This is a genomic window from Massilia sp. METH4, assembly GCF_037094685.1.
Taxonomy (GTDB): domain Bacteria; phylum Pseudomonadota; class Gammaproteobacteria; order Burkholderiales; family Burkholderiaceae_D; genus Rugamonas.
Genome location: NZ_CP146614.1, coordinates 6,514,610 through 6,743,045, shown reverse-complemented (window position 1 = coordinate 6,743,045; position 228,436 = coordinate 6,514,610). Strand labels below are relative to the sequence as shown.

The window sequence follows — 228,436 nt, the reverse complement described above, 5'->3', positions numbered from 1 at the left end:
GCCGCGGCCCTCGCAGTGACGCCGCCGTGCGACTACCGCCGATGGCGGAACGACTGAACATACTCGACCGGCAGTCCACCTTGCGGTACCTTGCCTTGCGATGGCGCGTGCCGCGTTCGCGGGCATGGCCGCCGGTGCCGGGAACGTCAACGAAGAAGGAAACACCATGAGCGATCTGCTGATCACGAATGCCGCCGCTATCGTCACCGGCTTGCAGGGCGCGGCTGCGCGCCATGCCGGTCCGGACATTCGCGTGACCGATGGCCGCATCGCCGCGCTGGGGCGCCTCGAAGCACTGCCTGGCGAACGGGTGGTCGACGCCACGGACTGCGTCGTCTACCCGGGCTGGGTCAACACGCATCATCACCTGTTCCAGTCGCTGCTCAAGGGCGACGCGGCGGGCATCGACCTGCCGCTGACACCCTGGCTCGCCGCTACGCCCTACCGCTTCCGCGCCGCCTTCGACGAGCCGCTGTTCCGGCTGGCCGCGCGCATCGGCCTCGTGGAACTGCTGCGTTCCGGCTGCACGACGGTGGCCGACCACAACTACCTGTACTGGCCCGGCATGCCGTTCGACAGCTCGGCGATCCTGTTCGAGGAAGCGGAGCGGCTGGGCATGCGCTTCGTGCTATGCCGTGGCGGCGCCACGCAGACGCGCCAGCTGGAAGCGGACTTGCCGGCCTGCCTGCGACCGGAAACGCTCGATGGCTACCTGGCCGACGTCGAGCGGGTGGCGAAGCGTTGGCATGATCCGTCACCCGATGCGATGCGCCGCGTGGTGTCGGCACCGACCACGCCGCTGTACTCGATGGCGCCGGCGGAGCTGCGCACGGTGGCGGCCGAGGCGCGGCGGCTGGGCATCCGGCTGCATAGCCACTTGTCCGAAACGGTCGAATACCAGAATGCCGCGCATGGGAAATACGGCACCACGCCGGTGCGCTTCGCCGCCGAGCAGGACTGGCTGGGCAGCGATGTGTGGTTTGCCCATCTGGTGAAGCTGGACCACGAGGAAATCGCGCTGCTGGGCGCCACCGGCACCGGCGTCGCCCACTGCCCGCAAAGCAACGGGCGGCTGGGCAGCGGCATCGCCCCGATCCGCCAGCTGGAAGCGGCCGGCGCCCCGATCTCGATCGGCGTGGACGGCGCCGCGTCGAACGAGGCGGCCGACATGATCTCGGAGACCCATGCGGCCTGGCTGATGCAGCGCGCCCGCGGCGGGCAGGACGCACGACCGGCGCACCGCGGCGGCACCTTCGAAGGTGGCGCCGATGCCGCGACCGTCGAGGACGTGGTGCGCTGGGGCACTGCCGGCGGCGCGCGGGTGCTGGGCCTTTCCGGCCTCGGCACGCTCGAGGTGGGCATGGCCGCCGACATCGCCGTCTACGCTCTCGACGACCCGCGCTACTTCGGCCTGCACGACATCGCCATCGCCCCCGTCGCCTCCGGCGGCCGCCCCGCGCTGCGGCTGCTCACCGTGGCCGGCAAGCCCGTCGTCGAACACGACACCATCCCCGGCCTCGACCTTGCCGAACTCGGCCGGGAAGCCCGCCGCGCGGTCGCCCGGCTGCTCAGTTCGCCGGGGACAGTCCCTGTGTTGTAAAGCGACCAGCGAGCTGAGCGGCTGCGCTCGGTACGCTAAGCTGCCGCGCCATTGCGAGGCTGCTCAGCTGGCTGTTGTAAAAATTCGGGGACTGTCCCTGTTGTAAAAATTCGGGGACAGTCCCCGTGTTGTAAAGCGACCAGCGGGCTGGGCGGTCAGCGGGGCTGGCCTTCGACCAGGGCGATGCGCCGCCGGATGCGGGCGGCTTCGTCGGTGGCGCCGGCTCCCTCGGCGCGCAGGGCGTCTACGTTCAGCCAGGCGAGCAGGGGACGGCGCCAGCCCTGGTCGGAGGCGGTGGCGATGGCCTGGGCGATCAGCTCGGGCGTGGCGCGGCTGGCCTTGAAGAGGGCGCCGGCGGCGACCAGTTGCGACAGCGGGTCGGCGATGCCTTTCACGGTCGAGGCGGCGGCCGTGTCGGAGGCGGCGGCCAGCACCGCGCGCTGCGGTTCGGGCAGCAGGGCGGCGTCCGCCGGCCGGGCGCGGCCGGCCAGGTACGCGGCATAGGCGGCATCGGCAGGCGTGGCATCGGCGCGCAGCGCGTCGAAGCCGGCGCAATCCTCGAACACCAGCGCGGCGGTGCGGGCCGCGCAGCGTATCAATTCGGCGCGGATCACCAGGTCGACCTTGCCGGTGGCGGCGATATCGTCGCGGGCATGCTGGAATTCGTTCTGCTCGACGAGGTCGCGCCCGGCCATCCAGGCATTCGTGGAGCGCTCCAGCGCGCTCTGCGCATTCATCTTCCAGTCGGGCACGGGCGGCCCGCCACTGCAAGCGACAACCAGCACGGGCAAGGCGAGAATGAACAGTCGCTTCATGGCAGCTTGATCTCCGTCTCGCGCTTGAACGGCCACTTGCGGTTGATGTCGTTGACGAGTTGCTCGATCTTGCGCAGGTTGGCGTCCACGTCGGCGCGCAGCGCACCCAGGTCCTCGGTGGCCACACGGGCGTTCTTGCCCACCGCCTGGGCTTCTTCCAGCACGGCATCGAGCTTCTTCACGCTGACGCGGGCATCGGCCAGCAGGCCGTCCAGCTGCTTGATCGCAACCTGGGCATCGCTCGCCACGCCCTTGTCGCCGAATACCTTGCTGTCGGCGTTGGCCACCAGCCGGTCGGCGCGCACGATCAGCGAGTTGGCATTGGCGAGCAGTTCGCGCGCCTTGCGGTCTTCGCCGGCGATCAGGCCCATCGCGCCGCCCGGGCCATTCAGCTTCTCGGTCACGCCCTGCACATTGGCCAGGCTCTGGCCCAGTGCCGAATCGGCGGCCGTCAGCGCCGTCACGTTGGTGAGGATGTCGCGCGCGGCAGCCAGCAGGCGCGGAATCTCGGCCGCCACGTCGCCGACCAGCAGCGGGCGTTCGGCATTGTCCGGCAGCGGCGGATCGGTCGGGATGCCGGTGAACGCGCGCAGCCTGGCGCCGCCCACGATGCCTTTTTCCAGCGTGAAGATGCTGCTCGAGCGCAGCCAGTGTGCATCCTTTTCGGGCACGTCGACGAGCACGCGCGCCTTGCCCTCGCGCGACAGCTCGATGCTGCGCACGCGGCCGATGGGGAAGCCGGCGAACGTCACGTCCATGCCGACGGCGACGCCTTCGGAGTCGTCGGCCGTCAGCACGAGCCGCTGCGTCGCTTCGAAGGCGCCGCGCGCATACATCAGGTACAGGGCGGCGCCGGCGATCAGCGCCACCATCAGGATCAGCAGCAGCGCGGCCTTGAGTTCGGCATTGCGCACCGGTGCAGGTTCGGCCGGAGCGGCCGGCGTGGCCGGCGCGGGAGGAGATGTGTCAGTCATGATTCGTCAATAGTAGTTGCCCATCAGCGAAGCGGCTTCGATCAGCAGGATCACGGAAAACATGCGCACCATGTCCGCCAGCCCGTGCGTGGAGCGCAGCCGCGCCGCGAACGGGTTCGCGGCCGCGTCGTAATACGAGGAGGCCAGCGGGATGATGCCGACCGCCAGCGAGAAAAAGAAGATCTTCAGCATGAGGATCAGCGCCACGGCCGGGTTGAAGATCTGCCCGACCACCCGCGTGTAACCCGGCAGCGCATACGGCGTGAAGCCGTAGATCACGAGGTAGGCCAGCACCAGCGTGAGGATGCAGCTGACGGCGGCCAGCAGCCACACGGCGAAGATGCCCGCCGAGGCGCGCGGGTAGAACTCGCAGCGCAGCGCCTCGCCCGGATCGGCGGCGGGGCCGGCCGATCCTGCCGGTGCCGCCGCCGCCGCGGCGAGCCGGCGCTGGGCGAATTCCACGCCGGCCGGCAGCGTGCTGCGCAGCGCCACGAACAGCGCCGCCGTCAGCGGAATGAGTTCGAGCACCAGCACGCGCACCACCATCTCCAGCGCATAGCCGGACAAGCCGTACGAGGTGGCCGTGACAACGACGATGCGGATGATGACGAGGCTGATCAGGGCCGACAGCACGCAGAACCACAGGATATTCGGCGCGGTGCCGAGCACCAGGTGGCTGGCCAGCGCCCGGTGGTTGTCGCGCCGGTAGGTGGACGGCGCGACGGCGCGCGCCAGGATCAGCGCCGCGAACTGCAGCAGGCGCCACCAGCTGGTGAGCCAGACCACGGTCGCGCGGTGCAGCCGCAGCAGGGAAGGGAACATCGAGGCATGGGTGGACATGTGCGAATCTTATCATCCAGTCATGTGACCGACTGTACGGCAGCGACGATCGCATCGGCCACCGCCCGCACGCGTGCCGTGCGATGCAGGTCGCCGTGCATCACGAGATACATGTCGTACTGGTGTACCCGGTCCGGGAAGATGCGCACCAGTTGCGGGTCGCGCTCGGCCATGTGCACCGGCAGCTCGCCGATGCCGATCCCCGCGCGCGTCGCCTCCATCAGCATCAGCCCCGTGTTCACTTCCAGCGCGACTCGGGCGCCCGTCACGGGCACGCCGGCCACGTGCGTGGCCTGGCGCGGCGCCACCGATGCGTGATAGATGACGAGATCGTGCCCGGCCAGCCCATCCTCCAGGCGCGGCACGCCCCGCTCGCGCAGGTAGGTCTTGCTGGCATACAGGCCGGACGAGCGCCGCGCCAGGTGGCGCGACACCAGGTCCGGATCGGTGGGTTTCAGCGTGCGCACGGCCAGGTCGGCCTCGCGCCGCGTGAGATTGGTGACGGCAGTCGTCACGTGCAGCACCACGCGAATGTCGGGGTGCTGTTCGTGCAGCAGCCGGATCGCATCCATCACGAAGTACTGCGCCATCGTGTCGGTGGTGGCCACCCGCACGGTGCCGGAGAGGCGGTGGTCGATGCCCTGCATCTCCCGCTCCAGCTGGTGCGCCGCCTGTTCCATCTTCTCGGCCGGCCGCGCCGCCATCTCGCCTGCCGGCGTGGGCACGTAGCCGGACGGCGTGCGCAGGAACAGCTTGGCGTTCAGCGCCGCTTCCATCGCCGCCAGCCGCCGGCCCGCCGTGGCCTGGTCGATCCCCAGCTGGGCCGCCGCGCCGCGCAGCGTGCCGGCGCGGTAAATGCCGAGAAAGATACGTGCGTCGTCCCAGTCCATGCTGCCCTGTCCTGCCTCTCCATGCAATTTTGCATCAGGGTGCCGATAATATGCATGTTTACTGCATCGGGCAAGCATCTTAACCTTTTGCCATTCGACAGAAGGAGGCACCATGCTGCTGTTTACCCTCGCCATCGGTTTCGTGATGGCGATGATCGACGTGACGGCCGTGAACACGGCCCTCTCCGCCATCTCGACCGACCTGGACGTGCCGCTCGACGGCCTGGTATGGGTCGTCGACGGCTATACGCTGACATTCGCCGCGCTGCTGCTGGCCGGCGGCGCGCTGGCCGACCGGCACGGCGCGAAACGCGCCTACCAGGCCGGCCTGGCGGTATTCGTGCTGGGCTCCGTGCTGTGCGCGCTGGCGCCGAGCGGCGCGGCGCTGGTGGCCGCCCGGCTGCTGCAGGGCAGCGGCGCGGCGCTGTTCATGCCCAGTTCCCTCGCGCTGCTCACCCATGCCGAGGACGACGAGAAGCGCCGCGCGAAGATGTTCGGCGCCTGGGCTGCCATCGTCAGCGCGGCCGCCACCGCCGGGCCGCTGGCCGGCGGCCTGCTGGTCGAAACGTTCGGCTGGCGCAGCATCTTCTGGCTGAACTTGCCGGTGGGGCTGCTGGGGATAGCGCTGGCGCAGGTGAAGGCGCCGGCGCCCCGCGCCCATGCCCGCGAGCTGCGGCTGGCCAGCCATGCGCTCGGCGCCGGCGCGCTGGCGGCGCTGGCCTTCGTGCTGATCGAGGGACCGGTGCTGGGCTGGGTTTCCGTGCCGGTCGTGAGCGCGCTCGTGGCGTCGGCCACGATGGCCCTGCTGCTGGTGTGGGACGAGCGCTCCGCCGCGCAACCGATCCTGCCGCGCGCGCTGTACGGCATCGCGCCCTTCCGCGCTGCCGTGCTGACCGGCCTGGCGATCAACTTCGGCTCGTTCGGCCACCTGTTCGTGCTGAGCCTGTGGATGCAGGGCGTGCAGGGGAGCGGCGCGCTGGGCACCGGCCTGGCGATCCTGCCGATGACGGCGGCGGCCGGCGTGTCGAACGTGCTGTCGGGCCGCGCGGTCGCCCGGCACGGCACGCGCATGCCCCTGTTGACGGGCATGGGCGGGGCGGCCGTGGCTGCGCTGCTGCTCACGCAAGCCACGGCGGCGACACCGGCCTGGATGGTCGTCGCGGGCGGTACGCTGATGTTCTTCGCCGTGGGCTTCGCGATCCCGGCCATGACGGCGACCGTGATGGGCGCCGGCGGCAAGGCGCATGCCAGTGCCGCCGGGGCGGCCCTGAACGCCAGCCGGCAGATCGGTGCGCTGCTGGGCGTGGCGGCGGCCGGCACGGTCCTGCACGCGGTGCGGGCATGGGAAGCCCGCCAGGAGATCGTCTATACGCTGTTCGCGGCCGGCTTCGCGATCGCGTGGCTGGCGGTGCACCGCCGCGTGCAGCCGGCCGCCGCCGCGGCGGTGCCGGCCGCGCTGCCGGAGCAGGGCGTCAGCCGTGCAGCTTGCGCCATTCGATCATCTCGGCGATCGTAAGGATCGGCATGCCGTGTTGCGCGGCGAAGTGTTCGATGTCGTCGCCGCGCATCATCGTGCCGTCCGGGTTCATCAGCTCGCACAGCACGGCGGCCGGGTTCAGGCCGGCCATGATCGCCAGGTCCACCGAGCCCTCGGTATGGCCGGCGCGGGCCAGCACGCCGCCCGGCGTGGCCCGGAGGGGGAACACGTGGCCGGGCCGCACCAGGTCGTGCGGTTTTGCATCCGGCGCGGTGGCGGCGCGGATCGTCGTCACGCGGTCTGCCGCGGAGACGCCGGTCGTCACGCCATGCCGCGCTTCGATGGACACGGTGAACGGTGTACCGTAGCGGCTGCCGTTCTCGATCGCCATCGGCGGCAATTCGAGTTCGCGCACGCGCTCGGCCGTCAGGCACAGGCACACGATGCCACTGCATTCGCGGATCATCAGCGCCATGGTCTCGACGGTCAGCTGGTCGCACGCGACGATCAGGTCGGCTTCGTTCTCGCGGTCGAAGTCGTCGAGCAGGATGACAGGCACGCCGGCACGCATGGCGTCGAGCGCGGCGGCAATGCGGCCACGCAGGTCGGGAGAGGTGGTAGGATTGAGTTCTTGGACAGACATGGGAAACGCTCCTCGCAATGGCGAAAAACGCTCCAGGGCACAGCGAACCGGCGCGCACCGGCGCACGCAGCCTGGCAGGCAGGCGCAGGCGAGCACAGGCGACGCACAGGCGACGCACATCTTCTTTCATCCGGACTATACCGTCGGCCCTGGCCTCTCACCAGGTCTGCTGACCCTGCACGGCGGAGCCGTACAGGCGCTCGCGGGCTCGGCCCGAAGGCCATACCGCCGGTGGGGAATCGCACCCCGCCCCGAAGACGTAGATTAAATTGTTTGCCCGCCGCGCTTAGGGAAGCGGCGGCAGGCGCGGCGATTGTAGCAGAGCCCCGGAATTCTGGTGTATGGTGTCGCTTCGTCCACCCGACCGCATCGATTCCATGAAGTTCAGTACATTCAGACTCGCCAGCGCCGCGGCCTTGCTCGGTGCCGCGCTCCTCGCCCAGTCCGCGCCGTTGCCGGCGCCCGGCGACACGCTGCCGGTGGCGCCCTACGTCAAGGTCGGCAAGCTGCCCAACGGCCTCACCTACTACATCCAGAAGAACGGCAAGCCGGAAAAGCGGCTCGAGCTGCGGCTCGTCGTGAAGGCCGGGTCGATCCTGGAGGACGAGGACCAGCTGGGCCTGGCGCACTTCACCGAACACATGGCGTTCAACGGTTCGACCAATTTCAAGCGCCATGAGCTGGTGTCCTACCTGCAATCGATCGGCGTGAAGTTCGGCCGCGACCTGAATGCCTACACGAGCTTCGACCAGACTGTGTACATGCTGCCGATTCCCACCGATTCGAAGGAAGCGGTGGCCAAGGGCTTTCTCGTGCTGGAGGATTGGGCACACGGCATCACCTTCAACGACGCGGATATCGAAAGCGAACGCGGCATCGTGCTCGAGGAACTGCGCATGGGCAAGGGCGCCAATGACCGCATGAACCAGGTGCTGTACCCGAAACTGTTCAACGGTTCGCGCTATGCCGAGCGCCTGCCGATCGGCAAGGCCGAGGTGCTGCGCACCTTCAAGCCTGAGGCGATCCGGCGTTTCTACCGCGACTGGTACCGGCCCGACCTGATGGCCGTGATGGCGGTCGGCGACATCGACCCGGCCGAGGCGGAAAAGCTGATCAAGGCGCATTTCGGCAAGCTGAAGAACCCGGAAAATCCACGCCCGCGCGAGTACGCGGCAATCCCCGAACGCAAGGTGGACGAAGGGCTGGTGATTACCGACCGCGAGGCGCCTGCCGACGTGCTGTATATCCGCTATCCCATCGAGCCCAATCCCGAAGACCCCACGTACGGCGGCTACCGCCGCGATCTCGTCGAGAGGCTGTATGGCGCGATGCTCAGCCAGCGCATCATGGAATTGACGCAGCAGGCCGACCCGCCGTTTATCCAGGGTGGCAGCGGCATGGGCAAGGTGGTGCGCGGGCACCGCTCGTTCTCCGTGTCGGCGCTGCTCGGCAAGGGCGGCCACGTGCCGGCGATCAATGCGCTGATCCAGGAGGGCGAACGGGCGCGGCAGTTCGGTTTCACGGCATCCGAACTCGATAGGGCGAAGAAGACGATGTTGCGCAACTACGAACGCATGTACGCCGAGCGTGACAAGTCCGACTCGGCGGCGTTCGTGGCCGAGTACATCCGCCACTTCCTGGAAGACGAACCGATTCCCGGCATCCAGAACGAGTATGCGTATGCGCAGGCGCTGATCCCGGGCATTACCCTCGACGAGGTGAACGCGGCGGTCCGCGAAGCGATCCCGTCCGACGACAAGAAGCTCGTGATCCTCATGGGCAACCTGAAGGACCGCCTGCCGCCGACTGGCGGCGAGCTGCTGGCCGCCGTCGACAACGCGCACAAGCAGACGGTGACGGCGCGCGAGGACAAGGCGTATGCCGCGACCCTGCTGGACAAGCCGCCGGCGCCGGGCCGCATCGTCGCTGAACAGGAAAACAAGGCGCTCGGCACGTTGGAACTGACGCTGTCGAACGGCGTGAAGGTCGTGCTCAAGCCGACCGACTTCCGCAACGACCAGGTGCTGATGGGCGCCGTGCGCTACGGCGGCCAGTCGCTGTTCGACGACGAGGATATCTTGAACGCCCGCTACGCCGGGCCGCTGGCCGCGCAGATGGGCGCCCTGAACTACACGCCGGCCGACCTGCAAAAGATCCTGGCCGGCAAGAGTGCTGGCGTCGGCGTATCGATGGCCGAGCTGTCCGAAGGACTCACCGGCACTGCCGGCAGCGCCGACATCGAGACGCTGCTCCAGCTCACCTACGTCAGGCTCACGCAGCCGCGGCGCGACGAAGCACTGTTCCATTCCTTTATCGCCCGCCAGCGCGACATGGCGCGCAACGCCTTCGCGCGGCCGGAGGCGGAGTTCGTCGACACCGTGCGCACCACGCTCTACGGCAATCACCCGCGCGTGCCGCGCACGCCGCGGCCGGAAGACTTCGACAAGGTGCAGCTCGACCGCGTGCAGCAGATCTACCGCGACCGGTTCTCCAGCGCGAAAGGCATGACGTTCTTCTTCGTCGGCAGCTTCGATCCCGTCAAGCTCAAGCCCTTGCTGGCCACTTACCTGGGGGCGCTGCCCGCCGCGGACATCCCGGTGACCTACCGCGACCGCGGCGTGCGCCCGGTCCGCGGCGTGGTGAAGAAGGAGGTGCGGCGCGGCAAGGAAGCCAAGAGCAATGTGGCGATCACGTTCACCGGCGAGACGGAGTTTTCGCAAGCCGCCCAGCTGCGCATGCAGGCATTCATCGAAGTGCTGAACATCAAGCTGACCGAGGTGTTGCGCGAACAGCTGGGCCTGATCTATGGCGGCGGTGCCAGCGGCGGCGTGGCCAAGACGCCGTACGCCAACTATTCGGTATCGCTGGCGCTGCCCTGCGGTCCGGAAAACGTGGACAAGGTAATCGCGGCCGCGTTCGCGGAAATCCGCAAGCTGCAGGAAAACGGCCCCGATGCGGCCGACCTGGCGAAAGTGAAGCAGAACTGGCTGACCAGCCACCGCCGCGCGATCCGCGAAAATGCCTATTGGATGAGCCAGTTGCAGGCGATGCACCTGAACGGCTTCCCGCCCGAATCGATCCTGCAAGTCGAACAGCGCATAGCCCAGGTAACGCCGGCGGAGGTCCAGGCTGCCGCGCAGCGCTACGTGGACTTCGACAATTACGTGCAGGTCGTGCTTTATCCCGAGGCAAAGTAAGAGCGCCCGACAAAACCCGCAGGGCAAGGCGCGGCGTCGAAGACAGTACACCTGTACGGCGAGACGCTGCAACGCAGCCATGGGGCTATTGTTTGGCGCTCTAAGAGCGCCTAACAAAACCCGCAGGGCAAGGCGCGGCGTCGAAGACAGTACACCTGTACGGCGAGACGCTGCAACGCAGCCATGGGGGTTTTGTTAGGCGCTCTAAGTCATCCTCATTGCGGCCGGGCCATGCACGGAACAGGTGCATGGCCTCCGCCCGGCATTTTATTTCGGGTGTCCCGGTAATAATGTGTGAGAATTGCGTGGGATTTTCGCTGCTATGATCATCCGTACTTGTCCAGGGATTTCATTGGCGCGTCGGCTGATCGCAAGTAGCTGATTCCGAATGGTTTTTCGTCGAAACAAGTTTATTTGGCGGGTGCCTGCTCAACCGGGGATAATGGGTTAATAATAATATAAGCATATAACAGCACCTGTCGGTTTATTTTCGTTGATGATAATGCCGCGCCGCGGATGGATGCACAGGACAACGACAATGATCGGCATTCCCTACGTGACTCTTGGCCTGGCAGTCATCGCCGGCGTGCTCGCTGTGCTGCTCTCGGTGATGAGTTCCCCCACTTACCTGGCGGTGTTCGTGCTCACGATCACCTCGGGCCTGCTGGCCGCAGCCAGCGCGCTGCATTTCTGCCGCATCCGCTCCCCGCTGATGTTCGTCGCCGTATTGCCGGGATTGCTCGGTGTGTATGCGATCGCCGACGTGTTCACGCGGCTGCTGGCGGGCGTGCGCCTGATCGACCTGCTGGGCTGAGCGGTCGGGTGCGCGAACGCGGCGCTGACCGCTGCTGGCTCTGTGCTAGCCTTGACGCATCGCGCCCCGGGCGCACCGCCGTCGAGACCGCCATGTGGAAGAGGTTCCTGCTCGCAGTCGTCATCATCGCCGCCGTCCTCAGCGCTCTTGCGCTGACGAAACCCGATACATTCCGGATCGAGCGCAGCATCGTGATCAAGGCGCCGCCCGAGCGGGTGTTCTCGTACCTCGAAGACTTCCGGCAGTGGCCTGTCTGGTCGCCTTGGGAACGCTTCGATCCAGCCATGCAGCGCGACTACACCGGCATGCCGCGCGGCAAGGGCGCCATCTACAGCTGGAGCGGCAACGACGACGTGGGGCAGGGCACGATGGAAATCGTCGACAGCGTGCCGCCGCGCACGCTCGACATCAAGCTCGATTTCGTCAAGCCGTTCGAGTCGCACAACCAGGTGCGCTTCGTGCTCACGCCGCGGCCGGAAGGCACGGCGGTTGCCTGGTCGATGTCCGGCAACAGTCCCTTCGTGATGAAACTGATCGAGGTGTTCACCGATGTGGAGGATATGGCGGGGCCGGATTTCGAGCAGGGGCTCGCGCAGCTGAAGGAGGCGGCGGAGGCGCCGCGCTGAGGGCATGCGTCCGGCCGCGCCGCCGCCATGTCCAACCCGCTGATCCTTGCCATCGATAACGGCACGCAAAGCGTGCGCGCACTGCTGTTCGACCCCGCCGGCGAACTCGTCGCCAAAGCGCAGGTGCCGCTGCAGCCGTATTACGCCGACCGGCCGGGGTGGGCCGAGCACAGGGCGGAAGGCTACTGGGAAGCGGTGTGCGCTGCCTGTCGCCGGCTCTGGCTGATGGAGCCCGGCGCGCGCGGGCGGGTCGCCGGCGTGGCGGTGACGACGCAACGCGGCACCGTGGTCAACGTCGATGGGGACGGGCGGCCGCTGCGCCCGGCCATCACGTGGCTGGACCAGCGCAGCACCGAACTGGAGCGCGTGCCCCGCGTGGGGCCGCTGTGGCGCGCGGCGTTCAGGCTGGCGCGCGTCGACGGCACGCTGCGCTACTTCCAGCGCGAGGCCGAGATCAACTGGATTGCCGCGAACGAGCCCGCCATCTGGGCGCGTACCCATAAATTCCTGCTGCTGTCCGGCTACCTGAACCATCAATTGTGCGGTCGGTTCATTGACTCCACGGGTTCGCAGGTCGGCTATGTTCCGTTCGATTACCGCCGCCAGCGGTGGGCCGGCGACGGCGACTGGAAGTGGCAGGCGCTCGCCATCGAGCGGCGCATGCTGCCCGACCTGGCGCCGCCGGGCACCGTGATCGGCGCCATTACGCCGGCTGCCGCCGCGGCCACCGGCATCCCGTCCGGCTTGCCCCTCGTGGCCGCCGCGGCCGACAAGGCATGCGAAGTGATCGGAACGGGCGCGCTTGCCCCGCATTTGGCCTGCCTGTCCTACGGCACCACGGCCACGATCAACACCACGAGCAGCAAGTATGTGGAAGTCACGCGTTTCATCCCGCCATACCCGGCGGCCCGGCCCGGCGCCTACAGTCTGGAAGTGCAGATCTTCCGCGGCTACTGGATGGTGAACTGGTTCAAGGAGCAGTTCGGCGACCGGGAACTGGCCGCCGCCACCGAACACGGCCTGGCGCCGGAAGCCCTGTTCGACCGCCTCGTGCATGCGGTGCCGCCGGGATCGATGGGCCTGATGCTGCAACCGTACTGGAGCCCCGGCATCCGCGTGCCGGGCCCGGAAGCGAAAGGCGCGATGATCGGCTTCGGCGACGTGCACACGCGTGCCCACATGTACCGCGCCATCCTGGAAGGGCTGGCCTACGCGCTGCGTGAAGGGAAGGAGCGGATCGAGCGGCGCAGCGGCGTGGGCATCACGGAGCTGCGTGTGGCGGGTGGCGGCTCGCAAAGCGACGCGGCGATGCAGCTGACGGCCGACATCTTCGGCTTGCCCGCCGTGCGCGCCCATGTCCATGAAGCGTCCGGCCTGGGCGCCGCCATGGCTGTCGCCGTGGGGCTTGGCTTGCACCGCGATGTCGAGACGGCCGTGGGCGCGATGACACGCACCGGCAGGGCCTTCCTGCCCGATGCTGCAAACCGGCGCATCTATGAGGACTTGTACCGGCGTGTCTACCTGAAGATGTATCGCCGGCTGCGGCCCATGTACGAGGAGATTGCCGCGATCACGGGATATCCGGCGCCGCGTTGACGCGCGCCGTTGCAGTTCGCCACCCTCTGTCGAGGGGGCGATCAGTTCAAAGGCAAGGGATACGCTTACATCCGCGCCTTGATCAGGCCACCCAGGATCGCGATCCCCTTGCGAATCCGCTCCGGCGGCACGGTCACGAACGACAGTCGCAGGGTATTCGTCTCCGGCTCGTTCGCATAGAACGGCGCGCCCGGCACGAAGGCGACCTTTTCCTTGATCGCTTCGTCCAGCAATTCCATCGCATTGATGTGCGCGGGCAGCGTCACCCAGATGAACATGCCGCCCTGCGGCTTCGTCCACGTCACACTGGCGGGGAAGTGCTCGGCCATCGCGTCCAGCATCGCCTGGCACTGGTTGCCGTACAGTTCGCGGATGGTGGGGATGTGGCGGTCCAGGAAGCCGTCCTTCACCACTTCGTGCACGACCATCTGCGTCAGTTGCGCGGTGTGCAGGTCGGCCGCCTGCTTGGCCAGTTCAAGACGGCGCACCAGCGGCAGCGGGGCCACGACGTAGCCCAGGCGGATGCCCGGCGTCAGTACCTTCGAGAACGAGCCCATGTAGATCACGCCGTCCGGGTTCATCGCCACCATCTTCGGCATCGGCTCGCCCTTGTACGACAGGGCGCCGTAGGGATCGTCCTCGATCAGGGGCAGGCCCAGGCGGGCGCAGGTTTCCACCAGCTCCTGGCGGCGTGCGACCGACAGCGTGCGGCCGGTGGGGTTCTGGAAGTTCGGCAGCGAGTAGAGCAGGCGGGCGCCTTGCGCCACCGGCGCGATCGAGGCCGGCACCAGGCCGTCGTCATCGGTGCGCACGGAGGCGAATTCGGGGCGGTACACGGAGAACGCTTGCAGGGCGCCCAGGTAGCTCGGGGTTTCCACGAGCACGCGGCTGCCTTCGTCGATGAGCACCTTGCCCAGCAGGTCGAGGGCCTGCTGCGAGCCCGACACCATCAGCACTTGTTCCGGCACGATCTTCGCGCCATTCTTCGAGAGCGAGTCGGCGATCCACTGGCGCAGCGGCATGTAGCCGTCCGTCGGGCCGTATTGCAGCGCGGTGGTGCCGGTGGTGGACAGCACCTTGTCGAACGCGCTCTTCATCACGTCCACCGGGAAGGTGGCCGGCGAGGGCAGGCCGCCCGCGAACGAGATGATCTCGGGCTGCTGCGTGATCTTCAGGATCTCGCGGATGAAGGAGCTTTGCAGCTGCTGGGCGCGTTCGGAAAAATGCCACTGGATCGGATTGGGGTTTTCGATTTTCATGCGACTCTCTCAGGAAAGGGCTGCGGGCGGGGCCCGGCCGGGAAACAAGCGCGCTTGTGGCGGCTCATGGAGAGCGCGGCCGGGTAGGCCGCGCCCTTGCTACATTGTAAGAAATCAGGCGAGTTCGGCGATCAGCTCGATTTCCACGCAGGCGCCCAGCGGCAGCTGCGCCACGCCGAAGGCCGAGCGGGCATGCGCGCCGGCTTCGCCGAACACCTCGCCCAGCAGCTCGGAAGCGCCGTTCGTGACCAGGTGCTGCTCGGTGAAGTCCGGCGTGGAGTTCACCAGGCTCATCACCTTGACGATGCGCTTCACGCGGTTCAGGTCGCCGCCGCAGGCTTCCTGCAACGTGCCCAGCAGGTCGATCGCGACGGCGCGCGCCGCTTCCTTGCCTTCGGCCGTGTCGATATCCTTGCCCAACTGGCCCACCCACACGGCGCCGCCCGGCTTCTTGGCGATGTGGCCGGACAGGAACACGGTATTGCCGATCGCGGCATGCATGACGTAAGCGGCGGCCGGCTTGGCGGGGGCGGCGAGGGTGATATCGAGCGACTTCAGTTTTTCGTAGACGGACATTCTGTCTCCAGATGGGTTGTATTAAAAGATTTCTAATGAAAAAAGCGATCCCGGTATTGTACGACCAGCAGCCGGGCCTGCCCATGGTTGAATATCAGCGCCGCACCGCCATCCTGCGGCCCAGCGCCACGGTGGCGATCACCGCCAGCGCGAACAGCAGGTGGGCCGCCTGCAAGGGCTCGCCCAGCACGGCGGCGGCGCCCAGCAAGGTAAGGAAGGGCTGCAGCAGCTGCACCTGGCCCACGCGGGCCACGCCGCCGCGCGCCATGCCGCGGTACCAGAAAATGAAACCCACGAACATCGAGAACACACAGGTGTAGGCGAAGCCGCTCCAGGCCGCCGCGCCGGCGGCGCCCAGGCCGGCGCCGTGGCGCCAGATGTCCCAGGCCGCCAGCGGCAATGCAACGGGCAGCGACAGCAGCAGCGCCCAGCTGATCACCTGCTGGCCGCCCAGCGCCTGCGACAGCCGGCCGCCTTCCGCGTAGCCCAGGCCTGCGGAAACCACGGCGCCCAGCATCAGCACGTCCGCCAGGTGCAGCGCGCCGCCGCCCTGGCGCAGCGCGAAGCCCACCACCAGCGCGGAACCGGCCAGTGCCATGCCCCAGAAGCCGGCGGATGGCCGCTCGTGGCCGCGCAGCGCGGCAAAGAGGGCGGTGGCCAGCGGCAGGATGCCGACCAGCACGGCGCCGTGCGCGGCGGGCAGCGAGCGCATCGCGATCGACGTCAGCAGCGGAAAGCCGATCACGCAGCCGGCCGATACGATGAACAGGCCCGGCAGCGCGGCCCGGCCGGGCAGCGGCGCCCGCCGCCACCACAGCCACAGGCCGGCCAGCAGGGCGGCCACGACGGCGCGGCCCATCGTTGCGAACAGCGGGTCCAGCTCCGCGACGGCCAGCCGGGTGAACGGCAGGGTCAGGCTGAAGATCGCCACCCCCACCAGGCCCAGCAGCATGCCGGCCGTTTCGTCGGAGCGGCCCGAGACCGTCGACACGCGGGGGATGACCGGCGGGGCGCTCATCGCGGCGTCTCCTGGAGCACGCCCGCCAGCACCGGCGCGTCGACGTTCGCGCCCGTCAGCGGCAGCCCCACCACGCGGCCGCGCACCCGTGGATCGTCCTTCAACTGCAGGGCTGCGGCCAGCGCGGCCGCACCCGCGCCTTCGGCGACGTTGTGGGTGGCAGCGTAATACAGGCGCATGGCGGCGGCCACCTCGGCATCGCTGACGGCCACGATATCGTCCGCATGCTGGAACGTCAGGGCCAGCGAGGCGGGCTCGGGCACGCGGCAAGCCATGCCGTCGGCGATCGTGGCGCCCACCGGAGCGGACAGCGTCTGCCGCGCCCGCCACGACAGCAGGTAGGCCGGCGCCTGCTGCGATACCACGCCAATGATGCGGGCGCGGTGGCCCAGCGCCTGCCGCGCCGCGACCGCACCGGCGAAGCCGGAGCCCTGGCCGATCGGCACGAAGACCGTCTCCAGGTCCGGGGAGGCCCGGAAGAATTCCAGCCAGCCGGTGGCCACGCCGGCCACCAGGTCCGGGTGGTAGGAGGGCACCATGTGCAGGCCGACGCGCTCGGCCAGGGCGAGTGCGTACTCGCGGCTGGCCTGGAAGTCGTCGCCGTGCTCGATCAGCGTGGCGCCGAGCGCGCGCATGGCGGCGTTTTTCTCCACGCTGTTGCCATGCGGGACCACGATCGTCACGGCCACGCCGTGGCGCCGCGCGGCGTAGGCGAGCGACTGCCCGTGGTTGCCGCGCGTGGCCGAGACCAGCCCCGGCAGGTGCGCCTGACGCCCGGCGTACCGGTGCAGGTAGACCAGCCCGCCCCGCACCTTGAACGCGCCCGTCGGCGTGTGGTTCTCGTGCTTGACCCATGCGGTCGTGCCAAGCGCTTCCTCCAGCAGGGGCCAGCGAAATTGCGGGGTGGGTGGCATCGCGCCATGGACGATGGCGGCGGCGGCTTCGATCTCGGGCAGGGTCGGCAGGGCGTTCATGGCGTTGGCTTTCGTTGGGGAATGGGTGTATCGTAGAATAAACGGCCAGTACAGTGCCAATACACTTTCCCGGATGATCCGAATAACTGTGACGGTGATATGACCAATACGCTTGCCACCCCAGCCGTTGGCACGCTCAGCCGCGAAGCCGGCGAATCGCTGACCGACCAGATCGTGCGCACGGTGGCGGCGCGCATCGACGAGCGGGTGCTGCGCAGCGGCAGCCGCATGCCTTCCATCCGCCGCTTCGCCGAGAGCCATGGCGTGTCGCCATTCACGGTCGTGGCCGCGTACGACAAGCTGGTTGCACGCGGCTACCTGGAATCGCGCCGCGGCGCCGGCTTCTTCATCCGCGAGCGCACGCCGCTGCACAGCCCGGCGCCGGCGCCGAGCGCGCCGGAACCGGCGACCCAGTCGCTCGATGTCGTCTGGCTGGTGCGGAACATGTTCCGCCAGATGCCGCACCAGCAAACGCCCGGCACGGGCGTACTGCCCGGCGACTGGCTCGACGGCGCGGCCGTGGCCAATGCCTTGCGCGCCATCGGCCGGCAGGGCAGCGGCCTGCTCGTGAACTATGGTGTTCCGCAAGGTTCGCTGCCGCTGCGCCAGCAATTGCAACGCAAGCTGGCCGAGCTGGAAATCGGCGCGGCGCCCGAACAGATCGTCACCACGGCCGGCGTGACACAGGCGCTGGACATGGTGGCGCGCGAATTCACGCGGCCCGGCGATACGGTGCTGGTCGACGACCCGGCATGGTTCCTGATGTTCGGCTCGTTCGCCGCCCTGGGCGCGCGCGTGATCGGCGTGCCGCGCCTGGCCGACGGCCCCGACATCGCCCGGCTGGCCGAGCTGGCGGCGCTGCACAAGCCCAAGCTGTATGTCATCAACTCGGTGCTGCACAACCCCAGTTCCACCTCGCTGTCCGCCGCCAAGGCTTACCAGGTGCTGCGGATAGCGGCCGAACACGGCATCACCGTCGTCGAGGACGATATCTATTGCGACCTGCACCCCGGCAGCGCGGTGCAGCCGGCCACGCGGCTGGCCGCGCTGGACCAGTTGCAGCGGGTGATCTACCTGTCCGGCTTTTCAAAGACGATGGCAGCCAACCTGCGCGTGGGCTTCATCGCCACGTCGCCCGAGCTGGCGCACCGGCTGGCGGACCGCAAGATGCTGCAGACGCTGACGACCAGCGATATCGGGGAACGGGTGGTCTACAAGATCCTCTCGGAAGGTGCCTACCGCAAGCACGCCGAACGGATGCGCACCCGGCTCGACGGGCTGCGCGCCCGCACCGTGCGCCAGATGGAACGCGTGGGCTTGCGCATCGACGTGGCGCCGCCGGCCGGCATGTTCGTGTGGGCCGATGCCGGTCGCGACACCAATGTGCTGGCCGAGCGGGCGATGGCGCAGGGTATCCTGCTGGCGCCCGGCAGCCTGTTCTCGCCGAGCCAGCTGCCATCCACCTTCATGCGGCTGAACGTGGCGGCGATGCAGGACCCGGCGATCTGGCGCTTCCTGGAGAAGGAACTGCGGTAGAAGGAACCGGGATGAGCACGCGGGGGCTTTGTCAAAAAGCTCTTGAAAGATAGAATCATCAATCCCATATCACGGCAACAATTCACCCGCTCATTTTTGAGGACCATATGTCAGATAATAAAGAAACCCTGGGCTTCCAGGCGGAAGTGAAACAGCTGCTGCAGCTGATGATCCACTCGCTGTACTCGAACAAGGAAATCTTCCTGCGCGAGCTGATCTCCAACGCATCGGACGCGGCCGACAAGCTGCGCTTCGAAGCCATCAACAACGACGCCCTGTATGGCAACGACCACGAACTGAAGATCAAGGTGGCGTTCGACAAGGCGGCCCGCACGATCACGATTTCGGACAACGGCATCGGCATGAGCCGCGATGAAGTCATCAGCCACCTGGGCACGATCGCCAAGTCGGGCACCAAGGAATTCTTCGGCAAGCTCTCCGGCGACCAGCAGAAGGATGCCGCGCTGATCGGCCAGTTCGGCGTGGGCTTCTACTCCGGCTTCATCGTGGCCGACCGCATCACCGTCGAGACGCGCCGGGCAGGACTCGAAGCAAGTGATGCCGTGCGCTGGGAATCGACCGGCGAAGGCGACTACAGCGTGGAATCGATCGAGAAGACGAACCGCGGCACCGACATCATCCTGCACCTGCGCGAGGGTGAAGACGAGCTGCTGTCCACGTGGAAGCTGAAGTCCATCATCACCAAGTATTCCGACCACATCTCGCTGCCGATCCAGATGGCGAAGGAAGAGTGGGACGAAGAGAAGAAGGAGATGGTGACCAGGGATGAGCTGGAAACCATCAACCAGGCCAGTGCGCTGTGGGCCCGTTCCAAGAGCGACATCACGCCGGAGCAGTACGAGGAATTCTACAAGCACGTGTCGCATGACTTCGGCGCGCCGCTGACCTACACGCACAACCGCGTGGAAGGCCGCAGCGAATACACGCAGCTGCTGTACATTCCGGCCAAGGCGCCGTTCGACCTGTGGGACCGCAACAAGCGCGGCGGCATCAAGCTGTACGTGAAGCGCGTATTCATCATGGACGACGCCGAGCAGCTGATGCCGACGTACCTGCGCTTCGTGAAGGGTGTGATCGACTCGGCCGACCTGCCGCTGAACGTGTCGCGCGAAATCCTGCAGGAATCGCGCGACGTGAAGGCGATCCGCGAAGGCTCGACCAAGCGCGTGATCGGCATGCTGGAAGAACTGGCCAACGCCGAGGAGCAGGAAAAGAAGGACAAGTACCAGACCTTCTGGACCGAGTTCGGCCAGGTGCTGAAGGAAGGCGTGGGCGAAGACTTCACGAACAAGGACCGCCTGGCCAAGCTGCTGCGCTTCGCCTCCACGCACAATGATACTTCCGAGCAGACCGTCGCGCTGGCCGACTACGTGGGCCGCATGAAGGAAGGCCAGGAAAAGATCTACTACGTGACGGGCGAGAGCTTCACGGCCGCGAAGAACAGCCCGCACCTGGAAATCTTCCGCAAGAAGGGCGTGGAAGTGCTGCTGCTGACCGACCGCGTGGACGAGTGGATGCTGTCCTTCCTGACCGAGTTTGACGGCAAGGAACTGGTGTCCGTCGCCAAGGGCGGCCTGGACCTGGGCAAGCTGGAAGACGAGGCCGAGAAGAAGGAGCACGAGGAAACCGAAGCGCAGTACAAGGACCTGGTCGAGAAGATGAAAGGCACGCTGGGCGACAAGGCCAAGGACGTGCGCGTGACCTTCCGCCTGACCGACTCCCCGGCCTGCCTGGTGGCGGACGAGCATGAACTGTCCGGCAACCTGCTGCGCATGCTGAAGGCGGCCGGCCAGACCGCGCCGGAGACCAAGCCGATCCTCGAGATCAACCCGAACCACCCGCTGGTCACGCGCCTGAAATACGAGAACGACGACAGCGGCAAGTTCGCCGACTGGGCGCACCTGCTGTTCGACCAGGCTTTGCTGGCCGAAGGCGGTACGCTGGCCGATCCGGCCGCGTTCGTGAAGCGGATGAACGAGATGCTGTTGAAGTAAGCCGGCTTTACGATCGTCTCGAGGGCCGCGTCCACGCAAGTGGGCGCGGCCCTTTGCTTTGCGGTGCGTGCATCACGCTGCTTCGTACGCCTCGCGCAATGCCTGCTCCCGCGCCGCGTCGGCGATGTGCACGATCACCGCCCGGTGCAGCGCGAGGGTGGGATGCGCGGCGCAGTGCTTCGCGAACCAGAACACTTCTTCCAGTTCCTCGTCGTCGTGCCAGGTCGTCACCACGAACGCCTCTTCCGGAATCTCGTCGTACGCGTGCGCTTCGTCGTTCGCCTCGTCGACCGAATCATCCCAATCGCTGCAGCCCTTGCCCCAGGCGAGCATGTAGCGGCAACCGCTTTCCACCAGCCAGCGGCTGACCTCCCAGCGCCACGGTTCCGCCACTGCCGCCTCGATGACGACGAGGGCGGCAAAGGGCGCGCCGGGCAGCGGCGGCGGGGTGCTGCCCGGCGGCAGGTGCAGGTACTCGACGGTTCGCGCAGCCATGGTTTGCTCCTTCGGCAAGGACGGCACTTCCTAGTGCGCCATCATGTCCGGCACATCGTACCCGATCCGCTGCCTGGATTCCCGCATCACCGCCTGCGGCGACTTGCCGAAGGTGCGCACGAACGCGCGCCGCATCCGTTCCTCGTCGCCGAAGCCCGTCTGCGCCGCGATGCGGCCGATGGTCGCGTGGCCATCCTCGATCAGCGAGCGGGCCGCTTCCAGCCGCAGCTTTTCGATGGCCTTGGCGGGCGAGTGACCCGTCTGCTCGCGGAATGCGCGGGAAAAATGGCGCGGGCTCCAGTGCACGTGCTCGGCGAGCCGCTCCACCGACAGTTCCGTCTGCAGGTTTTCCTTGGCGAACAGCAGGGCACTGCGGATGCGGTCCGAACCGCCATCCATCTGCGCCATCGACGAGAACTGCGATTGCCCGCCGGTGCGGCGGTGGTACACGACCATCATGCGCGCCACCGCCTTCGACACCTCCGTGCCCAGGTCGGCGCCGACCAGACCCAGCGCGAGGTCGATGCAGGCGCTCATGCCGGCCGACGTCCACACCGGGCCGTCGGCGACGAAGATCTTGTCGTCATCGAGTTCGATATCCGGATACGACTTCTTCAATTCATGGCCCAGCGCCCAGTGCGTGGTGACGCGGCGGCCGGACAGCAGGCCCGCCTCGGCGGCAACGAACGCGCCGGTGCACAGGCACGCCGTGCGCCGCGCACGCGGGCTGGCGTCGCGCAGCGCTGCGAGCAGTTCCGGTTCGGCGGGCGCGACCACCGTGGGCCCGGCGATCAGCAGCGTGTCGTAGGCACGGCGCCCGAACGGCTTCGTGTCGACCGGCACGCCGGATGAACTGGTCACGATGCCGCCGCTGTGCGAGACGGTCTCGACTTCGTAGCGCGGGCCGCCATGGATCTTGTTGGCGATTTCAAAGACGGTGAGGGCGGCGAAGTCGAGCACCTGGAAACCGGGGAAGACGACGAGGGCGATGCGGGCGGCCATGATGTCCTGAAAGGAGGGGTTGACGGTTTTGTCATTCTAGCCGGGCCATCCGCTCCCTCCCATTGGCCGGATGGGGGATGGCTGGCGTGTCCGGAATCGAGGGCTTTTGGTCGTTTTCGCGGTGCAGGGGCGAGACCATAATTCAGTCACAGCAAGCCAATCGCGCAACGCGGCCAACCATCCAAGGAGAACGACATGACCCAGCAATCGAACAAAGGCACCGCCCTGATCACCGGCGCATCCTCCGGCATCGGCGCCATCTATGCGGACCGCCTGGCGGCACGCGGCTACGACCTGATCCTCGTGGCCCGCAACGAGGCGCGGCTGCACGACGTGGCCGACCGCGTGGAGCGGGCGCATGGCCGCAAGGCGACGATCGTGCAGGCGGACCTGGGGCAGCGCGACGACCTGGCCCGGGTGGAAGAGATTCTCCGGACCGACCCGGCGATCACGCTGCTGGTGAACAACGCCGGCTTCGGCGGCGTGACGCCGCTGCTGGAGTCGAGCGTGGACCGCATGGAACAGATGATCGACATCAATGTGACGGCGCCGACGCGGCTGATGTACGCGGCTGCACCGGCCTTCGTGGCGCGCGGCGGCGGCACCATCATCAATATCGCATCGATCGTCGCCGTCGGCGTCGAGATCCTGAACGGCGTGTACGGCGCAAGCAAGGCGTATGTACTGGCACTCACGCAATCGCTGCACCATGAGCTGGCCGACAAGGGCATCCGCGCCCAGGCCGTGCTGCCGGGTGCGACCGCGACGGATTTCTGGGACACGGCAGGCCTGTCGCACACGAACCTGCCGAGCGGCATGGTGATGCGTGCCCAGGACATGGTCGACGCCGCGCTGGCGGGGCTGGACCAGGGCGAGGTCGTGACGATTCCGCCGCTGCAGGACGGCAATGACTGGATCGAGTACGAAGCCACGCGCAAGGCGCTCTCGCAACGCTTCGCGCACGGCACGCCGGGGGCACGCTATCTGGTGGCAGCCACGGCGTGACTTCGGGCGGGTACCGGTGTCGCACACCGACAAGCTGGTGTGCGACACCGGTCCGCCAATGTCTCCGCCGGACGCGGAACCGCGGCTGGTTTACTTCGCGCGCCGGCGGCGCGCCGCCACCAGCACGACCGGCGCACCCAGCGCGAGCAGCGCGAAGGTGGCCGGTTCCGGCACCGGCTGCAGGAAGCCGCGGATCTCCCCGCCCGGCGCGAATTCCGTATGCAGGTTCAGGTAGGCCCGGCCTCCGTCCAGTCCCGCCAGGAATGCCGCCTCGGCATCGGCGGCCGTGCCGCCGCTGGCGGTAATGAAGGCGGGATTCCACGTGGTCGCATCGAGCGTATCGAACGTGCGCGAATACGTGCCAAACGTGACGCCTGCCGGGAATCCGGTCAGGGTCGGCACCTGCGTGGCGGGAGGCGCCGTGCCGGTTCCCGGTTCGGCCGTGCAGCAATGGATGTGCGCGATCGTCGTGCCGGCCAGCAGGCCGGAGAACGTGACGTCGATCGTCATCGTGTGCGTGGCGACGTCGAAGTCCAGCGTGATCGTGCCGGTGCCCGGCGAGTCGTTCGGCGGCGCTTCGATCGCGCCGGACAGCGTGGCGGTATAGACGGTGGCGTGGGCGGACATGGCTGCCGCGCCCAGCGCGGCGGCGGCGATACCGTACATCGTTACACGTTTCAGCATTGCAGAACTCATCGTTGTCTCCTTGTACGTGGAGCTGAACTACAAGCAAGGTCCGCGCCTGCATGCGCAGTCACTGAAAAATCAGCGGCTTGCAATCCTGGAGGAGCACCGGCTGCGGATGAGCTGTCAAATTCCTCGACAGGCAGGACTCTCAGCGAATTTAACAAGCCGCGCACCGTTGACACCGCATGCATAAAGGACCAGCGAATGTAGTAGAATGCAATCTTGCTTTTTGTTTACATTCTACCGGAGCCGCCGCCGCGCGCTATGCAACAGAGTTCCTGTTCCGTCCTGCTCATCGACGACGAACCGCTGGCGCAGGATTACCTGCTGCACTGCCTGGAAGGGCACGCCGACGTCGCCCTGTGCTACGAACGCTGCGCGGAGCGGGCCGTGGAACTGGTGCTGCAAGTCGATGCCACCGTGGTGCTCGTCGACCTGCGCATGCCCGGCACCGACGGCTTCGCCGTCGTACGCAACCTGCGCGCGGACCGCCGCACCGAACACATTCCTATCGTCATGCTGTCGTCCGAGCACGATGCGCAGATCAAGGTGCAGGCCTTCGCGGCCGGCGCCAACGACTATCTCGTGAAATGGCCGGATGGCCGCGAACTCGTGGCGCGCCTGCGCTACCACAGCGCCGCCTGCGTGGCGCGCCGCCAGCGCGACGAGGCGTTCGCGTCGCTGGCGCGCAGCCAGGAGGAATTGCGCGCCAGCCAGGCGGCGCTGCACCAGGCGCAGAAGATGGAAGCGATCGGCCAGTTGACTGGCGGCGTTGCGCACGATTTCAACAACGTGTTGCAGATCATCGGCGGCAACCTGCAGCTGGTGAAGCTCATGGGCGGCTTGAATGAGAATGCGCGCGGGCGCGTCGATGCCGCGTTGGCCGGCGTCGAGCGCGGCGGCCGGCTGGCGGCCCATCTGCTCGCATTCGCGCGGCGCCAGCCGCTGCAAGCCGTCGTCATCGATCCGTCGGTGGTGCTGTCGGACATGGAGGAAATGCTGCGCCGCGTGCTCGGCCCGCAGGCCAGGATCTCGACCGACATCGCGCCCGGCGTGTGGAGCACCGCCGTCGATCCGAGCCAGCTGCACAATGTGATCCTGAACCTGGCCATCAATGCGCGCGACGCGATGCCGGGCGGCGGCACGCTGACGCTGCGCGCCCGCAACGTGGCGCCGGGGGCGACAGAACTGGCCGAAGTGGGGCAGGGCGAATACGTGATGATCGAGGTGGCCGACACCGGCAAGGGCATGCCGCCGGAAGTGCTGCAGCGCGCCTTCGAACCCTTCTTCACCACCAAGCCGACCGGCCAGGGCACGGGGCTGGGGCTGTCGATGGCCTATGGCTTCGTGAAGCAGTCGGGTGGCGAGATCGTGCTGAAAAGCGCGCCGGGCGAAGGTACCAGCGTGCGCATTTTCCTGCGCCGCAGCGCCACCCAGGCCGCGGCGGCGGAGGATGAAGGCGGTTCGACGCCGCTGTACGGCGGCATCGAGACGGTGCTGGTCGTGGAGGACGAGGACGACGTGCGCGACGCCACCGCGCAGCTCCTGGTGGCGCTGGGCTACCACGTGCTGCAGGCGCCGGATGCCGACCATGCCGCGCGCGTCGTGGAGAACGGCGCGCGCGTCGACCTGCTCTTCACCGACGTGATCATGCCGGGCCGGATGAGCAGCCTGCAACTGGCGGACCTGGTGCGCCGGCATTGCCCGGACGCGCAGGTGCTGTTCACCTCGGGTTATGCGGAGGGCGTGCTGGCGCACGAAGGCAAGATGGACCCGGGCATCAGCCTGCTGCCCAAGCCATACAACCCGGACGTGCTGAGCGCACGGATACGCCACCTGCTGCGGCGGCGCAAGGCGGCCTGACGAACGCGTGGCGAAGCGGTTGCCGGCGGTGGAATGTTTCCCGAAAACCGGTGACAGGCACCGGTTTTTTTGCAACTTTTTTTGCTGGCGCCGCGGGGCGGGAGGCGGGATATCTCTTCTCGTCTGGGCGCGGTGGAAGCTCGGCTCAGCTGATCGGCCGCACGTAGCGCTGCGAGCCTGGTGGCGGTTCATTCAGCACGGCCCAGAAGATGCCGAGATCGGAGATCGCGCGCACGAATTCCTTGAATTCGACCGGCTTCACTACATAGGCATTCACGCCCAGCTCGTAGCTGCGCACCAGGTCCTGCTCCTCGCGCGAGGAGGTGAGCATCACCACCGGCAGCGCGCGCAGGTCGGCGCCACTGCGGATCTCGCGCAGCACTTCTAGTCCGTCCACCTTCGGCAGCTTCAGGTCCAGCAGCACCACGGCCGGATTGCCTTTCTGCCGCTGCGCATACTCACCCCGGCACAGCAGGTAATCGAGCGCCTCGGCGCCGTCGCGCACGACGATCACCTCGTTGGCGAGCTGGCTTTTCTCCAGCGCGATCAGGGTCAGTTCGAGGTCGTGGGGATTGTCTTCCACGAGCAGGATGGGCTTTAACATACGCTTTATGACGAGTGGGGGATGGAAAAGGTGAACGTCGCTCCCTGGCCGGGCGCCGAGTGCGCGGTCACGGCGCCGCCGTGGCGTTCCACGATGCGCCGCACATTGGCCAGGCCGATGCCCGTGCCCTGGAAATCTTCCATCCGGTGCAGGCGCTGGAAGACGCCGAACAGCTTGTGAACATAGTCCATGTTGAAGCCGATGCCGTTGTCGGCCACCGTGAACACGGTCACCGCGGCTTCGCGCCGGCCTTCGACGCGAATCACGGCCGGGTCCTTCTGGCCGGTGAATTTCAGCGCGTTCGACAGCAGGTTGTACAGGGCCAGCTGGATGAAGGTCGGGTCGGCCACGACCGCCGGCAGGTCGCCCACATGCCATTCGACGCGGCGGGTGCCGACGTCGAGGGAGAGCTTGTCGATGCAGGAGCGCACCAGCTCGTTCATGTCGACTTGCACCGGCCGCAGCGAGGCGCGGCCCATCTGCGAGAAGCTCAGCAGGTCGTCGACCAGCTTGCCCGCCAGCCTCGCAGACTCCTTGATATTGGTGAGGAAGCGCTGCTGCTTCTCCGGCGAACCGCCGCCCGCCGTTTCCAGCAGCAGGTCGGAAAAGCCGACGATGTGCCGCAGCGGCGCGCGCAGGTCGTGCGACACCGAATACGAGAACGCTTCCAGCTCCTTGTTGGCGCGGCCCAGTTCCTCGGCCAGTTCCGCCATCTGTTCGGCGCGCTCCAGCGCGATGCCCAGGAGGGCCGTGCGGAATTCCAGCGCCATCTCGATCTCGCCCGGGTGCCATTGCGCCGAGGTGCCATGCACCGTCTCGCGCCACGATGCGAAGCTGGTGCGCGGGCTCAGCTGGGTGGGCGCTCCCGGCGGCGCCTCCTTCTGGTGCGGGTTGCCGGCCCAGTCGATCGTGTACACGAATTCGGGGCGGAACCACAGCAGGTAGTGCTTGTGGATGCGCGAAATCGGCATGGCCAGCAGACCGCTGGCGCTTTGCCGGTAGGCGCCGGCGGGTGGAAACTCGCAGCTCAGCCGGTCGGTGTAATACACGTCGTCGTGCGTATTGACCTGCAGCCACCCGATCAGCTCGCGCAATTGCGCTTCGCCCGGGGTGTCGCCATAGCTGACGATGCGGTCGTCCACGATGATCGCGGCGCCCCCGGCCCGGGCGAAATGCAGCAACTCGGGAAACACGCTGCCCATGTTCTCGATGAAGTTGGCGCCCTGCGTGAGCCCGCCCAGCACGGATACCATGATGCGCCGCACCTCGAGCCGGAACTGCAGCTCGTTGGCCACTTCGCGGCTTTCGATGCGCAGCGCCAGGATCTGGCCCAGCTGTTCGCAGGCGGTGCGCTTGTCGAAGGTGACGTGGCACGGCTTGGCGTTGTGACAGGAGATCAGGCCCCACAGCTTGCCCTTGACCATCAGCGACACGGACATCGAGGCCAGCGTGCCCATGTTGCGCATGTACTGCAGGTGGACCGGCGACACGCTGCGCAGCGCCGCGAACGACAGGTCGTTCGGCGCGCCCGTCAGCGGATTTTCCGCCGGCACCAGCCGAGAGGGCGTGTAGTTCGCGTCGCGGATCAGGCGGATGCGGTTCGAGGCATACAATTCGCGTGCCTGCCGGGGAATGTCGGAGGCGGGAAAGCGCTGGCCCAGGTAGGACGGCAGGTTGCCGTCATTGCTCTCGGCCAGCACGTGGCCATGGCCTTCGGCATCGAATTTATAGACGAGCACGCGGTTGAAGCCGGTCACCGCACGGATCTCGTCCGCCGCGCGGGCACTCATCGTTTCGACCGTGTCGGTGTCGTGCACCTGCTGCAGGAAATTGCCGACCAGCGGATACAGGTGGCGGAAGTCGGCCACGCCGGTGCGCTGCACGGCTTCGAATTCGAGCATGAGCAGCGCATCGTAGCGGTGCACCAGCACGTCGAACGCGCCGCTCTCCGCGAGCCGCACGGTGGCCGCGAAGGACGGCCGTTCGCCGGCACCCGCGAACTCCGGCGCCAGCTCGGCGGCCGCGGCCGCGCCGATCACATCGGCCAGCGTGCGGCCCAATGCCGCCTCCGGGGCCACGCCCACGTAGCGCGCCAGGTTGTCGCTGGCCTGCACCACGATGCCGTCCGGCGACAGCGCCAGCACGCAGCCGTGCGGCTGGATGCTGCCGGGCGTGCGGATCGCTTCCCGGTCGCAGCTGCTGAGGTCTATCGTTGGGCTTGCCTGTGTCATGGACAGAATTTTACCGGCAAACGGTGCCGCGTGCGCAAGGCGGGATGCGCCGATTCAGTCACCGCACGCTTTGCAGCAGGAAGGAAGCCTGGCCGCAGCTCTTTTCCGAACGCTTGATTTCCGCCTTGCCGCAGCTGCGCGACGCACCATCCTTGGCGTAGCAGACGCGGATCTCGCGCAGGAAGCGGCCGGCGCCGGTGCAGAAGGGCACGACGGCATCCTGGGCCAGGCGCGGGTTGGCGCTGCGAAAAGCTTCCTTGAACTGGGGTATCGTCACGCGCACCGGTTGCTCGGGCGCGCGGTAGGCGGCCGGCACCACCACGGCATCCTTCAGCTTCGCCGACAGCGCCAGGTAGCCTTCCGGCCCGAGGCCCGAGCAGGTGCCGTGCTTGGACCATTCATGGCCGATCAGCTTCGGCGAGGGGTAGATGCCCTCGTACTTGCGGCGCAGCTGCTCCGGCAGCTTTTCGCGCGAGCAGTTCTGCGGATAGCCGTTTTCATACTGCGGCCACAGGCCGTGCAGCACGAAGCCCAGGCGGCGGCCGCTGCCGCACTGGTTCGGGTCGCGGTCGCCATTGGTGGCGCAGTACGACGGCGACCACGACAGGGCCAGCGCGTAGTAATCGAACTCGCCGGGCTCGCCCACGCTCTTGTTCTTCGCCGCGTTGGCGCCGCCGCACAGGAGGGCGGTAGCCAGCAGCAGGGGGGTGCAGGTAAATGCTTGTTTCATTGTATCGACTCCTTCAAATTCATCCCACAGCAACCACGGCCTGCCGGTGGGGGTAGGTGCTCACGTCGCGGCCCGCCCGCTGTCAAAGCCCCGGTGGCTGTCAACCGCGGCGGCTGCTGTCTAGAGTTCGGTACGCAGCGCAAACAGCTCCGGGAACAGCACCACGTCGAGCATCTTGCGCAGGTAGCTCACGCCCGCCGTGCCCCCGGTGCCTGTCTTGAAGCCGATGATGCGCTCCACGGTGGTCACGTGGCGGAAGCGCCAGAAGCGAAAGGCCGTTTCCAGGTCCACCAGCTTTTCGGCCAGCTCGTACAGCGCCCAGTGCTTCGCCGGGTCCCGATACACTTCCAGCCAGGCCGCCTTCACGGATTCGTCGGCCGCCGTGGGCAGTGTCGGGTCCGCCGCGAGGCGGGCGCCGGACACCGGCAGGCCGTTGCGGGCCAGTAGCCGCACGGCTTCGTCGTACACGGACGGTTCATGCAGCGCGCGGTGCAGGATCTCGTGGGTGGCCGGCGTGGAGGCGTGCACCGCGAGCAGTTGCGCGTTCTTGTTCCCGAGGATGAATTCGATCTCGCGGTACTGGTAGGACTGGAAGCCGGACGAGGCGCCCAGATAGGGGCGGATCGCCGTGTATTCGGGCGGCGTCATCGTCGCCAGCACGTCCCAGGCATGCACCAGCTGGTCCATGATGCGCGCCACGCGGGCCAGCATCTTGAAGGCGGGCGGCAGGTCGTCGCGGCGGATGTGCTCGCGCACCGCGTGCATTTCGTGCAGCATCAGCTTCATCCACAGCTCGCTGGTCTGGTGCTGCACGATGAACAGCAGTTCGTTGTGGTTCGGCGACAGTGGATGCTGCGCGTTCAGGATTTGCTCCAGGCCCAGGTAGTCGCCGTAGCTCATCGACTTCGAAAAATCCATCTGCGCGCCGTGCCACGCGCCGTCCTTGTCTTGTTCGCTCATGCGGGGTCCTTCAGGTGACAGCGCCGCGCGCGGCGTTCACGTCGTAGTCCGCGTCGTCGAGGATCCGCTTCAGGATGTCGACCGCGTCCCAGACTTCCGCGAAGCTGGTATACAGGGGCGTGAAGCCGAAGCGCATGATGTGCGGCTCGCGGTAGTCGCCGATCACGCCGCGTGCGATCAGCGCCTGCATCATCGCATAGCCGTGCGGATGGGTGAAACTGACATGGCTGCCCCGGCGGGCATGGTCGCGCGGCGTGACCAGGGCCAGCGGGTGGACGGCGCAGCGTTCCTCTACCAGGCCGATGAACAGGTCCGTCAGCGCCAGCGACTTGGCGCGCAGCGCCGCCATGTCGGTCTGCGCGAACACGTCCAGCCCGCACTCGACCAGTGCCAGCGACACGACGGGCTGCGTGCCGCACAGGGCGCGGCCGATGCCATCGCACGGGGCGAACGAAGGCGCCATGGCGAAGGGCGCCGCATGGCCCCACCAGCCCGACAGCGGCTGGGTGAATGCAGCCTGGTGGCGCTCCGGCACCCAGATGAAGGCCGGGGCGCCCGGGCCGCCGTTCAGGTATTTATAGGTACAACCGACGGCAAAGTCGGCGCGTGCGCCATGCAGGTCCACCGGCACGGCGCCGGCCGAATGGGCCAGGTCCCACACGGTGAGGGCGCCATGCTCGTGCGCCAGCGCCGTCAACGCCGCCATGTCGTGCATATGGCCGGTGCGGTAGTTCACGTGCGTGAGCAGCAGCACGGCGGTATCCGGGCCGAGCGCACCGGCAATCTCGTCCGGGCTGTCGACCAGGCGCACCGTGTGCCCCCGCCCCAACCAGCCGGACAAGCCTTCCGCCATATAGATATCGGTAGGAAAGTTGCTGCGCTCGGTCACGATGGTCGTGCGGCGCGGGTCGCGCGCCTGCATCGCCAGTGCGCCGGCCAGCGCCTTGAACAGGTTGATCGACGTGGTGTCGGTCACCGCCACCTCGCCGGGCAGGGCGCCGATCAACGACGCCAGCTTGGCGCCCAGCCGCTTGGGCAGGTCGAACCAGCCCGCCGTGTTCCAGCTCGTGATCAGGTCCTGGCCCCATTCGCGGCCGATCACCTCGGCGGCGCGCGCCGATGCGGCCCTGGGACGCGCGCCCAGCGAATTGCCGTCCAGGTAGATCACCCCGGCGGGCAGGTCGAAGGCGGCGCGCAGCGGCGCCAGCGGATCGGCGGCGTCGCGGGCCAGGCAATCGGCGCGGGTTGGAATCATGGCAGCTCCATGGGTGTGTCGGACGAAGGCCGGAGTGTAGCACGCCGGGAATGTCATATAGACATCTGCAAATGGGGCGCCGGGGTAGTAGAATGTATTGCCAATTCCTTAATTGATAAAATTTCAGTTGAAAATATGTCACTTAATAAAAAGGCAGGATTATGGGGCGGCGAAAAAATTCGGATTTTTTTCAAAAAGTCCCTAAAGTTCCGTGTGCTCGAACCGTTACCCCATCCAGATGCCCGGAAAAGCCTCTCTGTTCGTTGCATTGGATGACAGAAAAAAATTCTAAAATTTTTTGCTGTCGACCCTAAAGTTCCCGACAGGGCTGCCGTTACCGGTTTAGATGTCGCTAAAAAGCGTCAACCCGGCATCTGGATACGTGCCGAATCCGACGGTTTTTCGCCCACCGCTACAACCCGCAAAGCCGCGCCAATACTGGCGCGCCCCTATGGTCGCCCTGCGTTTGTCAGACAAACGCCGACAGGGTGCGATCGCCGTTTCCCTACCTCAAATACAGACGGTCGCCTCTTCTCGTGCAAGCGACCCTACAGCAGAATGTGTCTCAACGGAAACGCTTTGAGGAGCACACAATGACTGCGAACGACATGATGGCCGAGATCCGCGACGCGAACCTCTCCTACCTGATGCTGGCCCAGCAGATGATCCGCGCGGACAAGGTCACGGCAATCTTCCGCCTTGGCATCTCGGCCGATATCGCCGACCTGATCGAAGGCATGAGCAACGCCCAGATCCTGAAGCTGGCGGGCGGCAACATGATGCTGGCCCGCTTCCGCTTCGACGACAGCGCGATCCTGTCGATGCTGACCAACTACAACAAGGACCGTTCGCTGGCGCAATCGCACGCGGCAATCCTGATGGCTGGACAGGGCGTCGAAGAAATCGCCTGAGCGGTACACTGACTGGACAGATAGAAAAGCGACGGGGAGCGGGAATATGAGTAACGCAGGCAAGAAAAGCGTGGTCAGCGAAGCGCAGGAAATCCAGCTGGCGATCGAGCTCATCAATTTGGGTGCGCGGCTGCAATTGCTGGAGTCCGAGGTATCGCTGTCGCGCGAGCGGCTGCTCAAGCTGTACAAGGAACTGAAGGGCGTGTCGCCGCCGAAAGGCATGCTGCCGTTCTCCACGGACTGGTTCCTGACCTGGCAGCCGAACATCCATGCTTCCCTGTTCATCAATATCCACGACTTCCTCGTCCAGCACGCCGGCGCCACTGGCATCCATGCCGTGATGAAGGCTTATCAGCTGTACCTGGAGCAGATGCCTCCCGCCCCCGGCGAGGAGCCGCTGCTGTCGCTGACGCGCGCCTGGACGCTGGTGCGCTTCTTCAGCAGCAGGATGCTTGAAATGAAAGCCTGCAAGAAATGCCAGGGCAAGTTCGTCGTCAACGCGATGGACCTGAACGGCGATTACCACTGCGGCCTGTGCCACATGCCCTCGCGGGCCGGCAAGACGCGCAAGGCCAAAGAAGAATCCCTGGCCGCGTGACCCTCCTCAACCGTTCCGTTCCAGAGAGCCGGGGTGGCGCGTGACGCCAGCCCGGCTTTTTCGTTTGCCGGCCGTGCAGGCACTGCTCTGCCAGCTGGCCGCCCTGGTGCCCACGGCGGCGCTGGCGGTCGCGCTCGATGCGTTCGGACGCGGGCTGACCCTGCTGGAAGCGTGCGCCCTGCAAGGGGCCGTGGCCATGTCGATCACCTGGAAGATCGGCCTGGCGCCCTGGTGGCGCATCATCGAGCTGCTGTTTCCGGTCGCGCTGCTTGCCGCGCTGGGCCTGCAACTGCCGCCGGTGCTGTTCCTGCTCGTGTTCGTCGTGCTGCTGGGGTGGTACTGGTCCACCTTTCGCACACAGGTGCCGTATTTTCCTTCCAGCCCGGCCGTCTGGCAGGCGGTCGAGCAACTCGTGCCCGGCCGCCCGGGCGTGCGCGTCGTCGATGTCGGAAGCGGTCTCGGCGGCTTCACGCTGCACCTGGCGCGCGCCCGGCCCGACGCCCGGTGCACCGGCATCGAACTTGCGCCCTTGCCGTATTTATATTCCGCGCTGCGCGCCCGATTCACCGGCAGCCGCGCGCAATTCATCCGTGGCGATTATGAAAAGCTTCATTTCGGCGACTATGACCTGGTGTTTGCTTATTTATCACCCGCGGTAATGTCGGGCTTATTTGACAAGGCGCGGCGGGAAATGAAAGTTGGCAGCTTGTTAGTAAGTTACGAATTCAATATCCCAGGTTTCAAACCGGACAAGACCATCTTTACCACAGAGGGAGCGCCGCCGCTATTTGTTTGGGCGTTTTGATTGGCTTTCCCTTGCGAGCCCGGCTTTCTCACGCTATTGTAGTTCCTGGTGGAATTATTTTGACTTGCCGCGATTTGGCATCCTCGTTTGGACAACTATAGGAGTTTGCAGGCTTGCTGGTAATTATTGGTTATGTCGTGGTCTGCGTCAGTGTCTTCGGCGGCTTCGTGCTCGCCGGCGGTCACGTCGCGGTCCTGTTCCAGCCGTTGGAACTGCTGATGATCGGGGGCGCCGCCGTGGGCGCTTTCTTCGTCGGCAATAACGGCAAATCGATCAAGGCCACGCTGGCGGCCCTGCCGACCCTGCTCAAGGGTTCGCGCCACACCAAGGAGTTGTACATGGACCTGATGTCGCTGTTGTTCGACATCCTCTCCAAGGTGCGCAAGGAGGGCCTGATGTCGATCGAGGGCGATATCGAGACACCGGAGCAGAGCCCGCTGTTCTCGAAGTACCCGTCGGTGCTCGAGGATCACCACATCGTGGAGTTCATGACGGACTACCTGCGCCTGATGGTGTCGGGCAATATGGACGCGTTCCAGATCGAGAACCTGATGGATAACGAGCTGGAAACCCACCACCACGAGGGTGCCGTGCCGGCGCACGTGATCGCCAAGCTGGCCGACGGCTTGCCGGCCTTCGGCATCGTGGCGGCGGTGATGGGCGTGGTGCACACGATGGAGTCGGTGGGCCTGCCGCCTTCCGAGCTGGGCATGCTGATCGCGAAGGCGCTGGTCGGTACCTTCCTCGGCATCCTGCTCGCCTATGGTTTCGTGGGCCCGCTGTCCAATCTGCTCGAGCAGAAGCTGGAAGAATCGTCGAAGATGTTCCAGTGCGTGAAGGTGACGCTGCTGGCCAGCCTGAACGGCTACGCGCCGGCGCTGGCGGTGGAATTCGGCCGCAAGGTGTTGTACTCGACCGAGCGCCCGACCTTCGCCGAGCTGGAAGACCACATCAAGAAATCGAAGTCCAAGTAATCGATGAGCGAGGGTAAGCACCATGGCTGATGAAGGCCTGCGGCCCATTATCGTCAAGCGCATCAAGAAAGGCGGCGGCGGTCACCACGGCGGCGCATGGAAGATCGCGTATGCCGACTTCGTGACGGCGATGATGGCCTTCTTCCTGTTGATGTGGCTGCTGGGCTCGACGAGCAAGGGCGACCTGAACGGGATTTCGGAGTATTTCAAGACGCCGCTGAAGGTGGCGATGCAGGGGGGCTCGGGCAGTGGCGACAGCTCGTCCGTGATCGCCGGCGGCGGCAAGGACCTGACGCGCAAGGAAGGCCAGGTGAAGGCCGGCGACGATCCGTCCACCACCAAGAAGACGTTCAACCTGACGGCCGCCAAGCAGGCGATGGAACGGGAAGAGAAGCAGCGCCTGCAGGGCTTGAAGGAACGCCTGCAGCAGAAGATCGAGAACACGCCGGCGCTGCAGAAGTTCAAGAACCAGCTGCTGCTCGACTTTACCAGCGAAGGCTTGCGGATCCAGATCGTGGATGAGCAGAACCGGCCGATGTTCCCGTCCGCGAAGGCGGACCTGGCGGCGTACACGCGCGAGATCCTGACCGAGATCGGGCCGATCCTGAACGACGTGCCGAACAAGATCGGCCTGTCGGGCCACACGGATGCCACGCCGTACTTCTCGGAGAACGGCTACAGCAACTGGGAACTGTCGGCCGACCGCGCGAACGCCTCGCGGCGCGCGCTCGTTCAGGGCGGGATGCAGGACAATAAGGTGATGCGCGTAGTGGGCCTGGGCTCGGCCGTGAACCTGGACCGCAAGGACCCGTTCAACCCGATCAACCGGCGCATCAGCATCATCGTGATGAACAAGAAGACGGAAGAGGGCTTGATGCGCGATGCCGGCAAGCTCGAGATCGGGGCCGGCACCGAGGCCACGCAGGACGCGGCGGCCGTGCCGCAGCGGCAGTGAAAAGCATGAGACCCGAAGCAATCCAGGGAAGAAGAGTCAACGCGAGATCCACATGAACAGAAAAAAAATCCTCGGCTCCCACGTGAAGCGCCTGCTGTCCGGCGTGTCCGACCACGGCAAGCGGCACCTGACGGAGGTGGAAACGGACCTGCTGCAGACGAACCTGCTGCTGGAAGAAGCGATCGAGAAGCTGTCGCGCAATTTCATGGCGATCCACGAGGCCGTCAACGACCGGCAGGACACGATCCGCCTGCTGCTCGACGGCGGCACGCCGTCGCCCGAGGACAAGGAAAAGCTCGAGGCGATGAACGAGCAGGTGGGTGCCTACGTGAATGCGGCGATCACCAGCATGCAGTTCCAGGACCTGACGAGCCAGCTGATCGACCGCACCCTGAAGCGCGTGACGGGCTTGCGCGAATTCCTCGCCACGCTGGGCGCCCACGGCGCCGAGATGAACCCGGACAGCGACAACGACGAGATGGTCGAGCTGCTGGGGAAGGTCAGCATGGCGCTGGCGATCCAGAGCCTCGAGCTGCGCAATGTGCTGCGCAAGGCGGTAAGCCAGAAGCACCTCGAGAGCGGCGATATCGAGCTGTTCTGAGCGAACTGTTCCGAACGAATTGTTCCAGGCATCTGCCGGGACGAATGGATTGAAACACAGTGGGCCACGAAGTGCCCGAATTTTGATAAGTGAGAGAAGAAAATGGCTAAAACGATTCTTGCGGTTGACGATTCCAGCTCCCTGCGCCAGATGGTGGCGTTCAGCCTGAAGGCCGCCGGCTACCAGGTGGTGGAAGCGGTCGACGGCCAGGACGGACTGGAAAAGGCGAAGCAGGGCGCGGTCGACCTGGTGCTGACCGACCAGAACATGCCGAAGATGGATGGCCTGCAGCTCATCAAGAGCCTGCGCGAGCTGCCCGCCTACGCCAAGACGCCGATCCTGATGCTGACCACCGAATCGTCCGACGAGATGAAGGCCAAGGGCCGCGCGGCCGGTGCGAACGGCTGGCTGGTCAAGCCGTTCGACCCGCAACGCCTGATCGAGGTGGTCAAGAAGGTCATCGGCTGATATGTGCGCCACAAGCCTGGCAAACAGCAAAGCGGAGTTGTGCCATGACCATCGACATTAGCCAGTTCTTCCAGGTCTTCTTCGACGAAGCCGAGGAGCTGCTGGCTGAAATGGAACGGCTGCTGCTCGCGGTCGACGTGGACGCGCCGACCGAGGAAGACCTGAACGCGATCTTCCGCACCGCCCATTCGGTGAAGGGCGGCGCGGGCACGTTCGGGCTGACCGACATGACCGAAGTCACGCACGTGCTCGAGACCCTGCTGGACAAGATCCGCAAGGGCGAGATGGCGCTCACGCTCGATCACGTCGACGCCTTCCTGGCGGCCAAGGACGCGCTGAAGATGCAGCTCGACGGCCACCGGCTGGGCACGCCCGTTGACCAGGATGCCGTCGGCGACGTGCGCATGATGCTGCAACACCTGGCGCAGGACGTGCAGGTGGAAGCGATCGCCCACGTGGCTCCGGCGTTCCAGGGCGCGGCCGTGGACGAGGAGGCGATCGACCACAGCGGCGGGCGCCGCTGGCGGCTCGAGCTGCCGCCGATGGCGCATCGCGAGGTGACGGCGCTGGCGGCCGAGCTGGGCCTGCTGGCGCACGTGGTGGTCACGCCGATCGACGCGGAACGCAACGCGATGGTCGTGACCACGCACGAAAGCCTGGACGACATCGTGGCGATCTGCTCCTTCGTGCTGAACACGGAAGACATGAACATCGTCGAGCTGCCGCCGCTGACGGACGAGCAGGCCGCGGCCGAGCGTGCCGAGCGCAGCAAGGTCGAGGACGACCTGGGCTACGGCTTCTTCGAACCGTTGACTCCTGCCGAGACGATGGTCACGCAGGCGGGCGAAGGCTACGGCTTCTTCCAGCCTCTGGAAGAGATCCGCGCCAATGCCGAAACCGGCGCCGACGACGCGCGCGGCTACGGCTTCTTCCAGCCCGTCGAGCAGATTCGCGCGGCGGCCGGCATCAAGGATACGCCGGCCACGGAGTCCGTCGCGGAAGAAAAGAAGGCGCTGAAGAAGGAAGTGGAAAAGGCCGCCGTGGCGCACGGCCAGGGTGCCGAATCGTCGTCGATCCGCGTCTCGATCGAGAAGGTTGACCAGCTGATCAACCTGGTCGGCGAGCTGGTGATCACGCAGGCCATGATCGAGCAGCGCGCCGAGGTGCTGGACCCGATGCTGCACGAAAAGCTGCTGGCTTCCGTCAGCCAGCTGACGCGCAATACGCGCGACCTTCAGGAAGCGGTGATGTCGATCCGCATGATGCCGATGGACTTCGTGTTCTCGCGCTTCCCGCGCATGGTGCGCGACCTGGCCCACAAGCTGGGCAAGAAGGTCGACTTCATCACGAACGGCGCGGCGACGGAGCTGGACAAGGGCCTGATCGAGCGCATCGTCGATCCGCTGACGCACCTGGTGCGCAACAGCATCGACCACGGCATCGAAATGCCGGAGGTGCGGCGCGCGGCCGGCAAGGCCGACGCGGGCAGGCTGTTCCTGTCGGCCTCGCACCAGGGCGGCAACATCATCATCGAGGTATCCGACGACGGCGGCGGCCTGAATCGCGAGCGCATCCTGGCCAAGGCGAAGCAGAACGGCTTGCCGGTGTCGGACACGATGCCCGACGCCGACGTGTGGCAGCTGATTTTCGCGCCGGGCTTCTCGACGGCCGAGCAGGTGACCGACGTGTCCGGCCGCGGCGTGGGCATGGATGTCGTCAAGCGCAACATCACGGCGATGGGCGGCACCGTCGACATCCGCTCGGCCAAGGGCTTCGGCACCACGATCTCGATCTCGCTGCCGCTGACCCTGGCGATCCTGGACGGCATGTCGATCCGGGTGGGCGAGGAAGTCTACATCCTGCCGCTGGGCTTCGTGGTGGAGTCGCTGCAGCCCACGGAAAAGGATGTGCGCGAGATTTCCGGCAAGGGCCGCGTGGTCAAGGTGCGCGGCGAATACCTGCCGTTGATCCCGCTGTACCAGATGTTCGGCATCGCCCCGCGCTTTGCCGAACCGTGGGAAGGGATCCTCGTGATCCTGGAAACGGAAGGCAAGCGCGCCTGCCTGTTCGTCGACGAACTGGTCGGCCAGCAGCAGGTGGTGGTGAAGAACCTGGAATCGAATTACCGCAAGGTTGCCGGCATCTCCGGGGCGACGATCCTTGGCGATGGCGGGGTCGCGCTGATTCTCGACGTGGCGGCGCTGATCCGTTCGTCGCGCCAGCTGGTGGGCGAAACCACGCTGAGTACGCTGGGCTGAGCCCGGACGGATTGACTATCAATTTTGGAAAGCAAAGGAAACAACATGGCAGACGCAAACCAGAATGCCGACATCGCGGGCCACGAATTCCTGGCCTTCACGTTGGGCAAGGAAGAATACGGCATCGACATCCTGAAGGTGCAGGAAATCCGCGGCTACGAAGCGGTGACCCGCATCGCCAACGCGCCGGAGTTCATCAAGGGCGTGATCAACCTGCGCGGCATCATCATCCCGGTGGTGGACATGCGCATCAAGTTCCGCCTCGGCGAACCCGTGTACGACCAGTTCACGGTGGTGATCATCCTGAACATCGGCGGGCGCGTGGTGGGCATGGTGGTCGACAGCGTGTCCGACGTGACCACGCTGGAGCCGGAGCAGATCAAGCCATCGCCGGAAATGGGCACCGTGTTCTCTTCCGAATACATGATCGGCCTGGGTACCGTCGGTGAACGCATGCTGATCCTGATGGACATCGACAAGCTGATGTCGAGCCCGGAGATGGGGCTCATGGACAAGACGGCCGCGTAAGCGGAGCAGCACAGAACATTGGCGGACAGCGCCCCGCAAGAGGGCGCGCGTGGATACATCGAGAGATTGGATTGAACATGAGTGTACGGGATTACAAGATCGGCACGCGTCTCGGCATCGGTTTCGGCATCATCCTGCTGATACTGGTCGCCCTGGTGCTGACGGCTAACGGGCTGAACCACCGCAACAAGTCGCAGCTGAACGAGGGGCTGGAGCTGACCAGCGCGAAGAACCGCGAAGCGGCCGCGATGAAGAGCGCGATGCTGGAATCGGGCATCGCCATGCGCAATATCGGCCTGCAGTCCGATGTGGAGCTGATGCAGAAGGAAGAGGGCAAGGTCAAGTCGCACCACGCCCGCTTCGAGGAAGCGCGCGCCCGCCTGGAAAAGCTGGGCCTGGACGACGCCGAGAAGAAGGTGCTGGCCGAACTGGCCACGCTGGACAAGGAGGTGGGCGTGGCCTTCAACGACGCGATGGCGCAAGTGATGGCCTTCAATGCCGAGGGCGCGATCAAGATCATTTCCGGCCGCATCGACCCATTGAATACCCGTACGCTGGAAGCCCTGAACCGCCTCGTCGACATGCAGCACACCGCCATGAAGACGTTCCAGCAAACCTCGGTGGAAGCGGACAACCGCGTGCTGATGCTCACGCTGGTGCTGGGCGCGCTGGGCGTGACCGTGGGCGTGGTGTGCGCGATCTTCACGACGCGTTCGATCACGGTGCCGCTGGCGGGCGCCGTCGAAGTGGCGCAGCGCGTCGCCGCCGGCGAGCTGACCTCGCGCGTGGTCGTCGAGGGCAAGGATGAAACGAGCGAGTTGCTGCAGGCGCTGAAGGACATGAACGACAGCCTGGTGAAGACCGTGGGCCAGGTGCGCAGCGGCACCGAGACCATCGCGCTGGCCTCGCGGGAAATTGCAACGGGCAATGCCGACCTGTCGGCGCGCACCGAAACCCAGGCCAATTCGCTGGGCGAAACGGCCAGCTCGATGGGCACGCTGACGTCGACCGTGAAGCAGAACGCCGACAACGCACGCCAGGCGAACCAGTTGGCCGTCTCGGCATCCTCGGTGGCCGAAAAGGGCGGCGTGGTGGTCTCGCAGGTGGTCGACACGATGGGTTCGATCAAGGCCAGCTCCTCGAAGATCGTCGACATCATCGGCGTCATCGACGGCATCGCGTTCCAGACCAACATCCTGGCGCTGAACGCCGCGGTGGAAGCGGCGCGTGCCGGCGAGCAGGGCCGCGGCTTCGCGGTGGTTGCTTCCGAGGTGCGCAGCCTGGCGCAGCGTTCGGCCGGCGCCGCCAAGGAAATCAAGGCGCTGATCGACGATTCCGTGACCAAGGTCGATGCCGGCGGCAAGCTGGTCGACGAGGCCGGCCAGACGATGGAACTGATCGTGACGTCGATCCGCCAGGTGGCCGACATCATGGGCGAAATCACCGCTGCCACGCAGGAACAGAGCCAGGGTATCGAGGAAGTGAACGTGGCGATCGCGCAGATGGACGACATGACGCAGCAGAACGCCGCCCTGGTGGAAGAGGCCGCGGCGGCCGCCGAAAGCATGCAGGACCAGGCGCAGCGCCTGGCCGAGGCGGTGGCGATCTTCAAGCTCGGCAACGAAGCCGCGGCGGCGGCACTGGCCGCCCCGGTCGCGGCCAAGCCGGTGGCGAAGGCGCCGGTGGCGAAAACGCCGGTTCGCGCGGTGGCGATGACACCGCCGGCCGCAAAGAAGCCCGCCCCGGCGTCGGCTGACGACGGCTGGGAAGAGTTCTGAACCGCGGGGAGCGATGATGTCCAGGGAAACCGTCAAGGAGTTCGACTTCAACGGCCGCGACTTCGAGCGCGTGCGGGGGCTGATCTACAAGCGGGCCGGCATTTCGCTGGCCGATAGCAAGCAGGAGATGGTCTACAGCCGCCTGGCGCGCCGCCTGCGCGCCACCGGCATCACGTCGTTCGCCAGGTACCTGGACGACCTGGAAGCGGGCCGCATGCCGAACGAGTGGGAATCGTTTACCAACGCGCTGACGACGAACCTCACGTCGTTCTTCCGCGAGGCACACCATTTCCCGCTGCTGGCCGACCACGTGAAGAAGCACAAGGGCGAGACCCTGAACATCTGGTGCTCGGCCAGTTCGACCGGCGAGGAGCCGTATTCGATCGCGATCACCGTGTGCGAGGCACTGGGCACATTGAGCCCGCCGGTGCACATCATCGCGACCGATATCGACACGAACGTGCTGGCCACGGCGGCCAACGGCATCTATCCGATCGAGCGCATCGAAAAACTCAGCGCCGAGCAGCAGCGCCGCTTCTTCCTGAAAGGGAAGGGCGACAAGGCGGGCATGGTGCGGGCGCGTCCCGAACTGCGCCAGCTGATCACGTACCGGCAACTGAACCTGCTGGAGGACAAGTGGGATATCCGCGGCCCGTTCGACGTGATCTTCTGCCGCAACGTGATGATCTATTTCGACAAGGCCACGCAGCGCAAGATCCTGTCGCGCTTCGTGCCGCTGATGAAGCCCGACGCGCTGCTGTTCGCCGGGCATTCCGAGAATTTCCTGTACGTGTCCGACGCGCTGAAGCTGCGCGGCAAGACCGTCTACGAGCTCGACAACTCCGCACGCGCGCTTGCGAACCAGCGCGCATAACTACGCGAACGCCCCTTCGGTTGCAAGCGTCAGCGAAAGCCATACGATGGACAAAGAACACATCGCCACCAACGTCTACTTCGACCGCACCTTCGATTGCGAAGCGGCGAAGATACTGCCGGGCGAGTACTACTTCACGCACAAGGACATGCTGATCGTGACGGTGCTGGGCTCGTGCGTGTCGGCCTGCATCCGCGACCGCGTGTCCGGCCTGGGCGGCATGAACCATTTCATGCTGCCCGATGGCGGCGCGGAGGCGAACAGCCCCGTGTCGGCGTCCGCCCGCTACGGCACCTACGCGATGGAAATCCTGATCAACAGCCTCCTGAAGGCGGGCGCGCGCCGCGACAACCTGGAAGCGAAGGTGTTCGGCGGCGGCGCAGTGCTCAAGGGCTTCACCGCGATGAACGTGGGCGAGCGCAATGCGGCGTTCGTCCAGACTTTCCTGCGCAACGAGCGCATTCGCATCGTGGCCGAGGACTTGAACGATGTCTATCCGCGCAAGGTGTACTTCTTCCCGCGCACGGGCAAGGTGCTCGTGAAGAAGCTGATGCAGTCGCATAACGACACGTTGGCCAAGCGCGAAATCGAATACGCAAGCCGCCTGAAGGTACAGCCTGTGGCCGGCGAAATCGAACTGTTCTGACAAGGCATTTTGTTGAGGGGACTATGAAGATCAAGGTGGTGGTTGTCGACGACTCGGCGCTGATCCGCAGCGTGATGACCGAAATTATCAACAGCCAGCCGGACATGGAAGTGGTGGGCACGGCGCCCGACCCGCTGGTGGCGCGCGAACTGATCAAGCAAACCAATCCGCACGTGCTGACCCTGGACGTGGAAATGCCGAAGATGGACGGCCTGGATTTCCTTGAAAAGCTGATGCGGCTGCGGCCGATGCCGGTGGTGATGGTGTCCTCCCTGACCGAGCGCGGTTCCGAGATCACGATGCGCGCGCTGGAACTGGGCGCCGTCGACTTCGTGCAGAAGCCGAAGATCTCGATCCAGACGGGGATGCGCGAGTATGCCGACCTGATCGCGGACAAGATCCGCGCGGCGGCCAAGGCCCGTATCCGCGCCCGCACGCTGCCCCAAGCGGGCGCCGAAGGGCACGCACCCCTGCCACAATTACGCAATCCGCTGATGTCGTCCGAAAAACTGATCATCGTCGGTGCGTCCACCGGCGGTACCGAGGCGATCCGGGAATTCCTGATGCAGATGCCGTCCGACTGCCCGGGGATCCTGATCACGCAGCACATGCCGGAAGGGTTTACACGCTCGTTCGCCAAGCGCCTGGATTCGCTGTGCAAGATTTCGGTGCAGGAGGCGCAAGGCAACGAGCGCGTGCTGCCGGGCCATGCGTATATCGCGCCCGGCCATTCGCACTTGCTGCTGGCGCGTTCCGGCGCGAACTACATGACGAAGCTCGACCAGGGCGAACCCGTCAATCGCCACCGGCCGTCGGTCGATGTGCTGTTCCGCTCCGCGGCCCAGCACGCCGGCAAGAACGCGGTGGGGGTGATCCTGACCGGCATGGGCAAGGACGGCGCGGCGGGCATGCTGGAGATGAAGGCGGCCGGGGCGTATAATTTTGCTCAGGATGAGGCCAGTTGCGTCGTCTTCGGCATGCCGCGCGAGGCGATCGCCGTGGGCGCTACCCACGAGGTGGGGGCGTTGCAGGCGCTGCCGGGCATGGTGCTGGGTTATCTGGCGCAACACGGGATGCGCGCATTGCGCGTGTAGCGAACAGTACGACGTGCGTTCGAAGGTGCATACTGCACCAAAGTGGCGTGAACATCGGTGTGGCATTGGCGTGATAGATACGGATATCGTGTTTTCGCATGCATTTACGGGGAGTTTCATTCCCTCGAGGCAACTTAAATGCTATCCTTCAATTTGCTGGTGGCGCGACCCAACCCCGACACTAATATTTGATAACCGCGTAGAGAAACAACGGAGCAATTCATGGCTGATCCAAAGATGAAATTTTTGGTTGTAGACGACTTCTCGACGATGCGCCGCATCGTCCGGAATCTGTTGAAAGAACTGGGTTATGCCAATGTCGACGAAGCCGAGGACGGCGTGATGGCCCTGGCCAAGCTGCGTTCGGAACAGTTCGACTTCGTCGTGTCCGACTGGAACATGCCGAACATGGATGGCCTGACCATGCTGCAGAACATCCGCGCCGATCCCGCGCTGGCCAAGCTGCCGGTGCTGATGGTGACCGCCGAGGCGAAGAAGGAAAACATCATCGCGGCGGCCCAGGCCGGCGCCAACGGCTACGTCGTCAAGCCTTTCACGGCGGCCACGCTGGACGAGAAGCTGAATAAGATCTTCGAAAAGCTCGGAGCCTGATTTATGGTTGAGCAAGCCGGCATCGCCGCCGCGGGCAGCGTGGATTCTCATGAGGAGTTCCTGGCGCGCATCGGGCACATGACCCGTGCGCTGCACGAGAACCTGCGCGGCCTGGGCCTCGACAAATTGATCGAAAAGGCGGCCGAGGATATCCCGGACGCCCGCGATCGCCTCGATTACGTGGCGCGCCTCTCCGAAGACGCGGCGCAGAAGGTGCTCAACGCCACGGACGAAGCCGGCCCGCTGCAGGACCGCATCTGCAGCGACGCGAAAGAGCTGTCCGGCGCCTGGCAGGCACTGCTGGACGGCCAGGGCACGAGCAACGCCGACTGGCGCGCGCTCGCGCAGCGCACGATCGCCACGCTGGGTGCGACCACCGATGCCACCAGCGCCACCAAGTCCCACCTGATGGACATCATGATGGCCCAGGACTTCCAGGACCTGACGGGCCAGGTGATCAAGCGCGTCACCGGTATCGCGCAAAACCTCGAGCAGCAGCTCGTGCAGACGCTGATCGACTTCGCTCCCGAGCAGTTGAAGAAGGAAATCGACAACGGCCTGTTGAACGGGCCGCAGATCGACAAGTCGAAAGAGGGCATCGTGGCCGACCAGAGCCAGGTCGACGACCTGCTCGACAGCCTCGGTTTCTGATCCAGGCGGGCCGCGCGGCCCGCTTGCTGCTGCCTTCCGCTCCCCGCCGCCTCCATACCCATGCACCAGACGCATTTCCTCGTCCGCGAGCCGCTGCTCGACCCGCAGCAGCGCGTGGTCGGCTACGAACTGGCGTGGCAGAACGACCCGAGCGTGGTGCCCCTGCTTTCCGAACTGGAAGACCTGGTCGGCTTCGTGGCTTCCCACGTCAACGATCCCGGGCGCGGCTGGCTGCTGCGCGACAAGACGCTGTTCCTGCAGGCCGTTCCCGGCATGCTGTCGACCGATGCGCTGCACGACCTGCCGCCGCGGCATACGGTGCTGTCGATCCGCACGGCCGAGCTGGCCAATCCCGACACGCTGGCCGCCGTGCGCGCACTGCGCGCCGGCGACGTTGGCATCCTGCTGCGCAACTGCGACCTGGCCCGCGTGGGCAATCGCCTGCCGATGATCGCATCGTACGTGGAGGTGCGCTTTACCGGCGGCGACGTGGCCGCGCAGGCGCGCGCCTATGCGGCGCTGAAGCAGTCGTCGGTGCGCATGGTCGGCCGCCCGGTGGCGACCTGGGAAGACTTCGACGCCTGCGCCGCGCTCGGCATCGACGCCTTCGTGGGCAAGCTGCACCTGACGCCCCGGCCGGGGCCGGACGTGAAGGGCCTGAACCCGGCGCAGACGGTGATCCTGCAGCTGATGCAGATGGTGCAGGCCAATGCCGACGTGGCGAAGATCGAAAGCGTGTTGAAGCGCGACGCCGCGCTGTCCTACAAGCTGCTCCGCTACATCAACTCGGCCGGCTTCGGCGCCGGCCGCGAGATCCAGTCATTGAAGCAAGCCATCACGCTGCTGGGCTACCAGCCGCTGTACCGCTGGCTTACGCTGCTGCTGGCCACCGCCAGCACGAGCGGCTACTCGCCGGTGCTGCTGGAAACGGCCGTGGTGCGCGGCCGGCTGGCCGAATTGCTGGGCACCGCCGCTCTTGGCCGCGCCGACGCCGAGAACGTCTTCGTGGCCGGCATGTTCTCGCTGCTGGACCGGCTGCTGGGCATACCGATGAAGGATGTGCTGGAAACGGTGCCGCTGTCCGCGGAAATCGTGACCGCACTGCTGGAGCGGGGCGGGCGCTTTGGTCCCTACCTGGCGCTGGCCGAAGCGTGTGAACTGAACTCGCACCTGGTCGGCTCCCTGGCCGCGTCGCTGCAACTGACGCCGGAAGAGGTCAACAAGGCGCACCTTTCGGCGCTGGCATGGACGCAGAATGTGACGGGGTGAGGTCCTGAGTGTCTGACCGTTGGCGCCAGAGTTTGGTGTCGCACACCATTTCGGGCACGGCCCGAAATGGTGTGCGACACCGGTTTTCTTACGGGCTGGCTACGGTATGGGAAAACCGGTGTCGCACACCATTTCCTGCGGAAATGATGTCCGACACCAGTTGCTTCGTCGCCTGCGGATGCTTCAGATTTCGAGGTTATCGATCAACCGCGTCGTCCCCAGCTTCGCCGCCGCGAGCACGACCAGTGGCTCGCCCTGCGCGAGATCGCCGGCATTGGGCGGTTGCAGATCGACCCGCTTGCGGATGCTGATGTAATCGGGTTTCCACCCCCGCGCCGCCAGGTCGTCCATCGCCTTGTGCTCGAGCTGGAACACATCCAGGTGCCCGGCGCGCATTTCGTTGGCGACGAAGTTCAGCGCCTGGAACAGCGCCGGCGCTTCGGCCCGCTCGGCCGCGGACAGGTACATATTGCGGGACGACAGCGCCAGGCCGTCGTCGGCGCGGAACGTCTCGGCGCCGATGATCTGCGTGGGCAGCGCGAACTGGCGCGCCATGTTCCGCACGATCATCAATTGCTGGTAATCCTTCTTGCCGAACACGGCCACCTTCGGCTGCACGCAGGAAAACAGCTTCGTCACCACCGTGCACACGCCGTTGAAGAAGCCCGGGCGGAATTCGCCTTCCAGGATATTGCCGAGGCCATCCGGGGGCTGCACACGGTATTCCTGCGGTTCCGGGTACATATCCTTCTCGGTCGGCGCGAACAGCACATAGACGCCTTCCTTTTCCAGCTTTTCCACGTCCGCCTGGAACGTGCGCGGGTACTTGTCGAAGTCCTCGTTCGGGCCGAACTGCAGGCGGTTCACGAAGATGGAGGCGACGACGGGGTCGCCATGCTTGCGCGCCAGCCGCATCAGCGACAGGTGGCCTTCGTGCAGGTTGCCCATCGTGGGCACGAACGCGGTGCGCAACTGGCCCGAGAGCTGGTCGCGCAATTCTTCGATGGAGGAAATGATTTTCATAATGTTCTTCTTGAGTGGAGCAAGGCCGTGGTGGGCCTTATTCTAGGGAAGCGCTGATTTATTCATGGCGGCGATCTTGGCCCTGAAAAACGCGCCCAGCTGCGTCACAAATGGCCCGCCATACCTTAGTATGACAGGCCATTTGCGTCTTGCTGGACACGTTTTTCAGGACCAATCTCATCCACCAGCAATAAATCAGCGCTTCCCTAGGCCGGTGAATAGGCCAGGCGCACATAAATGGGCGCGAACGGTTCGGCCTGGGTAATTTCGATCAGCGTTTCCTTCGCCAGTTCCAGCATGGCGACGAAATTCACGACGAGCACGGGCACGCCGCCAGCCGGCTCGAACAGGTCGGCGAATTCCACGAAGCGCTGCGATTGCAGGCGGCGCAGGATGATCGTCATGTGCTCGCGCACCGACAGTTCCTCGCGCGTGATGCGGTGATGCTGTTTCAGCTTGGCCCGTTTCATCAGGTCGCGCCAGGCCCCTTGCAGGTCCGCCGCGCTGACCTCGGGCCACACGGGCACGAGGCTTTGCTCGATATAAATCTGCGTGCGCACGAAGTCGCGGTCCACCTGGGGCAGGGCATTCAGGTCGTAGGCGGCCAGCTTGATCTGCTCGTACTCGAGCAGGCGGCGCACCAGTTCGGCACGGGGGTCTTCGGCCTCGAGCTCGATATCGTGCGGCCGCTGCGGCAGCAGCATGCGCGACTTGATTTCTATGAGCATGGCGGCCATCAGCAGGTACTCAGCGGCCAGTTCCAAATTCGACAGGCGGATCTGCTCCACGTACTGCAGGTATTGCAGCGTGACCTGGGCCATCGGAATGTCGAGGATATTGAAATTCTGGCGGCGGATCAGGTAAAGCAGCAGGTCGAGCGGACCTTCGAACGCTTCGAGGAAGATTTCCAGAGCGTCGGGGGGGATGTACAGGTCGTTCGGCAGCTTCAGCAGGGGCTCGCCATACAGGCGTGCCAAAGCGGCGCCGTCGGCGTCCGCCGCGGCGCTGTCAGGCGCCGGTGTCGCCCCGGTGGGGGCAACCGGCATATCCGCGGTGGCGACGTCGGATGCCCCGGTCGAGGCATCGTCGGCGTCGCCTGCCGCGTCCTGTGGCAGCATCCGTGCCTTCCGTGAAAGTTACAGCTTGGTCTGGTAAACGTAAGGCTGTTGTGCAATGCGGGATGCGCGCTGGCGGGCTTGCTCGTCCAGCGTCGTCGGGGACTTGTCCCACAGCAGGGCGCGGCCTGCCTGCTGGCCTGCCTCGATCTGCGGATTCTTCTCTTTCAGACCCTTGATGAACTGGGTGTGCTCGGACTCGTACATGCGGTGTTGTTTGAACAGGAGTTTCATATCGTGAAAGAAAGGTGGAAACCAGCGCGTATTCTACCGCGCTGCGGCATGCTCAAGGGAATTTCTCCACCTTTCCACGGCTGAGTTCTGGCGTCTCTGCAACGCCTTGTCCGATCGGTTATTCTTTCCTGCAATGAATTCACGACTGACACTCCATACCGCGTTTCTGCTCACCCTCGCGCCGATGCTATGGGCGGGCAATGCCATTGTCGGCCGGCTCGTCCACGACCTGGTGCCGCCGATGACGCTGAACTTCCTGCGCTGGCTGCTTGCGCTGTTGATCCTGCTGCCGCTGGCCGGGCCGGTTTTCCGCCGCGGCAGCAGCCTGTGGCCGCACTGGAAACGCTTCGCGGTATTGGGCCTGCTCGGCGTGGGCATGTACAACGCGCTGCAATACCTGGCGCTGCAGAGCAGCACGCCGATCAATGTCACGCTCGTGGCGGCCGGCATGCCGGTGTGGATGATGGCGACGGGCTGGCTGTTTTTCGGCGCCGCCGTCACCCGGCGGCAAATGATCGGCGCCGTATTGTCGATCGGCGGCGTATTGGTCGTGCTGGCGCGCGGCGAATGGAATCATTTGCTGGAATTGCGCCTCGTTGCCGGCGATTTATTCATGATCCTGGCAACAATTGCGTGGTCGCTGTATAGCTGGCTGTTGACGCGCACGGCCGAGCCGTCCTCGCTGCGTGCCGATTGGGCGGCATTCCTGGGTGCGCAAGTCGGATTCGGCGTGCTGTGGTCCGGCGCATTTGCGGCCGGCGAATGGGCGCTGCTCCATCCGGCAATCCACTGGAACGGCACGCTGATGGCCGCGCTGGTTTATGTCGCCATCGGCCCGGCCATTATCGCTTTCCGCTGCTGGGGTGCAGGCGTACAACAGGCAGGGCCAGCCATTGCCGCGTTCTTCAGTAACCTGACGCCGCTGTTCGCCGCGCTATTATCCTCGGCATTCCTCGGCGAGCCGCCGCATGTTTATCATGGCATCGCATTCCTGTTAATCGTGGGCGGCATCGTCGTTTCCTCACGGCGCCCGGCATGAGTGCGCCGGCCGCATTGCAAAGCTGTTATGTTGGCGCCGTCCCCCTGATGCCGGAGGCAATATGCGCAAACTGCTTGCCGCCATTGTCGCGGCCGGATTCCTGTTAACGGCATGCGAGCAATCCGCACCGCCGAAACCGCCAAAACCCATCACGCAGCATACCCAATAGCCGGCTTTGCCGGTTTTTATGTCCTCCCGACTGTGTTGTAAAAAATCGGGGACTGTCCCCGTTTTTTTACAACGTTTCCCCGAGCACATCGAAAACGGCGCTTTTGCAGGGCTCTTATGCCGGATTTCGGTGCGAACACGCCAAGTTCTGGCACGAAATGGCGAAAAGTCGGACGGGGCTGTGTCGCTTGTACAACGCTCAGCGCAGGGTGCGGCGCATTACGAGCGGGGCGGGTTCGAGAGGATTGGCGTGCGAATACTCGAGCTCTTCGGCCAGTTCGAAGGCGAAGGCCGAATAAAAGTCGACCAGTTTCGGCTGGTCGCTGCGCACGGCAAGCCGCAATTCGCCGATGCCGCTGTCGCGGCCGTGGTGAATCACGGCTTCCAGCAAATGCTGGGACAGGTTATTGCCGCGATACTCGGGCAATACTCCCATCCGCAGTATTTCCCAGCAACCGGGTTCGGTATCGTGCGGCAACCAGCGCACGGAACCGATCGGCTCGTTTTCGTTCAATAAAATAAAACCGCCGCCCTGGCGCAGATGTTCTGCGACGAGGACGGCGGTTTCTCGATGGCCGCTGGAAGTGACGCTGACTTTACCGGCCCACGCATTGCGCGTGAGGCCGGCGATTATCGGTGCGTCTTCATCAGCGGCGGTCCGGACGACGAATTTCATCGGTGACCAAAGATCCTTTAACGGATACGCATGCCCGGCTCGGCGCCCGGCCATGGATTGAGAATATAGATGCCCGGATTGGCTTTCTCGTCCGCGGCGGACGCGGCCAATACCATGCCTTCTGACACGCCGAATTTCATCTTGCGTGGCGCCAGGTTTGCCACCAGTACCGTCAATTTACCGACGAGGTCCTGCGGCTGGTACATCGACTTGATGCCGGAGAAGACATTGCGGTGGCGGCCTTCGCCCACGTCCAATGTCAGGCGCAGCAATTTATCGGACCCTTCCACATGTTCGCAATTGACGATCTTCGCGATGCGCAGATCGATTTTCACGAAATCGTCGATCTTGATTTCCGGTGCCAATTCCTCGATGCCCGTGGCCGGCGCGTCGATGACCGTGGCCGTGCCGGCGGGCGCGGCCGCCGCGGCGGCCGGCGCTGCCGCCGGCTTCGGCGCATCGAACAGCTCGTCGATCATCTTCGCGTCGACGCGCGTCATCAGGTGGCTGTAGGCGCCGATAGTGCGGCCCAGCATCGCCGATGATGCCGCTTCCACGCCCGTGTCGGCCCAGGTCAGGCGCTCGTCGTTCAGGAAGGTCTTCACGTTGGCGGCCACGCCCGGCAGCACCGGCGACAGCAGAATCGTCAACTGGCGGAACAGGATCAGCGCCGTCGTGCACACCTCGTGCAGTTCGGCCAGCTTCGTCTCATCCTTGGCAAGCACCCACGGCTTGTTCTCGTCCACGTACTGGTTCGTCACGTCGGCGATTTCCATGATTTCGCGCAGCGCCTTGCCGAACTCGCGGTTCTCGTAGTTCAGCCCGATGGAGTCGGCGCGCACATGGCCCTCGGCATTCGTCAGTGCCCGCCTGATCCAGTCCAGCGACGTGGACGACAGCGAGCTTGCCAGCTTGCCATCGAATTTCTTGGCGATGAATCCGGCGCAGCGGCTGGCGATGTTGACGTATTTGCCGATCAGGTCGGAATTGACGCGGGCAACGAAATCCTCGCCCGTGAAATCGAGGTCCTCCACCTTCGAGTTCAGCTTGAAGGCGATGTAATAGCGCAGCCATTCCGGGTTCATGCCCAGGTTCAAGTAACGCAGCGGCGAAATGCCGGTGCCCCGCGATTTGGACATCTTTTCATTGTTCACGGTCAGGTGGCCGTGCACGTTCACCTTCAGCTTGTCGATCACCGGGTGGTCGGCAAATTTCAGCATCGCCGGCCAGAACAGCAGGTGGAACGACACGATATCCTTGCCGATGAAGTGGATCTGCTCGGTGGCCGGATCGCGCAGGAAGGCGTCGTAGTCGATGCCTTGCTTGCCGAAGTAATTCTTCAGCGAAGCCAGGTAGCCCACCGGCGCGTCGAGCCACACATAGAAGAACTTGCCCGGCGCATCGGGAATCGGGATGCCGAAATACGGCGCGTCGCGGGAAATATCCCAGTCGGCCAGCTTCTCGCCCGCCTCACCCAGCCATTCCGATACCTTGTTGACCATTTCCGGCTGCAGGCGGCCCGGCGTGTTCAGCCAGTCGCGCAGGAATTCGAAGCAGCGCGGGTCGGACAGCTTGAAGAAATACTGTTCGGAAGGCTTCAGCACCGGCGTTGCATTCGTAAACACGGAATACGGATTCACCAGGTCCGTCGGCTGGTAGGCGGCGCCGCATACCTCGCAATTGTCGCCATACTGGTCCTTGGCGCCGCATTTCGGGCATTCGCCCTTGATATTGCGGTCGGCCAGGAACATGCCTTTCACGGGGTCGAAGAAGCGGTCGACGGTTTTCGTCTGGATCAGGCCATTGTCGCGCAGCTTGCGGTAAATGCCCTGCGACAGCTCGACGTTTTCCGGCGAATCGGTCGAATACCAGTTGTCGAAGGCGATGTGGAAACCGTCCAGGTATTGCGCGCGGCCGGCGGCGATCTTGGCCACGAATTCTTGCGGGGTGATGCCTTCCTTCTCGGCGGCGATCATGATCGGCGTGCCGTGCGTATCGTCCGCGCCCACGAAATGCACTTCGCGCGCTGCGCCGTTATCGCTCTGCATGCGCTGGAAACGAACCCAGATGTCGGCCTGGATGTATTCCATCATGTGGCCGATATGGAAAGCGGCGTTTGCGTAGGGCAGGGCGGTGGTGACGAACAGCTTGCGAGTCATGGTCAGCGCTTGGTCAGTTAGATAAAAGAACCATTTTACCAGCCCCGCCGCGCTAGTGCGATTGGATGCGCCAGGCCGATTTGCGCTAGACTGCCGCTTCAATCACGGAGATTTACATGAGCATCACAGTCGAAGACGTCAAGGCAGCCCTGTCCAAGGTGGTCGATCCCAACACCACGAAGGATTTCATCGCCACCAAATCGGTCCGCAACCTCAAGGTCGACAACGGGTCCATTGCGCTGGATATCGAGCTGGGTTATCCGGCCAAAAGCCAGATCGAGCCGATCCGCGCCAGTGTGCTGGCAGCCCTGCAGGCATTCGGCCTGCCGGTCAACCTGAACGTCTACAGCAAGATCATTGCCCACACGGTGCAGCGCGGCCTGAAGCCCCTACCCAATGTGAAGAACATCATCGCCGTCGCTTCCGGCAAGGGCGGCGTGGGCAAGTCCACCACCGCCGTGAACCTGGCGCTCGCGCTGGCCGCCGAAGGCGCCACGGTCGGCGTGCTCGACGCGGACATCTACGGCCCCTCGCAGCCCATGATGCTGGGCGTCTCGGGTCGTCCCATCACGAAGGATGGCAAGTCGATGGAGCCGATGGAAAACCACGGCGTGCAGGTGTCCTCGATCGGCTTCCTGATCGATCCGGACGAGCCGATGGTCTGGCGCGGCCCGATGGTCACCCAGGCGCTGCAGCAGCTGCTGGACCAGACCAACTGGCGCGACCTGGACTACCTCGTCATCGACATGCCGCCGGGCACCGGCGACATCCAGCTGACGCTGTCGCAGAAAGTGCCGGTGACGGGGGCGGTGATCGTCACGACCCCGCAGGACATCGCGCTGCTGGACGCGCGCAAGGGCCTGAAGATGTTCGAGAAGGTCGGCATCCCCATCCTCGGCGTGGTGGAGAACATGAGCACGCACATCTGCTCGAACTGCGGCCATGTCGAGGAAGTGTTCGGCGCCGGCGGCGGCGAGAAGATGACGCAGGACTTCAAGGTCGATTTTCTGGGCAAGCTGCCGTTGAAGATGTCGATCCGCGAGCAGGCCGATTCCGGCACGCCGACCGTGGTCGCCGAGCCGGATGGTCCGGTGGCCGCGATCTACAAGGAGATCGCGCGCAAGGTGGCGATCCGCGTGGCCGAAAAAGCCAAGGACATGAGCAGCAAGTTCCCCACCATCGTCGTCAAGAACGACTGATGCGCGCCCTGGTCCTCGCCGCGCTGATCGCCGCCCCGGCATGGGCGCAGCAGGGGCCGTGGCAGGCGCAGGCCAGCGGCACGGACGTGGAATTGCGCGGCCTGTCCGTCGTCAGTCCCACGGTGGCGTGGGCGAGCGGCGCCAAGGGCACGGTGTTGCGCACGGTCGATGGCAAGACGTGGACCGTGCTGGCGGTACCGGGCGCGGAAAAGCTCGATTTCCGCGACATCCACGCTGTCGACGCCGACACGGCGATCGCGATGAGCGCCGGCCCCGGCGCCGCTTCGCGCGTCTACAGAACGCATGACGCCGGCGCCACCTGGCAGCTTGCCATCACCAACCCCGACCCGCGCGGTTTCTGGGATGCACTCGCGTTCTGGGATGCGCGCCGCGGCATCCTGTTCGGCGACCCGGTCGACGGCCGCTTCCAGGTGCGCGTGACGAACGATGGCGGCGCCACCTGGCAGGCCATCAGCGCTGAAGGCTTGGCCGCGCTGCCGGACGAAGGCGCCTTCGCGGCAAGCGGCACCTGCCTCACGGTGGCCGGCGACGGCGACGCCTGGTTCGCCACCGGCGGCGCGCAAACGCCGCGCGTATTCCACTCCAGGGATGGCGGCCGCACGTGGCAAGCCCCGGCGGTGCCGCTTGCCGCCGGCGCACCGGCACGCGGCCTGTTCTCCGTGGGCTTTCGCGATGGGCGCACAGGCATCGCCGCTGGCGGAGATTACAAGGAAACGAAGCTGGCGGGCGCGAACGGCGCCCGCACCGACGACGGCGGCGCGAGCTGGACGCCCGTGCAGCTGTTGCCGGCCGGCTATATGTCGGTGGTGGTGCCGGTACGCGGCGCGCCGGACGCGTTCGTGGCGGCGGGCCTGGCCGGTTCCGGCTATTCTGTCGATACGGGCAAGACCTGGCGGCCGCTCGATGCCACGCCCGTCAACACGGTCGGCTTCGCGTCGCCCGCGGCCGGCTGGGCCGTGGGGCCGAAAGGGCTCGTGATGAAATACGCGGGAGTGCCGCTGAACCAATGAGTTCGTGAGGAGGGACCGATGAAACGCCTGCTGATGGCGGCCGCGCTGGCCGCACCTTCGATCGCGATGGCCCAGCCGGCATCGGCACAGCCATCGTCCACGCAGCCGTCCGCAGTGTCCTTCGTCGAACCAAAGGATGGCGCCACCGTCAGGAGCCCGTTCGCCGTGAAGCTCGACATCGTCGGCAAGGAAGTCACGAAGGCCGGCGCGGACGTGCCGAACGCCGGGCACTACGTCTTGATCGTCAACGGCGACCCCGTGGCCAAGGGGCAGGTCGTGCCCGCCGATGCGATGCACCTGCACTGGAAGAACGGCCAGGCCGAAGACAAGGTGCGGCTCCCCACCGGCACCTATCGGCTGACCGCGCAATTCGTCAACGGCGACCGCGAATCCTATGGCCCGGCACTGAGCCGGACCGTCACCGTCATCGTCAAATAGGCCACGACTTCCGGGCCTGCTTCGAGGCCGCTACTTCGCCTTCTCGAAGGCCGTATCCAGGCCCGGTGCCGTGAGCCGGCCGCGATCGTTGGTGGCGGCGAAGCGCAGTTCGGCTTCCATCGAGGTCACGAAATAACTGCCGTCCGGAGCGGCGTACAGCGGTTCCGCGGCGCCGTCGCGCAATGCGACCGTCAGGCTATCGCCGTTGCGGGCGACGGTGAAGTCGCCCAGGCCATCGATCACGTACTTGCCGGGCAGGGCATTCAAGGCGGCGGCAGGCACCGCTGTGGCGGCGCGCACCCTGGCGCGCTGTGTCGGCCAGTTGTAGGCGCTGGCCACCGCGCGCACCAGTTCACCGGCAAGTTCGCCGCCCCGGTCGCCGTTGGTCATCACCGCCACGCCGTCCCCCCGTTCGGTATAGGCGACCAGCATGTTCTGGTAGCCGGCATTGGCGCCGCCGTGGTTGAACGATTGCGCCTGGCCGCTGCCCTCGATCCGCCAGCCCAGCGCGAAGTTGTCCAGCACTGGCGCGAGCATCAGCTGCGTCATCGATTGCGACAGCACCTTGTTCGACTGTCCGCCGGCCGACAGCTTCACTTCGATCGCCAGCCTGGCCAGGTCCGACGGGGTGGACCACAGGCCCGCGGCCGCCAGTTCGGGATAGGTATGCGGCCCGCCGGGAATCGGCTTGCCGTCGGCGCCGTGGGGCAGGGCCGCGCGCGCCAGCAGCGCCGGCGGCAGCGGCTGGGCGAACGTGCTGTCGTTCATCCCCAGCGGCTTCAACACGGTATCCTGTACCAGCTGCGCGAAGTCCTGCTTCGTGCGTTCGCCGATCACGTACTGGATGACTTCATAGCCGCCGCCCGAATAGCGCCACTTCGCACCGGGCTTGGTGGCCACGTGCACGCCGCGCGAATTGGAAGGGGCCGCGCCGTTCAGCAACTGGACCAGGGTCGGCACCTTCGCGCCCGCCGCATAGCCGGGGAAGCCGTGCACCGTGGTGCCGGCCGTGTGCGACAGCAGCTGGCGCAGCGTCACGGGCGAATTGTCGACATTGTTCGGCAGCTTCCACCAGTTCGTGTAGGTGTTCACGTTCGTGTCGAGGCCCAACAGGCCGTTCTCCACCAGTTTGAGCGTCGCCACCGCCGTCACCGGCTTGCTGATCGAGCCGGCCTGGAACAGCGTGGCCGGGGTGACCGCGGCGCCGCCCGGCGTCACCACGCCATAGCCCTTGGCCCACTCGATCGCGCCCGCATGGATCACGGCAATGCTGGCGCCCGGCACGCCCAGGCGGGCCATCTCGTCGGCCAGGCGGCGCTTGACCGGCGGTGCGCCGGCGATCGTCACGGCCGGCTGCAGGCCGGATTCGACGGCGGCGATGCGGGCGGCAAGGCCCGGATCGTCCGCCGCCAGCGCGGGTAGCGTGCAAAGGAAGGCGGGCAGCAGCAGGGGCAGGGCGGTTCGGTGGTTCAAGGGTGGGCTCCGGCAGTCTAGGTACGTCCGAGTATAAGTCAGATGCGGGTTAAAATAGCCCCTTTATCCCTATTGCATCAGACCGAAATGACCACTGCACCGACTTCCCCCGTCCGCACCCGGTTCGCCCCGAGCCCGACCGGCTTCCTCCACCTGGGCGGCGCCCGCACGGCCCTGTATTCGTGGGCCTATGCGCGCCACTTCGGCGGCACCTTCGTGCTGCGCATCGAGGATACCGACCTGGAGCGCTCCACGCCCGAAGCCGTGCAGGCGATCATCGACGGCATGCAGTGGCTGGGCCTGGACCATGACGAAGGCCCGTTCTACCAGATGCAGCGGATGGACCGCTACCGCGAAGTGATCGCACAGATGCTCGCGGCAGGCACCGCCTACCACTGCTACTGCATGCCCGAAGAAGTCGAAGCGATGCGCGAGCGCTTCCGCGCCGCCGGCGAAAAGCCCCGCTACGACGGCACCTGGCGCCCGGAAGAGGGCAAGACGTTGCCGGCCATCCCGGAAGGCCGCAAGCCGGTGGTGCGCTTCAAGAATCCGCTCGAGGGCGACGTGACGTGGAACGACGTGGTGAAGGGCCCGATCACGATCTCGAACCGCGAGCTGGACGACCTGATCATCGCCCGCACCGACGGCACGCCTACCTATAACTTCTGCGTGGCGGTGGACGACTGGGACATGCGCATCACCCACGTGCTGCGCGGCGACGACCACGTGAACAACACACCCCGCCAGATCAACATCCTGCGCGCGATCGGCGCGCAGCTGCCGGAGTACGGCCACCTGCCGATGATCCTCGGCTCGGACGGCCAGAAGCTCTCCAAGCGCCACGGTGCGGTCAGCGTGATGGAATACCCGGCCCAGGGCTACCTGCCGGAGGCGATGCTGAACTACCTGGCGCGCCTGGGCTGGAGCCACGGCGACGACGAAGTGTTCTCGATGGAGCAGTTCTGCGCATGGTTCAACCTGGAGCACCTGACCGCGTCGCCGGCCCAGTTCAATAATGAAAAGCTGGCGTGGCTGAACAACCACTGGATCAAGCAGGCCGACAATGCGCGCCTGGCGGAGCTGGCGAAACCGCGCATGCTGGAGGCGGGCGCCGTGTTCGAGGGCGCACAAGGTCTCGCACCTGAGCTCCCGACCGTGCTGGCCCTGCTGAAGGAGCGCACCAATACCGTCAACGAACTGGCCGACGCGGCCATGCTGTTCTACCGCGAGCCGCAGCCGGATGCGGCGCTGATGACGCAGCATTTCACCGATGCCGTGAAGCCGGCGCTGGCGCTGTTCGCCGAGCGCATCAAGACGGTCGAATGGACCAAGGAAGCCATCGCCGCGATGATCAAGGAAGTGTTGGCCGCCAACGGCCTGAAGATGCCGCAACTGGCGATGCCGCTGCGCCTGATCGTGACCGGCCAGTTGCAAACCCCGGCGATCGATGCCGTGCTGCAGTTGTTCGGGCGCGACGTCGTGCTGGCCCGCGTGGGAAAGTATCTCTGAGAATCTTTCGTCTGGGTATTTGCATTTTCTCAGGTGGCTGCTATACTTCTGTCTCTTCGCAAACGGGGGTATAGCTCAGCTGGGAGAGCGCTTGCATGGCATGCAAGAGGTCAGCGGTTCGATCCCGCTTACCTCCACCAGTTTGGCGAAGAAGTTGTAGTACGGAAGTTCCGAGGTCCCCATCGTCTAGAGGCCTAGGACATCACCCTTTCACGGTGAGTACCGGGGTTCGAATCCCCGTGGGGACGCCAGGTTGTAGTTGAAGTTTGTTGCGAAGTATGTTGTCGAGTTTGTTGTGATTGCCGCGGCAAGTAGTCAATGCCAGTCGCGGCAGTGGTAACAAAGGTCGCGTAAGCGGCTTTTATTTTGTCTGTGCCAGTGGGGGTATAGCTCAGCTGGGAGAGCGCTTGCATGGCATGCAAGAGGTCAGCGGTTCGATCCCGCTTACCTCCACCAAACGGCGCGGATGAGATAAGCAGTAGTTGCAGCAGTCCAGGGTCCCCATCGTCTAGAGGCCTAGGACATCACCCTTTCACGGTGAGTACCGGGGTTCGAATCCCCGTGGGGACGCCAGCAGTCGCTGGCAAGCAGTAAAGCAGTGGCAGTACATTGTCTGTACCAGAGGGGGTATAGCTCAGCTGGGAGAGCGCTTGCATGGCATGCAAGAGGTCAGCGGTTCGATCCCGCTTACCTCCACCACCGGGCAGACAACTAGCAGTACGGAAGTTCCAAGGTCCCCATCGTCTAGAGGCCTAGGACATCACCCTTTCACGGTGAGTACCGGGGTTCGAATCCCCGTGGGGACGCCAAGGCAGTACGCCAGCACAGTGATGAAGCCGCCATGAGCGGCTTTTTTGTTGTCCGCGCCCGGCGTGAAGTTCCCCTTCCTTTGCAAAATTCTCTCCTTGTCCCCGAGCGGTTCCGACCTACACTCAAGTCATTCCTCGTGAATGCATTGGGGAGGCGCAAATGGAACATCATCCGTTGGGTTCGCTTAGGTCCCAAATGAGTTCCCAATTGGGAACGTATTTCCACGGCCTGCGCTTGCAATCGCACCGCTGGACCGCCCGTGAGCCGGACTGGGCAATCGGTGCGCTTTCCGGCTTCGGCGCCGGCGGCATCGTCATGCTGGTGGAACTGGCCTACGCGGCCGCCATGAGCGGCGATCCGTGGCGCGTGCCGCGGCTGGTGGCGGCGCTGGCTCTCGGCTCGCCCGTCCTGCAAGTGGGCGGCTACAGCCTCCAAGTGCTCATTGCCGCGCTTGCTGTGCACTACCTGCTGGGCACTTTCTTCGGCCTCGTGCTGGCCGCGCTCATGGCGCCGTTCCGGCTCGATTCGAGCGTGGTCATGGCGGTCCTGTCGGGCGCCGTGTTCGGCGTGCTGCTTTACCTGTTCAATTTCTACGTGATCACGAGCGTGCTGCCGTGGTTCGCCGAAATGCGGGGATGGGTCACCGTGCTGGGCCACGTCGAATTCGGCGTGATGGCGGGCCTGATCTACCGGATGCTGGAACGGCGGCGCTGAGGCGGCCATGGCCACCGCGCTGGCAGGGGTGCTGGTGCTGATCGCCGTGGGCGCGGTGGTGTTCCACTTCGCCAGCCCGTGGCAGCAGTTGCCGATCGCGTCGAACTGGCACGCGATGGACGACGCGCTGTGGCTGACCTTCGCGATCACCGGCGTGGCCTTCGTGGTGCTGCACCTGTTCGTTGCATACGCGCTGGTGCGCTACCGGCACCGCGCGGGCCATCGGGCCTCGGCCGAGCATGGCAATCGCAAGCTCGAGTGGTGGCTGATCGGCATCACGACGGCCGGCATCATCGGCTTGCTGGCGCCGGGGCTCACCGTGTATGCGCGACTGATCGACCCGCCGGCGAGCGCGCAGGTGTTCGAGGTAATGGGCCAGCAATGGCAATGGCATTACCGCTTGCCGGGCAGGGACGGCAAGCTGGGCAGGGCAGACACGCGCTTCATCACGGCCGCCAACCCATTCGGCATCGACCCGCAGGACGCGTATGGGCAGGATGACGTGCTGGTGCAGGGCCAGGAATTGCACCTGCCCGTCAACCGTCCCGCGCTGGCGCAGTTGCGCGCGCAGGACGTGCTGCATGACTTCTACGTGCCGCAATTTCGCACGCGGATGAACATGGTGCCCGGCATGACCGCCCATTTCTGGTTCACGCCCGAGCGCATTGGGCGCTACGAAGTGATGTGCGCGCAGCTGTGCGGCGTGGGGCACGCGAACATGCGCAGCTGGGTCGTGATCGACGAGCCGGCCGCCTATGCCGCGTGGCATGCCAGGCAGCCCACGTTCGCCGGCGGCGGCACGTCGGGCGCACCCGGCGGCCCGGCCGAGCCCGGCAAGCTGGGGCAGTTGCTGGCGCAGCAGAAGGGGTGCATGGCCTGCCACAGCATCGACGGCAGCCGCGGCGTGGGGCCATCGTGGAAGGGGCTGTACGGCAGCAGCGAGGCGCTCGAGGGCGGCGGCACGGCGAAGGTGGACGAAGCGTATCTGCGGCAGGCCATCAACGCGCCGCAGGCGAGCATCGTGCGGGGCTATCCGCCGGTGATGCCGCCCGCCGGGCTGACCGACACGGAGCTGGCGGCGGTGGTGGAATACATCAAGACGGTGCGCTGAGCGCCGCCGACCGAACATTGAACGGTGCCGCGGAGGCATGATGTCCGACGAGATCGACGAGAAGAGGGAAGCCGCCGGGCCGGGCGCTCCCGGCGCGCCGCGTGAGGGCGCGCATGACGCACATGCACCGGCCAGCTTCTGGACCCGCTATGTGTGGAGCCAGGATCACAAGGTGATCGCGATCCAGTACACGATGACCGCCCTGGTGGTGGGCGTGATCGGCATCGTGCTGTCCGACCTGATGCGCCTGCAGCTGGGCTTTCCCGGCAAGTTCGAGTTCATCGACCCCACCAGCTATTACCAGTACATCACCATGCACGGCATGATCATGGTGATCTACCTGCTGACGGCGATCTTCCTGGGCGGCTTCGGCAATTACCTGATTCCCCTGATGGTCGGCGCGCGCGACATGGTGTTCCCCTACCTGAACATGCTGAGCTTCTGGTTCTACCTGCTCGCCGTCGCGATCCTGTGCGCCAGTTTCTTCGTGCCGGGCGGCCCCACGGGCGCGGGCTGGACGCTGTATCCGCCGCAGGCCATCCTGCCAGGCACGCCCGGCGTCGAGGCAGGCATCGTCGTCATGCTCGTCTCGCTGCTCGTGTTCATCGTCGCCGCCACGATGGGCGGCCTGAATTACGTGACGACGATCCTGCAGGCGCGCACGCGCGGCATGACGCTGATGCGCATGCCGCTTACCGTGTGGGGCATCTTCATCGCCACCATCCTGGCGCTGCTGGCGTTCCCGGCGCTGTTCGTGTCCGGCGTGATGATGTTGCTCGACCGCGTGCTGGGCACCAGCTTCTTCATGCCGGCGATCGTGTCGATGGGCCAGCCGCTGAACTACAGCGGCGGCAGCCCGCTGCTGTTCCAGCACCTGTTCTGGTTCTTCGGGCACCCCGAGGTCTACATCGTGGCGCTGCCCGCGTTCGGCATCATCTCCGACCTGATCAGCGTGCACGCCCGCAAGTGCATCTTCGGCTATCGCATGATGGTCTGGGCGATCGTCATCATCGGCGCGCTGTCGTTCGTCGTGTGGGCGCACCACATGTATGTGTCCGGGATGCACCCGTGGTTCGGCTTCTTCTTCGCCATCACCACGCTCGTGATCGCGGTGCCTACAGCGCTGAAGGTCTACAACTGGACGCTCACCCTGTGGCGCGGCGACATCCACCTGACGGCGCCGATGCTGTTCGCGCTGGGCTTCATCAGCACCTTCCTCATCGGCGGGCTGACCGGCCTGTTCCTCGGCAATGTCAGCGTGGACATTCCCCTGTCGAACACCTATTTCGTCGTCGCCCACTTCCACATGGTGATGGGCGTGTCGCCCGTGCTGGCCGTGTTCGGCGGCATCTACCACTGGTACCCGAAGGTGACCGGGCGCATGTACCACGAAGGCCTGGCGCAGCTGCATTTCTGGATCACGTTCCTCGGTGCCTACGCGATCTTCTTCCCGATGCATTACCTGGGCTTGCTCGGCATGCCGCGCCGCTACTATGCCTACGACAACTACAACTTCATCCCGCCTTCGGCACAGTCGCTGAACGCGTTCATCACGGTGGCGGCGCTCGTCGTCGGCATCGCGCAGTTGCTGTTCCTGTTTAACCTGGCCTGGAGTGCGCGGCGCGGGCGGCCGGCCGGTGCCAATCCCTGGCGCGCCGCCAGCCTGGAATGGCAAACGCCGCAGACGCCACCGGTCCACGGCAACTGGGGGCCGCAACTGCCCGTGGTGTATCGCGGCCCGTACGGGTATGGCCGGGATGGCCCGGAAGGGGATTACCTGCCGCAGAACGTGGGGCCGGAGGCAGGGCCTGATGACGACGAACACGCGGGCGGCCGCGCGCTGCCGGGCGCCCCTGGTCCGGTCGAAGGAGGGCTACGAACATGAAGCTGCGCAAGTGGTTGTCCAGCGATTTCCGCTCGGGCTTCGTGCCGGATGGTTACTGGCCCGGTTCCGGACCGGCACCCTACAACACCCGGGAAGTGGGCCTGTGGGCTTTCATCGGCGTCGTGTGCACGCTGTTCGCGCTGTTTGGCGCCGCCTACCTGATGCGCATCACCTACGAGGACTGGCGCGTGCTGCCGCCGGTGCCGTGGCAGCTGTGGCTGTCGACGGGATTGCTGGTGGCCGGCGACGCCGCGTGGCTGATGGCCGCGCGGGCCGCGCGGCGGCAGCGCGAGTCGCGGGCCGGCCGGCTCGGCGTGCTCGCCTGGGTAATCTCGGCCGCGTTCGTCGGAAGCCAGTTATGGGCGTGGAGCACCATGTCGGCACAACAGCTCGACGTCACGGCCGGGCCGGCTGCCGCCTTCTTCTACATGCTGACGGGGCTGCACATCGTACACGTGGCCGGCGGCATGCTGGCGGCCGCCTGGGTGCTGGCGCGCTGGCGGGCCGACGAGGGCGCCCGGCTTGCCGAAGGCCTGGCGCTGTGCGCGCGTTATTGGCATGCCTTGCTGCTGCTGTGGCTGGCCGTGTTCGCCTTGCTGTTCTGGATGACGCCGAGCGTGGTGCGCGATATCTGCGCCGCGGTCGGCATCCCGGTACGTTGACGGAGTAGGGACGATGTCCGCCCAACCCGACGCCACCGCGGCACATGCGGCCCCGCTGCCGGCCGAGGCAGGCTGGACCGGCATGGCGGCCGACCTGTCCGGCGACCGCCAGATGTTCCACGTCCCGTGGGGCAAGGCGATGATGTGGATCTTCCTGCTCAGCGACACCTTCATCTTCGGCACCTTCCTCACCGGCTACATGTCGGTGCGCATGGCCACCACGACCGAGTGGCCGAACCCCAGCGAAGTGTTCGCGCTGACCATCGGCGGTGTCCACCTGCCGCTGATCCTCATCGCCATCATGACCTTCGTGCTGATCTCGAGCAGCGGCACCATGGCGATGGCCGTCAACCATGCCTATCGGCGCGACCGCAGGCGCTGCGCCGCCCTGATGGCACTGACCGTCGCGTTCGGCGCGCTGTTCGTCGGCATGCAGGCGTTCGAGTGGAGCAAGCTGATCGCGGAAGGCGTGCGGCCGTGGGGTAACCCGATGGGCTCGGCGCAGTTCGGCGCCAGCTTCTTCATGATCACGGGGTTCCACGGCCTGCACGTGAGTGCCGGCGTGATCTATCTTGCCATCGTGGCGTGGCGCGTCGCGCGAGGTGCCTACGAGCGCAAGGGGTATGACATCGTCGAGATCGCCGGCCTGTACTGGCACTTCGTCGACCTGGTGTGGGTGTTCATTTTTGCGCTGTTCTACCTGTGGTGAGGAGGGCATGATGGAAGGCCAGCAGCATCCGGTGGCGATGTACCTGAAAGTGTGGGGCCTGCTCTTCGTGCTCAGCGCGTTGTCGTATCTCGTCGACGTGTTGCACCTGGAAGGCGTGCTGCGCTGGACTTTGATCCTTGCGCTGATGATGGCGAAGGCAGCCCTGATCGTGGCCGTGTTCATGCACCTGCGCTGGGAGCGGCTGGCACTGATCTGCGTGGTCGTGATTCCCCCAGCGGCGCTCCTCGTGCTGGCGGGATTGATGGCGGCCGAGTCCGATTACGTGCACCTGCTGCGCAGCGGCCTGGCCGGCTGACCCGTGCCGCACCGTGACGGAATCCGGCAAGTGCTCTTGCCGGGCAGTACGACTTTCACCCTTGTAACGTCTCGCGGCCCGGTGCTATAATGCGCGCACGCTTTTACGACGTCCCCATCGTCTAGAGGCCTAGGACATCACCCTTTCACGGTGAGTACCGGGGTTCGAATCCCCGTGGGGACGCCAAGCTTTTCGAGAAACGGGTTTTCGTTTTTTGGGAAGAAATGTCAAAGCCAGTCCAGGGTCCCCATCGTCTAGAGGCCTAGGACATCACCCTTTCACGGTGAGTACCGGGGTTCGAATCCCCGTGGGGACGCCAAGAATATCGGGCCGCACTCGGAACGCCAGTTCCAGTGCGGCTTTGTCATTACGGGTCCCCGCCATGAATCCTACGCTCGCACTGTTCTGCAAGGTCGTCGACAACTATGGCGATATCGGCATCTGCTGGCGTCTCGCACGCCAACTGGTCCGCGAGCACGGCATTGCCGTGACCCTGTGGGTGGACGACCTGAAGAGCTTCGAGCGTATCTGCCCTCAGGTGTCTCCCGATGCGCCGGCCCAGGAAGTGGAGGGCGTGGCCATCTATCACTGGCGCGACCAGGAGGGTACCTGGTTCCCCGAAGACGTGGCCGACATCGTCATCGAATTCTTTGCCGTCGATATTCCGCCTGGCTACGTGACCGCGATGGCGCAACGGCAATCGAAGCCCGTGTGGCTGAACCTGGAAGGCTTGACTGCCGAGGAGTGGGTCGAGGGATGCCACACCTTGCCGTCGATGCATCCGCGCCTGCCGTTGACGAAGCATTTCTTCTTTCCCGGCTTTACAGCCAGGACGGGCGGCCTGCTGCGCGAGGCGCTCTTGCTTGAAGAGCGCGACCGGTACCGGGGCGATCCGGCGGCGGTGTCGACCTTTCTCGGCAAAGTCGGCCTGACTGCCGCCGAGCAGGCCGCATGCAAGGTATCGCTGTTCTGCTACCCGCACGGGCCGGTGGCCGGGCTGTTCGATGCCTGGCGGCAGGGTGGCTCACCGGTGGCATGCCTGGTGCCGGAGGGCGTGGCCAGGGACGAGGTGCGCGCCTTCCTGGGCGCCGATCCGGTGGCCGGTGCGGTGCATACGCAAGGCATGCTGACGGTGCGGGTCCTGCCATTCGTGCCGCAGCCCGATTACGACCGGCTGCTGTGGGCTTGCGACGTGAATATCGTGCGGGGCGAGGATTCGTTCGTGCGGGCGCAGTGGGCAAATCGTCCATTCATCTGGCACATTTATCCGCAGGATGAAAACCTGCACCATAAAAAACTGCGCGCATTTATATCGCGCTATTGCAATGGCGAGGCTGGCCCTCAATTCGAGGCACTCGAACGATTCACGCTGGCATTCAACGGCGTTGAAGAAAATACGGATTGGCAGGGCCTCTGGCAAAGCTTGTCCGGCAGTATCGATCAATTGGCATGCCGCTCTGCCAATTGGCAAAATGCGATGTTGGAAAATGGCGACCTGGCCTCGAATCTGCTGACATTCGCCCGTTCCCTGCGGTAGGCGCCGTATGAAGAACATGGTATGATGAGCGGTTACTGAAACCCATTTTTAGTAGGTACTCTCTCTTATGAAACCCGCAAAAGAAATTCGTGTTGGCAACATCATCATGGTTGACGCCAAGCCCTTCATCGTGCTGCGCTCCGACGTCAACGGTTCGAGCCGCACGGGCTTCACCTACAAGTGGAAGATGAAGAATCTTCTGACCAACGCTCCGCTGGAAAACGTGTTCCGCGGCGATGACAAGTTCGACGTGGTCATCCTGGACAAGAAGCCGGTCACCTACTCGTACTTCGCCGATCCGCTGTACGTGTTCATGGATGAAGAGTACAACCAGTACGAAATCGAAGAAGAGAACCTGGGCGACGCGCTGAACTACCTGAAAGACGGCATGGAATGCGAAGCCGTGTTCTACGACGGCAAGGCCATCTCCGTGGAACTGCCGACCACCATCGTGCGCCAGATCGTTTACTCGGAGCCGGCCGTCAAGGGCAACACGTCCGGCAACGTGCTGAAGGAAGCCAAGATCGAAAACGCGATCGAATCGAAGCGCCACACCGTGCAGGTGCCGCTGTTCGTGAGCCAGGACGATTTCATCGAAATCGACACCCGCACCAACGAATACAAGCGCGTGATCCGCAACTAAGCTTTCGCGTATCGCTGCAAAAGAACGCCGCCTCGCGCGGCGTTTTTTTTCGTCCCGGCTTTGCGGGCGCCGCGCATGTTCATGTTGCTGCCGGGCTGCTATGCTTGCGCGATTGACCGTGGCGAAGAGGATCGGATGGAGCGCAGGGATTTCGTAAGGCTGGGCGTGGCGGCGGGCGGCATGGCCGCGATGGCGGGAGCGGCCGAAGCGACGGCAGGAGCGGCAGGGGCGGCAGGGGTGGCAGGGGCGGCAGGGGCGGCAGGGGCGGCAGGGGCGAAAGCGGCAGCGGCGCCGGATGCCGTCCTCGAGGCCGGTGTGCGGCGCCAGCAGGAGCTGATGGCTGCCGGCAAGCTCACGTCGCAGGCGCTGGTAGCGCTCTACCTCGCCCGGATCGCGAAGATCGACAAGGCCGGTCCCCGCATCAACGCCGTCATCGAACTCAATCCCGACGCGCCGCAGATCGCGCGCGCGCTCGACCGCGAGCGGCAGGCCGGCAAGCTGCGTGGCCCGCTGCATGGCATTCCGGTCCTGCTGAAGGACAATATCGCGACCGCCGACAAGATGAGTACCACGGCTGGTTCGCTGGCACTGCAAGGCGTGCGCGCCGCGCGCGACGCGCACGTGACGGCGCAGCTGCGGCGGGCCGGCGCCGTCATCCTGGGCAAGACCAACCTGTCCGAGTGGGCGAACATGCGCTCGACCCATTCGACCAGCGGCTGGAGTGCCCGCGGCGGCCTGACCCGCAATCCGTACGCGCTCGACCGCAACTGCAGCGGTTCCAGTTCAGGCTCCGCGGCCGCGATGGCGGCCAGTCTCGCCACGCTGTCCGTCGGCACGGAGACGGATGGCTCCATCGTGTCGCCCGCATCGATCTGCGGCCTGGTCGGCATCAAGCCCACGGTCGGCCTCGTCAGCCGCAGCGGCATCATTCCGATTTCCGCATCGCAGGACACGGCCGGGCCGATGACGCGCAGCGTCACCGACGCCGCGCTGCTGCTGGCGGCGATGGCCGGACCGGACCCGCGGGATGCGGTCACCGCCAATGCCAGGCGGGTGGACTACGCCGCCGCGTTGGACCCGAACGCGTTGCGCGGCAAGCGGCTGGGCGTCGCGCGCAACTTCTTCGGCTACAACCATGACCTGGATGGCGCGATCGGCAAGGCGCTGGACGTGTTGCGCGCCAGGGGCGCCGAGCTGGTCGACGTGCAAGTGCCGAATACGGACAAGTATGGCGACAGCGAGCTGCAAGTGCTGCTGTACGAATTCAAGGCGGGATTGGCGGATTACCTGCGCGACTACGCGCCCGGCGCGCCGGTCGCGAATATCGCCGACGTCATCGCGTTCAACCGGCGCAACGCCGCGACCGAGCTGAACTACTTCGGCCAGGAATACCTGGAACAGGCACAGACGAAGAATGGGCTCGAGAGCAAAACCTACCGCGCCGCCCTGGCCAACAGCCGGCGCTATGCGCGCAAGGAAGGCCTCGACCGCGCCTTGAAGCACTACCGGCTCGATGCGCTGGTCGCGCCGACGGGTGGCCCGGCCTGGCTCACGGACTTCGTCAACGGCGACCACTTCTCGGGCAGCTTCTCGTCGCCCGCCGCGGTGGCCGGCTACCCGCACATCACGGTCCCCGCCGGCCAGGTGCACGGCTTGCCCGTCGGCCTGTCGTTCGTCGGCGCCGCCTTCACCGAAGCTGCCCTGATCGGCATGGCCTACGCCTTCGAACAAGCCACCCGCCACCGCCGCGCCCCGACATTCCCCGCCACCATCACCCGCTAAGCCGCGTCGCAAACTCACGACAGGGACAGTCCCCGGTGTCAGGGACAGTCCCCGATGTTGTATTGCGACCAGCTCAACCGTACGGGGCAGGACCGGTGTCAGCCGGGGCCGCGCCACTCAACAGGGACACTCAACAGGGACAGTCCCCGCTGGCAGGGACAGTCCCCGGTGTTGTATTGCGACTAGCTCAGCCGCATGGAGCGGGACAGGCGTCAGCCGGGGCCGCGCCATTCGGTGAGGTAATGCTGCGGGGTCTTGCCCAGCAGGCGCCGGAACATGCTTGTGAAGGCACTGGGACTGGCGTAGCCGAGGCTGGCTGCGATGGTGGCGACGCTTTCGCCGCGGGCCAGCATGGGGAAGGCGTGGGCGAGGTGCACCTGCTGCACCCATTGCCGGTAGTGCAGGCCGGTCTCCTTCGGGAATAGCCGGATCAGCGTGCGGGCGCTGGCGCCGGCATCCAGCGCGCGGTCTTCGAGGGCGCGGCGGCTGCCCGGGTCGGCCATGATGTCCGCGCACAGCGCCTGCAGGCGGCGGTCGCGCGGCCACGGCACGGCGATCGGCACGGTTTCCATCGATGCCAGCTCCGACAGGATCAGCTGCGCCAGCTGTTCGCCGCGGCCCGGTACCGCGTAGTCGACCGGCTCGGCTGACAGGGCCAGGATCAGCTCGCGCAGCAGCGGGCTCACTTCCAGCACGCGGCAACCCTCGACAAGGGCGCCCGCGGCGGCCGCATCGATGTACAGGGTGCGCATGTTCACGCGCGACAGCATCGTCAGCTCGTGCACGATGCCCGGCGCGATCAGCAGGGCGCGCCGCGGCGGGATGATCCACACGCCCAGGTCGGTGCGCACCCTTACCACACCTTCGCTCGCATACAGCAGTTGCACCCACGAGTGGCTGTGCGGTACCACGTGCTCGCCATGTTGCGCTTCGGATGGCACGGCGGTTACCGGCCGCGGCAGCGCCTGGAACCGCGGGCAATAGAGCGTGGAGGCGAGGAGTGTCACTTTGGCGACGAAAATTGGAAGAAGCGTTCGGCCCGAACATCATACACTGGCAAGCCCCGCCATTGACCTCATCATTGTCCGTTGCCATGACCACCAACGCTTCGAAAGCACCCGTCGCCGCCGCGCCGGCGCAGCAGGGCGCCATACTGCAGATCCTGTTTTCCGTCGCCTTCGTGCACCTGCTCAACGATTGCGTGCAGGCCGTGCTGCCGTCGATCTACCCGTTGCTCAAGCACGAATTCGCCTTGAGCTTCACGCAGGTCGGCCTGATCACGCTCACGTTTCAGTGCACCGCCTCGCTGCTGCAGCCGTGGATCGGCCTGTACACGGACAAGCGCCCGCTGCCCTTCCTGCTGCCCATCGGCATGTGCGTCACCCTGGCCGGCGTCGGGCTGCTGGCGACCGCGGGAAGTTTCCCCATGCTGTTGCTGGCGGCGGGGATGATCGGCGTCGGTTCGTCGACCTTCCACCCGGAAGCCTCGCGCGTGGCACGCCTCGCATCCGGCGGCCGCTTCGGCTTCGCACAATCGCTGTTCCAGGTCGGCGGCAATGCCGGGTCGGCACTGGGGCCGCTGCTGGCCGCCGCGATCATCGTCGGCCACGGGCAGAGCAAGATTGCCTGGTTCACGCTGCTCGTGCTGGTCGCCGTCGTGGTGCTGGTGGGCGTGAGCCGCTGGTATGGCGGTCACCTGAAGAGCGCCGTCCGCAAGGCGGCCGTGCAGCACGCATCGCCGCTGCCGCGCGGGAAGGTGATCGGCGCGCTGGCCGTCCTGGCGATGCTCGTGTTCTCGAAGTACATCTACATGGCCAGCCTGTCGAGCTACTACACGTTCTACCTGATCGAGAGATTCCACGTGTCGGTGGACACGGCGCAGATGTACCTGTTCCTGTTCCTCGCGGCAGTGGCGGCAGGCACCTTCGCCGGCGGTCCGATCGGCGACCGCATCGGCCGCAAGCGCGTGATCTGGGTGTCGATCCTGGGCGCGGCGCCATTCACGCTGGCGCTGCCCTATGCGGACCTCCCCTGGACGGCGGTGCTGTCGGTCGTGATCGGCCTCGTGATGTCGTCGGCGTTCTCGGCGATCGTCGTGTTCGCGCAGGAACTGGTGCCGGGCAAGGTGGGCATGATCGCCGGGATCTTCTTCGGGTTGATGTTCGGCGTCAGCGGCATCGGCGCCGCGGCGATGGGGCACATCGCCGACGTGGCCGGCATCGTCACGGTGTACCGCCTCGCATCGTTCCTGCCGCTGCTGGGCATCTTCGCAGCGCTGCTGCCGAAGATGGAGAAATAATCGGGCGCCGCGCTTATACGTCTATGAAGCGCATCTTGAAGTTGCGCCCCTTGAACGTGCCGAAGTCGCCGGCCAGCTTGCTGGCGGCGTTGAGCCGCGCGAACGCATCGTGGGCGACCCTGCGGTCGATCGCCACATAGGTCTGGAACTCGGTCACGTTGATCTTGCCCACGTGTTCCTTGGCCAGCTTCGCGTCGCCGGTGAGGCCGCCGAGCACGTCGCCGGCGCGCAGCTTGTCCTTCTTGCCGCCGCTGATGCACAGCGTAAGCATCGGCGCCGGATCGCCGTGGCCCGGATCGTCGGCATCCAGTTCGGCCAGCGGGTGCCACTCGGCCGGGGCGTTCTGGTATTCCTCGATCGCCTTCACCCACTTCTTCTCGTTCGGCGCGCACAGGGTAAGCGAGCGCCCGCTGCCGCCCGCACGGCCCGTGCGGCCGATGCGGTGCACATGCACCTCGGCGTCCTTGGACACGTCGGCATTGATCACCGCTTCCAGGTCGGAGATGTCGAGGCCGCGCGCGGCCACGTCCGTGGCCACCAGGATCTGGCAGCTGCGGTTGGAGAACAGCACGAGGATCTCGTCGCGGTCGCGCTGTTCCAGTTCGCCGTACAGCGCCAGCGCCGAGAAGCCCTGCGCGCGCAGCGTGTCGACCAGTTCGCGGCAATGCGCCTTCGTATTGCAGAACACGATGGCGGACGCCGGCTTGAAGTGCCGCAGCAGCCGCGCGACCGCTTCGTCGCGCTCGTCGAAGCCGATCTCGTAGAAGCGCTGCTCGATCGTCGCCTGCGTGTGCTGCGCCTCGATCACCACCTCGACCGGGTCGGCCAGGAACGGCTCCGTGGCCTGGCGGATATCGTCCGGGTAGGTGGCCGAGAACAGCAAGGTCTGGCGGCGCTTCGGGCACTCCTTGACGATCGCGGCGATGTCGTCGTAGAAGCCCATGTCCGTCATGCGGTCGGCCTCGTCGAGCACCAGCGTGCGGATCGTGGACAGGTCCAGCGTCTGGCGCGACAGGTGGTCGCGGATGCGGCCCGGCGTGCCCACCACGACGTGGGCGCCATGTTCCAGCGAGGCGATCTGCGGGCGCATCGGCGAGCCGCCCGTCAGCACCAGCACCTTGATGTTGCCGGTGCTGCGCGCCAGCCGGCGCAATTCGTTCGCCACCTGGTCCGCCAGTTCGCGCGTGGGGCACATGACCAGCGCCTGCGTGGCAAACCACGCGGGGTTGATCGTGTACAGCAGGCCGATGCCGAAGGCGGCCGTCTTGCCGCTGCCCGTCTGGGCCTGCGCGATCAGGTCGCGGCCTTCCAGCACGGGCGGCAGGCTCTGTGCCTGGATCGGCGTCATCGTGCGGTAGCCCAGCGTCTCGAGGTTGGCGAGGAAGGCGTCGGAAAGGGGCAGGGAAGCGAAGGAAGTCATGGCGGGGCCCGTGGGGCAAAAAGAGGTGAATCAGTCTAACAGGGTGGCCCGGCGGGCCGCGCTCAGTCCTTGCGCCAGACAGGCAGGCCGGTCACGTCGAGGTGCTCGTCGCGCTGCCAGATGGGCAGGCCGGTCGCGTCGGTCGGCGCGAGCAGTTCGAGCTGTTCCTGCTTGATGGGGGCGCGACGCACGCGCGGCGGCGGCGGCGCCTTCGGCTCCGGCTCCATCGGCGCGGCCGGGCCGAAGCCAGGCAGGTCGAGCGTCGCGTTGTCTTTCTTGTCTCTCATCGTGTGGCGTGCAAAAACAAAAGCCCGGCTATGTCAGTCGGGCTTTTCATCTGAAGCGGCGCGCAGTGTAACACAGCGCCAACCTTTTGTGCGGCGGGCGGCCCGTCAGCGGAAGGCCAGCGCCGCGGTCAGGGTCGCCCGGCGGTTGCGCGCCCCGTTCGGCAAAGGCCTTGTTGCGCAGGGCCAGTCCTTCGAGCAGCGGCAGATCGGAGCGGCGCGTGATGAAGCGCTGGATCGACGTGGTGACATAGAAGTCGTGGTCCACGTTGCCCGCTTGGCGAACGGTGAGACCACGATGGCCGGGACGCGCGAGCCCGGCCCCAGCGGTCGCCCTTCGGCGGTGCGACATGGCCCCCAGCCGCCGTTCTCGTCGAACGTCACGGCCACTGCCATGTCCTTCCACTGCGGCGAGGCTTCCAGGTGCGCGAGCACGTTCACGATGTGCTGGTCGCCCGCTGCGGCGCGTTATGTCGGGCATAAAGACACGGGCACAAAGAAAAACCGCCGGCTTCATCACTGAAACCGGCGGTTTTCGAATTCTGGTTGCGGGGACAGGATTTGAACCTGTGACCTTCGGGTTATGAGCCCGACGAGCTGCCAGACTGCTCCACCCCGCGTCTGAGGCAAGAATTATATACGCTCACTGCGTATTGTGCAAGGCCATGCTCGGCATCGAAGTGCTCACCGCCATCGCGGCTGGAAAATGCACTGTCACGACAGCAATGTTGCTAAAATTCGGGGACTGTCCCCGAATTTTGGCAACACTCGAAGAATCAAGGGCTTGGCGGTGTGTGGTACTGCCGAGCTGGTTGCAAAACAACGGCAGTTTTGCTTCGACTGCTTTCCTTGCGATGCTCATCATCGGGGCGCAGCATGCCCTGCGGCGCCGCCGAGCAATCGGGCATCGTCCTTTCGCGCCTGACCAAGCCCCTGGCTGAACGATCATGACCCGAGCACTCTTCATCTGCACCCAGAACCGCCTGCGCAGCCCGACGGCGGAACACGTTTTTGCCAGCTGGCCCGGCGTGGAAACCGATTCGGCCGGCCTGGGCGCCGATGCGGACATTCCGCTCTCGACCGAGCAGGTGGCCTGGGCCGACATCATCTTCGTGATGGAAAAGACCCACCGCAACCGCCTCTCGTCACGGTTCCGCAGCCACCTGAACGGCAAGCGCGTGGTCTGCCTGGACATCCCCGACGACTACGAATACATGGACCCCGCGCTGGTGCGCCTGCTGGAGGCGCGGGTCGGGCGCTTCCTCAAGCGCGCCTGACCCGGCGGTTCAAGCGGCCCCCAGCCGCCACAGCGACGTCACCTCGGCCGAGCGCGCTGCATGCAGCGGGTCGGTCGCGTCGCCGGCCTTCGGGTGCACCGGCCGCACGTCCTGCCGGCCCAGAACGACGAGGCCGGCCGCGGCGATCCACTCGAGCAGTTGCGCGCGCGGCCGCAGGCCCAGGTGCTCGGCCAGGTCGGACATGATCAGCCAGCCCTCGCCACCCTCGGCCAGGTGGTCTTTCAAGCCCGCGAGGAAGCCCTTCAGCATGCGGCTGTCCGGGTCGTACACCGCATGCTCGATGGACGAGCCGGGCCTCGCCGGCACCCACGGCGGGTTGCAGACGACGAGCGGAGCGCGGCCGGGCGGGAACAGGTCCGCTTCCAGCAGCTCGACCTGGTCTTCCAGGCCTAGGCGGCCAATGTTATCGCGCGCGCAGGAGAGGGCGCGGCGGTCCATGTCGGTGGCGATCACGCGCGGCACGCCGCGCCGCGCCAGCACGGCGGAGAGCACGCCGGTGCCGGCGCCGATGTCGAAGGCCACATCCGTCTTCTTCGGCAGCGGCGTCTCCGCCACCAGTTGAACGTACTCGCCCCGCACCGGCGAGAAAACGCCGTAGTGCGGATGGATGCGCGCGCCCAGCGCCGGAATCTCCACCCCGGCCTTGCGCCACTCGTGCGCGCCGACGAGGCCCAGCAGCTCGCGCAGCGAGATCACGAATGCATCCTCGCCGCGGCCATAGGCCTCGTTGCAGGCAAGCTTCACGTCCGGCGCGCGGCGCAGCGGGATCGTGTAGCCGGGCTCGAATGGAATCAGGAGCATCGCCAGCGTGCGCGCGCGCTGCGACTGCGCCTGCCGGTGCAGGTGGAACGCTTCGGTCGGCGTGGCCGGCACCTTGGCCGGCTTTTTCTTGCCCTTGCCATGCTTGCCGTCGGCGCGCCGCGCCAGCGCCTGCAGCAATTGCCGGGCATTCTGGAAGTCGCCGCGCCACAGCAGCGCCGTGCCTTCGCAGGCCAGGCGGTAGGCCGTGTCGGCGTTCATCGTGTCGTCGGCGACCACGACACGCTTCGGCGGCGGCATCCCTGCCTCCGAATGCCAGCGGGCGGAACGGTCGGTTCCTTGTTCGGTCCAGTGGAGGAGGGTGGTTTCCATGTCGTGCCAGTTCTGAAGGGTGGTAAACGGCGAAACCGCCTGCACGGCGGTTTCGGTCGGTGGCACGTATTATAGCCGGTCAGGCTTCGTCGCCCGGCGGCGGAGTGGTCGAGATTGTCAACGGGATGTTGGCCGCCGATTGCGGCGCCGGCGCATTGTCCGGCACCTTCACTGGCACCTTCGCCGGCGCCTGTGCATTGTCCGGCACCTTGACCGGCGCCGGCGTCCTGTCCGTTGCCGCTTCGTCCACATACGCCTTCACGGGCGACGGCGGGGCATACGTGTCGAGCGATTGCGCGCTGTTGACGAGCTTCATCAGCCGCACGGACAGGTTGCCCAGCACATCGCCGCTCTCGCCATCCTTGACGTCGCCGGAGATCTGCTTGTCCATCAGCTTGAACAGGTCGCCCAGGCTGCCCGGCCACTCGATCTCGGGAAATTCGAATGCCGGCAATTGCAACGCCGTCTTCCCGGGCTCCTCGTCCGTGCCGGCAAAGCCAGCCGACATCGACGCTTCGTAGCGCACCTCCACCTCGAAATCGTACTTGGTGCCGTCGGCGAGCGTGATCGTTCCCTTGCCGAGGAATTGCGAGCTTTCGTTCAGGCTGAAGGCCGATGCCTTGCCGACGCCTTTGGCGCCTTCACCGCGCATCACGCCGGCGGCCACCGATGCCGACGTTTCGAGCGACACGGAATCGAACGCGATCGTGGCGCCCTTCGCGCCGTCGCCCAGCAGCTGCTGCGCGAACTTGCCGAGGAAACCCTGGGCCAGGTCGATGGTGTCGTTGCCCAGCGAATCGAGGCGCTGCTGCAGGTCGACCGCGCCCGACGAGAGGGCAACGTCGCTGCTGGCTTTCGTGGCCGCCGCCTGCGGCACGGCGGCATTGCCGCGCGCGCCCTGCTGGGTGGAGCCGGTGAGGGCGGTGTTCTGGTACTGGCGGGTGCCGAGTGGAGAGAGCGAAGACATGGCTGGCCTCTTTTTACAGTGTCCCTCTACATCGACACGTTGGCCGAATACTTGAGGACGTCAGTGGTGGTGGGTCCACAGGCCGTTCGAGGCCAGGTACGCCTGCACGGCGTCCGCCTGCCCGATGGCGTGCAGTTTCACTTCGCCGCAGGAACACACGCCGGAGTACGGCGTGATGTGCGAGCAGGCAGATACTTTCTGAACGGTAACTTTCACCGCCTTGGCGCATTTCGCGCATTTGAACGTCAGGGTGCGTGGAGCTTTAAACATGCTTATCGAAACCAGGGAACTATGAGCGCCCATTCTATCAGGCCACGCTCACATGGCTGCGCCCGCCCGCACCGGGCTGCACGAGAATACGCGTGGCGATCCGTTCCGTCATCTCCTGCACGTGCGAAATGACGCCGACCTTGCGGCCCATGGCTTGCAGGTTGTCCAGCGCATCCATCGCCACGCGCAGCGTTTCCGCATCCAGGCTGCCGAAACCTTCGTCGATGAACAGCGATTCCACGCGCACCCGGTTGGACGACAGCGATGCGAGGCCCAGCGCCAACGCCAGCGACACGAGGAACGATTCGCCGCCGGACAGCGAGTGCACCGAGCGCAGGTCGTCGCCCATGTGCAGGTCGCGCACCAGCAGGCCCAGCGACGGTTGCGAAGGGTTGTCGATGCGCAGCAGCTGGTAGCGGGGAGCCAGTTGCCGCAGGTGGGCATTGGCATAGCCGAGCAGCACGTCCAGCGTGAATTGCTGGGCATAGTTGCGGAACTTCTTGCCGTCGGCCGAGCCGATCAGTTCCGCCAGCCGGGCCCAGCGCCGCTCGCCCGCTTCCTGCTTTTCCAGGTCGGCCAGCATCGCGCTGGCGCGGCGGCGGCGCTCGTCGTCCTGCGCCAGCGCCACCTTCAGGGCCGACGCGTGTTCCTGGGCCGTGCGCCGCTCGGCTGTCAGCGCTTCGAGCGCCTCGCGCAGGGGACTTGCACCCAGCTCGGACCCGTCCGGCGCCGTGGCGCGATGCCGCTCCAGTTGCGCCTCGCGCTCGCGCAGCACGGTCACGGCCTGCGCAATGGCCTCGTCCAGCGCCTGCAAGGCGTGCCGCTCGGCGCGGATCGCCTCCAGCGGATGGGCCAGCAGCGCCAGCAGCTCGTCCATCGAGGCCACCTGATTGGCCAGGGCGACCGTGGGCGCGAACAGGTCCGGCTCGGCATGGTCGCGATGGAATGCGTCGAGCCACTCGGCCAGCCTGCCCTGTACCTCCCGCGATGCCTCTTCCAGTTCGGCGGAGCGCCGCCGCGCCTGCGCCAGCGCCTCGTCGCAGCGGGCGCGTTGCTGGGCAGCCTGCTGGCCGGCTTCCTGCTGGGTGCGCAGGGCGGCATGGGCCGCCTCGCAGGCGGCGCGCAGCCGCGCTTCCACCTCGCCCACCGGCGCCCCATTCCACAGCGCCACCCGCTGGGCACGGGCGGCCTGCAGTGCCTCGTCCGCCGCCAGGAAGGCGGCGCGGGCGGCCTGTTCGTCGCCCGCCACTTTCGCATGGGCCTCCTGCAGGGCCGCCAGTTCGATGTCCAGCGCGGCGATCCTTGCGGCGCGCTCTTCCAGGTCAACCTGCTGCTTCTGCCATTGGCGGCTCTCCGCCTGCCGCAGTGCGTGGAAATGCTCCGGGTCCTGGCGCCAGGCGTCCTTCCAGCCCTCGCCGCCATCCGGCGCATCGGCGAACGCGGCATCGAGGTCGTCCAGCAGGGCGTCGAGATGATGCACGGCGTCGATGTGCTGCGATGTCAGTGCCTCGGCCTGGGCCTGTGCCTGGGCCAATGCCGTCGCGGCCGTGGCGGCGCCGGCCTGCCAGCGCGCCTGTTCCGCGGCGGCCCGTTCGCAGGCCTGCTGGGCGCGGTCGCGCACCGCGCCCGCCTGCCGCAGCGCCTGCTCCTGCCGCGCCACGTCCTGCAACAGCGCCGCGGCGGCGGCCAGGCGCGCGGCCAGCCACGCGGCGCGGTCGGCATCGGTCACGGCGGTGCCGCCGTCCGCTGCGTCGTCGATGCCAGCCAAGGCGGCCTGCCAGCGCGCCGCGATCGCCGCCTGCGCCGGAGCGAGCGCGGCCAGTTCCCCGCGCACCTGTTCCAGCCGGCTCGCGCTCGACGTGGCCAGCGCGCGCTGTGTCGCTTCCTGGCCGATCAGCCGGTCCTGTGCGCTGCGCCAGCGCGCCACGTCGGCGCGCAGCGCATCGAGCATGCCGCGCAGCCGGTCGTTGCCGTGATAGGGATGCTCGACGGAGCCGCACACGGGGCAGGGCGCGCCGTCTTCCAGCGCGGCGCGCAATTGCTCCACGCTTTCGCCGCATGCCGCCTCGGCCAGGGCCAGCGAACGTTCGGCCTGCGCCAGCGCGGCCTTGCCGGCCGCGAGTTCGGTGCCGGCGCCGTCGGCCAGCGCCTGCGCATCGGCGCGGGCCCGTTCCAGCTGGTCCGCCTGGGCTGCCAGGGCCGCGTGGCGCTCGTTCTTGGTTGCCAGGTCGAGCCACAGCCGCTCGGCTTCGCGCAGCGCGTCGCGGCGCGCTTCCAGTTCCGCCCGCCGCAGGCCCAGCCCTTCGGCGTCGAAGGCGGCCAGCGCTACGGCCGCCGCGGCACGTTCGGCCTCGGCCGCGCGCAAGGTTTCCGTTGCGGCGGCCAGTCCCGCCTGCGCGGCCAACTCCTCGTCGCGATGGCGGGTGGCGCGCCGCTGCGCGTCGGCCAGCTTCGCGCCGATCGCCGCGCCGTGATGCGCCGCGCGGCCGGCCTGCGTGAACAGCTCTTCCCAGCGCGGCCATTGCTGGCCCAGCACCGCCCAGTGCCGATGCGTTGCCAGCCATGTATGGCCGAACTCCTGGCCGGCCACCAGGTTGCGCCGTTCATTGCGCTTGTCCGACAGCGCGGCCGCCGCCTTCGTCACGGCCGCCACCGCCGCGTCGCGCGCGGCCCGCGCTTGCACGTGCTGCGGCTGCATCGCCTCGATGCGGGCATCCAGTGCCTTGGCCCGGTCCAGCTGGGGCCCGGCGTCGCGCCGTGCCGCCTCGGCCGCTTCAACGTTGTGCGCCGCCTGCTGCTGGGCGGCGGCCGCGGCGGCCTGGGCCTGGCCGGCCGCTGCCGCTTCCTGCCCGCAGCGCGCGATGGCGGCCTGCGCCTGCGCCAGGTCGGCCTGCACGCGCTGCACGGCATCGTGCAGCGGCCGCGCTTCCTGCACGGCATCGAGCTTGTCGAGCGCGGCGCGGCGCGGGGCCGCCGCTTCCACGGCGGCGATGCGCGCCTGCCGTGTCGCCTCGGCCTCGGCGATGCCGTCCAGCAGGCGGGCGGCGCCCTCGTGCCAGCGCAGGTCCGTCTCCAGCGCGGCCTTGCGGGCGTCGAGCACGGCCAGCGCCGCCTCGGCCTCGCGCGCCTGCCGTTCGGTTTCCTGGCGCTCATCGCCGGACAGGGGCTTCTGGTCGGCCAGCCGCGCGTGCATCTGTTGCAGCGCCTGCGCCTCGAGCTTGTGGCGCTCGTGGGCGCGGCGCGACAGGTCGCTGTAGATCGTGCTGCCGGTCAGCGTTTCGAGCAGCAGGCCGCGCTCGTCGTCCTGCGCCTTCAGGAAGGTGGCGAACTCGTTCTGGGCCAGCAGCACGGCCCGCGTGAACTGGTCGAAGTTCAGGCCGATGCGCGCTTCGATCTCGGCCTTCACCTCGGTCTTGGTGCCGCCGATCGGCTGCAGCTCGGGCAGCTTGTGCAGCGTCATTGCCGTCGGCTGCAGGGCGCCGCTGGCCTTGGTGCGGGACCGGCGCACGCTCCAGCGCGACCGGTAGGCCACGCCGTCGCTGCCGACGAAATCGACTTCGGCATACCCTTCCGGCGTGCCGCGGCGCAGCAGCGTGCGGCTGTCATCCGAACCGATGGGATCGCCCACGTCGGGCGTCTTGCCGCGTGCATGCACGAGGCGCGGCGTGCGGTCGTACAGGGCCAGGCACAGGGCGTCGAGCAGCGTGCTCTTGCCGGCGCCGGTGGGGCCGCTGATGGCGAACAGGCCGGCGGAGGCAAGCGGATCGCTGCCGAAATCGACCGAGAATTCATCGGCCAGCGAGGCCAGGTTGCGGCCGCCGATGCGCAGGATCCTCATCGCGTCGCATCCTCCAGCAGCAGTTCGGCGAGGGCGCTCAACTGGTCGTCCGGCGCGTCGCCGCCGAACTTCTGGCGGTACAGGCGGGCGAACACCTCGGCCGGCTGCAATTGCGCCAGCTGGTCCAGCGATACGGCCGCCTCTTCCAGGCCGCCGCCTCGCTGGCCGCTGGTGGTCTCGATCTTGGCCAGGCGCACGTGCTTGCCCTCCAGCGCGGCCTCGATCCGGGCGCGCAGTCCGGGTTCGGGCGCGTCCAGCCGCACGCGCACCTCCAGGTAGGGTTGCGCATAGGCCGGCGCCAGCGGAAAGTCCAGCGCTTCCAGCTCGTCGAGCACCTGCTCGAGCGGGGCGGGGCGCGTGGGCACGCGCAGCAGGTGCACGGCGCGCGGCACATGGACCGGCACCGTTTCGCGCAGCGCGGGGCCGTCGAGGTCGATGCGCAGCACCTGGTGCTGGTAGTGCACTTCCGAGAACGACAGCGGCAGCGGGCTGCCGCAATAGCGGATGTGCGCGTGGCGGCCGATCTGCTGGGCCAGGTGCAGGTGGCCCAGCGCCGCATAGGCGATGGCCGGCCCGAAGATGCCGGCCGGGAGCATCTCGGTGCCGCCGATCACGATGCGGCGCTCGGAATCGGCCGACATCTGGCCGTCGACCATGTGGCAGTGGCCCATCGCCACGATCGCCTGGCCCGGCTGGCGCAGCGTCTCCGCATGGGCCAGGGTCTGCCGGTACAGTTCCGCGATGCCGGCCAGGTACGCGTCGCCCCCTTCCTCGACGCGCGGCACGTCGGAGGGCCGCAGGAACGGCACGGCCAGGCACCAGGCGGCCACCGCGCCGTCGCGGTTCGTCAGCGGGTGCACCAGGCGCGCCACGTCGATGGCGCCGTCGGCCGTGCGCTCCACGTTGCCCACCACGCGCGTGCCCAGTTCTTCCAGCAGGGGGCCGGGCGCGTCGATGCGGCCGGGCGAGTCGTGGTTGCCGGCCACGAGCATGATGTCCAGCCCGGGGGCGGCGGCGCGCGCCTGGCGCAGGAAGCGGTACAGCTGGCGCTGCGAGGCGGCGGACGGGTTGGCGTTGTCGAACACGTCGCCGGCGATCAGCAGGGCGTCGGCCTGTTCGGCCACGATCGTCTCGAGCAGCCAGTCGAGGAAGCACTGGTGCTCGTAGTGCCGGTCGAAGTTATGGAGCGACTGGCCCAGGTGCCAGTCCGAGGTATGCAGCAGGCGCATCGGACGCTAGTGAAATTGCCGGAACGGGAAGCGCGACAGTGTAGCGCATCGCGCGCGCTGCCGGTGGCCGCGTCACGCCCCGGCAGCCCGGCCGGGTCAGGCCCGGCGCCGCCGCGCGGCGAACGGCAGCAGCGCCAGGCCGGCGCCGAACATCGCGTAGGTTGCCGGTTCGGGCACCGAAACGGCCAACTGGTAAGAGAACTGGTCGGCGCGGCCGACCGCGTCGCCCGCCAGGGCAAGGGAGCCGTCCGGCTGCATGGTCGAGTTGACGATCGAGAAGCCCTTGGTCAAGGGGTTGGCGTAATACGCCAGCGCCGGCTCGAGCACGGAGTTGATCGCGAACTGGTCGGCGCCCAGGAAGACATATTGCTGGACGGTGGCGAAGTCTCCGAACGTGGCAGGGTCGAGGCTCACGCTCTGGTAGAAGCGCTTCGTGGTCCGGCCGGTGCCATCCGTGTCCGACAGGACCTGGGAGCTTACCTGGCCCGTTCCATCCAGGCTGAACACTTCGCCGTCCAGGCGCAGCGTGATCTGCAGCGCCGCATCGCTGGCTTGCATCCACAGATTGTCGGTGCTGGAGAGGACGTTGGCGCTGTCGAACACGCTGGTGACGGTCAAGTCGAAGCTGCGGGCGCCGGCCAGGTCACCCTGCGGGAAGAACCCGGGCAGGTTGAAGGCGGCCGTATTGCCCATGGTACGGGTGGTGATGGTATAGGTTTCGGCGCTTGCGCTGGTGCAAGCAACTACGGCGAGCAATGCCGCCACTCCCGACAGCGCCGTGCGCTTGCGGCGCAGCCCGGGACAAGCCTGGTATTCGTTCATCGTTGCTCCTGTGAATGAGCCGCGCGCGGCGATCCCCGGAGTATACAAAGATGGGCGTTGCAATGGCGCACGATAATGCGCGTTTCACACGGTGACGTCCGGGTGCCTGCTGGCCAGCGTGCCGCCCGTGCGGAAGGTATTGCGGCCGGCCTCCTTGGCTTCGTACAGCAGCGCGTCGGCCCGCGCCAGCAGCTCGGCCGGGGCCAGCTCGCCGCCGCGGTAGAACGCCACCCCGATGCTGGTCGAGATGTCGGCGCGAATGCCGTCCAGGTCGAACGGCGCGGCCACCGCGGCCACCAGCTTGGCAGCGGTGCGCTCGGCATCCGCGGCGCACTGCAAGCCTTCGAGGATGACGGTGAACTCGTCGCCGCCCAGCCGTGCCACCGTGTCCGTGTCGCGCAGCGCGTGGGTGAGGCGCCCGGCGAACGCCTTCAGCAGCGCGTCGCCCACGCCGTGGCCGTGGGTGTCGTTGACCGGCTTGAAGCGGTCGATGTCCATGTACATCAGGGCCATCAGCGTGCCGTGCGCGCGGCAGGCGTGCATGGCGGCGGCAAGGCGGGCCATGAAGCCGGCACGGTTCGTCAGGCCCGTCAGCGCATCGATCGTCGACAGGCGCAGCAGGTGCTGCTTTTCGCGCCGCTGCGCGGTCACGTCGGTGCGCACCACATGGAACCCTTCCACGGTGCTTTTCGCCTCGTCCCACTGCGGGATGTAGCGCACCTCGAAGCTGCGTTCGGTCCCGTCGGCATCCGGTTCCTCTTCCTCCTCGAACGTCACGGTCTCGCCGGCAAGCACGCGCCGCACCCAGGGCTGCAGCCTCGCGTAGCGGCGTTCGCCCACGATGTCGCGTGCGCTGCGCCCGACCGCGCGCACGCCCATGCGCGTGAACTCCCGCTCGTACACTAGGTTCTGGAAGCGGTACACCTCGTCGCGGTCGACGTAGGCGATCATGGCCGGCATCATGTCGGCCAGCGTGCGCAGCCGTGCCTGCTGCTGCCGGCTCGCCAGCTCGGCTTGCTTGCGCTCGGTGATGTCGCGCGTGGTGACGGCTACGCCGTCGCCGATCGCCACGATCTGGTGCAGCAGCCAGCGCGGCGTGCCGCTGCGGATCTCGAACTCCTCTTCCAGCGGCTGCCCAGTGTCCAGCACGCGGCGGTACTTGTCGAGGAAACCCTCGGCGCGCCAGGCCGGCACCAGCACGCCGATGCGCTGCCCCAGCAGTTCCCCGCGTGCATGCCCCAGCATCGCGGCACCCCGTTCGTTGACGTCGACGAGAATGAAGTCGCCGCCGCACGCCTCCCTGCAAGCCTTCAGCAGGAATACCGCGTCCAGGCTGGCGTCGGCTGCCGCGCGCTGCTGGCGCTGCGCTTCGCGCGCGGCGCGGGTGCTGTTGCGCAGCCGCCGCGCCTGCTGCACGAGCGCGGCCACGAACGCCAGCACGACCCCGGAGGCCAGCGCCACCGCGCCCAGGTACATGGCGCGGCGCCGTTCGAAGCGCGCCAGCGCATGCGACTCGGCATGGCCGACCACGGCCGTGAGGGCGTAGCGCGGCATGTCGCGTGCCGCGTAGATGCGCGGGGTGCCGTCGACCGGGTGGCGCGGCGCCACCTCATCCGGATCGGCCGGCCGCCGGGCCGGGCCGAACGTCAGCGTATCGTCGTTGAACACGCGCTCGTCGACGCGGCTGGTGGACAGGCCGGTATCGCGGCCCAGCAGGCCCACGAAGCCGCCGGGGCCGGGGTCCAGCCGGTCATAGTCCTCGATGAACATGGCGGGGTCCACCAGCATCACGATGGCGCCGGCGAAGCCCCCGCCGGCGCCATCGAGACGGCGGGCGACGCGAATGCGCCATTCCCTCGCCGCCGCCTCGACGACGGGTGTGGAGAACCGGGCCTTGTCGCCATCCGCGCCGGCCAGGGCGCGGAACCAGCCTTCGCCCGCCGCCTGCGGGGAGAATGCCCCATGCATGCTGTCGACCAGCCGGCCGTCCGGCCCGTACAGCGCGAGCGGCAGCGCCAGTTGGGCCGGCAGCAGCGAAGCGAGCAGGCCGTTGCGGCGCGTGAACTCCGGCAAACGCAGCGCGCCCTCGGTCTCCTCGAACTTCAGCTTGAAGAGCTGGGTGGCATGGTCGGCCTGGCGCAGCACGAAGCCGGTGTTCTCGGCCAGGGTGCGCGCCTGCGCATGGCCCAGCAGCACGGCTTCATGCCGTGCGTCGGCCTGCTCCTGCCGTATCTGCCACCAGGCGGCGGCCCACATGGCCGCCAACAGCACGGCCGCGAACGCCGGCAGCAGCATCGCCCGGTACAGCTTGCGCAGCGCGCTCGTTCCTTCCTTCGCCACCCGTTCCCCGCTGGTTACTTACCTTCCGGTATTTTGCCCTCGGCAGCCATGCGGCGGCGCGCGCCCGACATCCATTAGAATGGCTCGCTTCACCATCGACCACCGTTTGCCGGATTGAACCCTACGTTGCCATGCAAGATGCCCGCCCCATGACCGCGCCCATCGCAGTGCTGCCGCCGGCGCCGGAACGCATCGTCGGCGCCGACGGCCGCCCCGCGCTGGGCCGCCATGCCGGCATCCTGCGCGGCTGCGACTGGGAGCGGCTGGCGCCGCCGTACGCGCACGGCGCGCTGTGGCGCCGGCTGCACCACAAGCGCTGGCATTACGCGGCACTGGTCGCGGAACAGATGTTCTGTTCGGTCGCCATCGTCGACCTGGGGTGGATGACGACCTGCTTCGCCTTTGCGTTCGAACGCGGCGACGGCGACATGCTGGCCAACTTCTCGCAGGACGGCCTGCCGGGGCGCTTCTCGGCCACCCTGGCGCGTGACGGCACCGGTACCAGCACGTTTTCGCGCAAGGGCGTGTTCATCGACCTTGGGCCGCAGGGGCTGTCGCTGCGCAGCCCGTGGCTGGAGATCGATGCCAGCTTCGGCGCCGCGCCGGCGCCGGCGCTGGTCGCCTGCGGCGCCGTGCCGGGCGGCGCCGTGCACGCCACGCAAAAGACTCCGGGTCTGCCGCTGGAAGGCGAAGTGCGCACGTGGCGCGGCGAATATCCGCTGCAGGGCGGTATCGCCAGCATCGACTACTCGAACGGCCTGCTGGCGCGCCAGACGGCCTGGCGCTGGGCTTCGGGCCACGATGCCATGCTGGGCTTCAACCTGCAGGCCGGCCATTTCGGCGCGCAGGAAAACGCGCTGTGGCTCGACGGCGGCGTGTACCCGCTGGCGGCGGCCCGCTTCGTCCACGACGGCAAGGAACCCCTGGAACCGTGGCGCGTGTTTACCGAGGACGATTGCCTGGACCTCATGTTCACGCCCCTTGCCGCGCGGCGCGAAGCGCGCAACCTGCGCATCGCCGCCAGCCGCTACGTGCAGCCGTTCGGCACCTTCTCCGGCTGGGTCAGGAGCAGTCCCGATGCGCCCAAGCGCATGGTGGCGCAGCTGGCCGGCGTGACCGAGCAGCATTTCGCGCGCTGGTGAACCCATGAGCATCCGCCACCTGGACCGCCTGTTCGAACCGCGCTCGGTGGCGGTGATCGGGGCGTCGCGAAAGCCGGGGCGGATCGGTACCACGGTGCTGGACAATATGGCGGCCAGCGGCTTCGCCGGCGCGCTGTGGCCCGTCAATCCGAAGTACGGCGAGCTGCTGGGCATTCCGTGTTACGCGCGGGTGGCGGCGCTGCCGGCCGCGCCCGACCTGGCCGTGATCTGCACGCCGGCCGACACGGTGCCGGGCCTGGTCGCCGACCTGGGCGCGCGCGGCACCCGCGCGGCGATCGTGCTCACGGCATTGCCGCCGGCCCTGCGCGCGGCGATGCTGAAGGCGGCGCGGCCGCACCTGCTGCGCATTCTCGGCCCCGGCGGCATCGGCCTGATCGGGCCGGCGGCCGGCGTCAACGCCAGCGTGGCCCATACCGGCGCGCGGCAGGGGCGCACCGCCTTCGTGTCGCAGTCGGGCATGTTGATGACGGCCGTGCTGGACTGGGCGCGGCAACACCAGATCGGCTTTTCGCGCGTGGTGTCGGTGGGCGAGGGGGGCGACGTGGACGTGGCCGACCTGCTCGACTGGCTGGCCGGTGACACCGACACCCAGGCCATCGTGCTGCACATCGAAAGCGTGGCGGGAGCGCGCAAGTTCATGTCGGCCGCCCGCATCGCCGCGCGCGGCAAGCCGGTGGTGGTGCTGAAGTCCGGGCGCGGCGCGGGGCCGGACGACGGCGCCGACCGCGTCGTCGATGCGGCGATCCGGCGCGCCGGCATGCTGCGCGTGTACTCGTCGGCCGACCTGTTCGACGCGGTGCAGACGGTCGCGCGCGCCCGGCCGCTCGCCGGCGAACGCCTGGCCGTCGTCAGCAATGCCTTCAGCCTGGGCCTGCTGGCCACCGATGCGCTGGCATGGACGGGCGGGCGCCTCGCGCAGCTGGCGCCGGCCACGCTGCGCGCCCTGAAGCCCCTCGCGGCCGAAGGCGTGGCCCCGGCCAACCCGCTCGACATCGGCACGCTGGCCGACACGGCACGGCACGTGGCGGCCGTGCGCGCGCTGCTGGACGAGCCGCAGGCCGACGCGCTGCTGCTGGTGCACGTGCCCACCCCCGCCGCCGGCAGCCGCGACGTGGCGCGCGCGCTGGTACCCCTGGTGCGCGCGGCGCGCCAGACCGTGCTGTCGTGCTGGCTGGGCGGCGAGGAAGCGACCGAGGCCCGGGCCGTGTTCGCCGACGCCGGACTGGCCACCTACGACACGCCGGAAAAGGCCGTGCGTGCGTTCCGCCAGGTGGTGCAGTACCGCCGCAACCAGGCCTTGCTGATCGAAGTGCCGGCCGGGGTGCCGGCCACTGGCGAGGCCGGGCGCGGGGCCGCGCGTGCAATCGTCGCGGGCGCGCGCCGGGCCGGCCGGGCCGTGCTGGACGACGGCGAGTGCGCCACGGTGCTCGGGGCATACGGCCTGGCGGTGGGCGCAACCGGCAACGATGCGCGCGCCGACGACACGCCGCCGCTGCGCATTGCCGTGCACATGGACCCGGTGTTCGGGCCCGCGCTCGAATTCGGCCTGGGGGGTGCCGCGGGACGGGTCGCGCGCGACCGCGCCGCCGGGCTGCCGCCGCTGAACATGGTGCTGGCGCGCGACATCGTGGCGCGCACGCGCGCCGGCGGCGCGCTGGCCGACGCGGAAGCGGTCTGCCGCGCGCTGGTGCAGGTGGCCGACCTGGTGACCGACCTGTGCGAAGTGGTGGAGCTGGAACTGGACCCGGTGCTGCCGGCGCCGGCGGCCGGCGCGGCGTCCACCGTGACGGCCGGCGCCGCGCGCATCGTGCTCGGCCCGCCGCGGCCGGAAAGCGCGATGGCGATCCGCCCCTATCCGCAGGCATTGGCCGAGACGGTCGACTGGCAGGGCGCCGCGCTGGTGCTGCGGCCGATCCGCCCGGAGGATGCGCCAGCCCACATGCGCTTCTTTGCCGCGCTGGACCCGGAGGACGTGCGGCTGCGCTTCTTCTCGGCGCTGCGCGAACTGCCGCCGGCCCAGCTGGCCCGGCTCACGCAGATCGACTACGACCGGGCCATGGCCTTCATCGCCACCCGCACGGGGGCGGACGGCCAGCCCGAAACGCTGGGTGTGGTGCGCGCCGTGGCGGACCCGGACAACCGCCGCGCCGAGTTCGCGATCACCGTGCGTTCCGACCTGAAAGGCCGGGGGCTGGGCGTGATCCTGTTCCGCAAGCTGGTCGACTACTTCCGGGCGCGCGGCACGGAAACGCTGGCGGGCGATGCGCTGGCCGAGAATGTTGGAGTGCAGAAACTTGTGCGTCGTTTCGGCGGCACGGTGCAGCCCGGCGGCGAGGCGGGCACTGTCTTGCTGACCATACCCTTGCATGGGAAAACATCCTAGCGAGCTCGGAAACTCCGTAGCCAACCTTGCGCTGTGTCAAAGCGGCTGTGTCGCTCTTATTTACACTCTGTGTTTCCACGCGGCCTTTCTCAGCCAGTCGCGTTTTATCCGTCTTCCCGGGAGCGAGAATGTTAACGGCCACTTATGCTCTGGTTGCGCTGTCCGTCGAACAAGCCAATGTTCGGCTCAGTTTGCTTTCTTTCCAGAAATATGTGCAATCGACACTGACGCGGCAGCACAGCCTGACGCTGTCCCAGCTTGAATACGCATGCGAAACGCTGGAACGGCTGTATCAGGCGTGCAGCTGGCGCAAGGTGGAGCTGTACCTGATCCCGGCCCTGCGCCAGGCGACCCAGCGCGCCGACCAGTTGCTCGATGAACTGTCGCGCCTGAACGCCCTGGCGCTCGACGTGGTGCGGCGCCTGAAGGATGGCGTGGAACAGCCGCAAGGCGAGGCACATGCCGCCGAGCACGTATCGTCGTTCTGCAATGCCGTCGACAGTTTTTGCACGGCCTTGCTGCAAAGGCTGGAAAAGGAAGAGCAGGAACTGTTCGCAATCGCCCGCAGCACTATCTGTGGCGAGGCCTGGTTCGCGATCGCCAACAAGCTGCTGGCGCACGACGCGCAAGTGGCCGAGGCGCGCCGCAATGGCGAGGAGGCCGACGTGATTTCGCTGGTGCCGCGGCTGGCGCCGCCGGCCGAACCGGTCGCCTCGATCGACATCCGCATGCCGGCCGTGCGGGCCCGCGCCCGCGCGCTGCCGCGCGCGGCGGGCGAGCCGCTCCAGCGCGCCGCGGGCGATTGACGGCCCGGCGTACCGGCAGCCCGGTGGTCTGGCGGTCTCGGCCGCAGGTCGCGACGCCGCTCGAAGCGGTGCTGCGCTATGATGGCGGTTTTGATCCATCCATAGCACATCATGTTTGAATTCCTCTTCAAGCGGCCCGGCGACAAGGGCACCGATCCGCAGGCCGCGCAGGGGCAGAACGCGGAGGGCGGCCGCGGCGACAAAGGTGGCGGCGCAAGCAGGGGCGCGGCTGGCGGGCAGGGCGGCCAGGGCGGCCAGGACGGCAAGGAAGCGCGCCGCGCCGAGCAGGCCGCGGCCGCCCGTGCGCTCGCGGGTAACGAAGCCGCTGCCGTCGAGCTGATCCTGCAGAGCGAGTTCGCGGATGTGCGGCTGGCCGCGGCCGAGCACGTGGTGTCACAGGCCGCGCTGGAACAGGTGCAGCAGGCCGTGCGCAATACGGACCGGCGCGTGGCCAAGCTGATGCAGGCCCGGCTTGACGCGATCCGCCACCGCCAGATGGAACAGCGCCAGGCCGAGGCCAGCATTTCCCAGGCCCAGCGCCTGCTGCAGGACGAGAAGCTGACGCCGAACCTGGTGGCCGACCTTGACCGCCTGTGGAAAGTGATCGATGCGCCGCCGGAACTGGCAGCCGAGTTCGACCGGCTACGCGCCGCGCTGAGCGCACGCCTCGAAGCGCAGGTGGACTTGCAGCGCGCCACGATCGACGCGCTGGCCGCGCTGCGCAAGCTGGCCGCCGCCCCGGGCGGCGAGGAAGCCGCGCAGGAACTGGAACGCCTGGCCGCCGAGCATGCCGCGCGGCTGGCGGCACCCGAACACGCGTCGCTGCCGCGGCACCTGCGCACGGATGTGGAAGCGGCGCTCGAGGCTGCCCGTGCCGCGCTCGTGCGCGCGGCACCCGTGGCCGAGCCGCCCGCTCCCGCTCCTGCTCCTGCCCCCGCGCCTGCCGCTGCGGGCGAGCCCCAGCCCGAGCAGGCGGCCGGCCAGGCCGATGGGCAGGAGGGCGTGGCGCATGACGAGCCCGCGACCGACGGGGCGAACGCGCCGGCGGTTGCCCCGCAGCGCCCGCCCAAGGAAAAGAAAATCACCCCGGCCGACCGCGAGGCGAACGAGCGCTTCATGGCGCTGGTCGACGCGATGGAAGCGGCATTGGCCCAGGGCCAGCTGCACGTGGCCGCCGAGCACGACAAGACGCTGAAGGAAAGCAAGACGGGCCGCCTGACGGCCCAGCAATCGGAACGCCTCGCGCACGTACGCGCCGAATTCAAGCGCCTGTCGGCCTGGGCCCGCTGGGGCGGCAATGTGTCGCGCGAGGAGCTGGTGCACGCCGTGGAAGAGCTGCCGGCGCAAAACCTGTCGATGAGCGAACTGGCCAAGAAGGTCAGCGCGATGCGCGAACGGTGGAAGGCGCTGGACAGCGTGTCCGGCGCGGCGCCGAAGAGCCTGTGGGAGAAATTCGATGCGGCCTGCACGGCCGCCTATGCGCCGGCCGCGGCGCACTTCCGCCACCTGGCCGATGAGCGCCATGCCAATGCCGCCAGGGCGCAGGCCCTGGTGGACGAGGTGAATGCGCTGATCGCCGATTCGCCGGCGGCCCGCGAGGATTGGCGCAGCCTGGCCTCCAGCTCGCAGCGCCTGCGCCAGGCGTGGAGCCGGCTGGGCACGATCGACCGCAAGGACAAGAAGCGGCTCGACACCGCCTTCGGCAAGGCGATGGAAACCCTGATGGCCCCGCTCGAGGAACAGCGCAAGATCGAGGTGGCGCGCCGCGAGCAGCTGATCGAGGAAGTCTACAAGCTCGATCCGGCCGACCGGCACACGGTGGACACGCTGCGCGGCCTGCAGGAAGCGTGGCAGGGCCATGCGAAGGCGCTGCCGCTGGAGCGGCGCCAGGAACAGGCGCTGTGGCAGAAATTCCGCGCCGCCTGCGACACGATCTTTGCCCGCCGCAAGGAGTCCGCCCATGCCGCCGACCACGAACGCAAGGCCCACCTGCATGCCCGCGAGGCGATCTGCGCCCAGCTCGAGAACTTCGCCTTCGAGGGTGACGACAAGGCGCGGCAGGCCGCGATCGTGAAGGCGCTGCGCGATGCCGCGAGCGCCTGGCATGCCACCGGCCCCGTGCCGCGTGCCGCCGAGCAGCGTATCGAGCAGCGCTATCGCGCCGCCGTCGCCGCCTTGCAGGGCGAGGCCGATGCGATCCGCAAGCGGGCCGGCGCCGCCCAGGCCAATGCACTGCGCGACAAGCTGCGCCTGGTGCAGGCGCTGGAAAACGCCGTGGCCGCGCCCGGCCCGGTCGACGAGCAGAACTGGAAAGGGCGCTGGGCGGCGTTGCCGCCGCTACCGCCCGACTACGAACGTTCGCTGCACGGCCGCTTCAACGCCGCCCTGCAGGCCGCCGCGGGCGATCCTGCCGTGCGCGCGGCCCATGCCGCCACGCTGGAAGCGAATCGTGCGCGCCTGCTGGCCGAAGTGCTGCGCCAGGAGATCGTGGCCGGTATCGACAGCGGCCCCGAGTTCGCGCGCGACCGGTTGAGGATGCAGGTCGAGGTGCTGCAGGATTCGCTGAAGTCCGGCCACAAGGCGGGCGGCGCGTCGCAGGCAGCGCAGTTCGCGCAGCTGTGCGCGCTGCCGGCGCTGCTGGACGACCGCACTGCCAGCCGGATCGAGGCGCTGTTCCGCCGTATCGGCGCGGAGGGCCGCTGATGGCGGATCCGCGCATGAACGCCTCGCGCGTCAAAGTGCAGCACGAGGATTTCGACCTGTCCGCGGAAGTGGCGCGGCTGCGCCACGACAACCCGAAAGTGGGCGCGGTCGTCACCTTCGTCGGCACCGTGCGCGACCTGAACGACGGCTCGCACGTGGCGGCGATGGAACTCGAGCATTATCCGGGCATGACGGAACAGTCGATCGACCGCATCATCGACACGGCCTGCGCGCGCTGGCCGATCCACGATGCGCTGGTGATCCACCGCGTGGGGCCGCTGTTGCCGCGCGACCAGATCGTGCTGGTGGCCGTGACGTCCGCCCACCGCGGCGATGCCTTCGCCGCGTGCGAATTCATCATCGACTATCTGAAGACCGAGGCGCCGTTCTGGAAGAAGGAAACCACGCCGGAAGGCGCGCGATGGGTCGACGCGCGGGTGTCGGATGACGAGGCGCTGGCGAAGTGGCAGTGAAGGCGGCAGTGAAGGCGGCAGTGAAGGCGCCAGTAAAGGCGGCAGTGAAGGCGAAATAAGCCTGCACCGGGTGTGACCCGGGGTTCTTGAAAATGCGCTCGCGCATCCGCACTTTATCGTTAGATAAAATTTGGAGCCAAGCGCCATGCGTCAAGACAAACTCACTACAAAACTTCAGGAAGCGCTCGCCGATGCCCAGAGCCTGGCCGTCGGCAACGACAACCCGTATATCGAACCGGTGCACCTGCTGACGGCCCTGCTGAACCAGGACGACAGCAGCACCCGCTCGCTGTTGCAGCGCGCCGGCGTCAATGTCGGCGGGCTGGCTGCCGCCTTGAAAGGCGCGATCGAGCGCCTGCCGAAGGTGTCCGGCACCGGCGGCAATGTGCAGGTCAGCCGCGAGTTCGTCAACATGCTCAACCTCGCCGACCGCGAAGCCCAGAAGCGCGGCGACCAGTTCGTCTCCAGCGAGATGGTGCTGCTGGCGCTGACGGACGATAAATCCGACGCCGGCCGGCTGGCCAAGGAAAACGGCCTGTCCCGCAAGGCGCTGGAAACGGCGATCGATGCGGTGCGCGGCGGCGGCAAGGTCGATTCGCAGGAAGCGGAAGGCCAGCGCGAGTCGCTGAAAAAATACACGCTGGACCTGACGGAACGGGCGCGCCAGGGCAAGCTCGACCCGGTGATCGGCCGCGACGACGAGATCCGCCGCGCGATCCAGGTGCTGCAGCGGCGCACCAAGAACAACCCCGTGCTGATCGGCGAACCCGGCGTGGGCAAGACCGCCATCGTCGAGGGCCTCGCCCAGCGCATCGTCAACAACGAGGTGCCCGACTCGCTGCGCGGCAAGCGCGTGCTGTCGCTCGACATGGCCGCGCTGCTGGCCGGCGCCAAGTACCGCGGCGAGTTCGAAGAGCGACTGAAGAGCGTGCTCAACGAGCTGGCCAAGGATGAAGGCCAGACGATCGTGTTCATCGACGAGCTGCACACGATGGTGGGCGCGGGCAAGGCCGAGGGCGCGATGGATGCGGGCAACATGCTCAAGCCCGCGCTGGCGCGCGGCGAGCTGCACTGCGTGGGCGCCACCACGCTGGACGAGTACCGCAAGTACATCGAGAAGGATGCCGCGCTGGAGCGCCGCTTCCAGAAGATCCTCGTCGACGAGCCGACCGTGGAAGCGACCATCGCGATCCTGCGTGGCCTGCAGGACAAGTACGAGCTGCACCACAAGGTGGAGATCACCGACCCGGCGATCATTGCCGCGGCCGAGCTGTCGCACCGTTATATCACCGACCGCTTCCTGCCCGACAAGGCGATCGACCTGATCGACGAGGCGGCGTCGAAGATCAAGATCGAGATCGATTCGAAACCCGAGGTGATGGACAAGCTGGAGCGCCGGCTGATCCAGCTGAAGATCGAGAAGGAAGCCGTCAAGCGCGAGAAGGACGAAGGCTCGCGCAAGCGGCTGGACCTGATCGACGAGGAAATCGCCAAGCTGCAGCGCGAGTACAACGACTATGAGGAAGTGCTGAAGGCCGAGAAGGCCAATGTGCAGGGCACCACGCACATCAAGGAAGAGATCGAGCGCATCCGCCAGGAGATGGAGGAAGCCACGCGCGCCTCGAACTGGCAGCGCGTCTCCGAACTGCAGTACGGCCGCCTGCCCGAGCTGGAAGCGCAGCTCAAGCAGGCCGAATCTTCCGGCACCGAGACGGGCAAGGACAAGCCGAAGCTGCTGCGCACCCAGGTGGGCGCCGAAGAGATCGCCGAAGTGGTGTCGCGCGCGACGGGCATTCCCGTGTCGCGCATGATGCAGGGCGAGCGCGACAAGCTGCTGCACATCGAGGAAAAGCTGCACGAGCGCGTGGTGGGGCAGGACGAGGCGATCAACGCCGTGGCCGATGCGATCCGCCGCTCGCGCGCCGGCCTGGCGGACCCGAACCGGCCCTACGGCTCGTTCATGTTCCTGGGCCCGACCGGTGTCGGCAAGACCGAGCTGTCGAAGGCGCTCGCCGCCTTCCTGTTCGATACGGAGGAATCGCTGATCCGCATCGACATGAGCGAGTTCATGGAGAAGCATTCGGTGGCCCGCCTGATCGGCGCGCCGCCGGGCTACGTGGGCTACGACGAGGGTGGCTACCTGACGGAAGCGGTGCGTCGCAAGCCATACAGCGTGATCCTGCTCGATGAAGTGGAAAAAGCCCACCACGACGTGTTCAACGTGCTGCTGCAGGTGCTGGACGACGGCCGCATGACGGACGGCCAGGGCCGCACCGTGGACTTCAAGAACACCGTGATCATCATGACCTCGAACCTGGGTTCGCAAAAGATCCAGTCGATGGACGATGCCGATCCGGCCGTGACGAAGCTGGCCGTGATGGCCGAGGTGCGCGGCCACTTCCGGCCGGAGTTCATCAACCGGATCGACGAGATCGTGGTGTTCCACGGCCTGGACGACAAGAACATCGGCGCGATCGCGAAGATCCAGCTGCAGATCCTCGAGCAGCGCCTGAAGCGCATGGAGATGGACTTGCAGGTCACCGACGCGGCGCTGCAGAAGATCGCCGAGGCGGGCTACGATCCGGTGTATGGCGCGCGGCCGCTGAAGCGCGCGATCCAGCAGCAGATCGAGAATCCGCTGTCGAAGCTGATCCTGGAAGGCCGCTTCGGTCCGAAGGACGCGATCCGCATCGACGCCCGCGACGGCGCCCTGGTGTTCGGCGCCGACGGCAAGGAGGCAGTCGTCAGGCTGTAGGCGGTCAAGCCGTGACCGGTGAAGCCGGCGCCGCGTCGAGGGATGCGGCGCCGGTTTTTTTTTGCAGCTTCCATTGGGCCAGCAGCCGGGTGGCGGCCAGCACGTCGGCCGTGCCGCGGCCCCCGGTATGGCGTTCCAGCACGAGTTCCAGCAGTGCCTGGCCGCCGGCGACGGCGCCGCGGCCGTACCATAGCCGCGCCAGGCTGGTGGCGGCGCGCAGTTCCCAGCCGGGGGCCCCCTGGTCGCGGGCGAGCAGCAGGGCGCTGCGGAACAGCCGCTCGGCATCGGTGCGCCCGGCCGCGCCCGCACCGGTCCCGGCCAGCAGCCGTTCGCCTTGCAGGCGGCGCAACTCGGGAGCGCACCAGCGCGCGCCGCCCCCGTCGGCGCGCAGCAGCAGCGCGTCGTCCAGGTAGCGCGGACTCAGCGTGGCGAGCGTTTCGCGGTGCGGGCCGGCCGCCGGCGCCTTGGCCAGCCAGTCGCCGGGCGCGTCCTCGACCACGCCGTGGCGGTACTGGCGCGCCAGCGATTCCCAGTGCGGGAAACGGCGCGACGCATCCTCCAGTTCGGCCAGTGCCGCCACCGCCGTGGGCCGGTCGCCGCACCACCACGCGATCGGAAACATGGCGAACGCCAGAATGTGGCACAGCGGTGCGGGGCCGACCGCGCGGGCGCGCAGCACGCCGTTGCGGGCCAGGCGCAGCGCTTCGTCCGGCTGGCCGAGCAGCCAGCGGGCGCGCGCCAGCACGCCGCTCGCGGCAACGTTTTCATCGGTATGCAAGGCAGTGCGCCGTTGCGTGCACACGGACGGCACCGTGCCGTTCTGGACGGCGCGCGCCAGCGGCGCGGCTTGCGCATGGTTGCCGGAAAGGTGGAGGGCGAGGGCCGCGAAGCGGTCGTGGATCAGTTGCGCGGGGCGTGAGTTGGCGGTGCGAATGCCGTCCTGGAAGCGCTGCGCCAGCGCCACCGCGGCCGGGTAGTCGCCGGCCAGCACGTGCTCGAGCATGAGGCCGGAAAACGCGTCGGCCAGCCGGTCGGTGTCGCCGCTGTTTTCAGCCAGGGCGTAGCCGCCCGCATAGGCGGCCTGGCCGGCGCCGGGGCCCTGCAGATAGACGCTGACGGTGCCCAGCGCCGTGTGCAGGGCCGCCTGCCGGGCCGGCGCGCCGCCGCATCGCACCGCCCGCTCCAGCCAGCCGCGCAGTTCGGGCAGTGCCTCCGCGTGCCACCACAGGGGCAAGGCGGTCGCGAGCAGCGCGGCGGCGCCCGGGGCATCGCCCCGCGGGCCGAAGCCCCAGGCGAGGGCGGCGCGCACGTCCGGCAGGTAACGTTGCGCGCTGTCGGCGCCGGATACCAGCGCCGCGCAATCGGCGGCGAAGCGGGCGTGGGCGGCATCGTCGGGCGGCAGCAGGGAGCGCGCATATGTGCGCACGCTGTCGTACAGCAGGTACTCGGGCGGATTGGCCGGCTCGTGCGTGGCGAGCAGCGACTTGGCGGCGAGCGTGGCGAGGGCGTCTTCGACGTCGGCGGCACCAACGGTTTCGCCAGCCGCCACCCGTACGGCACGCGCCAGCGTAAACGAACCGGGGAACACGGCCACGCGGCCGAGGACCGTGCGCTCCATGGCCGTCAGGGAATCGATGCTCCATTCGAGCGCGGCGCGCAGCGAGCGGTGGCGGGGCGGCGCCGTGCGGCGGCCACCCTTGAGCAGGTGCAGGCGCTCGTCGAGGCGCTCGACCAGCTCGTGCGGCTGGAACAGGGCGAGCCGCGCGGCGGCCAGCTCGATGGCCAGCGGCACGCCGTCGAGGCGCCGGCACAGTTCGGCCACCGCGGTGGCATCCGCGTCGTCCAGCGTGTACCCGTCCCGGGCGGCGGCGGCGCGGGCGGCGAACAGGGCCACGGCGGGGTAGGCCAGCGCGGCCGCCGCCGTGTGGCTGCCCGCGGGCGGGCAGGCAAGGGGCTCCACGCGCTGGACCCGTTCGCCCGCCGCGCGCAACGCCTCGCGGCAGGTCGCCACGATGGTGATGCCGGGCACCGCGCCCAGCAGGCGCTCGGCCAGCGCGGCGACCGCGGCCACCACGCGGTCGCAATTGTCGAGCAGCAGGAGCACGGGCCGCTCGCGCATGTGCGCGACCAGCGGCGAGGCGGGGTCGACGCCCGGCGGCAGGCCCATCGCGGCAACCAGCGCCACGCACGGATCGGCCGCCTCGGCCAGGTCGGTGCTCCAGGTGCGGAACGTCGCGCCGAGGTGGCGGGCGATCGCGTGCGCCAGCGTGCTCTTGCCGACGCCGCCCGTGCCCGTCAGCGTGAGCAGGCGGTGCTGCTGCGCCAGCGTGGCCAGTGCGGCGACGGCCTGCCCGGCAGCGCGGCCATCGGCGTTCCCGTGCGGCTCAACGGCGGGAACGTGCCATTGGAGCGGGGCAATGAGTGCGTATCCTTCGCCCGCCACGCTGCCGATGTAGCGACGCGCCGGCGTCTCGCCCAGCGCCTTGCGCAATGCCACGATGTGCACGCGCAGATTCGCTTCCTCGACGATGGTGTCGGGCCAGGCACGCGAGATGAGGTCGGCTTTTGCGACCGTGGCGCCGGCGCGTTCGGCGAGCACGGCCAGGATGTCGAACGCGCGCGAGCCCAGTTTCAGCTGCCGGCCATCCCGCAGCAGCACGCGCTGCGCCGGATAGAGGCGAAAGGGCCCGAACGACGCATGCGCAACGGACGACTCGGGGGCTGGGAGTGTCATGGGCATCTTCGTTGGTCGACGGCACCATGCCGCCAGGCACCCATGATAAGTGACTTTCTTTACACCCGCCTGACAACCGATCGGAAACATTTCCTGGAACCCCTGCTGCGCCCCCGGTTTCAGGAAATGTGTATCAGGGTTCGCCGAAGTCCTCGATTTCGTAGCGGTCGAGGAAACGGTCGGGGGTGCCGGCCAGGTGGCGCCTGACGTGGGCGCCCAGCGACTGGCGGGCGGTGTTCCGCTGCCACATCGGGTAGCGCCCCGAGAGGCGGTAGCCGTCCAGGTAGCGGATTTCGAATTCGCATTCCTTGCAGTCGCGCGCGGCCGCCCAGGCCTTCAGCAGCTTGTCGGCGGCGACGAAGGAGCCCAGTACCGCGGTGCTGTGTTCGGCCTTGCGCATGCGGATTTGTGCCACGCCGACCTTTTCGGCGCGGGGGAGAGAGGGATGGATCATCATCGGCTCCTTGTCGCGGAGGGCATGCGGCTCATGCGGCATGCGGTGCGTTGGCATGATGGAACACGGGGCGGCGGAAGCGGCCGATCGCGTCGAGCGCCGCAGCCCTTGTAGGCCGCAGCGCGGTGCCGAAGCGGTTGACGTGGATGTGTCGGGCGGCAAGCTCCAGCACCGGCAGCAGCGCGGTTGCCAGCGCGGCGTCGCCGGGAGCAAGGTGCACGCTGGCGCACGAGAGGGGGCCCAGTGCCCAGGCCAGCGCCAGCAGTTCGGCGCCATCGCCGCAGCGCACCAGCAGAGCGCCCCGGCGCGCGCCGGCCAGTTGCGGATTGGCGACCAGCGCCGCCGCCGGCACTTCCGCGAAGGGCACGGCCGCGCCACGCGATGCATCGTCGAGGACCTGCGCGCCGCTGCCAGCCGGCGGCGCCAGGCCGGCCGGACCGCCGGCGCACAGGGCGCCCCCGCTCGCCAGCGTGTCGACGATGGTTTCGCGCAGGTCGATGAAGCCGTCGCCATCGATCGCCACCACCACCGGGCAGGCGCCCGGCTGGGCGAGCAATTGCTGGCCCAGGTACTCGGCGCGGCCATTCAGGGCGCCCGGCAGCACGAAGGCGGTTTCGCTGCCGTCCAGTTCCGCCACCGCCGGCAGCAGGCGGGGAACGGGCCTGGCGCCGGCGCGGCAGATGACGGCGCGCACCGCGCAGCGGGCCAGCAGGGCGTCATCGTCCGCCGCCAGTTCGAACAGCGTGCCGGGCAGGCACGCGGCGCCTGCCGCGGCCGCGATCAATCCGGCCAGTTCGCTGCAGCTGGGTGCCGGCACGGCGCGCGCCAGCACCGGGCAGCCTGCCGCCAGAGCAGCCATCGCATACATGCCGGCCAGGCCGTACGCGCTGCCGTGGGCTCCCACCGCCGCGACAGGCCCGACAGGGACGGTGCGCTGCGGCTCGTCCATGGTCTCGGCGCGCAGCGCCGCCGCCAGCGCCTCCAGCCAGCGGCGCAGCATGTCGTGCTGGCGTAGCGCGACGGCGGGCGCCACGCCGGCATCGAGCGCGGCCTGACGGGGCAGCCGGTGCCGCACGCCATCGAGGCCCGCGCCAACGCCGTCGAGCAGGCAGGCGCGCTGCTCGGCGCCGGCCAGCGCGAACGGCAGCGCCACCGCGGCGGTCCGGTCGGGCAAGTACATCGGAATCCCCCTGTCTGGTAGTGAGTGTTAACAGTGGCAGATGATCGTGGCAGATGATCGTGGCAGATGATCGAGGAAGCGCTGATTCGTTCATGGCCGCGGTCTCGGCCCTGAAAGAACGCGCCCAGCTGCGTCTCGAATGCGCCGCCATGCCCCGGCATGACAGGGCATTTACGTCTTGCTGGACACGTTTTTCCGAACTGATCTCATCGACCGGCAATAAATCAGCGCTTCCTTAACGCCAAGTGACCGTTACGTTAAAATTTGCCGTGCCGGAAATCAATCCGGCTTTCGAGGTAAGGAAACATGGACCGACAGCAGTGGCGGCCTGCAATGGACGAGGTGGCATTCGGCGCATTCCGCCTGGTGCCGCACGAGCGCGCGCTGTACCGGGACGGCCTGCCGGTGCGTCTCTCCGGCCGCGCCTTCGACCTGCTGCTTGCGCTCGTGGAGCGCGCCGGCACGGTGGTCTCGAAGGATGAGCTGATCGCGCGCATCTGGCCCCACGCGGCCGTCGAGGAAGGCAATCTGCGCGTTCATGTAAACGCCTTGCGCAAGGCGCTCGGCAACGACCGCCCCTATGTGGAAAACGTGGTGGGCCGGGGCTACAGCTTCGTGGCGCCGCTCGGCGAGCCGGGCGAACCGCCGGTGCCGTTGCTGCCTCTGCCGGCACCGGCGCGGTCCCGCCTCGTGGGCCGCGCGCCCGTGCTCGACCAGCTCGCGCGCGAGCTCGCCACCACCCGACTGCTGACGATCGCCGGCCCCGGCGGCATGGGCAAGACCACCGTGGCGCAGGCGCTGGCCGCGCGCACTGCGCCGCTGTTCGGCCGCCACGTCTACAGCGCCGACCTGGCGCCGCTGGCCGACCCCGCGTTGTTGCCGGGCGTGGTGGCCCAGGCCTTCGGCCTGGCCGCGCCCCTGTCGGCCGGCGCGCTGGCCGATGCCTTGCCGCATGCCCTGCGCGCGCGCCGTACCCTGCTGGTGCTGGACGGTTGCGAACACCTGATCGATGCCGTTGCCGCGCTGGCGGCCACGCTGCTGCGCCGCACGCGCGAATTGCACATCGTCGCCACCAGCCGGGAACCGTTGCGCACGGACGGCGAGCACGTCTATCGCCTGCCGCCGCTGGCCGTGCCGGCGCAGCATGCCGCCACGGCCGACGCCGCCGAACTGGCCACCTATCCCGCGGTGCAACTGTTCGTCGAGCGAGCCAGCGCCGACGGCGGCTTCACGCTCGATGGCGCCAATGCCGCGGCCGTGGCCGAGATCTGCCGCCGGCTGGACGGTATTCCGCTGGCCCTCGAGCTGGCGGCCGGCCGCGCCGCGTTTTTCGGCGTGCACGAGCTCGCGCGCCGCCTGGCCGACTGCTTCACGGTGTTGACGCGGGGCCGCCGCACCGCGCTGCCGCGCCACCAGACCCTGCGTGCGACCCTCGACTGGAGCCACGCGCTGCTGGCCCCGGCCGAGCAGGCCGTGCTGCGGCGGCTCGCCGTGTTCCGCGGCACTTTCACATACGAAGGCGCGGCCGCCGTGGCAGGCGGCCATGGCATCGCCCCACAGGCCGTGGCCGGGCACGTGGCGGAACTGGCGGCCAAGTCGATGGTGGCGGTGGACGCGGCCGGGCGCTGCCGCCTGCTGGACACGACGCGCGCCTATGCCCTGGAGAACCTGCGCGCGGCCGGAGAGGAGGGCGCAGTGGCCCAGAAGCACCTGCGCCACTGCGCCATGTTGCTGGCGCGCGCCGAGCACGATGCCGCGGCGCTGGACGAAGTGCGCCTGGACGATGTGCGCGCCGCGCTCGACTGGGCGTTCGGGCCGGGCGGCGAGCCGCTGCTGGGCGCCGGACTGGCGGCGGCCTCGGCGCCGCTGTGGTATCGCCAGTCGATGATGGACGATTACCGCGCCCGGCTCGGCCCCGCCCTGGCCTGCGCGACCGCGGCCGGCTCGGCCGGCGCGCCGCTGGCGGCGACGCTGCACCTGGCATTGGGCCACACGCTGCTGCATACCGGCGAGACGGCCGCGCCGCGCGCCGAAGCCTTCGGCCGCGCGCTGGCGCTGGCCGAGCGGCTCGGCGAGCACGGCACCGCCGTGCGGGCGCTGTGGGGCTGCTACGTGGACGCGCTGCTGCAGGGTGACTACGGCCGGTCCCTGGACCTGGCTCACCGTTTCGGCCCGCTGGCGCGTGCCGCCGGCATCGACGCGGCCGGCCAGGTGCGCGAACGCCTGCTGGCGCGGGCACGGCATTACCTGGGCGACCAGCAGGCCGCCCGCGTGCATGGCGACGCGGCCGTGCATCCGGCGCGCCGGGCGCCGGGCGCGGCCGGCTTCCAGTTCGACCAGCGCGTGTCGTCGCTGGCCGTACAGGGCCGCGTGCTGTGGCTCCGGGGCTTGCCCGACCAGGCGCTGCTGGCCGCGCGCGAAGGCGTCGACGAGGCGCTGCGGCTCGATCATGCGGTATCGCTGTGCTTCGCGCTCATGCAGGCGGTGCCGGTGGCCCTGTGGAGCGGCGACCTGCCGATGGCGCGGCGCTGCACGGCGCTGATGGCGGAACGGGCCCGGCGCGACCGGCTGGCGCACTGGTCGTTCTGGGCGCGCGCCTTCGAGGCGGCGCTGCAGCGCCACGATGGCCGCGCCAGCGGCATGGCGCCGGCCGATGCGCTGGCGCGGCATCCTTCCTGTACCGGCTTGCATCTGGACATGCTGCCCACGCTGCACGCGGGCTTGATGACGCCGGCGTCGCTGGCCCGCGCCGTGGACGGCCGCGCCGGCTGGGCGGCTCCCGAGCTGCTGCGCTGCTGGGGTGAACAGCTGGTGCGCGTGGGCGCCCATGGCCAGGCCGGGAGGGTGTACCGGCAGGCATTGGAACTGGCGCAATGCCAGGGAGCACTGGCCTGGGAGCTGCGCGCCGCCACGAGCCTGGCGGAGCTGCTGTCGCTGCAAGGCCGGGGCGGCAGGCAAGGCGCGGACGGCCGCGCGGTGCTGGCGCCGCTGCTGGCGCGCTACCGCGAAGGCGGGACCACGCGTGACGTCGTCAGCGCCCAAGCCTGCCTGCAGCGTTCGGACGCCTGAGCGGCCCGGCGCGAACTATTCAGCGTGGATATCGCCGGCGCTGTTGGCCGCGATCCATGATGCGTCGCAGCGGCGGCGAGCCGGCCGCGGCCGGTCAGCGGGCGCTTTCGCGCTTCAGCTGAACGAGATAGACGTCGTTCTCGCGCAGCGGCAGCGGCACGCTCAGCGTGCCGTCGGCGCCGACCCGCACCGTGCGCCGTTCGGACGGCGCGCCGGTGGCCTGGCCCTTCAGCTCGGTAACCTGCTTCCTCGTCAACTGGCTCGGCGAGCCCATGCCGATATACGCCGTGTATGCATCGTTCCTGCGGTAGCCCACCTGCGAGATCGACAGCGCATAGGCGCCCGGTGCCACGCCGCGCAGCGTGACGCGCGCCTCGCCCTTCGGCCTGGCCGGCAAGTCCTTGATGAAGTACTGCTGGTTGTTGATCCCTTCGGGCAGCGTGTGCGTGTAGTCCCACAGCAGCACGCCGACGTCGCCCTTGGTGTCGACGGTGGCGATCGACCTCGCATCTGTGTTGCGCAACTCCTTCGGGCCCAGCTGGTTCAGGAACTGGTAGGCGAAATAGCCGGGCTTCTTGATGCCCTGCGTGTTCATCAGGCCGAAGCCGCCATGGAAGGCTTCGAAGCGCGGTCCCGCTTCCTCGAAGATGTCGGTGAACACCCAGTACGACATCGATTGCGCCGCGTCGCCCGTCTGTTTCAGCTTCTCCAGGATGTAGGCGGCCTGGTGATAGCTGTCGTGCGTGGGGTCGGCCGGCGTGTACGAGGAACTCCATTCCGTGTAGTGCAGCGCCAGCTTCGGCAGCTTCGAGGCGGCGATCTCGCGGCGGTTCTTCAGCACATCGTTGCTGACGGCGCGTTCATCCTTGCTGAGTACCGTGCCGGTAGTGCCGAATTCGTCGAGGTAACCCTGGTTCACACCATACGAATGGGTGCTGACGAAGTCGAGCGGCACATCGTTGGCGGTGGCGTGGGCGATCATTTCCGGGATCCACGCCGCGCCGGCGGTGGCCGGGCCGCCGACGCGGTAGCGCGGGTCGACGCTCTTGACCGCGCGCGCGGCGTGATCGTACAGGCGGAAGTACTCGGCCTGGCTGCCGGCCCAGAAACCGTCCAGGTTTGGCTCGTTCCAGACCTCGAAATACCAGGTTGCCACCTCGTCGCGCCCATAGCGATCGGTCCAGTGCCGGGCGAGTCTTTTCACCAGCCCGCCCCATTTCGCATAATCGCGCGGCGGCGTGACATTGCCGCGCCACCAGAAAATGGTCTTGTCGCCGCTGGCCATGGCGGACGGCATGAATCCCAGTTCGACGAAAGGCTTGACGCCGATGCTCAGCAGGTAATCGTACAGCGCATCGATATACTGGAAGTTGTAGTGTTCCTTGCCTTGCGCGTCGACTTTATAGACGCCCATGTCATCCGATAACAGGCCATGCATGCGGATATAACGGAAACCGGCGTCGCGTTTAATCTCCGCCAGTTGCTGCTGCCAATCCGCTCGCAAACCCTCATTGGCCCGGCCGGCACCGACCACTTCATTGAATGTCCTGTTGAAGTCGCCGGCGATCTGGCCGACATGCACATCGATATGACGTGTTTGCGCCGTCGCCACTTGCGACAGCAACAGCAGGCCGCCCAGCAGGGCGCTTGTGATTTCCTTGATCCGCATCGCTTATGTCTCGCTCCAGGTTGAAAAGGTGCTGTTCGCGAACAGCGCCCCAGCATGGCCGCCACGGCCATGCAGCCGGTAGCAAACGCGTCCCGAACGCTGGCGAAATGCGGAAAGTTGAAGAAAAACCGCCGGAAATGCTATGACGTGCAGGCAGTGCGGAACGCCTTGGGCGAGGCACGCGAACGCGGCCAGCGCCTGACGATAAACGGCACCCATGTGAGCGCAATCATAAAGAGGTGTTGCAGTTGCTGCAAGGGCTTGTCATACGGGCTAGTCGGCATCCCAGCTTTGCGTCGGCCTTGTTTCAAGCTAGTCAATAGGGTGTTGCATATAAGGATCAGCAGCCGACAAAGATGTTTCCCAAGGGAATATTTCTGTAGCTTGCAGGCTGCAAATGAGTACACTGGAACAACGGATTAACCATGGGGAAATGGGTGATGCATTTTATTAAACGATTGAGTATTCAGAGGAAGCTCATGCTGAGCATGGGCCTGTGCCTGCTTGCCTTCATGCTGATTTCGTCCGTGCTGAGCGTGTCGATGAACGGCAACCGGGCGCGCGAGCGCGCGGTCACGCAGGAATTGCCGGCGCAAGTCGGCGAGATCCGCAACGACGTGCTGCGCCAGATTGGCCAGTCGCTGGCGGTCTCGCAGACGCTGGCGAACGACACCTATGTGCATGCCTGGGAAGACGCGGGCCTGCCCGCGGAAGGGGAAGCCGCGTGGCAGAAATATGCCGGCCACCTGAAGGCCAGGAACAATGCGGCCACCGTGTTCTGGGTGTCGCGCGCCACGGGCAAGTACTTCACCGATGGCGGCTACAACCGCACGCTGGCGCAGGCCCAGGCAAGCGACGCCTGGTTCTACGATTTCCTCTCGGCTAACGTGCCGTATCGCCTCGATATCGACAAGGACGTGAGCGCGGGCACCTACATGTTGTTCATCAATACCCGCGTGGAGACGGCCGGCGGCAAGCTGGCCGTGGCGGGCATGGGCCTGGGCGTCAACGACCTGGCGAACACGATCCGCAACTACCGTCTCGGTGCGACGGGTACGGTATCGCTGGTGCGCCCGAACGGCGTGCTGCTGGTCGACCGCGATCCGCAGCTGGCCGACGGCAAGCACCTGCTGCAGGACCAGCCCGGCTTCGACGCCGGCGTGGTGAAGACCCTGTTCAACGGCCAGCCTTTCGCCCATGCCACCATCGACGGCCCGCAGGGCAAGCTGATCGTGGCCGCTTCCTACATCAAGGAATTGAACCTGTATGTGCTGGCCCGCGTGCCGGAAGCGGAAGTGCTGGGCGATATCGCTCGCGCGGCGACGATTTCGGCACTGATCGCCGGCCTGGTGGGCGGCGGCATCGGCCTGGCGGGCATCTGGGTGATCAGCCGCGCGATCGCCGCGCCGGTGATGCGCGCGGCCCGCATGCTGGGTGAAATTGCCGACGGCAACGGCGACCTTTCCCGCCGCATGCGCGTGGAGTCCGAAGACGAGGTCGGCGCGCTGGCCGGCGCCTTCAACCGCTTCATCTCTTCGCTGAACGGCACGATCCTCCAGGTGCGCGACAGCGCCCACCAGATCGCCACTGCCACCGGCGAGATCGCCACCGGCAACCTCGACCTGTCCAACCGTACCGAGGCACAGGCATCGAACCTGGAAGAAACCGCGGCCGCGATGGAAGAACTGACGGCGACGGTGCGCCAGAATGCCGACAATGCCGCCCAGGCCAACGTGCTGGTGGCGTCCACGGCGGACGCGGCGCGCAAGGGCGGCGCCGTGGTCTCCCAGGTGGTCGACATGATGGGGGCCATCACCGACAGCTCGCGCCGGATTTCCGACATCATCGGCGTGATCGACGGCATCGCTTTCCAGACCAATATCCTCGCCTTGAACGCCGCCGTGGAAGCGGCGCGGGCGGGCGAGCAGGGCCGCGGCTTCGCCGTGGTGGCCGCCGAGGTGCGCAACCTTGCGCAGCGCTCGGCGACCGCCGCGAAGGAGATCAAGGACCTGATCCTGGCCTCGGTCGACCAGGTCAATACCGGCAGCAAGCTGGCCGACGGTGCCGGCCAGGCGATGGGGGAGATCGTGGGTTCCGTGCAGCGGGTGGCGGACCTGGTGGCCCAGATCACCAACGCCAGCGACGAGCAGAGCCAGGGCATCGGCCAGGTCAACGGTGCGATCGGCGAGATGGACAGCGCCACGCAGCAGAACGCCGCGCTGGTCGAGGAAGCGGCGGCCGCCGCCGAATCGCTGCGCATCCAGGCGGCCATGCTCGAGCAGGTGGTGGGCACGTTCAAGCTCGACGCGCCGGCCGCGCCGGCAACGCATGCGGCCGGCGTGGCCGCGCCGCGTCGCGCCGCGCTCAGCGTTCGGTGAAGAACGCCGTCGGCGTCGTGCCGAAGGTCTTCCTGAACATCTGGGAAAAGGCCGACTGGCTGGCATAGCCCAGCTCTTCGGCCACGCGCGCCAGCGGCATGCCGGCGGCGATCATGGGCGCCGCATGGGCCAGGCGCACCTGCTGGCGCCACTGGCCGAAGCCCATCCCCAGCTCCTTTTCGAACAGGCGGGCCAGCGTGCGCTCCGAAGCGCCGACCTGGCCAGCCCACTCGGCCAGCGTGAGCGGTGCCCCCGGCTCGTCGATCAGGCGGGCGCACAGGCTTTGCAGCCGCTTGTCGCGCGGCAGCGGTACGCGGATCGGCCGCGTCTCGCAGCGCGCCAGTTCATCGAGCATCAGTTCCGACAGCAGCGTGGCGCGCGGCGACGGCGCCAGCGGCGGCAACTGTTCCAGCGCCAGGATCAGCTCGCGCAGCAAGGTCGACACTTCCAGTACCCGGCACGCCTCGTCGGGGAAGGGCGCGCGTGCGGCCAGGATGCGCACCGGCCGCAGCCGGATCGCCTGCAGCACCGTCACCGCATGCTCGACCCCTGGCGCGATCCATACGGCGCGCGACGGCGGCACGATCCACGTGCTGCCGGCGGCCGTCACGCGCAGCACGCCATCGATCGAATGCGTCAGCTGACCCCACGTGTGCTTATGCGGCAGCATCGAGTCGCTGCGTTCCAGGTCGCGCGCGATCAGCGTGATCGGCCGTTCGGGCGTGGGCTCGAAGCCGTCCGGATAGGGAAGCGTGTGCCGCACGACAGGGATCGACATGGCAGGATTTCGATAAAAGTTGACTTTCTATTTTAAAACAGCCGTCGCTGTTTTTCCTACACTGTGCTCCCGGCAGCAAACTTATGCAGGAGACGCCATGAAAAACGAAAAAGACGGCTTGCGGCAGGATGCCCGCGTGATCGGGCTGGTGGGCCTCGCCCACGGCACTTCCCACTTCTACCACCTGATATTGGCCGCGCTGTTCCCGTGGCTGAAACCGGCGTTCGATCTCAGTTATGCGCAGCTGGGGTTGTTGATGACGGTGTTCTTCGTGGTGTCCGGCATCGGCCAGGCGCTGGCCGGCTTCGTGGTCGACCGGGTGGGCGCGCGGCGCGTGCTGTTCTTCGGCGTGGGCATGCTGGGCATTTCGGCCCTCGTGCTGTCGGTGGCAGGCAGCTACGCCGCGCTGATGGCGGGCGCGCTGCTGGCCGGCCTCGGCAACAGTATCTTCCATCCGGCCGACTATACGCTGCTGAACCAGCGCGTTTCGCGCGAGCGGTTGGCGCACGGTTTCTCGGTGCACGGTATCAGCGGCAATATCGGCTGGGCCGCCTCGCCGCTGTTCATGACGACCGTGGCGGCGCTGGCCAGCTGGCGCATGGCGCTGGCGCTGGCTGCGTTGCTGCCGTTCGCCGTGCTGCTCGTGCTGGTGCTCAACCGCCATGCGCTGCGGCCGAATCCCCCGCAGCACGCCGCCGGCGGGGGCGGCGAGGGCACCCTGGCCTTCCTGCGACTGCCTTCGGTGTGGATGTGCTTTGCCTTTTTCTTCCTCACGGCGGTGGCGCTGGGCGGCATCCAGGCATTCGCGCCGATCGGGCTGGAACAGCTGTACGGCATTTCACGCGAACTGGCGACCGGTTCCTACACGGCCTATATGCTGGCCTCCGCCGGCGGCATGGTGGTCGGCGGTTTCGTGGCCGGCGCCGGCAACCACGACCGCAACATCGCCATCGCATTCGCCGTGGCCGCCGTGCTGGCGCTGGTGCTGGGCATGGCCGTGCTGCCGGGCTGGCTGGCGCTGCCGCTGATGGCGCTGATCGGCTTCTGTTCCGGCGTGGCCGGCCCATCGCGCGACCTGATGATCCGCGCGGCCGCGCCGAAGAATGCGACCGGTCGCGTGTATGGCGTGGTGTATTCCGGGCTCGATACCGGGTTGTCGGTGGGGCCGGTGATGTTCGGCGCCATCATGGATGCGGGCCACCCCGGCTGGCTGTTCGCCGGCATCGCCCTGTTCCAGGCCCTGGCGATCGGCACCGCCGTGGGCGTTGGCGGCAGTACCCGCGCCCTGGCGCTGAAAAGCGCCTAGAATCGGGGCACGACCACTGCCTGGAGATGCCCGATGCCCGCTTCGCACCCTGCATTGCACCTTTTCGTGACCGACTTCGCCACCACCGACCTGTGCGACGACAATGCCATGCTGCTCGAGGACGGCCGCCTGGCCGTGCTGCCACCCGTGTTCCGCCATTTCGGCAAGCGCGAGCGCTTTGCCGGCCGGGTGGTCACGCTGAAGGTGTTCGAGGATAACGCGCTGGTGCGCGCCGTGCTGGAAACGCCGGGCGAAGGCCAGGTACTCGTGGTCGACGGCGGCGCCAGCCTGCGCCGCGCGCTCGTCGGCGGCCAGCTGGCGCTGCTGGCCCAGGACAATGGCTGGGCCGGTATCGTCGTCGACGGCTGCGTGCGCGATACGGTGGAAATCGACAGCTGCGATATCGGTATCCGCGCGCTTGCGGCCCACCCCCGGCGCAGCGCGAAGAAGGGCGCCGGCGAGCGCAATGTGCGGGTACAGATCGCCGGCGTGCCGGTCGTTCCGGGGGACTGGCTGTATGCGGACGCCGATGGCATCCTGGTGGCCCAGCAGCGGCTGGCCTGAACGATCCCTTTGATTCTCGGCTGCAATTGATGCGGTAGCGCAATACGCGACCGCGCGGCTGAAGGCATGCTTTTTCGCGCATGTGCCGGCATTTTTCATGCTGCGGGAGCGGCGTTCCACATCGTGGAACAGCCGCGTCGGCACGGCCGTGCCTGCGTTTCCAGAAGAAGAAATGTCATGCCGTATCATGAGAAATACGATACAAGTCATTGAGTTGTAACGATAAATTTCAGCTCATATGTCTTATATAAGAGTATTGTTGCGCCGCGCAACCAGGCCTATGATGTTCCCAACGGATTCGCATTCCTTCATTACGTTTTCTACAGGAGATCATCATGGCAACGCGTGAACAGCAAGCAGCGCAATTGAAGCAGGACTGGGAAACGAACCCCCGTTGGCAGGGCATCTCGCGCAGCTACTCCGCCGAGGACGTGGTGCGCCTGCGCGGGTCGGTGCAGATCGAGCATACGCTGGCCAGGCGCGGCGCCGAGAAGCTGTGGGGGCTGCTGCGCGACGAACCGTTCGTCAATGCGCTGGGCGCCCTGACGGGCAACCAGGCGATGCAGCAGGTGAAGGCGGGGCTGAAGGCCATTTACCTGTCCGGCTGGCAAGTGGCGGGCGACGCCAACGTGGCGGGCGAGATGTATCCCGACCAGTCGCTGTATCCGGCCAACTCGGTACCGCTGGTCGTCAAGCGCATCAACAACACGTTCCAGCGCGCCGACCAGATCCAGTGGTCCGAAGGCAAGGACGACATCGACTACTTCGCACCCATCGTGGCCGACGCGGAAGCGGGCTTCGGTGGCGTGCTCAACGCCTTCGAGCTGATGAAGGCGATGATCGAGGCGGGCGCTTCCGGGGTGCACTTCGAGGATCAGCTCGCTTCCGTGAAGAAGTGCGGCCACATGGGCGGCAAGGTGCTGGTGCCGACCCGCGAAGCGGTCGAGAAACTGTCGGCGGCACGGCTGGCGGCGGACGTGATGGGCACGCCGACCCTGCTGATCGCCCGCACCGATGCGGAAGCAGCCGACCTGCTTACTTCCGACATCGACGAGAACGACCAGCCGTTCTGCACCGGCGAGCGCACCGTCGAGGGCTTTTTCAAGGTGCGCCCCGGCATCGATCAGGCGATCGCCCGCGCGCTGGCCTATGCGCCCTACGCCGACCTGGTTTGGTGCGAAACGGGCAAGCCGGACCTCGCCTTCGCCAAGCAGTTCGCCGAAGCCGTGCACGCGAAATTTCCCGGCAAGATGCTCGCCTATAACTGCTCGCCCTCGTTCAACTGGAAGAAGAACCTGGACGACGCCACGATCGCCCGGTTCCAGAAGGAGCTGGGCGCCATGGGCTACAAGTTCCAGTTCATCACGCTGGCCGGCTTCCATGCGCTGAACTACGGCATGTTCAACCTGGCGCACGGTTATGCGCGGCGGCAGATGGCGGCCTTCGTGGAATTGCAGGAAGCGGAATTCGCCGCCGCCGAGAAAGGCTTCACGGCCGTCAAGCACCAGCGCGAAGTGGGCACCGGTTACTTCGACGCGGTCACGCAAACGATCCAGCAGGGCAAGAGCTCCACGACGGCGCTGCACGGTTCGACCGAGGACGAACAATTCTTCGATCAAAACCAGAAAGTGGCATAAGGCACCGCCGCACGGATGACAGCCGCGGCCACGAGCCGCGGTTTTTTCTTGCCGGAGCCGCTGTTTTGGCGGACTTGCGGTTCTCTGGGATAATGGTGGCTCGATTCATCGCCAAGAAGACCATGTTCAGTTACCGCCACGCCTTCCATGCCGGCAATCACGCCGACGTCCTGAAGCATTTCGTCCAGATCCAGATCCTGCAATACCTGAACCAGAAGGACGTGGCCTATACCTATATCGATACCCACGCCGGTGCCGGCGTGTATGCGCTGGACAGCGCCCAGGCGGCGAAGAACGCCGAGTTTGAAACGGGCATCGCGCCGCTGTGGGAGCGCAGCGACCTGCCTGCGCCGCTGGCGGACTATGTCAGCCTCGTGAAGGGTATGAACCCCAGCGGCAAGATGCGCTACTACCCCGGCTCGCCCTACGTGGCCGAGCAGGTGGCGCGCGAGATGGACCGGATCCGCCTGTTCGAATTGCACCCGGCGGACAGCAGGCTGCTGGCCGATAATTTCGCCAAGCTGGAACAGCACCAGGCGGCGCAGGGCAAGCGCAGCACCGTGCGCGGCAAGCGCGTCATCGTCAACAAGGCCGACGGCTTCCTGGGCGTGAAGGCGCTGCTGCCGCCGCCGTCGCGCCGCGCGCTGGTGCTGTGCGACCCGCCATACGAGGACAAGCAGGATTACCGCAAGGTCGTCGACATGCTGGGCGATGCGCTCAAGCGCTTCCCCTCGGGCACCTATGCAATCTGGTATCCGGTGCTGCAGCGCATCGAGGCGCGCAACTTCGCCGAGAAATTGAAGCACCTGCCCGCGCAGGGCTGGCTGAACGTGACGCTGACGATTTCCACGCCCACGCCCGACGGCATCGGGCTGCACACGAGCGGCATGTTCATCCTGAATCCGCCGTATACGCTGGCCGCGACGCTGAAAAGCGTGATGCCCTATCTGGTCCAGGTGCTGGGCCGCGACAAGGGCGCCGCCTTCACGCTTGACAGCGGAGAACAGGCAACGTCGCGTGTGCAGGACAAGCGTGCTGTCACACGGCGGTCATAAACTGATTGCCACCTCGTCAATAAGCGGTTAAGGTACCGACATCGTTTTCAAGCAGGCCTCTCCATGACGCTGGCAGCCAGCCCGGATATTCCGATGCCATACGCCAACCACTTCTTCCTGGCGCGGCAACCCATCCTCAATCGTTCGCAACGGCTCGTGGCCTACGAGCTGTTGTACCGCAACGCCGAGAGCGGCGATGCCCAGGTGACCGATGGCAAGGCGGCCACCGCTTCGGTGATCGCCCATGCCTCCGAGCTTGGCATGCAGAAGGTGGTAGGCGAGCAGCTGGCCTATGTCAATGTGGATACGGAAGGCTTGATGAGCGACTTCATCCACTTCCTGCCGAACGACAAGGTCATTCTCGAGGTGCTGGAATCGGTCGACGCCACGCCGGACGTGGTGGCGCGAGTCACCGAACTGAAGCGGGCGGGCTACAAGTTTGCGCTGGACGACGTGGTGGGCGCCTCCGACAGCCTGGCCAAGTTGCAGCCTTTGATGGATGTGATCAAGATCGACATCAAGGGCATGGAACGCAATTCGCTGGAGCAGCTGACCCGCTCCCTGAAGAATCCGAAGCAGAAGCTGCTGGCCGAAAAAGTCGAGACGCAGGAAGAATTCCGCCACTGCATGGAGCTCGGCTTCGAATACTTCCAGGGTTATTACTTTGCCCGGCCAGTGATCTTGTCGGGCAAGAAGATCGCGCCGTCCCAGATGGCCGTCATGCACCTGCTGGAGCTGCTGGCGTCGGATGCGGACCAGCGCGACATCGAACGGGGCATCAAGCTCGACCCGCTGATCACGCTGAACCTGCTGCGCCTGGTGAATACGCCGGCTGTGGGAGCGCGCTTTCGCATCAATTCCGTCGGCCATGCGCTCATCGTGCTGGGCCGGCGCCAGCTGCAACGCTGGCTGCAAATCCTCCTGTACGTGAAGGGCCAGCAATACGACTCGCCGCTGCTGCAATTGGCGACCACGCGCGGCAAGACGATGGAAAACCTGCTCGAACACCTGCGCCCGGGCGAGCGCATCGGCGCCGACATCGGCTTCACGGTCGGCATCATGTCGCTGATGGATACGCTGTTCTCGGTGCCGATGCCGGAAATCCTCGACAGCGTGAACGTGCTGAGCGAGGTACGCGCCGCGCTGCTGCACCGCACGGGTGAATATGGCGACGTGTTGAAGCTGATTGAAATGGTCGAGCAGGCGCAGGAAGGCCCGGAGCTGACGGGCTTGCTGCACCGCCTGAACCTGTCCCCCTCGGCGCTGTACGGGAGCCAGCTGGCCGCGTACGAATGGCTCAACGAGTATGCCAGTGGTGTGAATGTGGCTGTTGGCGGCTGAGTACTGGGGGCTGTCCCCGGTATGTGTTGTCGATGACCCGGTTGTTGGCGCATCGAGGGGACTGACCCCGGTTTTTGCTGGAGCTGTCGCATGGCTGGCAAAAACCGGGGTCAGTCCCCTTGGTCGATGCCGCCGATCCGGGTCCAGGCCAACAACTGGCGGGGACAGACCCCAGCGGATCCCCGGCCAACAACTGGCGGGGACAGACCCCAGCGGATCCCCGGCCAACAACTGGCGGGGACAGACCCCGGCGGATCCCCGGCCAACAACTGGCGGGGACAGACCCCGGCGGATCCCGGGCCAACAACTGGCGGGGACAGACCCCAACGGATACCCGGCCAACAACTGGCGGAGACAGACCCCAGCGGATCCTGGGCCAACAACTGGGGTTCACAGACCCCGGCTAATCCTAAGCGAGGAGCAAGAACACCGTCGGCTTCTTGTGGAACTCCGGCCCACGATCCGCGGCCAGCGCGCTTTTCCATTGCGCCGCCGTCTGCGTGCGGATCGTTTCCGACGGCAGGCTGATGTCGGTCGCCACGCAGATCAGCGTAGTGCCCTGGCAGGCCGCCACCAGCGCCTCTAGCAGCGCGCCGTTGCGATAGGGCGTTTCGATGAACAGCTGCGTCTGCTTTTCCACCCGCGAACGCTGCTCCAGTTCCTTCAGCCGTTTCGAGCGCGCGGCGGCGTCCGTGGGCAGATAGCCGTTGAAGGCGAAGCTTTGGCCGTTCAGCCCGCTCGCCATCACGGCCAGCAGCAGCGACGACGGCCCCACGAGCGGCCGCACCGGAATGCCTTCCTTGTGAGCCAGGCGCACCAGGTCCGCACCCGGATCGGCCACGGCCGGCACGCCCGCTTCGGACAGCAGGCCCGTGTCGATGCCGGCGCGCAGCGGCGCCAGCAGGCCGGCCAGCGCGTCGGCCTTCGTATTCACGTTCAGTTCGGCGATCGCGATCTCCTGCAAGGGCCGCGCCAGTGGATGCGCGGCGTTCACCAGCTTCAGGAAGGCGCGCGCCGTCTTGGCGTTCTCGGCCACGAAATGCGACAACTGCGCCGTCAGGGCTTGCACGTGATCGGGAATCACGTGATCGAGCGCGGCGGTTTCGCCCAGCGTGTTGGGAATGAGGTAAAGGGTGCCAGGCATGGTCATTCGGTAAAGAAGGGAACGCCGGCCGCGCGCAGCATGCCGGTCAGGGCGATCAGCGGCAGGCCGGTGAGCGCGGTGGGGTCGGAGGAGTCGACGCGCTCCAGGATGGCGATGCCCAGGCCTTCGTTCTTGGCGCTGCCGGCGCAATCGTAGGGTTGCTCGATGCGCAGGTAGGCATCGAGTTCGGCGTCGGGCAGGTCGCGGAATTTGACGACCGTGGCGATGTCTTCCAGCCGGTGGCTGCCATCGCGCCCATCCCACAGGCACAGCGCCGTATGGAAGATCACCTCGCGGCCGCGCATGGCCTGCAACTGGGCGAGGGCGGCCGCATGGTTGCCCGGCTTGCCGATCTGGTCTTCGCCCAGCGTGGCGACCTGGTCGGAACCAATGACGAGGCTGCCCGGGTGGCGCGCCGCCACGGCGCGGGCCTTGTCGACGGCCAGGCGCAGCGCCGTGCGTGCCGGCGTTTCACCCGGCAACGGCATTTCGTCGATGTCCGGCACGTCGACCGTGAAAGGCAGGCGCAGGCGTTGCAGCAGCTCGCGCCGATAGGCGGAGCTGGAAGCCAGGATGAGGGGAGGGAAGTTGTGATTCATGGAAAGATTTTCTAGTGGCGATGCGCCACGAATTATTATATGCTCTGTGCGCCGTGGGATTCGCGCCGCATTTGTATCGAAACTGCGTGCAAGTCTTTGACCCGGCGCGGAAAACCCTGCTATTATCTCAGGTTTTCGAGGGAAGTTTTAGCGATGAATGCCACCCAGCTGATCGACGCGTTTGAATTCTGTCGAACGGGCAGCACCCGGGAAGGCGTCACGCCAGTGGCCGAGATGGAGCGCCTCGCGCGCGATTGCGCGTCGCAAGAGGGGGTGATCTCCTGGACGGCCGAGGGCGGCACGAGCAAGCAGGGCTTTCCGCAACTGCGCCTGACGGTCACCGGCACCGTGCAACTGACCTGCCAGCGTTGCCTGGCGCCGTTTGCCTACGAGATCGATTCCTCGACCTTGTTGATGCTCGGCGAGGACGATGCCAAGGCCGATGAAATCGAAGAGGTGATCGACGACGAAACGATCGATGTGATCGTGGGCACGCGCTCGATGAACCTGATGGACCTGATTGAAGACGAGGCCCTGCTGGCCTTGCCGCAAGCACCGAAGCACGATGTCTGCCCCGATACGGCGCTGCTCGATTCGGTGCGGGGCGAAAAGAAATCACCGTTTGAAGCGCTCAAGGCGCTGAAAAAATAAAGATCAAGTTAGTAGTAAAAGATATGCCAATCGGGCTGCGAGTATTGGCATTGGGTAGTAGCGCAGCATGGCAGCGCGGGACGGCTCCGGTCGAGCCGCAAAGCCGCTGGGATACTCGATTTGCATGTATTTGCCGGTCGATTGTGTTAAAATTTTAGAACTTAAGTATTAGGAGTCATCATGGCTGTTCAACAGAACAAGAAGTCCCCGTCGAAGCGCGGCATGCACCGTTCGCACGATTTCCTGACCGCGCCGAACCTGGCAGTCGAGCCGACCACCGGCGAAACCCACCTGCGTCACCACATCAGCCCGAACGGCTTCTATCGTGGTCGCAAGGTGCTGAAGACCAAAAACGACGAGTAATCGGCGTTTTGGTTTCGGCCAAAGACCAAAAGCGGTGCACGCGAGAGTATTGTCGTGGCGCCGCTTTTTCTTTTCGCCGTTCCCGAGTACCTTCCAGCATGCTGCGTGTTCCACGGCCTTGCTTGCTGCTCCCCGGCCTGCCGGGAATTGATGTGTCTTGAAACCGCAGGCTCCGGCCCTCCCGCCGGGATTGCATCTTGCCCGCAATGACAATAAAAATCTCTATCGACTGCATGGGCGGTGACCACGGCCCGTCGGTCACGATTCCTGCCGCACTATCCTTCCTGAACCGCGAATCCGATGCCGAACTGATCCTGGTTGGCCTCGAAGACGTGCTCCGCGCCGAGCTGAAGAAGCATCGCGCCGCCGACCATCCTCGACTGGCCATCCTGCACGCTTCCGAGCAGGTGACGATGGACGATCCCCTCGAAGTGGCGCTGCGCCGCAAGAAGGATTCGTCGATGCGCGTCGCCATCGAGCAGGTCAAGGATGGCAAGGCCCAGGCCTGTGTCTCGGCCGGCAATACCGGCGCCCTGATGGCGGTCTCGCGCTACGTGCTGAAGACGATGCCCGGCGTCGACCGCCCCGCCATCTGCGCGATCATGCCGAACCAGAAGGATGGTCCCACCTACGTGATGGACCTGGGTGCCAATGTGGATTGCGAACCGCACCACCTGCACCAGTTCGCCATCATGGGTTCCGTGCTCGTGCACGCCATGGAAGGCATCGCGCGCCCCACCATCGGCCTGTTGAACGTGGGCACCGAGGACATCAAGGGCAACGAGGTGGTCAAGGCCACTTCCGCCCTGCTGCAGGCCGACCACGAGCGCGGCAAGCTCAATTTTTACGGTAACGTGGAAGGCAACGATATCTTCAAGGGCACCACCGATGTCGTCGTGTGCGACGGCTTTGTCGGCAATGTGGCCCTGAAGGCCGTTGAGGGGGTGGCGGGCTTCTTCAAGATGGTGCTCACCGCCGAATTCAAGCGTTCGCCCATAACGATGCTCGGGGCCGTGATCGCCAACAGCGCCCTGAAACGGATCCGCCGGCGGCTCAATCCGGCACGCTACAACGGCGCCAGCCTGCTGGGCTTGCGCGGCCTCGTGTTCAAGAGCCATGGCAGCGCCGAGGTGGAGGCCTATGAATGGGCGATCCGCCGGGCGTATGATGCTGCGAAGAACGACGTGCAACAGCAGCTGGCGGACCTGATCGCCGAACTGATGCCGCGCGAAAACACAACCATTGGATGAGACGGCATGACCCTGTACAGCAAAATCATCGGCACCGGCAGCTATCTGCCGGAACAACGCGTGACGAACCAGGAGCTGGCCGCACAGCTGGCAGCGAAGGGGATCGAAACTTCCGACGAGTGGATCTCCAGCCGCAGCGGTATCTCGGCGCGCCACTACGCGGCGCCTGAGCAGAATTCCTCCGACCTCGCCGTGCTCGCGGCCCAGCGCGCGCTGGACATGGCCCAACTGCAGCCGGACGATATCGACCTGATCATCGTCGCCAGCTCCACGCCCGACTTCTTCGGCAGCTTCCCCAGCACCGCCTGCATCGTGCAGCGCAAGCTGGGCATGACTAACACGAGCGCGGCGGTGGACGTTCAGGCCGTGTGCAGCGGTTTCGTGTACGCGATGGCCTCGGCGGACAGCTTCATCAAGTCCGGCATGCACAAGAACGTGCTGGTGATCGGCGCCGAAGTGTTTTCGCGCATCCTCAATTTCGAGGACCGCACCACCTGCGTGCTGTTCGGCGACGGCGCCGGCGCCGTGGTGATGAGCGCATCGGAAGAGCCGGGCGTGCTGGCCTGCAAGCTGCATGCGGATGGCCGCCATTCCGACATCCTCTCGGTGCCCGGCAATGTGGCCGGCGGTGCGGTCGCCGGCAGCGCCTTCCTGTACATGGATGGCCAGGCCGTGTTCAAGCTGGCCGTCACCGTGCTGGAAAAGGTCGCCCACGAAGCGCTGGACGCGGCCGGCATGTCGAGCAGCCAGATCGACTGGCTGATCCCGCACCAGGCCAATATCCGCATCATGAACGGCACCGCGAAGAAGCTGGGCCTCACTCCGGAAAAGATGGTCGTCACCGTCGACCAGCACGGCAACACCTCCGCCGCGTCGATTCCGCTGGCGCTCGATACCGCCGTGCGCGATGGCCGCGTGAAGAAGGGCGATGTCGTCATGATGGAAGGCGTCGGCGGTGGATTCACGTGGGGGGCCGTCCTGGCGAGGATGTGACTGAACTAGCTTTACCTGCTCGCCAGGACTTGGCGAGGATGTGACTGAACTAGCTTTACCTGCTCGCCAGGACTTGGCGAGGATGTGACTTGCAAGAGCTTTACCTGCTCGCCAGGACTTCGCCCGGATGTAAGCTTTAGGTGGAATGCAAACGGCGGTGTACAATGCGCGCCGTTTTAGAATTAGTGCTCTAGAAGGATGAGTGCGCGCGGATGTGCCGGATGGGCCCATCCGCTTTTCACAACGAGACCACACATGACCCAATTCGCATTTGTATTCCCCGGCCAGGGTTCCCAGGCCGTGGCCATGATGGCCGGCTTCAACGGCAACCCGGTCGTCGAGCAGACGATCGCCGAAGCGTCGGACGCGCTGCAGTTCGATCTCGGCAAGCTGATCGCGGAAGGCCCGAAGGAAGATCTCGACCTCACCACCAACACGCAACCGGTCATGCTGACGGCCGCGGTCGCCGTCTACCGCGCCTGGCTTGCCGCCGGCGGCCCGGTGCCTTCGGTGGTCGCCGGCCACAGCCTGGGTGAATACTCGGCGCTCGTCGCCGCAGGCGTGATCCCGTTCAAGGATGCTGTGCCGCTGGTGCGTTTCCGCGCCCAGGCCATGCAGGAAGCCGTGCCGGTGGGGCAGGGCACGATGGCCGTGGTGCTGGGCCTGTCGGACGATGACGTGCGCGCCGCCTGCGCCGAAGCCGTGGCCGCCGACCCGAGCCAGGTCGTTGAAGCCGTCAACTACAACGCCCCGGCACAAGTCGTGATTGCCGGCCACGCGGCCGGCGTCGACAAGGCATGCGAGATCGCCAAGGCGAAGGGCGCCAAGCGCGCCATGCGGCTGCCGGTCTCGGCACCATTCCATTCGTCGCTGCTGAAACCCGCGTCGGACCGTCTGCGCGAGTACATGGAATCGCTCCATTTCAGCGCGCCACAGATCGATTTGATCAATAACGTCGATGTTGCTGTATTGCATGATCCTGCCAGTATCAAGGATGCGCTGGTGCGCCAGGCTGCGAGCCCGGTGCGCTGGGTCGAAACGATGCAGAAGGTCGCGGCGAGCGGCATCACCCAGGTGGTCGAGTGCGGCCCGGGCAAGGTGTTGATGGGCTTGACCAAGCGCATCGACCCGAACCTGGTGGGCGACGCGATCACCGACCAGGCTTCGCTGGAACGCGTGCTGGCCACGCTGAAATAACAAGAAAGGAATCGCCATGAATCTGTCCAACCAGGTCGCGCTCGTCACGGGCGCATCGCGCGGCATCGGCAAGGCCATCGCACAGGAGCTGGCGCGCCAGGGCGCGAAAGTGATCGGCACGGCCACCACCCAGGCGGGCGCCGAGGCGATCTCGGCTTACCTGGCCGAAATCGGTACCGAGGCAGAAGGTGTGAAAAGCAAGGGGATCGTCCTGGACGTCACCGACGCCGAGCGTTGCGGCGCCGTAATCGATGAAGTCGCCAAGGAGTTCGGCGCCATCGGCATCCTCGTCAACAATGCCGGCATCACGGCCGACCAGCTGGCGATGCGCATGAAGGACGAGGAGTGGGACAAGGTCATCGCCACCAACCTGACTGCCGTGGGCCGGCTCTCCCGCGCGGTCCTGCGCGGCATGATGAAGGCAAAGACTGGGCGTATCATTAATATCACTTCGGTGGTGGCGTCGTCCGGCAACCCGGGCCAGATGAATTACGCGGCCGCCAAGGCCGGCGTCGAAGGCATGTCCCGCGCGCTGGCCCGCGAGATCGGCAGCCGCAACATCACCGTCAACTGCATCGCGCCGGGTTTCATCGACACGGACATGACCCGTGTCCTCGGCGAGGAACAGCACGCGGCACTGCTCACGCAGATCCCGCTGGGCCGCCTGGGCAAGCCGGAAGACATCGCTGCGGCGGTCGTTTTCCTGGCTTCGCCGGGCGGCGCGTACATTACCGGCACCACGCTGCACGTGAACGGCGGCATGTACATGGGGTAAATGAGGAATTAACGCGTTTGCGTAGTTTTAGGTATGCAATCACGTTTTTTAGCAGTGATTTCGGTAAAGCTGAGCACAGAAGCCGAAATTAGTTTTTCAGCGCGCAAACCTGATAAAATGCGCGCTTTCCGTAACATACACACAATGGAGCCATAACATGTCCGATATCGAACAACGCGTTAAGAAGATCGTCGCCGAACAACTGGGCGTCGCCGAAGCCGACATCAAGAACGAATCGTCCTTCGTCGATGACCTGGGCGCCGACTCCCTCGACACCGTTGAACTGGTAATGGCACTGGAAGACGAGTTCGAAATGGAAATCCCTGACGAACAAGCAGAAAAGATCACCACCGTGCAGCAGGCTATCGATTACGCGACGGCCCACGTCAAGGCCTGATCGCAGCATCAGCAGTACAGATCGACTCCAGGAGAATCGCTTGAGTTCCAAAAACCGTCGTGTGGTGGTTACCGGCCTCGGTTGCGTGTCCCCGATCGGCAATACGATTGCCGAAGCGTGGAACGCTATCGTCGAGGGGAAGTCCGGTATCGCCAACATCACCAAGTTTGATGCCAGCGCGTTCTCGACCCGCTTTGCCGGCGAGGTCAAGAACTTCAGCGTCGGGGATTACCTCGACGTCAAGGAAGCCCGCCATATGGATACGTTCATCCATTACGGCATGGCTGCCGGCATCCAGGCGATCCAGGATTCCGGTCTGGTCGTCACCGAAGAGAACGCCGATCGCATCGGCGTGATCATCGGCTCCGGTATCGGCGGCCTGCCGATGATCGAAGAACAGAAGGAAGACTACGACAAGCGCGGTCCGCGCCGTATCTCGCCGTTCTTCGTACCGGCCTCGATCATTAATATGATCTCGGGCAATCTCTCGATCAAATACGGCATGCGCGGTCCCAACCTGGCGATCGTCACTGCCTGCACCACCGGCCTGCACAGCATCGGCGCGGCGGCCCGCCTGATCGAATACGGCGACGCCGACATCATGGTGGCCGGCGGTGCCGAATCCACCGTTTCGCCGCTGGGCCTGGGCGGCTTTGCCTCGGCCCGTGCACTGTCTGCGCGCAACGACGATCCGGCGACGGCTTCGCGCCCGTGGGACAAGGATCGCGACGGCTTCGTGCTGGGCGAAGGCGCCGGCGTGATGGTGCTGGAAGAATACGAACATGCCAAGGCACGCGGCGCCAAGATCTACGCTGAATTGCTGGGCTTCGGCATGAGCGCGGACGCGTATCACATGACCTCGCCGCTGGAAGACGGCAGCGGCGGCGCCAAGTCGGCGATGGCGGCCATGAAGAATGCCGGCATCAACCCCGACCAGGTGCAGTACCTGAATGCGCACGGCACGTCCACGCCGCTGGGCGACGTGGCCGAAGTCACGGGCATCAAGTATGCGTTCGGCGACCATGCCAAGAGCCTGGTGGTGAGCTCGACGAAGTCGATGACGGGCCACTTGCTGGGCGGCGCCGGCGGCCTCGAAGCCGTGTTCACCGTGCTGGCGATTCACCACCAGGTGGCACCGCCCACGATCAACCTGTTCAACCAGGACCCGGCGTGCGACCTGGACTTCTGCGCCAACGTCGCCCGCCCGATGGCCATCCAGTATGCCGTGAAGAACTCGTTCGGCTTCGGCGGAACGAACGGCAGCCTCGTGTTCGGAAAAATGTGAACTTTCCCGGCTCACTCCGGTCATACCGGAGTGAGCGCCCGTGGCCCGGCGGTTGACTGAGCAGTCTTCAGTCAGCCGGCGCGGCCAGCGGTGCCGGCATTCGCTGGCACCCGACAGCCCGGCAAGAGGCCGGCGCTTCCCGATGCATTCCCTAAGCAAGTCGATGCGGTCGCGATTGCAGCTATCAGCGCAGCAAAAGGCACGCAAACGGGCGTCCCCACGGGCACCAATGGACGCACCAATGGGCACACCCACGGGCGCACCAATGGGCAAACCCCCAGGCGCACCAATAAGCGTACCAGGAACTGCGCCAGTAACTTCGCCAATCGCCGCCGCAATAACACAGCAACAACACAGCAATCAAGCAGCACTAACGCAGCAATAACGCAGCAATAACGCAGCACTAACGCAGCAATAACGCAGCAATAACGCAGCAATAAGCGCGGTTACGGGCGCCGCGATGAGCGCAGTAATGGCGCGGCAGCACGTCGTTGTTTCCGTCGTCCCGTTGCGCGCAACGTGTGCGGTACGGCCGTGCGCGGGGCGCATCAGGCCGGTCCGGCGTCGTGTGCACCGGCCGTACTTCGTCGCGGGTCCATCCATGTCGATCGCCATTTCCGCCGTCATTCGTCCGTCGCCCGCGCTGCGCATCGCGCAGGCGGCCCTGTGCCTCGTCGTGTTCGCCTGCGCGGCGTGGCACGGGCCTGGTGTTGCTGGCGCGCTGCTGTTCCTCGCCGGCCTGGCCGGAGCGCTTCCCCTGCGTGGCCCTGTCAAGTTCGCGCGCCTTGATATTTCGGCTGTCGGGCTCATCCGCCTGACGGTATACCACCAGAGGCGTGCACCGTGCGTCGAAGCGGGGCAGGGCGCGCGGCTCCTGCCGGGGTCCACGCTGTGGCCCGGCCTGTTGATGCTGCGCCTGAAAGACGATGCCGGCCGGATGCATTGGCTGGCCGTGCTGCCCGACAGTACCGCGCCCGACGTACGGCGGCGCCTCGCGCTGGCGGCGCGGGCGATCGCCGCCGGCGCGGGCGATGTGAAAAAAAATTCCGCTAACCCCTGAACCAATTACAGCGCCAGCTCTCTATAGCGATATGAGCGTCGGCGCTGCAAGTCACCGAGGGCACAAGGTGTGACGACAGACCGTGAGAGCGATCAGCTGCTGGTCGAGCGAGTCCAGGCAGGTGAGCGGCAGGCATTCGACTTGCTCGTGTCGAAGTATCAGCGCAGGCTGATGCGGCTGGTATCGCGCATCGTGCATGACCCTGCCGAGGCGGAAGACGTCGTGCAGGAAAGCTTCATCAAGGCTTTCCGTGCCCTGCGCCACTTCCGCGGCGATTCCGCCTTCTACACGTGGCTGTACCGGATCGGCATCAACACCGCCAAGAATTACCTGGCCACCGCCGGCCGCCGCGCGAGCACCGGCACCGAAGCCGATGCCGACAACGGCGAGGCGACGGGCGAGGGGGAAGGTCTGCGCGACATCAACACGCCCGAGTCCATGCTGGCGACCAAGCAGATAGCGGAAACGGTCAATGCCGCGATGGATGCGCTACCCCTCGACCTGCGCACGGCGATCCTGCTGCGCGAGATCGAGGGCATGAGTTATGAAGAGATATCGGAAATCATGTCGTGCCCGATCGGAACGGTGCGCAGCCGTATTTTCCGGGCGCGCGAGGTGATCGCCGACAAACTGCGTCCGTTATTGGATATGCCGGTTGACAAACGCTGGTAGGGCTTCGAAACTGCCGGTTCAGGCCGTGTAACGATTGGCGATCGGTCCTTGTCGTGGTTCAATTTTGTCGTTGTTCAATTCTCCGTCAACTGGGACATGTCATGGAAACCCCGACCCGCCTGCAGGAAAACATCTCGGCGATGGTGGACAACGAATTGCCGGAGTCCGAAGTCGAACTCACGCTGGCTGCGCTGTCCGAACCCGAAGGGTTGGCGGCCTGGCGCATCTATCACATCGTGGGCGACGCATTGCGGGTCCACCAGCCGGAAGTGGAGCTGTCCGCCGGTTTTGCCGCGCGCCTTGCCGAACGCCTCGCTGCCGAGGAACTCCCCGGCAGCCCGGGTGCCGACGCGGCACAGCAGGGTTCCGCCACCGCCACCGTTTCCTGACGCTTCCCCCCAGCCACCGGATGCCCGCCACGGGCACTGGCGTCACGTCTCGTAACATCCGGTACCGCGCCGTTACACTCCACGGCGCGAGCGCTACAAATCTCCCCTTGAAATTTGTTATTGTTTGCAACATCTTGTGCGTGCTGCAACTTCAGCTTTTCGCTTACCATACGGCGAAGCCACCGGCTTGTTGCGCCCTGACCCATACCGATAACAGACATTCCTATGACAACCAATATCTCTGCTGGTAATAAAACCCTGTCGGCGCTGCTGGTCAGCGCGGGTATCCTGTTCGCGCCTGCCACGCTGGGCCTCGCTCCCGTGCACGCCGCGCCGGCCACCGCGGCCGTCGCCGGCCTGCCGGATTTCGCCGACATGGTGGACAAGGTCGGTCCCGCCGTCGTGAACATCCGCACCACCGAGCGCCTGAGGATGCGTGAATCCGGCTCGCCGGACGAGGAAGAGATGCAGGAATTCTTCCGCCGCTTCTTCGGCGGGCAGATGCCGACCCCGCGCCAGCAGCCGCGCCGGCAACAGCAGGCGCCGCAGGAGCGCGAGGTGCAGCGCGGCGTCGGTTCCGGCTTCATCATTTCCGCCGACGGCTACGTGCTGACCAATGCGCACGTGGTGGCCGGCGCCGACGAGGTGTACGTCACGCTGACCGACAAGCGCGAATTCAAGGCCAAGGTACTGGGTTCGGACACCCGCACCGACGTGGCCGTGCTGAAGGTCGAAGGGGCCAACCTGCCCGTGTTGAAGATGGGCGACTCCAACAAGATCCGCGTCGGCGAATGGGTCGTCGCGATCGGCTCGCCGTTCAACCTGGAAAACTCGGTCACCGCCGGCATCATCTCGGCCAAGTCGCGCGACACGGGCGAATACCTGCCGTTGATCCAGAGCGACGTGGCGGTCAACCCCGGCAACTCGGGCGGCCCGCTGATCAATATGCGCGGCGAGGTCATCGGCATCAACTCGCAGATCGCCACCTTGAGCGGCGCGTATAACGGCATTTCGTTCGCCGTGCCGATCGACGAGGCGATGCGCGTGGCCGACCAGCTGAAAGCCACCGGCAAGGTGACCCGCGGCCGCATCGGCGTGCAGATCGGCCCGGTTACCCGCGACGTGGCCGAGTCGCTGGGCCTGAAGGACGCCCGCGGCGCCGAAGTATCGATGGTGGAAGAAGGCGGCCCGGCCGCCAAGGCCGGCCTGCGCGCCGGCGACATCGTCATCAAGTTCAACGGCACCGACATCACGGGCTCGAACGACCTGCCGCGCCTGGTCGGCAATACCAAGCCGAACACCCGCGCCACCATCACCGTCTGGCGCCAGGGCAAGGCTGTCGACCTGCCGGTCACCGTGGCCGAACTGGAATCCGACCAGCCCGCGCGCGGCGCACGCGGCGATCGCAACAAGCCCAACACCGAGGGCGCCAGCAACGCGCTGGGGCTGAAGGTGTCCGACCTCTCGGCGGCCGAGAAGAAGGAGCTGGGCGTGCCGGGCGGCGTCAAGGTGGATGCGGCCGAAGGCGTGGCCGGCAGCGCCGGCATCCGGCCGGACGATGTGCTGCTGCAGCTGAACAATACGCTGATCACCGATGCCAAGCAGTTCGCCGCGCTGGTGTCGAAGCTCGATCCGAAGCGCAATGCCGTGGTGCTGGTGCGCCGCGGCGACGTGGCGCGCTTCCTGACGCTGCGTCCGGCGCCGGCCGGCAAGTGATCGTCGGGGCGGCTTCGGCCGCCCCGCCTTGCGATGCGCTTCATCCTGTATTCCCGCAGCTACTGCCACCTGTGCCAGGACATGCTCGACGCCTTGCTGGCCTTGCGCACGCCGGAGCGGCCGTTCACCGTCGATGTGATCGACGTGGACGCCGATCCTGCGCTGGTGGCCCGCTACGACGAGCTCGTGCCAGTGCTCTGCCTCGGCGAGGAACAGCTGTGCCATTACTTCCTCGACGCGCCAAAGGTCATGGCTGCGCTCGGTGATAACAGCCGATAACGATCTTTTAAGCCTCCCGCCTCGCCCGGTACGTCAGAATTCGGGCTTTCCACTCTGAAATCCGGTAAAATGCGAGGGGTTTTTCCTTGCACGTTTTCTCGAAAGGCGCTCGGCAGGGCTTTCCCGCCCCGAGCGCTTTTTGCATTGGCTCGCATTGACCGAGTGTTTTGCTGCCTCCACGCCGTTTTTATCGCTGTTTTACGCCGTTTTACTAAATGAACAACATTCGCAATTTTTCCATCATCGCCCATATCGACCATGGCAAATCCACGCTGGCGGACCGCATCATCCAGTTGTGCGGCGGCCTGTCGGACCGCGAGATGGAAGCCCAGGTGCTCGATTCGATGGACCTCGAGCGCGAACGCGGCATCACCATCAAGGCCCAGACGGCGGCGCTGAAATACAAGGCGCGCAATGGCGAAATCTACAACCTGAACCTGATCGACACACCGGGCCACGTCGACTTCTCGTATGAAGTGTCGCGCTCGCTGTCGGCCTGCGAAGGCGCGCTGCTGGTCGTCGACGCCTCGCAGGGCGTCGAGGCGCAGACGGTGGCCAACTGCTACACGGCGCTCGACCTGGGTGTGGAAGTGGTGCCCGTGCTGAACAAGATCGACCTGCCGAACGCCGATCCGCCGTCGGCAATTGCCGAGATCGAGGACGTGATCGGCATCGAAGCCGGCGACGCCGTGCAGTGCTCCGCCAAGACGGGCCTGGGCGTCGAGGACGTGCTCGAATCGATCATCGCCAAGGTGCCGCCGCCGAAGGGCGACCCGACCGCGCCGCTGCAGGCGCTGATCATCGACTCGTGGTATGACGCCTACGTGGGCGTGGTGATGCTGGTGCGCGTCGTCAACGGTACCCTGCGTCCGAAGGAAAAGATCCGCCTGATGGCCACCGATTCCGTGCAGCTGGTCGAAGACCTCGGCATCTTCTCGCCGCGCTCGATCTCGCTGCCCGAGCTGTCGGCGGGCCAGGTGGGCTTCGTGATCGCCGGCATCAAGGAATTGAAGGTGGCCCGCGTGGGCGACACGATCACCACGGCGGTCAAGCCGGCCGAAGCGCCGCTGCCCGGCTTCAAGGAAGTGCAGCCGCAAGTGTTCGCCGGCCTGTTCCCCGTGGAAGCGAACCAGTACGACGCGCTGCGCGACTCGCTGGAAAAGCTGAAGCTGAACGATGCCGCGCTGATGTACGAACCGGAAGTGTCGCAGGCGCTGGGCTTCGGCTTCCGCTGCGGTTTCCTGGGTCTTCTGCACATGGAAATCGTGCAGGAACGCCTGGAGCGCGAGTTCGACATGGACCTGATCACCACGGCACCGACCGTGGTGTATGAAGTCGAACAGCGCGACGGCACCACGATCAACGTGGATAACCCGTCGCGCATGCCCGACCCGTCGCACATCAACGAAGTGCGCGAGCCCATCGTCACCGTCAACCTGTACATGCCGCAGGAGTATGTCGGTTCCGTGATCACGCTGTGCATCGCCAAGCGCGGTATCCAGATGGACATGGCTTACCACGGCCGCCAGGTGAAGCTCGTGTACGAGATGCCGATGGCCGAGATCGTGCTGGACTTCTTCGACAAGCTCAAATCCACCTCGCGCGGCTATGCGTCGATGGATTACGAGTTCAAGGAATACCGTGCCGCCGACGTGGTGAAGGTCGACATGCTGATCAACAGCGAGAAGGTCGACGCGCTGGCCATCATCGTGCACCGCGCCAATGCGCCGTACCGCGGCCGCCAGGTGGCGGCGAAGATGCGCGAACTGATCCCACGGCAGATGTTCGACGTGGCGATCCAGGCTGCGATCGGCTCCAACATCATCTCGCGTGAAAACGTCAAGGCGCTGCGCAAGAACGTGCTGGCCAAGTGCTACGGCGGCGATATTTCGCGGAAGAAGAAGCTGCTCGAGAAGCAGAAGGCCGGCAAGAAGCGCATGAAGCAGGTCGGTTCCGTCGAGATCCCGCAAGAAGCATTCCTGGCAATCCTCCAAGTGGAAGAAAAATGACAATGCAGAGCATCCTGGGCAATTTTGCGCTCATCCTGTTCGTCCTGATGGTGGTAACCGGGGTCATCTGGGTCCTGGACGTGTTTTACCTCGCGAAGCAGCGCCGCGCCGCCGCCGACAAGGCGCTGGCCGAGTACGACGCGCGCACGGCCAAGCTGACCGCCGACGGCATCAAGGTCGACAGCAATGCGCAAAGCCGCGCCCAGATCGAGCAGGCACACCTGAAGCAGCCCACGTGGATCGAATACTCGGGCAGCTTCTTCCCCGTGATCGCGCTGGTGTTCTTCCTGCGCTCGTTCCTGTTCGAGCCGTTCAAGATCCCGTCGTCGTCGATGGTGCCGACCCTGCTCGTGGGTGACCTGATCCTGGTGAACAAATTCACCTACGGCATCCGCCTGCCGATCATCAACCAGAAGATCATCCCCATCAACGATCCGCAGCGCGGCGACGTGATGGTGTTCAAGTATCCGAAGGACATGAGCCAGGATTACATCAAGCGCATCGTCGGTGTGCCGGGTGATAAGATCACTTATGAAAACAAGCGTCTCACCGTGAACGGCAAGCCCATCAGCTATGCGCCGATGGAGGATTACCTGGAAGATGAAACGCTCAATTACAAGAAGCAATTCAAGGAAAACCTGTCCGGCGTCGAGCACCGCATCCTGAACGACGACCGGTCGTCGACGTACAACGAGTCGGACGTGGGCGACTTCCCGAACAAGGAAGCCTGCACCTACACGTACGATGGTTTCACGTGCACGGTGCCGGCCGGTAACTACTTCATGATGGGTGACAACCGCGACAACAGTGCGGACAGCCGCTACTGGGGCTTCGTGCCGGACAAGAACATCGTCGGCAAGGCGGTGGCGGTATGGATGAACCTGTCCAATCCGCGCCGGATCGGCGCGATCCACTAAGGGAGCGCGGGCATGCGTGGTCGTGACAGGCAGGAAGGCATCTCGCTCACGGGCCTGATCGTGCTGCTGGCGCTGGTCGGCATGATCGCCGTGCTGGCGATGCGGATCCTGCCCACGTACACCGAATACCGCTCCATCAACGCGGCGATCGCCAAGGCCAGAACGGCCGGCGATACGCCGCAGGAAATCCGTGCCGCGTTCGACCGCAGCGCCGAGGTAAACTACATCAGCTCGATCAGCGGCCGCGACCTGACGATCGAGCGCGTCGATGGCGATATCGAAGTATCTTTTGCCTACGACAAGAAAATCCACCTGGCCGGGCCGGCCAGCGTGCTGCTCGAGTACAGCGGATCGACCGCCAAGGGCGGCGGCGTCGCGCTGAAGGCCGAGTGACACGACAGACAGGACAGACAGGACGATGAATCTACAGTTATTGCAAACCAAGCTGGGCCACACGTTCGGGGACGCTGGATTGTTGCAGCAGGCCCTGACGCATCGCAGCCACAGCAGTTTGCATAACGAACGCCTGGAATTCCTGGGCGATTCGATCCTGAACTGCGTGGTCGCCTCCATTCTCTACGAGCGCTACCTGCAGATCGACGAGGGTGACCTGTCGCGCCTGCGCGCCAACCTCGTCAAGCAGCAGTCCCTGTACGAGATCGCGCAGAAGCTGGAGCTGTCGCAATTCCTGAGGCTGGGCGAAGGGGAGTTGAAATCCGGCGGCTTTCGCCGGCCGTCGATCCTCGCCGACACGCTCGAAGCGATCCTCGGCGCGATCTTCCTCGATGCGGGTTTCGACGCCGCCGCGCGCGTGATCCGGGCGTTCTACATTCCCATTCTCGACTCGGTCGACCCGCGCACCCTGGGCAAGGATGCCAAGACGCTGTTGCAGGAATTCCTGCAGAGCAAGAAGATTTCGCTGCCGCTGTATAACGTGGTGGCCACGCATGGCGCTGCGCACAGCCAGGAATTCGAGATCGAATGCCTGGTGCCGAAGCTGGGCATCCAGGTCTATGGCCGCGGCGGCAGCCGCCGTGCCGGCGAACAGGCGGCCGCCAAGCTGGCCCTGGAAGTGGCCGAAAAGGCCGTGCAGAAAGCACCGGCCGCCGCGCGCAAGAGCAAACCGCGCGCCGCCCAGCTGAAGCTGGCGGGCATCGCCACCGTCCAGGGCGACGAGCCGGCGGAAGAAAAGCTCGCCAACAAATAACCGAGAATCACTATGACTGACGCCACCACGCCCGCAGGTTTCCGCTGCGGTTATATCGCCATCGTCGGCCGCCCCAACGTGGGCAAGTCGACCCTGATGAACACGCTGATCGGCGCCAAGGTGAGCATCACCTCGCGCAAGGCGCAAACGACGCGCCACCGCATCACCGGCATCCAGACGCTGTCCGATGCCCAGTTCATCTATGTCGACACGCCGGGCTTCCAGACCCGCCATTCGAACGCCCTGAACAAGACGCTGAACAAGACAGTCACGGGCACGCTGGATTCTTCCGACGTGATCCTGTTCCTCGTCGAAGCCGGCACCTTCGGGCAGGCCGACCAGCAAGTCATCGACCTGCTGCCGAAGAACGTGCCGGTGGTCCTGGTGATCAACAAGTCCGACCGCGCCAAGGACAAGGCCGTGCTGCTGCCGTTCGCGCAGCAGGTGGCCTCGAAATACGACTTCGCCGCCGTGGTGCCCGTCTCGGCCAAGCTGCGCTTCCAGCTGGACGGCCTGCAAAACGAGATCAAGCGCCTGCTGCCGGAAAATCCGCCGATTTTCGGCGAAGACGACATCACCGACCGCAGCGAAAAATTCCTCGCCTCCGAAATCGTGCGCGAAAAGCTGTTCCGCTTCGTGGGCGACGAGCTGCCGTACACCAGCACGGTGCTGATCGAAAAGTTCGAGCAGGAGGGCAATCTGCGGCGCATCTTCGCCGCCATCCTCGTCGAGCGGGACGGCCACAAATCGATGATCATCGGTAACAAGGGCGTGCGGCTGAAGGAAGTCTCCACCCAGGCCCGCCTGGACATGGAAAAGCTGTTCGGCGGCCCGGTGTACCTGGAGATCTGGGTCAAGGTGAAATCCGGCTGGGCCGACAACGAAGCCGGCCTGCGCGCTTACGGTTACGAATGAACCATGGCTAAGCGCCACGCCTCGGCCGACGCTGCGCCCGCTGCGGACGCGGCTTCGGCCGCAGGCGGCCAGGATACCGCTACCGAGGAACTCGTGACTGCGCTGGAAGTGCGCGACCGCGCGGTTCCCTACATGCTCACGGCCCCTCCGGTACAGCCGCCGCAACCGGCTCGCAAGCGCAGCGCCCCGCGCACCGTGGGCACGCGCGTCACGGCGCAACCCGCCTTCGTCCTGCACAGCTATCCGTACAAGGAAACCAGCCTGATCGTGGAGCTGCTCACGCGCGACTTCGGCCGCGTGGCGCTGATCGCCAAGGGCGCCAAGCGCCCGCACTCGCAATTGCGCGGGGTGCTGCAGACCTTCCAGCCGCTCTCCGCCGGCTGGGCCGGCAAGAACGAATTGCGCACGCTCACCGATGCCGACTGGGTGGGCGGCTTGCTGCCGCTGGAAAAAACGGCGCTGCTGTGCGGCTTCTACCTGAACGAATTATTGGTCAAGCTGCTGGCGCGCGACGATGCGCACCCCAAGCTGTTCGACCATTACGTGGCCACCCTGAACCAGCTGGCGCACAATGAACCGCCGCCCATCGTCTTGCGGAAATTCGAAACGGCCCTACTTAAGGAGACCGGGGTGGCCGCCGACCTGGCGCGCTGTGCCGATACGCGCGCGAAGGTGAAGGCGGGCATCGCCTACGTGGTCGATCCCGAGCGGGGGCCGCGGCCGGCGCGCGACGACGACACCGCGCCGCGCGTGGCCGGCAAGACGCTGCTCGACATGGAGCGCGAGGATTACTCGGACCCGGCCACGCAGGCGCAGAGCAAGCAGCTGATGCGTTTCCTGCTGGCCTGGCACCTGAACGGGGCGCCGCTGAACACGCGCCAGATTTTGATCGACCTGATGCAACTTTAAGAACAAAGAGACCATGAGCTTCCTGCACCCCTCCGGCACGATGATCGACCTGGGCGTCAACATCGACCACGTGGCCACGCTGCGCAACGCGCGCGGCACCAAGTACCCCGACCCGATCCGCGCCGCGCTGCTGGCAGAGCAGGCCGGCGCCGACTGCATCACGCTGCACCTGCGCGAAGACCGCCGCCACATCAAGGACGAGGACGTGATCCGCATGGCGCCGCAACTGGTCACGCGCATGAACCTGGAAGCGGCGGTGACGCAGGAGATGATCGACTTCGCCTGCCGCATCAGGCCGGCGGACGTGTGCCTGGTGCCGGAGAAGCGCACCGAGATCACCACCGAGGGCGGGCTGGACGTGGTGCGCTTCCACAAGGAAGTCGCCGCGGCGGTGAAGCAGCTGCAGGGCGAGAATATCCGCGTGAGCCTGTTCATCGATGCCGACGAGGCACAGATCCAGGCCGCGGCCGACGTGGGCGCGCCCGTCATCGAACTGCACACGGGTGCCTATGCCGATGCGGAAGGCGAAGAGCAGCAAAAGGAACTCGAGCGGATCAAGGAAGGCGTGCGCTGGGGCGTGCAGCGCGGCCTGAAGGTCAATGCGGGCCACGGCCTGCATTACACGAACGTGCAGGCGATCGCCGCCATTCCGCAGATCGAGGAACTGAACATCGGCCACGCGATCGTGGCCCACTCGGTGTTCGTCGGCTGGGAAAACGCCGTGCGCGAGATGAAGGCCATCATGGTCTCCACCCGCCTGGGAGCACGATGATCCACGGGATCGGCACCGACATCTGCCGGGTACCGCGCATCGCCGAGGCGCTGGCGCGCCAGGGCGAGCGCTTTGCCTGGCGCGTGCTCGGTCCGGATGAGATGGAAGTGTTCCGCGAACGCAGCGCGCGCAATCCCGTGCGCGGCGTGCGCTACCTGGCCACGCGCTTCGCGGCCAAGGAAGCCTTCTCGAAGGCCCTCGGCCTCGGCCTGCGCCCGCCCATGACGTGGCCGGCCGCGCAGTTGCTGAACGATGCGCTGGGCAAGCCGTGCATCGTGTGCGGCGGCGATCTGAAACAATACATGGAGCACAACCGGCTGGCGGCCCAGGTGTCCGTCAGCGATGAAGAGGAATACGCGGTCGCGTTCGTGATCGTGGAGAAGCTTGATGAGTGAGATCACTGAAGTCTTGCCGACCCTGTCGGCGCGCGAGCAGGTGCTGGCCACCGTCGCCAAGCTGCCGAACCTGCCCGGCGTGTACCGCTACTTCGACGCCGAGGACCGCGTGCTGTACGTGGGCAAGGCGCGCGACCTGAAGAAGCGCGTCTCGAACTACTTCCAGAAGAACCTGTCCAGCCCGCGCATCGCCATGATGGTCGAGCGCATTGCCAGGCTGGAGACGACGGTCACGCGCAGCGAGGCCGAAGCGCTGATCCTCGAGAACAACCTGATCAAGACGCTGCAGCCGCGCTTTAACATCCTGTTCCGCGACGATAAATCGTACCCGTACCTGAAGCTGACGGGCGACGAGGTGCCGCGCATGGTGTACTACCGCGGCGCCGTGGACAAGAAGAACCAGTACTTCGGCCCGTTCCCTTCCGCGTGGGCGGTGAAGGAATCGATGCAGATCCTGCAGAGGGTGTTCATGCTGCGCACCTGCGAGGACAGCGTCTACCAGAACCGCACGCGCCCGTGCCTGCTGAACCAGATCGGCCGCTGCAGCGCGCCTTGCGTGGGCGCGATCAGCCCCGCGGATTACCGGGTCGACGTGAACAATGCCGCGCGCTTCCTGCGCGGGCGCACCACCGAGGTGATGGAGGAGCTGGAGCAGAAGATGCACGGCTATGCGGCCGACCTGAAGTTCGAGCAGGCCGCCGCGGTGCGCAACCAGATCCAGTCGCTGTCGAAGGTGCTGCACCAGCAGAGCATGGAAACGTCGGACTCCGACGTGGACATCATCGCCGTGGTGGTGCAGGGCGGGCGCGCCTGCGTCAACCTTGCGATGGTGCGCGGCGGGCGCCACCTGGGCGACCGCGCCTACTTCCCCACGCACGTGATGGATGCGGAAGCCGTGGCCGAACTGCCGATCGAGGTCGAAGTGCTGTCGGCCTTCCTCGTGCAGCACTACACGGAAAAGACGATCCCCGGCGTGCTGATCCTGAACATCGAGTTCGACCAGCCGGAACTGATCCTGGCCTTGCAGGAGCAGTGCGGCCACCGCATCAACCTGCTGTTCCAGCCGCAGGGTCAGCGCCGCCAGTGGCTCGAGCTGGCGCAGAAGGGTGCCGAGATCGCGCTGGCGCGGCTGCTGTCGGAGCAGGGCTCGCAGCAATCGCGCACCCGTGCGCTGGCGGACGTGCTGGGGCTCGAGAACGAGGACCTGGAAACGCTGCGCATCGAGTGCTTCGATATCAGCCACACGATGGGCGAAGCGACGCAGGCATCGTGCGTGGTGTTCCACCACCACCAGATGCAGAACGGCGAATACCGCCGCTACAACATCAACGACATCACGCCGGGCGACGATTACGCGGCCATGCGCCAGGTGCTGATGCGCCGCTACGAGAAGGTGGCCAATGGCGATGGCGTGATGCCCGACGTGGTGCTGATCGACGGCGGCAAGGGGCAGGTGGAAATGGCGCGCCAGGTGTTCGTGGAGCTGGGCCTGGACATCAGCCTGATCGTGGGCGTCGCGAAAGGCGAGGGCCGGCGCGTGGGCCTGGAGACGCTGGTGTTCGTCGACGGCCGCGCGCCGCAGGAACTGGGCAAGGAATCGGCGGCGCTGATGCTGGTGGCGATGATCCGCGACGAGGCGCACCGCTTCGCCATCACGGGCATGCGCGCCAAGCGTGCCAAGGCGCGCCAGACTTCCACGCTGGAGGAAATCGAGGGCATCGGCGCCAAGCGGCGCCAGCGCCTGCTGGCACGCTTCGGCGGCTTGCGCGGCGTGACCAATGCGAGCGTGGAGGATCTCATGTCCGTCGAGGGCATCTCCGCCAAGCTCGCCGAAGAAATCTACAGGCGTCTTCACTAGTCCCGCAGGCGCATCGATCAGGGCCCCAGGCGCAAATGCCGGGGACAGGAAGGAGAGTGGCCTTGCAAGGCCACTCCACTCCGCCGGCGAGGAGCTGTGCTCCTCGAAGATGTAGCCCTGCAGGGCTACATCGTTCCGCAGGCGCGGAGCATGCTCCGCGAAACCCCTGCTCCACCCCCGGCTTCGCCCCGTCGGGTCTGACCCAGGGTTCGCGCCTGGGGTAAAGCCGGCCTTGTAGACCGGCTTGCCGGCATAGCCGTCCTACTGAACCGTGCTTGCTGGCATTACCCCGGTCGGCAGGGTAGACTAGCGGCGCGTTATTACAATTCCTACAGCCGCCGTCCTTTCCGCTTCTATGCCATTCAATGTCCCGATCCTGCTGACCTGGTTGCGCGTTGCGCTGATCCCCCTGGTCGTGGGCGTGTTCTACCTTCCTCCCACCTGGTTGCCCCTGCAGGACCGCAATCTCGCTGCCACCCTCGTATTCATCGTTGCCGCCGTCACGGACTGGTTCGACGGCTTCCTGGCCCGCCGCTGGAACCAGACCTCCGCCTTCGGCGCCTTCCTCGATCCGGTGGCGGACAAGCTGATGGTCGCAGGCGCCTTGCTGGTGCTGGTGCAGCTGGACCGCTGCAACGCCATCCTCGCTTTCATCATCATTGGCCGCGAGATCACGATCTCCGCGCTGCGCGAATGGATGGCGCAGATCGGCGCCTCGAAATCGGTGGCCGTGAACTCGATCGGCAAGATCAAGACGGTAGCCCAGATGACGGCCATTCCCGCGCTGCTGTACTACGACGTGCTGTTCGGCGCGCTCGATTCCCGCTTCTGGGGCGAGAAGCTGCTGTGGCTGGCCAGCGTGCTCACCGTCTGGTCGATGTTCTACTACCTGAAGAAGGCCTGGCCGCTGATCAAGGAACGTTCGGGCAATTTGAACTAAACAGTATTTTGGTTTCTCCCTTGACAGCGAAATTCCATGCTCTATAATGCTGGCCTGTTGTTGATGACGACGCAGCAGTAAAGCAAAGCGGGAGTAGCTCAGTTGGTAGAGCGCAACCTTGCCAAGGTTGAGGTCGAGAGTTCGAGACTCTTCTCCCGCTCCAGAAAACGCTGTGGATGTGTCAACAATTCGCTGGGCATCCGAAGATGTTTCTGCGATAATGTAGTGCTTGGATTCGTGCAGTGCTGTCGTGCTTGCGGTTCCTGAAATGCGGGAGTAGCTCAGTTGGTAGAGCGCAACCTTGCCAAGGTTGAGGTCGAGAGTTCGAGACTCTTCTCCCGCTCCAGTCGAAAGACCGGGGCAGCAACGAAGTGTGAACCTAAGTTTGAAACAAAGATGTAACTCCATGCGGGAGTAGCTCAGTTGGTAGAGCGCAACCTTGCCAAGGTTGAGGTCGAGAGTTCGAGACTCTTCTCCCGCTCCAGATTCCTGGATTTCAGTGCATAACCCGCTGAGGTCTTTGTAGTAAATGTTTCCTCTGGCGAGGTAGCAAAGCGGTTATGCAGCGGCCTGCAAAGCCGTCTAGACGGGTTCGACTCCCGTCCTCGCCTCCAAGTTTTGGCAGTAAGTCATCGTGGTAATCCACTCCCAAGCGGGAGTAGCTCAGTTGGTAGAGCGCAACCTTGCCAAGGTTGAGGTCGAGAGTTCGAGACTCTTCTCCCGCTCCAGATTCAAGCAGAAGGGCAGCCCGAGTGGCTGCCCTTTCTGTTTTCTACCGCCGCACGCTTCGGCTCCGCCCCGGGCCGGGGCAATCGTCCCCGTTATACTTTGGCCGTCGGTCCTGTCAACGAGGAGGAGCACGATGACCATCACCATCACCGCCTTTGAACATTCGCCCGACGGTGGCAAGGGCCTGGCCCGCGATACGCGCGTGCGCTGGGCGCTGGAGGAAACCGGCCAGGCCTACAAGGTACGCCTGGTGACGTTCCCGGCAATGAAGCAGCCTGCCCACCTGGCGCTGCATCCCTTCGGCCAGATCCCCACCTATGAGGAAGGCAACCTCGCCCTGTTCGAGACCGGGGCGATCGTCCTGCACATCGCCGAGCGCCACGCCGGCCTGCTGCCGCACCATGCCAACGCGAAGGCGAGGGCGATCGCGTGGATGTTCGCCGCGCTGAACACGGTGGAGCCGCCGATCCTGGAACTGTCCACGGTCATGCTGGCCGAACGCGACAAGCCCTGGTACGAGGAGCGGCTGCCCCTGGTCCAAGAGCGCGTGCGCGACCGCCTGCACCTGCTGTCGGCCCGCCTCGGCGATGCGGAATGGCTCGAGGGCCCGTTCAGCGCGGGCGACCTGATGATGGTGTCCGTGCTGCTCAGGTCCCGTTCGTCCGGCCTCCTCGATGAATTTCCGAACCTGGCCGCCTATGTGGCGCGCGGCGAGGCGCGGCCGGCCTACAAGCGGGCGTTTGCCGCGCAACTGGCGGTCAATGCGCCGGCCGCCAGCGCGGGCTGACGGCGCGCCGCCCCGATAGCGTGCAGCCGGCGCATTGAAAGAACGACGTGCAACCGGCGCAGCAAAAGAACGACGCGCGGCCGGCGCTCAGGAAAACCGCGCTTCGCTGACGGCGATCGACACCACCAGCGGCTCCTTCTGGTGGCCAAGGTTCGCGTCGCGCACATAGATCAGGTGACGCGAGGGCAGCGCGATACCCTGCACGGTGGCGTAGTCGTGGAAGTAGTGCACGGCCGGGGTGCCGCCGTTGCTGTCCACGTCGTAGTCGTGGCGGCGCAGCTTGCCGTCCGGCGCCACGTAGAAGGTCTACACCGTGCTGTGCGTGGCCGGCGTGGCCGGGTAGCGCACGCGCAGCCGATGCCACGTCGCGCCGTTCTCGCGCCAGTTGTCGAGTTCCTCGAATTCGAAGCCGGGGTCCGCTCGACTGGCGGTTGGCCAGTTCGAAGGCGGTCATCACGGCCAGGTCGATCGTGGAAAAACCGGGAAAGACGAAGATGCCGATGGTACGATCCATATGGAACTAATGTCTTCCATTGTTAGTCAATTTCGCCGGCGCTGGCAATCGCCCCTCTGGTACCTGACTGATCCGCACGAACGCGCTTCACATGCAAGATCAACCTCCATGAATACACCGACCGCGCCGCAATCGGCTCAAGTGAAACCCTGTTGCGCCGCGTCGCGCGCTGGTCAGCCGGCACCGCGCCCGCCATCCGCGCTTTTGAAAGCGGATCATCCCGCACCGGCGTCGCGCGCCGCGATCGTGCTGCCCGCCGCCACCTTCCTGATGGGCACCGACTACGCCCGCGCCAATCACAGCGACGGTGAAGGACCGGTGCGCCCCGTTACGCTCGCGCCATTCGCCATCGATGCATATCCCGTCACGAATGCCGATTTCGAGGCATTCGTGCGCGCCACCGGCTACGTGACCGAAGCGGAGCGATACGGCACCTCGTTCGTCTTTCACGCGCAGGTGGACGAAGCGCGCTATGACGACGTGGTCGAGGACACGCTGACTGCGGCGCCCTGGTGGTGCCTGGTGCGTGGCGCATCGTGGCACGCGCCAGAAGGGCCAGGTTCAGGCATCGCCGGCCGGATGACGCACCCGGTGGTGCACGTGTCGTGGCACGACGCCATGGCTTACGCGGCATGGAGCGGGAGCACGCTGCCGACCGAGGCGCAGTGGGAATACGCGGCGCGGGGCGGCCTGGAACAGAAGCTGTACCCCTGGGGTGACGAACTCACGCCCGGCGGGCGCCACCTGTGCAATGTGTGGCAGGGCGACTTCCCCTGCGTGAACACGGCGGAAGACGGCTTCGCGGCCACCTGCCCGGTAGACGCCTTTCCGCCCAATGGTCATGGCCTGTATTCGGTCACCGGCAACACATGGGAATGGTGCGCCGATTTCTGGAGCACGGCTTTTACCGCCGAAGCGAGCCATGACCCGCAAGGCCCCACGGCCGGCACCGCGCGCGTGATGAAGGGCGGCTCCTTCCTGTGCCATGCCTCGTACTGCAACCGCTACCGGCCCGCCGCGCGCACCATGAACACGCCCGACAGCGCCGCCTCGAACATCGGCTTTCGCTGCGTACGCCCGGTTGCTTAACCCTTGGGCTTCGGGTCCGGGTATTCGGCCGAAGCGACGTGCTCGCGGGCCATGCCATCGGCCATGCGCGCCACGATGTCCGGGTGCTCGGCGGCCAGGTTCCGGCTTTCCTTCGGATCGCGCGACAGGTCGTACAATTCCAGCGGCCCGTCGCGCTTCATCCGCACCGCCTTCCACTTGCCCCAGCGGGCCGTCTGGCGGAATTCGGGCTCATAGTATTCCCAGTACAGGAAGCGGTCGGCCGCCTGGTGCGCCGGATCGGCGAGGAACGGCCGCAGGCTCACGCCGTCCGACTTCTCGGCCGGCGCACCGGCGAGGTCGAGCGCCGTGGGCAGGAAGTCAGGAAAGTACACGGGTACCTCGCTGACGGCACCGGCGCGCACCTTGCCCGGCCAGCGCACGATCCAGGGCGTGCGAATGCCGCCTTCGTACATATCGCGTTTGTAGCCCGTCAGCCCGCCGTTCGAGTCGAAGAAGTCGGCCATGCGCGTCTGCGCCGGCGAGGGTTCCGAGCGCGGGCCGTTGTCAGAAGCGAAGAAGACGACCGTGTCGCCGTCCAGCCCCGCGCTTTTCAGCTTGTCCAGCAACTGGCCGATGCCGCGATCGAGGTAATGGATCATGGCCGCATAGGTCTTCTCATCGTGCGACCAGCCTTCGCAGTCCGCGTACGGCCCGAAGTCGGGTGCCGTGTAGGGCGAGTGGGGGCTGTTGTAGGCCGCGTACAGGAAGAATGGCTCGGCCTTGTGCCGCTCAATGAAGTCGATGGAATCGAGCGTGATCATGTCCGTGTCGTAGCGCCCGTGCCTGCCCCCCGCGTTCTCGGGAATGTCGACGAGCTGCCCGTTGTGCACGCGTTGCCTGGGCCAATAGCCGTGGGTGCTCTCGAGCGGTGTGAGCCAGCCCCTGAATTCCTCGAAGCCGAACTGGATGGGCGTGGCCTTCGCCTCGAAGCCGTCGAGGTGCCACTTGCCCATCAGCCCCGTGCGGTAGCCGGCCGCGTGCAGGTACTGGGCCACGGTGCGGTCGACCGGCAGCAGGTTGGGGCGCCGCCACAGCTGCTTGCTGTTGCCCTTGGTGCCCAGCTTGCCGCCGGCCAGCGCCGTGTTGTCGCGGATGCGGCAATGGCCGGTGTGCTGGCCCGTCATCAGTGCACAGCGCGAGGGACCGCACACGGGCGCGCCCGCGTAGGCCTGGGTGAAACGCATGCCTTCCCTGGCCAGCCGGTCGATGTTCGGCGTGGCGATGCGCCGCTGCCCGTACACGGCCGTGTCGCCATAGCCCATGTCGTCGGCCAGGATGAAGACGATGTTGGGGCGCCGGGTGCCGTCCGCCGGGGTGGCGAAGGCCGGCGCCGTGGCGAGGGCCGCAATGGCACCGAGGAACTCTCTGCGGATCATTCGGGCTTCCTTATTGGAGCGCATGACGGCGTCTGCGACGCCCTGCGCTCCGAGCTTAGCATCGCAGCGGGCGGCGGCGTGCTCAAATCGTTGAGTGTTCCCCTATCCGGCGAGCGCAGCGCCACTACCGCGCGTTGGGGAATGGCGCGCATGGCTCAGTGCCCGACGGGGATCGGGTTTTCCTTCAGCGACTGGTTGAAGGCGTTCACGAAGGCGTGTTCGCCCGAGCCGGGGTTGTCGCGCAGCGCCTGGATGCCTTCCACATACACTTCATCCTTGCCCTCGGCCAGGCCGGCCATGGTGGCGGCAACGAAATCCGGCAGCGGCATGGCGCGCGCGTCGCCGCTCTTGTAGACCAGGTCCGTATCGACCCACGGCGGCGAGATCTCGACCACGCGCACGCCGCTCCCCTCCAGCATGAAGCGCTGCGACAGCGCATACGAGTGGATGGCCGCCTTGGTCGCCGAGTACACGGCCGTGCTGGCCAGCGGCACGAAGGCCAGCACCGAGGAGTTGTGGATCACCACTGCGTCCTTTTGCGCTTTGAGATGCGGCAACAGCGCGGACGTCATGCGCACGGGGCCGAGCAGGTTCGTGGCCACGGTAGCGACGGCGGTCTCATCGTCGATCTCGCCCGCCGCGTCGTCGAAGGGCATGATGCCGGCATTGTTGAACAACACGTTCAGCGTGGGCAAATCGCGCACCAGCTGCGCGGCCACGGCCTTGATCTGTTGCGGGTCCTGGATATCGAGTTCGACGGCCCGCATGCCGGGATTGGCCTTCGTCACATCATCGAGCAGGGCCTTGCGGCGGCCACTGATGATGACCTGGTTGCCCTGGCGGTGGAAGGCTTCGGCGATGCCGCGGCCGATGCCCGAGGTGCCGCCGGTAATGAAGATCGTATTGCCGCTGGTTTTCATGATGAATTCCTTTCGGTTCAGTGGATTGGATGAGTGCCATTGTGGGCCGTGGGGAACGCTCGCTTGGGACGCCGTTAACGCAATTCGGGACATCATGGGCCTGCCATAAGGGCTGCTGGGCGGAAGGAGGGCGCATCCCTTTTGGTGGTGGCCCTCGCTTTCTGCATGCGCTACGCTTCATCAGGTATTCTTTACGAGCGGGAGTCAAGAATGACGGCGAGGGGCATCGAGACGGTAGAGATCACAGGCGAGCGCACGTTCGAGGACACGGTGGGGCGGTTGCTCGCCTCTTTCGAGCGTGCCGGGTTGACGGTCTTCGCGCGCATCGACCATCACGCGGCGGCCGCCGCTGCGGGGCTGACCATGCCGCCTGCGACCGTGCTCATTTACGGCAATCCGCGTGGCGGCACGCCCGTCATGCTGGCTTCACCGGGCCTGGCACTCGATCTTCCGTTGCGCGTACTGGTGCGTGAAGACGATGCCGGCCGGGTGATCGTCGCGTTCCACCCAACGCTGCCGATGATCCGCGCGGCCGGCTTGCAGGAGGACCTGGCCGCGCCATTGATCAAGGCGCAGAAGCTGATCGAAACGGCCGTCCAGGGCTGACACGGAAAGGACTCCTCCATGAACACGCTTGCCGATACGAAGCCCGCGCTGCCGGCGAAAGCCGCGGGCAGCAGCGTTGCGGCGCTGCCGGTCGCACTGTTCGGCTCCGTCATGGGGCTGGCCGGGCTAGCGCTCGCCTGGCGGGCAGCCCACGCGCACTTTGGCGTGCCGGCCTGGATCGGCACGAGCCTGGGCTGGGTCGCCGTGTTCGCCTTCATTGCTGTAAGCGCCGCCTACGCCGCCAAGGTGCTGACCGCCTTCGCCGCCGTGCGGGCCGAATTCAGCCATCCGGTCGCCGGCAATATGTTCGGCACGCCGCTGATCAGCATCCTGCTGTTGCCGATGCTGCTGGCCGACACCAGCCTGCCACTCGCGCGGGCGTTCTGGGCAGCGGGCGCGCTCGGCATGAGCATGTTCGCCTGGTTCATCGTCAGCCGCTGGTTGCGTGGCCAGCAGCAGTCCTCTCACGCCACCCCGGCCTGGATCGTCCCTGTCGTCGGCATGCTCGATGTACCGCTCGCCTTGCCCGCGCTGCAGTGGCAAGCCTTGCATAGCGTGGCGCTGTTCGCCCTGGCCGTCGGGCTGTTCTTCGCATTTCCGCTCCTGACCCTGATCTTCTCGCGCCTGATGTTCCAGGAACCGATGCCTGAACCGCTGCGACCTTCGCTGATGATCATGCTGGCACCGTTCTCCGTCGGTTTTTCTTCCTATGTGAGTACGATGGGCAGGGTGGACGACTTCGCGGCCGCGCTCTACATGCTGATGCTGTTCATGCTTGCGGTGTTGATGGGCCGCCTGCGCAATCTGCCGCGCTGTTCGCCGTTCCGGGTGTCGTGGTGGGCCGTCAGCTTTCCGCTTGCCGCCTCGGCGACGGCGGCGCTGCGCTATGCAAGCCATGTGCAGGACGTGTATGCGAACGTCATCGCCATCCTCGTGCTCGCTATCGCCACCGCCGTCATCGCCGGCCTGCTGCTGCGCACCCTCTCGGGGATCGCGCGCGGCGAGTTGCGCAAACTGATCGGGTAACGTCAGCGCCAAACGCAGTACGCGGGAGAGGAAAACACAAATCCGTTCCGCGCTGATGCGCATGTCAGTGCCAGCGCAGCACTGATGTATTTAAGATGGGGAGCTTGATCCTAGGAAACGCACCTGGCTGCAGAGCAAGTGGGCCCGCTATGCCCGGATGTAACGGGGGGGCTATCTGTGTCTTGCGTAACACTATCTCAGGGCCAATGAGCGCTTCTCATGAGGGGCTGATGATATCTGTTCTAATGTTGCCGCATATGTACTTGCAAAGTAAGTTACTGGACGTCTTGAAGCACGAACTTGTTGTTGATGACGCTCAGTAAATGCTTTTTATCGTCGGGATTGCTCAACCATTGCAATTCGATTGCCTTCTGCTTCGCATTGACGGTAATCGATCTCACGACCTCATCTGGATAATCCGACTGTAGGGTGATTGATTGCAGGCAGCTGTGTAGTAGAAATTGATCGTGCAGAGAGTATTTGTTGCCATCGTGGTTTAGCAAGAGAAGAACATCTTCGTAACCAGCGCCGCAATACCCAAGTGGATTTGCCCTGTTCGATGCAGTGCGTGTCAATAAAATCAATTGCTCCGGTTTCTCTGATGAAATGCTAAGGATGGTATCGACCTCATCGGCTCTGATCAATAGTGTTGCCAATTCGGCGGAGACTTGGGATGCCTGTATCGTTCGCGTACATTCCGCTTGCTTGTTCTTCTCTTGGCTGTGTGATATGCAGAAGGTCGAGTTGGAAAGCTTGCTGTCAGCACTTTGTGGAAGAGAGCCGAAAGCCATAGCGCTCGTCCACGGGCCAAGGAGGAGCCAGGTCCAGATGAAGCTATTTACTGTTAAGGTGGTCAGCATAGAGGACTCCGGAATACATCCATAGGCGCTTTGATTTCTCCGGCGGGTCGGCGTACTCATCCTTATCCCTTTCATGTAATTCGCTCTCGGTCTTTCCGCTATTTTCTGGTTTCGACATGTCCCAACCGATATTACCCGTTTTAGTCTCTGCCAAGACAGTGGGGTTGCGAATCCAAGCTTTGTTCTGCCCATCCCAGACATGATAAGCTCCGCCATTCCATCGTGCCCATATTTCCAGTCTGAGCTGCTCATCCGTGTAAATGCGGCCTGCTCGAGATAGATGGTTTTTAGCATCTTTCTGCTTCTGTTGATACAAAGATGCACCGGCCTCAACGTTATTCTTCCAATGCCATGTCTGTTCAAAGCTCGGTGCGGGGGGGCTCGGGATAGCGCTCGTGCTGGGTGAGCTGGAAGGCATGGCCGGCCGTGAGCCGGCGGACCGCGCCTTCGCCCGTGAACAACTTGTTGTCCAGTTCCAGTGCCTGGAGCATCAATCGGCTGTGCAGTTCGGCGTCGCCGCTGGCGATGCGTTCGCCGCTGCCGTCGAACACGGCCAGCGGCGGCACCTCGCCGGCGTCCAATGCGGATTGCTGCTCGGCGGAGAGAAGACTTCCTACTGTATTTTTACATTTACACTGAACTCTGCCTTTTCATCAAAATTGGCGTACAAAGTAAAAATCAGGCGATTGTCTGCGCTAGTGGTACTAAAAGATGTGTGTTTTTTTACTTTTGAGGCATTAGGCGAGACTCGGAACGTAAGGATACATGTTGACCCTGGCGGCAGAGCTGTTCCAACACAATTGGACCTGGCGATGTTTATTTCAGGATTCGAATCCTCGACCTTCTCCCAGTTGTTGAGCATCAGCGGCCTATTGCCGGAATTTCGCAGTTGATAGCTCAAGTACTCATCAGTCATTTTTTTTCCGCCGGATGCTGGCGGAGACTGATTTTTTGCGCTTTCGACTGTTAGCCAAGGCATAAATATTACCCCTGTAAGCGTGCGCCCGGCCAGTAAGTCTAAATCTTCGGGATCGTCTGATTTCGGGTCTTCCGCAACAAGACGGTCCTCCATGGAAAAAGGCCCCGGACCAAAATTGGAAGGTAGTGCGCTGAACTCCACAGCGTACTGAGAAGTGTTTGGGCACTGAGATTTTGTCTTTTTAAAACTGATGCACAAACTCATTGAACACTGATCAGTTACCGAAAGCCGAGCGGGACTTAAAATAAGTCGATATCGCTCCGAGGCAGGCACGTATTCTTTTGCGCCAATTTCGCTCGCCTTGTCTATAACTCCGAGGTCGATGCCTTCGACTGGCGTGCCATCAGATTTTGTCCATAGGCTTTTTTGTGGGCCAGCCTTTGCGAAGCGAGAGCAAACTTCGCTTGTTTCGGGTTTGCCGAGCTCCGACGCTGTAGCAATTGGCAGCATTGCGAAAAGCGTTGGCAAGAAAATGATCTTCAGAAGCAGCGCAGTGCGGTGTTTCATAATTTGCTGAGCAAGCCTCAAATGAATTAAGCATTTGTGTAACGGTAAAGCGACGACTCTGCGCGCCAGTGGGGAACGAGGCCATTGGTTCTTGGTCAATATAGCGGCAGCCTTTTCTTAGGAAATCGCGCACTGCAATTGCAATATTCCATGCATGGCGCGACCATTTGGCGGGGTGCAGATGCCGTGTCAAATGACATTACTTTTCGTTGCTGTTCAAGCGAGGGAGGAATTCCCCTTCGCATGAAGCACTGTCACTAAATTGATTCTTGTCCAGCACATTTTTGCAGACGAGCGTGCTGTTGCGGCCTTCAAACTTGCGTACATAACGATTATGTGTTCTGACGAGCGTGCCGCCTCCCTGGCTTGGATAGACGCCAGACCACTTGAATTCGTATCCGTTCGACACGCGTTCGATGGTAGGGCTGGGTTTTGCGTCCGGTAGGGGATCGTCCTTGCCGGTTGCTGAAGCAACCCAGATATCGCGCATCGTGGCAGTAGGGCTGTCATATAAATAGTACGCAACACTGCGCGAAAATTTGTTTGGCTTATATTCATATTTTCGGCAGATCCGTTTTAGCAGAACGTGATCCTCTGAGGCGTCAACCACAGTCAATTTGTAAGCAGGGCATACGCCGCCCTGGCCTTGTGGCCTTGCAATCGCAAAAACATGAGTGGCGTTATTGGAAGAGAACGTCAGATGACCCTTCTCAGGTGATAGCCTGATCGTCAAGTACGTTTTCCGAATCAGCTCCAGGGATAGATCCTCAGGTGCTGTGGATGTCGAGTATATCGGGATTGACCAACGTTCCAGGTCATCGCCAGCAGTCCGAATTGCCCGCTCTTTTCGCTCACCCTCCCGTATCCTCTCTTCTTGAGGGTCCTTGCCGCTCGCTGTATTCCCGCGAGGCGAGCTCGTGCACTGGGGTTGCTGTAATTCTTGAGTCTTGGTTTGAGCAAGCTCCGATGAGTTTGCACTACATGTTGCAATGTTCACAAGGAGCGCAGCAACGACCACGTACGAATTCATACTGTCAAAGGCCACATTACCTATGGCCACGTCCGGCGAAGGTGGTGTCTATTGTTGATTGACGTCCCACTGCCAAATAACCGTCCCGTATTGAGTGTCGAATGTCGGCATCAGCTCTCCGGCAGAGAAGTGTGCCCGCGATCCCGCCTGGGCCGGCGTGAAGTAGAAGCCTGTACGAGGGCACGCAGTGCCACCAAGCACACGATCGAGGGAGGCGCCTGTCGGCAGGGGGGGCAAACAGTCCTCCGACGGCACCTGTTCCATAAGAGTCCAGGTACAGGCGCGTCGCTCAATTATGTTTTGCTCGGCATACGGCATACCAGTATCGGGATGAAGTAAGGACTCCTTCCGTAGGAATACACGTGCCTCAGGAGCAACTCTCGAACTTATCAGAAACTGCGCGCAGCTATTGATCTGATCGGGCACGTAGGTTCCCGAACGGCTCGGAGCGCTCCCGGATTGGACAGACAGATTTGTCCGCCTGTACACAGGTAAAGGCGTTGGAAGAATGAGCGGGCCCCTAGCACTGGTATCATATTCCGTTGAAAGCTCAAAGGGATCCCATATGGCACTTACCGTTGCGCGAATATTCGTGGCAAGTTGAACGGACAGTCCGAGAAGGTCGCCATATACTTTTAAATCTTGATCAGCCAACCAGGATTCATCAAAGTCTGCTTGGCCCTTGAAGTCGCTTAACGGGCCATAACAGGCAAGCAGTCCTTTAAGGTCGCCGTGTGTCAGCTGTATATAGCCATCACATAGCGCTTGAAATGTGGACCGGAAATTTGGCAATACCCGCTCCCCCCAAACGATATCTGCCTGTTGGGAGAGGTGTCTTGAGCGATGGGTGGGTGATAAGGCCCGCTCATATTCTCCTAGGCATTTTTCCACATGCGAAACCAGCTGGCCCCAGGTATCTCGCAGGCTCCCCAAGTACCCTGCGGACGCATAAAGGTCAAGAAGATAAAGTTCTTGTCTACTCATGTTTTAACGGCAGTGTCTGTTTTATAAACTATTGTTCTACTTTTTATACCAGTTATTTTCCAATTTCGGAACGCCGACTAACGCAGGCTCTGGCCCAAAATCCCCGTATTTCCAATTGGTTGGCATCCGCTTACTCATGCCTTCCATTTTTAAATGGGTAGGATCGACTACGAGCTGAACGGCGCCGCCTTCCAGAACTATATCCGTCCCCGGTAGGCGCTGTGAAGCGGTGACGCCTTCCCATACGCGGAGTTCTTGTCCCTCAGGTACAACATATTTTACGTACTCGCCATTGCTATTCCAATGCACCCAGACGGCAAATCTCTTTCGCCAATCATCCTTGGTTAAAAGGCTCTCAAATTCGGATTTTGACATCCAGCAAATGCTATTATCGGACGACATTGGGTCTAGCACTCGATAAATTTCAGTGCCGCTTGGCAGCTTTGTCGCCTTGATCGTGTGAAAGGTCTGATGAGCATTATCCATGGGGTGCTTGCCGCGCCCACCAGAAGCTGGGACGGTGCTTGTCCAGCCAACCGGCGCGACAGGCGCTGCTGTGATTCCTGGGTAAGGTTCTACGCCATCTACTCGTGCCCAAGGGACACTCGTGCGCAACAGTTCGGTTTTTTCGACGGCCTGACTAGGACGTACAAATGCGTGCGGATTGCGAGTATTAAGGTATGCACGATGTTGCATATCCGCTTCGATCTCGAGCCGCCTAGCTAGGACATTCAGATAGTCTTGTACCACTTTGGTGGTTTTTGCCAGCCATTCATCCGGATAGCGCCGGACCCTGTCGAGCATGCGCAGCGCATCCGTTGCGCGAACTGCAATCGTGTGGTCGCCCCATTTTTGGATGAGTTGAAACATCTTGTTGGCTGCACTGATACCTTCATTCAACGCCCGTTTTAACAGTCCACTGTTAATCGATTGTGCCAGTTCACGAAATTTTGAGGCCAAGTACTTATAGGGGTTGTCAATCTTTAACGCTTTGAGCGTTCGCACCACCTCTGGCCTCGCAAGGAAGTCATTCAGTTTTTGTATTGCCAATTCAATATATGGCCCAATGTTGGATTTTGTCGCGGCCTTGTACCCGGCGCTACGTAACGATGCGAAAGCAATCTTCGCACAGCCTTTGAAGAGCGAGCCCAGGGTTGGAAATAAGCCAATTAGTGTCAATGTTAGTGCAATCTTTGGACCAATCGCGTCTGGAGATCCGTCAATTTTTTTGCAGTTGGCGATGACATCGCGCACGTCACATATCTGATCGACGAATGGAATCATCGATATTACAGTTCCTGTTGCGATCTGGGCGGTACTTTGATTTTCGTTGAAATCTCCTTGCAACACACCCCAAATCCATTCAGCATATGCAGCGAGGTCTTGCCTTGCGCTGGATAGCCAACGCTGTGGCGCAGCACTGAACCATGCTAGTGCATTATCAAACTCATTATTCATCTATTTAAGCCCCAATTCCAGCTCTTCAATCAGGATTCGAAGCGCTCCCGTGCCTTGTCTAGCATCTCATTCAACGGATTCCACGGCTTTTCGGAGTCTGGCTTGCGTTGCTCGTATTCTGCTCTGACCGATTTTTCTGGTACGTTATCATGGTGAGCATTGCCGTGCTCATCCAATTTTCCGGCGATAACCGCGCCACCTTCAAAGAAGATCTTATAGCCGACATTGCCAATAGGTGCTCCATAAATATCTCGATAGTTGAGCGCAATGTAATTTGTCAATTTGCTGGCTATGCTCGGCAGCACCGCTGTCTGCGCTTTTTTGGTCGCGCCGCCATCTAATACGTGCTTCCCACCCTTGACCGTAAAATTCCCCGGACAGGCAAACGTTATGTCCGGCCCATCCAGCGTCACCGACGACTGCCCCGCCTGCAGCACAATCTTTCTGCTGGCCTTGATCTCGATACTGTCATTGACCGAGATGACGACCACTTCCTTGTCCGCCAAAATCTCCAGCTGATCGGTATGCGCCTGCAACGACACCGGCCCATTGCCGGCAAACGCCTGCACGCCTCCTTCATGCGTGAACAGCCCGGTCGCCTCGGCGGACACGGACGACACGGTGAACCCCGCCGCGATATGCAAGTCTGACTGAGAAGACCAATGCACCTGCTCCCCGGCGAACAACACGGTCGAAGCGGGAGTAGCCAGGTTGACGCTGGCAGAGGAATCCATCACCACAACCGGTGCGCCAAACTTCTCGACCGGCGCCGAACCATCCGGGTCGCGCGATCCGGCCTGCGCCTTCAACGCATCCTGGCCATTCACCATACCGTCGTACTTGCCCTTTTCCTCCGGGTCGAGCAGCGCCAGCAAATCCTTCTGCGCCTGCATGGTCGCATCGCTGGCCAACGCTTTCTGCGCCTTCGCGGCATCGATCAGGGCCGTATCGAGCGTTTGCGCGGCCTTCAGGGACGACACGGCTTCCAGGGCATCCATCTGCGTCGACGTGACGCCAGAGAGCTGCCCAGGCCGGGCCGCGGTGGTAAGCAGCACGCCTTCGCCGCCGCGCACCACGGCCCAGGCATCCGTGCGCAATTCGAAGCCGCTGCCGCGGTAGGCGCCGCGATGCGCGGAGCGGGGCGACTGGGCGACCAGGTAGCCCAGGTTCAGCTGCGAAGCGGCGCTCGACGTGGCCAGGCGCATGCGCAGCTGGCCCTGCGTGTCGTCCAGCTGCCACTGGTTGAAGCCGCCGCCATCGAAGCTTTGCGTGTGGATGCCGGAAATGGTGCCGGGGTGGTTGACGCCGGAATCGGCCCCGGCGGCGAACGGCGGCGTGTCCGCGCCCGTGTACAGTTGGGCGACGATGACCGGGCGGTCGATGTCGTTTTCGATGAAGTCGACCAGCACCTCGGTACCGATGCGCGGCGTGAATTGCGTGCCCCAGTTGGGGCCGGCCAGCGCTTCGGCGACGCGCACCCACGTGCCAGAATGCTCGTCACCCGGCGCGCTGCCTTGTTCATCGACGTCGTGGTTCAAGCCACCCCCGTTGGCGGCGATCCCGCGCTGCCAGGCGAATTGCACGCGCACCTGGTGGTCGCGCGTGGTGGTCGCGGTTTCATTGGCGACGCCGACCACTAGCGCGGTCTGCGGCCCCAGCGCCGTGTGGGGATGGGGCAGGGCGGTTGCCGCCGGTACCACCGGCACGGCCTCGCGCACGCAGCAGAAGCGGTTGCGATAGGTGCCCGGCTCGATGCCGGAAGCACTGCCGGCGAGCGCGGGCTCGAAGTTGTTGCGGGCCTCGTGCTCGACCCACAGCACCTTGAAGGCGTTCTCGCCATCGGGATAGCGCTCGTGCTGCGTGAGCTGGAAGGCATGGCCGGCCGCCAGGCGGCGGACCGCGCCTTCGCCCGTGAACAGCTTGTTGTCCAGTTCCAGCGCCTGGAGCATCAATCGGCTGTGCAGTTCGGCGTCGCCGCTGGCGATGCGCTCGCCGCTGCCGTCGAACACGGCCAGCGGCGGCACCTCGCCAGCGTCCAATGCCGATTGCTGCTCGGCGGAGGGTGCCAGCAATAGCGAAGGGTCCCAGCTGCTGATCGACACCGCGCTGGCGGCCGCTTGCCGGCGCGCGCCGAAGCGGTCGATCGCGTCGTCCCGTTCGCTGGCGCGCATGCCGTGGAAGCGGATTTCCGGATTGCCGGGCGTGGCGGGGACCGCGGCCTGGCTGTCGAAGATCACCAGCCTGTGGCGCGCCTGGCCATCACCGCCTTCGTCCGCCTGGTCATGCTCGAAGCGCCAGGACAGGCCTTCGGAAGCCATCAGGCGCGCGAAGAAGTCGTAGTCGCTTTCGCGGTACTGCGTGCAGACGGGGCGGGCGGCCAGCTCCTGTGTCACGTCGAATTCGAAGCGCAGCTGCGGATAGTCGGCGAACAGCTCGGTGACGATGTCGAGCGCGTTCTTGTCCTGGAAGATGTAGCTGTCGCGACGCAGGCGCAGCAGCGCCAGCGCCGGTTCCAGATGCAGCCGGTAGCGCGCCACGCCGCCGTCCGCGCCGAGCCATTCGGCGCGGGTGCAGATGCCGTGCCAGGCGCGGCGCGAGTCGTCCGGCTGGAGCAGGGTGACCGTCAATTCCTCGCCGATGAACCCGTTCAGGTCCAGGTCGGTCGACGTGCTCAAGGCATCCACGTCGAACGCATACGGTTCGCCGACCGCCTCGCGGCCGGCAAAGCGCTCGGCCATCAGGGCTTCGGGCAAGGCGCCATCCTGGGCGCTGGCAAGCTGGATCAGGCGGGCGTGCTGGAACAGGCCGGTGCCGAAGCGGCCCAGCGCCGACATCAGGGACTGCAGTTCCATCAGGGCAGTGTGATCGTGAGGTTCGCGGCGCGCGGCGCCATCTTCACCACGTCGTGGTAGGCCGCCATCTGCTGTTCGGTCGTCTTGCCCAGCGCGGTGCGCAGGCCGATGTAGCCGAGCGCGCAGATCAGCGCGAACACGGTAGCCAGCACCCACAGGGGCAGGTCGCTGCGCAGCTTGTTCACGACCTGGTCGGGGCGCTCGGCGTGCGGAGCGAAGCCGCCGCGCTTGCCCTTCATGTGGGCGATCTCGTCACCCAGGCGCGACGTGAAGTAATTCAGCTTTTCCGACCCCTCGAGGATGTAGCGGCCCTGGAAGCCGAGCAGCAGGCACATGTGGAATACCTCGAGCGCCTGCAGGTGCGTGCTGCCGCGCAGGCGCAGCGCTTCCAGGCGGACGAAGAAGTTTTCGCCGGCCAGCTGCTCGCCGAACAGCGCCAGTTGCAGGGGCTTGCGGCCCCACGCGTCGCGAATCGAGAAGTCGCTGCGCAGGATGATCTCGTCGACCGCGGCGCAGAATGCGTACTTGGCGGCATCGATGTCGTCGGCGGAGGCGCCCTGCTTCTTCGCGTTGCGGCCGAACTCGTCCAGGAACTGGATCATGCGGGCGGCGAAATCGCGGTCGTTCTGCGGCGCGTTGCCGTTCTTGAGCATGAACAGCGCATAGAAGCCGTCGTACATCAGGTCGAGCAGGGTTTGCGGTGCCGCGCTGGCGTGGCTGGCCGGGGCGGCGTTATCGATCAGGGAAGGGACTGTCATGGTGTTCATGGAACGGACTAGTGTCGGCAGTGCCGGGCAAACGGGTCAAATGTCGGGAACGCTTTGCGGTCAGGAGGTCACGGCGGCCAGTTCGAGTCGCAGGTCTTCCATGCCCATCGGCACGTAGATCGAAATCGACTGGGCCTTGAGCATGCGATCGTACAGCTGGCCCTTGGCATCGACGGTGAAGTACACCGTGTCGGGCCGCACGGGGATCGCGGCGGGCACCTGCGGCGCATGCTGCAGCCGCACGCCGGGCATGGCCGAGAGCACCAGCTTGTCCACGTCGTCGGGCGCGCCGACCTTGAAGCGCATCGGCACGGCATCGACCAGCTCGATCGTCGGCATGGCGGCCGACACGGCCAGGTAGAACGCCGTCTTCTCGTCGATCTTGCCCGAGTCGAGCTTGCCCAGGAAATACGAAGGCCGGGTTTCCTCGAGCGCGATGGCAAAGTACTTGGACGAGATCACCGTATCGATCAGCTCGCGAATGATCAGGTGCAGGCGCGCGAAGCCGGGGCCGGGGTCGCCGTGCTGGTAAGCCGGCAGGTCGGCGAGGGTCCAGCTCTTCGAGAACGTCATCAGCGCGCCGGCCAGGCCGAGCAGCTGTTCGAACAGGCGTTCCGGGTGCAGTGCCGGGTGGTGGAAGTAGTGCGTCAGCGACGCGTACGCCGAGCTGGCCGTGTGCAGCAGCCAGAACGAGGACATGTCGCCGGAGCGGTATTCGATCACGTTGCGGTTCGGCTCGCGGTGATGGCCGTACAGGGCGCTGACCTTTGCTTGCAGCGCATCGAGCAGGCGGCGCAGCTGCTGGGCCAGCGCCGGCACGCTCTGCACGGACAGGGCCGGCGGTATGAAGTCCGGATCGAGCTCGAAGCCCCCGGTGGCGAGCCGGCGCAGGCGCAGCAGCGGGAAGCTGGTGTAGGAATCGCGCGGCTCGAATTCGGCAACGAGGCGCACCGACTTTTTCAAATACGCGAGCTGCGCCTGGGCGGCCTGGGTGTACAGGTCCGGCGTGTCGCGGTTGTCCTGCACGTAGCGGGCGCTGTCGATCACCTGGCCGGGCGGGCAGAAATTGCCCCCGAACGGCTTGAAGGCGGGCAGGGCGGCATAGAACGTCACGGTCTGCTGGCTTTGCAGCATGGTCGACAAATCGACGCTCGGCGGGAGTGCGTCGGCGGCGGGCGCCTCGACCAGTTCGCCGTCCGGGAAGCGCAGCGAGAGTTCGAGCACGCGCAGAACATTGTTGGCCAGCGCATCGGTATCGACGCGCAGGGTATTCACGCCCCAGGCGTAGGGATGGACCGCCCGCAGGCTGTGGTGCAGCCGGTGCTCGTGGTACAGGTCCTGCTGCTGGAAGTGCTGAGGGCGCAGGAACAGCCCTTCTCCCCATAAAACTTTGCTTGTCATGCGCGTTGCTCTATCCGCTGTACGTTGATTGCCGGTTGACCGATTTCACAAATTGGCGGAACAATAACACTTTTCTCAGCCTTATAGGAAGGTGGTGATTATCAAATCTCGCCCCGCCAGACAGCGGCGGCTATTAGAGACTCTTCTCGGTTCGTGTAACTGTTGATCTTCGCTCCCGCAACCCGCCCGCCGCACAACCCTCGGCCCCGAAGGCAATTAACCCTACCGACGTCGCGGATATTCACCGAACGCTTCGCGAGGAAATGCGCGTGTGCCCAGGCGCCATGCGGCTTGCCGGCTCGTTATTGCTCGTAGCGCTCTTTTTGTAACCGATGCTGCACGTGTGGACAGGTGTTGGCCCTGCGACACGACGTTTTCAGTAATGAATTGTGAGTTTCTTTCAGTAAATTGTAACCGCTGATTATCAGCCGATCAAGGCGGTTTGAATGGCAAAGAATTGGCGTTTGGTGAGAATTAGTGAGATTCAAAATGGCGTGTATAAATTATAATTCTCTGATATTGTCCAGCCTGCATCACAATATTAGGCTTCAGACAATTACTTTCTGTTACAGATTCTTGAGGTTCGCATGACTATCAGTACTCTTCTGTCGCGTGTTGGCGCGACTGCCGCCCTGGCCGCGGCGCTCTCCGCCTGCAGCACCACCCCAGTAGTTCCCCCGGCGCCGACATTGGAAGGCTTGCTGTCCGAAGCCAGCAAGGCGGCCGACACCGGCAACAAGGAACAGGCCGTGGCGCTCTGGAAGCAGAGCGCCGCCGCGTTCCCGACCGAGAAGACGCCGTGGACGCATATCGCGCAGACGAAATACGAAGCCGGCCAATATGGCGATGCCATCCAGGCTGCCCTCGAAGTGCTGGTACGCGACCCCAACGACCAGCTGGCCAACAGCATCATCGCCATCAGCGGGCTGCGCCTGTCGACGCGCGCGCTGACCGACCTGAGCCGGCTGAATGGCCTGGAAGGCTCGACCAAGTCCGAGTCGGTCGAGCTTGCCAAGCTGCTGCGCAAGACCCTCGGCGAAGACCAGCTGATCGTCACGCCGCCTGCGCCGCAGCCGGAAAAGCGTCCGACCCGCACGGCGAAGAAAGGCAAGACTGTCAAGCCGGCGGCCGCCGCCAGCCCGTTCGACCTGCTGAAGTAAAAGTGCTGAAGTAAACCACAGCCCCAGCCTGACTCATCAATAAAGGAATCCTCATGTCTAAATCAGAAAGTGTGCAAAAGCGCTTGCAAAAGGTGCGGCCTCCGCGAGTGCAGATGACGTATGACGTTGAAATCGGCGACTCCATCGAGAGCAAGGAATTGCCCTTCGTGATGGGCGTGGTGGGCGACTTCGGCGGCAACTCGGAAGTGGAGCAGAAGCGCCTGAAGGAGCGCACGTTCGTCAACGTGGACCGCGACAACTTCGACGAGGTGCTCAAGGGCGTGCAGCCGCGCGCCACGTACCAGGTCGAGAACACCCTGGCGGGCGATAACAGCACGTTCGCCGTGGACCTGAAATTCGAATCGCTGGACGACTTCCGCCCCGAAGCCGTGGTGCAGCAGGTCGAGCCCCTGAAGAAGCTGCTGGAAGCGCGCACCAAGCTGGCCGACCTGCGCAACAAGCTGGCCGGCAACGACAAGCTGGAAGACCTGCTCAACGACGTGTTGAACAGCACCGAGAAACTGGCCGAGCTGGGCCAGCAAGCCAACGCCAGGAAAGAGTGAACATGTCCGCACAACTGAACGCCGGCGGCGCGGCCGCCGCCACCGAAGAGACCGCGCTGCTGGACCAGATCGTCGAGGAAAGCCGTGTCGCCCGCTCGAGCTCCGAGCATGAACGCGCCAAGGACCTGATCGCCGAACTGGTCAACCAGGTCATGGAAGGCACCGTGGTCGTGTCCGACAACCTGGCCGCGACGATCGATGCGCGCGTCGCGGAACTGGACGAGATGATCTCCCAGCAGCTGTCGGCCGTGATGCACGCGCCGCAGTTCCAGAAGCTAGAGTCCAGCTGGACCGGCCTGCACTACCTGGTCAAGAACAGCGCCACCGGCCAGAACATCAAGATCAAGATGCTCAACGCGACCAAGAAGGAACTGGTCAAGGACTTCCAGAGCGCGATCGAGTTCGACCAGAGCACGATGTTCAAGAAGGTCTACGAAGAGGAATTCGGCACCTTCGGCGGCGCCCCGTTCGGCGCCCTGGTTGGCGACTACGAGATCACCCGCCAGCCGGAAGACATGTACTTCATCGAACAGATGTCGCACGTGGCCGCGGCCGCGCATGCGCCGTTCATCAGCGCCGCGTCGCCCGAGCTGTTCGGCCTGGACAGCTACAGCGAACTGGGTCGCCCGCGCGACCTGTCCAAGCTGTTCGACACGATGGAGTACTACAAGTGGAAGGCCTTCCGCGAGTCGGAAGATGCGCGCTACGTGGGCCTGACCCTGCCGCGCTTCCTGGGCCGCCTGCCGTACAACCCGGCCGACGGCGCCATCACCGAAGGCTTCAACTTCGTCGAGGACGTGGACGGCACCGATCACCAGAAATACCTGTGGTGCAATGCCGCCTATGCGTTCGCCAGCAAGCTGACCGCCGCGTTCGCGGACTACGGCTGGTGCGCGGCGATCCGCGGCGTGGAAGGCGGCGGCCTGGTCGAAGACCTGCCGACCCACACTTTCAAGACCGACGAAGGCGAAGTGGCGCTCAAGTGCCCGACCGAGATCGCCATCACCGACCGCCGCGAGAAGGAACTGTCCGACCTGGGCTTCATCTCGCTGGTGCATTGCAAGAACACCGATTACGCCGCCTTCTTCGGCGCGCAGTCGGCGCAGAAGGCGCGCAAGTACGCGTCCGACGCGGCCAACGCCAACGCGGTGCTGTCCTCGCAGCTGCAGTACATCTTCGCCGTCTCGCGCATCGCCCACTACATGAAGGCGATGATGCGCGACAAGATCGGCAGCTTCTCCGCCGCATCGAACGTCGAGGACTTCCTGAACCGCTGGCTGACCCAGTACGTGCTGCTGGACGATAACGCGAGCCAGGAACAGAAGGCCCAGTTCCCGCTGCGCGAAGCGTCGGTGCAGGTCTCCGAGGTGCCGGGCCGCCCGGGCGTGTTCCGCGCCGTGTCGTTCCTGCGCCCGCACTTCCAGCTCGACGAGCTCTCCGTTTCACTCCGACTGGTCGCGGAGCTGCCTACGACCAAACCGTAATCAACTACAACTGAAAGGAACATTTAATGGCAATCGACGTCTACCTGCAGATCGACGGTATCAAGGGCGAATCCGCCGACTCCAGCCACAAGGACTGGATCGAGGTGAAGTCCGTGAACTGGGAAGTGCTGCAGCCGAAATCGGCAACCGCATCGACCGGTGGCGGCCACACCGCCGAGCGTACCGAGCACCGCGACATCGTGATCTCGAAGCTGGCCGACCTGGCAACCCCGCTGCTGCTGCAGAATTGCTCTTCGGGTAAAACCCTGCCGAAGGCCAAGTTCGAATTCCTGCGTGCGGATGGCCAGGGCGAACGCGTGAAGTACTTCGAGATCGAACTGGAAAACGTGCTGATCTCCAGCGTCGCTCCGTCCGTGGCGCCGGGCGACATCCTGACCGAGGACGTGAAGCTGAAGTACTCCAAGGTCAAGTGGAAGTACACCCAGCAAAAAGTCGGCGGCGGCATCGGTGGCAACACCTCCGGCGGCTGGGACCTGTCGACCAACAAGGTCGCCTAAGCATTACCCATCGAGGCACCATGCACGGCTATACACCAGGCCTGTTCGACCGGCTCATGGATGCGCCCGCGCCTGGCGCCTCGCAGGCAACGGTATCGCGGTTGTCGATCGAAGACCTCAAGGAAACGGTCGCCCGCGATCTCGAAGCCTTGCTCAACACCCGCATCGCACTGCCGGATGAACTGCTGCAGCAGTTTCCGCAGTGCCGCCGTTCGCTGGTGACCTACGGCCTGCAGGATTTCGCAGGCCGTTCCCTGTCCAGCTTCGACGACCGTGCCTACATTTGCGCCTGCCTCGAGGAGGCCATCGCGCGCCATGAGCCGCGCCTGCGCAATGTGCGCGCCACGCTCGAACTGCGCGAGGATGCAGTCAATTGCCTCAATTTCGCCATCACCGCGCTCCTGGTCGTCAACCCGGCCCAGGAACCGGTCAATTTCGACGCCATCCTGCAGCCCTCCAGTCAGCATTACACGATCAGCAAGGCACGCCGGCCAGGATCGGCAGGAGCATGAGTTGGAAGAGTTATTACCGTATTACGAACGCGAGCTGGGATTTCTACGCCGCTATTCACGCGAATTCTCGGAGCGCTACCCGAAGATCGCCGGCCGCCTGCTGATCGGCGGCGAGGTCTGCGAGGATCCCCATATCGAGCGCATGATCCAGGCGTTCGCGCTGCTCAATTCGCGCATCGCCAAGCGCCTGGACGACGACTACCCGCAGTTTACCGAAGCGCTCTTCGAAGTGCTGTACCCGCATTACCTGCGCCCGTTTCCATCGTGCTCGATCGTGCGCATGGACTACGGCAGCCGCGCGGCCCAGCTGACGGCCGCGGCGGAAATCCCGCGCGGTACCCACCTGGCCACCCGCAAGGTCCGGGGCGCGGCCTGCACGTTCCGCACCGCCTACCCGGTAACGGTGGCGCCGATCGCGTTGTCGCGGGCCGCGTTCGCGCCCATCATCGACGCGCCGGACGCCGTGCGCCTGCCACCGGGCGCCACCTCCAGCATCAGCATCACGCTGTCGGCGACGGCCGCCCAGGTGACGCTGGGCCAGCTCAAGCTCGGCAAGCTGCGCGTCTTCCTCGACGGCGAGCCGTCGTTCTGCGCCGCGCTGCGCGACGCGCTGTTCATGCGCACGCTGTCAGCCTACGTGGAGGAGGGGAGCAGCGGCCGCTGGATCCAGCTCGGCAGCGTTCCGCTGTCCCCGGCCGGCTTCGACGAGGACGATGCGCTGATCGATTTCTCGGCGCGCTCGCACACCGCCTACCGCCTGCTGACCGAGTTCTTCTGCTTCCCCGAAAAGTTCAATTTCGTCGACATCGACGTGGCGGCGCTGACGGCGCTGATCCCGTCGGGGGCGCGCGAACTCACGCTGCACCTGGCGCTGTCCGGCCTGCGCACCGATTCCGATATCGCGCGCATGCTGGGCAGCCTGTCCACCAACAACCTGCTGCTCGGTTGCACGCCGGTGGTGAACCTGTTCAAGAAGCGCGGCGAACCGATCCGCCTGACGCACACGAAGGCGAGCTATCCGGTGCTGGCGGACGCGCGGCGCGCCTTTGCCTACGAGGTCTATGCGCTCGACTCGGTCAAGCTGGTGCGCCAGACGCCGCAGGGGGAGACGATCACCGACTTCCAGCCCTTCTATTCGCTGCGCCATGGCCAGACGCCCGACCGCAACGGCCATTACTGGGTGATGCGGCGCGACGATACCCTGGCCGACAGCAGCCCCGGATACGAGATGCAGATCTCGATCGTCGACATCGACTTCGATCCCGCGGCAGTGGAGACCGACACGCTGAGCCTGGACCTCACCTGCACCAACCGCGACCTGCCGGCCACGCTGACCTACGGCCTGCCCGGCGGCGACCTGTTCATGGAAGGCGGCGCGCGCATTTCCGCCATCAGCTTCCTGCGCAAGCCCACCCGCTCGCAGCACTTCGGGCGCGGAGCCGGCGCGCACTGGCGCCTGATCTCGCACCTGTCGCTGAACCACCTGTCGCTGACCGGCGGCGGGGTGGAAGCATTTCGCGAGATGCTGGCCATGTATGATCTGCCCCGCTCACCGGCATCGCAGCGCCAGATCGGCGGCATCGCCGAGGTGTCGCACAAGCCGGCCAACGCCTGGCTGCCCGGCAATCCGTTCGCCTGCCTGGTGCGCGGCATGGAAGTGCGCCTCACGGTCGACGAGGAAGCCTTCGTCGGCAGCGGCATCCATGCATTCGCCCACGTGATCGAACGCTTCCTCGGCCTGTACGTGCATGCCAACAGCTTTACCCAACTCGTGATCGTCTCATCCAAGACCGGAGAAGAATTATTGAAATGCAGTCCACGCAGCGGCGATTTAAGCCTGCTGTAATCGAGCGCCTGTTCGCGCAGCCCTACCGCTTCGAGTACTTCCAGGCCGTGCGCATGTTCGAGCTGTGGCTGAAGCGCCATGGCCGGGTGCGCGAGGGCGCCGTGGCGAACTTCCTGCGCTTTACCAACTCGACGTCGCTGGCCTTTCCCGCCAGCCAGATCGAGGCGATCGAGGCGGAGCCGCGCGAACTCGCGCTGGACCGGCACTCGCTTGCCGAGGCGCTGCGCGATGCCAAGCTGCGCTACGTGCGCATCACGCCCGCCTTCATGGGCCTGCTGGGCAGCACGGGCGCGCTGCCGGCGCACTATACCGAGCGCATCGCCGCGCACATGGTCACCACGCGCGACGATGGCCCGCGCGCCTTCCTGGACACCTTCTCGAACCGCGCGCTGGCTCTGTTCTACGAAGCCTGGCGCAAGTACCGGCTGGAACTGAAGTACCAGCTCGACGGCAAGGATGGCTTCCTGCCGCTGCTGCTCGCACTGGCCGGCGTCGGCCAGCCTTCGCTGCGCCGGCGTTTCGCCGGCAACGAGCATGGCGAGCTGCTGGACGAGTCGGTGGCCTACTTCGCCACCGCGATGCGTCACCGGCCCGCGTCCAGCGTGCAGATCGCCCGCGTGCTGGGCGAGTACTTCGCCGTGCCCGTGAAGACCGAGCAGTTCATCGGCCGCTGGTACGACATGCCCGAGGAGCAGCAATGCCGGCTGGGCATGGCCAACGCCATGCTGGGCGCGGGGGCCATGGCCGGCGCCCGCGTGTGGCAGCGCGACCTGCGCCTGCGCATCGTCATCGGCCCGCTCAAGCGCGCCCGGTTCGAATCGTTCCTGCCGGGCGGGAAGGCGGCGCTGGCGCTCGCTTCCATGCTGTCGATGATGACCGGCGTGTCCCTCGAATACGAGGTGCAGCTGGTGCTGTGCGCGCAGGAAGTCGAGGGCGCGTCGCTGTCGGAGAACCGCAGCGGCGGGCGCCTCGGCTGGGATACTTTCCTGCCCGGCGGCGGGCTGACCCGCGACCGCGACGACGTGCGCTACGACGTGCACGCGCTCTGAAACCACCGAATAACCAACACCACGAGGGACCACCCCCATGAGCCTGAATCTCAAGACGCTGATCGGCAAGCTGAACGACACCTGCCGCACCGCCGCCACCCGCGCCGCCGGCCTGTGCGTATCGCTGGGCCAGTTCGAAGTGGACCTGGAACACCTGTTCCTGGCCCTGCTGGAGCAGCCGAAAAGCGACTTCGCCATCATCGCGCGCCAGAGCGGCATCAGCCCGGGCATGCTGGAAGCGGACCTGCAGGCGGAACTGTCGCGCCTGAAGTCGGGCAATTCCCGCACGCCGGTCTTTTCGGCGCGCCTGCCCAAGCTGTTCGAACACGCCTGGCTGATCGCCTCGCTCGACATTCCGGACGGCAGCCCGGCCCAGATCCGCAGCGGCCACCTGCTGCAGGCGTTGCTGACCGATGCCGAGCTGTCGCAGTTGGCCTACCGCGGCTCCAGGCTGTTCGACAAGTTCGACGTCGACCAGATCAAGCACAACCTGGACAAGATCGCCGCCGGTTCGCAGGAAGCGCCGGCCCCGCAGGCGCGCGCGGCCGCGGCGGCGCAGGCGCACGGCAGCGACCCGGTCGGCGAGCTCTCCGGCGGCACGGCGTCGAAGACGCCCGCGCTGGACCAGTTCACCACCAATCTCACGCAGCGCGCCCGCGACGGCAAGGTGGACCCCGTGATCGGCCGCGACACCGAGATCCGCCAGGCCATCGATATCCTGATGCGGCGCCGCCAGAACAACCCGATCCTGACCGGCGAGGCTGGCGTGGGCAAGACGGCCGTGGTCGAAGGCCTGGCCCTGCGCATCGCCACCGGCGACGTGCCGGACGTGCTGAAGGGCGTGGAAATCCACACGCTGGACATGGGCCTGCTGCAAGCTGGCGCCTCCGTCAAGGGCGAGTTCGAGAACCGCCTGAAGAACGTGATCGACGAGGTGAAGAAAAGCCCGCATGCGATCATCCTGTTCATCGACGAGGCGCACACCATGATCGGCGCCGGCGGCCAGGCCGGCCAGAACGACGCGGCCAACCTGCTCAAACCCGCGCTGGCGCGCGGCGAGCTGCGCACCATCGCCGCCACCACCTGGGGCGAATACAAGAAGTACTTCGAGAAGGATGCGGCGCTGGCGCGGCGCTTCCAGGTCATCAAGGTGGAAGAGCCCAGCGAGGAGCTGGCCTGCGCCATGTTGCGCGGCATGGCCCCGCTGATGGAAAAGCACTTCGGCGTGCGCGTCTACGACGAGGCGATCACGGAAGCGGTGCGCCTGTCGCACCGCTACATCAGCGGCCGCCAGCTGCCGGACAAGGCGATCAGCGTTCTGGACACGGCGTGCGCCAAGGTCGCGCTGGGCCAGAACGCCACGCCGGCACTCATCGAGAACCTGGCGCGCAAGCTGGAGCGCATCGACGCGGAAGCGGCGGCGCTGAAGCGCGAGCAGAGCTCGGGCACCGCCCACGGCGCGCGCCTGGACGAGCTGGAGACGGAGCGCGCGGCTGCCGCCGACGAGCACGACCGCCTCGCCGCCCGCTGGGAACAGGAAAAGGAACTGACCGAACGCATCATGCAGGGCCGCCGCACGCTGGAAGAGGCGGACGAAGGCAACGCCAGCGCCGGCAACGACGTGCAGGCGCTGGTGGCCGAGTTGCGCGCGCTGCAGGGCGAGACGCCGATGGTGCCGGTGCAGGTCGACGGCCACGTGGTGGCCGAGATCGTGGCCGGCTGGACCGGCATCCCGCTCGGCAAGATGGTGAAGGACGAAATCAAGACCGTGCTGAACCTGAAGGACTTGCTGGAAGAGCGCGTGCTGGGCCAGCCGCACGCGATCGAGGCGGTGGCGCAGCGCGTGCGCACGGCGCGCGCCAACCTGGACGATCCGAACAAGCCGAAGGGCGTGTTCCTGTTCGTCGGCCCCTCCGGCATCGGCAAGACGGAAACGGCGCTGGCGCTGGCCGACGTGCTGTATGGCGGCGAGCGCAAGCTCATCACCATCAACATGAGCGAGTACCAGGAGGCGCACAGCGTCTCCGGCCTGAAAGGCTCGCCGCCGGGCTATGTGGGCTACGGCGAGGGCGGCGTGCTGACCGAGGCGGTGCGCCGCAATCCCTACAGCGTGGTGCTGCTCGATGAAGTGGAAAAGGCCCACCCGGACGTGCTGGAGCTGTTCTTCCAGGTGTTCGACAAGGGCGTGATGGACGACGCCGAAGGCCGCGAGATCGACTTCAAGAACACCATCATCATCCTCACCTCGAACGTGGCCTCCGCCGCGATGATGGGGGCTTGCCTGAACAAGACCGGGGAAGAGCTGCCGGCGCCGGACGAACTGGAAGCCGTGATCCGCCCGCAGCTGATGAAGCAGTTCAAGCCGGCCTTCCTGGGCCGCCTGAAGGTGATTCCGTATTACCCGCTGTCGGACGACGTGCTGGTGGAGATCATCGAGCTGAAACTGAAGCGCATCGCCAAGCGCATCGCCATCAATCACAAGGCCGAATTCTCGTACGACGAGGCGCTGGTGGAAGCGGTGCTGGCGCGCTGCACCGAGGTCGATTCGGGCGCGCGCAATGTGGACAATATCCTCAACGGCACCTTGCTGCCGGAGGTGGCCGAGTCGGTGCTGGCGAAGATGGCGGAGGGCGCAAGCATTTCGCGCATCGCCGTCACGGCCGATGAGCAGGGGCAGTTCGGCTACACGATCGAGTAAGACTCCGGCGCCGCCCTGACGGGGGGCGCCGGTCCTGCCCTCGCGGCATGCGTTCAAGGCCTGGCTGGCGAGTGGGACCTCATGCTTCAACCCGGCAGCAAAACCTGGGGGCAGACCCCGGCCTCTCGTTCATGGGGTTGATCTATCGCCTTGACTGGCAGCCAAGCGGCATCGCAGGCTGCGATGTTCTTCTCAATTGGCGTCCGGCTGGATCCCCAGCAATTCCTCGATATGCGCCAGCGACGAGGAATCCTTGACGACCGAGCGCAGCCAGGTGTGCAGGTCCTGCTCGCCGGCGCGCGCCGCCTTCTCGGCGAAATACGACACGGGGCTGTGCGGTTCCGTGCGGCGGAAGAATTCGGCGATCACGCGCAGTTGGGCGATGGCTTGCTGGCGCGTGTGGATGGCGCCCGGCGGGCCACTGGGCGCGGCGGTCGCCACGGGCGCGTCGCCCGTGGCAGGCACTATCGCGTTGTCCTGCGCGGCCGGCGCGGCTTCCTCGGCGGGGGCCGGGACCAGGCCCTGCATGTCGCGAATGGCGTCGCGCGCGCCCACGAAGCCCGGCGCGTCATGGCCGAGCCGCGCATCGGCCGCACGTTCCAGGTCCAGCAGCGCGTCCAGGCAAGCCTGCGCGTCGGCCGCGAAGGCGCGGCGGAAAGCGATGGAGGTGGCGTTGCGTGAGGATTCCAGCTCGGCGAGCTGGCGGTTGTCTTCGCCGCCCTGGCGGCGCGCGATGTCGAAATCGAGGGGCGAACAGGCGCGGCCGTTGCCGTCCGTGATCGGCATCTCGCGCAGCAGCGGCTTGATACGGCCCAGCAGCCAGCTCAGGGTACCGATGCGGCGTTCCTGGTCGCCGTCGTCCGCTTCCGGGTACAGGCCCTGGTCCCAGAAGCCTTCCAGCAGGCCGGCAACCACGCGCAGGCCCTCGGCCAGGCCGCGCAGGCGGTACTGCTTGGCGGCGGCCTCGGTCATCCAGGCGGCCAGCCGCAGGTCCTTGCTCTTCGTCTCGAGCAGGTTGGCGCAGCTGCGCACCACGAATTCCCAGTCCGCTTCTTTCAGGTCCGTCACCCATTCGCCCTGGTCGAGCGAGGGGTCGTCGAAGGTGCGCGCGTGGGCGATCGCATCCAGTTCGGGCGAGAAGGAAAGGTCGATGCCGCCTGGCTGGTCCGGGCTGATCGGCTGGAGTAACTGCTCGGCTGAAAACATGCTGGGTTCCTTATGGTGATCGCGCTTACTGCGCGATGCGGAATTCGATGCGGCGGTTGCGCGCGCGGCCTTCGGCCGTGTCGTTGCCGGCAATCGGCCGGTTGGCGCCCTGGCCGCTGGCGGTCAGCAGGTCGCCGTTGATGCCGTTGGCGGCGAGGTAAGCCTTCACCGCCTCGGCGCGCGCCTGGCTCAGGCCCTGGTTCGTGGCGGGCAGGCCCTGGTTGTCCGTATGGCCGATGATCTCGATCTTGCGCTGTTTCAGCTTCTGCATGGCGCGGATCATCTCGTCCAGGATCGCGCGGCCGGCCGGGGTCAGCGTGGCCTTGCCGCTTTCGAATTCTACCGTGCGGTTGGCCAGCGTGCTGTCGAGGATGCCCTGGTCGGCGCTCGACACGCGCAGCCCGTTGTTGACCGTGTACGTGGGATTCAGGCTGGTCGCCACATCGCTGGCGATCTTCTGGCGCTGCGCCTCGTTGGCCACCTCGCCGCGCAGGCTCACCGTGGTGCCGTCGATCTTCAGCTGGCCGCGGCTGATCTGCTTCAGGTCGGGCGTGAGCAGCTTTTGCACGTAGTCGTTCCAGTTGGCCGGCGTGGCCACCTGGCCCACGGCGATCTGGTCCACCACGCGCTCGGCGCCGTAGATATCGCGCAGGCGCGCCAGCACGGCGGCGCGCGTTGCTTCATCCGGCACGGTGCCGGCGGCCACCACCTGGCCGGGCTGCGGCGCGGCGGTCTGCGCGGCCGCCGCGCCCAGGGCGCAAGCGAAAAGGAGGGGGAGGAGTCGTGACATCTTCATCAATCAGCTTCCAATAAAGGCCGCGCACACGGAATCGAGCGCGGACTTGAGGGACAGGTCGGGCTGGGCCAGGTAGGTGGACAGTTTCTTGACGGCGTAGTCGTCGTTCACCTGGTCTTCCACCCAATCGAGCTCGTCGAAGGCGATGTGGCGCTCCAGTCCCGCCTGCGGGTCCATGATCGCCTGCAGCGTGTGCGCCGACGCGCCGGAAAAGCCCAGCACGAGGGCGGGCCGCCCCCCAAGGCGCGTGAGGAACAGCGCCAGTTCGAAGTCGGCACGGGCCAGGAACGGCGCGACCAGGTGCATCCAGAACGCCGCGGCCAGGCTGCGGTACATCGGATCGACCGGCAGCGGCAGCACCAGGCTCTTTTCCAGCCGGCTGGAACTGCTGGCCAGCACCGGTTGCAGCAGCATGCCCAGCGCCAGCAGCACCTGGCGCAGCGAGCCTTCGAAGCCGCCCTGGGCCAGCTGCGCCTGCAGTCCGCCCACCGTCTGCAGTTCGAGGAAGTCGGCGAACGCCGCGCCGTACGCGGCAGTGCGCAGGTCGATGTCTATCGCCTGGCTGGCCGCCGCCTGCAGCGGGGCCGTGGCATCCTGGGCGCTCACCACGCCCTGGCTCATGCCCTCCAGCCGGTTCCACAGGCGGTTCAGCACCAGCGGTGCATCGCCCACGAAGGCGGCCGGCTCCGGCACCTCCAGGGCGCTCATCATCAGGAACGGGAAGCGCCGCTGCGACTGGTCGCTGCTGGCCACGATATGGCCCGCGATCGCGTGGCGCCGGCGCGGGCCGATGATGGCGAAGTTGAGCGGCGCCACCGCGTCGTAGGAAAGCTTCCAGCGCGCGTCGGCGCTCAGCAGGTCCATGGCGCGGGCCAGCCAGTCGTCCAGCAGCTTGATCAGGGCAGGGTTGTCGCTGCCCTTGACGAAGTCGCCCCGGCTGGGGATCTTGCCGAAGTAGCCGATGCTTGCGGCCGAGGTCGTGGCGCGGCTCATTGCGCACCTCCCACCGGTGCGGCCGCAGCGGACGGGTTCGATACCGCGGCCGATACGACCGGGCTCGGTACGATGATCGATTCGGGCAGGCGCAGGCGCTTGAAGCCCTGGGCCGCCGGCGCGGGCGCGGCGGGTGCCGGGGCCGGCGCCCGGGTGCCCACGATCTTCAGGTTGGCCGTCACGGTCACGCCCGAATTGCTCCAGCTGAGTTCGAACACGCCATTGTCGCGGCGGTTGCGCGACGCCGTTTCCACCATCTTCTTCAAGCCCGAGTGGCCCGGTTCATTGAGCAGCACCACCGGGTTGCCCTGCGGCGTGATGGCGGTGATTTTCGCGCCCGGCGCGCCGCTCGCATTCGGCCACACCATGTGCACCCAGGGCTGGGCCTGGCCGCGCCAGCGCAGCGCCTGGCCGTCGATCTCGATGGTGAATTCGCTCGCGCCCACCGCCTTCAGCGCCTGCAGGTCGAACATGGTCTGCGGCTCGCCGGGGGCGGTGGCCGCCGCGTTGGCGACGCCGCCTTCCGACAGCGGCGCGACCCAGCTCGGGAAGCTCTGCAGCACGGCCGGCGACAGGTTGATGCCCATATTGGCCCACGTCCTCGCGCTCAACGCGTCGCCGCGACGCACGACCAGCGGGCCGATGGTGGTGTCGAAGAACTTGGCGATCGCGCCCTGCGGGCCGAATACCTGGCCGATCTCGGCATCGCTGGCCTCCTGCTTGGAGTCCATCGCGAACGGATACTTGTTCACCAGGTTCTGGCGGAACGGCGTGAGCACCTGGGCCGCCCACACCTTGTCGATCTCGGCCTCGGTCGGCCGCACGATCACGGCGAAGCTCTGCATCAGCGGCCGCACCAGCAGGCCCCGAAGGGCCTGCTTCTGCGAGTCGCTCATGCCGGTCAGCATCTGCTCGTCGACGTACTTCAGCGCTTCGGCCAGTTCGGAACCGTTGCCGTCCAGCGTCTGCTGCATCAGCTGTTTGGCGCCGGGGCCGGTGTCGCCCTGGTTCTTGATCGTGTTGAAGCGGCTGCGCAGCTTGGACAGGTGGTTCATGTAGCCGCCCATCAGCGAAGCGTCGTTGTCCTTCGCGACGACCATGCGTGCCACGCCGGCGAATTCGCGGCCGACGGGGCCGAGCGGCAGGGCGGTCTTCGGCATGCTGGAGGGCGCCTGGATGTTGACGTTCACGCGCGACGGGGTCTGGCGCAGGATCGTTTCGCGGAACCACGCGCCGATGCCGCGCTTGGCCTGGGCGACGCCGGCATCGACCAGGGTCGGGTTGTCCCACGAGGTCTGCTCATACACGGTGGTGACGAGCTTGCCGATCGGCGAGATCTGCGGATCGCCCAGGCGGTTCATCGCCGCGGCTGCCGCGTCGAAGCCGGACAGGTCGCGGATCGTCACGCCCTGCAGGAAGCGCTGCCATTCGCGCGCATATTCGGTCTTGTACAGTTCGACCAGGCTTTTCTGGATCTGTTCCGGGCTGCCTTCCAGCGTCAGGTCGTCGCTCGAGGAGGTGCGCAGCACCCAGTCGGCGCTTTGCAGCTCGCGGTTGGCGGCATCCTTGAAGGCGTCGCGCACGAAGCCTTCCCACGCTTCGCGGGTGAAGGTGCCGGGGATGGCATAGCTGCCCAGCACCAGTTCCTTGTCCTGCTCGCCCACGATGCGCGCCACGGTCATGGTGGGGAAGCGGGTGGCGGCGCGCGCCTTCACGTCCGCATACACGCGCTCGCGCGCCGGCATGCCGCGCACCACGCGCTTGAGGTTTTCGCGGGTCTGGTCCACCAGGGCCAGCTTCGGTTCAAGGCGCGGCCAGGAGGTATCCTGGATCTGCGCCAGGTAGAAGGTGATGATGCGTTCGGCCCCGCGGATCATCTGCTCGCGCGACATGGCGCCACGGTTGGCGTCCAGCCAGCCGCGCCAGAAGCGCGTCAGCTGGTCGTTCAGGTGCGCGCCCTCGGCGCGCGCCGGGTCGGACAGCATCAGGTAGGTCTTCAGGGCGTTGTAGGCATCCTCGCTGCTGGTCGGCGAGGAATCCTTGAACTGCTGGGCGGCGGCCTGCACCGGTTGCGCGCTGGCCGGTCCGGCGGCCGTGCCGGCGGCGGCCGCCACGGCGGCGCGCGAAGCCGGTTGCAGCTGGGCCGCGTTACGGTTCACTTCGGCCAGGTAGCCTTCCAGCGCTTCCCCCACGGGCTTGAGCATCACTTCGCGCACGCCGCTGAAGTACTCCTCGCGCAGCTTGCGCTCCAGGTAATCGCCCTGGTACAGGCCCAGGCTGAGCGACAGCGGGCGCTTGGTGCGGTAGCTTTCCAGCTGCTCGATGCGGTCCTGCAGGATTTGCAGCGCCTCGAAGCGCGATTGCAGGTCGAGCCGCTTGTCCTGCACGCGTACGGCCTGCGCCAGGTCGGCTTCCACGTTTTCCACCAGCTGGCGGTTGTTCACATAAGACCAGCTCCAGCCGCCCAGGGCCAGGCCGGCGAACGCGGTGGCGGCGAAGAAGGCAGCATAGCGCACGCGCGTCTTGGCCGGGCTGGCATACTGCGCCACCAGTTCCTTGTCGGCGAAGATCACCTTGCGGAACAGGTTGAGCAGGAAGTAGCCCTGCTGCTGGTGGCTGTCCTCGTGGTGGCCCGGCTGCAGGCGAATGTCGAAGCGCTGCGCCACGCGCTTCGAGGAAGCGGAGACGGGCTCGCCTTCCTGCAGCGCGCTGGTGAAGTAGAAGCCGCGGAATACGGGCTTGAACTGGAACGGGTTTTCCTCGAACAGCGTGGCGATGAACGAGCGCAGCGGCGCCTTCACGTTCGAGAATTCGAGCGGGAAGGTAAACACCCCCGGCGGCATGCGCTCGCGCGACAGCAGCGCCATGTTGGCGGCGCTCATGTCCTTCAAGCCTTCATACAGTTCGTCGAAGCGGGCGTCGAACTGGTCGAGCACCTGCTGGCCGCTGGCATGCTGGTTGTAGGGCAGGGTGGCCCCCCACACGCGGTCGCGCTCGGCGCGGTCGGCATCCTGGAAGAATTCATTGAAGCCGGTGATCAGGTCGGCTTTCGTGAACACCACGTAGACCGGCGCATGCACTTCCAGTTTCTCGGTCAGCTCCTGCACGCGCTGGCGCAGGTTCTTGGCCAGGTTGATGGCGAACTCGGGGCGGTTGCCGGCCAGCTCGGCGACACTGGCGGCGATGATCACGCCATTGATCGGCGCTTTCTTGCGGTACTTCTTGAGCAGGGAAAGGAAACCGAACCACTCGGCGCGGTCTTCCTCGTTCACCGAGTAGCGGCCGGCGGTGTCGATCAGGATGCCGTCGGTGGTGAAGAACCAGTCGCAGTTGCGGGTGCCGCCCACGCCGTGCACGATCTTCGCGTCCGCGAACGGGAATTGCAGGCCCGAGCTGGCGATCGCCGTGCTCTTGCCCGCCGCCGGGTTGCCGATCACCATGTACCAGGGCAGCTCATAGAGCGCCGCGTCGTCCGACAGCAGGCCCAGTTTCGAGCCCTTGATCGTGCCGATGGCGTCGAGCATGCGCTTCTTGATCGCCTCGTGCTCCTCGCGCTGGGTGGCGTTGGCCTTCGGCGTAGCGGCGACGGCCTGTTGTTCCAGCATGTCGCCCAGTTCGGCGGCGGCCTTGCGGTTGCGCCAGCGGCGCCAGCCCCACAGCGCGGCGCCGGCGGCCAGGGCGAGCAGGAACAGTCCCCAGGCCCACGGCACCGGCAGGCCGAGCAGGCGCGTGGAGATCCACAGCAGCGCAGCCAGGGCGAGGTAGCCGATCGCCGTCAGGCTGGAGCGGGTCGTCAGGAACTGCCAGATAGTATCAATCATCGTAAAACTCGACTAAAAACTGCTCGTCAATCGATCAGGATTGCAGGGCCGGCGGGCGAACCAGCACGGCACTGCGGTGGTGGGGGTCTTCATTGCTCACGCACAGGACCGGCGCCTGCCGTTCCTGTGCCTGCTGGTTGGCCAGCGCCAGCGCGGCCACGAACGGCACGGCGCCCGCGTGGCCGCAGGCACTGCCCGTGGCCAGCACGTCGGCGCCGGTGTCGAGCTGAGCCAGTTCGCCATTGGCCAGCTCCATCAGTTCCATCATGCGGCTGGTGCGGTGCCCCGTGTCGGCCACGAGCGCCGCCACCGCGCCGGCCGCGATGGCGCCCTGCGTGCATGCCTGCGCGCCCAGGCGCCGCAGCAAGGCGGCATCGGCCTTGCGCGCGACGTCGGCCGAATCGTCGCGTTGGGCCGCCACCGTGTGCAGGTGCGCCGGCGCCTCGCCCAGCAGGGCCGCTTGCGTGGCGTCGGCCAGCAGCAGGCCGGCGGCGCCTTCGCCGGGGATCAGGCCTTGCTGGCGGCTGGCCACGAACAGCCGGCCCTCGGCCGCCAGCGCGTTCACGCTGGCTTCGCCGATGTGGGAATCGGCGGCGAGGAGCATGCCCAGCGTGGGCGTGCCGCTTGCCTGCGCCGACAGCTGGATCAGCCAGTTCGATACCGCGGCGGCGGGCGCGGCCTGCGCCGCGACGCTGATGCTGGCGCGGTCAGCGGGCCAGCCCATTTCACCGATCACGTGGCGCACCCAGGCCGCGGCGGCCGCGCGTTGCGCCTCGTTCCAGGCGCCGGCCTGCGCCAGCAGGACCTGCAACAACGGCGGCTGCGGTGCATGCGCTGCCTGTTGGTCGCTTTCGTCAGGTTGCGCATGCGGGTGGGCGGCGGCATGCTGCGCCAGTTCGGCGGCGACCTCGGTCAGCATGCCGAGGGCGCGCCACTGCTCCTCGTCGAATGCCGGCTCGGCCAGCGCTTGCGCCGCCAGCCACGCTTCGATCTGTTCGCGCCGCCCCGGATCGACCGGGTCTTTCACGCGCGCGCTCATGATGGGATAACCCTCGTCGTCGAGGAGTTCGGGATCGAGGTCGCCGCGCGCGCGCTGGCCGGCGATCGCCTCGGCCAGTTCCTCCGGCGCGGCGCCGTGCGGCGTGCGCAGGGCCGTTGCCAGCACGGCCAGCGACGGGCCGGCCACCAGCGGCGCCGGCACTGCCGCGCCGGCGGGTGACGCGGCCGCTTCCGGTGCGGCCGCCGGCTTGATCAGGTGCCGGACCAGCAGGAACACGCCCAGCAGCGCCAGCGGGGCACCCAGCAGCAGCACCGCGAGCTCGGTATTGGACGGCGAGCGCCCCGCGCCCTGCCACCAGGTGATGGCGCCGCCCCAGCAAAGGCCGAACGCGACCAGTGCCGCCAGGCCGCCTTTGATCCACGCCCCCATCGTTATACCTGGTCGACCGTGTTCTGCTGCCCGGCGATCAGGGTCGCGCCGCAGCCGGTCTTGTCGCCGTGGCGCGCCACCGGCTTGCCGTCGATGATGCAGGTCTGGTCGCCGGAGACGATCGGGCTGGTGCCATGGCCGGGGATCGGGCAGCTCGTCTTGTCGCCCATGCGCGCAATGCCGATGCCGCCGCTGTCGCTCATGGTCGACGCCTCGATGACGGTGCCGCCATGCGAGGTCTTGTCGCCCAATCTGATCACAGGTCCTGCCATGTTCCGTTCTCCCGCTTCCTTGTCCGCTGTTTCATATGCCGTTTCGCTCAACGGCGTTGCATTACCCCGGGCAAACGCAGTTCCGTATGCCCCAGGTCCATCATTTTCCAGCGCCCGCCCCAGGTCAGGCCCATTGACTCGGCCACCTCGCCATACAGCTGGTAGCCGCGCATCGCCCATGGATCCTTTTCCGAGATGACGATGCGGCCGTTACGCACGAAGGCGCAGTCGGCCGCCAGCCCGTACTGGTGCCAGCTCTGGAAGGCCGCCGCGTTGGTGACGTTCGGCCCCATCGCGGCCAGCATGTCCTGCCGCTGCGGGCTCCGGTAACCCTCCAGGATCGCCATTTCGTAGCCATGCTTCTCCTTCATGATCCGGAACACATGCAGGAGCCGCTGCTGGTACTCCGCATTGAGCAGTGCCCAGTCGCGGCTGGCCGTGGCAATCATCGGCCGTTCCTTTTGCACTTCCGCGCTGGCGAAGGCGAGCGGCGGCAGGGGCGGCGGCGGCACCAGCTGTTCGCCCTCCAGCAGGGTGGCGACCTGCGTGTTGACTTCCCGGGTCGATTCCTCGTAGCCGCCCAGCTGCGTGTGGCCGGCGCTCATCAGCGCCACCAGGGGCGGCGCGCCCAGCAACAGTGCACCACCGAGGCACAGCAGGTAATGGCGGCGGATGAAGGTACCGGCCTCGCGCAGCGACGCGCCAGAGGTCTGCCCGATTGCATCGAGACGCCGGCTTTCGCGCTCCGCCGTGGCGCGCCAGCCACGCTGCAGCCGCTTGCCAGTGCCGGCCAGCGCCTGCAGCACCAGTGCCCGCCCCGAGGGGAACAGCACCAGCCAGCTGATCAGGCAAGCCAGCAGGAAGTACAGCGCGACAGCGACAAACAACACGTTGAGTCCGTTCTTCTGCCAGGGCAGCGAGCGATGAAAATATGATTGCTCCGAAGTATAACTTAATCTCTAGATAATAGGTCGCTTATAATATTATTTGTGGCGCGCACAGGCGCAGTGGTTTACAGACTTTGTGCGGAGGGTTATATAGATCGCGTAAAGTTAAGCAGGAAATAATAAGGGAGTATATTTTGCCGCAACGTGATGAACCGGGCCGCACCAGCCGACCCAGCCTTCTCCCGGAGCAGCCGCAACAGAATGCGGCAGGAGACGACCAGAGCATCCTGAGCAAGCTCGATGGCCGCGCGAGCCCGTCCGGTTCGGCGCGCGCACCGCGCAAGGCCGGCCGCAAGGGCGGTATGATGGCGGGCCTTGCGGCCGCCGTCGTGCTGGGCGGCGGCGCGTTGGCCTGGACGATGCAGGAAAACGACGACGCCGGCATGCAGGTTGCCGCGGCCCCTGCGCAGGCTTCCGCGGCTGCGCCGGCAGTGGCACCGGCGGTGATCGCAGATGCGCCTCACCCGGAACCATCGGCTGCGCCCGCAGTAGCGCAGGCCGCGCCCGCGCATGACAGCAATGTGAGCGCCGCGACGATTCTTGATGAAATGCCTGGTGCCGCTGGTGCTGCCACCGCGGCGGCCGTCGCGGCCGGGGCAACCGCCGTCGCGGCACGCCCCCCCGCCGCGCCGGATGGCAAGGACGGCAAGGATGAACTGGCGGCGTTTCTGGACAAGCGGGCCTCCGGTGAAAAGTCCGAGGCCGCCAAACCGGACGACGAAGAGAAACTCGCCAAGGCGGCTCCCGCGAAAAAGACCCAATTGACCAGGGCGGAGCGCAAGGCGAAAGCGGCAAGGGAGAAACGATTGGCCCAGGCAGCGGCGAAGAAGAAGAAGCCGGCGGCGAAAAGCGCGCCCGCCGACAGCGACGCCGCCCTGCTGGCGGCGCTGCTGGCCCATTCGAAGGCAGCGGCCGCGCGGGAAAACAAGGCCCCGGCCGAACAGAAGGGCTGTGCCACGTCCGGCAGCGGTACCGATAGCGGAAAAAACAAGGCGAAGGGCGACTGCAAGGATCCCCGCGTGGCCGAGATTGCGGGTTGACGATGGCGGTGGAGCTGGTTGAAGGAGTGCGGGCCGCACTGGCCCTGTTTTCGAGCGCGACGCGGCTGTACGCATTGCAGGTTGGCGATGGCAGCCGGGAACTGGGCGCCGGCGGACTGCTGGTGGAAGCGTTCGTGGCGGACGACCTGGTGCAGGGAGTGGGCGCGCGCGACGTGATCGCCGTATCCACCAGCGCCCATATCGACTTGCCGGCCCTGCTGGGCCAGCCGGCCACCTTGCAGGTGAGCCTGGCCGACGGCACGCGGGCGAGCTTCGCCGGCGAAATCAGCGAGTTCGCCATGCTGGGCAGCGAAGGCGGCCTGGCACGCTACCGCGTGCGCATTTCCCACTGGATCTGGCGGCTGGCCCACGTGCGCAACAGCCGGGTGTGGCAAGACCAGGGCGTGGTCGACATCATCGAATCCGTGTTCGGCGCCTACCAGCCGGCCGCACGCTGGCGCTGGAGCGACGAGGTGATGCCGTTCCTGGACGGCGCGCTGCCGCGCAGCTACTGCTGCCAGTACCGCGAGACCGATCTCGCCTTCGTCGAACGCCTGCTGGCGGAAGAGGGGCTGGCATGGCGCTACGACCACGACGAGGATGGCCCGCTGATGGTCCTGTTCGCCGACAGCAGCAGCAAGACGGGCGTGCCGGACGACGTTTCGAGTGCCGCCGGCGGCGTGCGGTTCCACGGCGCGCATGCGCGCGAACAGAGCGACACCGTGCAGGCGCTGGCCGCCATGCGCAGCGTGGGTGCCTCGGCCAGCACGGTGCTCAGCTACGACTACAAGGCCAAGAAGGCGGTGGCGGCCAGCTCGCCGTCGCGCCTGTCGAACGGCGCCAGGCTTCCGCCCCTCGAATCGTTCGACGGGCCGGGCCAGTACGCCTATGCCGATTGGGGCCAGGCCCAGCGCTACGCCGACCTGCAGATGGAAGCGCGCGAGGCGCGCAGCCAGCTGTGGCGCGGCCGTTCGACGGTGCGCACGCTGCGCGCGGGCACGCGCCTGACGGTCACCGGCACGCCATTGCAATCCCTGGGCGAAGCGGCCAGCTACACGGTGCTGCGCGTGGTGAGCGTAGGCGTGAACAACCTGCCGTCCCGCGCCACCGAAGCGCTGGCGGAGCTGTTCGGCCCCATTCCCGAACTGCTGCACGAAACCGTGCGCGACCTGCCGCCAGACTTCCAACTGACGATCGACCAGGCCCGCAAGAGCGGCTACGGCAACTGCTTCGAGGCGGTCGCCAGCGACGTCGTCTGGCGCCCGGTCCTGCCGGGCAGCGATGGCCGCTCGCACCCGAAACCGACCGCCCGCGGCGCGCAGACCGCGATCGTGATCGGGCCGGACGGCAGCGACACGCCGGCCGGCGCCGATGAGCTGTACTGCGATGCGCTGGGCCGCGTGCGCATCCGCTACCACTGGCAGGACAGCGGCGACGCCACCTGCTGGGTACGCGTGGCGCAGCGATTGGCCGGCGGCGGCATCGGCAGCCAGTTCCTGCCGCGCATCGGGCAGGAAGTGGTCGTGCAGTTCATGGAGAACGACATCGACCGGCCGATCATCGTGGGCGCCGTGTACAACGGGCAGGGCGAAGGAGGCGTTGCACCCACGCCGGGCGGCGAAGCGCCTTCATCGGATAATGCTGCCTCGCTGTTCCAGCCGGCGCACGACCACGCGATCTCCGCGCAGGGCAACCTGACCGGCGGTCATTCGCCCGTGTGGCATGGCGCTTCGGCCGAGAGTGCCGGGCACCGCAATGCCGCGAGCCAGTGGGGCGTGCGCACCAGGGAATTTGGCGGCGCGGGCTACAACCAGTTGCTGTTCGACGATACGGATGCGCAGGGAAGGGTGCAGCTGCGCACCACATCGGCGGCCACCGAGCTGAATCTGGGCCATTTGATTCACGCGGCCGACAATTATCGCGGGTCGCTGCGCGGCCAGGGAGCGGAGTTACGTACCGACGCCTATGGTGCCGTACGGGGTGGGGCGGGCTTGCTGGTGTCGAGCTACAAGATTGCGCATGGCGCCGGGTCGCGCGATCCGGCCGGTGACAACTCGGCCGGGATTGCGTTGATGAAGCAGGCGGTCAAGCTGGGCGAGACGTTCAGCCAGGCGGCCGTGACGCATGAGACGGTGGGCCTCGCTGCGCACCTTGGCGCCGCCAAGGCTTCGTCCAGTGTGCTCGACCCGAAGGCGGCGCCGTTGAAGGCCATGCTGGACAGTGTGTCGGGCATGGTGGGTTCTGGCGGTTTCGATGCCGCGCTTTCCGATGCCGCGTCAAAAAACACCAGCCCGGATGACCGCAAATTGCCGCACTCGAGCGATCCGATCATTGCGATTTCCGCGAAAGCGGGGCTGGTGGTCACTGCTGGGCAGGCGGTGCAGCTGTCCAATGGCGAGACCGTCAGTTTGATGAGCGGGCAGGATGCGCAGTTCATCACTGGCGGGCAGATGCGGGTGCATAGCCAGCAGGCCGTTGGCGTGCTGGCTGGTGCCGTCAAGGCTGGCGAGGGTGGTGTCGGGTTACAGCTAATCGCGGCCAAGGATGCGGTCGAGGTGCAGGCCCAGGCCGATGTGCTGAAGGTGCAGGCGCGGGATGAGGTGAATGTGGTCAGTGCCAATGCTCACGTTGACTGGGCGGCTGCGAAGAGCATCAGTTTGTCGACAGCGGGTGGTGCGAATATCACTATCGATGGCGGGAATATTACTGTGCAGTGTCCGGGGAAGATTGCGATTCATGCGGGGAAGAAGAGTTTCTCAAGTGCGAGCAAACTTGACAATGTTCTGCCAACTCTTCCGCGTGCATCTATGCGATTCGACGACCAGTTCCAAATAGTCGACCCATCAGGGCAGCCGATGGCCTCAATGCGATACGCTATTGTGCGTGAAAATGGGGCAAGGATGGAAGGTATTTCGGACCAAAATGGCATGATCCCATTATTGCAGGCGTTCAGTTCAGAACGGATCCAAATCGAGATTCTTGGAAAGCTTAAAGTTTAGAATGGCCAATCAACCCGACGAGAAAGAAAGACTTGCAAGGCATATTCAGCAGGCAAAAGGACGGACAACCTTTGATTGGAATCTTACTGACTCAAGATTGACGGGCATTGTAAAGCTGCAAGTCCCTCCCAGTCAGGTTATTCCAATTATATTCGTTCCAGGCATTATGGGGAGTAATCTTTGTGATAGCACTAACGGCAATCCAGTATGGTTACTAGACGGTGAAGGCTTGCCAGTTGAGCTAGCAAAATTCTGGGTAACAAAGCTTGCAGGCGCTCGCCAGAGAATCCTTCACCCCGACAGGACCCGAGTATATAAGTACGGCGCAGTACCTAACGCGCCTGTAGGTGCCCTTAAAGATGAGAGAGATTTCCACGCGCGGGGCTGGGGCGAAGTGGCACAGACCAGCTACCATGAATTCTTGATATGGCTGGAGAACAAGCTGAACGGGGAGGGGTACGATCCCCTGCGGTGGTCTGACTTCTCACCCAACTCCTTCATGAGCGCCACCGAGCGAGCCGAACCTTGGTCGGCACAAAAGCTCCGGCCAGGAGTCGCGATGAAGATGGTTGGCCTGCCCGGAGTGGCAGAGCCAGGTTTTCCAACAGCACCTATTCTTTCAGATGATCTGCTACAACGTTCCAAATGCCGTTTCCCTGTATATGCATTTGGGTATAACTGGCTCGCATCCAACAAGCTCGCGGCTATTGCCCTGAAGGATAGGATTGAAGAAATTATCCGTATTCATAATGGCAGAGATTCGAGTTGTAAGCAGGTTATTCTTGTCACTCACTCGATGGGAGGGTTGGTAGCGCGTGCTTGCTGCAGGTTGCCCGAGATGGAGAAGAAGGTGGTTGGAGTCGTACACGGTGTGATGCCGGCAGTTGGTGCAGCCGTGGCTTATCGGCGTTGCAAGATAGGCATGCGCGACGAAGATCTCGGAGCTGGACTCGTCATAGGCTTGACGGGAACCGGTGTCACCGCCGTTTTTGCGCAAGCGCCTGGTGCTCTGCAGCTCCTTCCTTCTAAGGATTATGGAATAGGGTGGTTGACTCTTCGGAATGAGCAAGGGCAGCAGGTTGCAACTCTGCCACAGTCAGATCCATACGATGAAATCTACCTAAACAAAAAAAATTGGTGGGGATTGGTGCGTGAAGAGTGGCTCTCCCCCCGGGATGGCATCTCGATAAAATGGAACCAGTTTGTCAAAAATATCCAGTTAGCTAAAGATTTTCATGAGAAGCTTGCCGGTTCTTATCACCCAAATACCTATGTATTTTATGGTGCGGGTTCAGCTAACGGTTCGAAGCAATTTAACTCGTTCGGGAAAATCCACTGGCGCATGCGGAAAGGGGTAAAGCCCGCAAAAGGCGACTGCCCAACTGCGCAGGAAACCTTCGAGATGACGCACGGCCAAGTCAGAGAGGATGGAAAGAACCTGATATACGTCGGGGGCGAATCTGTTGTTACGCCAAATGCTGGTATGGGCGGGGTGTATTCAACGATTGAGACAAGTTTCTGGGAACTGACTTGCGAAAAGCACGACACATATGGCGACGGTACTGTTCCCGAAAGCTCTGGCGCTGCACCAAGGCGAGCTTCTGCAAACAGTATCAAGCAGCAGTTTAAGCTTACTGGGTTCGATCACGAGCCAGCATATAAGGATGCTGTCGCCCGACAGGTAACATATTATTCGATTACCAAACTGGCCCGCGAGGCAATTATCGGATGAACTATCTTCTTATTGTGTTTGCGATGGCAGGTTTGTTAAGCGCTTGCCGAGAGAATGAGGATAAAGGTGTGGCAATGAAAAGCGAAGCTTATAATACGGTGCCGTACTGTGCTGGTCGTGTAAGTTTTTTACTACCAGAGGGATGGAGACAGCGCCGCTCTGTGCAAGCGACGTTTGGCTTGGAGGGCGTAGGGGATGATGGTGATGATATCGAAGTGGTGACCGAAGAAGGGTTAAGTCAGAAGAATTTCGAAGAAAAAATTCTAGTTCGTACTGCTGAAATAAGAAAAAGTCAGGATATCGATACAGACGTACTGGAATTGAAGCATATTGTAGGTCCTCAGGAGATCTTGTTTCGAATCAAACGAATTGGTTCTTCATACTCGAGCGAATTACATAAATTGATTGACGGGACATACGTTCGTATGTCGACCGACTCTTTTAACGGGCAATTTGTTGCGGCCGAGCATCGCTTATATGATTTCGCGAAGGCGCTTCGCTCCAACACTGGTCATTCTGCAGAAGGGGGGTTTTGTATCGGTGTAATAAGTGTCTTGCAAAAATATTCCAGTGAGGCCATTAGAGTTGGTTATGAGAGTTCCGAGCACAGCGACGCTCTTCTTTCCCTCGATATCGACACTTTCCGACCGGATGAAGGTGTTTCGCTGTTTCAGCGGGTGACAGGAACGGACTCACTTTTGAATAGATTCGGCGTTACTAGTAGAGTCATTCGAAAACGTGAAACAAAAGTTGCTGGAATGACCGCGCAGGAATGGATGGCTTGGATGCCAGCTGACAAAAGTTCTGACTCAGGACGCTTTCTTTTCGCTGTCGAAAGCCGCCGTACTAAACCTGATCGCCTGAGGCCGTCGATTCATGCTGAGTTGGAGACCGCCAGGCGCTCAACAGATGGCGCACGTCAGCAAAATTCATTATCCGAAAGCGAAGCAGTGATTCTCTGGGATAACTTTGTTGAGTCTTTCGCAACTCGCTAGGAGGCGCGCGAGGCGCGCAGCCAGCTGTGGCGCGGCCGTTCGACGGTGCGCACGCTGCGCGCGGGCACGCGCCTGACGGTCACCGGCACGCCATTGCAATCCCTGGGCGAAGCGGCCAGCTACACGGTGCTGCGCGTGGTGAGCGTAGGCGTGAACAACCTGCCGTCCCGCGCCACCGAAGCGCTGGCGGAGCTGTTCGGCCCCATTCCCGAACTGCTGCACGAAACCGTGCGCGACCTGCCGCCAGACTTCCAACTGACGATCGACCAGGCCCGCAAGAGCGGCTACGGCAACTGCTTCGAGGCGGTCGCCAGCGACGTCGTCTGGCGCCCGGTCCTGCCGGGCAGCGATGGCCGCTCGCACCCGAAACCGACCGCCCGCGGCGCGCAGACCGCGATCGTGATCGGGCCGGACGGCAGCGACACGCCGGCCGGCGCCGATGAGCTGTACTGCGATGCGCTGGGCCGCGTGCGCATCCGCTACCACTGGCAGGACAGCGGCGACGCCACCTGCTGGGTACGCGTGGCGCAGCGATTGGCCGGCGGCGGCATCGGCAGCCAGTTCCTGCCGCGCATCGGGCAGGAAGTGGTCGTGCAGTTCATGGAGAACGACATCGACCGGCCGATCATCGTGGGCGCCGTGTACAACGGGCAGGGCGAAGGAGGCGTTGCACCCACGCCGGGCGGCGAAGCGCCTTCATCGGATAATGCTGCCTCGCTGTTCCAGCCGGCGCACGACCACTCGATCTCCGCGCAGGGCAACCTGACCGGCGGTCATTCGCCCGTGTGGCATGGCGCTTCGGCCGAGAGTGCCGGGCACCGCAATGCCGCGAGCCAGTGGGGCGTGCGCACCAGGGAATTTGGCGGCGCGGGCTACAACCAGCTGCTGTTCGACGACACCGATGCGCAGGGGCGCGTGCAGTTGCGCACCACGTCGGCGGCCACGGAACTGAACCTGGGCCACCTGATTCACGCGGCCGACAACTACCGCGGCTCGCTGCGCGGGCAGGGGGCCGAGTTGCGTACTGATGCTTATGGCGCCGTGCGAGGCGGGGCGGGCTTGCTCGTGTCGAGCTACAAGATTGCGCACGGCGCCGGGGCGCGCGATCCGGCCGGTGACAACTCGGCCGGCATTGCGCTGATGAAGCAGGCGGTCAAGCTGGGCGAGACTTTCAGCCAGGCGGCCGTGACGCATGAAACGGTGGGGCTCGCTGCGCACCTTGGCGCCGCCAAGGCTTCCTCCAGTGTGCTCGACCCGAAGGCCGCGCCGTTGAAGGCCATGCTGGACAGTGTGTCGGGAATGGTGGGTTCTGGCGGTTTCGATGCCGCGCTTTCCGATGCCGCGTCAAAAAACACCAGCCCGGATGACGGCAAATTGCCGCACTCGAGCGATCCGATCATTGCGATTTCCGCGAAGGCGGGGCTGGCCATTACTGCCGGGCAGGCGGTGCAGCTGTCCAATGGCGAGACCGTCAGTCTGATGAGCGGGCAGGATACGCAGTTCATCACTGGCGGGCAGATGCGGGTGCATAGCCAGCAGGCCATTGGCGTGCTGGCTGGTGCCGTGAAGGCTGGCGAGGGCGGGGTCGGGTTGCAGGTGATTGCCGCCAAGGATGCGGTCGAGGTGCAGGCCCAGGCCGATGTGCTGAAGGTGCAGGCGCGGGATGAGGTGAATGTTGTCAGTGCCAATGCGCATGTGGATTGGGCAGCGGCGAAGAGCATCAGTTTGTCGACGGCCGATGGGGCGAATATCACCATTGAGGGTGGGAATATTACTGTGCAGTGTCCGGGGAAGATTGCGATTCATGCAGGGAAGAAGAGTTTTGTTGCGCCGGAGCGCAGTCACTATTATATGCCTCGTCTACCTCGCGATAAACTCAAAGAATGGGATGGTACGTTCCTATTCTCCTGTTAATCTGCTTGGCGCAATGAATGAGAGCTCGGCCAATTTCAAGAATTTACCGTGCGCGTGCAAAATCCGAATTTCTACTAAATGATAGTTACTTATCCTATTCAGATTCCATATACCGCTGGTAAGCACAACCGCGTTTTGCCAGATAACGCCTACGCTTGTAGTGAGGTTGTGAGCGGAACCTACCCGATGGGGCAAAATCGCTTCTGGCATGGAGGAGTCCATATCACGCCTCAGGATCCATCTATTCCTATCAGGGCGATAGCAGATGGAGAGGTGGTGGCATATCGCTACGACGAAGTTGACACCGTCGATGCTTTCTTTGACAAAACGCCGTATTCACGAAGTTTTGTATTGCTCAGACACGAAGCTGAATTCGGTAAAACGACCCTCGGAACCAGCAAGCTACAATTCTATTCTCTGTATATGCACTTACAAGCGTGGAGCAAGGTCAAGGGAAAAAGTGGGGATCGTGAAGTCAATTTCCTCAAAAAGAACGTTCCCCCAAGTCCAAAACTTGATAAGAAGGGACATCCTTTACTAGACAAAAATAAGAAGCCCATTCTGACCAAGGCAGATATCGAAACCACCGCACCAACCGCAGACGGACAGTGTCATGATGGAAGCGGCTACTGCCGTGTTAAGCGAGGTGACATACTTGGATATAGCGGGTTTGTTCCTGATAATTTCACTGCGCCATCGCGTGGAATTCATTTCGAAATCTTCTTCGATGACGTCGATTTTCTCAAAAATTCCTTCAAGACGATCTGGGGTCGCTGCCTGCTCACAAGTGAATTGACTGCTTATGATGAATTGCCGGAGACGATAACGCTTGCTGTCGATCCATCAAAACCGTTGAAGATTAGTAATAATGATGGGGGCGGTGGCTATCAATGTGTCGTAATCGATAAGCGTAAATATTGGGTTGCTGAAGGCCAATTGAGTGCCGTTGCGCCAGAGGTGATTTCTCCAAAGGCTAAGTCAGGCGCAGCGTTTCCCGCTAAACAGTATAGCGCTAAGAGCAGCAGTCTGCAGGCCTATAAAAAAGATCCGAAAAAGAATGAGACTCGATTGGGGGTGGGGACCTCGATAATTCCCTGGGTTGATCCGTGGCTGAAAGTTGAGGAGTTCTTGCAAAAAAGTTTTGGTGGAAAGGAATGGATTCAAATATTTGTTCCAGAAACTAATGACGTTTACTGGGCTGAGAAATCATTGGTCCAGTACAGCAGTGACGCGGACTGGGCTGGGTTCAAACTCCTGGAAGAGCATGGCGCCTACAGCGAAGACGGGTTCGTGGATGACATTGGCATGCAGAATATTCTGAATGCATTCGAGAAAGGCGACGCACGGGAAAGCGGTCGGGCGTCGGTTGATATTGCGGAAAAACTGAGGTTCTTAGTCGTAAAGCATCCAACCGAATGGAGCAAAAGGGATCTCGAGAAGCGATTTGGGCGTGTAAAACAACCAGATTTTGGCGCGCGGAAATTGACGGCTGATCAATTTTTGCGCCTGACGCAGCATATCGAACGTCTTTGTTTTTGGGAGGATGTGAAAGGTTTGCCAGCCTCGCGGCTAGTTTGGCATGTTCATCCAATAAAGTTTATTGAGCATGCTGCTAAGTGCATGTGGTTGTCGAAAAATGAATTTGCCGAAATATATCCTGACCAAAGTGGATCAGGTAGCGAGATAAGCCATGGCACATCGCCTGACGTACGAGAAAAGTACCGAGTAGAAGTAAATAAATGCACTTTTAAATACGGAGTAAATACAAGGCTTCGTCAGGCGCACTTTTTTGGGCAAGGCGCGGTTGAGAGTGGGAGCCTCAATTTGATGCTTGAGGAAGCGAGCGGTGACGCATATGAGAAGAATCTCGGTCTCGGTAATACTCAAGCTGGCGATGGTCGAAAATTTAAAGGACGGGGCTTCAAGCAACTGACCGGACGCTTTAATTATGGTGAATATTGGGCTTTCAAGGGTTGGCTGAAAAAAGGGACTGACTTTGATGTTGGGTGGGAGCTCGACAGTAAGAAGCGGTTCCCTCGAGTCGAAAACCCTGAGAAGTTATTGGAAGATCACTATGCCATTGATGCTGGGTGCTGGTATATCGTCAAATTGCGCAGCAAAACCATAGCTGCTATGGATAAAGATGATGTTGAAAGTGTTACTCGTGCTATCAATGGTGGGGTAAATGCACTCGATGATCGCGTGAAGTTTACAACTCGGATCAAGAAAGTTGTCTTATGAGAACTATTCGGTTCTTGGTCGCTGTGTGGTTTGGACTGGTATCCCAGCATTCAGTTGCACTCGAAAATAAACCTCCTCCCTTAGTCAAGTTCGTTGTAGGGAAAGCCAAAAATATGGGTGTAAATCGCCCTGCGTCGAGTGTATCAGTTGAAACGCTTAAACTTGAAGCCGTGGAGGGCATGCAGCCTAAGATTCTTGATCGGGTCAACGCGCAGCTTAGGGGGAAACAGAGGAGTATTCAGCGAGAAATAAAGCTCTGCGGTTCCTATGCGGAAGGTCGCCCATGGAGTTTTCACATGAGGTTCAACAAAGTTTATGTTTCAGATCATTATATAAGCGTCGTTTTCGAAAGGTCTACTGTTTGCGCTGGCTCTCCAAATATCGAGAAGATTCCTATGGTGTTTTCGAGAGCAAACGGCTCATTAATACCGGCGCCAATTTTAGTAAGGCAGTTTGTGTCAGCTGCCGCCGTTGTTACGCCCGGTCATGAGGGTAAAGTAGAGCTTGATGAAGAATCGATAGGTAAAATGATTGCTGATAGCGAAGCTGAAGGAATCAGCAGTGACGACCGGTGCGATTTTTATCTGAAAAATTCCCCCTATTCCGTTTGGGTTGATGCGAAGAATTTGGTGCTTTCGCCTGAATTCACTCAAACGCACTCTGGTTGTATGAAGGAGTACGTGTTTAAAGAAGGTAAATAAACGAAACTCAATCTCGCGAGATAGCAAGGGCCTGAGAAACGCGCTAGCATTACCGGCACACATGCAAAAAGGTGTGGTGTCAGCGAGATGTTCTATGTTCTCAAGGCCACTTGATCTCTCTCAACACGCTCATCACGCAAGGCGGGCGCGCGAAGGTCAAGGGCGCGGCGCCCATCGACAAGGAGGGCTTTTAGATGGGCGCAGGTCATTTCTGCGCCCCTGAACGCCCTGGCGTTCAACCAGCGTGCCGGGTTCACAGCGATCCGCGAGGAACTGTACCCGCACCCCATCGACCTTATGCTGGCCACATATACCTGGAAGAAGCGGCTGGACCTGTAACAGCACGCAACCGTGCGAGACGCGGGCCCGCGCCGATGCTAGACTTTGCATTTCGAACAAGCAGTTCTATCGGAACCGATGGGCGTCACGCACTGCGGTCCCGGCAATGGAGCGCCCCCCTGATTGGGCCTCCATGGATGGCCGCCAGCAGGCATCCGTCACCGGCCAGCCGCCGCCGCGCCGTGCTGACACACTCTCCCGCAGTGATCGCTGCTCACGCCCGGCGCCATGCGCGCGCGGGCCTCGCGTCCATCGCCGGCAAACGATATCAAGCAAAGCCAAGGAGTCTTATCGAGCATGCGTCTATCCCTCAGCTTCCTGGTCGCCCTCCTGATCGCGCTGGCATCGCCACTCGGTCACGCCGCCTTTTTTGCCAAGCAGGATGCGGCATCCGCCGCCCCGGCCGTGCAACCCGATCCGCTGGGCCGTGAAACGCCCCGTTCCATGGTGTCCGGCCTGATCGAGGCGCTGGCCGCACTCGATTACGACCGCGCCGCCCTGTATTTCGACCTGCCGGCGGCGTCCAGCAACCGGCAGCGCATGAATGCCATCAGCCAGGCGCGCGCCTTCCATGCATTGCTGGACGGCGGCGGCACGATCAAGCCCTTCGCGGCGTTGTCCAACGACGCCACCGGCACCCTGGAAGACGACCTGCCGATGGAGCAGGAAGCGATCGGCGAGATCACGGTCAAGGGGAAACCCGTGCCCATCCTGCTGGTGCGCGGCCAGGATGGCAACCTGCAAGTGTGGCGCGTATCGAAGGAAACGCTGGCCCAGGTGGCGGCGGCGAGCCAGCGCATGCCGGCCGAGCAGCAGGAGCCGTCGAAGAACGAGATCGTCGTCGGTGGTGCGCCGTTGACCGACTGGGGCATCCTGCTGGGGCTGGGCATCCTGATCTTCGGCGGCCTGTGGATGCTGTCGGCGCTCATTGTCGCGGGCATGCGGCGCGTGGTGGCCGATCCTGCCGCGAGCAGTATCTACCGTTCGGTCGAGGCGGGCCTGCCGCCGGTCAGCCTGCTCGTCGCCGTGGGCATCTTCTACAATTGGGCGGACAGCCTGCCGGTCTCCATCGTGGCGCGGCAGACGCTGCTGCGCTATGCCGGCATCGTGGCCGTCATCGCCGTCGTGTGGTTCGGATTGCGGCTGGTCGATGCCATTACCGACGTGGCCACCACGCGCATGCAGCGGGCGGGGCGGCGGCAGATCGTCTCCGTCATCACGCTGGTGCGTCGCACGGTCAAAGTGCTGTTGCTGCTGTTTTCCGGCATCGGCATCCTCGATACGTTCGGCATCGATGTCACCACCGGCATCGCGGCGCTGGGCATCGGCGGTATTGCGCTCGCGCTGGGGGCGCAGAAGACCGTCGAGAATCTGGTCGGCAGCGTCACCGTGATTGCCGACCGGCCGATGCAGGTGGGGGACTTCATCAAGGTGGGCGACGTGATCGGCACCGTGGAGGATGTCGGCATTCGCTCCACGCGCATCCGCACCGGCGAGCGCACGGTCGTCACGATCCCGAATGGCGACCTGTCGGCACGCCAGATCGAGAACTTCGCGGACCGCGACCGCTTCCTGTTCAATCCCGTGATCGCCGTGGCATACGGCACGCCGTCGGCCAAGCTGAAGGAAGCGATCAGCATCGTGCAGCAGGTGCTGGCCGAGGAAAAGCACCTGGCCGAAGGCGCCCGCGCGCGGCTGGGCAATATCAGCGACCGGTCGTTCAATATCGAAGTCTTCGCCTACATCGACGTGAGGGAATTCGACACGCAGGTCGTCATCCGCGAGGCGCTGCTGCTGGCTATCTACGAGCGGCTGGAGGCGGCCGGCATTTCGCTGGCGTTCCCCAGCCAGACCATCGTGTTCACGCACGGTGGCCAGGAGCAAGTGGCCGCGGCGCGGCCGGTGGTGAACCTGAGGAAAGCGGAAGGGCCCCGCTGAGCGGCGGGGCAGGGATCAGGCAGTGAGGCGGACGAACGCTTCGCGCATGGCCATGCCGCCGCCCGTGATCAGCAGGCCGAAATAGCCGATGGTAACGATATTGCTGATATAGCCCAGCAGCACGCACACGCCATCGCGCTGCAGCAGGCCAATCGCCAGGAACAGCAGTGCCACGGCGGGGAAGGTATTGCTGAACGGAATCATCCCGAACGGCATCATCAGGAGCACGGCGCCCAGGATGATCGAGGCATTGTTCATGCGTTCGACCGGGCCTTGCGTCACCAGCCAGCGGATGCGGTTGGGACGGCTCACGCGCTCGATCTTCTGCAGCCACGGCAGCGCCTTGCGCAGCACGGGGCGCAGCTTCTTCGTGCCGATCGTCTTGTGCCGCATCTTCGAAGGAAGCCACAGTTCGCGGCCAAACAGCCGGGAAAGGCCGATCAGCAGGATGGCGGCGCCGAACACGGTGGAAACGCCCGGGATCGACACGGGAATCAGGAAAACCAGCGTCAGCAGGGCGGTCAGCAGCAGGAGGCCATCGTTGCCGACCCGGTGGATCAGTTCGGCGAGCGTGATGCCGGTGGGCGGCAGCGAGCGGACGAGGGAGCGGAGCCGTTGGGAAATCGAATCGCCGTGCATGGAATTCTCTTCAATGGGTTGGTGGAACGGGATCGCCGACTCTCACTGCCGGGATCACTCGACAAATAGTTGCGAATTGTATAGCAAAAGCGGCCATTGGCATGGTTCTGGTGTAAGATTTCGCCCCCGGCCCGGACGGGGCATTGATCCCCAGCAAGCGGCCCCTGCCTTACTAGATACAGTCATGAACAGCGAAGTCAAGACCCTCAAGGACGTGATCGTGCTCGTCCTGCACGCCTGCCGCGCGGCGGCACCGTTTTTCCTCAGCATCGAGGTGTGGCTGATGGTCGCCGTCGCGGCCGCCACCGTCGGCGGCTTCTGGCTGGCCTTCATGGGCGACCTGCGCAGCGTGCTCGCGTTCGTCTTTGCGATCGGCTATCTCGTGGTGCGCCCGGTGCTGCACCTGAAGCGCATCCTCAGCTGGCCTTTCCTCTGAGCGAAGCCGCTAGAATGTCCTTTCAACCATTCAAAGGACAACCATGAGTACCGCACAGGCATTGCAGGATATTCCCTTGAAGCGCATCGACGGCGGCGACGACACGCTCGCCGCCCACCGTGGCAAGGTGCTGCTCATCGTGAACGTGGCATCGAAATGCGGGCTGACGCCGCAATACGCCGGGCTCGAGGCGCTGTACCAGGACAAGCGCGCGCAAGGCCTGGAAGTGCTGGGCTTCCCCGCCAATAACTTCATGGGCCAGGAACCGGGCACGGATGAAGAGATCAGCGCCTTCTGCTCGCTGAACTACGACGTGAAATTCCCGCTGTACTCGAAAATCTCCGTGCTCGGCGACGACCAGCACCCTCTGTACGGCGCGCTCGTGGCCGCCCAGCCGCAGGCGACCGGCGACGGCCCGTTCCGCGAAAAGCTCACGCAATACGGCGTGCATCCGGCCCGCAAGGAAGACGTGCTGTGGAACTTCGAGAAGTTCCTGGTGGGCCGCAACGGCGACGTGGTGGGCCGCTTCGCGCCGGACGTCACCGCCGACGATCCGCGCCTCGTCGCCGCGATCGAGGCCGAGCTGGCCAAGGCGTAGCCCACGATTGCCTGATCGGCTGACACGACCGTCAGCACGATCGGGCAGGGGGCCGTGCGCGGTCCGCCCGCGTGTCGCTGACGGCGATTGCATCCGCGGCAGCTTGGGATAGACTGTAGCAGGCGATACGCCCGGCGCGCGGCGGCACACGGGTTCTGCCGTGGTGTGCGTGCAGCACCTCGCCGCGTACCCACTTTCAATGTCTTCGGGCGGGCGCCCGAGTTTCATCTATCGTCGAAGAAGCCGTCCGGCAGTGCCCAGGCACGCTGCCTGTCCTGCCGCCGGTCGCAGTGCAATACTGTCTTGCGGCTCTGCGCAGGCGATGTAGCACCTGTCCCGGAATGGAACAGTCGCTTGTGGCAGCACGCCTGGCCCACGGCGGAGCAATGGCTGGCATGGAGTTTGCGATGACGTCATGGGCTGCAAGTCCACCATCACAACCACCGAGAAAGAGGAAGACATGAACCTTGCCGACATCAGCAAACTGGGCGTTGCCAACCCCTTCCGCGAACGCTACGACAACTATATCGGCGGCCGGTTCGTGGCCCCGTCCAAGGGCGAGTACTTCGCCAACGTCACGCCCATCACGGGCCAGCCGTTCTGCGAGGTCGCCCGGTCGACGGCCGAGGACGTCGAGCTGGCGCTCGATGCCGCCCACGCCGCCCGCGAAGCCTGGGGCAAGACCTCGCCGGCCGAGCGCGCCAACATCCTGAACCGCATCGCCGACCGCATGGAGCAGAACCTGGAGCTGCTGGCCACCGCCGAGACCATCGACAACGGCAAGCCGATCCGCGAAACGAAGGCGGCCGACATTCCGCTGGCGATCGACCATTTCCGCTACTTCGCCAGCTGCATCCGCACGCAGGAAGGGGCCATTTCCACGATCGACCATGAAACCTATGCCTACCACTTCCACGAGCCGCTGGGCGTCGTCGGCCAGATCATCCCGTGGAACTTCCCGATCCTGATGGCGGTGTGGAAGCTGGCGCCCGCGCTGGCCGCCGGCAATTGCGTGGTGCTCAAACCCGCCGAGCAGACGCCGGCGTCGATCATGGTACTGATCGAGCTGATCGGCGACCTGCTGCCGGCCGGCGTGCTGAACGTCGTCAACGGCTTCGGGCTGGAGGCAGGCAAGCCGCTGGCCTCGTCGAAGCGCATCGCCAAGATCGCGTTTACGGGTGAAACCGGCACCGGCCGGCTGATCATGCAATATGCCGCGCAAAACCTGATTCCGGTGACGCTGGAGCTGGGCGGCAAGTCGCCGAACATCTTCTTTGCCGACGTGATGGACGCCGACGACGAATTCTTCGACAAGTGCCTGGAAGGCTTCGCGATGTTCGCGCTGAACCAGGGCGAGGTGTGCACCTGCCCGTCGCGCGTGCTGGTGCAGGAATCGATCTACGAGCGCTTCATCGAGCGCGCGCTGGAACGCGTGGCGAAGATCAAGGCCGGCAACCCGCTGGACGCGAACACGATGATCGGCGCCCAGGCCTCGCAGGAACAGCTGGAAAAGATCCTGTCCTACCTCGACATCGGGCGGCAGGAAGGCGCCGAGGTGCTGGCCGGCGGCGAGCGGCTCACGCACGAAGGCGACCTGAAGGGCGGCTACTATGTGCGGCCCACTGTGTTCAAGGGCGACAACCGCATGCGCATCTTCCAGGAAGAGATCTTCGGCCCCGTCGTTTCCGTGACCACCTTCAAGGATGAAGAGGACGCGCTGCGCATCGCCAACGACACGCTGTACGGCCTGGGCGCCGGCCTGTGGACGCGCGACGGGGCGCGCGCCTTCCGCGTGGGCCGGGCGATCCAGGCGGGCCGCGTGTGGACCAACTGCTATCACCTGTACCCGGCGCACGCCGCGTTCGGCGGCTACAAGCAGTCGGGCATCGGCCGGGAAAACCACAAGATGATGCTCGACCATTACCAGCAGACGAAGAACCTGCTGGTGAGCTACAGCCCGAAGGCGCTGGGCTTCTTCTGATGGGCGACGCGGCGATCCCCCGCGTGACCGCCACCCCCGCCGCGCTGGCCTTCATCGGCGAGCTGCGGCGGCGGCACGGCCCGCTGATGTTCTTCCAGTCCGGCGGCTGCTGCGACGGCAGCGCGCCCATGTGCTACCCGGCCGGCGAATTCAACATCAGCGACACGGACGTGCACCTGGGCGACCTGGACGGCGCGCCGTTCTACATGGGGCGCGAGCAGTTCGAATACTGGGAGCACACGCAGCTCATCATCGACGTGGTCCAGGGGAATGGCGGCATGTTCTCGCTCGACAATGGCACGGGGCGGCGGTTCCTCGTGCGCTCGCGGCTGTTCACGGACGAGGAGTGCGAGCGGTTGCGCGAGGAACGACGCTGAGTGGGCGGGCACCGGCGCGTGCCCTACAATACGGCATGCCCGCCATCGATCCACACGAAGTCGAGTTCACCGCCATCCGCGCCCAGGGCCCGGGCGGCCAGATCGTCAACAAGGTTTCCTGCGCCGTGCACGCGCGCTTCGACATTGCCGCATCGTCGCTGCCGCAGCACGTGAAGGAGCGCCTGCTGGCGCTGCGCGATGCGCGCGTCACGCGCGAAGGGGTGCTGGTGCTGAAGGCGCAGGGCTCGCGCAGCCTCGAACAGAACAAGGAAGATGCGCTGCGGCGCCTGCAGGAACTGGTCGACCAGGCGGCGTTCGTGCCGGTCGTGCGCCGGCCCACGCGGCCGACGAGGGGTTCGCAGGTGCGGCGCGTCGATGCCAAAGTGCGCAGCGGGAAGATCAAGGCATTGCGGGGCAAGGTCACCGAATAGGAGGCAACATGCCGGACCATCGCATCTACGGGACGCCGTTTGCGAAGGTGTACCCGATGTACGTGCAAAAAGCCGAGCGCAAGCAGCGCACGAAGGAAGACGTGGACCGCATCATCTGCTGGCTGACCGGTTATACCCCGGCCGGCCTGGCCGAACAGCTGGCCGCGGGGACCGATATGGAGGCATTCTTCGCCCAGGCGCCCGCCATGCATCCGAACAGCGCCCTGATCACGGGCGTGGTATGCGGCGTGCGGGTGGAAGAGGTGGAAGACCCGCGCATGCGCAATATCCGCCGGCTGGACAAGCTCATCGATGAGCTGGCCAAGGGAAAGGCGCTGGACAAGATCCTGCGCCCCGGCCCCTGAGCGCCAGCGGGCCGGGCCTGCGGCGCTTCAGCAGGCCGTCGGCTTCACGCGCTCCACTTCCAGCCCGAACAGCGGCCGGATGCGCGTGCCCACCACGTTGCCGGCGAAGGCCATCACCAGCCACAGCCAGCCATGCAGGCTGCCGGAGACGATGCCGCTGAAGTAGGCGCCGATATTGCAGCCGTAGGCCAGCCGGGCGCCGTAGCCCAGCAGCAGGCCGCCGGCGACGGCGGCGATCAGCGAGCGCTTCGGGATCTTCCAGACGGGCGCATAGCGACCTGCCAGCGCGGCAGCCAGCATCGCGCCCAGCACGATGCCGATATCCATCACTGAAGTGATGTCTTCCCACACCGGCGCGGCGAGGGCGGCGGCGTTCTTGCCGGTCGACCAGTAGGTCCAGCTGCCGACGTCGATGCCCAACAGCGCGGCACCCTTCGCACCCCACAGCGCAAAGGCGGAGGTTACGCCCCACGGGCGGCCCGACAGCGCCAGCGTGGCGAAGTTCAGTACTACCAGCGCGATGGCGCCGGCTACCAGGGGCCAGGGCCCGTGCAGCCACGGCGACGCGTGCTTCGGCTGCGTGTGCGCGGCGACGAGGCGGCCGTGGCGCCGTTTCTCGACGACGACGGTAATCGCCGCGATGGCCGCGAAAACGAGCCAGTTGAGCGCCAGCGCCGGCGCGAGGCCCAGTGCCTTCACGGCGGAGATGGGTTCGAGTTGCGGCAGCGACGTCCAGAACGGCATGTGGGCGGTGCCGATCACGGAACCGACGATGAAGAACAGCAGCGTGACGATCATGCGCGTACTGCCGCCGCCCACCGTGTACAGCGTGCCGGAGGCGCAACCGCCGCCCAGCTGCATGCCGATGCCGAAGATGAAGGCGCCGACGATGACGGACGTGCCCGCCGGCGACACGAGGCCCGTGACCGGGTTGCCGAACAGCGTGCCGCTCGATAAGGCGGGGAAGAACAGCGCCACGCCGATGGCGAGCATCAGCATCTGCGCGCGCAGGCCGGCGCCGCGGCCGTCGGCGATGAACACGCGCCACGCCGACGTGAAGCCGAAGGCCGCGTGATACAGCGACACGCCGAGCAGCGCGCCGACAACGTACAGGGCAGCCTGCCGTGGGCCCACGACCTGGCCGAGGAACAAGGCGCCGAGGGCGATCAGGAGAAGGGCCGCGCCCAGCGGTTTCGGATTGACGGCGGACGGGCGCGGGAAGTTTGCGGTAGCTGAAACAGACATGGGAAAACCAGGAAGAAAATGCGTAAGCCGTTATTTTCCCTCGTTTTTTTGTTCCTTGCAGGCGGCCGTCCAAAACTGGCCGGGTGGACAATGGTCAAGAAAACCACGTTGGCGCCACCGGTTACCTCCGGCCGCTCGATCCGGCCGGTGGCCCGAACCAGGCCTCAAGACTGGCGCGCCGCGCAATGCCGGCAGCAGATGCGGTTGCGCACGTGGGCGCCCAGCAGCAGCAGCGCGCCCGCCACGCTCACCACCGCTTCCGCGCCATGGCCATAGCGGGGCTCGACGATGAACATGGCGACCGCCAGGCAGGCCAGGCCCGCGCCGCCCAGCAGCGGCACGGTGCCGCGGCGGTGCACCAGGTAGCCCGGCCCGAGGGACAGCAGGGCGGCCACCAGCGCCACGCCGATCAGCACTTCGTGCAGATGGTCGTCCTCGGCCCAGCTCATGGCCGGCAGGACAGCCAGCAGCACCGGCATGGCCAGGCAATGGATCATGCACAGGGCGGAGGCGAAGATGCCGGTGGCGTCGGCCGCGCTGGAGAGCTTGTTCATGGGGATTCCTTTCAACGGTCAGAAAAAGTAGCGCAGCGAGCCCTCGACCTGGGTGCGCGGCACCGTCGAGACCAGCAGGCCGGTCGTCGTGCCGTAGGCGATGTCGCTGGCGAATTCGTGGGGCTGCACGACCACGCCCAGCGACGCCTGCAGTGCCCCCAGGTCATAGCTCGATTTCAGGCTGTAGCGCACATAGGTCGGCATGTCGCGCCGCACCGCGGGCGTGCCCATGTAGTAAGGATTGCGGGCGCTCACATATACGTCGCCGCTCAGCATGAGCTTGTCGCGCCGGTACAGCGCCCCGGCCTTCCACGTGTGCGCCGGTACCGACAGCAGGGCACCGGCGCCGGGCGCCGGATTGTCCAGCTGCGCGCGCAGGATGCGGCCGTAGCTCAGCCAGGCGGCGAGGCGGCGGCCGGCCTGGTACTGCACGTCGAATTCGTATCCCTTGCGCGTGGTACGGCCCGAGGGCAAGAACACGTCCGGCGCGGTGTTGACGATCTCGTCGTCATTCTTGATGGTGTAGGCAGCGGCGGCGACGCTCCAGCCGGCGGCCGGCCGCGCATTGATTCCCACGTCGTGCGAACGCACCTTGCTGGGATCGATGGCGGTGTTGCTGCGCCCGCCCGGGGCGCCCAGCGGCCCGAGGCTGCCGCTGGCGCTGATCTGCTCCGCGGCGGGCGAGCGGAAGCCCTGGGCCACGTTGGCGAACAGTTCCAGCTGGGGCAACGGGGTCCAGATCGCGCCGGCCTTCGGCGTGAACGCCGATCCCCGGTAGCCGGTCGAGGCGGCCGGCAGCTTGCGGTTGGCCAGGTCGTAGTCGAAACGGTCGTAGCGTGCACCCGCATGCAGCTTCAGCGCCGGCGCGACGCGCACCTGGGCCTGCGCGAAGGCGCCCCAGGTCAGCAAGTCGAGATCCTGGTTGTTGACGTAATTGGGGGTGGGCCGGTGGAACTGGTACTGGCGGCGCAGCGCAACGCCCTTGTCGGCCCGCGTGTCGACGCCGGCCGTCAGCACCGCCGTCTCGCCGAACGCCCAGGTGTTCCCCAGCCGGCCGCCGCGGATCGTGCGGTCGTCGTAGCCGAAGGTGTGCTGCGTGGCGCTTGTCGCGATGGCGCGGCTGCGTTCGAAATCCTCGACATAGGCGGTGGCGAACCAGCCGGCGGTACCCGTGGGCTGGCGGTTGAACACCAGCGTGGTGCGGCGCGCGTCGCCGAAGCCGGGCAGGCCGAATTGCGTGGCATGGGGATCGAGACCCGCTTCGAGAGCCGGCAGCGGCAGGTAGCCGGCGCCCGCGTAATCGGCCCGGTACCAGCTGGCGCGCAGGCTGTAGATGCCGTCGCCGATCGTGGTGGAGAGCTTCCAGAACAGGTTCTTGCGGTCGGTGCGGGCGCCGTGCCGGAAGCCGTCGCTGCGGTAGCGGTCCGCGACCAGCAGCGAGCGCACGGCCCCGTGTTCGCCGGAAAGCGTGAGCGAAGCGCGGCGCCCGCCATGGCTGGCGAGCGTGAGCGCGGCGCTGGAGGGCGTGCCGGCGCCACCCTCGCGGGTGGCGATGTCGACCGATCCCGCGCGGTTCTGGTCGCCGTACAGGGCCGATACCGGGCCCTTGATCACCTCGATGGTGGCGATCATGTCGGCCGTCATCCATTCCAGGAAGGCGGGACCGTGGCCGGCGCCGCCCTGGCTCGACGGGATATTCTGCGGCACGCCGTCGATGCTGATGGCGGTATCGGCGCCGTGCGTGCCCTGGGTGGCGAAGCCGCGCATGCGAAAGCCGTTGCCCGTGTCGCCCTGGTCGATATTGTTCGCCACCACGCCGGGAATACGCTGGAACACGTTGGAGATGTCCCGCCCCACGACGAGGGTGGCGATGTCGTCGGCCGTCACCGCGGTGACGGTGCCAGGCAAGCCGCGCGCGGCGACGCCTGGTACGGTGCGGCTTTCCTCGTCCCGGCTGGCGCGGATTTCAACGACCTGGGTCGGCGCGGGTTCCACGGGTTCTTCCGCGGCGAGCGCGGCGCCGTGCAGCGCGCCGGCAGCCAGCACGGCGCGCGAAAGGGGACGCGAAAGGGGACGCAAAAGAGGGCGGAAAGGGAAGGATGCCGGCAAGCGCAGGCGGGACGGGGGACGCAAGATGGTGCTCCGGGGGATGGCGGGAAAGGCTCGTACTATACGATATTGAGAATGCATTATCAATATCTGCGTGAGCGATGCCGCTGCGGCACACCCGGAAAGGCGAGCGGCGGCACCAGGCCGCCGCTCGATGTTGCACCTGCCGCCGCGTCAGATCGGCGCGAGCCGCCCCGCGTTCAGCATCGCCAGCAGCACGATGCCCAGCAGGATCCGGTAGATCACGAACGGCCAGAAGCCCCGGTTGCTGACGATCTTGAGGAAGCCCACGATGACGCCATAGCCGACGAAGAACGCGACCACCGTGGCCAGCGCCGTGGGGCCCGGCGCGACGGGGCCCGCCACGCCGAAGCTTTTATAGAGCTGGTAGCCGCCCGAGGCCATCACGGCGGGAATCGCCAGCAGGAATGAGTAGCGCGCCGCCGCCTCGCGGGTATAGCCCAGCAGCAAGCCCATCGTGATCGTGCCGCCCGAGCGGGAGACGCCGGGGATCAGCGCCATCGCCTGGGCAAAGCCGAACAGGATGCCGTCACGCCAGGTCATCTGCGCCAGCGTCGTGCGCTGCTTCGCCGTGCGGTCGGCGAAGCCCAGCAGCACGCCGAAGGCGATCAGCATCGTCGCCGTCAGGTACAGGTTGCGCAGGTAGGTTTCGATGGCGTCCTGCAGCAGCAGGCCCAGTATGCCGATGGGCAGCGAGCCGACGATGATCAGCCAGCCCAGTCGCACGTCCGGATCCTTGCGCACGGCACGGTCGCCCAGGCCGCGCAGCCAGGCGGTGGCGATGCGGGCGATGTCCTTGCGGAAGAAGATGAGCACGGCCAGTTCGGTGCCGATCTGGGTGATGGCCGTGAACGCGGCCCCCGGATCGAGGCCGGAAGGGAGGAACGGGCCGATGATGCGCAGGTGCGCGCTCGAGGAAATCGGGAGGAATTCGGTCAAGCCCTGTACCAGTCCCAGCAGTGCAGCTTCCAGCCATCCGATCGATGTTACGGTCATGCGTTTCTATCCTGTCATGTCAGAAAGTCATCATGATAAACAGTAAAGCCTTCAGTGCGGCAAATATCACACCTGAAACGAGCACGGCCGAGGCGGCAGCCGTCGCCAGACCGGCCACGATCCACACGCCGTCGCGCTCCAGGATGCCGAGCGCCAGCATGCTGATCGCCAGCGCGGGCAGCATATTTCCCAGCGGGATGGGTAGCAGCACGACAATGGCGAGCAGCAGGCAGACGAGGCCCACCACGTATTCCATGGGCGGCAGTGCCCAGGCGCTGCCGCGCGGGCGCAGCATGCGCTCCGCTTTCCGCAACCACGGCACGATCTTGCCGATCAGCGACTGGAAGTCGCCGCGCGCCATCGACCGGCTGGCGATGAAGGCGGGCAGCCACGGCTTGCGGGCGAAGGCCAGCTGGGCGGCCAGGATCACCAGCGGCGCACCCAGGATTGCCGATGTGCCGGGCAGCGTCGGCAGCACATTGGGGCAGGCAAACACGAAGATCAGGGCCGCCAGCGCGCGGTCCGCCAGCGCCGTCAGCAGGTCGCCGATCGAGATGCGCTCGCGCCCGTCGTCGTCGGCCAGCCCCTGCAGGATCTCGGACAGGGCAGGGCCGCTCCCGTGCTTCGTCATGGCGCCACCTCCTCCGGCTGCACGGGCACGATGCGGCTGATCGCCACGCGCGCGATGCGCCGTTCTTCGACGGCCGCCACCTCGAAGCGCAGGCCATCCTTCTCGATGGCCTGGCCCACGTCCGGGAAGCGCTCGAAGCGCGCCAGCAGGAAGCCGGCCAGCGACGTGTAATCGGTCTCGTCGCTGACCAGGCCATCCGTTTCCAGCACCTGTTCGAGCAGGTGCAGGTCCGCCGTGCCATCGACTTCCCACGCACCGGCGCCCAGGGGGCGGATGGCCGGCTGTTCATCCTCGTCCGGGAATTCGCCGGCGATCGCTTCCAGGATGTCCACTGGCGTCAGCAAGCCCTGCACCACGCCGTATTCGTCCGTCACGAGCACCAGCTGGCCGTGCGAGCGCTTCAGCGTCTCGATCGCCTTCAGTACGCCGGCCGTATCGGGCAGCACGATGGGCTTGCGGATCGGGCCAGCCGGGGATTCGTCGATGCGCCGGCGCACCAGCAGGCCGGCGATCAGGTCCTTGGTGCGGGCGATGCCGATCACGCCGTCGAGCTGGCCCCGGCAGACGGGCAGCAGGCCGTGGGGCGTGTCCTGCAACTGGGCCAGGATCGTCTCGGCCGGATCGTCCAGATTCACCCACGACACTTCCCCGCGCGGCGTCATGATCGAGCGCACCGAGCGGTCGGCCAGGGTCAGCACGCCGCTCACCATATTGCGCTCCTCGACGGCGAAGGCCTGCTGTTCCGGCGTCGGCGGCTCCGTCGCATTGGCCGTGGCGTCCAGGCGCCTGCGGCCGCCCATCAGGCGCAGCACCGTCGCGGCGGTGCGGTCGCGCAGCGGCACGCGCGCCTCGTTCTTCAGGAAGTTGCGGCGCGCGAACTGGTTCAGTGTCTCGATCAGGATCGAGAAGCCGATCGCGGCGTACAGGTAACCCTTCGGGATGTGGAAGCCCAGCCCTTCGGCCACCAGCGACAGGCCGATCATCAGCAGGAACGACAGGCACAGTACCACCACCGTGGGGTGCGCGTTCACGAAGCGCGTGAGCGGCTTCGAGGCCAGGATCATCACGCCGATCGAGATGATCACGGCGGCCATCATCACGCCCAGTTCATCGACCATGCCCACGGCGGTGATCACGGCGTCGAGCGAGAACACGGCGTCCAGCACCACGATCTGCGCCACCACGGCGGCGAAGCCGGCATACACCTTCGACTCGTTGTGCGTGTGCGCCACGCCCTCGAGCCGTTCATGCAGCTCGATCGTGGCCTTGAACAGCAGGAAGATGCCGCCGCCGAGCAGGATCAGGTCGCGGCCGGAGAACGACAGCGGTCCGACGGCGAACAGCGGCGTGGTGAGCGTGACGAGCCAGGAAACGATGGTCAGCAGGCCAAGGCGCATCAGCATCGCCAGGGACAGGCCGATCAGCCGCGCCTTGTCGCGCTGGTGCGGCGGCAGCTTGTCGGCCAGGATCGCGATGAAGATCAGGTTGTCGATACCCAGCACGATTTCCAGGACGACGAGCGTGAGCAATCCTGCCCAGATTGCCGGGTCGAATAGCCATTCCATATACGTAAAACCTCTTTGAACAACGGGAAAATGACGCGCGCCGGCAGTGCCGGGCGAGCGAAGACAGCGCGCCGGCCGACCGGCGTGGGGAATCAGGCGGCGGGCGGCGGCTTGATGGGCGGCAGGGGATCGAGCCCGCGCCAATCGGGCAGGGCGGAAGAAATCGATGTGTCGGGCGGAACGGCGCGCAGCAGCCGGGGCGGCGCGCTCACCGTGTCGTGGAAATCCATGCCGGCGGGCGGTTCGTCCGGATCGAGGTCGAAATCCGCATCGATAACGACGGCGTCGGCCAGCGCAACGAGATGTTCAGGCGCTTGTGCGGGCACGCCGCCTTGCATCGACGAGACGGACATCGACAGTGCGTACACATTCAGGGGGAACAGCAGGGCAAGGAAGATGACGAATAATCGTCTCATAGACATAACGTTACAGGTAACGGGACGAGTGTACCACGCATTGCGGCGCTCGGCCGTCCTGCACTAGCCCTTCGCCGGCTTCACGGGCGCCACGAACGCCAGCGCTTCCTCGAACGATTGCAGCACCATGTCCACGTGCTCGGCCACGACGGCCGGCGCCACCGGCGCGTCCTCGCGCGGGCGGATCGTCACGAGCGGCACCTCCGGCAGGTTTTCGCGCAGCGCGGCAACCCCTTCGCGCCATTCCTCGAACGCGGTGTCGATCGGATAGACCACGAACACGGTGGAGACGATGTGTTCCGCCTCCGGCCGCTCTTCGTCGTCGCCGTCGTTCAGCACGATGCTGCGCGCATCGATGCCGGCTTCGCGCAGCGCCAGCACCAGCAGCTCGCTGCGGAATTCCTCGCGCGTGCCGGGAAAGCCGACGCTGAGCACCACCGAGCGGGCCGGCACGTCCAGCGAGCCCTGCCAGCGCCCCAGCCGTTCCTCGCGCTGGTGGCGCAGGTGGGCGCCGATCCCTTCGTTGAGCATCGAAACATTCAGGCGCCGCGCGCGGCCGCCGTGGCCCCCGGCGGCCAGCGCGTCGGCCACCACGGCGAGGGTGCCGCGCATGCGCTCGTCCTGGGACTTGTCCATCACGCCATTGCGCCGGTCGGCCAACGCCAGCGCCAGCCCGGGCAGCAGTACCTGGTCGCAGTAGCGCGCCAGGGTGGACTTGCGCAGGAAGACGCGGGCATCCTGGATGATGGCCGCGGCGTCGCCGCTCAGCGCGCGGTGGTAGAAGCGCTGCGCCGTACTGGCGTTCGGCATCTCGGCCAGCAGGATGCTTACCGGTTCCAGGCCCTTGATGTAGCGGCCGGCCACCACGAGGCACAACGTCAGCGGCGTGGACAGCAGCAGGCCGACCGGGCCCCACACGGCGCTCCAGAACAGTGCCGAGACGATCACCGCCAGCGGCGACATGCCCGAGCTGTGGCCATACACGCGCGGTTCGATCACGTTCGCCAGCACCAGTTCCAGCGTGACGAACAGCAGCACGGCCAGCAGGGCGAGCGACCAGCCCGGATCGACCGCGGCGGCGAACAACGCGATCGCGCCGCCGGCGATCAGGGCGCCGATGTAGGGCACGAAGCGCAGCACACCGCACAGCGCCCCCCACAGCACGGCATGGGGAATCCCCAGCAGCCACAGGATCGCCCCCATGACCACGCCGAACACGATGTTGACGATGAACTGGGAAAAGAAGAAGCGCGACACACCCTGGGCCGCGTCCTCCAGGCCCTTCAGCGTGCGGCTCACCTCGCGCTGGCCGGCAAGCCGGATCAGCCGGTCGCGCAGGTTTTCCTGGTCCAGCAGGATGAACACGAGCAGCACCAGCACGAGACCGCCGGCACCCAGCGGGCCGGAGACGAGGGCCACGGCCCGGGTCAGCGAATCCTGCGTCGACGTCGGTTCCTGGATCACCACCGGCACCGGCTGCGATGCGCCGCGGCGCCCGCGCAGCGAGGTGCCGGTGGCGGGCGCGGGCGGCACGCCTTCCAGCAGCTCGGTGGGCAGGCGCGACAGCGGCCGCTCGGTGAGCACCTGCACTTCCTTCAGCTTGGCGCGGATCTCGGCGCGGTACTGCGGCAGGTCGGCCGTGAGCGCGTACAGCTGCGCCACCAGCACCACGGCCGCGCCGGCGAGCGCCGATATCGCCAGGCCGAGCGCGACGAAGGTGGCCACCGTGCGCGACACGCCCAGCCGGCCGATGGCGCGGATCAGCGGCGCCAGCGCCAGGCTGAGCACCAGTGCCAGGGTGATTGGTTGCAACACCTCGCGGCCGAAGTGGAGCAGGGCGATGACGCAGGTGGCCGTGATGATGAAGTTGGACGGGCGTTTCGGGAACATGTTCGATAGTTCGACGGTTGGAACGGCTTGCAACGCACGAGTTGCACAACGGGATCATAGTGCACTTTCGCGCCGGCAAGCGCAGCACTTGCCGCCGGCATGTCGATGAAGCAGCGGTTCGATGCGGCCGATCGCGACCGCTTCGCGGTGCGCTTGGCGCCTGGGCAGGTACCCGGCCGCTCAGTGGCGGAGCTTCGCGGCGATGCTGCGCGCCGGCCGGCGCGCGCGCAGCCGCAGGCAGGGCCGCTCGACGGCCACGTACAGCAGCGTGGCGAAGGCCAGCGACGCCAGGCCGTAGACGGGCAGCGCCAGCCACGCGGAGCGCTCCGCCAGCCCGGGCAGCCAGTCGTCCAGCCAGGCGTACACCTGCTTGTGCATGAGATACAGGCTGAAGGCCAGCGTGGCCAGCATCCGGACGCCGGGCAGCGCGACGGTACCCAGCGGCGTACCCGTGCCGATCGCGCCGACCAGCAGGCAAGAGAAACCCAGCGCCAGGAGCGGGAACAGCACGATTGCGCCGGCTGCCCCGGCCGGCGCGATGCCGGTGCCGGCCACCACGAGCGCGGCGCCCGCGGCCAGCAGGGGCCAGGCGTGGTTTAGCAGGCGGTTCCACCATGCCGGCCGGAACGCACGGGTGGCAGCGACCGCCACGCCGGCCAGCAAGCCGTCCAGCCGCGCACAGGTCGGCATGTAGATCGCGCCTGCATAGTGGCGCATGGCGCCGCCGCCGTCGCCGGCCGCCACGGCGGGGCCGACCAGCGCGTGCCACAGCCAGCCGCGCAGCGCCATTCCGCCAAGTACCAGCCCCGCCGCGATCGCCACCACGGCCGATGCGCGCATGCGGCCCGCCGCCAGCCACGCGCACAACGGCAGCAGTAAATAGAAGTGTCCTTCCACGCACAGCGACCAGGCATGGGAAAAGGCCGTGCCGCGGGTCCAGTCGGGCGCCAGATTGATGGTGAAGGTGAGGAATTTCCACAGCGGCTGCATGGCGCCGCCCTCGCGCGATGCCGGCAGCGCCAGGTACAGCGCCAGCACGGCGCCATACGCGGGCAGGATGCGCAGCGCGCGGTCGCGCAGGAAGTCATCCCAGCCGGGCATGCAGCCTTGCGCGAGCTCGCCGAGCAGCTTCCAGCCGACCAGGTAGCCGCTCAGCACGAAGAACAGGTCCACGCCCATCCAGCCGTGCTCCACGAAGCCCGGCAGCGAGATGCCGTGGCTGCTGGCGTGGTACAGCATCACCGCGCCGATGGCGCCGGCCCGCAGCAGGTCGACGCCGGGCAGGCGGACGGTCACAGCGCCGCCTCGTATTGCAGGCGGAAGGTCGCGTGTCGTGGCGCGGCCGACTGGCGCACGGTTGCCGTCGTGCCGTCGTCGTAGTACTGGCCGTCGCGGTTCACCATGTGCGGCACGCCGGCCAGCGTGGCCTTCCACTGGCCTCCCGTCGCCCGCCACGAGGCATACGCTTCCAGTTCGCGGCGCATGCCCGTGGATTGCACCAGGTCCGGCGCGCTGCGCGCTTGCCATCCGCCGACAAGGTTGGCATTCGCTCCCGCTTTCACGCCGCCGGGAAGTTGCGCGTCGATGCCCAGGTTGGCAGTCAGCGGCGCCTGGTTCGCCAGGCGGTTGGCGGGACCGGGGAGGGCATCCGCGCGCGACCAGTTGCGGGCGAGGTTGGCGCGCAGCTCGATGGCGCCGAGCGGCAGCCGGCCATCGAACTCGATGCCGCGCACGCTCGCCTTGCCGCCGTTGACCGGCTCGCTGACCCAGGTGCCGCCTTCTTCCCACAGCCGCGTCATCGTCACATCGCGCACGCGCCGCGCATAGGTGGCGACGCTGGCCATGGCGCCGCGCGCGAAATAGGCTTCCCACGCCAGGTCGAGGCCCCATGCCAGCTCCGGGCGCAGCAGCGGATTGCCCTGGTAGTCGGGGGTGGTGGGGCCGTTGCCATTGTTGACGGTGTAGCGGCGCGGCACCAGCTCGGCCGGCTGGGGCGCCTTGTACGTGCGCGCCAGCGCCAGCCGTACCTGGTCGCGTCCCGCGCTGGCCGGCCGCCATACCACCTGGGCGACCGGGCTCCACACGCGCGACGCGGTGGCCGCGCCGGCAAAGCCCCGCCCCGCCGTGCGGGTATCCAGGCTTTCCCAGCGCAGGCCGAGATACACCTGCACGCGCTCGCCGGCGGCCCATTCGTCCTGCGCGAACCAGGCCAGGCGGCGCACCTGGGCGCGGTATTGCTGGTCGAGCGTGTGGAACGGCAGGCCATCCGGACCGCTGTCGCGCTGCGCGCGCGTCTCGCCGCGCCGGGTGGCTGCGCCATCCCAGCCGAAGGCGAAGTCGTGGCCGGCGGCCAGCGGGATGGTGAGCTTGCCGCTCGTGCTCGCGCGGCGTTCGGTGGCGCGCGAATCGACCGCGCGGTGCAGCCACGGCACCCCGGCGGCATCGACGCCATGGAAATGGTAGTCGCCATCGCGCTCGCTCGCTTCCAGGCCGCCCTTCACGGTGAGGCGGCTGTTACCGGCGCGGTGCGACCAGCTGCCGTCCACCTTGGCCAGCCAGCGCTCGTACAGGGCGCGCCAGCGCGCATCGGGCGAGGCGGTGGACTCCCCCTGCAGCGTCGTTTCGAGCTGGCTGGCCTGGGTGTCGTTGCGGCTCGCGTCGAACAGGCCCTGCAGCGCCAGCGTGTCGCCGCCGGCCGGCTGCCAATCGAAACGGGGCGCGACGCCGAGCTTGCGAACGCGGGAATCCTCGCGTTCCGCGAAGCGGCGCAGGGCGGCCCCTTCCGGCCCGCCGCTGCGCTCGTCGACCGTGCGCCCGTTGCGCCGCCGTGTTTCATCGACCGTGGCCACGAGCGCGTACGCGGCCACGCCATCGCGCCAGGTGCCTTGCAGCGTGGCAGCGGGACTCACGCCACCGCGACCCGCTTGGACGCCCAGCTTGGTCGCGCGGCGCGGCGCGCTGGCCGCCTTGCGCAACACGATGTTGATCGACCCGGCGATCGCCTGCGCGCTGGCGTCGGCCTGCGCGCTGCGCTGGATCTCGATGCGTTCCACCAGTTCCGGCGAGAGGCTGTCGATGGCGAAGCCGGCGGGCGCCGGCTGGCCGTCCAGCAAAATCTGGGTGTATCCGGCGCCGAGCCCGCGCATGCGAACCTCGCTGCCGGAGACGCTGAGGCCAGGCTGCCGCTTCAGGGCGCCGGAAAGACCGGTGTCGCCGAAGCGGCGCAGTTCCTCGCCGCCGACCACGATGCGGCCCTGCGCGTCGTCGCGGCGCAGCTGGAGGGTGGCGGAACCCTTAACCTCCACCCGCTGCATCGCTTCCTGCGCGCCGTCCTGCGCCGTGGCGTTGCCGGGGGCGACGAAGGGCAGTGCGCACAGGCACAGTACATGGGAAGGACGGCGAAGCGGAAAGGCGGGTTTCATAAGAGGCGCAAGGTCGAAGGAGGCCCGAGTATAGACAGCCGGCTGACGGCCAGCCACCGCATGTGACGAGGGCGCCGGCAAATGGGACGAGCGGGCGGCCCGCCATGCCTGCCGGCGTTCATGGCGCTGCTATACTGCCCCGCCATGAACGCCGTGCTCCGCTCAACCCTTTCGTCCGCTCCCATGCAATACATGCGGATAGCGCTGTCGCATGCCGCCTTCTGGCTGGTCCTGTGCCTGGTGGGCGCGACCGGTTCGCACAGCGACGCGCTGCGCAGCCACGACGACGTGGCCTTCCTGCATCTGTTCTGGAGCTGGTGCTGGAACCACGTGCCGGTATGCATGCTCGGCATGGCGGTGCAGGCGATCCATCGCCGCTGGCCCGACTGCTTCTTCGACGGCAAGCGCGTGGCGGCCGGCTACGTCTTCGTGGTCCTCGTCTTCCTGCCCCTCGAGCTGATGTTCATCGCCGTGCAACACGTGCCGGGCGATGGCATTCCGCCGCTGCGTACGGTGCTGGAACAGGTGCTCGCGATGCGCCGCTTCGGCTGGTTCACCGAACTGGCCTGGACCAGCGGCACCTACATCGGTGTGATCGGCCTGTGTGTGTGGCGCCGGCACCGCCAGCGCGAACAGGCCTGGCTGCAGGCCGAGCGCGACAATCTCCAGCTGCGCCTGCAAATCCTGCGCGGCCAGCTCGAACCGCATTTCATGTTCAATGCGCTCAACGCCATCAGCGCCCTGGTGCGGTCCGACGACCGCGCGCTGGCGGTGGCCGGCATCCGCCGCCTGAGCGACCTGCTCCGCTATGCGCTGGCGGCAAGCGAACGCGAATGGGCCACGCTTGCCAGCGAGCTGCAATTCACGCGCGATTACCTGGCCCTGCAGCGCCTGCGCTACGGCGACCGGCTGCAGGTACACATCGAAGGCGACAGTGCCGCCGTGCTGCGCGCCGATTGCCCGCCGTTGCTGCTGCAGCCGCTCGTGGAGAACGCCCTGCGCCATGGGCTCGACCGCAACGGCTGCCACGGCGAGATCCGCATGACATTCGCCGTGCGTGGCGAGGAGCTGGCGATTTGCATCGTCAATCCGCTGGTACGTGATACGCCCCCCAATCCGGGCGCCGGCATGGGGCTGCGCAATGTGCGCGCCCGCCTGCAGAATGCCTACGGCGCGGCTGCCGTGCTGCGCACCGGTGCCGAGGGCGAGCATTACATGGCCGAGATCCGCATGCCGCTGTACGGCACCGAGGCGGACGACGGCGAGCTGCTGGCCACCGCATGAGCACCGTGCGCAGCGTCCTGATCGTCGACGACGAAGAGCCGGGCCGCATCAACCTGCGCCACGCGCTGGCCCCGCATCCGCACTGGCGCATCGCCGGCGAATGCGCCGACGCGCACGCCGCGCGCGCGCTGCTGGACGGCGGCGGCATCGACCTCGTGCTGCTCGATATCTACATGCCGTCTGGGTCCGGCCTGGAGCTGGCGCGCGAGCTGTCGGCACGGCCGCGGCCGCCCCTGATCGTGTTCGTGACGGCGTTCGACAGCTATGCTGTGGAAGCCTTCGGCGTCTACGCGCTCGACTATCTGCTCAAGCCGGTCGACGACGAAGGGTTGGCACGGGCGCTTGCCCGCGCCGGCGACCTGATCGAACAGCGCCAGCTTGCCGCGCATGCGGCGGCATTGCGCGACTGGGCGGGCGCGCAGCGGCAGGCGGCGCAGCCTGGCTACCTGCGCCAATTGAATGTGCGCTCGGTCGGCCGCATCGACCGCATCGATCTGGCCGAAGTGGAGTGCATCGAGGCCGCCGGCAACTATGTCGAGTTGCACATGGCCGGGCGGCGCTTGCTGCACCGGGCCGCCATCGGCACGCTGGAGCGCCTGCTCGACCCGGCCAGCTTCGTGCGCGTGCACCGCAGCGCCCTGGTGCGCATCGACCGGATGGCCGCGCTGCGCGGCAAGTCCGACGCCATGCGTTTCCTGCTGTTGCGCTCGGGCGTGGAGGTGCCGGTCAGCGAGCGCCATCTGCCCAGGGTGCGCGCGCTGCTGGCCGGTCAGTCCAGGTAATCCGCATACTCGCGCTGCGCGTAGCCCTTCAGTTTTTGCCACGGCAGGTCGCGTGTGAGGTTGCCAGCCACTTTCAGCTCGGTGCGGTAGTAGACCGTGCCTGCCTTGTCGCCGCTCTCGATGACGAGCGGGATGCCGTTCGCATCGTCCCACAGCACGCGCTCGAACAGGCCGTCGCGTTCGCGCTCGCGCCAGCGGGCGCCCGCGACCGTGGACGGGCGCTGCGTCACGCGCATCGCCCGCAGGCCCTTCGTATCGAGCAGGTAGTAGGCATGATCCCAGGAGCCGTCGAAACCCACGTTGTCGTATTCGCCGGGCGGAATGGCGATCACCTCTCTTGCGTGCGGGTCGACGTAGCGCAGCTTGAGCTTGCCGTCCTGCAGCGCCACGTGGCGCGGCAGGGTCACGGGATTGAAATGCTTGTGGCCCACGCTCTGGCGCGCGGCCGCCTTGTGCGGCCCCGCGTCGTGGTCATGGCCATGGGGCGCCACGCTCGCCGGCAATACCCGTGCAGTCCACACATTGCCGGCGCGGCGCAGCACGGTTTCCTCGTAGCGGGCCTCGCGGGTGACGCCTTCGGCCGTGACGACCTTGCTGTAGCGGGTGACGCGCAGGTCGACGTCGGTACCGGCGTGCGCGGCACCGGCGGCCAGGACGCCAAGGCCCAGGAAGATCGTTTTCATGTGTTCCTCATCATCCAGGAAAGCGGGCTTGCCGCTCCGCTCAGAAGCCGAACGCCGTCTTCAGCAGCCCGAACACCTTCGTGTTATCCATCGTGCCCTTGAACGCCTTCGCGCCGGCGCCGGTGGCGAGCAGCTTCACGTCGCCGCCGCCATGGGTTTCGCTGGACAGCCGCACGCCGGTCTCCTGCAGGTAGTTGTCGGCCAGGACGGTGGCGCTTTCCAGGTTCGCACGCACGTTCGGACGGTTCGGGCCGTTGCCGAATACCAGCGTGGTGTAGGTATTGCCGTCGGCATCGCGGTTCGGCTGGTTGTCGCGGTAGCTGCGGTTGATGTCCAGGATGGGATTGCCGCGCTTGCCGTAGCCGTTGATCGCCAGCGTGTGGTCGTGGTCGGCGGTCACGACGATCAGCGTGCTGGCCAGCGTCGGGTCGGTCTGCTTCGCCTTGTCGAGCGCGGCTTTCACGGCATCGTCGAACGCGATCGTGTCGGTCAGCGCGCGCTTGGCATTGGTGCCGTGCAGTGCGTGGTCGATGCGGCCGCCTTCCACCATCAGGAAGTAGCCGTTGCTGTTCGCCGCCAGCAGGTCCATCGCCTTCACCGTCATCTCGGCCAGGCTGGGCTGGCTGGCGCCTTCGCCCAGCGGCGGGGTGGCGGTGCGGTCCAGTTCGTATTCGAGGTGGCTGCGGCTGCTGTACAGGCCGATGAATTTCTTGCCGGCGGCGGCCGCATGCATTTCCGCCTTGTTGGCGGCGACCGTGTAATCCCGCGCCGCGAGTTCGGCCAGCAGGTTCCGGCCGTCGGCGCGGCCGGCCGGGTTGGTGCCGGCGGCGAATGGCGTGAAGTGGTTGCGCCCGCCGCCCATCAGCACGTCCACGCCGTCGCCCAGTGCCGTGTTGAAGCCGGCGCCGCCCGGCACCAGCTGCGCGGCGATCGCATACTGGGCATTGCGGTTGCAGATGTGCGCCCAGGCGCTGGCCGGCGTGGCATGCGTAAGCTCGGTGGTGGTAACCGTGCCCACGGACTTGCCCTTCGCCTTGGCCAGTTCCAGGATCGTCACGGCGGCCGTGCCGTTGCTCGCGGCGCAATTGTTCACGCCCAGGTTGCCGTTGGCGTCGCGCCCCGGATTCGTCGCCACCGTGTTGGCGGACATCGAGATGACCTCGTTGTTCATCTTTACGCCAGTCATGTAGGCGGCCATCGACGGCGCGCTGTCGGTGGTCTGCGCATCGTTGGAGAATGTCTTGATGCGGGCGGTGCGTTCCAGCGTGTCCATGGTGAGGTTGCCGTCCTCGCCAACCTTGAAGATGCGCGCGGCCGTGATGGTGGACGGGCCCATGCCGTCGCCGAGGAAGAAGATGACGTTTTTTGCTTCGCCGGCCGCGTGGGCGGCGGAGAAGGACAGTGCCAGCGCGGCGCAGGGCAGGGTACGCTTCAAAAGCTTATGTTTCATGTGCATGGTTCCGTATCCGATGGTTCTTACAGGCCGGCGGCGTTCTTCACCAGGGTGAACACCTTCGTGTTGTCGATGGTGCCGGTGAACGTGTCCGCACCCTTGCCGATCGCGCCCAGGAACACGTCGGTACCGCCGTGCGTCTCGCCGCCCACGCCCATGCGGATCGCCGCTTCCTGGTGGTAGGTGTTGGCGCTGGTGGCGTTGTCGTCCAGCGCCGCCTGGCCGGCACGGCTGGCCTGCACGCGGTTCTCGCCGTTGCCGAAGCCGATGATGGAGTACGGCGCGCCGTCGAGGTCCTTGTCCACTTCGCCCGTCACGTAGTTCTTCACCACGCCCAGCACGCCGGCATTGCCGGCGGCGGTCTTGCCGGTCCGCCTGGCGTAGCCGTTCAGCACGAGGGTGTGGTCATGGTCGGCCGTGACGACGATCAGCGTGTTCTTCAGTTCCGGGTCCTTCGCCCTGGCCTTGGCGATCGCCGCCTTGATGGCCTCGTCGAAGGCCACGGTGTCCTGCAACGCCTTCTTTGCCGTGGTTTCATGCAGCGCATGGTCGATGCGGCCCGCCTCCACCATCAGGAAGTAGCCCTTGCCATTGCGGGCCAGCACGTCCATGGCCTTGGTCGTCATGTCCGCCAGGCTGGGCTCCTTCGCCGGATCGCGGTCCAGGTCGTAGCTCATGTGGCTGGACGTGAACAGGCCGAGCAGCTTGTCGGTCCTGGTCCCGTCGATGGCATTGAGTTCGGTGCCGGTGCCGGCCCACGCGTAGTTCTTCGCGCGCAGCTCGGCGACCAGGTCGCGCCCGTCCGCGCGCCGGCCGCCATCCTTGACGGGCTTGAAGAACTGGCTGCCGCCACCCAGGATCACATCCAGGCCGGTCGAACCGAGCGCGCTGTTGTAGCCCGTGCCGCCCGGCACCAGGGCGGCGGCGATGTCGTTTTCCAGGTCGCGATGGCAGATGTGCGCATAGGTCGCGGCCGGCGTGGCGTGCGTGACGCGCGCGGTCGAGACGACGCCCGTGCCCAGGCCCTGCGCCTTGGCCAGTTCCAGCAGCGTGGTGGCCGGCGTGCCGTTGTTCGTGCCGCAGTTGTTGCCCAGCCGGTTGCCTGCCGCGTCAGTCACCGGGTCCACGGCCCTGGTGTCCTGCGACATGGAGATGACCTCGTTGTTCATCTTTACGCCGGTCATGTAGGCGGCCATCGACGGCGCGCTGTCGGTCACCTGCGCGTCGTTCGAGAACGTCTTCACGAAGGCCGTTTCCGGCAGCGTATCCATCGTCAGCTCGCCATCCTCGCCGACCGAATAGATGCGTGCCGCGGTCATCGTGGTCATGCCCATGCCGTCGCCCAGGAAGAAGATCACGTTCTTCGGTTGCGGCACGTCGACGCCCGGCGCCGGGGTGGGCGTGAACGTGGTGGACGCGTTGCCGCTGTCGTTGCCACAGGCGGCCAGCAGCGTCATCGACAGGCTGGCGATCAGGAGGGACTTGCGGTTCATGGCGTGGGTTGGCTGTTGTAAGAAGCAGAACGATAGCAACCCGACATGACCGGCTCATGACACCGCCTTCGTCTCCTTCCGTTCCGGCGCGCGCGACGCCGCGCCCAGCTTGCGGCCCAGTCGCCGCCAGCCGATGACGATGCCGGTCACGCTCATCACGGTACCGCCGAGGCCCAGCCCGATCAGCACGGCATCCCACAGCGGCCGCCGTTCCAGCAGCGGCAGCCAATCCCAGCTGTGCAGCATGGCGAACAGCCAGCGGCTCCAGCGCTTGTGCCGGTCGCTTCGATTGATCACGGCGCCCGTGTGCGGGTCCAGGTGCACCCAGCTTTCCTGCGGATCGGCAAACACCACGCGCAGGACCGGCAGCGGCTTGGCCGAACCGCCCGTCATCGTGTGCGCATCGCGGCTGTAGTAATACAGGTCGTACGCCGCCAGCCGCTCGATGCGCCGCACCGGATGGCCCAGCAGGCCCGCAGCCGCCATTTGCAGCGCCGTACCATCGATCGAGACCGGTTGCGCGGCGCGTGCGTCGAGCACCGCAGGCCGGCCCGTCGCCGGCTGGGCGAGGACGAGCGTTTGCCCCAGCATTTGCGTCCAGCGCAGCTCGCGCACGTTGCCGCCGGCGAGCAGCGGGGCAGGCGTGGCATCGAGCGTGGCGGGATCGAGCTTGCCGCCCGTCAGCGCGGCCATGCGCAGCGGCGCGGCCCCACCGTCGAAGACGTGCCACGGGTTCATCGACATCAGGCCGCTGAAGATCCACGTGATCGTCGTGAGCGCGAACAGCAGGCCGCCGATGTGATGCCAGCGCATCATGGCGCCGGGGTACGGGGTGCGCGCGCCGCTGCGGTAGGGCCGCCGGAAGCGCCAGCGCAGGATGCCGGCGATGGTGCCCGTGAGCGCCAGCGCGATACCGGCGATCGACAGCCAGTTGACGATATCGGCCCAGTACCGGTCGAAGGCATTGCCGCGGAACGGGTACAGCCAGTGAATCCAGGCGCCGGCGTAGTTCCACAGCCGTTCGGTGCGCGGGGCGTCGCGCACCACTTCGCCGGTGGCGCCCGAGATGTGCAGCAGAGTGCCCTCGGCATCTTCCACCATCACCCGGTGCAGCGGGCGATGCGCATCGAGCCCGCGCGAATGCGTGAACGCATCCTCGTCCACGGTGCCTGCGTAGCGCAGCGCGACGTTGGGGCCGGCATAGGCACGGGCGCTTGCCAGGGCGCGCGCTTCGTTCGTGCCGGGAACGCGGCGGCCGGTGCGCGCATCCACCACGACCATGGCGTGGCCGGAACGCGGCCCGTCCGGCGTGACGAAGTAGGCCGGTCGCCCGGCGCTGGCGGCGGCCAGCCGCAGTTCCTTCAATGGCCCGGCAAGGCCGGCGTTCGCCAGCGCGATGGACGGCGCCAGCAGGCCAGCGCCGTCCACCACGGGCAGGTGCGCGAGCCGTTCATCGTCCGTCAGCTTCGGGTAGCCGACATACATCATCACCATGCCGGACATGAACCACATGGCGAAGAAGGCGCACAGCACGATGCCGAGCCAGCGGTGCGCCAGGAACAGCAGTCGTTTCAAGGACATTCCCATGGCAGCCTCAGAACGTGAAGCGCAGCGCCATGTCCGCCGTGCGCGGCGCGCCCAGGTAAGCCATGGTGGCCGTCATGTTCACGGCGTGCAGCCGGTCGCCCGCATTGCGCACGCGACCCACCAGTTCCACGTTGGGCGAGAAGCGGTAACTCATGCCCAGGTCCACCAGCGTGTAGGACGGCCACCGGATCGTGTTCGGCGCGTCCGCATAGACGCTGCCGACGTGGCGGATGCCAACGGTGCCCTTCAGCGCCGGCGTGAACAGGTAGGTGAGCCACACGTTCGCGACCGTGTCCGGCGTGTTCACGGGGCGCTTGCCGGCGAGCCAGAGGCCGCCCTGGCGGTAGTTCTCGTACTCGGCATCCACGCGCGTCACGTTCGCCTGCACCGACAGCTCGCGCGCCGGCTGCAGCCCGAGCGCCAGCTCCACTCCTTTCGCCGACTGCTCGCCGACAAGGATCGTGAGTGTGCTGTTGGCCGGGTCCTGCGTGGCGATATTCACGCGCGTGATGCCGTAGGCGGCCAGCGTCGCCGTGCCCTTGCCCTGCCAGAAGTCGAGCTTGACCCCGATCTCGGCCTGCCGGCCCGTCGTCAGCTCGCTGTTGTTGCGCACATCGGCGAACGAGGCGGTCGACAGCACGCCAGACGGCGGATCGGCGGCCGTCGCGTACTGCGCATAGGCGGTGGCGCCGGGTGCCACGTCCCACACGAGGCCCACGCGGCCCGTGGTCGGGCCGTAGCGGCGCGCGAACGTGGCCGGGTTGGCGGCTGTCACTTCGCGGCGGTTCGTCAGGTCCAGTTCGATGCGCTCGTGGCGCAGCGCCGTCACGAGGTTCAATGCCGCCAGCAGGGCGGTGCGGTTTTCCGCATACACTGCGGTCGTGGTCACCTTGTTGTCCCGGTCCGGGCGGAAGCCGGGCACCATGCCCGGGATGTCGAAGAAGCGCTCGGTCGCGAAGCGGTACGGGTCCACCGTGTCCACAGTGGCCGCGAGGCTGTTGGGGAAGCGCGTCTGCCGGTTCACGCTCACGTCCAGGCCGAACGCCCATTCGCTGCGGCGCCCGGCCAGCGTACCCCGGTAGAGGCCGTCGAGGCGGTTGCCGACCACGCGCTGGTCGTGCCGTTGCAGCAGGACGCCGGAGCGGGTCACGCCCTTATTGTCCGAGGTGAAGCGGTAGTTTTCAACGTTGCGATAGTCGCGCAGCGCGTCGTAGGCATACATTGTGTTGGTGACCTGGGCTCGCTCGCTGGCCTGCCATGTCGCCACGGAGCGCAGCCAGTGCACGCGCTTGGCGTACACCCCGTCGGCGCTGTTGTAGTTCCTGAAGCGCGTGCCTTCGTCCACCCGCGCCGTGCCGGCGATGGGATGCATGAGCGGCGTGCCCCAGTAGGGCCGGTCCACGTCCTCGTCCTGGAATTCATAGGCCAGCGTGTGCGTGAAGCGCGGTCCGAAGTCCGAGCGCAGCGATGCCGCAAGCTGCGTTGCGCGGGTGTGCGTGCCGTCGATCCAGTTGCCGGCATCGCGGTGGTTGACGTCCAGGCGGGCGTAATGCGTGGTAGCGCCCGAGCCGCCGAGGCGCCGGTTCAGGCCGAACGACGCTTCGTTCAAGTCGTCGCTGCCATGGCGCAGCCGCGCTTCGGCGAACTCGCGCCGCTCGGCCGTCTTAGTGATGTAGTTGATCGATCCGCCCACGGCGCCGGAGCCGAACAGGAAGCTCGACGCCCCGCCGATCGCTTCCACGCGCTCGTAGATCCAGCTGTCGATGGGCCGGGCCGCGATCGAATACTGGACGTTGATGCCGTTGAACAGCTGGCTGATGGAGCCGCTGCCGAAGCCGCGGTAGCTCACGCCGATATTGCCGGGCGCGTTGTGCGCCGTGATGCCGGGAATGGCGCGCAGGATTTCCTGCGTATCCTGGGCGCCCCGTTGCTCGATCGTGGCGCGATCGACGATCGACACGGTGGCGGGCGTTTCGCGCACCGTGAGACCGAGGCGGCTGCCGGTGCCGGCGGGCGCGTCCAGGTCGAGCAGGGCGTCGCCCCGCAAGGTCGCGCCGGTGATTTCCACCGTGGGCAGAATGGGGTTTGTCTCGTCATGGACGATCCTGGCGGCAGTTCCCGCCGCGGGCAGGGTGGCGCCCGTCTGGGCATGGGTTGGCGCGGCGGCGCACGCCAACGCGAAAGGGACGGCGGCAAGCGCGCCGTTCCCCGAAAGGGAAGACATCATCGATACCTCTGGCTGTCGCCCGCGGGCGGGCGAATGGAGATCCGGCACCGTGGACGGCGCCGCCGGGCCCGTGCGGATGCATCGGGCGCAGGGACTGCGGATCAGGCCAGGGGCGGGCCGCGCGGTTTTGCCGCCGTCCACGCGAACAGCGGGGTGGGCGACCGGTAGAACAGGGCGGGGCGCGGCGGCGTGCCGGCGAGGAGGGGCAAGACGTAGGTGGCGGAAGGCAGCGCCAGCGGCGAGGACCCCGTCTGGCAGAACGGACAGTGCTCGAAGTGCGCCTGGTGGCTCGATGCCGGGGATTTCTCCTCGGCCACGATCTGCTGCATGCCCGCCATGCCGGTGGCCGAGCAGATCTCGGCCGTGATCGTCACCGCGCGCGCGTGCGGCGCGAACGCATGGGCGAGCGCGGGCGCCACGACCGCCAGCAGCATGGCGGCCAGGGTGACCCAGCAGGCGGCGATGAACGATTGACGGCGCATACGCATGTTGAAATTGTAGCATCGGCCCCGTTTCGGGCGCGCAGCGCGCCATGCATGCATGCTCATGGCAGGCATATCCCGAGATTCTTGAGCCGGATTCATTGGCCAACCAGGATTCCAGCCGGGCTGGCCTTCTGCGTTGCCGCGAAGATGGAGGCGCTGCGTCGCCGGCATCGTTAGGCCCGCCTATTGATGACTCAGGTTCATCGGACCCGCGCGGGGCAGGGCGGGGCGGTCCTTCAGCACGGTCTGCCCGTTGACCAGCCATGCCACGCCGAACGCGGCCACCGCGCACGTCTCGGGCCAGAATACCGAGTGGCCTTCGAGCGCGAAGCCCATGATGGCGATCGCGAGGTACGACAGCAGCATGATCGAACCGCACACCTTGTAGACCACCTGCCGCTTGCGCTCCTGCATGGTGAGCGGGGCGCCGGCGCCGAAGCGGAAATACACCATGTAGAACGACAGCACCCCGAAGGAGATGGCGAATACCAGGTGGTAGCCGAGGATGCCGTGGTTCGAGTAATGCGCCTGCGTGCCCAGGTCGGGATAGCGCGCCAGCAGTTCGGCGGCATACGTGGGGTCCATCGGGAACAGGGCGAGGCCGATCGCGGCGATGCCGGCGGCGGTGGACACGATATTGTCGCGCAGGTGGGGCGTGCGGTAGCAGGCGAGCAGGGCACCCGTGAGCACCGTGATCGACACGAACACGTCGCGCATGCTGGTGTAGTAGTAGGCGCTCAGCGAATCGGTGGTGGTGATGCCTTCCAGCAGCAGGCCGCCACCGCGCACGGCCAGCGGCATCAGCAGGCCGGCCCAGCCGATCATCCGCCGCAGCGTGATATACGAGGCAACGTAGTCGTTCTCGTGCGCGTGCATCTTGGCCTCCGCGTAGCAATGAGACAGTCTACTCCCGCGCCAGCGCGGCAGGCGCACCATCCGGTCGGTGAATTGATCGCCCTGCGGGTGGCTTTCCGACTAGAATGGTTTCTCCTTCAGCCGGGATCATTCGCCATGCTCAAAGCCCTTGCCGGTACCGTCGCGCTCAGCCTCTCGATCCTCGCGCCGGCCGGCGCGCAGGCGGTGAAACCCGTGAAGATCCTGATCGTCAGCGGCGGCTGCTGCCATGATTACGCGCAGCAGCGCATGCTGCTCGAAGAGGGCCTGAAGGCGCGCATGGCTGCCGTGGTCAGCCACCTTTATCACGATCCGAAGCCGGGCGAACAGGCGACGCGGCCGGCGCTGCCGATCTACGGCAACCCGAGGTATGCGGACGGCTACGATGTGGTGATCCACAACGAATGCGCGGCGGACGAGGACAGTCCCACGGCGCTGGATGCCGTGCTGGCGCCGCACCGCGCCGGCGTGCCGGCCGTGAACCTGCACTGCGCCATGCATTCCTATCGTTCGGGCGAGTGGAAGAAGCCTGTCAAGGCGGGCGCCCCGAATGCGCGCTGGTTCGAATTCACCGGCATCCAGTCCAGCGGCCACGGCCCGCAGTCGCCGATCCAGCTGACGGCCGCCGATACCGGACACCCGGTGGCGGCCGGCTTTCAGCCGTATACGACAGGCAGTGACGAGCTGTACAACAACCTGACGACCTTCGACGTCACCCCCGTGCTGTACGGCGTACAGCCGGAATCGCCCGTGGCGGCGGACCGCGGCAAGATCTACACGTGGCCTGGACGCATCACTACGGCCCGAAGCGCGCCCGCGTCTTCAGCACCACGCTGGCGCACAACGCCGAGGTGATGGCCGATCCCCGCTACCTCGACCTCGTCGCCCGCGGCGTGCTGTGGGCGGTTAGCCGGCTGTAACGCCGCTCCCGGCTTTTCCGCCTCCAGCCGGCGCCGCCGTCCGCGCGCCTGGCTTGCGAGGCAAGATATTTCCCATTGGGCCGATCCCCGCTGGACGTTTCCCGACGCGTGTTGTGGAAACGCTACCACTTACCTCTGAAAACGCTTTCATAAAAAGCATGCCTCGGCTACCATCTGTTTCGGTACGTAATTACATAACGAATAACGACTGGGAGACACATGAGTACCACCGAAATCTTCTTGATTGCGATGCTGCTGATCTTCGTCGCACCTTACCTCGTGTGGCGGCTCGGCCGCACCGAGTACTTCGCGCCGCTCGTGATCGTGCAGATCATCATGGGAATCATCCTCGGCCCGGGCGTGGTCGGCGCGGCCTTCCCCGAATACCACAGGTTCATCTTCAACCCCGACGTCGTGAAAACACTGAACGGCATCGCCCTGTGGGGCGTGATGCTGTTCGTGATGCTGGCGGGTATCGAGCTGGACCTGAAAAAAGTCTGGCAATACCGCCGCGAAAGCGCCACCACGGCCGGGCTGTCGCTGGGCATGCCGCTGCTGTTCGGCTGCGGCGCCGCCGTACTGCTGCTCGCCTATCCGGGCTGGATCGGGCCGAAGGCAGCCACCTGGCAATTCCTGCTCGGCACCGGCATGGCGTGCGCCGTGACGGCGCTGCCCGTGCTGGTGCTGCTGCTGGAAAAGCTCGACATCCTGCGCCAGCCGATGGGCCAGCGCATCCTGCGCTATGCAAGCCTGGACGACGTGGCCATCTGGGGCGTGCTGGCCATTATCATGCTCGACTGGGAGCGCATGGGCCGCCAGCTCGGTTTCCTGGCGGCCTTCGCCGTGCTCACGGTGCTGTACCGCCGTCTGATGGCGCGCCTGCCGCAGGAAGACCGGTGGTTCGTGGCCATGGCCTGGCTGATCGCCTGCGCATTCGGCGCCGACTGGGCCGGCCTGCACTTCATGGTCGGCGCGTTCCTGGCGGGCGTGGTGATGGATGCCGACTGGTTCGGCCAGGAAAAGCTCGACGCGCTGTTCAAGAACGTGCTGCTGGTGCTGATGCCGGTATTCTTCCTCAGCACGGGGCTGCGCACGACGTGGAACGTCGGCGGCTACGCGGTGTTCTTCGCCGCCGGCCTTCTGCTGCTCGCATCGGTCGGCGGCAAGCTGGCGGGCGCCCACCTGGCCGGGCGGATGCTGGCCTGGAAGCCGGGCGAGGCTTCCATCATCGGCTGGCTGCTGCAGTCGAAGGGCCTCATCGAGATCATCTTCGCCAATATCCTGCTCGACAAGGGCATCATCACGAGCGAGACGTTCACCGCGTTGCTGCTGATGGCCGTGGGCAGTACGATGCTGACGATTCCCGTGGTGCACCCCAAGCTGAACCGGGCGGCCAGTCGCGGCCTGGTCGGGCAGGCCAGTTCGTGAGGAAGACGGCATGGCAAGAAGCGGATTGACGAAGGCGCAGGTGCGGGAAGTGCGCGACCGGCTGGTGGCGCAAGGGCGCTACCCGTCCGCCGACGCGGTGCGCCAGGCGTTGGGCGACACGGGTTCGAAGTCCACCATCCACAGGTACCTGAAGGAGCTGGCGGAGGAGGACCCCGCGCAGGGCGGTGCGCGCGGCGAAACGGAACGCACCCTGCAGGCGCTCGTGGCGGAACTGGCGGACCGCCTGCATGCCGATGCCGAGCGGCGCGCGCAACGGCTCGTCGCCGAGCGGGATGAGAGGGACGCGGCGTTGCGGCAAAAGGATGCGGAGCTGGCGGAGCTGCGCGGCACCGTGGCGGCGCTGACGGCCCGGCTGGAAGCGCTGGAAAGCATGGCCCCGGCCAGGCCCACGCCGCTGGGGCCGCGCGAGCGAAGCGTCCAGCGCGACGGCCGCATCGCCGGTTTCGGGAACTTCGGCGGCCTGCTGTCGGACTCGCGCTGCGCGCAACGCGACAGCTCGCCGTTCAGCATCCTGCTCGCCGGCGGCAGGTCGGACGTGCTGGACATGGACAGCGTGGCACCCTCGGGCCTGCCGATCGCCATGTGACGGCACTGGTGCCGTGCGCGCTACGCGAATGCCATGGCTGCCACGTGGCGGTCAGGCCGATGCCAGCGGCCGTAGACCATGGAGCGCGAGCAGTTCGTCGAAGCGCGCGCTCCGTTCATGCAGGATGACGACGGACTTCAGCGACGCCGTATCCTCGAACAGCACGGTGAACCCGTCACCCTGGGCGTACCAGCCCGCCAGGGGCCGCGTCCACTCGACCCGCGAATCGTCTCCCTTGATCCGCGTGTACGTCACGATGGCGTCATCGATGTCGTACTGCGCCACGAACGGCGCCATGGCCCGCGACCTCTCCAGCGCGCGTGCCGCCAGCCGCCGCGCGAGGGTTTTCCGAGGCCAGGTCCAGCGTTCCGGCCGCCATGCGCGGGCACCTGCCGCGATGCGCGGCAGCAGGAGCGACAGGGCCAGCCCGGCGATGAAGTACGAGGCAAGGATCAGGTCCAGCCGGTAGCCGTCCCATTCGAGACCGCCGCTCGCGGTGAAGGCGAGCGCGACCATCAATCCCAGCAGGCCGCACCTGCGCAGGAAGACCAGGATCTTCGATGGCGGCATGTTCCCCCGCGCCATGGCCTCGGCGGTATCGGCGGGTTCGTCGGTCGTGGCTGTCCGCGGCCGGGCGCCATGCATCCGCGCGAACAACACCGCTTCGAGCCCGATGCGCACGCGTTCCAGCGTCGGGGCATCGATGGTCGAGCGCAGCCGCAGCGGCGGCTGGCCGGGTGGTTGCCTTGCGGTGTCGGGCGGGTCGGCTGGGGCGTTCATGCGCGGCGGTTCTCGTGGGGGAACGCGATGCTAGCACATGGCCGGCTCAGCGGCGGTCATTCTCCCCCTTTGGCGGCTGGGCCAGCACCCACATGAAGTACAGTGCCTTGGCGGCCTTTGCCCGCGTCACGAGCGCTTTCGGTTCCAGCAGCAGGCCGTTGACCATGCGCCCGCGCGCGATGCCGGCCTCGGAGCGCATCAGTCCCAGTTCATACGCTTCGCGCAGCTTGTTCCGGTGCTCTGGCGCGACGGCCGCCGTGTCCCGCAGATGCTCCCAGCGCACGAGCGGGTAGTACATCGCGCCGCGCGCGCTGGTGTCCAGGTTGGGGTCGGAGCCGGGCAAGACTGTCTTGCCGTTGTAGTCGGTCATGTAGGCCGGCTTCGCGGTGAACTTCGCATGGTATGCATCGTGCAGCAGCACGCCCATCGCTTCGCGCGTCAGCGGTCCGTCCGCATGGCCGGCCAGGGATGCCGCCGGCAAGCCCATCACCTGCGCCAGCGCGCCGCTGAACTCGGCCGTGCGCATCGGCGCCTCGGGGTGGAAATTGCCCTGCGCATCCTTGCGCAGCGCGCCCAGTTGCAACAGTTTTTCGATCTGGTTGCGATAGTAGGCATTCTTGCCATCGACGATGTCGCCGGCGATCTCGGGATGAATGGCGGACCAGTCGCCTGACGCGACGGCACGGCGCACGTCGTCCCTCAGTTGCGCGACGATGCGCGTCGCCGTCCTGTCGCCCTGCGCGGCCAGGCGCGCCAGTTCCGTCACCACCAGCCGCGCATACTGCTTCGACAGCGCTTCCTTGAAGTGCGTGCCGTCGATCTTGTTGGCCGGATGGCCGTTGGCGTAGCTGCCGTCGTTCGTCTTGCCCGGTGTCTCGCCCGCCTCGATCGACATCACCATGGCCGTGATCGCGTCATGCCCGGCCGCATTGTAGTACTCCACGCTGCGCGCATTCAGGTCCACCACGGGCACGTCCAGTTCCGCGCCCAGCTCGCTCAAGAGCTCGGGGAAGCGGCGCTTGCCGAACGAGTTCCCGTATGGCGCGCCGGGCTGCTGGTTGCCGTTCACCCGCGACATCGGCGTCACGAGCACGGGCACCATGCCGCGCGCACGGATCGCCGGCAGGTACACCTGACGGATCATTTCTTCATACATGGCTTCGGTGGCACCGCGGCCGTAGCGGTCGCTTTCGTCGGCGCTTTCATCGTTGTGGCCGAACTGGATCATCACCACGTCGCCCACGCGGCCGGCCAGCAGCAGGTCGTTCAGCCTGCCCTCGGCATAGGCGTTGCGGAACGAGCGCCCGCCCATCGAGTAGCTGGCGACCTTTACCCTGGCCGGGTCGAACAGGTCGTCGAACACCTGGCCCCAGCCGCTCATCGGCGCCTCGTCGAACGTGTACGACTTCACGGTGGAGTCGCCCAGCGTGAACAGCGCCGGCCGTTCGCCGGCGGGGCGCTCCTGCGGTGGAATCGGCGTCAGCACGATCTCCGCCAGGCCGACGGGAACACCCGCCTTGTCCGGCTCCACCTCGATATCGATGAAGTCGCGGCCATTCACGTAGCGGTACGACCAGTCGCGGCCCTGTGCCGTCACGCGCGTGCGGTTGGGCAGCAGGTTTGCGGCATCCCAGAACACGGGCGGGATCAGCCGGCTCGTCTGCATGCCCGTGATCGAGACGGTTGCATCCGCCGCATCGTGCGTCGTGCGCACCTTCAGGGCGTACGCGCCGGGCGGCACCTTGATGCGGAAGGCCATGCCGAAGCGGTTGTAGTGGTTGCCGCCAACGGCCGTGTCGATCACTGGCTCCGTGATCGTGAAACCGTGGGCGCCGGCCCGGATGCCTTCCGAGTGCACGGGCCGGGCGGGCAGGGCGCCGGTGTGCGTGACGAAGCCGTAGCCGGTGGCGGCGCTGTACAACGGCGCCCCGCCGCGTGCATCCGCTTCGACCGTCACCGCGCCGGGTGCCGGATGCGCGGTGAAGTTGAAGCGCATTCCGGCTGCTCCCATCGCGCCTTGTCCGTGTGCCGGCAGAGCGCAGCACAGCAGGCATGCCGACGTGGCGGCCAGTATGGGCCGCAAGAACTGTTGGCTTCCCATCGGCATGCCCTTCCTCACTGTTTTGCTGGCCCGTAATGGTAGGTCTTCACCTTGTCGGTGATGACGACATCCGGGTTGTTCAGCAGCTTGATCATCTCGAAGCCGGCCAGCAGCACCGGGCCGTAGCCGGCCATGGCATTGATGCTGGTCGGCCGGTTGTAGTAGTACACATGGTCGGCGGCGAAGGTGGTGGCCGTCACGCCGTCGACGATGCTGCCGTCGGCCTTGATGCGCGCCGAGATGCCTGCCCATCCCGCCTGGGCGATGGAGCCGTACGTGGTGGGGCTGATCCAGCCCTGGTTGATCGCGTGCGCCAGCGCATAGACGAACATCGCGGTGCCGGAAGTCTCCAGGAACGAGTCGTGCCGGTCCAGCATCTGGTGCCACATGCCTTCGCCCGATTGCAGCTTCGCGATGCCGCGCAGCGCGCGGCGGTGCTGGTCCAGTACCTTCCGGTAGCCGGGGTGCGACTTCGGCAGCACGTCGAGCAGGTCGGACATGGCGAGCACGGCCCAGCCGTTCGCGCGGCCCCAGTAGAACTCGGGCGCGTCGGGATTGTTCATGTTCCAGCCATGGGTGTATAGGCCGATCGTCGGATCGAACAGGTACTTCGAGATGCCCAGCACGTTCTTCACCGCGTCGTCGTAATAGCGCCGCTCGCCCGTCATGCGGCCCATCTCGGCCAGCGCCGGAATGCTCATGTACATGTCGTCCGCCCAGACGGACCAGGCCTGTGGGCGGTTGCGCGCCAGCGTGCCGTCCTTCAGGCGCACCTGCTTCGTGTGCACCCAGTCCGCCAGCCTGGCGATCACGGGCGACATGTCGGGCCCGATTCCTTCCAGGCGGGCACGCACGAGGGCGGCGCACATGGACCCGGAATCGTCGAGCGCATGGGGCTTGGCCCAGCGCGCGAAGCTGTTGGCGCGCCCCAGCTTGAACCGCTTCTCCTGTTCCTCGAAGTAGCCCAGGCGCTGGTGGAAGAATGCCAGGTGGCGCTCCGTCATCGCCGTCCACTTCGGGTCGCCCGTCACCCGGCGGCCCAGCATCAGCCCGGCATGCATCACGCCCATCTCGTAGTTCATGATGCCGAAGTCGTGGGGCGACGGCTCCACGATCGCCGTCGCGACGGGCACGCTGAAATCGGTGATGGGCTGGCCGGTCGCCTTGTCGACGATGCGGCTGGGCGTGGCGCGGTCGATGAAGCCGCGCACGGCGTCGAGCTGCGCGGTGATCTCCGTGACCACCGGCAGTTTATATGGCACCGGATACGTGCCTTCCAGAGGGTCGTTCGGGTTCTTGTTGTCCGGATTCCGATAGGGGCCGGCCGCGTGGACGGAAGCGGCCGCCAGGGTGGACAGTAGCAGCCAGATCGTCAGCTTCTTCATCGCGTCACGCGGAAGTAGTCCGCGTCCAGCCAGGCGCCGGACGGCTGGGCCGCCGCGCTGGCGCTATACAACCCCATCTGGGCGCCGACCCAGAGACCCTTGGTGGCGGTGAACGGCGCGCCCGCGTCGACGAAGCGCTTGCCGTCCACGCTGTACTGGAACCGTGCGACCGCGCCTTCCTCCATCGCCATGCGCAACGTCAGCGCTGCGGGCGCCTTCGGCAGCAGCACCGTCTCGCTCTCGGTGCAACGCGGCGTGAATGGCGTGCAGGTGGTGTACACCAGTTGCAGGTCCGCGCCGCGCTGGCGCAGGCCCAGCGCCGCATAACTCTGGCCGTTCAGGATCAGCCCCGCCCGATCGCCATCCTTCGCGCCGCGCAGTTCGATCCTGGTCTCGGCCGTGAAGGCGGTCGCGGGCAGCTTCTGGGCAATGATGTTCGGCGCCGCGCGCACGAAATCCTTCGTTGCCGGCACGGCTTGCACCGGCAGGCGCAGGTGGCCGGGCCGGGCGGAAAGCGAATACCAGCCATCCTGCGGGTTGGCGTTCCATTGCCATTGCAGGCCGAGCGCCTTGCCGTCGAATTCGTCGGACGTGGCCGGCACCGCGACCGGCTGGCCCGCCACCGGCTTGTCGTGGGTGGCGACAGGATTGCCCACGCCGGGCTTCGGTCCCGGTTGCCCGATGACGGGCCAGCCGTCCCGCCACGTCATCGGTTGCAGGTGCACCACGCGGCCGTAGGCGGCCCGGTCCTGGAAGTGCAGGAACCAGTCCTTGCCGTCCTGGGCGCGCACCCACGCGCCCTGGTGCGGCCCGTTGACGGGCGTATCGCCCTGTTCCATCACGATGCGGTCCTCGTAAGGCCCGTCAATGGTGCGCGAGCGGAACACGGATTGCCAGCCGTGTTCCACGCCGCCGGCAGGCGCGAACACGTAGTAGTAACCGTCATGCCGGTAGAACTTCGGGCCTTCCAGCGTGCGGTAGCCGGGCAGCCTGTCGCCATCGATGATCACCTTGCCTTCGGAATCGAGCAGGCGGCTGCCGTCCGGTGCCATGCTGCGCAGCGTGAGCCGGTTGTTGATGCCGGCGCGGCTCTTGGCCCAGGCATGCAGCAAGTAAGCCTTGCCGTCGCTGTCCCACAGCGGCGTGGGGTCGATGATGCCCTTGCCGGGCAGGAGCAGGTGCGGCTCGCTCCACGGGCCGGCGAAGTGCGTGGCCGTCGTCACGTACACGCCGTGGTCGGGATCGGGATAGAAGATCCAGAACTTGCCGTCGTGGTGGCGCAGGCAGGGTGCCCACACGCCGCCGCCGTGGCGCGGCGTGGAAAAGTGTGTCACCGGAACCTGCTTGGGCAAGGCATGTCCGACCAGCTGCCAGTTCACCATGTCCTTCGATTGCAGTAGCGGCAGGCCGGGCGCGCTGTTGAAGCTCGACGAAGTCATGTAGTACGTGTCGCCGACACGCACCGCGTCCGGATCGGAGTAATCGGCATTCAGTACCGGATTCTGGTACTTGCCGTTGCCGAGATCGGGTACCCATGCCTCGGCAGAGTGCACGGGAAGGCCGGAGAGGGCGAGGAGCAGCAGGGGAACGGCGTGCAGCGTGGTGGTCATCTTCATGTCGGCCTCAGAAGGTGTAGTTGACGCGGACGTTGTAGGCCCGGCCGATCGGTTTCGACACGTTCTGCGCGAACACCACGCGCGAACCGATGCGCTGGTTCGACAGCGGCGGGTCCTCGTCGAGCAGGTTGTTGATGCCGAAGGTGAGCTTGAGCTTGTCCGAGAAGTTCCAGTTGGTCGTGAGGTTGTACAGTGTGTAATGGTCGATCTCGTTGAAGAACGGCTGGCCCGGCTTCTGGTTCGGCTGCGCGTTCGTGTCCTCGTAGTGCGAGGTATAGGCCTGCATGAGCTGCGCGCCGAACTTCTGCCAGTTCCACGACAGGCGCAGGTTGTGCTTCCAGCGGTACACATAGGTGTTGGCCGAGGTGGCGCCGGTGGCCAGCGCGCCGGGCTTGCCCACGCTGTCGATCCATTCGCCGCTAGGCTCGTTCTGGCCTTCGTAGCGGTCGACATAGGTGCCTTCCATGCTCACGCCGAACTTGCCCCACTGCGTGGCGGGCCACGTGTAGTTCACGCTTGCGTCGATGCCGCGCGTGCGCAGGCCGCCCATGTTCAGGCGGGTCTTGACGATGTAGTCGAGCGTGCCGTTGGGGTTGCGCACGAACAGGTCGCCGTACTGGTCCAGGTTGTCGAAGATGGTTTCCTCGGTGATCTGCGCGATCGTACCCTTCATGCGGATCGACCACCAGTCCAGCGTCACGTTCAGGTTCTTCATCGGCGAGAACACGATGCCCGCGGTGACGGTTTTCGCCTTTTCCGGTTCGAGGTCGGGATTGGCGCCGGTCAGGGTGGTCAGGTTCGTATCGCAGACCTGGGCCGGATCGAGGTTCAGGCCGGCGTAGCGCGGGTCCGTCGTCAGGCTGCCCGTGCCGCGCACGGAGGGCGTGGCGCTGGGGCACAGCAGCGGATCATCCCACTTGTTGGTCGATGGCGTGCGCGTGAGCGGGGTGCCGTACAGCTCCGGCAGCGTGGGTGCGCGGAAGCCCGTGCTGGCCGTGCCGCGCAGCAGCACGGTCTGCGTGGGCTGCCAGCGCACGCTCAGCTTCGGGTTGACGGTGTTGCCGAAATCGCTGAAGTGGTCGGCGCGCACCGCGCCCGTCAGCGTCAGTTCCTTCGTGATGGGCGCGTCCGCTTCCATGTACAGGGCGCTCACCTTGCGCTCGCCGCGCGGATAGGAGTTGGGCGTGCCGGACACCTTGTACGTCACTTCGTTGGCCACCGGATGCGTCGCGTCGCGGTAGGTCTCGCGGTGCCAGTCGCCGCCGATCGCCAAGGTCAGCGGGCCGCCGGCCAGGTCCATCAGCGGGCGGGCGATATTGAAGTCCGTCCCGGCATAGCCCACGCGGCCCACGCGGTAGGTGAGGCCGTCGCGGCTGATGCTGTCGAGGTAGGCTGCGCCTTCCGCGTCCTGGGCGCCGAACGGGTTCAGGATGCCGCTGGCCACGCCCTGGTAGATGCCGTCCGTGGCAAAGAAGCCGCTGCTCCAGCCCACGGCGCGCTTGCTTTCCGCCGCCGTGAAGCCCACGCGGTAATCCCAGCCCATGAACTCGCCCTGGTCGGCGATCGCCAGGCGCCGCGCGTTCTGGCGGTCGTCCGTCTTCGCGGGGCCCGCTTCGTCCAGGCTCCATGTCAGCGCCAGGTCCTGGTTCGTGACGCCCGCCACGGCCGGCACGCCACCGCTGCCCCCCGGATACCACCGGGATGACGGCGTGATGAACAGCGGCTTGCGCACGCCGGGGTTGTACTTGTCGTAGTCGGTCTGCGCGCCGAACACCTGCGGTGGATTGAGCGCCTTGATATAGGACTCGGTGGCCAGCAGTTCCACGGTCAGCAGGCGGTCGCCGTGGTGGCGCAGCGAAGCCTTCGTGAACAGGGTGGCCTGCATATTGTCGGGCAATAGCTGCGGGTACAGGTCCGGGTCGAGGATGCAGGTGCCGGCGCCGGCGCCGCTGGCCTTGGAGGACGGGATCGTGTACTGCGCGCCGCCATACGGCGCCGCGCAGCCGGCGGCGAAATACGGGTTGCCGGTGCGCGTGGTCGGCTTGCCGTTCTGGTAGACGGTGAAATTGGCCGGGGCCGACGAAGAACCCGCGACAGCGGAAGTGAACGGGTTGCCGCCCAGCTGGGCGATCAGGTTCGGGTCGCTGATATTGGGGCGGTCGCGCTGCATCAGGCGGGCGCGCTGCTGGAAGTCCACGGCTGCGTAGACGTTCCAGCCCTGTTCGTTCAGGTCGCCGAAGCCGGAGAGGATGCTGATGCGCTGCTGGTCCCCGCCGCCATGGCGTTCCGGCTGCACCCAGCCGCCGGTGACGGTGGTGCCCTGGTGCGTGCGCTTCGTGATGAAGTTCACCACACCGGCAATGGCATCGGTACCGTAGATCGACGAGGCGCCGTCGCGCAGCACTTCCACGCGCTCCACGGCGCTCATCGGCACCACGTCCACGTTGACGGAACTGGCACCGATCGCCTCGTTCGGCAGGCGGCGGCCGTTCAGCAGCACCAGCGTGCGGTTCGTGTTCAGGCCGCGCATATTGATCATCGTGCCGGAGCCGCCGCCGCCGACCGGCTCATTGGTGGACCCGACCGTGAGGGAAGTGGCCACCTCGGACATCGTGGTGAGCCCGCGCGCCACGAGTTCCTCGGACTTGATCGTGGTGAGCGGCAGCGCGTTTTCGGTGGCCACCTGGCGGATCGAGGAACCCGTCACTTCGACACGCGCGATCGGCGTGTCGGCGGACTGCGCGGCGGGCAGCGCGGCTTGCTGGGCGGAGGCAGCCTGGGCGAGGGTGAGGACGGCGAGGGCGATCGCGGACAGCGCGATCCGATGGGGGATACGGTGCATCTGGTCTCCTGTGTCTTGGTTCGGCGTGCCGGCCGTGCAGCCGCGTCACATTGATCAAGTTTTTGATTGGTCAGGCCGCTGGTCATGTGGCCTGACCAGCTTCTTTTAGGATGGCTTAAAATACATGATTACGCAAACAGTTTTTGCTGGAGTTGTTCGCCGGCTGGATCTCTTTACCTATGGTGATGGCTGTTAGCGCAATCAAAAATGCGCTGGCGGAAATGGCCTGACCTGCGCTAAAGTGGTCAGGCCAAAGCACCCGTGTCGGACATCATTTCCGCAGGAAATGGTGTCGGACACAGGTTTTCGGTGGCAATATCAACGACAGGAGACGACCATGCGCTTCAACAGCCTGCTGGCAACCATGGTGCTGGCATCGACCTACGCCGCTGCTGCGGACCAGGTAACGCGCATCGAACCCGAGGCCCCCGTGCGCATCACCGGCGCGGCGCCCGCCGATGCCTACGTGGAGGCGCGCTTCCGCCCGCTGGCAGCTAGTGGCGCCGACGGCCGCCTGTACGTGGTGGGCCGCTACCAGGACGATGGGAACTGGTATGGCGCGGGGCTCGGCTTCCACTCGGCCACGCAGCGCATGCAGGTGGAGATCGTGCGCATGAGGGATGGCCAGCTGACACGGCTGAAAGGCTTCAGCCGCGCCGCCGTCGGCGATGGCCGTTTCAATACCGTGCGCCTGGAGATGCAGGGTGCCATGCTGGTCGTGTACCTGAACGGCGAACGTGTCACCAGCGTCACCGATACGGCGCTGCCGGGGGCAGGGCGGATTGGCGTCGTTGCCGGCGGCACGGCATTCGAGGCGAGCACGCCCGTTACCGGCGATCCCGCCCGGAAGCCGGCGCGGCTGGCCCTGGCGCGCGCGCCGCAACTGGCGCAACTGACCCTCGGCGACGGGCCGCATCGATTCGACGTCAGCGCCCTCGGAAGTTATCGGCAGGCGGGCGACCCGGCGGCGGCACCGCCCGTCAACGGGCCCGGTACCTTCTTCACGAATGCCAGTCCGCCGAACGCGACGGCATATGGCGCTTTGCCGTTCCGCTTCGAAGCCGTCGCCCCCGACCCCGCGCTCGTGCGCGTGGACGCGGGGGCCGCTTACGTCACGCT

At 65.8% G+C, this 228,436-nt stretch carries 190 protein-coding genes, 14 tRNA genes, 2 pseudogenes and 1 riboswitch (1 of these 207 only partly in view); of the genes and pseudogenes, 123 read left to right on the top strand and 83 right to left on the bottom strand.

What is annotated here, in order from left to right; all coding sequences use genetic code 11:
• The first annotated feature begins 166 nt into the window (after positions 1-166).
• A complete protein-coding gene (locus V6Z91_RS29290; protein ID WP_338764672.1) occupies positions 167-1,600 on the top strand; it encodes an amidohydrolase family protein in 1,434 nt (477 codons plus the stop codon).
• Between the two features lie 155 nt (positions 1,601-1,755).
• Here the strand turns inward: V6Z91_RS29290 and V6Z91_RS29285 are convergent, their stop codons facing one another.
• The 4 genes from V6Z91_RS29285 to V6Z91_RS29270 are packed head-to-tail and all read right to left on the bottom strand — an operon-like array spanning position 1,756 to position 5,119.
• A complete protein-coding gene (locus V6Z91_RS29285; RefSeq protein WP_338764671.1) occupies positions 1,756-2,415 on the bottom strand; it encodes a hypothetical protein in 660 nt (219 codons plus the stop codon).
• Positions 2,412-3,389: an MlaD family protein gene (locus tag V6Z91_RS29280; RefSeq protein WP_338764669.1), complete on the bottom strand. Its 978-nt coding sequence runs from the start codon at positions 3,387-3,389 to the stop codon at positions 2,412-2,414. The genes V6Z91_RS29285 and V6Z91_RS29280 overlap by 4 nt, the downstream gene beginning before the upstream one ends.
• Before the next feature lie 6 nt (positions 3,390-3,395).
• Positions 3,396-4,229: an ABC transporter permease gene (locus V6Z91_RS29275; protein WP_338764668.1), complete on the bottom strand. Its 834-nt coding sequence runs from the start codon at positions 4,227-4,229 to the stop codon at positions 3,396-3,398.
• A 20-nt stretch (positions 4,230-4,249) separates the two neighbouring features.
• Positions 4,250-5,119: a LysR family transcriptional regulator gene (locus V6Z91_RS29270; RefSeq protein ID WP_338764667.1), complete on the bottom strand. Its 870-nt coding sequence runs from the start codon at positions 5,117-5,119 to the stop codon at positions 4,250-4,252.
• Between the two features lie 112 nt (positions 5,120-5,231).
• Here V6Z91_RS29270 and V6Z91_RS29265 point away from each other — a divergent pair, with 112 nt between their 5' ends.
• Positions 5,232-6,635, top strand: coding sequence for an MFS transporter (locus tag V6Z91_RS29265; protein WP_338764665.1), 1,404 nt, complete (start codon positions 5,232-5,234; stop codon positions 6,633-6,635).
• Here the strand turns inward: V6Z91_RS29265 and ribB are convergent.
• A complete protein-coding gene (ribB, locus tag V6Z91_RS29260; protein ID WP_338764663.1) occupies positions 6,592-7,239 on the bottom strand; it encodes a 3,4-dihydroxy-2-butanone-4-phosphate synthase in 648 nt (215 codons plus the stop codon). The two genes, V6Z91_RS29265 and ribB, sit on opposite strands and share 44 nt — an antisense overlap.
• Positions 7,240-7,353: 114 nt before the next feature.
• Positions 7,354-7,502: riboswitch (FMN riboswitch) on the bottom strand.
• A gap of 114 nt (positions 7,503-7,616) precedes the next feature.
• Here ribB and V6Z91_RS29255 point away from each other — a divergent pair.
• From V6Z91_RS29255 to V6Z91_RS29240, 4 genes are all read left to right on the top strand, one after another.
• Positions 7,617-10,436 (top strand): insulinase family protein, encoded by a 2,820-nt coding sequence (locus tag V6Z91_RS29255; protein WP_338764661.1) that lies wholly within the window; start codon positions 7,617-7,619, stop codon positions 10,434-10,436.
• A 538-nt stretch (positions 10,437-10,974) separates the two neighbouring features.
• Positions 10,975-11,250, top strand: a complete 276-nt coding sequence (locus V6Z91_RS29250; RefSeq protein ID WP_338764659.1) for a hypothetical protein — start codon at positions 10,975-10,977, stop codon at positions 11,248-11,250.
• A gap of 92 nt (positions 11,251-11,342) precedes the next feature.
• The gene (locus V6Z91_RS29245) at positions 11,343-11,876 is read left to right on the top strand and encodes an SRPBCC family protein (protein ID WP_338764657.1); all 534 of its coding nucleotides are present in this window, start codon (positions 11,343-11,345) and stop codon (positions 11,874-11,876) included.
• 27 nt (positions 11,877-11,903) lie between these two features.
• Positions 11,904-13,472: an FGGY-family carbohydrate kinase gene (locus V6Z91_RS29240; protein ID WP_338764655.1), complete on the top strand. Its 1,569-nt coding sequence runs from the start codon at positions 11,904-11,906 to the stop codon at positions 13,470-13,472.
• Between the two features lie 65 nt (positions 13,473-13,537).
• Here the strand turns inward: V6Z91_RS29240 and V6Z91_RS29235 are convergent, their stop codons facing one another.
• The 4 genes from V6Z91_RS29235 to V6Z91_RS29220 all read right to left on the bottom strand — a co-directional run bounded on the left by V6Z91_RS29235 (position 13,538) and on the right by V6Z91_RS29220 (position 17,299).
• Positions 13,538-14,731, bottom strand: coding sequence for a PLP-dependent aminotransferase family protein (locus tag V6Z91_RS29235; protein WP_338764653.1), 1,194 nt, complete (start codon positions 14,729-14,731; stop codon positions 13,538-13,540).
• A 114-nt stretch (positions 14,732-14,845) separates the two neighbouring features.
• Positions 14,846-15,307 carry a RidA family protein gene (locus V6Z91_RS29230; RefSeq protein WP_338764651.1) on the bottom strand — a complete coding sequence of 154 codons (462 nt, stop codon included), beginning with the start codon at positions 15,305-15,307 and terminating at the stop codon, positions 14,846-14,848.
• Positions 15,308-15,401: 94 nt separating this feature from the next.
• Positions 15,402-16,325, bottom strand: a complete 924-nt coding sequence (locus V6Z91_RS29225) for a DMT family transporter (protein WP_338764649.1) — start codon at positions 16,323-16,325, stop codon at positions 15,402-15,404.
• A complete protein-coding gene (locus tag V6Z91_RS29220) occupies positions 16,322-17,299 on the bottom strand; it encodes a threonine dehydratase (protein ID WP_338764647.1) in 978 nt (325 codons plus the stop codon). Before V6Z91_RS29220 ends, V6Z91_RS29225 begins: the two co-directional genes overlap by 4 nt.
• 99 nt (positions 17,300-17,398) lie before the next feature.
• Here V6Z91_RS29220 and V6Z91_RS29215 point away from each other — a divergent pair, with 99 nt between their 5' ends.
• The gene (locus V6Z91_RS29215) at positions 17,399-18,835 is read left to right on the top strand and encodes a PLP-dependent aminotransferase family protein (RefSeq protein WP_338764645.1); all 1,437 of its coding nucleotides are present in this window, start codon (positions 17,399-17,401) and stop codon (positions 18,833-18,835) included.
• 107 nt (positions 18,836-18,942) lie between these two features.
• A complete protein-coding gene (htpG, locus tag V6Z91_RS29210) occupies positions 18,943-20,850 on the top strand; it encodes a molecular chaperone HtpG (RefSeq protein ID WP_338764643.1) in 1,908 nt (635 codons plus the stop codon).
• Between the two features lie 72 nt (positions 20,851-20,922).
• Here the strand turns inward: htpG and V6Z91_RS29205 are convergent, their stop codons facing one another.
• Both V6Z91_RS29205 and V6Z91_RS29200 read right to left on the bottom strand, forming a co-directional pair.
• Positions 20,923-21,345, bottom strand: a complete 423-nt coding sequence (locus V6Z91_RS29205; RefSeq protein WP_338764641.1) for a hypothetical protein — start codon at positions 21,343-21,345, stop codon at positions 20,923-20,925.
• Between the two features lie 30 nt (positions 21,346-21,375).
• Positions 21,376-22,347, bottom strand: a complete 972-nt coding sequence (locus V6Z91_RS29200; protein ID WP_338764635.1) for a GlxA family transcriptional regulator — start codon at positions 22,345-22,347, stop codon at positions 21,376-21,378.
• Positions 22,348-22,542: 195 nt separating this feature from the next.
• Between V6Z91_RS29200 and V6Z91_RS29195 the strand changes: the two genes are divergently transcribed.
• A complete protein-coding gene (locus V6Z91_RS29195) occupies positions 22,543-23,352 on the top strand; it encodes an SDR family oxidoreductase (protein WP_338764633.1) in 810 nt (269 codons plus the stop codon).
• Between the two features lie 90 nt (positions 23,353-23,442).
• Here V6Z91_RS29195 and V6Z91_RS29190 read toward each other — a convergent pair whose 3' ends face one another.
• Positions 23,443-24,048 carry a CHRD domain-containing protein gene (locus V6Z91_RS29190; RefSeq protein ID WP_338764631.1) on the bottom strand — a complete coding sequence of 202 codons (606 nt, stop codon included), beginning with the start codon at positions 24,046-24,048 and terminating at the stop codon, positions 23,443-23,445.
• Between the two features lie 255 nt (positions 24,049-24,303).
• Here V6Z91_RS29190 and V6Z91_RS29185 point away from each other — a divergent pair, with 255 nt between their 5' ends.
• Positions 24,304-25,902 carry a response regulator gene (locus V6Z91_RS29185; RefSeq protein ID WP_338764628.1) on the top strand — a complete coding sequence of 533 codons (1,599 nt, stop codon included), beginning with the start codon at positions 24,304-24,306 and terminating at the stop codon, positions 25,900-25,902.
• Positions 25,903-26,047: 145 nt separating this feature from the next.
• On the opposite strand, the gene V6Z91_RS29180 is transcribed toward V6Z91_RS29185, so the two are convergent.
• The 5 genes from V6Z91_RS29180 to kynU form a co-directional block, all read right to left on the bottom strand.
• The gene (locus V6Z91_RS29180; protein ID WP_338764625.1) at positions 26,048-26,506 is read right to left on the bottom strand and encodes a response regulator; all 459 of its coding nucleotides are present in this window, start codon (positions 26,504-26,506) and stop codon (positions 26,048-26,050) included.
• 5 nt (positions 26,507-26,511) lie between these two features.
• Positions 26,512-28,737 (bottom strand): ATP-binding protein, encoded by a 2,226-nt coding sequence (locus V6Z91_RS29175; RefSeq protein ID WP_338764623.1) that lies wholly within the window; start codon positions 28,735-28,737, stop codon positions 26,512-26,514.
• Positions 28,738-28,795: 58 nt separating this feature from the next.
• Entirely contained in the window at positions 28,796-29,467 is a 672-nt protein-coding gene (locus tag V6Z91_RS29170; RefSeq protein ID WP_338764621.1) for a ribonuclease T2, read from the bottom strand.
• A gap of 120 nt (positions 29,468-29,587) precedes the next feature.
• Positions 29,588-30,427, bottom strand: a complete 840-nt coding sequence (kynA, locus tag V6Z91_RS29165; protein WP_338764619.1) for a tryptophan 2,3-dioxygenase — start codon at positions 30,425-30,427, stop codon at positions 29,588-29,590.
• 10 nt (positions 30,428-30,437) lie between these two features.
• Positions 30,438-31,682 (bottom strand): kynureninase, encoded by a 1,245-nt coding sequence (kynU, locus tag V6Z91_RS29160; RefSeq protein ID WP_338764618.1) that lies wholly within the window; start codon positions 31,680-31,682, stop codon positions 30,438-30,440.
• A gap of 593 nt (positions 31,683-32,275) precedes the next feature.
• Here kynU and flhD point away from each other — a divergent pair.
• From flhD to V6Z91_RS29080, 16 genes are all read left to right on the top strand, one after another.
• The gene (flhD, locus tag V6Z91_RS29155; protein WP_338764616.1) at positions 32,276-32,593 is read left to right on the top strand and encodes a flagellar transcriptional regulator FlhD; all 318 of its coding nucleotides are present in this window, start codon (positions 32,276-32,278) and stop codon (positions 32,591-32,593) included.
• A 46-nt stretch (positions 32,594-32,639) separates the two neighbouring features.
• Complete coding sequence (flhC, locus tag V6Z91_RS29150; protein ID WP_338764614.1) at positions 32,640-33,191, top strand: flagellar transcriptional regulator FlhC; 552 nt, start codon at positions 32,640-32,642, stop codon at positions 33,189-33,191.
• 40 nt (positions 33,192-33,231) lie between these two features.
• Positions 33,232-33,996, top strand: coding sequence for a class I SAM-dependent methyltransferase (locus tag V6Z91_RS29145; RefSeq protein WP_338764611.1), 765 nt, complete (start codon positions 33,232-33,234; stop codon positions 33,994-33,996).
• A gap of 113 nt (positions 33,997-34,109) precedes the next feature.
• Complete coding sequence (gene motA / locus V6Z91_RS29140; RefSeq protein ID WP_338764609.1) at positions 34,110-34,970, top strand: flagellar motor stator protein MotA; 861 nt, start codon at positions 34,110-34,112, stop codon at positions 34,968-34,970.
• Positions 34,971-34,992: 22 nt separating this feature from the next.
• The gene (motB, locus tag V6Z91_RS29135) at positions 34,993-35,925 is read left to right on the top strand and encodes a flagellar motor protein MotB (RefSeq protein ID WP_338764606.1); all 933 of its coding nucleotides are present in this window, start codon (positions 34,993-34,995) and stop codon (positions 35,923-35,925) included.
• A gap of 52 nt (positions 35,926-35,977) precedes the next feature.
• Entirely contained in the window at positions 35,978-36,526 is a 549-nt protein-coding gene (locus V6Z91_RS29130) for a chemotaxis protein (protein WP_338764604.1), read from the top strand.
• A gap of 102 nt (positions 36,527-36,628) precedes the next feature.
• Positions 36,629-36,994 (top strand): response regulator, encoded by a 366-nt coding sequence (locus tag V6Z91_RS29125; RefSeq protein WP_338764602.1) that lies wholly within the window; start codon positions 36,629-36,631, stop codon positions 36,992-36,994.
• Positions 36,995-37,038: 44 nt separating this feature from the next.
• Positions 37,039-39,252 carry a chemotaxis protein CheA gene (cheA, locus tag V6Z91_RS29120; protein WP_338764600.1) on the top strand — a complete coding sequence of 738 codons (2,214 nt, stop codon included), beginning with the start codon at positions 37,039-37,041 and terminating at the stop codon, positions 39,250-39,252.
• Between the two features lie 45 nt (positions 39,253-39,297).
• Positions 39,298-39,780, top strand: coding sequence for a chemotaxis protein CheW (locus V6Z91_RS29115; protein ID WP_338764598.1), 483 nt, complete (start codon positions 39,298-39,300; stop codon positions 39,778-39,780).
• 77 nt (positions 39,781-39,857) lie between these two features.
• Positions 39,858-41,558, top strand: coding sequence for a methyl-accepting chemotaxis protein (locus V6Z91_RS29110; RefSeq protein WP_338764596.1), 1,701 nt, complete (start codon positions 39,858-39,860; stop codon positions 41,556-41,558).
• Positions 41,559-41,571: 13 nt separating this feature from the next.
• Positions 41,572-42,432 (top strand): CheR family methyltransferase, encoded by an 861-nt coding sequence (locus tag V6Z91_RS29105; protein WP_338764594.1) that lies wholly within the window; start codon positions 41,572-41,574, stop codon positions 42,430-42,432.
• Positions 42,433-42,478: 46 nt separating this feature from the next.
• On the top strand, positions 42,479-43,078 hold the full coding sequence (gene cheD / locus V6Z91_RS29100) for a chemoreceptor glutamine deamidase CheD (RefSeq protein WP_338764591.1): 600 nt from the start codon (positions 42,479-42,481) through the stop codon (positions 43,076-43,078).
• A 23-nt stretch (positions 43,079-43,101) separates the two neighbouring features.
• Entirely contained in the window at positions 43,102-44,172 is a 1,071-nt protein-coding gene (locus V6Z91_RS29095) for a chemotaxis response regulator protein-glutamate methylesterase (protein ID WP_338764588.1), read from the top strand.
• Between the two features lie 222 nt (positions 44,173-44,394).
• Positions 44,395-44,784, top strand: coding sequence for a chemotaxis response regulator CheY (gene cheY, locus V6Z91_RS29090; RefSeq protein WP_131144818.1), 390 nt, complete (start codon positions 44,395-44,397; stop codon positions 44,782-44,784).
• Positions 44,785-44,787: 3 nt separating this feature from the next.
• Positions 44,788-45,435 carry a protein phosphatase CheZ gene (cheZ, locus tag V6Z91_RS29085; RefSeq protein WP_338764582.1) on the top strand — a complete coding sequence of 216 codons (648 nt, stop codon included), beginning with the start codon at positions 44,788-44,790 and terminating at the stop codon, positions 45,433-45,435.
• A 60-nt stretch (positions 45,436-45,495) separates the two neighbouring features.
• Positions 45,496-46,704, top strand: coding sequence for an HDOD domain-containing protein (locus V6Z91_RS29080; protein WP_338764579.1), 1,209 nt, complete (start codon positions 45,496-45,498; stop codon positions 46,702-46,704).
• A gap of 183 nt (positions 46,705-46,887) precedes the next feature.
• Here the strand turns inward: V6Z91_RS29080 and panC are convergent, their stop codons facing one another.
• From panC to V6Z91_RS29065, 3 genes are all read right to left on the bottom strand, one after another.
• The gene (gene panC / locus V6Z91_RS29075; protein WP_338764576.1) at positions 46,888-47,727 is read right to left on the bottom strand and encodes a pantoate--beta-alanine ligase; all 840 of its coding nucleotides are present in this window, start codon (positions 47,725-47,727) and stop codon (positions 46,888-46,890) included.
• A 206-nt stretch (positions 47,728-47,933) separates the two neighbouring features.
• Positions 47,934-48,773: a ScpA family protein gene (locus V6Z91_RS29070; protein ID WP_338772103.1), complete on the bottom strand. Its 840-nt coding sequence runs from the start codon at positions 48,771-48,773 to the stop codon at positions 47,934-47,936.
• 90 nt (positions 48,774-48,863) lie between these two features.
• Positions 48,864-49,076 (bottom strand): DUF3460 family protein, encoded by a 213-nt coding sequence (locus tag V6Z91_RS29065; protein ID WP_338764573.1) that lies wholly within the window; start codon positions 49,074-49,076, stop codon positions 48,864-48,866.
• A 133-nt stretch (positions 49,077-49,209) separates the two neighbouring features.
• Here V6Z91_RS29065 and V6Z91_RS29060 point away from each other — a divergent pair, with 133 nt between their 5' ends.
• Positions 49,210-50,115, top strand: coding sequence for a DMT family transporter (locus V6Z91_RS29060; RefSeq protein WP_338772102.1), 906 nt, complete (start codon positions 49,210-49,212; stop codon positions 50,113-50,115).
• Positions 50,116-50,482: 367 nt separating this feature from the next.
• On the opposite strand, the gene V6Z91_RS29055 is transcribed toward V6Z91_RS29060, so the two are convergent.
• Positions 50,483-50,959 carry a GNAT family N-acetyltransferase gene (locus V6Z91_RS29055; protein WP_338764569.1) on the bottom strand — a complete coding sequence of 159 codons (477 nt, stop codon included), beginning with the start codon at positions 50,957-50,959 and terminating at the stop codon, positions 50,483-50,485.
• Between the two features lie 17 nt (positions 50,960-50,976).
• Positions 50,977-53,118 carry a methionine--tRNA ligase gene (metG, locus tag V6Z91_RS29050; RefSeq protein WP_338764567.1) on the bottom strand — a complete coding sequence of 714 codons (2,142 nt, stop codon included), beginning with the start codon at positions 53,116-53,118 and terminating at the stop codon, positions 50,977-50,979.
• 116 nt (positions 53,119-53,234) lie between these two features.
• Between metG and apbC the strand changes: the two genes are divergently transcribed.
• From apbC to V6Z91_RS29035, 3 genes are read left to right on the top strand one after another with little or no spacing between them, the layout of a single operon-like run.
• A complete protein-coding gene (apbC, locus tag V6Z91_RS29045) occupies positions 53,235-54,317 on the top strand; it encodes an iron-sulfur cluster carrier protein ApbC (protein WP_338764564.1) in 1,083 nt (360 codons plus the stop codon).
• Positions 54,317-55,348, top strand: coding sequence for a hypothetical protein (locus tag V6Z91_RS29040; protein ID WP_338764561.1), 1,032 nt, complete (start codon positions 54,317-54,319; stop codon positions 55,346-55,348). The genes apbC and V6Z91_RS29040 overlap by 1 nt, the downstream gene beginning before the upstream one ends.
• An 18-nt stretch (positions 55,349-55,366) precedes the next feature.
• Positions 55,367-55,786, top strand: coding sequence for a DUF4399 domain-containing protein (locus V6Z91_RS29035; RefSeq protein ID WP_338764558.1), 420 nt, complete (start codon positions 55,367-55,369; stop codon positions 55,784-55,786).
• Positions 55,787-55,816: 30 nt separating this feature from the next.
• Here V6Z91_RS29035 and V6Z91_RS29030 read toward each other — a convergent pair whose 3' ends face one another.
• Positions 55,817-57,259, bottom strand: coding sequence for a serine hydrolase domain-containing protein (locus V6Z91_RS29030; protein WP_338764556.1), 1,443 nt, complete (start codon positions 57,257-57,259; stop codon positions 55,817-55,819).
• 87 nt (positions 57,260-57,346) lie between these two features.
• Between V6Z91_RS29030 and gltX the strand changes: the two genes are divergently transcribed.
• The 18 genes from gltX to V6Z91_RS28940 all read left to right on the top strand — a co-directional run bounded on the left by gltX (position 57,347) and on the right by V6Z91_RS28940 (position 68,937).
• Positions 57,347-58,768: a glutamate--tRNA ligase gene (gene gltX / locus V6Z91_RS29025; protein ID WP_338764554.1), complete on the top strand. Its 1,422-nt coding sequence runs from the start codon at positions 57,347-57,349 to the stop codon at positions 58,766-58,768.
• A 64-nt stretch (positions 58,769-58,832) separates the two neighbouring features.
• Positions 58,833-58,908, top strand: a tRNA-Ala gene (locus tag V6Z91_RS29020).
• A gap of 35 nt (positions 58,909-58,943) precedes the next feature.
• Positions 58,944-59,019 (top strand) — tRNA-Glu (locus V6Z91_RS29015).
• Between the two features lie 129 nt (positions 59,020-59,148).
• Positions 59,149-59,224: transfer RNA gene (locus V6Z91_RS29010), tRNA-Ala, on the top strand.
• A gap of 41 nt (positions 59,225-59,265) precedes the next feature.
• Positions 59,266-59,341: transfer RNA gene (locus tag V6Z91_RS29005), tRNA-Glu, on the top strand.
• A gap of 50 nt (positions 59,342-59,391) precedes the next feature.
• Positions 59,392-59,467, top strand: a tRNA-Ala gene (locus V6Z91_RS29000).
• 34 nt (positions 59,468-59,501) lie between these two features.
• Positions 59,502-59,577 (top strand) — tRNA-Glu (locus tag V6Z91_RS28995).
• 196 nt (positions 59,578-59,773) lie between these two features.
• Complete coding sequence (locus tag V6Z91_RS28990) at positions 59,774-60,292, top strand: hypothetical protein (RefSeq protein WP_338764552.1); 519 nt, start codon at positions 59,774-59,776, stop codon at positions 60,290-60,292.
• A 7-nt stretch (positions 60,293-60,299) separates the two neighbouring features.
• Positions 60,300-61,403: a cytochrome c oxidase subunit II gene (locus V6Z91_RS28985; RefSeq protein WP_338764550.1), complete on the top strand. Its 1,104-nt coding sequence runs from the start codon at positions 60,300-60,302 to the stop codon at positions 61,401-61,403.
• A gap of 37 nt (positions 61,404-61,440) precedes the next feature.
• The gene (ctaD, locus tag V6Z91_RS28980) at positions 61,441-63,288 is read left to right on the top strand and encodes a cytochrome c oxidase subunit I (protein WP_338764548.1); all 1,848 of its coding nucleotides are present in this window, start codon (positions 61,441-61,443) and stop codon (positions 63,286-63,288) included.
• Positions 63,285-63,950 carry a cytochrome c oxidase subunit 3 gene (locus tag V6Z91_RS28975; RefSeq protein WP_338764546.1) on the top strand — a complete coding sequence of 222 codons (666 nt, stop codon included), beginning with the start codon at positions 63,285-63,287 and terminating at the stop codon, positions 63,948-63,950. The genes ctaD and V6Z91_RS28975 overlap by 4 nt, the downstream gene beginning before the upstream one ends.
• Positions 63,951-63,963: 13 nt before the next feature.
• Positions 63,964-64,659: a heme-copper oxidase subunit III family protein gene (locus V6Z91_RS28970; RefSeq protein WP_338764544.1), complete on the top strand. Its 696-nt coding sequence runs from the start codon at positions 63,964-63,966 to the stop codon at positions 64,657-64,659.
• Between the two features lie 10 nt (positions 64,660-64,669).
• Positions 64,670-64,975, top strand: coding sequence for a cytochrome C oxidase subunit IV family protein (locus V6Z91_RS28965; protein WP_338772100.1), 306 nt, complete (start codon positions 64,670-64,672; stop codon positions 64,973-64,975).
• Positions 64,976-65,085: 110 nt separating this feature from the next.
• Positions 65,086-65,161 (top strand) — tRNA-Glu (locus tag V6Z91_RS28960).
• A gap of 57 nt (positions 65,162-65,218) precedes the next feature.
• A tRNA-Glu gene (locus V6Z91_RS28955) sits at positions 65,219-65,294 on the top strand.
• 63 nt (positions 65,295-65,357) lie between these two features.
• The gene (earP, locus tag V6Z91_RS28950; protein ID WP_338772098.1) at positions 65,358-66,512 is read left to right on the top strand and encodes an elongation factor P maturation arginine rhamnosyltransferase EarP; all 1,155 of its coding nucleotides are present in this window, start codon (positions 65,358-65,360) and stop codon (positions 66,510-66,512) included.
• A gap of 67 nt (positions 66,513-66,579) precedes the next feature.
• Complete coding sequence (locus V6Z91_RS28945; RefSeq protein ID WP_338764542.1) at positions 66,580-67,155, top strand: elongation factor P; 576 nt, start codon at positions 66,580-66,582, stop codon at positions 67,153-67,155.
• A gap of 135 nt (positions 67,156-67,290) precedes the next feature.
• Complete coding sequence (locus V6Z91_RS28940) at positions 67,291-68,937, top strand: amidase (protein WP_338764540.1); 1,647 nt, start codon at positions 67,291-67,293, stop codon at positions 68,935-68,937.
• A 212-nt stretch (positions 68,938-69,149) separates the two neighbouring features.
• Here V6Z91_RS28940 and V6Z91_RS28935 read toward each other — a convergent pair whose 3' ends face one another.
• Positions 69,150-69,944: a helix-turn-helix transcriptional regulator gene (locus V6Z91_RS28935; RefSeq protein WP_338764538.1), complete on the bottom strand. Its 795-nt coding sequence runs from the start codon at positions 69,942-69,944 to the stop codon at positions 69,150-69,152.
• Between the two features lie 86 nt (positions 69,945-70,030).
• On the opposite strand from V6Z91_RS28935, the gene V6Z91_RS28930 reads away from it, so the two are divergent.
• The gene (locus V6Z91_RS28930) at positions 70,031-71,236 is read left to right on the top strand and encodes an MFS transporter (RefSeq protein ID WP_338764535.1); all 1,206 of its coding nucleotides are present in this window, start codon (positions 70,031-70,033) and stop codon (positions 71,234-71,236) included.
• Between the two features lie 13 nt (positions 71,237-71,249).
• Here the strand turns inward: V6Z91_RS28930 and dbpA are convergent, their stop codons facing one another.
• The 4 genes and pseudogenes from dbpA to V6Z91_RS28910 form a co-directional block, all read right to left on the bottom strand.
• The gene (gene dbpA / locus V6Z91_RS28925) at positions 71,250-72,656 is read right to left on the bottom strand and encodes an ATP-dependent RNA helicase DbpA (RefSeq protein ID WP_338764532.1); all 1,407 of its coding nucleotides are present in this window, start codon (positions 72,654-72,656) and stop codon (positions 71,250-71,252) included.
• Between the two features lie 62 nt (positions 72,657-72,718).
• Positions 72,719-72,943 carry a hypothetical protein gene (locus V6Z91_RS28920; protein ID WP_338764529.1) on the bottom strand — a complete coding sequence of 75 codons (225 nt, stop codon included), beginning with the start codon at positions 72,941-72,943 and terminating at the stop codon, positions 72,719-72,721.
• Between the two features lie 105 nt (positions 72,944-73,048).
• A pseudogene (locus V6Z91_RS28915) lies at positions 73,049-73,402 on the bottom strand (alkaline phosphatase family protein); the annotation flags it as partial.
• 81 nt (positions 73,403-73,483) lie between these two features.
• Positions 73,484-73,560: transfer RNA gene (locus tag V6Z91_RS28910), tRNA-Met, on the bottom strand.
• A 327-nt stretch (positions 73,561-73,887) separates the two neighbouring features.
• Here V6Z91_RS28910 and V6Z91_RS28905 point away from each other — a divergent pair.
• Entirely contained in the window at positions 73,888-74,217 is a 330-nt protein-coding gene (locus V6Z91_RS28905) for a low molecular weight protein tyrosine phosphatase family protein (protein WP_338764526.1), read from the top strand.
• 9 nt (positions 74,218-74,226) lie between these two features.
• On the opposite strand, the gene V6Z91_RS28900 is transcribed toward V6Z91_RS28905, so the two are convergent.
• The 7 genes from V6Z91_RS28900 to V6Z91_RS28870 all read right to left on the bottom strand — a co-directional run bounded on the left by V6Z91_RS28900 (position 74,227) and on the right by V6Z91_RS28870 (position 84,835).
• Entirely contained in the window at positions 74,227-75,369 is a 1,143-nt protein-coding gene (locus V6Z91_RS28900) for a class I SAM-dependent methyltransferase (RefSeq protein ID WP_338764523.1), read from the bottom strand.
• A 79-nt stretch (positions 75,370-75,448) separates the two neighbouring features.
• Complete coding sequence (locus tag V6Z91_RS28895; RefSeq protein ID WP_338764520.1) at positions 75,449-76,336, bottom strand: hypothetical protein; 888 nt, start codon at positions 76,334-76,336, stop codon at positions 75,449-75,451.
• A 60-nt stretch (positions 76,337-76,396) separates the two neighbouring features.
• Positions 76,397-76,606 carry a hypothetical protein gene (locus V6Z91_RS28890; RefSeq protein WP_338764517.1) on the bottom strand — a complete coding sequence of 70 codons (210 nt, stop codon included), beginning with the start codon at positions 76,604-76,606 and terminating at the stop codon, positions 76,397-76,399.
• A 37-nt stretch (positions 76,607-76,643) separates the two neighbouring features.
• A complete protein-coding gene (locus V6Z91_RS28885; RefSeq protein ID WP_338764514.1) occupies positions 76,644-80,444 on the bottom strand; it encodes an AAA family ATPase in 3,801 nt (1,266 codons plus the stop codon).
• Positions 80,441-81,673, bottom strand: coding sequence for an exonuclease SbcCD subunit D C-terminal domain-containing protein (locus tag V6Z91_RS28880; RefSeq protein ID WP_338764512.1), 1,233 nt, complete (start codon positions 81,671-81,673; stop codon positions 80,441-80,443). Before V6Z91_RS28880 ends, V6Z91_RS28885 begins: the two co-directional genes overlap by 4 nt.
• 96 nt (positions 81,674-81,769) lie before the next feature.
• Positions 81,770-82,495 (bottom strand): PEP-CTERM sorting domain-containing protein, encoded by a 726-nt coding sequence (locus V6Z91_RS28875; RefSeq protein WP_338764510.1) that lies wholly within the window; start codon positions 82,493-82,495, stop codon positions 81,770-81,772.
• 84 nt (positions 82,496-82,579) lie between these two features.
• Positions 82,580-84,835: a diguanylate cyclase gene (locus V6Z91_RS28870; protein WP_338764507.1), complete on the bottom strand. Its 2,256-nt coding sequence runs from the start codon at positions 84,833-84,835 to the stop codon at positions 82,580-82,582.
• A 149-nt stretch (positions 84,836-84,984) separates the two neighbouring features.
• Here V6Z91_RS28870 and V6Z91_RS28865 point away from each other — a divergent pair, with 149 nt between their 5' ends.
• The 6 genes from V6Z91_RS28865 (at position 84,985) to clpB (ending at position 95,118) form a co-directional block, all read left to right on the top strand.
• Positions 84,985-85,977: a DUF2804 domain-containing protein gene (locus V6Z91_RS28865; RefSeq protein WP_338764504.1), complete on the top strand. Its 993-nt coding sequence runs from the start codon at positions 84,985-84,987 to the stop codon at positions 85,975-85,977.
• A 4-nt stretch (positions 85,978-85,981) separates the two neighbouring features.
• The gene (locus V6Z91_RS28860) at positions 85,982-88,381 is read left to right on the top strand and encodes a GNAT family N-acetyltransferase (RefSeq protein ID WP_338764501.1); all 2,400 of its coding nucleotides are present in this window, start codon (positions 85,982-85,984) and stop codon (positions 88,379-88,381) included.
• 212 nt (positions 88,382-88,593) lie between these two features.
• Positions 88,594-89,187 carry a hypothetical protein gene (locus V6Z91_RS28855; RefSeq protein WP_338764499.1) on the top strand — a complete coding sequence of 198 codons (594 nt, stop codon included), beginning with the start codon at positions 88,594-88,596 and terminating at the stop codon, positions 89,185-89,187.
• 111 nt (positions 89,188-89,298) lie between these two features.
• Complete coding sequence (locus V6Z91_RS28850) at positions 89,299-91,890, top strand: DUF349 domain-containing protein (protein ID WP_338764497.1); 2,592 nt, start codon at positions 89,299-89,301, stop codon at positions 91,888-91,890.
• Positions 91,891-91,904: 14 nt separating this feature from the next.
• The gene (gene moaE, locus V6Z91_RS28845; protein ID WP_338764494.1) at positions 91,905-92,363 is read left to right on the top strand and encodes a molybdopterin synthase catalytic subunit MoaE; all 459 of its coding nucleotides are present in this window, start codon (positions 91,905-91,907) and stop codon (positions 92,361-92,363) included.
• A 145-nt stretch (positions 92,364-92,508) separates the two neighbouring features.
• A complete protein-coding gene (gene clpB, locus V6Z91_RS28840) occupies positions 92,509-95,118 on the top strand; it encodes an ATP-dependent chaperone ClpB (RefSeq protein ID WP_338764492.1) in 2,610 nt (869 codons plus the stop codon).
• Between the two features lie 4 nt (positions 95,119-95,122).
• Here the strand turns inward: clpB and V6Z91_RS28835 are convergent, their stop codons facing one another.
• The 3 genes from V6Z91_RS28835 to V6Z91_RS28825 form a co-directional block, all read right to left on the bottom strand.
• A complete protein-coding gene (locus V6Z91_RS28835; protein ID WP_338764489.1) occupies positions 95,123-97,852 on the bottom strand; it encodes a winged helix-turn-helix domain-containing protein in 2,730 nt (909 codons plus the stop codon).
• 133 nt (positions 97,853-97,985) lie between these two features.
• Positions 97,986-98,309, bottom strand: a complete 324-nt coding sequence (locus V6Z91_RS28830; protein ID WP_338764487.1) for a hypothetical protein — start codon at positions 98,307-98,309, stop codon at positions 97,986-97,988.
• 28 nt (positions 98,310-98,337) lie between these two features.
• Positions 98,338-99,486, bottom strand: coding sequence for a hypothetical protein (locus V6Z91_RS28825; protein WP_338764485.1), 1,149 nt, complete (start codon positions 99,484-99,486; stop codon positions 98,338-98,340).
• A 306-nt stretch (positions 99,487-99,792) separates the two neighbouring features.
• Here V6Z91_RS28825 and V6Z91_RS28820 point away from each other — a divergent pair, with 306 nt between their 5' ends.
• Positions 99,793-102,555 carry a winged helix-turn-helix domain-containing protein gene (locus V6Z91_RS28820; RefSeq protein ID WP_338764483.1) on the top strand — a complete coding sequence of 921 codons (2,763 nt, stop codon included), beginning with the start codon at positions 99,793-99,795 and terminating at the stop codon, positions 102,553-102,555.
• 94 nt (positions 102,556-102,649) lie between these two features.
• On the opposite strand, the gene V6Z91_RS28815 is transcribed toward V6Z91_RS28820, so the two are convergent.
• Positions 102,650-104,224 carry a glycoside hydrolase gene (locus V6Z91_RS28815; protein WP_338764480.1) on the bottom strand — a complete coding sequence of 525 codons (1,575 nt, stop codon included), beginning with the start codon at positions 104,222-104,224 and terminating at the stop codon, positions 102,650-102,652.
• Between the two features lie 479 nt (positions 104,225-104,703).
• On the opposite strand from V6Z91_RS28815, the gene V6Z91_RS28810 reads away from it, so the two are divergent.
• On the top strand, positions 104,704-106,602 hold the full coding sequence (locus V6Z91_RS28810) for a methyl-accepting chemotaxis protein (RefSeq protein WP_338764477.1): 1,899 nt from the start codon (positions 104,704-104,706) through the stop codon (positions 106,600-106,602).
• Here V6Z91_RS28810 and V6Z91_RS28805 read toward each other — a convergent pair.
• Positions 106,589-107,380 (bottom strand): helix-turn-helix transcriptional regulator, encoded by a 792-nt coding sequence (locus V6Z91_RS28805; protein ID WP_338764474.1) that lies wholly within the window; start codon positions 107,378-107,380, stop codon positions 106,589-106,591. The genes V6Z91_RS28810 and V6Z91_RS28805 overlap by 14 nt on opposite strands.
• Before the next feature lie 97 nt (positions 107,381-107,477).
• Here V6Z91_RS28805 and V6Z91_RS28800 point away from each other — a divergent pair, with 97 nt between their 5' ends.
• The 5 genes from V6Z91_RS28800 to V6Z91_RS28780 all read left to right on the top strand — a co-directional run bounded on the left by V6Z91_RS28800 (position 107,478) and on the right by V6Z91_RS28780 (position 113,283).
• Positions 107,478-108,686, top strand: a complete 1,209-nt coding sequence (locus V6Z91_RS28800) for an MFS transporter (protein ID WP_338764471.1) — start codon at positions 107,478-107,480, stop codon at positions 108,684-108,686.
• A 33-nt stretch (positions 108,687-108,719) separates the two neighbouring features.
• Positions 108,720-109,250, top strand: coding sequence for a ribonuclease E activity regulator RraA (rraA, locus tag V6Z91_RS28795; RefSeq protein ID WP_338764469.1), 531 nt, complete (start codon positions 108,720-108,722; stop codon positions 109,248-109,250).
• Between the two features lie 335 nt (positions 109,251-109,585).
• Complete coding sequence (aceA, locus tag V6Z91_RS28790; protein WP_338764467.1) at positions 109,586-110,887, top strand: isocitrate lyase; 1,302 nt, start codon at positions 109,586-109,588, stop codon at positions 110,885-110,887.
• Positions 110,888-111,009: 122 nt separating this feature from the next.
• Positions 111,010-111,942, top strand: a complete 933-nt coding sequence (rlmJ, locus tag V6Z91_RS28785; RefSeq protein ID WP_338764465.1) for a 23S rRNA (adenine(2030)-N(6))-methyltransferase RlmJ — start codon at positions 111,010-111,012, stop codon at positions 111,940-111,942.
• 93 nt (positions 111,943-112,035) lie between these two features.
• The gene (locus tag V6Z91_RS28780; protein WP_338764464.1) at positions 112,036-113,283 is read left to right on the top strand and encodes an EAL domain-containing protein; all 1,248 of its coding nucleotides are present in this window, start codon (positions 112,036-112,038) and stop codon (positions 113,281-113,283) included.
• A 409-nt stretch (positions 113,284-113,692) separates the two neighbouring features.
• Here the strand turns inward: V6Z91_RS28780 and V6Z91_RS28775 are convergent, their stop codons facing one another.
• Together V6Z91_RS28775 and V6Z91_RS28770 are read right to left on the bottom strand one after the other, a co-directional pair.
• Positions 113,693-114,427 carry an SAM-dependent methyltransferase gene (locus tag V6Z91_RS28775; protein ID WP_338764462.1) on the bottom strand — a complete coding sequence of 245 codons (735 nt, stop codon included), beginning with the start codon at positions 114,425-114,427 and terminating at the stop codon, positions 113,693-113,695.
• 2 nt (positions 114,428-114,429) lie between these two features.
• Positions 114,430-115,026 (bottom strand): Maf family nucleotide pyrophosphatase, encoded by a 597-nt coding sequence (locus V6Z91_RS28770; RefSeq protein ID WP_338764460.1) that lies wholly within the window; start codon positions 115,024-115,026, stop codon positions 114,430-114,432.
• 153 nt (positions 115,027-115,179) lie between these two features.
• Here V6Z91_RS28770 and V6Z91_RS28765 point away from each other — a divergent pair, with 153 nt between their 5' ends.
• From V6Z91_RS28765 to V6Z91_RS28625, 29 genes are all read left to right on the top strand, one after another.
• Positions 115,180-115,677: a DUF177 domain-containing protein gene (locus V6Z91_RS28765; RefSeq protein WP_338764458.1), complete on the top strand. Its 498-nt coding sequence runs from the start codon at positions 115,180-115,182 to the stop codon at positions 115,675-115,677.
• 180 nt (positions 115,678-115,857) lie between these two features.
• Complete coding sequence (gene rpmF, locus V6Z91_RS28760; protein ID WP_005666806.1) at positions 115,858-116,040, top strand: 50S ribosomal protein L32; 183 nt, start codon at positions 115,858-115,860, stop codon at positions 116,038-116,040.
• 206 nt (positions 116,041-116,246) lie between these two features.
• On the top strand, positions 116,247-117,290 hold the full coding sequence (plsX, locus tag V6Z91_RS28755) for a phosphate acyltransferase PlsX (RefSeq protein WP_338764412.1): 1,044 nt from the start codon (positions 116,247-116,249) through the stop codon (positions 117,288-117,290).
• A gap of 6 nt (positions 117,291-117,296) precedes the next feature.
• Positions 117,297-118,283: a beta-ketoacyl-ACP synthase III gene (locus tag V6Z91_RS28750; protein ID WP_338764410.1), complete on the top strand. Its 987-nt coding sequence runs from the start codon at positions 117,297-117,299 to the stop codon at positions 118,281-118,283.
• Between the two features lie 255 nt (positions 118,284-118,538).
• Positions 118,539-119,480, top strand: coding sequence for an ACP S-malonyltransferase (gene fabD, locus V6Z91_RS28745; protein WP_338764408.1), 942 nt, complete (start codon positions 118,539-118,541; stop codon positions 119,478-119,480).
• A 16-nt stretch (positions 119,481-119,496) separates the two neighbouring features.
• Positions 119,497-120,255 carry a 3-oxoacyl-ACP reductase FabG gene (gene fabG / locus V6Z91_RS28740; RefSeq protein WP_338764406.1) on the top strand — a complete coding sequence of 253 codons (759 nt, stop codon included), beginning with the start codon at positions 119,497-119,499 and terminating at the stop codon, positions 120,253-120,255.
• Between the two features lie 157 nt (positions 120,256-120,412).
• Positions 120,413-120,652: an acyl carrier protein gene (gene acpP, locus V6Z91_RS28735; protein ID WP_028104092.1), complete on the top strand. Its 240-nt coding sequence runs from the start codon at positions 120,413-120,415 to the stop codon at positions 120,650-120,652.
• Between the two features lie 40 nt (positions 120,653-120,692).
• Complete coding sequence (gene fabF, locus V6Z91_RS28730) at positions 120,693-121,937, top strand: beta-ketoacyl-ACP synthase II (RefSeq protein ID WP_338764387.1); 1,245 nt, start codon at positions 120,693-120,695, stop codon at positions 121,935-121,937.
• A 601-nt stretch (positions 121,938-122,538) separates the two neighbouring features.
• On the top strand, positions 122,539-122,997 hold the full coding sequence (locus V6Z91_RS28725) for a hypothetical protein (RefSeq protein WP_338764385.1): 459 nt from the start codon (positions 122,539-122,541) through the stop codon (positions 122,995-122,997).
• A 69-nt stretch (positions 122,998-123,066) separates the two neighbouring features.
• Complete coding sequence (gene rpoE, locus V6Z91_RS28720) at positions 123,067-123,669, top strand: RNA polymerase sigma factor RpoE (RefSeq protein ID WP_338764383.1); 603 nt, start codon at positions 123,067-123,069, stop codon at positions 123,667-123,669.
• 101 nt (positions 123,670-123,770) lie between these two features.
• Positions 123,771-124,058 carry a sigma-E factor negative regulatory protein gene (locus V6Z91_RS28715; RefSeq protein WP_338764381.1) on the top strand — a complete coding sequence of 96 codons (288 nt, stop codon included), beginning with the start codon at positions 123,771-123,773 and terminating at the stop codon, positions 124,056-124,058.
• Positions 124,059-124,283: 225 nt separating this feature from the next.
• Positions 124,284-125,774 carry a DegQ family serine endoprotease gene (locus tag V6Z91_RS28710; RefSeq protein ID WP_338764379.1) on the top strand — a complete coding sequence of 497 codons (1,491 nt, stop codon included), beginning with the start codon at positions 124,284-124,286 and terminating at the stop codon, positions 125,772-125,774.
• 33 nt (positions 125,775-125,807) lie between these two features.
• The gene (locus V6Z91_RS28705) at positions 125,808-126,053 is read left to right on the top strand and encodes a glutaredoxin family protein (protein ID WP_338764377.1); all 246 of its coding nucleotides are present in this window, start codon (positions 125,808-125,810) and stop codon (positions 126,051-126,053) included.
• Positions 126,054-126,268: 215 nt separating this feature from the next.
• Positions 126,269-128,062, top strand: coding sequence for a translation elongation factor 4 (gene lepA / locus V6Z91_RS28700; protein WP_338764375.1), 1,794 nt, complete (start codon positions 126,269-126,271; stop codon positions 128,060-128,062).
• Entirely contained in the window at positions 128,059-128,979 is a 921-nt protein-coding gene (gene lepB, locus V6Z91_RS28695; RefSeq protein ID WP_338764373.1) for a signal peptidase I, read from the top strand. The genes lepA and lepB overlap by 4 nt, the downstream gene beginning before the upstream one ends.
• A 12-nt stretch (positions 128,980-128,991) precedes the next feature.
• Positions 128,992-129,372, top strand: coding sequence for a DUF4845 domain-containing protein (locus tag V6Z91_RS28690; protein ID WP_338764371.1), 381 nt, complete (start codon positions 128,992-128,994; stop codon positions 129,370-129,372).
• Positions 129,373-129,397: 25 nt separating this feature from the next.
• On the top strand, positions 129,398-130,186 hold the full coding sequence (gene rnc / locus V6Z91_RS28685; RefSeq protein ID WP_338764369.1) for a ribonuclease III: 789 nt from the start codon (positions 129,398-129,400) through the stop codon (positions 130,184-130,186).
• 12 nt (positions 130,187-130,198) lie between these two features.
• Positions 130,199-131,101 carry a GTPase Era gene (gene era / locus V6Z91_RS28680; protein WP_338764367.1) on the top strand — a complete coding sequence of 301 codons (903 nt, stop codon included), beginning with the start codon at positions 130,199-130,201 and terminating at the stop codon, positions 131,099-131,101.
• 132 nt (positions 131,102-131,233) lie between these two features.
• Positions 131,234-132,010 (top strand): DNA repair protein RecO, encoded by a 777-nt coding sequence (gene recO / locus V6Z91_RS28675; protein ID WP_338772095.1) that lies wholly within the window; start codon positions 131,234-131,236, stop codon positions 132,008-132,010.
• A gap of 13 nt (positions 132,011-132,023) precedes the next feature.
• On the top strand, positions 132,024-132,782 hold the full coding sequence (pdxJ, locus tag V6Z91_RS28670) for a pyridoxine 5'-phosphate synthase (RefSeq protein ID WP_338764365.1): 759 nt from the start codon (positions 132,024-132,026) through the stop codon (positions 132,780-132,782).
• A complete protein-coding gene (gene acpS, locus V6Z91_RS28665; protein WP_338764363.1) occupies positions 132,779-133,177 on the top strand; it encodes a holo-ACP synthase in 399 nt (132 codons plus the stop codon). The genes pdxJ and acpS overlap by 4 nt, the downstream gene beginning before the upstream one ends.
• Positions 133,170-135,035 (top strand): excinuclease ABC subunit UvrC, encoded by a 1,866-nt coding sequence (gene uvrC, locus V6Z91_RS28660; protein WP_338764361.1) that lies wholly within the window; start codon positions 133,170-133,172, stop codon positions 135,033-135,035. The genes acpS and uvrC overlap by 8 nt, the downstream gene beginning before the upstream one ends.
• 355 nt (positions 135,036-135,390) lie before the next feature.
• Entirely contained in the window at positions 135,391-135,975 is a 585-nt protein-coding gene (pgsA, locus tag V6Z91_RS28655) for a CDP-diacylglycerol--glycerol-3-phosphate 3-phosphatidyltransferase (protein ID WP_338764359.1), read from the top strand.
• 87 nt (positions 135,976-136,062) lie between these two features.
• Positions 136,063-136,138, top strand: a tRNA-Gly gene (locus V6Z91_RS28650).
• Positions 136,139-136,245: 107 nt separating this feature from the next.
• Positions 136,246-136,321 (top strand) — tRNA-Gly (locus V6Z91_RS28645).
• 62 nt (positions 136,322-136,383) lie between these two features.
• Positions 136,384-136,459: transfer RNA gene (locus V6Z91_RS28640), tRNA-Gly, on the top strand.
• A gap of 56 nt (positions 136,460-136,515) precedes the next feature.
• Positions 136,516-136,589: transfer RNA gene (locus tag V6Z91_RS28635), tRNA-Cys, on the top strand.
• A gap of 38 nt (positions 136,590-136,627) precedes the next feature.
• Positions 136,628-136,703: transfer RNA gene (locus V6Z91_RS28630), tRNA-Gly, on the top strand.
• A gap of 134 nt (positions 136,704-136,837) precedes the next feature.
• The gene (locus tag V6Z91_RS28625) at positions 136,838-137,491 is read left to right on the top strand and encodes a glutathione S-transferase family protein (RefSeq protein ID WP_338764357.1); all 654 of its coding nucleotides are present in this window, start codon (positions 136,838-136,840) and stop codon (positions 137,489-137,491) included.
• A gap of 87 nt (positions 137,492-137,578) precedes the next feature.
• On the opposite strand, the gene V6Z91_RS28620 is transcribed toward V6Z91_RS28625, so the two are convergent.
• Entirely contained in the window at positions 137,579-137,788 is a 210-nt protein-coding gene (locus tag V6Z91_RS28620; RefSeq protein WP_338764355.1) for a hypothetical protein, read from the bottom strand.
• A gap of 421 nt (positions 137,789-138,209) precedes the next feature.
• On the opposite strand from V6Z91_RS28620, the gene V6Z91_RS28615 reads away from it, so the two are divergent.
• Positions 138,210-139,094 carry a formylglycine-generating enzyme family protein gene (locus V6Z91_RS28615; RefSeq protein ID WP_338764353.1) on the top strand — a complete coding sequence of 295 codons (885 nt, stop codon included), beginning with the start codon at positions 138,210-138,212 and terminating at the stop codon, positions 139,092-139,094.
• Here V6Z91_RS28615 and V6Z91_RS28610 read toward each other — a convergent pair.
• On the bottom strand, positions 139,091-140,491 hold the full coding sequence (locus V6Z91_RS28610; protein WP_338764351.1) for an arylsulfatase: 1,401 nt from the start codon (positions 140,489-140,491) through the stop codon (positions 139,091-139,093). The two genes, V6Z91_RS28615 and V6Z91_RS28610, sit on opposite strands and share 4 nt — an antisense overlap.
• A 155-nt stretch (positions 140,492-140,646) precedes the next feature.
• Positions 140,647-141,411, bottom strand: a complete 765-nt coding sequence (locus V6Z91_RS28605) for an SDR family NAD(P)-dependent oxidoreductase (RefSeq protein WP_338764350.1) — start codon at positions 141,409-141,411, stop codon at positions 140,647-140,649.
• A 210-nt stretch (positions 141,412-141,621) separates the two neighbouring features.
• Between V6Z91_RS28605 and V6Z91_RS28600 the strand changes: the two genes are divergently transcribed.
• Together V6Z91_RS28600 and V6Z91_RS28595 are read left to right on the top strand one after the other, a co-directional pair.
• Positions 141,622-142,017 carry a DUF302 domain-containing protein gene (locus V6Z91_RS28600; protein ID WP_338764349.1) on the top strand — a complete coding sequence of 132 codons (396 nt, stop codon included), beginning with the start codon at positions 141,622-141,624 and terminating at the stop codon, positions 142,015-142,017.
• An 18-nt stretch (positions 142,018-142,035) separates the two neighbouring features.
• Positions 142,036-143,043 (top strand): SLAC1 anion channel family protein, encoded by a 1,008-nt coding sequence (locus V6Z91_RS28595; RefSeq protein ID WP_338764348.1) that lies wholly within the window; start codon positions 142,036-142,038, stop codon positions 143,041-143,043.
• 275 nt (positions 143,044-143,318) lie between these two features.
• Here the strand turns inward: V6Z91_RS28595 and V6Z91_RS28590 are convergent, their stop codons facing one another.
• The 8 genes from V6Z91_RS28590 to tssK all read right to left on the bottom strand — a co-directional run bounded on the left by V6Z91_RS28590 (position 143,319) and on the right by tssK (position 153,881).
• Positions 143,319-143,903 carry a hypothetical protein gene (locus tag V6Z91_RS28590; RefSeq protein WP_338764347.1) on the bottom strand — a complete coding sequence of 195 codons (585 nt, stop codon included), beginning with the start codon at positions 143,901-143,903 and terminating at the stop codon, positions 143,319-143,321.
• Between the two features lie 359 nt (positions 143,904-144,262).
• A complete protein-coding gene (locus V6Z91_RS28585) occupies positions 144,263-144,484 on the bottom strand; it encodes a contractile injection system protein, VgrG/Pvc8 family (RefSeq protein ID WP_338764346.1) in 222 nt (73 codons plus the stop codon).
• 32 nt (positions 144,485-144,516) lie between these two features.
• Positions 144,517-145,389: a hypothetical protein gene (locus V6Z91_RS28580; protein WP_338764345.1), complete on the bottom strand. Its 873-nt coding sequence runs from the start codon at positions 145,387-145,389 to the stop codon at positions 144,517-144,519.
• A 199-nt stretch (positions 145,390-145,588) separates the two neighbouring features.
• Positions 145,589-146,122, bottom strand: a complete 534-nt coding sequence (locus V6Z91_RS28575) for a hypothetical protein (RefSeq protein ID WP_338764344.1) — start codon at positions 146,120-146,122, stop codon at positions 145,589-145,591.
• Positions 146,123-147,439: 1,317 nt separating this feature from the next.
• Positions 147,440-148,861 (bottom strand): hypothetical protein, encoded by a 1,422-nt coding sequence (locus tag V6Z91_RS28570; RefSeq protein WP_338764343.1) that lies wholly within the window; start codon positions 148,859-148,861, stop codon positions 147,440-147,442.
• Positions 148,862-148,890: 29 nt separating this feature from the next.
• Positions 148,891-151,713 carry a type VI secretion system Vgr family protein gene (locus tag V6Z91_RS28565; protein WP_338764342.1) on the bottom strand — a complete coding sequence of 941 codons (2,823 nt, stop codon included), beginning with the start codon at positions 151,711-151,713 and terminating at the stop codon, positions 148,891-148,893.
• Positions 151,713-152,480, bottom strand: coding sequence for a type IVB secretion system protein IcmH/DotU (icmH, locus tag V6Z91_RS28560; RefSeq protein WP_338764341.1), 768 nt, complete (start codon positions 152,478-152,480; stop codon positions 151,713-151,715). Before icmH ends, V6Z91_RS28565 begins: the two co-directional genes overlap by 1 nt.
• Before the next feature lie 60 nt (positions 152,481-152,540).
• On the bottom strand, positions 152,541-153,881 hold the full coding sequence (tssK, locus tag V6Z91_RS28555; RefSeq protein WP_338764339.1) for a type VI secretion system baseplate subunit TssK: 1,341 nt from the start codon (positions 153,879-153,881) through the stop codon (positions 152,541-152,543).
• 587 nt (positions 153,882-154,468) lie between these two features.
• Between tssK and V6Z91_RS28550 the strand changes: the two genes are divergently transcribed.
• Genes V6Z91_RS28550 through tssH form a run of 8 tightly spaced genes read left to right on the top strand, consistent with a single transcriptional unit; the run spans position 154,469 to position 163,711 of the window.
• The gene (locus tag V6Z91_RS28550; RefSeq protein ID WP_338764337.1) at positions 154,469-155,041 is read left to right on the top strand and encodes a hypothetical protein; all 573 of its coding nucleotides are present in this window, start codon (positions 154,469-154,471) and stop codon (positions 155,039-155,041) included.
• A 53-nt stretch (positions 155,042-155,094) separates the two neighbouring features.
• A complete protein-coding gene (gene tssB / locus V6Z91_RS28545; protein WP_338764335.1) occupies positions 155,095-155,604 on the top strand; it encodes a type VI secretion system contractile sheath small subunit in 510 nt (169 codons plus the stop codon).
• A gap of 2 nt (positions 155,605-155,606) precedes the next feature.
• The gene (tssC, locus tag V6Z91_RS28540; protein WP_338764333.1) at positions 155,607-157,088 is read left to right on the top strand and encodes a type VI secretion system contractile sheath large subunit; all 1,482 of its coding nucleotides are present in this window, start codon (positions 155,607-155,609) and stop codon (positions 157,086-157,088) included.
• A gap of 26 nt (positions 157,089-157,114) precedes the next feature.
• Positions 157,115-157,606: a type VI secretion system tube protein Hcp gene (locus V6Z91_RS28535; protein WP_338764331.1), complete on the top strand. Its 492-nt coding sequence runs from the start codon at positions 157,115-157,117 to the stop codon at positions 157,604-157,606.
• Positions 157,607-157,626: 20 nt separating this feature from the next.
• Complete coding sequence (tssE, locus tag V6Z91_RS28530; RefSeq protein ID WP_338764329.1) at positions 157,627-158,118, top strand: type VI secretion system baseplate subunit TssE; 492 nt, start codon at positions 157,627-157,629, stop codon at positions 158,116-158,118.
• Between the two features lies 1 nt (position 158,119).
• A complete protein-coding gene (tssF, locus tag V6Z91_RS28525; protein WP_338764327.1) occupies positions 158,120-159,964 on the top strand; it encodes a type VI secretion system baseplate subunit TssF in 1,845 nt (614 codons plus the stop codon).
• Entirely contained in the window at positions 159,928-161,013 is a 1,086-nt protein-coding gene (tssG, locus tag V6Z91_RS28520) for a type VI secretion system baseplate subunit TssG (RefSeq protein WP_338764325.1), read from the top strand. Before tssF ends, tssG begins: the two co-directional genes overlap by 37 nt.
• A gap of 37 nt (positions 161,014-161,050) precedes the next feature.
• Entirely contained in the window at positions 161,051-163,711 is a 2,661-nt protein-coding gene (gene tssH, locus V6Z91_RS28515; protein WP_338764323.1) for a type VI secretion system ATPase TssH, read from the top strand.
• 192 nt (positions 163,712-163,903) lie between these two features.
• Here tssH and tssA read toward each other — a convergent pair whose 3' ends face one another.
• Genes tssA through V6Z91_RS28480 form a run of 7 tightly spaced genes read right to left on the bottom strand, consistent with a single transcriptional unit; the run spans position 163,904 to position 173,118 of the window.
• Positions 163,904-164,917, bottom strand: a complete 1,014-nt coding sequence (tssA, locus tag V6Z91_RS28510) for a type VI secretion system protein TssA (RefSeq protein WP_338764321.1) — start codon at positions 164,915-164,917, stop codon at positions 163,904-163,906.
• A gap of 25 nt (positions 164,918-164,942) precedes the next feature.
• Positions 164,943-165,713 carry an OmpA family protein gene (locus V6Z91_RS28505; protein ID WP_338764318.1) on the bottom strand — a complete coding sequence of 257 codons (771 nt, stop codon included), beginning with the start codon at positions 165,711-165,713 and terminating at the stop codon, positions 164,943-164,945.
• Positions 165,714-165,716: 3 nt separating this feature from the next.
• A complete protein-coding gene (gene tagF, locus V6Z91_RS28500; protein WP_338764316.1) occupies positions 165,717-166,706 on the bottom strand; it encodes a type VI secretion system-associated protein TagF in 990 nt (329 codons plus the stop codon).
• Positions 166,703-170,527, bottom strand: coding sequence for a type VI secretion system membrane subunit TssM (tssM, locus tag V6Z91_RS28495; RefSeq protein WP_338764313.1), 3,825 nt, complete (start codon positions 170,525-170,527; stop codon positions 166,703-166,705). The genes tagF and tssM overlap by 4 nt, the downstream gene beginning before the upstream one ends.
• A 34-nt stretch (positions 170,528-170,561) precedes the next feature.
• Complete coding sequence (locus V6Z91_RS28490) at positions 170,562-171,956, bottom strand: hypothetical protein (protein ID WP_338764310.1); 1,395 nt, start codon at positions 171,954-171,956, stop codon at positions 170,562-170,564.
• 2 nt (positions 171,957-171,958) lie between these two features.
• Positions 171,959-172,228 (bottom strand): PAAR domain-containing protein, encoded by a 270-nt coding sequence (locus V6Z91_RS28485; RefSeq protein WP_338764308.1) that lies wholly within the window; start codon positions 172,226-172,228, stop codon positions 171,959-171,961.
• A gap of 47 nt (positions 172,229-172,275) precedes the next feature.
• Entirely contained in the window at positions 172,276-173,118 is an 843-nt protein-coding gene (locus tag V6Z91_RS28480; protein ID WP_338764305.1) for a M15 family metallopeptidase, read from the bottom strand.
• 131 nt (positions 173,119-173,249) lie between these two features.
• Here V6Z91_RS28480 and V6Z91_RS28475 point away from each other — a divergent pair, with 131 nt between their 5' ends.
• The 8 genes and pseudogenes from V6Z91_RS28475 to V6Z91_RS28440 all read left to right on the top strand — a co-directional run bounded on the left by V6Z91_RS28475 (position 173,250) and on the right by V6Z91_RS28440 (position 187,074).
• Entirely contained in the window at positions 173,250-174,215 is a 966-nt protein-coding gene (locus V6Z91_RS28475) for a hypothetical protein (RefSeq protein WP_338764303.1), read from the top strand.
• A 2-nt stretch (positions 174,216-174,217) separates the two neighbouring features.
• Complete coding sequence (locus tag V6Z91_RS28470; RefSeq protein WP_338772093.1) at positions 174,218-177,214, top strand: type VI secretion system Vgr family protein; 2,997 nt, start codon at positions 174,218-174,220, stop codon at positions 177,212-177,214.
• A 1-nt stretch (position 177,215) separates the two neighbouring features.
• Complete coding sequence (locus V6Z91_RS28465) at positions 177,216-178,946, top strand: hypothetical protein (RefSeq protein ID WP_338764301.1); 1,731 nt, start codon at positions 177,216-177,218, stop codon at positions 178,944-178,946.
• Positions 178,943-179,941, top strand: a complete 999-nt coding sequence (locus V6Z91_RS28460) for a T6SS immunity protein Tli4 family protein (RefSeq protein ID WP_338764299.1) — start codon at positions 178,943-178,945, stop codon at positions 179,939-179,941. The genes V6Z91_RS28465 and V6Z91_RS28460 overlap by 4 nt, the downstream gene beginning before the upstream one ends.
• Positions 179,942-181,855, top strand: a pseudogene (locus V6Z91_RS28455) (DUF2345 domain-containing protein); the annotation flags it as partial.
• 78 nt (positions 181,856-181,933) lie between these two features.
• Complete coding sequence (locus tag V6Z91_RS28450) at positions 181,934-184,096, top strand: hypothetical protein (RefSeq protein ID WP_338764297.1); 2,163 nt, start codon at positions 181,934-181,936, stop codon at positions 184,094-184,096.
• Complete coding sequence (locus tag V6Z91_RS28445) at positions 184,093-184,797, top strand: hypothetical protein (RefSeq protein WP_338764295.1); 705 nt, start codon at positions 184,093-184,095, stop codon at positions 184,795-184,797. Before V6Z91_RS28450 ends, V6Z91_RS28445 begins: the two co-directional genes overlap by 4 nt.
• A 636-nt stretch (positions 184,798-185,433) precedes the next feature.
• Positions 185,434-187,074 carry a mechanosensitive ion channel family protein gene (locus V6Z91_RS28440; RefSeq protein WP_338764292.1) on the top strand — a complete coding sequence of 547 codons (1,641 nt, stop codon included), beginning with the start codon at positions 185,434-185,436 and terminating at the stop codon, positions 187,072-187,074.
• Between the two features lie 15 nt (positions 187,075-187,089).
• Here V6Z91_RS28440 and V6Z91_RS28435 read toward each other — a convergent pair whose 3' ends face one another.
• Positions 187,090-187,713, bottom strand: coding sequence for an exopolysaccharide biosynthesis protein (locus V6Z91_RS28435; RefSeq protein WP_338764289.1), 624 nt, complete (start codon positions 187,711-187,713; stop codon positions 187,090-187,092).
• Between the two features lie 184 nt (positions 187,714-187,897).
• Here V6Z91_RS28435 and V6Z91_RS28430 point away from each other — a divergent pair, with 184 nt between their 5' ends.
• From V6Z91_RS28430 to V6Z91_RS28405, 6 genes are all read left to right on the top strand, one after another.
• Complete coding sequence (locus tag V6Z91_RS28430; RefSeq protein ID WP_338764288.1) at positions 187,898-188,149, top strand: hypothetical protein; 252 nt, start codon at positions 187,898-187,900, stop codon at positions 188,147-188,149.
• A gap of 43 nt (positions 188,150-188,192) precedes the next feature.
• Entirely contained in the window at positions 188,193-188,747 is a 555-nt protein-coding gene (locus tag V6Z91_RS28425; protein WP_338764286.1) for a glutathione peroxidase, read from the top strand.
• Between the two features lie 460 nt (positions 188,748-189,207).
• Positions 189,208-190,728 carry an aldehyde dehydrogenase gene (gene adh, locus V6Z91_RS28420; RefSeq protein WP_338764283.1) on the top strand — a complete coding sequence of 507 codons (1,521 nt, stop codon included), beginning with the start codon at positions 189,208-189,210 and terminating at the stop codon, positions 190,726-190,728.
• The gene (locus V6Z91_RS28415; RefSeq protein WP_338764280.1) at positions 190,728-191,105 is read left to right on the top strand and encodes a DUF779 domain-containing protein; all 378 of its coding nucleotides are present in this window, start codon (positions 190,728-190,730) and stop codon (positions 191,103-191,105) included. Before adh ends, V6Z91_RS28415 begins: the two co-directional genes overlap by 1 nt.
• A 35-nt stretch (positions 191,106-191,140) precedes the next feature.
• Complete coding sequence (gene arfB, locus V6Z91_RS28410; protein WP_338764277.1) at positions 191,141-191,536, top strand: alternative ribosome rescue aminoacyl-tRNA hydrolase ArfB; 396 nt, start codon at positions 191,141-191,143, stop codon at positions 191,534-191,536.
• Positions 191,537-191,544: 8 nt separating this feature from the next.
• Positions 191,545-191,901, top strand: coding sequence for a DUF2200 domain-containing protein (locus V6Z91_RS28405; protein ID WP_338764275.1), 357 nt, complete (start codon positions 191,545-191,547; stop codon positions 191,899-191,901).
• Between the two features lie 27 nt (positions 191,902-191,928).
• Here V6Z91_RS28405 and V6Z91_RS28400 read toward each other — a convergent pair whose 3' ends face one another.
• The 10 genes from V6Z91_RS28400 to V6Z91_RS28355 form a co-directional block, all read right to left on the bottom strand.
• Positions 191,929-193,146, bottom strand: a complete 1,218-nt coding sequence (locus tag V6Z91_RS28400) for a YeeE/YedE family protein (protein ID WP_338764273.1) — start codon at positions 193,144-193,146, stop codon at positions 191,929-191,931.
• Between the two features lie 164 nt (positions 193,147-193,310).
• Positions 193,311-193,700, bottom strand: coding sequence for a MerC domain-containing protein (locus V6Z91_RS28395; protein ID WP_338764271.1), 390 nt, complete (start codon positions 193,698-193,700; stop codon positions 193,311-193,313).
• Between the two features lie 18 nt (positions 193,701-193,718).
• The gene (locus V6Z91_RS28390; protein WP_338764269.1) at positions 193,719-195,746 is read right to left on the bottom strand and encodes a TonB-dependent receptor; all 2,028 of its coding nucleotides are present in this window, start codon (positions 195,744-195,746) and stop codon (positions 193,719-193,721) included.
• A 237-nt stretch (positions 195,747-195,983) separates the two neighbouring features.
• Positions 195,984-196,826, bottom strand: a complete 843-nt coding sequence (locus V6Z91_RS28385; RefSeq protein ID WP_338764266.1) for an undecaprenyl-diphosphate phosphatase — start codon at positions 196,824-196,826, stop codon at positions 195,984-195,986.
• 19 nt (positions 196,827-196,845) lie between these two features.
• Positions 196,846-197,457 (bottom strand): exopolysaccharide biosynthesis protein, encoded by a 612-nt coding sequence (locus V6Z91_RS28380; protein WP_338764264.1) that lies wholly within the window; start codon positions 197,455-197,457, stop codon positions 196,846-196,848.
• Positions 197,454-199,022 carry a TerC family protein gene (locus V6Z91_RS28375; RefSeq protein ID WP_338764262.1) on the bottom strand — a complete coding sequence of 523 codons (1,569 nt, stop codon included), beginning with the start codon at positions 199,020-199,022 and terminating at the stop codon, positions 197,454-197,456. The genes V6Z91_RS28380 and V6Z91_RS28375 overlap by 4 nt, the downstream gene beginning before the upstream one ends.
• A gap of 92 nt (positions 199,023-199,114) precedes the next feature.
• Positions 199,115-199,438 carry a hypothetical protein gene (locus V6Z91_RS28370; protein ID WP_338764259.1) on the bottom strand — a complete coding sequence of 108 codons (324 nt, stop codon included), beginning with the start codon at positions 199,436-199,438 and terminating at the stop codon, positions 199,115-199,117.
• 63 nt (positions 199,439-199,501) lie between these two features.
• The gene (locus V6Z91_RS28365; RefSeq protein ID WP_338764256.1) at positions 199,502-201,328 is read right to left on the bottom strand and encodes an AI-2E family transporter; all 1,827 of its coding nucleotides are present in this window, start codon (positions 201,326-201,328) and stop codon (positions 199,502-199,504) included.
• A 180-nt stretch (positions 201,329-201,508) separates the two neighbouring features.
• Complete coding sequence (locus V6Z91_RS28360) at positions 201,509-202,624, bottom strand: acyltransferase (protein ID WP_338764254.1); 1,116 nt, start codon at positions 202,622-202,624, stop codon at positions 201,509-201,511.
• Positions 202,621-204,750, bottom strand: a complete 2,130-nt coding sequence (locus tag V6Z91_RS28355) for a TonB-dependent receptor (RefSeq protein ID WP_338764252.1) — start codon at positions 204,748-204,750, stop codon at positions 202,621-202,623. Before V6Z91_RS28355 ends, V6Z91_RS28360 begins: the two co-directional genes overlap by 4 nt.
• Positions 204,751-204,933: 183 nt before the next feature.
• Here V6Z91_RS28355 and V6Z91_RS28350 point away from each other — a divergent pair, with 183 nt between their 5' ends.
• Both V6Z91_RS28350 and V6Z91_RS28345 read left to right on the top strand, forming a co-directional pair.
• Positions 204,934-206,034, top strand: coding sequence for a histidine kinase (locus V6Z91_RS28350; protein ID WP_338764249.1), 1,101 nt, complete (start codon positions 204,934-204,936; stop codon positions 206,032-206,034).
• On the top strand, positions 206,031-206,816 hold the full coding sequence (locus tag V6Z91_RS28345; protein ID WP_338764247.1) for a LytTR family DNA-binding domain-containing protein: 786 nt from the start codon (positions 206,031-206,033) through the stop codon (positions 206,814-206,816). The genes V6Z91_RS28350 and V6Z91_RS28345 overlap by 4 nt, the downstream gene beginning before the upstream one ends.
• On the opposite strand, the gene V6Z91_RS28340 is transcribed toward V6Z91_RS28345, so the two are convergent.
• From V6Z91_RS28340 to V6Z91_RS28310, 7 genes are all read right to left on the bottom strand, one after another.
• Entirely contained in the window at positions 206,804-207,499 is a 696-nt protein-coding gene (locus V6Z91_RS28340) for a hypothetical protein (protein WP_338764244.1), read from the bottom strand. The two genes, V6Z91_RS28345 and V6Z91_RS28340, sit on opposite strands and share 13 nt — an antisense overlap.
• A 40-nt stretch (positions 207,500-207,539) precedes the next feature.
• The gene (locus tag V6Z91_RS28335; RefSeq protein ID WP_338764242.1) at positions 207,540-208,949 is read right to left on the bottom strand and encodes an alkaline phosphatase; all 1,410 of its coding nucleotides are present in this window, start codon (positions 208,947-208,949) and stop codon (positions 207,540-207,542) included.
• Positions 208,950-208,975: 26 nt separating this feature from the next.
• Positions 208,976-210,445: an alkaline phosphatase gene (locus tag V6Z91_RS28330; RefSeq protein ID WP_338764239.1), complete on the bottom strand. Its 1,470-nt coding sequence runs from the start codon at positions 210,443-210,445 to the stop codon at positions 208,976-208,978.
• 54 nt (positions 210,446-210,499) lie between these two features.
• Positions 210,500-212,032: a PepSY domain-containing protein gene (locus tag V6Z91_RS28325; protein WP_338764236.1), complete on the bottom strand. Its 1,533-nt coding sequence runs from the start codon at positions 212,030-212,032 to the stop codon at positions 210,500-210,502.
• A 7-nt stretch (positions 212,033-212,039) separates the two neighbouring features.
• Positions 212,040-214,256 carry a TonB-dependent siderophore receptor gene (locus V6Z91_RS28320; RefSeq protein ID WP_338772092.1) on the bottom strand — a complete coding sequence of 739 codons (2,217 nt, stop codon included), beginning with the start codon at positions 214,254-214,256 and terminating at the stop codon, positions 212,040-212,042.
• A 104-nt stretch (positions 214,257-214,360) separates the two neighbouring features.
• The gene (locus V6Z91_RS28315; protein WP_338764233.1) at positions 214,361-214,747 is read right to left on the bottom strand and encodes a DUF2946 domain-containing protein; all 387 of its coding nucleotides are present in this window, start codon (positions 214,745-214,747) and stop codon (positions 214,361-214,363) included.
• 180 nt (positions 214,748-214,927) lie between these two features.
• On the bottom strand, positions 214,928-215,620 hold the full coding sequence (locus V6Z91_RS28310) for a hypothetical protein (protein WP_338764231.1): 693 nt from the start codon (positions 215,618-215,620) through the stop codon (positions 214,928-214,930).
• 135 nt (positions 215,621-215,755) lie between these two features.
• Here V6Z91_RS28310 and V6Z91_RS28305 point away from each other — a divergent pair, with 135 nt between their 5' ends.
• The 3 genes from V6Z91_RS28305 (at position 215,756) to V6Z91_RS28295 (ending at position 218,593) form a co-directional block, all read left to right on the top strand.
• Positions 215,756-216,493, top strand: a complete 738-nt coding sequence (locus V6Z91_RS28305) for a hypothetical protein (RefSeq protein ID WP_338764228.1) — start codon at positions 215,756-215,758, stop codon at positions 216,491-216,493.
• 284 nt (positions 216,494-216,777) lie between these two features.
• A complete protein-coding gene (locus V6Z91_RS28300; RefSeq protein WP_338764225.1) occupies positions 216,778-217,986 on the top strand; it encodes a cation:proton antiporter in 1,209 nt (402 codons plus the stop codon).
• A 10-nt stretch (positions 217,987-217,996) separates the two neighbouring features.
• Positions 217,997-218,593, top strand: a complete 597-nt coding sequence (locus V6Z91_RS28295; RefSeq protein ID WP_338764223.1) for a DNA-binding protein — start codon at positions 217,997-217,999, stop codon at positions 218,591-218,593.
• 51 nt (positions 218,594-218,644) lie between these two features.
• Here V6Z91_RS28295 and V6Z91_RS28290 read toward each other — a convergent pair whose 3' ends face one another.
• The 5 genes from V6Z91_RS28290 to V6Z91_RS28270 all read right to left on the bottom strand — a co-directional run bounded on the left by V6Z91_RS28290 (position 218,645) and on the right by V6Z91_RS28270 (position 227,317).
• Positions 218,645-219,373: a hypothetical protein gene (locus V6Z91_RS28290; RefSeq protein ID WP_338764220.1), complete on the bottom strand. Its 729-nt coding sequence runs from the start codon at positions 219,371-219,373 to the stop codon at positions 218,645-218,647.
• 46 nt (positions 219,374-219,419) lie between these two features.
• Entirely contained in the window at positions 219,420-221,369 is a 1,950-nt protein-coding gene (locus tag V6Z91_RS28285) for a GDSL-type esterase/lipase family protein (RefSeq protein ID WP_338764218.1), read from the bottom strand.
• 119 nt (positions 221,370-221,488) lie between these two features.
• Positions 221,489-222,859, bottom strand: a complete 1,371-nt coding sequence (locus V6Z91_RS28280; RefSeq protein WP_338764216.1) for a glycoside hydrolase family 88 protein — start codon at positions 222,857-222,859, stop codon at positions 221,489-221,491.
• Complete coding sequence (locus tag V6Z91_RS28275) at positions 222,856-224,475, bottom strand: glycoside hydrolase 43 family protein (RefSeq protein ID WP_338764214.1); 1,620 nt, start codon at positions 224,473-224,475, stop codon at positions 222,856-222,858. Before V6Z91_RS28275 ends, V6Z91_RS28280 begins: the two co-directional genes overlap by 4 nt.
• A 7-nt stretch (positions 224,476-224,482) precedes the next feature.
• Complete coding sequence (locus tag V6Z91_RS28270; protein ID WP_338764212.1) at positions 224,483-227,317, bottom strand: TonB-dependent receptor; 2,835 nt, start codon at positions 227,315-227,317, stop codon at positions 224,483-224,485.
• Between the two features lie 337 nt (positions 227,318-227,654).
• Between V6Z91_RS28270 and V6Z91_RS28265 the strand changes: the two genes are divergently transcribed.
• Positions 227,655-228,436: the beginning of a pectinesterase family protein gene (locus V6Z91_RS28265; RefSeq protein WP_338764210.1), read on the top strand. It continues 1,549 nt past the right edge of the window; the window shows 782 of its 2,331 coding nt (coding positions 1-782); the start codon lies at positions 227,655-227,657; the stop codon falls past the right edge of the window.

What these genes read in the sequence shown, in the direction of transcription:
- V6Z91_RS29290 (WP_338764672.1), top strand. Translation starts at nt 167, where the DNA reads ATGAGCGATCTGCTGATCACGAATGCCGCCGCTATCGTCACCGGCTTG.
- V6Z91_RS29285 (WP_338764671.1), bottom strand. Translation starts at nt 2,415, where the DNA reads ATGAAGCGACTGTTCATTCTCGCCTTGCCCGTGCTGGTTGTCGCTTGC.
- V6Z91_RS29280 (WP_338764669.1), bottom strand. Translation starts at nt 3,389, where the DNA reads ATGACTGACACATCTCCTCCCGCGCCGGCCACGCCGGCCGCTCCGGCC.
- V6Z91_RS29275 (WP_338764668.1), bottom strand. Translation starts at nt 4,229, where the DNA reads ATGTCCACCCATGCCTCGATGTTCCCTTCCCTGCTGCGGCTGCACCGC.
- V6Z91_RS29270 (WP_338764667.1), bottom strand. Translation starts at nt 5,119, where the DNA reads ATGGACTGGGACGACGCACGTATCTTTCTCGGCATTTACCGCGCCGGC.
- V6Z91_RS29265 (WP_338764665.1), top strand. Translation starts at nt 5,232, where the DNA reads ATGCTGCTGTTTACCCTCGCCATCGGTTTCGTGATGGCGATGATCGAC.
- ribB (WP_338764663.1), bottom strand. Translation starts at nt 7,239, where the DNA reads ATGTCTGTCCAAGAACTCAATCCTACCACCTCTCCCGACCTGCGTGGC.
- V6Z91_RS29255 (WP_338764661.1), top strand. Translation starts at nt 7,617, where the DNA reads ATGAAGTTCAGTACATTCAGACTCGCCAGCGCCGCGGCCTTGCTCGGT.
- V6Z91_RS29250 (WP_338764659.1), top strand. Translation starts at nt 10,975, where the DNA reads ATGATCGGCATTCCCTACGTGACTCTTGGCCTGGCAGTCATCGCCGGC.
- V6Z91_RS29245 (WP_338764657.1), top strand. Translation starts at nt 11,343, where the DNA reads ATGTGGAAGAGGTTCCTGCTCGCAGTCGTCATCATCGCCGCCGTCCTC.
- V6Z91_RS29240 (WP_338764655.1), top strand. Translation starts at nt 11,904, where the DNA reads ATGTCCAACCCGCTGATCCTTGCCATCGATAACGGCACGCAAAGCGTG.
- V6Z91_RS29235 (WP_338764653.1), bottom strand. Translation starts at nt 14,731, where the DNA reads ATGAAAATCGAAAACCCCAATCCGATCCAGTGGCATTTTTCCGAACGC.
- V6Z91_RS29230 (WP_338764651.1), bottom strand. Translation starts at nt 15,307, where the DNA reads ATGTCCGTCTACGAAAAACTGAAGTCGCTCGATATCACCCTCGCCGCC.
- V6Z91_RS29225 (WP_338764649.1), bottom strand. Translation starts at nt 16,325, where the DNA reads ATGAGCGCCCCGCCGGTCATCCCCCGCGTGTCGACGGTCTCGGGCCGC.
- V6Z91_RS29220 (WP_338764647.1), bottom strand. Translation starts at nt 17,299, where the DNA reads ATGAACGCCCTGCCGACCCTGCCCGAGATCGAAGCCGCCGCCGCCATC.
- V6Z91_RS29215 (WP_338764645.1), top strand. Translation starts at nt 17,399, where the DNA reads ATGACCAATACGCTTGCCACCCCAGCCGTTGGCACGCTCAGCCGCGAA.
- htpG (WP_338764643.1), top strand. Translation starts at nt 18,943, where the DNA reads ATGTCAGATAATAAAGAAACCCTGGGCTTCCAGGCGGAAGTGAAACAG.
- V6Z91_RS29205 (WP_338764641.1), bottom strand. Translation starts at nt 21,345, where the DNA reads ATGGCTGCGCGAACCGTCGAGTACCTGCACCTGCCGCCGGGCAGCACC.
- V6Z91_RS29200 (WP_338764635.1), bottom strand. Translation starts at nt 22,347, where the DNA reads ATGGCCGCCCGCATCGCCCTCGTCGTCTTCCCCGGTTTCCAGGTGCTC.
- V6Z91_RS29195 (WP_338764633.1), top strand. Translation starts at nt 22,543, where the DNA reads ATGACCCAGCAATCGAACAAAGGCACCGCCCTGATCACCGGCGCATCC.
- V6Z91_RS29190 (WP_338764631.1), bottom strand. Translation starts at nt 24,048, where the DNA reads ATGAGTTCTGCAATGCTGAAACGTGTAACGATGTACGGTATCGCCGCC.
- V6Z91_RS29185 (WP_338764628.1), top strand. Translation starts at nt 24,304, where the DNA reads ATGCAACAGAGTTCCTGTTCCGTCCTGCTCATCGACGACGAACCGCTG.
- V6Z91_RS29180 (WP_338764625.1), bottom strand. Translation starts at nt 26,506, where the DNA reads ATGTTAAAGCCCATCCTGCTCGTGGAAGACAATCCCCACGACCTCGAA.
- V6Z91_RS29175 (WP_338764623.1), bottom strand. Translation starts at nt 28,737, where the DNA reads ATGACACAGGCAAGCCCAACGATAGACCTCAGCAGCTGCGACCGGGAA.
- V6Z91_RS29170 (WP_338764621.1), bottom strand. Translation starts at nt 29,467, where the DNA reads ATGAAACAAGCATTTACCTGCACCCCCCTGCTGCTGGCTACCGCCCTC.
- kynA (WP_338764619.1), bottom strand. Translation starts at nt 30,427, where the DNA reads ATGAGCGAACAAGACAAGGACGGCGCGTGGCACGGCGCGCAGATGGAT.
- kynU (WP_338764618.1), bottom strand. Translation starts at nt 31,682, where the DNA reads ATGATTCCAACCCGCGCCGATTGCCTGGCCCGCGACGCCGCCGATCCG.
- flhD (WP_338764616.1), top strand. Translation starts at nt 32,276, where the DNA reads ATGACTGCGAACGACATGATGGCCGAGATCCGCGACGCGAACCTCTCC.
- flhC (WP_338764614.1), top strand. Translation starts at nt 32,640, where the DNA reads ATGAGTAACGCAGGCAAGAAAAGCGTGGTCAGCGAAGCGCAGGAAATC.
- motB (WP_338764606.1), top strand. Translation starts at nt 34,993, where the DNA reads ATGGCTGATGAAGGCCTGCGGCCCATTATCGTCAAGCGCATCAAGAAA.
- V6Z91_RS29130 (WP_338764604.1), top strand. Translation starts at nt 35,978, where the DNA reads ATGAACAGAAAAAAAATCCTCGGCTCCCACGTGAAGCGCCTGCTGTCC.
- V6Z91_RS29125 (WP_338764602.1), top strand. Translation starts at nt 36,629, where the DNA reads ATGGCTAAAACGATTCTTGCGGTTGACGATTCCAGCTCCCTGCGCCAG.
- cheA (WP_338764600.1), top strand. Translation starts at nt 37,039, where the DNA reads ATGACCATCGACATTAGCCAGTTCTTCCAGGTCTTCTTCGACGAAGCC.
- V6Z91_RS29115 (WP_338764598.1), top strand. Translation starts at nt 39,298, where the DNA reads ATGGCAGACGCAAACCAGAATGCCGACATCGCGGGCCACGAATTCCTG.
- V6Z91_RS29110 (WP_338764596.1), top strand. Translation starts at nt 39,858, where the DNA reads ATGAGTGTACGGGATTACAAGATCGGCACGCGTCTCGGCATCGGTTTC.
- V6Z91_RS29105 (WP_338764594.1), top strand. Translation starts at nt 41,572, where the DNA reads ATGATGTCCAGGGAAACCGTCAAGGAGTTCGACTTCAACGGCCGCGAC.
- cheD (WP_338764591.1), top strand. Translation starts at nt 42,479, where the DNA reads ATGGACAAAGAACACATCGCCACCAACGTCTACTTCGACCGCACCTTC.
- V6Z91_RS29095 (WP_338764588.1), top strand. Translation starts at nt 43,102, where the DNA reads ATGAAGATCAAGGTGGTGGTTGTCGACGACTCGGCGCTGATCCGCAGC.
- cheY (WP_131144818.1), top strand. Translation starts at nt 44,395, where the DNA reads ATGGCTGATCCAAAGATGAAATTTTTGGTTGTAGACGACTTCTCGACG.
- cheZ (WP_338764582.1), top strand. Translation starts at nt 44,788, where the DNA reads ATGGTTGAGCAAGCCGGCATCGCCGCCGCGGGCAGCGTGGATTCTCAT.
- V6Z91_RS29080 (WP_338764579.1), top strand. Translation starts at nt 45,496, where the DNA reads ATGCACCAGACGCATTTCCTCGTCCGCGAGCCGCTGCTCGACCCGCAG.
- panC (WP_338764576.1), bottom strand. Translation starts at nt 47,727, where the DNA reads ATGAAAATCATTTCCTCCATCGAAGAATTGCGCGACCAGCTCTCGGGC.
- V6Z91_RS29070 (WP_338772103.1), bottom strand. Translation starts at nt 48,773, where the DNA reads ATGCCGGTTGCCCCCACCGGGGCGACACCGGCGCCTGACAGCGCCGCG.
- V6Z91_RS29065 (WP_338764573.1), bottom strand. Translation starts at nt 49,076, where the DNA reads ATGAAACTCCTGTTCAAACAACACCGCATGTACGAGTCCGAGCACACC.
- V6Z91_RS29060 (WP_338772102.1), top strand. Translation starts at nt 49,210, where the DNA reads ATGAATTCACGACTGACACTCCATACCGCGTTTCTGCTCACCCTCGCG.
- V6Z91_RS29055 (WP_338764569.1), bottom strand. Translation starts at nt 50,959, where the DNA reads ATGAAATTCGTCGTCCGGACCGCCGCTGATGAAGACGCACCGATAATC.
- metG (WP_338764567.1), bottom strand. Translation starts at nt 53,118, where the DNA reads ATGACTCGCAAGCTGTTCGTCACCACCGCCCTGCCCTACGCAAACGCC.
- apbC (WP_338764564.1), top strand. Translation starts at nt 53,235, where the DNA reads ATGAGCATCACAGTCGAAGACGTCAAGGCAGCCCTGTCCAAGGTGGTC.
- V6Z91_RS29040 (WP_338764561.1), top strand. Translation starts at nt 54,317, where the DNA reads ATGCGCGCCCTGGTCCTCGCCGCGCTGATCGCCGCCCCGGCATGGGCG.
- V6Z91_RS29035 (WP_338764558.1), top strand. Translation starts at nt 55,367, where the DNA reads ATGAAACGCCTGCTGATGGCGGCCGCGCTGGCCGCACCTTCGATCGCG.
- gltX (WP_338764554.1), top strand. Translation starts at nt 57,347, where the DNA reads ATGACCACTGCACCGACTTCCCCCGTCCGCACCCGGTTCGCCCCGAGC.
- V6Z91_RS28990 (WP_338764552.1), top strand. Translation starts at nt 59,774, where the DNA reads ATGAGTTCCCAATTGGGAACGTATTTCCACGGCCTGCGCTTGCAATCG.
- V6Z91_RS28985 (WP_338764550.1), top strand. Translation starts at nt 60,300, where the DNA reads ATGGCCACCGCGCTGGCAGGGGTGCTGGTGCTGATCGCCGTGGGCGCG.
- ctaD (WP_338764548.1), top strand. Translation starts at nt 61,441, where the DNA reads ATGATGTCCGACGAGATCGACGAGAAGAGGGAAGCCGCCGGGCCGGGC.
- V6Z91_RS28975 (WP_338764546.1), top strand. Translation starts at nt 63,285, where the DNA reads ATGAAGCTGCGCAAGTGGTTGTCCAGCGATTTCCGCTCGGGCTTCGTG.
- V6Z91_RS28970 (WP_338764544.1), top strand. Translation starts at nt 63,964, where the DNA reads ATGTCCGCCCAACCCGACGCCACCGCGGCACATGCGGCCCCGCTGCCG.
- V6Z91_RS28965 (WP_338772100.1), top strand. Translation starts at nt 64,670, where the DNA reads ATGGAAGGCCAGCAGCATCCGGTGGCGATGTACCTGAAAGTGTGGGGC.
- earP (WP_338772098.1), top strand. Translation starts at nt 65,358, where the DNA reads ATGAATCCTACGCTCGCACTGTTCTGCAAGGTCGTCGACAACTATGGC.
- V6Z91_RS28945 (WP_338764542.1), top strand. Translation starts at nt 66,580, where the DNA reads ATGAAACCCGCAAAAGAAATTCGTGTTGGCAACATCATCATGGTTGAC.
- V6Z91_RS28940 (WP_338764540.1), top strand. Translation starts at nt 67,291, where the DNA reads ATGGAGCGCAGGGATTTCGTAAGGCTGGGCGTGGCGGCGGGCGGCATG.
- V6Z91_RS28930 (WP_338764535.1), top strand. Translation starts at nt 70,031, where the DNA reads ATGACCACCAACGCTTCGAAAGCACCCGTCGCCGCCGCGCCGGCGCAG.
- dbpA (WP_338764532.1), bottom strand. Translation starts at nt 72,656, where the DNA reads ATGACTTCCTTCGCTTCCCTGCCCCTTTCCGACGCCTTCCTCGCCAAC.
- V6Z91_RS28920 (WP_338764529.1), bottom strand. Translation starts at nt 72,943, where the DNA reads ATGAGAGACAAGAAAGACAACGCGACGCTCGACCTGCCTGGCTTCGGC.
- V6Z91_RS28905 (WP_338764526.1), top strand. Translation starts at nt 73,888, where the DNA reads ATGACCCGAGCACTCTTCATCTGCACCCAGAACCGCCTGCGCAGCCCG.
- V6Z91_RS28900 (WP_338764523.1), bottom strand. Translation starts at nt 75,369, where the DNA reads ATGGAAACCACCCTCCTCCACTGGACCGAACAAGGAACCGACCGTTCC.
- V6Z91_RS28895 (WP_338764520.1), bottom strand. Translation starts at nt 76,336, where the DNA reads ATGTCTTCGCTCTCTCCACTCGGCACCCGCCAGTACCAGAACACCGCC.
- V6Z91_RS28890 (WP_338764517.1), bottom strand. Translation starts at nt 76,606, where the DNA reads ATGTTTAAAGCTCCACGCACCCTGACGTTCAAATGCGCGAAATGCGCC.
- V6Z91_RS28885 (WP_338764514.1), bottom strand. Translation starts at nt 80,444, where the DNA reads ATGAGGATCCTGCGCATCGGCGGCCGCAACCTGGCCTCGCTGGCCGAT.
- V6Z91_RS28880 (WP_338764512.1), bottom strand. Translation starts at nt 81,673, where the DNA reads ATGCGCCTGCTGCATACCTCGGACTGGCACCTGGGCCAGTCGCTCCAT.
- V6Z91_RS28875 (WP_338764510.1), bottom strand. Translation starts at nt 82,495, where the DNA reads ATGAACGAATACCAGGCTTGTCCCGGGCTGCGCCGCAAGCGCACGGCG.
- V6Z91_RS28865 (WP_338764504.1), top strand. Translation starts at nt 84,985, where the DNA reads ATGACCGCGCCCATCGCAGTGCTGCCGCCGGCGCCGGAACGCATCGTC.
- V6Z91_RS28860 (WP_338764501.1), top strand. Translation starts at nt 85,982, where the DNA reads ATGAGCATCCGCCACCTGGACCGCCTGTTCGAACCGCGCTCGGTGGCG.
- V6Z91_RS28850 (WP_338764497.1), top strand. Translation starts at nt 89,299, where the DNA reads ATGTTTGAATTCCTCTTCAAGCGGCCCGGCGACAAGGGCACCGATCCG.
- moaE (WP_338764494.1), top strand. Translation starts at nt 91,905, where the DNA reads ATGAACGCCTCGCGCGTCAAAGTGCAGCACGAGGATTTCGACCTGTCC.
- clpB (WP_338764492.1), top strand. Translation starts at nt 92,509, where the DNA reads ATGCGTCAAGACAAACTCACTACAAAACTTCAGGAAGCGCTCGCCGAT.
- V6Z91_RS28835 (WP_338764489.1), bottom strand. Translation starts at nt 97,852, where the DNA reads ATGACACTCCCAGCCCCCGAGTCGTCCGTTGCGCATGCGTCGTTCGGG.
- V6Z91_RS28830 (WP_338764487.1), bottom strand. Translation starts at nt 98,309, where the DNA reads ATGATGATCCATCCCTCTCTCCCCCGCGCCGAAAAGGTCGGCGTGGCA.
- V6Z91_RS28825 (WP_338764485.1), bottom strand. Translation starts at nt 99,486, where the DNA reads ATGTACTTGCCCGACCGGACCGCCGCGGTGGCGCTGCCGTTCGCGCTG.
- V6Z91_RS28820 (WP_338764483.1), top strand. Translation starts at nt 99,793, where the DNA reads ATGGACCGACAGCAGTGGCGGCCTGCAATGGACGAGGTGGCATTCGGC.
- V6Z91_RS28815 (WP_338764480.1), bottom strand. Translation starts at nt 104,224, where the DNA reads ATGCGGATCAAGGAAATCACAAGCGCCCTGCTGGGCGGCCTGCTGTTG.
- V6Z91_RS28810 (WP_338764477.1), top strand. Translation starts at nt 104,704, where the DNA reads ATGCTGAGCATGGGCCTGTGCCTGCTTGCCTTCATGCTGATTTCGTCC.
- V6Z91_RS28805 (WP_338764474.1), bottom strand. Translation starts at nt 107,380, where the DNA reads ATGTCGATCCCTGTCGTGCGGCACACGCTTCCCTATCCGGACGGCTTC.
- V6Z91_RS28800 (WP_338764471.1), top strand. Translation starts at nt 107,478, where the DNA reads ATGAAAAACGAAAAAGACGGCTTGCGGCAGGATGCCCGCGTGATCGGG.
- rraA (WP_338764469.1), top strand. Translation starts at nt 108,720, where the DNA reads ATGCCCGCTTCGCACCCTGCATTGCACCTTTTCGTGACCGACTTCGCC.
- aceA (WP_338764467.1), top strand. Translation starts at nt 109,586, where the DNA reads ATGGCAACGCGTGAACAGCAAGCAGCGCAATTGAAGCAGGACTGGGAA.
- rlmJ (WP_338764465.1), top strand. Translation starts at nt 111,010, where the DNA reads ATGTTCAGTTACCGCCACGCCTTCCATGCCGGCAATCACGCCGACGTC.
- V6Z91_RS28780 (WP_338764464.1), top strand. Translation starts at nt 112,036, where the DNA reads ATGCCATACGCCAACCACTTCTTCCTGGCGCGGCAACCCATCCTCAAT.
- V6Z91_RS28775 (WP_338764462.1), bottom strand. Translation starts at nt 114,427, where the DNA reads ATGCCTGGCACCCTTTACCTCATTCCCAACACGCTGGGCGAAACCGCC.
- V6Z91_RS28770 (WP_338764460.1), bottom strand. Translation starts at nt 115,026, where the DNA reads ATGAATCACAACTTCCCTCCCCTCATCCTGGCTTCCAGCTCCGCCTAT.
- V6Z91_RS28765 (WP_338764458.1), top strand. Translation starts at nt 115,180, where the DNA reads ATGAATGCCACCCAGCTGATCGACGCGTTTGAATTCTGTCGAACGGGC.
- rpmF (WP_005666806.1), top strand. Translation starts at nt 115,858, where the DNA reads ATGGCTGTTCAACAGAACAAGAAGTCCCCGTCGAAGCGCGGCATGCAC.
- plsX (WP_338764412.1), top strand. Translation starts at nt 116,247, where the DNA reads ATGACAATAAAAATCTCTATCGACTGCATGGGCGGTGACCACGGCCCG.
- V6Z91_RS28750 (WP_338764410.1), top strand. Translation starts at nt 117,297, where the DNA reads ATGACCCTGTACAGCAAAATCATCGGCACCGGCAGCTATCTGCCGGAA.
- fabD (WP_338764408.1), top strand. Translation starts at nt 118,539, where the DNA reads ATGACCCAATTCGCATTTGTATTCCCCGGCCAGGGTTCCCAGGCCGTG.
- fabG (WP_338764406.1), top strand. Translation starts at nt 119,497, where the DNA reads ATGAATCTGTCCAACCAGGTCGCGCTCGTCACGGGCGCATCGCGCGGC.
- acpP (WP_028104092.1), top strand. Translation starts at nt 120,413, where the DNA reads ATGTCCGATATCGAACAACGCGTTAAGAAGATCGTCGCCGAACAACTG.
- V6Z91_RS28725 (WP_338764385.1), top strand. Translation starts at nt 122,539, where the DNA reads ATGTCGATCGCCATTTCCGCCGTCATTCGTCCGTCGCCCGCGCTGCGC.
- V6Z91_RS28715 (WP_338764381.1), top strand. Translation starts at nt 123,771, where the DNA reads ATGGAAACCCCGACCCGCCTGCAGGAAAACATCTCGGCGATGGTGGAC.
- V6Z91_RS28710 (WP_338764379.1), top strand. Translation starts at nt 124,284, where the DNA reads ATGACAACCAATATCTCTGCTGGTAATAAAACCCTGTCGGCGCTGCTG.
- V6Z91_RS28705 (WP_338764377.1), top strand. Translation starts at nt 125,808, where the DNA reads ATGCGCTTCATCCTGTATTCCCGCAGCTACTGCCACCTGTGCCAGGAC.
- lepA (WP_338764375.1), top strand. Translation starts at nt 126,269, where the DNA reads ATGAACAACATTCGCAATTTTTCCATCATCGCCCATATCGACCATGGC.
- lepB (WP_338764373.1), top strand. Translation starts at nt 128,059, where the DNA reads ATGACAATGCAGAGCATCCTGGGCAATTTTGCGCTCATCCTGTTCGTC.
- V6Z91_RS28690 (WP_338764371.1), top strand. Translation starts at nt 128,992, where the DNA reads ATGCGTGGTCGTGACAGGCAGGAAGGCATCTCGCTCACGGGCCTGATC.
- rnc (WP_338764369.1), top strand. Translation starts at nt 129,398, where the DNA reads ATGAATCTACAGTTATTGCAAACCAAGCTGGGCCACACGTTCGGGGAC.
- era (WP_338764367.1), top strand. Translation starts at nt 130,199, where the DNA reads ATGACTGACGCCACCACGCCCGCAGGTTTCCGCTGCGGTTATATCGCC.
- recO (WP_338772095.1), top strand. Translation starts at nt 131,234, where the DNA reads ATGCTCACGGCCCCTCCGGTACAGCCGCCGCAACCGGCTCGCAAGCGC.
- pdxJ (WP_338764365.1), top strand. Translation starts at nt 132,024, where the DNA reads ATGAGCTTCCTGCACCCCTCCGGCACGATGATCGACCTGGGCGTCAAC.
- acpS (WP_338764363.1), top strand. Translation starts at nt 132,779, where the DNA reads ATGATCCACGGGATCGGCACCGACATCTGCCGGGTACCGCGCATCGCC.
- uvrC (WP_338764361.1), top strand. Translation starts at nt 133,170, where the DNA reads ATGAGTGAGATCACTGAAGTCTTGCCGACCCTGTCGGCGCGCGAGCAG.
- pgsA (WP_338764359.1), top strand. Translation starts at nt 135,391, where the DNA reads ATGCCATTCAATGTCCCGATCCTGCTGACCTGGTTGCGCGTTGCGCTG.
- V6Z91_RS28625 (WP_338764357.1), top strand. Translation starts at nt 136,838, where the DNA reads ATGACCATCACCATCACCGCCTTTGAACATTCGCCCGACGGTGGCAAG.
- V6Z91_RS28610 (WP_338764351.1), bottom strand. Translation starts at nt 140,491, where the DNA reads ATGATCCGCAGAGAGTTCCTCGGTGCCATTGCGGCCCTCGCCACGGCG.
- V6Z91_RS28605 (WP_338764350.1), bottom strand. Translation starts at nt 141,411, where the DNA reads ATGAAAACCAGCGGCAATACGATCTTCATTACCGGCGGCACCTCGGGC.
- V6Z91_RS28600 (WP_338764349.1), top strand. Translation starts at nt 141,622, where the DNA reads ATGACGGCGAGGGGCATCGAGACGGTAGAGATCACAGGCGAGCGCACG.
- V6Z91_RS28595 (WP_338764348.1), top strand. Translation starts at nt 142,036, where the DNA reads ATGAACACGCTTGCCGATACGAAGCCCGCGCTGCCGGCGAAAGCCGCG.
- V6Z91_RS28590 (WP_338764347.1), bottom strand. Translation starts at nt 143,903, where the DNA reads ATGCTGACCACCTTAACAGTAAATAGCTTCATCTGGACCTGGCTCCTC.
- V6Z91_RS28580 (WP_338764345.1), bottom strand. Translation starts at nt 145,389, where the DNA reads ATGAAACACCGCACTGCGCTGCTTCTGAAGATCATTTTCTTGCCAACG.
- V6Z91_RS28570 (WP_338764343.1), bottom strand. Translation starts at nt 148,861, where the DNA reads ATGAATAATGAGTTTGATAATGCACTAGCATGGTTCAGTGCTGCGCCA.
- V6Z91_RS28565 (WP_338764342.1), bottom strand. Translation starts at nt 151,713, where the DNA reads ATGGAACTGCAGTCCCTGATGTCGGCGCTGGGCCGCTTCGGCACCGGC.
- icmH (WP_338764341.1), bottom strand. Translation starts at nt 152,480, where the DNA reads ATGAACACCATGACAGTCCCTTCCCTGATCGATAACGCCGCCCCGGCC.
- tssK (WP_338764339.1), bottom strand. Translation starts at nt 153,881, where the DNA reads ATGACAAGCAAAGTTTTATGGGGAGAAGGGCTGTTCCTGCGCCCTCAG.
- V6Z91_RS28550 (WP_338764337.1), top strand. Translation starts at nt 154,469, where the DNA reads ATGACTATCAGTACTCTTCTGTCGCGTGTTGGCGCGACTGCCGCCCTG.
- tssB (WP_338764335.1), top strand. Translation starts at nt 155,095, where the DNA reads ATGTCTAAATCAGAAAGTGTGCAAAAGCGCTTGCAAAAGGTGCGGCCT.
- tssC (WP_338764333.1), top strand. Translation starts at nt 155,607, where the DNA reads ATGTCCGCACAACTGAACGCCGGCGGCGCGGCCGCCGCCACCGAAGAG.
- V6Z91_RS28535 (WP_338764331.1), top strand. Translation starts at nt 157,115, where the DNA reads ATGGCAATCGACGTCTACCTGCAGATCGACGGTATCAAGGGCGAATCC.
- tssE (WP_338764329.1), top strand. Translation starts at nt 157,627, where the DNA reads ATGCACGGCTATACACCAGGCCTGTTCGACCGGCTCATGGATGCGCCC.
- tssG (WP_338764325.1), top strand. Translation starts at nt 159,928, where the DNA reads ATGCAGTCCACGCAGCGGCGATTTAAGCCTGCTGTAATCGAGCGCCTG.
- tssH (WP_338764323.1), top strand. Translation starts at nt 161,051, where the DNA reads ATGAGCCTGAATCTCAAGACGCTGATCGGCAAGCTGAACGACACCTGC.
- tssA (WP_338764321.1), bottom strand. Translation starts at nt 164,917, where the DNA reads ATGTTTTCAGCCGAGCAGTTACTCCAGCCGATCAGCCCGGACCAGCCA.
- V6Z91_RS28505 (WP_338764318.1), bottom strand. Translation starts at nt 165,713, where the DNA reads ATGAAGATGTCACGACTCCTCCCCCTCCTTTTCGCTTGCGCCCTGGGC.
- tagF (WP_338764316.1), bottom strand. Translation starts at nt 166,706, where the DNA reads ATGAGCCGCGCCACGACCTCGGCCGCAAGCATCGGCTACTTCGGCAAG.
- tssM (WP_338764313.1), bottom strand. Translation starts at nt 170,527, where the DNA reads ATGATTGATACTATCTGGCAGTTCCTGACGACCCGCTCCAGCCTGACG.
- V6Z91_RS28490 (WP_338764310.1), bottom strand. Translation starts at nt 171,956, where the DNA reads ATGGGGGCGTGGATCAAAGGCGGCCTGGCGGCACTGGTCGCGTTCGGC.
- V6Z91_RS28485 (WP_338764308.1), bottom strand. Translation starts at nt 172,228, where the DNA reads ATGGCAGGACCTGTGATCAGATTGGGCGACAAGACCTCGCATGGCGGC.
- V6Z91_RS28470 (WP_338772093.1), top strand. Translation starts at nt 174,218, where the DNA reads ATGGCGGTGGAGCTGGTTGAAGGAGTGCGGGCCGCACTGGCCCTGTTT.
- V6Z91_RS28465 (WP_338764301.1), top strand. Translation starts at nt 177,216, where the DNA reads ATGGCCAATCAACCCGACGAGAAAGAAAGACTTGCAAGGCATATTCAG.
- V6Z91_RS28460 (WP_338764299.1), top strand. Translation starts at nt 178,943, where the DNA reads ATGAACTATCTTCTTATTGTGTTTGCGATGGCAGGTTTGTTAAGCGCT.
- V6Z91_RS28450 (WP_338764297.1), top strand. Translation starts at nt 181,934, where the DNA reads ATGATAGTTACTTATCCTATTCAGATTCCATATACCGCTGGTAAGCAC.
- V6Z91_RS28445 (WP_338764295.1), top strand. Translation starts at nt 184,093, where the DNA reads ATGAGAACTATTCGGTTCTTGGTCGCTGTGTGGTTTGGACTGGTATCC.
- V6Z91_RS28440 (WP_338764292.1), top strand. Translation starts at nt 185,434, where the DNA reads ATGCGTCTATCCCTCAGCTTCCTGGTCGCCCTCCTGATCGCGCTGGCA.
- V6Z91_RS28435 (WP_338764289.1), bottom strand. Translation starts at nt 187,713, where the DNA reads ATGCACGGCGATTCGATTTCCCAACGGCTCCGCTCCCTCGTCCGCTCG.
- V6Z91_RS28430 (WP_338764288.1), top strand. Translation starts at nt 187,898, where the DNA reads ATGAACAGCGAAGTCAAGACCCTCAAGGACGTGATCGTGCTCGTCCTG.
- V6Z91_RS28425 (WP_338764286.1), top strand. Translation starts at nt 188,193, where the DNA reads ATGAGTACCGCACAGGCATTGCAGGATATTCCCTTGAAGCGCATCGAC.
- adh (WP_338764283.1), top strand. Translation starts at nt 189,208, where the DNA reads ATGAACCTTGCCGACATCAGCAAACTGGGCGTTGCCAACCCCTTCCGC.
- V6Z91_RS28415 (WP_338764280.1), top strand. Translation starts at nt 190,728, where the DNA reads ATGGGCGACGCGGCGATCCCCCGCGTGACCGCCACCCCCGCCGCGCTG.
- arfB (WP_338764277.1), top strand. Translation starts at nt 191,141, where the DNA reads ATGCCCGCCATCGATCCACACGAAGTCGAGTTCACCGCCATCCGCGCC.
- V6Z91_RS28405 (WP_338764275.1), top strand. Translation starts at nt 191,545, where the DNA reads ATGCCGGACCATCGCATCTACGGGACGCCGTTTGCGAAGGTGTACCCG.
- V6Z91_RS28400 (WP_338764273.1), bottom strand. Translation starts at nt 193,146, where the DNA reads ATGTCTGTTTCAGCTACCGCAAACTTCCCGCGCCCGTCCGCCGTCAAT.
- V6Z91_RS28395 (WP_338764271.1), bottom strand. Translation starts at nt 193,700, where the DNA reads ATGAACAAGCTCTCCAGCGCGGCCGACGCCACCGGCATCTTCGCCTCC.
- V6Z91_RS28385 (WP_338764266.1), bottom strand. Translation starts at nt 196,826, where the DNA reads ATGACCGTAACATCGATCGGATGGCTGGAAGCTGCACTGCTGGGACTG.
- V6Z91_RS28380 (WP_338764264.1), bottom strand. Translation starts at nt 197,457, where the DNA reads ATGACGAAGCACGGGAGCGGCCCTGCCCTGTCCGAGATCCTGCAGGGG.
- V6Z91_RS28375 (WP_338764262.1), bottom strand. Translation starts at nt 199,022, where the DNA reads ATGGAATGGCTATTCGACCCGGCAATCTGGGCAGGATTGCTCACGCTC.
- V6Z91_RS28370 (WP_338764259.1), bottom strand. Translation starts at nt 199,438, where the DNA reads ATGAGACGATTATTCGTCATCTTCCTTGCCCTGCTGTTCCCCCTGAAT.
- V6Z91_RS28365 (WP_338764256.1), bottom strand. Translation starts at nt 201,328, where the DNA reads ATGTTCCCGAAACGCCCGTCCAACTTCATCATCACGGCCACCTGCGTC.
- V6Z91_RS28355 (WP_338764252.1), bottom strand. Translation starts at nt 204,750, where the DNA reads ATGAAACCCGCCTTTCCGCTTCGCCGTCCTTCCCATGTACTGTGCCTG.
- V6Z91_RS28350 (WP_338764249.1), top strand. Translation starts at nt 204,934, where the DNA reads ATGCAATACATGCGGATAGCGCTGTCGCATGCCGCCTTCTGGCTGGTC.
- V6Z91_RS28345 (WP_338764247.1), top strand. Translation starts at nt 206,031, where the DNA reads ATGAGCACCGTGCGCAGCGTCCTGATCGTCGACGACGAAGAGCCGGGC.
- V6Z91_RS28340 (WP_338764244.1), bottom strand. Translation starts at nt 207,499, where the DNA reads ATGAAAACGATCTTCCTGGGCCTTGGCGTCCTGGCCGCCGGTGCCGCG.
- V6Z91_RS28335 (WP_338764242.1), bottom strand. Translation starts at nt 208,949, where the DNA reads ATGAAACATAAGCTTTTGAAGCGTACCCTGCCCTGCGCCGCGCTGGCA.
- V6Z91_RS28330 (WP_338764239.1), bottom strand. Translation starts at nt 210,445, where the DNA reads ATGAACCGCAAGTCCCTCCTGATCGCCAGCCTGTCGATGACGCTGCTG.
- V6Z91_RS28325 (WP_338764236.1), bottom strand. Translation starts at nt 212,032, where the DNA reads ATGGGAATGTCCTTGAAACGACTGCTGTTCCTGGCGCACCGCTGGCTC.
- V6Z91_RS28320 (WP_338772092.1), bottom strand. Translation starts at nt 214,256, where the DNA reads ATGTCTTCCCTTTCGGGGAACGGCGCGCTTGCCGCCGTCCCTTTCGCG.
- V6Z91_RS28315 (WP_338764233.1), bottom strand. Translation starts at nt 214,747, where the DNA reads ATGCGTATGCGCCGTCAATCGTTCATCGCCGCCTGCTGGGTCACCCTG.
- V6Z91_RS28310 (WP_338764231.1), bottom strand. Translation starts at nt 215,620, where the DNA reads ATGCACGCGCACGAGAACGACTACGTTGCCTCGTATATCACGCTGCGG.
- V6Z91_RS28305 (WP_338764228.1), top strand. Translation starts at nt 215,756, where the DNA reads ATGCTCAAAGCCCTTGCCGGTACCGTCGCGCTCAGCCTCTCGATCCTC.
- V6Z91_RS28300 (WP_338764225.1), top strand. Translation starts at nt 216,778, where the DNA reads ATGAGTACCACCGAAATCTTCTTGATTGCGATGCTGCTGATCTTCGTC.
- V6Z91_RS28295 (WP_338764223.1), top strand. Translation starts at nt 217,997, where the DNA reads ATGGCAAGAAGCGGATTGACGAAGGCGCAGGTGCGGGAAGTGCGCGAC.
- V6Z91_RS28290 (WP_338764220.1), bottom strand. Translation starts at nt 219,373, where the DNA reads ATGAACGCCCCAGCCGACCCGCCCGACACCGCAAGGCAACCACCCGGC.
- V6Z91_RS28285 (WP_338764218.1), bottom strand. Translation starts at nt 221,369, where the DNA reads ATGCGCTTCAACTTCACCGCGCATCCGGCACCCGGCGCGGTGACGGTC.
- V6Z91_RS28280 (WP_338764216.1), bottom strand. Translation starts at nt 222,859, where the DNA reads ATGAAGAAGCTGACGATCTGGCTGCTACTGTCCACCCTGGCGGCCGCT.
- V6Z91_RS28275 (WP_338764214.1), bottom strand. Translation starts at nt 224,475, where the DNA reads ATGAAGATGACCACCACGCTGCACGCCGTTCCCCTGCTGCTCCTCGCC.
- V6Z91_RS28270 (WP_338764212.1), bottom strand. Translation starts at nt 227,317, where the DNA reads ATGCACCGTATCCCCCATCGGATCGCGCTGTCCGCGATCGCCCTCGCC.